The following is a 165,853-nucleotide window of genomic DNA, read 5'->3' on the forward strand; positions in this document are numbered from 1 at the left end:
AAGCCACCACGACTGGGGCGATAGGGTATGTTCACGGTCAGCGTTTTCTGGCGGCGGCAGACCGTGCTGTAGTCAGGCACGGGCCAATCCAGGCCCGCCAGATGCATCAGGCTCTGCACGAAACCGATGACTTGGCGCAACGGCAGGCCGAACAGCCCCTTGATGGTCAGGCAGAACTGGATGGCGGCATCGCTGAACGTCGGTGATCGACCACGACGACCGGTGGGCTGGCCGTGCCATTGCATGTCACGATCCAGCCAGACCGAGAGCGAGCCTCTGGCCTTGAGGGCTGCGTTGTAATCTTTCCAGTTGGTGGTGCGGTATTGGGCGGCAGCGGGCTTGGTCATGGGTGCGCTAGCCTACAGACTCGGGACGTTTGTGCAACAACGCCCCTTGTTCCCCTAAATTGCAAGGCATCGTCATGACGCCACATGATTCAATAAATGCCGTAACTCATTGAATTTCAAGTGATAAATGGCGGTTTATGAGTCATCATGATTTTTATCAATGGCCAGGAGGAGTTTGAACAAATCTATCAAACCCAATGCTGGCAAGGGTTTGCGCTGTTCGGTTTAAATTCGTTCCCCTGGTCGTTCCCCTGCCTAAAAAGTAGGCAATTGGCGGGGTAAACTTTCTCACACTCCATCGATCAATCCAGACTCACACTAAAGCACGGCACATCAGCACCAGCTCGGCCCCCTTGCTCTTGGGGTTGATGACGGCCTGAATATCGTACTCGCTGCCGTTGTGGTTGATCTTCATCTGCGGCGTGATGTCGGGCCGATAGCGCATGCGGATGCGCGTTGTCACTTCCGATTGCTGGGCCGATGCGGCAAAGAACTCGCGGCCATTTAGGGGTTCCACCGCTGCCCAGACTGTCGCCACGTCTGACCACGTTTCGATGATGCCGCCTGTATTCGGGTTGCGGCCTGTCGTGAGTTTACGGATCGTCACCCGTTGATCCAGGCGTCCTGCTTCAAGCATGGCGGCGGTACGGATACAGCAGCCGGTCATAGGTGCTGTTGCGCGTCAGTGGGCCGGATGCTTGCCCTTCGCGGTTCAGGTATAGGTCGCCAGCGCCCAACAGCACGGCGGCGTCCACCGGCGCAGCGTCGGGTAGCTCTGGCACGTCCAGATAGTCCAGCACGGCGGCCTTGCTGGCGTCCAGGTACTTTTGCAGCAGCGTGTCTTCGGCATCGTGGTCGATGCGCAGGTGTGATTTCAGGGCTTCAAGATCAATCATGGCTTCCTCTTGGGTGTAAGTGCCAGCCGCGCAGGAAAGGCGCCTGCCGCTGGCTGTCGGGGTTTTTCAATGCGTGGCACTCACCGACCAATCCACGTCCGGGCTGCGCCTTGCGGCTCCCTCCCGGCAAGGGCGTCAAACAAAGAACACACCAGCGTCTTGCGCGGCATGCTCCAGGCCTGAAACTGCAAAGGCATTGGCAAGTGCTGCCATGCCGTCAATCCGTCCTGTAGGGCGGCTCTTGTCGAACTTGCGATTTCCCGCAGGGTCTTGCGTGGTCGTGGCGTTCGCTGCGCACCAGGTCAGCACCGGATGGTTGCCATGTACCAATTCCTGGTTCAACAATGCCGCCTCCAGCGCATCAATGGCGGGCGCTTGATCGCGGAATCCTTGGCCGATGGGCAGCAGCGGTAGATCCAGGCCCAGCCGCTCCAGCTCAGCCTTGAACACGTCGATGCGCCAGCGGTCAAAGCCAATGGCCTGAATGTCGAAGTCCGCGCAGATTTCGGCCACTTCCTGGGCCACCTGGTCATAGCGGATGGATGAACCAGGGCAGGTGCGCAGCAGCCCTTGCTGCACCCACACGTCATAGGGCGCTCGATCGCGTCTGGCGCGCTCGGCAAGCGTGTCCTTGGGCGTCCAAAAGTACGGATGCACCTGCCACACACCGTCCACCTGGACGATCACCACAAAGGCCGTCAGGTCGGTGCGGGCGGATAAGTCCAGGCCAGCAAAGGCAGGCGAATCCCCGCAATCACGGGTATTTGAAAGCCCACAACCGCAAGCCTTCCACACCTCAGCACTGACGAACGGGCTTTCTGTGGAAACACGCTGGTTCAGCAGCAGATTGCGCACGCTGTTGGCCATGCTGGGCATACGCTGGGCCTGCTTCATTTGCTCGGCCAGGTCATCCTTGGAGCGGAACAGTCCAAGCGCAGGATTGGCCGCTTGCCAAGCTGCTTCATCCAACAGGTCACAGTCCTTGGGGGCTTCGTACACGCGGCAAACAATGCGCGGATCGTTGCTGGTCTTGGCGTCATCAATCCACACACTCAGTAGGTCCGCGTCGCTGGCGGCTTGGGTGGATATGGCGATCAGCAGCGGCTCCGCATGCGCGCCTTGGCTGGTGGTAATGGCGTCCACGAAGTCGCTTTGTGGGCCTTGCACTTGGCCGATTTCGTCCAGGATCGCCAGCACCGGGCTAAGGCCGTGCGCAGTCTTTCCTTCGGCAGCCAAGGCACGATATTCCACGTTCAGAGGCAGGCCAATCAGCCGCTTACCCGACGGGATGATGCGCACCAGCGGGGCTAGCTTAGCGGACTGTTGCACCATCTTGCAGGCCAGATTGAACACAAGGGCGGCTTGGTCGCGGCTCATGGCGCCGCTGACAATCTGCGCGTTTTGCTTGGCTTCAGGCCCCACCAGGTGCGCCAGCAGCAGGCCAGCGATCAAACCGCTTTTGCCATTCTTGCGGGCAATGCTCAGAATCGCGCGGCGGGTGCCGTGCGGGTTGTCGTACACGTCGCGGATGAAGTCCTTTTGAAAGCCAGCCAGCACCAAGGGCTTGCCCACGTCCGCACCTTCAGGCGTGACGCAGTAGCGCTCAATGAATTGGATGATGCGGTCGGCTCGGGTCATGGCTAATCAGTGCGCACGCGGGATCAGGTCATCGTCGGGGGCATTGCGCGCGTTGCGCTCCAAGGTGTTGGCGTCCACCTGGTCAGCAGCGCGGCCAGTGGTGGCGGTTGGGTGAACGGCCACCGAGCGCGCCAATGCCATTGCCAAGCGGGTCAGCTTCGCATGCGCATCGCTGCCAACCTGGGTTAGCTCTATGCCGTACTGGGTGCGCGCCAGGTTTGCGGCCATCAACAGATCCGCTTGCGTCCATAAGTCACGGCTGCGGCTGGTCACAATCGCGTCCCAGAACGGGCGACACTCAGCCGGAAGGTTGACGCATTTGGGCGGCTCAATGGGCGCTTGCGCGGCGTTCTGGTGGGCGGCAACGGCTGCTTTGGCGCTGTCAGATCGTTGTCTCTTTGGCTTCATTCTGATTGCCTATTATTTAAGCAGGTAGCGTTAAAAAAAGGGTGGGGGCGCGGTCTTCTGGCTCAGCTTTCCAGTGATTTCTGGTTGCGGGCCATCAATGGCTGCACCGTGCCTCGGTTCCACGGGTGGTTGCTGTCCAGCGGCAGGCCGTCGGCATCGCATCCTTGGCTGACTGCCTTGCCGTGGTCACTGGCTGTCTTGAGCGAGTGACAGATATGGCACAGCGGTTGCAGGTTGTCCGGGCTGTTGTCCGATGGGTCGCCGCTCACATGGTCAACGTCGGTGGCAGGCGTTACCAGTCCACGCGCTTGGCAGTGGCGGCACAGTGGCTCACTGGCCAACACTGATTCACGCAGGCGGCGCCAGGCACTGCTATTCAGAGGGATGGTGCGCCGTGGGTCGGCGTTGCGTCCTGTTCTGCTGCTCATGCGGGCACCTGCTTGCTTGGGTAGGGCTGTGGGGTGGCCACCTGCGTTTCAAGCGCAGGTGATTCGTCTATCCCCTCGATGGTCGGCAGGTTCTCCAGTGCGCGGGCTTCGCTCTTGAGCATCCAGCCACTGGCAATGCCGCTGGAGTAGAACGCTGCCCGGGTGGTGCTATCGCCCCTTAGCAGGCCTTCCACGCTGTGCTCCACGAAGTAGGTGCGGCGTGCGGCTTCGCTCAGGCACTTGGCGTTGATGGCCTGTTCCCACATCAATAGCCAGCGGCGCAATGTCAGGGTCACGAACTGGCGGGCCATCTCGGTGCTGTTGGAGTAGTTGGCAGACTCTTGCGCGCCCACCAGCACCGGCGGCACCCGGAAGATGCGGCATACCTCGATCACACTGAACTTGCGTGCCTCGATCCATTCGGCATCCTCCATCGTCTGGGTGATGGGGTTGTACTTCATGCCACCGTCCAGCACCGGCGTGGCGCCACTGCGATGGGCTGCCCATGCCTCCTTGATGGTCTGGCGTTGTTCGGCCTTCAAGGCACCAGGTGCTTCCAGCACACCGGCCAGCTTGGCACCGTTGCGGAAAGTCTCCACGCCCATTTGTTGTTCAGCCTGGGCCAGCTCGATCACGCCACGGGCAACAGCGATAGGGCTAAGGCCAAGCACGCCGTCAGGGCCGATTCGGTGGCGCAAGTGCAATACCTCATGGGCCAGTAGGCGCACCAGTTGGCCAGTTGTTGAATCCGTGTACTCATAGGCCAGGCTCCCATTCTTCAGGCGCAGCACCTGAACGTCCTTCAAAGGCCAAAGGGCCGTCACTTGGCCGTCGTGGCCGCGCTCGATGCGGGCAAATGCATTGCCGGTCAGCAGCACCTGTGCGGTCATCCATTCCCGGAACTCCAAGGCGGTCTGTTCTGGGTTTGCCTGGTCGTGCAAGACGCGATAGAGCGGGTGCTGGCGGGCCTTGTCTTCGCCCTTGAACACATGCAAGGGCAGACTGGCCACGGTTTCAGAGATAGCGGCCACGCAGGCAAAAACAGCGCTCACGCCTTGCGCGGTTGCCGGGTTCACCGGGCCGCTGCGCAGGGCTTGGAAGTCCTGCCAGTAGGAATCACCGCCAGGCGCATGGTTGGTGCTGCGGCGCTCGAATAGTTTGTTCAGCCAGTTCATGCGCAGGTCTCCAACCAAAGCGCGTTCAGGTCACTTCGGCGCTTGGCCTGTGCGGCAGAACGCAGGGCCACTTCGGTGGCCTGATAGGCCGGGTTGCTGGTCAGTGTCACTTCCAGCAGGTTGACGCTGCGCAGCTCGCGGATAGGCTTGTCGCCGTTGCGCCAGGCATCGCCACCAGCGGGCACGATGAAGCCAAAAGAACAACCGGACACATCGCCACGCTTGACCAGCTCCAGCACGTCATTGCCGACGGTGGTGTTGGGAATGTCCATCGCAAAGGCCAAGCCCTTGGCGTCACTCCAAAGGCGCAGGGTCTGGCTTTTGGTGGTGCCGAGAATGGCAGGGCCTTGGTGGTCGTAGAGGGCGCGCACGTTGACCTTGCTGCGCAGGCTGGCATCGAAGGCACCGGGCTTGACCAGCTCCACGAAGTCGCCAAGGTCTGCCGGGCTGTCGTATACGGCGGCATAGCCAGTGACCGTGCGGCCTGTGGATTGCAGCCCATGGGCTGTGCGAATCTCGATCATGGCGCGCGCCTCCACTCAGATGGCGATGTCGTCGACCAGCACGAAGGCTTCAGGGCGGCGCACCGCAGCATCCAGCGTGGTCATGATGCGAATCTGTACCGCACCACGGCTGTAGGGGCCGTCCGCATAGGGATTGGCGAGAATGTCGATGCCACCCCACTGGCCAATCACCAATTCCGAGAAGTCGCCCAGGATGGCGCGGCCTGTCACATCTTCGCCTGCGGTCTTGTTGTCCAGTTGCTGGGTCACTGCCACGGGCAGTCCGGCAAGCTGGCCGTTTTCCATCAGGTAGGCGCTGCCAGCAGTCGACGCCTTCAGGGTGCTGCGCAGCTTGGTGGCCACCTGTGGCGTGGTCAGCCAGTAGTTGCCCGCGATGTTGGCCAGCGTCAGCTTCTCTTGCACTTGCAGCACATTGGCCCAGCCCAGCGTTGCCAGGCTGGCAGTCTGGATGCCGGTCGCGTTGACGATGCCAATCGGTTGCTTGGCGGCAGCCGTGCCGTGGAGCAATGCCTTGTCCACCGCCAAGCCAATGACTGCGGCCAGGTCATCGCGCACCAGCTTTTCAGCGTCAGGGCTGGACTGTTGCAGCAGTTGGCGGCTCAGCTCGGCCAGCGCACCCACATGCTTGGGCGACAAGGTGACGGTGTTAAAGCCCAGCGGCGCGCCCACGCTCAGCGCATCGCCTTCTGCCAGCCAGGTCGCGGCACTGGTGCTGGTCTGCTTGGGGATCACCACGTCACCACGCAGGCCCGTCAGGGTACGCACACCCAGGCTGCGCACGATGGTGGAATTGCGCAGCAGGCCAATGAATTGGTCGGCACGGAAGTCTTTGGGCACGATGCCGTCCGCCGTGGTCGTGGTGTTGCTGCGGGTCTCGAATGCGGAAGCTGGCACCAGCACCCCCTTGGCGGTCTGGCCGTTGCGCTTGGCCTCTTGCTGGTATTCCGCAAGGGCACCCGTGACGGCGCGTTGCTCCACCTGGGCATTGATGGCGTCCAGCAGGCTGATGCGGCTTTCCAGCTCGGTGCGCTGCTTGTCCACCGGCGCACCAGCGGAACGGCGCTCGGCTTCTTCCAGGAACACGGCGCGCTGTTCGGCAGCTTCCAGGCCTTGAATCTCAGCCTTCAGGCCGTCGAACTTGGTTTGCGCTTCGGCGCTCAGGTTCTGGCCATTGGCAGCTTCGATCAGGTTGCGCGCTTCGGCCACCTTGGCGGCGCGGGCTTCACGGATTTCATGCAATTTCACGGGGCTCCCCTCTCTCTATCTTCGAAGATGAATCAATAGAAAATAACTATCGTGATTGATTGTACTATTGATATTGACTATTGCAAAGGGTTTGTGATAGGTGAAGCCTATGTCTGCAAAGGGGTCGCGTTTCAAACGCCACGCGTGATGCCGCGCGTGCGTGGGGGCGCTGGATTCGTCCTCAATTTGAGGACGGGCGATAACCGTGATGCCGCGCGCGCAGGGTATTCCTTCATCCCGCAATGGGGAGTGGACGCATGACATCCGTGACGCCTCGCACGTAAAGGCACGCTCCGGTGGTGATAATCGCCACCCCATGTCTCCGGACACTCCGGTGGCCAAGGTGTTCTCACTGTGAGAATGGCGGGCAGCACTGCCGCAACGCATGCGCGGGGACACTCCCGAATTGCGTTTTCGTCGTTCGGGAAATGCACCAGACAAGTACGGTGCGTTCACGGTTCGTGTACGGTGAATTCACGGTGTTTGTGCGGGGTGCTGGTGCTTCCATCATGGAAATCCTCGCTGTGCGGTCGTTGAGCGTCCGTTCAGCGTTCGCTGTGCGTTCGTTCAGCAGCGCACGCCATCAGTGAGAAACCGACTGGGTTTTTTCTGGAAACCGACTGGGTTTCTGCGGGGTTTCTATTGGGTTTCTGCGACAGGCCTGCAACGTTTCAGCCGCGTTTCAGGTGTCCGGCTGCAACGTTTCAGGTGCCGTTGCAGGTGTGTTTCAGGTCGCAGGCCGACCGCGAGCGCTTTCACCCCTTTCTTGCCTGTTTCTGGTCTCTGGATGGCGGGTGGCGAGTGAGGGGGACAATGGACGATGCCAGGCAGATTATCTTGATATGGCTTCCGGACACCTCTGCAGTTTATTGCCTTGTCAGCCAGTCATGGACGGTTGACCGGCTAACACTAAGTACCTCTGCAATCTCTCGCACACTGTTGCCCATCGTGTGAAGCCAGATTGCGCGCTCCAGCAGTTCCTTGCGCTTGGCAGCACCCTTGCGAGCACCACGGCTGGCCTGCGCTTGGCGAAAGCCTTCAGGGGTGAATCTCTGCCACGTCCAGCGTGCTACAGATCGGGCAATGGCGCGCACTTCGGCTTCGGTCAAGGGGATGGCCAGCGTTGCATTCATGGCGGCTGCAATGGCCTGAACGTCTGCCAGAAAGGCTTCATTGCCACCGGGGCGCCAGTGTTTGCGCACGGCCTGATAGCTGGCCTTGCGCAGGTGTTCGAACAGGTAGCAATTGCGCCCCAGCCCAGCATAGTCTTCGCGTACGGCGCAGCGCATCATTTCCTTGGCCGTCGGCAGCTTGACCCATTCGGCCAGTTCGCCCAGGTCATAGGGTTGCGTACGGGGGCATTCGGTCAGCCAGTGCGGATGCAGCGGGTTTTGCGTCACCACGCCGCGATAGCCAAAGTCGCCACCCCATGCGGTATTGAGGCCGTGCTGAACGGCGGCCAGGTACTGGATGGGGTGGGCGTGTGCAATGTCGGTGGTTGGCACCGGCGCTGCAAGCTGATAGGCCACATGCGCATGGCCTGTGCGTGGATTGGTGGTGGTGAAACTCGGTGCCGGGCAATTGGCAGCTTGCCAATAGCGAGCGGCTCCGGGTGTGTCCACGTCCAGTACAATCCACCGCACCAGATTGGATGCGTTCGGCTGGATGTGCGGGTGCTTCAATGCCTCATCGCGCAGGCTGCGGGATATTCCTTGGCGGGGGTCGTCCGTACAGAATGCGCGATGGGGAACACTGCCAGCAAACGCCTCAAGGGGCGCTGGCAATGCTGACATTTAGCGTTGCGTTCCAGCGATCAGCCAATAGCGCTTGACTTTGGTGGTCCGGCCAAACCGGGTCGGCACGGTCTCCCAATCGTCGTGAATGCGGTGGCCATCCTTGCGCAGTTCGGAGATGGTGGAGTGCAAGCAATGGTCGCCGTAGAACTCCGCATCAAAGCGGTTCAGAGAGCGCGTGTGTAGCGCCTCCAAGATTACGGTTTTCTTGTGGGGGTGTTGCATCTTCGCCCCCTCATTGCGCTTGCTTGCGCAGCCATTCGCGCACTTCACCGGCTACCCAACGGGTGCAGCGAATGCCGAATTTGCGCGGGGCGGGGAAATCACCAGCGGCCACGCGGCGGCGGATGGTGGCTTCACTGAAGCCCGTCATTTGACGGACGGTTTCTATCTTGAGTAGCGCTTCCTGAATCTGCGCGGCATAAATGCTCTGCGGTTGGCTGCGTTGCTTGTACTTACTGAGACTTACTTGTTGCGTCATTTTGCACCTCGTTGTTTCGATGGGTGCAATGCTTCAGTCTCAGGGTTGCATCAGGGCAAGAAAAAATTGCCTGACAGCAGGCTCAGGCCAATCTGAAGGTTATTTTCTTAGATGATCCGGCCTTGTGATTAAGTCAATCGCTTCAGCCTCTCTGTTTGATAGTTTGAACTCCTCTTTGAGCCAGTGTGTGACTTGTTTTTGAAGCGGCCAAGTGTCTTCTGATGCATACTTTTGGTTTACTTTTTCTGCAATACTCGCCAGCCTGGTGTTCCCTCTCTCTAGATATGGTGATATTTCTGATGAGGGCTTGTTATCAAATCTCTCCCTCAGGGTGGTTGCGATTATTTGAAGTTGATCCTCTCGAAGTTCATCGGCAGAAAAGAATAGCTCATATTCCTCCAATTCATTTCTATTGATGTATATTTTTTTGCCCCACTCGGGAAACTCATTTCCCTTGGTGGCGTATCGGTATTTCCCGAAAATCTCAATAAATGACAACATTGGGCTATTAATGACTCTCGCATACCTGCCAAGCTCGCGTGCTTCATATATTGGTAGTGCGCGGTAAACCTTGTGACATAAATATCCTGCGTAACTATGCAGAGCATCCATGATCGGATCTAGAGCGTAGCTTAACACTTGATGCATTGGTTGGTCTGCTTTTATTTGATTTATATGCCATCCACCATCAAAAAGAGAGTCTTCCGAATAAATCACTTCCTTTAAGCACCATTGTTCAAATGTAATCCATAGATCGTCATTTATTATTTTTCCTCCAGAATGAGCGTTTAAAATATGGTGTGAAACGTAGCCAAAAATCCTTCGCTCAGGCATATCTTTGGGAATTCTTGAAACATATTTGGCGTACTCGACAATTAAATTTAAATCATCTCTTCTCTCTAATAAATCTTTATTAAAAATTTCCCATTCTCTAAGTAGTTGTTGGCGCTCTATACTATCCATTTCATCCCTCCAGTTTCTCTGATAAAAAACAGCCCCACCCGTCAGGGAAACGGGCTTTCGGGGATCAGCCTAAGGCTGGTGGAAAGTGCTCAAGCGTCATGCTTGGGCTTCTTTGCCTCGATGTGGGGCAAGTCGTTAATCAGACTGCTTGCTTCCTCTGCGGCATGGATGTCACTCTTCAGCCGCCTGCGTATGTACTTGGCTTCTTGTGGGGCCGCGTAGCGCGTTGCACGCAGCAGCTCAGCAACATGCAGCAGCCCATACGCAAGATCGTCTGGCTTTTGACTGCTGGCTTTCAGTCGCTCCAACTCTGCGATGGCCACGCGAATAACGTAGTCTCCGCACACTGATCGAGTGCAACATTCCGGCCATACGTGGTCAGCGGGCATCGGCTCGCCTGAACCGCCTTCGATCATGGCGGCTTCAGTGGCGCGCACTGAGAACAGCAGGCGGTCGATCAGGTGGCCAGCGATGACGGCAGCGTGCGCCTTTGTGGTCGGGGTGGTGGGCTTGAGATTCATGTCGCCCCCCCTAGCAAGTCGCGCATCTTGGTGCGCACGGCTTGTCTCTGTTAAAGTTTGCGTGTCCATTTTTCATCCTTTGATGATGGTCAGGCGGGCGGGTTGTTCTCAGGCTTCCCGTTCGCCATCTTCGCCCCTGAAAAACCGCGCAGGGGCACCGCGGGTTAAGCCTTGCGAAACTCGATTACTTGCGCACCCTGGCGCAGTTCGTCCAGATAGTCCGCCCACTGCTGCATCAGCTTGCGGCGTTGCGTCAGGAATTGGGCGCGGTCATAAGCAGCACCCAGCGGGCCTGACTTGTTGTGGGCAAGCTGGGCCTCGATCACGTCGGGGTTGGCGTCCAGTTGCTCCACTAGCATCGTGCGTGCCATGGCGCGGAAACCGTGTGCGGTCATTTCCTCGTTGCTGAAGCTCATGCGGCGCAGCGCCAGCCTCACCGTGTTTTCGCTCATCGGTCGCGCCTTGGTGGTGAGGGCTGGGAAGACGTACTTTCCACCGCCGGTTAGCGGGTAAATCTCCTGCAGCAGCTTGACGGCCTGCTTGGCCAGTGGCACCAGGTGGGGCCTGCCGTTGAGCTTTTCCTGCTTGGTGCGCTTCATCTTGACGCTGGGGATCGTCCACATGGCGTCCTGAAGGTCTACTTCCTCCCACTCCATCATGCGCACGTTGCCGGGCCGCTGGAAGGTGAGGGCGCTCAGCAGCATGGCCACGCGGGTGACGGGTTGGCCGGTGTAGCCATCCATCGCTCGCAGCAATTCACCGGCGCGGGCAGGTTCAAGCACTGCGGCCATGTTCTTGGTCGTCACGGGCTTGAGGGCACCGTGTAGGTCCGGCGAAGGGTTGCGTTCGCAGCGTCCGGTGGCGATGGCGTAGCGGAACACCTGGCCTGTGGTCTGGCGCAGCGTGTGGGCGGTTTCAATTGCGCCGCGTCGTTCAATACGTCGCAGAACCTGTAGCAGTATCGGTGCGGTTATCTTGTCGACCGGCATTGCACCGATCCAAGGGAATACGTCCTTTTCCAGACGCTCCAGCCAGCGGGTGGCGTATTTCTCACTCCAGCCGTCGCGCTTGATTTCATGTAGCTCACGCGCTACGGCTTCGAAGGTGTTACTGGACTGGTGGCGGTTGAACAGCTTTTCTTCCTGCCGTTTCATCGCCGGGTCGATGCCCTTGGCGTGGAGTAGGCGGGCTTCATCGCGCGCCAGCCGGGCCTGTTTGAGCGAGATGGTCGGATAGCGTCCCAGCGCCAGACGCTTTTCCTTGCCGCCGAAGTAGTACTTCCAGAACCAGCGCAGCGATCCGGAAGGGCCAGCTTCCAGATACAGCCCCCCGCTGTCGCTCAGCCTGACACGCTTTTTGTCAGGCGGGCAGCGCAGGTTTTTGCATTCGATTTCTGTGAGCATAGGGGAACAAATCCGGAGGAGAACGCGAAAAGTCGCTTCGTTCCCCTAATTGTTCCCCTCGCTCCCCTAAATTGCAAGGCATCGTCATGACGCCACATGATTCAATAAATGCCGTAACTCATTGAATTTCAAGTGAGAAATGGCTGTTTATGAGTCATCATGATTTTAATCAATGGCCTGCCAGGAGGGACTCGAACCCCCGACCTGCTGCTTAGAAGGCAGCTGCTCTATCCAGTTGAGCTACTGGCAGTTGGTCCGCATGGCCTTGCGCCGTGGCCGCTGCTGGGACGGGGCGCATCATACCAGCAGCGTCGTCGGCGAAAAGCAGCAAGGACTGCGGCAAGTGCCTATCCGCGTCTGAACGGGCTGTGCTGGGCCAGCAAGCTTGTGTAGTCTGCCTGTGCCTGGCTTTCCTGCGCCAGATGTTCCTTGAGCGCGGCGGCAAAGTGCGCGTCGGCAATCCAGTGTGCGGAATGTGTGGGCGCAGGCAGCAGCGCGCGGGCCAGCTTGTGCTCGCCCTGCGCGCCGCCTTCGAAGCGCTGCACGCGATGCGCGATGCACCACGCGATTGTCTGGTAGTAGCACAGGTCAAAGTGCAGCAAGTCCACGCGCTGCAGTGCGCCCCAGTAGCGACCATAGACTGTCTGTATGCCATCGTCACGCTCGTGCATGCCCAGCAGGCTGCAGGCGATTGGCTGTCCGGCACGCATGGCGACGATGAGCAGCCAGGCATCGGGCATGGTGGTGCGCATGGCCTCCCAGAATGCAGCAGTCAGGTAGGGGGCGTTGCCATGTTCGAGATAGGTGGTTTCGTAGCACGCGCGAAAGAACGCCCAGTCTGCCGCCGTGATGGCTGCGCCGCGCAGGACGCGGTAGGTTACGCCCGCCTCGGCAACGCGGCGCATCTCCTGGCGGATCTTGCGGCGCTTGTCGCGCTGCAGGCTGGAGAGAAAATCGTCGAAATCGGTAAAGGGCTGCAACGTGGCAGGGTGGCGGTTGTGCCAGTGGAACTGCACGCCCTGGCGCTGCAGCCAGCCTGCGTCGCGCAAGGCCTGCGTCTGTTGCTCGTCAAGAAACAGGACGTGGGCGGTCTCGACCTCCAGCTTGCGCCAGATGGCCGGCAGTGCCGTTATGAGCTGCGCGCGATCGGCTGCATTGCGGGCCAGCAGGCGCGGACCGGGCACAGGGGTGAAGGGCACGGCAATCAAGGCCTTGGGGTAATAGGCCCGTCCATGGGCCGCATATGCGCGCGCCCAGGCGAAGTCAAACACGTACTCGCCCCATGAGTGACTCTTGAGGTACATGGGCGCTGCCGCAATGACTGCGTCTTCGCCTTCCCGATGGAGGGTGACGTGGCAGGGCGTCCACCCCGTCTCCGGGCAGGCGCTGGCACTGCTTTCCAGCGCCTGCAGGTAGGCATGGCGAAGAAACGGATTGGCCTGTGGCTGGTCGGCTAACAGCGCATCCCATTGCGCGGCGTCGATGTCGGCCATGCGGGGGTGCAGGCGCGCGATAATGCCAGCGCTTTGTGCCCTTGTTGGCCTGCCGCGCGCGGGCGATGGTGTTTCCTCATGCATAGCTCTCTTTCGATTTGCGTCGCCCAGCTTAACCCCGTCGTCGGGGATGTGCAGGGCAACCTTGCCATGGCCTTACAGGCTGCCGAACAGGCGCAGCGCCAGGGTGCGGACCTGCTGGTGTTTCCGGAGCTGTTTCTGTGCGGCTATGCGGCCGAGGACCTGTTTTACCGCCCGGCCTTCCTGCAGGCCTGCGAGCAGGCGCTGCAGCAGTTGCGGGAGGCCAGCGCGCGCTGGCCGGCGCTGTGCATCGTCATGGGGCATCCCGAGCCGGTCGACGCCAGCCATCCTTGGCCGCAGGACAGTGATTTCCTCGCGCCAGCCTGGAATGCGGTCAGCGTCGTGCAGGCCGGGCAGGTGCGGGCGCGCTATCGCAAGCAGGCCTTGCCTAATTACGGCGTGTTCGATGAAAAGCGTTACTTTGCCAGCAGCGCGGTGATCGGTCACGGCCTGCCGGATGCGCAGGTGCAGCAGCAGCTGTCGACGGTGGTGGAGGTGCGTGGTGTGCGCATCGGGCTGCTGGTTTGCGAGGATGCGTGGATTGCCGAGCCCGCAGCCCGCGCACGGGAGGCGGGCGCGCAGGCGCTGGTAGTGGTCAATGCCTCGCCATTTGCGTTGGGCAAGCCGCAGCGGCGCCTTGCCGTGTTGCAGGCGCGTTGCCGGGAGGTGGCGTTGCCGATGGTGTATGCGCACATGGTCGGTGGACAGGACGAGTTGGTGTTCGACGGCCATTCGTTCGCTGTCGATGCCGATGGCAGGCTTGCTGCGCAGGCGCCAGGCTTTCAGTCGTGCCTGTGGCCGCTGAAACTGGTGAATGACGCCGGTGGCGCACTGCGCTGGCAGGCAGTAAAGCAGACTTGCGCTGCGCCACCGCAGGCTGATGACGCGATGGCACAGATCTGGCCCGCGCTGGTGCTGGCTACGCGCGACTATGTGCGCAAGAACGGTTTCTCGCACGTGCTGCTGGGCCTCTCGGGCGGGCTGGACTCGGCACTGGTGCTGGCCATTGCGGTGGACGCGCTGGGCGCAGACAAAGTGCGTGCGGTGATGATGCCTTCGCCCTATACGGCCTCCATCAGTGTGGAAGACGCGCGCGAAATGGTGCGCCGACTGCAGGTGCGCTATGACGAAATCGGCATTCGCGACACATTCGAGGCGTTTCAGCGCAGTCTGGCGTCGCAGTTTGCCGGTACGCAGCCGGACACGACCGAGGAGAACCTGCAGGCGCGCATCCGTGGCGTGATGCTGATGGCGCTGTCCAACAAGTTTGGCGCCTTGCTGCTGACGACGAGCAATAAGAGCGAGGCGGCGATGGGCTACGCCACGCTGTACGGCGACATGTGCGGAGGATTCGCGCCGCTCAAGGATGTCTACAAGTCCGATGCGTTCGAGCTCGCGCGCTGGCGCAATGCCCATGCGTTCGAAGGCGGAATTGCCAATCCGATTCCCCAGCGTATCATCAGCCGCCCCCCAAGCGCCGAGCTGCGCGAGAACCAGACTGACCAGGACAGTCTGCCGCCGTATGACATGCTCGATGCCATCCTGCGCCTGCGCATGGAGCAGGATCTGGCTGCCGAGGACATCATGGCGCAGGGCTATCCGCCAGAGCGGGTGGCGCAGGTGCTGCGCCTGCTGCGCATCAACGAGTACAAGCGCCGCCAGAGTGCGCCGGGCCCCAAGATCAGTCCGCGTGCATTCGGCAAAGACTGGCGCTACCCCATCACCAACCGTTTCGCAGGGTGATCCGTGGCGCACCGCGCCCGTGTGCCAGCGGGTGCTTTGCCGACATGCCCGCGCAAGGCAAATCGCTTAACATCCCCGCATAGTGCCATGTCGGGCTGTGTTGCGTGGGGCGTGCCCGCATGCCGGCCCGGATACAGCGTGACTGGCAGAACGAATCATTGAGGAGCATCATCATGACCATGAAACTGATCACCGCCATCATCAAGCCATTCAAGCTCGACGATGTGCGAGAGGCATTGGCCGAGGCCGGCATTACCGGTCTGACCGTCACCGAGGTCAAGGGCTTTGGCCGCCAGAAGGGCCACACCGAGCTGTACCGTGGCGCTGAATATGTGGTGGATTTCCTGCCCAAGGTCAAGGTGGAGATCGCCGTGGCCGAAGCGGTGGTGGAGACCTGTATCGAAGCCATCACCAAGGCTGCGCGCACAGGCAAGATCGGCGATGGCAAGATCTTCGTGACACCGCTGGAGCAGGTAGTGCGCATTCGCACCGGCGATGTGAACGAGGCGGCTGTCTGACGGGATATCAAGCTGGCGCAGTTCATGCCGTTGATCGGCAGCACGTGGCCATGCGGACACGGTAGCCTTGCGCGTTGGTTTCAACCATTCCTACAAGTAGTTTCCCCATGGCATTGCCCAGCAAGGTTCGCATCATCGACGTCGGTCCGCGCGATGGTCTGCAGAATGAAAAACAGATTGTTCCCCCGGAGGTCAAGATTGGCCTGATCGAGCGCCTGGAGCGCGCGGGCCTGCGGGAGATCGAGGTCACCAGCTTTGTCTCGCCCAAGTGGGTGCCGCAGATGGCGGACAACGCGCAGGTCATGGCCGGGCTGGTGCGCAAACCAGGCGTGCGATATTCCGTACTGGTGCCCAACATGAAGGGCTTCGAGGCCGCGCTGGCGGCGCAACCCGACGAGATCGTGGTCTTTGCCTCGGCCAGCGAGGCATTCAGCCAGAAGAACATCAACTGCTCGATCGCCGAGAGCATTGAGCGGTTTGCGCCGGTCGTCGAAGCTGCGCGCGCAGAGGGTATCGCCGTGCGGGGGGCAATGTCCTGCACGGTGGGCTGCCCCTATGAGGGGGAGGTGGCACCTGCGCAGGTGGCCCATCTGGCCGGGCTGCTCAAGCAGGTGGGGGTGCAGCGCGTTGATGTGGCCGACACGATTGGGGTCGGTACGCCGCTGCGGGTGCAAAGGGCGATCGAAGCGGCGCTGAAGCATTTCGATGTGGACGATGTGTCGGGGCACTTTCACGACACCTATGGCCAAGGCGTCTCGAATACCTACGCGGCCCTGCAGCTGGGGGTGTGGAACTTCCAGTCCTCCGTGGCGGGGCTGGGCGGCTGCCCCTATGCGAAGGGCGCAACGGGCAATGTGGCCACCGAGGATGTGGTGTACCTGCTGCATGGGCTGGGCATCGAAACCGGCATCGACCTCGAGCGGCTGGTGGATGCCGCCGAATACATCAGTGGTTTTTTGCAGCGCCCGTCCAATTCGCGCACTGGCACCGCAATCGCCAGGCAACGTGGCTGACGTCCACGGCGTTGGCGCAGCGCGTCATCTGCGCTTCTTGGCGCAATGCATGGCGCGGCATGCATTGCGCCCACTGCGTGCACCCTAGATATGCAGCGCCTGTCCCAACGCGCGCTGCGCCGCTTCCTGAACGGCCTCGCCAAGCGTTGGATGCGCATGGATGGTGTGGGCGACGTCTTCCAGATAGGCACCCATTTCCAGTGACTGCGAGAAGGCCGTGGCCAACTCCGCGACCTGCCGGCCGACGGCCTGCCAGCCGAGGATGCGGTGGTCGTTGCGGCGTGCAACCACGCGCACAAAACCTTGCGAGTCCTGCAGCGTCATGGCGCGGCCATTGGCAGCAAATGGGAACTGCGCCGTCAGTGTCGCGTGTCCGGCGGCACTGGCCGCCGCAGGAGACAAGCCGACGCTGACGATTTCTGGATCGGTAAAACACACCGCAGGAATCTGCGCCGGCGCAAAGCGTCGGTTTTTTCCGCTGATGATCTCGGCCACCATCTCCCCCTGGGCCATGGCGCGGTGCGCGAGCATGGGGTCGCCGGTGATGTCGCCAATGGCCCAGACATTTCGCATGCTGGTGCGGCATTGCGTATCGACCTGCACGGCCTGGCCTTGCATAGTCAGGTGCAGGCTTTCCAGGCGCATGCCGTCAGTACGGGGCCGCCTGCCAGCGGCAACGAGTACCTGATCGGCCTCAAGCGTCATCGTTTCGGCTTGCGCATGGCCTGCTTGGCGCAAATGCACACGCAGGTGGGCCTGGTCGTCACCGGCGTTCTCCGCAGCGATGGCCTGGTAGCCCAAGTGCAAGACCACGCCAAGGCGCGCGAGCTGCGTCTGTACGGGGCCGGTTAGCTCCCCATCGTAGCCGGGCAGAATGCGGTCGGCGGCTTCGACGATGTGCACCTGTGCCCCCAGTTTGCGATAGACGGTGCCCAGTTCCAGTCCGATGTAGCCGCCGCCAAGCACCACCAGCCGCTTGGGCACTTCACGGGGAGACAGCGCTTCGGTTGATGACACGATGCGCTTGCCATCGAAAGGCAGTGCCGGGATTTCCACAGGCACGGAGCCGGTAGCCAGCAGCAGGTGATCGCAGTGGATGCGGTGGGTGACTTGGCCGTGGCCGTCCTGCACGTCGACGGTTTTGCCATCGACGATCTGGCCCCAACCCTGGATGACCTCAACCTGCTGCCGCTTCAGCAGTGCGGCCACGCCGCCTGTCAGCTGCTGGACGATGCCGTCTTTCCACGCGATGGTCTGCGCCAGATCCAGTGATGCCTGGGCAATGCGCAAGCCCAGATGTGAACCGCCTGCTGAAGCCAGCGCCTTCGCGTGCGCATATTCGTTGGCGGCATGAATCAGCGCCTTGGACGGAATACAGCCGATATTGAGACAGGTGCCACCCAGCGCCTGGGCTTCGATCAGCGTAGTGCGGATGCCGAGCTGGCCTGCGCGGATGGCTGCCACGTAGCCGCCAGGGCCGCCACCGAGCACCAGCAATTGTGTGTGCGTGGTTTGCATGGTTTTAATCGATCCAAAGTGTTGCAGGCGTCTCGAGCAGGGTACGCATGGCCTGAATGAAGCGCGCCGCGTCCATTCCGTCGACCACACGATGATCGAACGAGGATGACAGGTTCATGGTCTTGCGCACGACGATCTGACCGCCCAGTACCACTGGTTTTTCAACCACGCGGTTGACTCCGACGATGGCCACTTCCGGATGGTTGATGACCGGCGTACTGACAATACCGCCCAGTGCACCGAGGCTGGTGAGTGTGATGGTCGAGCCGCTGAGCTCTTCCCGGCGCGCCTTGCCGGCACGGGCAGCCTCGGCAAGGCGAAGGATCTCCGCAGCGTTGCCCCACAGGTCACGCGACTCGGCGTGGCGCAGCACCGGCACCACAAGGCCGCTGTCCGTCTGCGTGGCCACTCCCAGGTGCACGCCTTCATAACGTGTGACGACGCCTGCATCGTCGTCAAAGCGCGCATTGATCTGGGGAAATTCGCGCAACGCCATGACCATGGCGCGGATGATGAAGGGCAGCATTGTCAGCTTGCCGCGCGTTGCCGCGTGGCGGACGTTGAGCGTGTGCCGCGTGGCTTCCAGCTCCGTGACGTCGACCTCCTCCACATAGGTGAAGTGGGGAATGCGGCGCTTGGCCTGCTGCATTTTTTCGGCGATCTTGCGCCGCAGTCCGATTACCGGCACCTCCGTCTGGCCCATGCGGGGGGCGTACTGTGTCAGGCAGGCGTTCAAGGCCGAGCCCTGCTGCTGCGCCTGCAGATAGGCGTCCAGGTCCTCATGCAGGATGCGGCCGTGCGGGCCACTGCCTGGCACAAACTGCAAGGCAATGCCCAGATCCCAGGCTCGGCGGCGCACCGCAGGAGAGGCAAGTGGCGTTTCACCTGGTGTCCGCTGCGTTGTGGAGGGGGCGGCAGCAGGTGCTGCTCGCGGGGGAGATACCGCTGTCGCCGCCGATGCGGCAGGCACTGGGGTGGCCGCTGGTGTCACTACCGCAGGCGTTGACCGCGGTTCTTGCGCGCCAGCCTTCTCAGGCGGCGCATCGCCTGTTGCTGCGGTATTGGCATCGACATTGCCGGGGCCGTCTACTTCCAGGCGTATCAGTTCCGCGCCGACAGCAATCATTTCCCCCAACTGGCCGCCCAGTGCCAGGACTCTTCCAGCGACAGGGGAGGGAATCTCGACCGCCGCCTTGTCTGTCATGACCTCGGCCAGGTTCTGGTCTTCCTGGACGACATCCCCGACCTGAACATGCCATGCTACAAGCTCGACTTCTGCAATGCCTTCACCAATGTCCGGCATCTTGATGCTGTGAATGCCCATCATGCCTCCATCACTTCTCTGAGTGCCTCGCCAACCCGAGTGGGGCCGGGAAAGTACGACCATTCCTGTGCATGCGGGTAGGGGATATCCCAGCCCGTTACCCGCACAATGGGCGCTTCAAGGTGGTAGAAGCAGTGCTCCTGCACGAGCGCCAGCAGTTCGGCACCGAAGCCGCTGGTACGCGTTGCCTCATGAACGATGACGCAGCGGCGGGTTTTCTGCACCGATTGCACCACCGTGGGCAAATCCATCGGCCAGAGGCTGCGCAGGTCGATGATCTCAGCATCCACGCCGGTTTCGGCCGCGGCCGTTTCTGCCACGAACACCATCGTGCCGTAGGCAATGACCGTGACGTCCTGACCCGGACGCGCGATTCGGGCCGACTCCAGCGGCACGGTGTAATGCCCCTCCGGCACCTCGCCCAGGGCGTGCTTGGACCAGGGCACGACGGGCTTTTCGTGGTGACCGTCGAACGGTCCGTTGTAGAGCCGCTTGGGTTCGAGAAAGACTACCGGATCGTTGTTCTCGATGGCGGCGATCAGCAGACCCTTGGCGTCATAGGGATTGCTGGGCATGACCGTGCGGATGCCACAGGTGTGGGTAAACAGCGCCTCGGGGCTTTGGCTGTGCGTTTGCCCGCCGTAAATGCCGCCGCCGCAGGGCATGCGGATCACCATCGGTGCCGTGAAGTCGCCCGCCGAGCGGTAGCGCAGCCGGGCCGCCTCGGACATGATCTGGTCCAGTGCCGGGTACACGTAGTCGGCAAACTGCACTTCCACGACCGGCCGCAGGCCGTAGGCAGCCATGCCAACGCCGGCACCGACGATGCCGCTTTCCGTGATGGGCGCATCGAAGACGCGGCTTGCGCCGTACTTGGCCTGCAGTCCGTCGGTGCAGCGAAATACCCCGCCGAAATAGCCCACATCCTCTCCGAAGACCACGACGTCGGGATCGCGCTCAAGCATCACATCCATGGCCGAGCGCAAGGCCTGAATCATTGTCATCTTGGTCATGCTCACACTCCCAGTTGCTGGCGCTGGGCCACCAGATGTGCCGGCATCTGCTCGAAGACGTCGTCGAACATGTCGGCAGCGGTGCGTTGCGGACCGCTGATGAGCGTGCCGTTTTTCTCCGCCTCCTTCTGCGCGGCAATGATCTGCGCCTCCAGATCCGCCTGTGTGTTGGCGTGTTCGGCGTCGCTCCACGCGCCGCGCAGCGTCAGGTGTCTGCGCAGGCGCTCGATCGGATCGCCAAGGGGAAACCGTTGCCAGTCATCGGCCGGGCGGTACTTGCTGGGATCGTCCGAGGTCGAATGCGGCCCGGCGCGGTAGCTGACCCACTCAATCAGCGTGGGGCCGTGGTTGTTGCGGGCACGCTCTGCGGCCCAGCGCGAGGCTGCCAGAACCGCCAGATAGTCATTGCCATCGACGCGCAGCGACGCGATGCCCATGCCCACGCCCCGGGCGGCAAAGGTGGCCGTGGTGCCGCCTGCGATGGCCTGGAAGGTCGAGATGGCCCACTGGTTGTTGATGACGTTGAGTATCACCGGTGCGCGATAGACCTGCGCGAAGACCAGCGCGGTGTAGAAGTCCGCCTCTGCCGTGGCACCGTCGCCAATCCAGGCGGAAGCGATGCGCGAATCCTGCTTGATGGCCGAAGCCATGGCCCAGCCCACGGCCTGCACGTACTGCGTGCCAAGATTGCCGGAAATGGTGAAGAAGCCGTACTCCTTGCTCGAATACAGCACCGGCAACTGGCGGCCCTTGAGCGGATCGGCGGTATTGGAGTAGATCTGGTTCATCATCTGAGCCAGGGAATAGCCGCGCGCTAGCAGGATATTCTGCTGGCGGTAGGAGGGAAAGCACATGTCATCGTGCTCGAGCGAGAGCGCCTGGCCGACGCCGATTGCCTCTTCGCCCAGCGACTGCATGTAAAAGGATGTTTTCTTCTGCCGCTGGGCAATGACCATGCGCGCATCGAACGCGCGCGTCAGCATCATCAGCCGCAGCCCATTGCGCAGCGCCTCATCGCCAGCCTTGGGATCCCACGGCCCCTGCGCCTGGTGGGCATCGTCCAGCACGCGAATCAGCCCATTCTTGAGGGCGATGGTGTCCTCGTAGACGCAGTCGACGGGAGGGCGGGGAATCTCTCCGGCCCGTGAGAGTTTGAGGTATGAGAAGTCCGTTTGCTGGCCCGGCCTTGCCGACGGTTCCGGAACGTGCAGGCGCAGCTTGCCTGTGCCTGGCCCACTGCGGGGGCGCTTGGGAGTAACCATGGTTTTGTCTCCTGCCGCGGATTGTGTCCGCCATCGTTGTTGTTGCAGGACGCGTGGCGGGTCACACCAGGCCCTGCTGCGCCCAGGCCCCGCATCCGGGACCTGGACTGCCGGGGCAGCCGCTACGCGCAGAATTGAAAGCGCGATGCCTGTTCACTACCGGTCACGCACAATGTACCAACACTACACCTGTGCGGGGTGTGGTGGAAACCCGCACGGCGCCAGCAGATAGATCCTGGAGTCCGATGCCGATCGCCGCCAGACAGTCTCTGGCAATTGCGGTGCCTGCGCCGTTGCAATGCCTTGCCGGCGTGAGCCCGGCGCGCGCCGTGGTCCGTGTTCTCGGCAGGAGCAGCGCGGCGCCTGGAAAGATCGTAAACAGCTTCTCAGGCGCCTCGAAGCCCTTGCCGTGCCGTGAATAGACCGAGGCTGGTGCGTGCCTGCTCGCTGATCTCGCCGGGCAACGTCGACCATGGCAGGCTGCCGAGAATCCGCAGCTTGCCCCTGGATGTCAGGTGCAGGACAGGGATGGGATAGGGCTTGCCATCAGCATCCAGCACCGCAGCTACCAGCGGATGGTTGATATCGGCCGTGCGTCGCAGCACCAGCGCCACCTCCTGCGTTTCAAGCTTGACCAGCGTGCCAGGCGGGTACAGGCCGACGGTGCTGGCAAGCACCTTGCCGATTTCATCCTGCGGATCGAACCGCTGGCCCATGATGGCGCGCAGCGAGTCGGCCACTGTGCGTCCCGGGCGGGACTTGCGTGGGCTGATCATGGCCGCATAGCGGTCGATGGAGGCGAGCACCCGGGTCAATTGTCCGGATAGGGGCAGCGCCGCCAATGCCTCTTCGTCGGGCGGCGGCGTATGGTGGTTGCGCACGACATCGAGCCACAGTGCGTCGTTGACGCCCAGTTCGGCCAGCAAGGTGGCCCCGCGCGCAGCATGGGTGCGAATCTGTTCGTCCTGCGAAGCGCTGGGGCGTTCTGTTTGCAGTGCGAGCGTGTCCTGCAGCTCAGTCATCGCGATGTTCATCGTCAACGCTGCATGGGTCAGTGTCTTGCGCGCTGCCAGCGATAGCGGCAGGTTGGCCGAGGCAATCAGGCACAACACACCACACACCAGTGCGTGCGAGCCGCTATAACCGACCGTGGAAGTGGCGGCAAGCTGAAACATCATGAAAAGGGCGGTGTCGCTGTCGTGCGAGACCACTCGCTCCAGATTGGTGCGAAAGGCGTCGATAGTGTGTGGGAAATCGGCCACTGTGTGCGGCGTGCGCAGTAGCCGGTGCAGCGCCTGTTCCGCCTGGCTCCACTGCCGCACCAGCATGATGTAGTCGTCCTTTGAGAGCAGCCCGGGAGTGCCCGGAGGTGGCGCATTGGTCATGGCAGAGGGAGCAGTGTTCAGGGCGATGTCAGCACCATGGTGTTGGCATCGCGCGTGAGGCGGTAGTGATTGAGAAATGAATTGCCCAGCAGCACGAAGGGCATGGCCTGCTGGATGACGGCAGCGCGCACATTGGACTGGCGCAACGCGCCCACGCGCACTTCGGCCAACGTGACCAACCAGCCGGTGGTTTGCCCGTTGGCAGTGCGGATTCTGGTCGGCTCTCCGTCCGTATAGGCAATCTTCAGCCGCGAAGCCGTCTGCTGGTCCAGCGCAATCGTGGAGGCGCCGGTGTCGACGAGAAAGTGCACGGGTTGGCCGTTGATCTGGCCATCGGCGAAATAATGGCCGCCATCGGCGGCCTGCAGGCGCACGCTGTGGGCGGGTGCGTCCAGCCGCGTTGGCGTTGCACCCACGCGCATCTGTACGGGCTGACCGTGGATGCGCACCGTGGCCAGATCACCCTGCACCTGCAGCAGTTGCACGCCCGCCAGGCTCTCGCCCTTGCGCAGCGTGCGTGGCGCGCTGCCGTCGACCATGATGATGGCGCGGTCGTTGCCGATGGTGCCCACCACACGCACGTCCTGTGCGCCGGCACTGCCAGTGCACAGCGCCAGGGCCAGGCAGCACAGGCGCATGCGATTGCAGGACATCGGTCGCACGCCTGCCTCCTTCAATCGCGGAAATTGTTGAACGACAGTGGCACGTCGGCCACTTCCTTGCGGATCAACGCCATGGCCGCTTGCAGATCATCGCGTTTGGCACCGGAGATGCGCACGGCATCGCCCTGAATGGCCGCCTGCACCTTCATCTTGCTGTCCTTGATCAGTTTCTGGATCTTCTTGGCCAGCGTGCTGTCGATGCCGTTCTTGACCTTGACCTGCTGCTTGAGCCTGTCGCCGCCGATCTTCTGGGGCTTTTCGATGTCGAGAAAGCGCACGTCCACATTGCGTTTGGTGAGCTTGTTGCGCAGGATGTCCTCGACCTGCTGCAACTGGAACGCGGAGTCGCCAAAGAGCGTGATCTCCTTGTCCTTGAGTTCGATGCCGGCAGAGGTGCCCTTGAAATCAAAGCGGGTGGCAATTTCCTTGGCGGCATTGTCGACGGCGTTGCGCACCTCGACGAAATCGGCTTCCAGTACGGTGTCAAAAGAAGGCATGGCAAATGGCGTCTCTGGCGCATGCAGTCAACGATTGCCGCGCGCTGTAAAAAAGCGTAATGCAATTTGGATGATACCTACTGCCGCGCAGCGGCACCACCACGGTGGGACAATTGCAGCCATGTTAGTGGAAAAAAACGTACCGCTGCGGCCGTACAACACGTTTGGCATTGCTGCCAAGGCATTGGCGCTTGTGCGGGTGCGCAGTTTGGAGGATTTGCAGTCCTTCTCGCGACTGTGGCGCCAGCAGCGTGCTGCTGCCACGGCGCCTGCCCGGCGTATCGCACCGCAATGGGAGCCGCTGGTGCTCGGCGGCGGCAGCAACATTGTGCTGACTGGCGACGTGCGCCGTCCAGTACTGAAAATGGAGATGTCGGGTCGGCGCGTGTTGCGCGAGGATGCCCAGGGCTGGCTGATCGAAGCCGGCGCGGGCGAACGTTGGCACGAACTGGTGCGCTGGACGGTCGAACAGGGCATGCCGGGGCTGGAGAACATGGCCCTCATTCCCGGCACCGTGGGGGCAGCGCCGGTGCAGAACATCGGCGCCTATGGCGTCGAACTCAAGGATCGCCTGCACAGTCTTGACGCATTCGACCTCTGGACTGGCAGGACGTTCACGCTGACAGCCGCGCAATGCGGATTCAGCTATAGGGATTCCGTATTCAAGCACCCGGCGCGCCCGGCGGCAGGCCGCACCACACCAGTGGCCGATGCCGGACTGGTCCGTGCCACCGAGCAGGACGTCGCGCCGCCGCCGGAGGAGGAACTGGTGCCTTCCATGGGCCTGGGGGGGCGCGCGGTAATTACGCACGTGCGGCTTTGGTTGCCCAAGGCCTGGCAGCCGGTGCTCGGCTACCACGATCTGGAGCGCTACCGCGCCATGACCGGTGTGGCGGCGCCGACGTCGCGCCAGATCTTCGAGTGGGTGGTGGCAATCCGTCGCGACAAGTTGCCCGATCCTGCGGTCATCGGCAATGTCGGCAGTTTTTTCAAGAATCCGACGGTGACGCAGGACCAGTGCCGCGACATCATCGCCCGTGAACCCAAGATCGTGCACTATCCGCTGCCCGACGGCAGTGTGAAGCTGGCGGCGGGCTGGCTCATCGATGCCTGCGGCTGGAAGGGTAAGTCCGTGGGCAATGCCGGCGTCTATGCGCGTCAGGCACTGGTGCTCGTCAATCTCGGGCACGGCGAGTCCAGCGCCACGGGCGGTGAGGTCATGACGCTGGCCAAGGCCATTCAGACCAGCGTTTACGAGCGCTACGGCATCCGGCTGGAGCCGGAACCCATCGTGGTGTGAGCTTTTCGATATCTGCGATTTCAGCCATGCAATCTTCCCATTCCATCGCCGTGACGCTGTACGGCATTCCCAACTGTGACACTGTCAAGAAGAGCCGTGCCTGGTTTGCCGATCGCGGCGTCGAGGTGGCGTTTCACGACTTCAAGAAAGCCGGCCTTGATGACGCCGTGCTGCGGGAGTGGCTGCGCACGCTGGGTGCGCAGCAGCTGCTGAACCGGCGCGGCACCACGTGGCGCAAGCTGACGCCGCAGCAGCAGGCCAGTGCCGCGCATGACGCGGGTGTGGCCGCGTTGCTGCTGGCGCAGACCAGCTTGATCAAGCGCCCGGTCGTGCGTCTGGAGGTGGACGGCAAGACGCATTACACCGTCGGGCACGTGCCCGAGGTGTGGCAGACGTTGCTGCAGGACTGAACACTTGCGTTTGCACCTATGGGAGCGAACCTGTTCACGATCATCTTCCTCGCCGCATTCCCGCGCCAGGGAATGCGATGCAGGCAGCACGCCGACCGCAAGCCACGCTATCCTACGGCCTGATTGCCATTGCGAGCGTAAACAGGTGCTTAGCGAGCCTGGTCCGATGCGGCGCGGTCAGGCCCGTTCTGTTGCTCCATGGCCAGCAGATCGCTGACGGGTGGCATGGGCGCCACCACGCGCGCGTGGCGGCGGTAGGTCCAGTAGGCGCTGGCCCAGTCCATCAGCACCACCAGGCGGTTGCGAAAGCCGATCAGGAAGTACACATGTGCAAACAGCCAGAACTGCCAGGCCAGCAGGCCGGAAAAGCGCAGGTGCTTGCCAAACGGCATGGGCAGATCGACCACGGCAGCATTGCGACCGATCGTCGCCAGGTTGCCGTAGTTGCGGTAGCGAAATGAGGCCATTGGGGTGCCTTCGATCTGATGCCGGATGTTCGCTGCGGCCAGTTGCCCCATCTGCTTGGCAGCGGGCGAGACGCCCGGCACCGGAGTGGGCTCCTTGCCGGGCTCATGGCTGAGTGCTGCAGCCAGATCACCGATGACGAAGATGCGTTGCGCCGCGTCGACCGTCAGCTGCGGCGTGACCTTGACGCGCCCGGCGCGATCCAGTGCAGCACCGGTGGCGGCCGCTACGGTCTTGCCAAGGGGCGAGGCCGCGACGCCGGCGGCCCAGATGATGCAGCGACTCGCCAGCGTTCCGGCGTGGGGGGCGCTGGAGCGCTCTGGCCCATTACCAGCGTGCATCTGCTCGTAGCGCAGGCCTGTTCCGTCAATGTGCGTGACACGAGTGTCTAGCATCACCGTCACGCCCAGGCGCTCAAGCTGCTGCTTGGCCCGCTCGCTCAGGCGCGGCGGCATGCTCTGCAGGACACGTGGACCGCCTTCGATGAGGAAGACGCGCGCCTGCGCCGGATCGATGTTGCGGAACTCGTCCTTGAGGGTGTGGCGGGCGATTTCGGCCAGCGTACCGGCCATTTCAACGCCGGTCGGGCCTGCGCCAATGACGGCAAAAGTTAGCAGCGCCTGGCGCGTCTGTGGGTCTGGCTCCAGCTCTGCACGCTCGAAGGCCTCGACCACGCGGCTGCGAATAGTGAAGGCATCGCGCAGCGTCTTGAGACCAGGGGCATGATGGCGCCACTGGTCGTTGCCGAAGTAGCTGTGCGTGGCACCGGCTGCGACGATGAGCCAGTCATAGTCCAGTTGCATGCCATTGGCGAGCGTGACGGTATTTGCCGACGCGTCAATGGCGGTGACCTCGGCCTGCAGCGTGCAGACCTGCTTGAAGCGATGCATGACTGTGCGCACCGGAGCAGCGATGGAAGGGGCGGCCAGCCCGGCTGTGGCGACCTGGTAGAGCAGCGGCTGGAACAGGTGGTGATTGGTCTTGTCGATCAGTGTGACACGCATACCGGGAATCTTGACCAGTGCGCGCGTGGCCTCCAGCCCGCCGAAACCGGCGCCGATGACGATGACGTGATGCTTGTAGGCGGTAGACATGAATGGAAAGTAATGGCGATGGTGCCGCAGGGATTCTGCCGCTGCAGACACCCTGACAGGCGCGTTCGCAGACAAGGCAAGCCTAGGGGTTTACCCTAGATACGGGCGGCGGCAGAGCATAGCGCGCTCTCGCATTGCGCGTGCGCGCGCAGGCAATTTCCACATTGGCCACGCCGCCATCGCCGCCGGCCTGTGAACTTGTGTCAAAGCCGTGATCGGTCGCATGGAACTGCCGGGCGGGCCGTGTAGCATTTGTGCCTCGTTATCAGTGAGATGGAGCAAACCATGAACTTCCCAACCAAGTTGTGCGCGATGGCAGCTGCCATCGTATTGGCCGCATGTGGCGGCGGTGGTGATGGGGACGCGGGCGCGGGCGACAACGCAGCTGGTCCTGGCAACCACCTCTACCATTCGCTGGACTACGCGCCGGCAGGAGACTTCTTGCGTGCGCAGCGAGTGGTTTTCCCGCATGAGGAAGATGCGGCGCAGGTACGTCTGGGCAACGCCACCATCGCCTTCGAAAAGGATGCGCAAGGCGTATGGGCCGCCGAGGGTTATCACCAGCTTGTTGTGGGAGATGCTTTCAGTGCTGAGCAGGGTGCATTGTTGCTTTGCAAGGGGAACGGGAGTGGTGCGGGGTCAATGCCTGGAGATGGCTCCCCCATCTGGCATGCCGTGCTGCCTGCCGGCGCACAGCCTGTTGCGGCTAACGCGGCAGTTGGCAGACTTGTAGAGGGCAAGCGCTACACCATTTACGCGGAATGTCAGAAGACCAACGAGGTTTTCGTCGCGACGCCAGACGGTGGTCTGGACCTCGAAATCAATGGTGTGCCGGATCCTGATAGTGGCGAAACGCCTGCAGCGATCCGCGCGATGCTGTCCGACCGCGGGCTGCAGTATTCCGAGGGTGGCTGGGATGAGCGCGCCTGGTTGCGGGTGTATGAGGTCAACCGGCGGCTGCTGGCGGTTGCCATCACACAGTCCACGCCTCCTGGCGAAAGCCCTGCGTTTGAGATCATTGTGCTGGCGCAGCAGGATTGAGCGACCACAGCGCGGCATGAGCACCTGTGCCGCGCGCATTGGCAGCGTGTGGTGACAGGAAACTAAGCGGGTTGCCATCGCAAGCGCTGCCAGCCGTTGCATGGTGCGCCCGCCGATCGGCTGCTTGCTGGGCCAAGGCCTGACCCTGCCGTCATTCCTGCGCATGAAAAGCCGCCGAATGGGCCTTCAGGCATGGCAGGTTGGCTTCGGCTATGGTATAAGGCGCAGCCCTGCTGTTGAAGGCAGGGCTGCATCGTGCCGACGCCAGCAGCCAGTGCGAATGGGCAAGCCGTCTGAATTTCTGAGATCGTGCGCAGCTTCTGATGGATGCGGAAGTCGGCACAATGCATAGCGATGCCGGCTTGCAGGCAGGCCACGCTGCGTGGCTGCTCGCCTGCACGGAATTTCGTCGGATTCTCAGAAAAACCAATCGACAGTAACGCGCTGCGCGTGTCCCCATGACCACCACCTGTGACAAACCCGCCACACCCGTCCGCGCCCCGAAGGTGGGCTTCGTCTCGCTCGGCTGCCCGAAGGCACTGACCGACAGCGAGCTGATTCTTACCCAGCTGAGTGCCGAGGGTTACCAGACCGCCAAGAGTTTCGATGGCGCCGATCTGGTGATCGTCAACACCTGTGGCTTCATCGACGATGCCGTCAAGGAGAGCCTGGACACCATCGGCGAGGCGCTGGCCGAAAACGGCAAGGTCATCGTGACTGGCTGCCTGGGCGCGCGCAGTGGCGAGCAAGGAGGCAATCTGGTCGAGCAGGTGCATCCCAGTGTGCTGGCGGTCACCGGGCCGCATGCCACGCAGGAGGTCATGGATGCGGTCCATCGGCACTTGCCCAAGCCGCATGACCCTTTCCTGGATCTGGTGCCAGGCGGGTTTGGCGAGGCGGGCCTGAAGCTCACGCCCAAACACTACGCCTACCTGAAGATCAGCGAGGGCTGCAACCACCGCTGCACCTTCTGCATCATCCCGTCGATGCGCGGTGATCTGGTATCGCGCCCGGTGGGCGATGTGCTCAAGGAGGCGTGCGCATTGTTCGAGGGGGGCGTCAAGGAGCTGCTCGTTATCAGCCAGGACACGTCCGCCTACGGTGTGGACATCAAGTACCGCACTGGTTTCTGGGACGGGCGACCGATCAAGTCGCGTCTGTATGAGCTGGTGCAGGCGCTGGGTGAGCTGGCAGCGGCCCACGGTGCGTGGGTGCGTCTGCACTACGTGTATCCGTATCCAAGTGTGGATCAGGTGGTCGAGCTGATGGCGCAAGGACTGGCACTGCCGTATTTGGATGTGCCGTTTCAGCACAGCCACCCGGATGTGCTGCGGCGCATGAAGCGCCCGGCCAGCGGCGAGAAGAATCTTGAGCGCATCCAGCGCTGGCGCGAGGTCTGCCCGGAGCTGGTCATCCGCAGCACCTTCATTGCCGGATTTCCGGGCGAGACGGAGGAGGAATTCCAGCACCTGCTGGATTTCATCGAGGAGGCGCAGATCGATCGTGCCGGCTGTTTTGCCTACAGCGACGTGGACGGCGCCGCCGCCAACGCCTTACCAGGCATGCTGCCTTTGCAGGAACGTCAGCAACGTCAGGCGCGCTTCATGGAGGTGGCCGAGCGTGTCTCCGTGCAAAAACTCCAGCGCCGTATTGGCGCCACGATGCAGGTGTTGGTCGACCACGCGCCAGCGCTGGGCCGTCGCGGTGGGCGCGGGCGCAGCTATGCCGATGCGCCAGAGATCGATGGCGTGGTGCACCTGCTGCCGCCGCAGAAGGCCAGCAAGACCCTGAAGGTGGGAGAGTTCACCCGCGCGCAGATCGTGCAGGCACAAGGCCATGATTTGATTGCCCAGCCTATCTGAGGGCTGTTTCGTACGCAGTACCGCCGCGATGTGGCCATGCCACAATCTTGCCATGCCACAGCCCACTTCCTCCTCCCATGCGGGATGCGCGCACGCGCATCCGGTACATGCCCGTGCCACACCCGCACAGGCGGGTGAGCGCAATACCCGCCAGCGCACGGCCATCCGCGCGGCCATGGCCGCCGAAGGGCGGCCGCTTTCCCCCCCCGAGGTGTTGCAGGCCGCGCAGAAGCTGGTTCCACGCATCGGCATTGCTACCGTCTATCGCAATATCAAGGCCATGGTGGAAGCCGGTGAACTCGTGGCGGTGCCGCTGCCGGGCGACCGGGTCTACTATGAGCTGGCGGACAAGGCCGTGCACCACCATCACCACTTTCGCTGCAACCAGTGCGAGAAGGTCTTTGACATCCACGGCTGCGACGATACCTTCGCGACCCTGCTGCCACCGGGATTCGTGCTGACAACGCACGATGTAACCCTTTACGGATTGTGCGCCGCGTGCAGTGCCGCAGCGCGTGTGCGGCCAGGCAAAAAGCGCTAGGCGAGGGCGGTCTCGCCCAGCGCGTGACAATGTGCCCGGGCTGGCCTGCCCATGCAGGAAAGCGCTAGTACTTTCCTTGGCTGCCCGACCTGTGCGATTCGCTTCGGGCGCGCTGCTCCAGCCATTGGCACATGTGCAGCAACTGCCGCATCTCGGTGCGTTCCTTGTCATCACGCGCTTCCTCTGCCTGCGCAGGCTCGGACAGCGCATCCTGCGCCAGTCGCTGTGCCTGCAGACAGGCATCAATGGCCTGCGACCATTGGCCATTGGAGAAGTGTTCCAATGCATCCACCAGCGCGCGGTGCGCCGCGATTTCCTGGCGCTGATGGCGCCACGCCCTGGCTTCGGCAGGCATACGCCATACGGACGTCAGCGCCCAAACCAGCAACGCCAGTGTGCCGTTGACTGTCAGCAGCAACAGCAGCAGCAGGTTCAGCGACATGTCGACCCGGTAGGGGTGCCAAAACAGCGTGACCGTGGCTTGGTTGCTGCTCAGAAACAGGGCGGCAGCAACCGCGGTGGCGCACAGCAGCAGGATCCAGAGCACGCCCCGCATGTCAGTCGACCTCCTGTGCTGCAGCGCTCGTGCCCTGGCCGTCGGCCTGGTCGGCCTGCGTTGGCGAGCCTGTCACAGGATCGAGCGGCATGACCGCGGCCTGCGCTTCGCGGGCGCGTTGTGCGGCAGCAATGGCCGCCAGCGTTTCCGTGATGGCGGGTGCCTGCACGGAGAGAATGTGGTCCTGCAGCTGCTGCAGGGTGCGCAGCGCGTGCCGCGTGCGTGGCGAATCCAGGTCATAGTAGCGCAGCACCAAGGCCTGTACGGCGGCAAGATCCGCGCGCGCCGATGCAGTCTGGCGCGCCAGCAGGCCGATACGGGCATTCATCAGCTGGAGACGGATGTTTTCGCGCAGAAAGAATGCCTGCTCCTGCGACAGCAACGCCGCTTCCGGGTGGTCGATGCGCTGAACGCGAATCAGCCCCTCGAACGTTGCTCGCACGCCTGCCCATAGCCGCTGAAAGGTATCGCCCTTGCCTGATTGCGAGGATGCCGTGGCACTGCCCGCATCCGTCGGCATGCCGCCTGCCGTTGAGTGTGCGTCGCCTTGTGCGGCAGGCGCTGCTGCCAGGCTCGTGTCCTGTGCGTCCATGTGTCCGGCATTTTGTGCGGCGCTGTTCGGCGCCAGCGGGGCCTGTGCCAGCGTATCGGCAGAGGCTGAAGTGGATGGCGCTGCGCCCAGTACAGGCGGCTCGGCAGACGACTGGTGGGCCAAGCCCACACCGTTGGCCAGTGGCAGGTATTCGAGCTGCAGCAGCAAGGTGTCGATACGACCGAGCAGCCCCGCTGTATCGGTTACAGCGCTGCTGGTCAGCTGTGCCAGATCTCGGTCAATGGCGGACAGGATTGTGCTGTAGCGCGCTGGATCGGTGCGTTCCACGCGCTGGCGCGCATTGCGCAATGCTGCGATCAGCGGATCGGCCAGGCCAGTCAGCTGTGCCTGCTGCTGGGCCAGTCGCAGCGATGCCTCCATGTCGATGAGCATGGTGTCTTCCCGCGTGCGCGACAGTTCGAATGCCAGCTGCTCAAGGTGCGAACGCTGCAGCGTGTACTCGTTGATACGCGCTTCGCTCAGGCTGGCGCGTGTGGCGGCCTGCTGGGCGAGCGCCTGCGCCTGCTGCGACAGCGTCCGCGCCTCAATTGCCTGAGCCTTTGCTGCCGCAAGTTGCACTGCCACATGCTCCTGTACCTTCTGCAGGCGCTGCCACTGACCGTAGGCCATCACCAGCGCAATGGCTGCCGTGCCGTTGAGCAACCAAGCTCCCCAGCGCGGCCATTGCACCGGCTGGCGCAGTAGTACCAGCAGCTGCAGCCAGGGGGGGCTTGGCGGTGGGGAAGAAGAAGGGGGCGGCGTTACCACGGGACAAGGAATGGATGTTGAGAACCTGCTTGAAGTCTTTTAGAACCTGCGGGTTCTGACGTGCCGCACTGTCGATCAGCACAGTGAGGCATTAAGACCCTATGCAGGCGCTTGGCCCAGCCATTGTAGGGTCTTGGCGATGGCGCGGGCGTGTGGCGCGCTGTCGGCCACGGTGCCAAATCCCAGCGTGCGTGCCGCGGCGCCAATGCGCGGGTGGGTGGCGATGGCACGCTGCGCAGACCATGATGTGTCTGGCATGAGCGCTGCCAGGTTGCGGACAGCCTCCGAACTGCTGAAGAGCATCACATCCCGCTGTGCCAGCCACGTAAGCAGTTCCTGCCGCTGCGCCGCGGTCCATCGCGGTAGCAGGCGGTCGTACACGGCAAGAAACACCGCGCGCGCGCCTGCGTCCTGGATGTGCGTGGCAAGCCAGTCACGCCCTGCACCCTGGCGTGCGGGGGAACTGGTCGTTGCGCCATGCTGGCTGCCACCACGGAGAACGAGAACTTGCGCGCCGGTTGCGACCTGCCGGGCAACGACCTGCCACAGCGATTCCGAGTCCGCCGCACCATCGGCTGGGGGCTGGTCGATCGCTTCCGGCGTAAAGCCTGCAGCCTGCAAGGCCTCGGCCGTGCCTGCGCCCGGGGCCCACAGACGCGGTGCGTATGGGCCGAGCGCGCGCCAGGCGTCGACGGCCTCGGGATGCCAGAACCCACGCACGGCATTCGGGCTGACATGCATGATGGCCGAGAAGTGTTGCAGCTGGCTGACTGCCGCCTGCTTGTGCCGCAGGGTATCGGCATCCTGGCGGATACGGATATCAATCAACGGCAGCTGCCGGGTGCGTATGCCGTACGCTGCCAGGTCCCGCGCCCAGTCGGCGCATTGGTCGGAAGGCCGGGTAAGAATCAGCCAGGGTAAGGAGGAGGGTGTGTGCGCCGCCATGTCTAAGCGGACGGACAGCGCAGGCAGGCGCCATACCCGTCCTGGCAAAAGGAGGTGACGAGCCTGACCCCGGCACTGGCTACGCGGTTAGGGCTGCTTGGTTCCCCACCTGACCCGGTTGGCCACTTCACCATGCGGGAAGGCCCGTCGCCTGCCATTGTAATGCAAGCTGGCTTGCGGGACGGCAACTATCCCAGCAGCAGCGCGTCGTCAGCAAGTTTTTCGCCGCGCGTGCGCTCGAACATTGCCAGCAGGTCGGGCACGTCCATGGCGGCGCGCTCGGGACCGCTGACGTCAAGCACGACCTTGCCCTGGTGCAGCATGACCGTGCGCGAGCCAAAGTCGAGCGCTTGGCGCATGCTGTGCGTCACCATCATGGTGGTCAGTTTGTTTTCCTCAACGATGCGGGCCGTGAGATCCAGCACGAATGCAGCGGTCTTGGGGTCGAGTGCTGCGGTATGTTCATCGAGCAGCAGGATACGCGAGGGCTGTAGTGATGCCATCAACAGGCTGACGGCCTGGCGTTGGCCGCCCGAGAGCAGGCCAATGCGATCGGTCAGGCGGTTTTCCAGCCCCAGATTGAGAATGGCCAGCTTCTCGCGAAACAGCTCCCGATTTTGCCGGTTCAGCGCGAAGGAATAGCGCCGCTTGCGCCCCCGCGCCATGGCCAAGGCCATGTTCTCCTCAATGGTCAGGGCCTCGCAGGTGCCGGACATCGGATCCTGAAAGACGCGCGCAACCAGGTTGGCGCGTTGCCACGCCTGCTTGTGGGTGACGTCGATGCTGTCGATCTCGATGCTGCCGGAATCGACCATCAAGTCACCCGCAATGGCATTGAGAAAGGTGGACTTGCCGGCACCGTTGGAGCCGATGACGGAGACGAACTGTCCGGCAGGAATTTCCAGCGAGGCACCACGCAGGGCCGGATTCTCGATGGGGGTGCCAGGGTTGAAGGTGATGTGAAGGTTGTGGGCTTTGAGCATGGCGCGCCTGTCTTTCTCGAAATCCACTTACTGTTTGACCAGCGCCTTGAGGCGGCGCTTGACCATGGGCAGCACCAGGACGATGACGACCAGCACCGAAGCAATCAGGTTCAGATCCTGCGATTGCAAGCCGATCCAGTTGCTGTTGAGCGCCAGCGCAATGAAGAAGCGGTACAGCAGCGCGCCAATGATGACCGCCAGCGTCGCCCACAGGATGCGGCGCGACGGCAGCACACTCTCGCCGATGATGACGGCGGCCAGGCCAATCACGATGGTGCCAATTCCCATGGAGATATCGGCTCCGCCCTGGCTTTGCGCAAAAAGTGCCCCGCCGAGCGCGACCAGTGCATTGGAGATGGCCAGTCCGACCAGCTTGGCCCAGCCCGTGGCGACGCCTTGCGCATTGGCCATGCGAGGATTGGCGCCGGTGGCCCGCATCGCCAGTCCGCGCTCGGAGGAGAAATACAGATCCAGCACTACCTTGGCGATCAGCACGAAACACAACAGCACCAGCGGTTTCTCGATGTATTCCGGCCATGCACCCGGCATCAGGGCCGAGAACACCGTTGGCTCGAAGATCAACGGCACGTTGGGCCGGCCCATGATGCGCAGGTTGATGGAGTAGAGCGCCGTCATCATCAAGATGCCAGCGAGCAGGTCCATGATCTTCAGCCGCACATTGAGCCAGCCGGTGGCAAAGCCAGCCAGGGCGCCAGCGGCGGTTGCCGCTATGGTAGCCACGAAAGGATTGCTGCCTGAGGCGATCATTGTTGCCGCCACGGCTCCGCCAAGCGGAAAGGAGCCATCGACGGTGAGGTCGGGAAAGTTCAGGATTCGAAAGGAGATCAGCACGCCCAAGGCGACCAGGCCGAAAATCAGGCCGATCTCCATGGCGCCCATGAAGGCGTAGAAAGTCATCGCGGTGGTCGGTGGAAGAACAGGCCCGGTTTACCAAACCTCCATGGCAGGCCCGGGCAGCCAAGGAAGCGAAAAAGGAGAGGCGCCCGCGTGGGCATCACTCTCCAGTCCAGAGGGCAGGCAAGAAAAGGTGCCGCTTATTCGATCACTTCCTTGGCGGAGGCAATGAGCTCCTGGCTCAGCGTGACGCCCTGGGCCTGTGCAGCCTTGGGGTTGACATACAGTGCCGTCTTGGTCGAGCGTTCGATGGCCATGCTGCCTGGTGCCTCGCCGTTGAGGATGCGCGCGACCATCTGGCCGGTCTGGCGACCCAGGTCACGGTAATCGATGCCGAGCGCGGCGATGGCGCCGCGCTTGACGCTGTCCGTGTCGGAGGCGACCAGGGGCAGCTTGGCTTCGACGGCGACCTTGACCAGCGACTCATAGGCCGACACGACGTTGTTGTCGGTATTGGTGTAGATCACATCCACCTTGCCAACCAGATTGCGGGCGGCAGCAGTGATGTCGACGGTGCGCGGCGCGGTGGACTCGACCAGTTCGATGCCCTGCGCCGGCAGGATCCGCTTGAGCTCCTCGACGACCACGACGGAGTTGGCCTCGCCGGGGTTGTAGACCATGCCGATGCGTTTGACGCCTGGGATGATTTGTTTGATCAGGTCCACCTGATCCTGCAGCGAAAGCGCGTCGGAGACGCCAGTGACGTTGGTGCCGCTGGGTTCCCAGCTCTTGACCAGTTGCGCGGCGATTGGATCCGTGACGGCGGAGAAGACGACGGGAATATCCTTGGTGGCCGAGACCACGGCCTGTGCCGACGGCGTGGCGATCGCCACGATGACATCGGGACGCTGGCCAATGTAATTGCGCGCGATCTGCGCCGCCGTGCCCGGATTGCCCTGGGCGCTCTGATATTGCCACTTGAGCTTGTCGCCGGTAAAGCCCGCTTCTTCCAGTGCCTCGCGCACGCCGTCGCGCACCGAATCAAGGGCAGGGTGTTCCACGATGGCCGTCACGGCGACCGACTTGCTTTGCGCCTGCGCATGGCTGGCACCAAAAATGACGGAGCTTGCCAGCACTGCGGCTGCAGCAATCTGCAGCAGGTGGCGACGTTGCGTGCGACAGGAAGAGGACGACATGGATACTCCCGGAAAAATCAATGCGATGGTTATGCGCGCCTGCCGGGCGAAGCCCTGGCAGGCACGGCATTTTGTAGCGCTGCCGGGCATCGTGCGACGCAGAGGCCCGCCCGCAATCGTAACGGATTCGTGACACGCTGGAAGGCAATGTTGACTGCTTACTTTGCATCCCAAGCATCAGACCGTTGCGATATGCAGCGGCAGTTCTAGAACATCCTTACGATCTTTTCATGCGTCGCACCGATCCGCCTGGTGAGGCGATGCAAGGCGCCATCCGCAAGTTGGGCTGGGTGCCCAGCGAGGATTTGCCATGCTGCAGTGCGCCGCGGGCGGTACACCCTCCAGGGCAGCCAGGCAAGAACGCACCGTGCGGCGTTGCCCGCTGCACTTTGGCCCGACAGCGCACAGCATGAGAAGATCGCAAACAGGCGCTGAGCAAAATACGTGCCAGTTGCCACTGCGGGACTGTTTGCCACGTGGCACGCGCTGAATCAGACGCGCTCGAAAATGGCGGCGATGCCTTGGCCGCCGCCAATGCACATGGTCACTAGCGCATAGCGGCCCTGGATGCGATGCAGCTCATGGATGGCTTTGACGGTAATGACAGCGCCCGTGGCGCCGATGGGGTGGCCCAGCGAGATGCCCGAGCCATTGGGATTGACCTTTGCCGGATCCAGTCCGAGATCGCGCGCGACGGCGCAGGCTTGCGCGGCAAAGGCCTCATTGGCTTCGATGACATCCAGATCGTCGACGGTCAGCCCCGCCTTCTGCAGCGCCAAGCGGCTTGCCGGTACGGGACCGATACCCATGTAAATCGGTTCGACTCCGGCATGGGCATACGCCACCAGCCGCGCCAGCGGCTTGAGTCCTTTCTGTGCGGCTATGTGGGCGTCGGCAAGCACGACGGCCGCTGCGGCATCGTTGAGACCGGACGCGTTGCCCGCTGTGACCGTACCGCCATCCTTGATGAAGACTGGCCTGAGTTTCGCAAAATCCTCCAGCCTGGCGTTGGTGCGAAAGTGCTCGTCGGTGTCAAAGACGACTTCTCCTTTGCGCGAAGTGCTCACGACCGGGACGATCTGCTCCTTGAAATAGCCGCCAAGCACCGCACGCTCGGCCCGCTGATGGCTCTCATGTGCGAGTTGGTCCTGGGTTTCGCGGCTGATGCCCCATCGCTTAGCGATGTTCTCGGCCGTCACGCCCATGTGGATGTTCTTGAACGGATCGTGCAGGGCGCCGACCATCATGTCCACCAGCGTAGTGTCGCCCATACGGGCCCCCCAGCGGGTGTTGAGGCTGGCATAGGGGGCCCGGCTCATGCTCTCGGCGCCGCCGCCAACCGCAATGTCGGCATCGCCCAGCAAGATGGCCTGGCTGGCAGAGACGATGGCCTGCAGGCCCGAGCCGCACAGGCGGTTGACGTTGAAGGCGGGCGTCTCGACCGGGCAGCCTCCCTCAATGGCGGCCACGCGCGAGAGGTACATGTCGCGTGGCTCGGTATTGACCACGTGCCCGAACACCACATGACCGACGCTGGCGCCGTCCAGCTGGGCCCGCACCAGCGATTCCTTCACGACCAGGGCCCCGAGTGTGGTGGGCGCCACATCTTTCAGACTGCCGCCAAAGGTTCCAATGGCCGTACGCACGGCACTGACGACAACGACTTCGCGTTTCATGGTGTCTCCTTGAAGATGGGAATAGACGGGGCTGTCGCCTTTGTCACCAGATGCGCAAGCCCTGAACGCCAGCCGCGCTGTCATCAAGCAGGCGGCTGCCGCATTCGATCGAGGACAAGGCAAAAGGCCTACCATCATGGCATTGTTTCTGCCCGCCGCAACTGCGGCGGCGACAGAAGTGCAAAACTGGTGACAGCGCCTGCATGGCTCAGGCCATCTACTCCAAGGTTGGGTGGAACGACGTCAAGCCAAAAAAAGAGGCCCGGAGAGATCCGGGCCTAAAGGATCCATGAAGTGACTTCGAAAGGATCCAAGGAGACAACTTTTACGCATGCATGTGCATGAGTTCACCGCATCGCAGCGCAACACGGCGCGTGCGCGGCATCATGGTGTGCGGCGTCGTGTGGTGCTGGACTTGGCGACATTGGCGGCACTTTCGGTGACCGCGTTGAAATTTGCTTGCGCCACGTCCGAGGCCTGCTTGACGGACTTCTGCACGGATTCGAAGGCATTGTTGGCGGCAGAAAGTGCGCTGCGCACGACGGCCACCGATGCCTCCGTGCCCGCAGGCGCATTTTTGGCAGCGCTTTCCACCAGATTGTTGATGGCCTGCTGCGTCTCTGCGGTGCGCTCCTCAATGACCTTGCTCAATTCCTGACCGTTCTCGGCAGCAATCTCGTAGAGCTGGCGGCTGTAATTGGCGACCTTCTCGACCAACGGCTGCAGCGCGCTGGACTGCAGCGCTGCCAGTTCCTGCGCGTCCTTGACGGACAGGATCGCCTGGCTGTGCTTTTGCACGTCGGACAGCGCCTCGCGCGCGACCTTCACGTTCAGCGCGATCAGCTTTTCGACGCTCTCGAACGTCTTGTTGGTCAGGCCGAACAGCTGTTCGACATTGGCCTTGTGCGCAGCCAGGATTTGCTCAGGGGTCAGTGCCATGGTCTCTCTCCGGTTCAAAAGGTGGAAGGCTGCTGGCATTCCGAACGGTATGGTGCGGTGCAGCATGGAGCTGATTATGCGCACCTTCCGAACATGGTGCAAGCATCTTTGTGCACTGCAACAAATTGAACTGAAACAAATCGTAAATGCGCGTGAAGGCGGATTACTCCGCTGTCAACATGGCACGCATGCCTTGCAGTGCATGGAGGACCGTCGCCTGGCGCACCTGCTGGCGGTCGCCAGGAAACACGTGGGAGGCGCATCGGTAGCCGTCAGGCCCCGCCCAGCAGAACCAGACCAGGCCTACCGGTTTCGATGGGGTGCCGCCGCCGGGTCCGGCGATGCCGGTAACAGCGACGGCGTAGCTGGCGGCACTGCGTGCCAGTGCGCCGCAGGCCATGGCCTGCGCGACTTCCTCGCTGACCGCGCCGTGCGTAGCAATGCTGGCGGCGTCGACACCGAGCATCTGCTGCTTGGCCCTATTGGAGTAGGTCACCATGCCTCGGTCAAACCAGCCGCTGGAGCCAGGCACGTCCGTACACGCTGCGGCGATGAGTCCGCCCGTGCAGCTTTCGGCGGTGCACAGCATGGCTTGGCGCTGCAGCAGCAGCTCGGCGATATCTGCAACGAGTGCAATGGCAGAGGTGGTGGCGTTGGCGGTATTCATGGCGCAGAAGCCTGTTCAGGCAAGGAGATGGACGCCGGCGGCGATGACCAGCAAAGTACAGAACGCGGCGACCAGATCGTCCCACAGAATGCCCCAGGCGCCACGCCAGCCCGGGCCCTTGAACTTCCGATCGGCCCAGCGCACGGGCTGCGGCTTGACCGCATCAAAAAAGCGAAACAGGCCAAAAGCCAGCACCTGCAACCACCATGCCGCCGGGTCAATCAGCCAAAGTATCAGCCAGAACGCGACGATTTCATCCCACACGACGGCGCCCGGGTCATCCACGTCCAGTGTGCGTGCGGTGACTTGACACGCCCACCAACCGACCAGCAATGCGCCGATGAGAAGCAGCGCCAGCCAGGCATCGCTTAGACGCGCCAACAGCAGGTTGTAGCTTACCCATGCGAACAGCGTACCGACCGTGCCGGGGGCAATGGGGCTTTTGCCACTGCCAAACCCCAGCGCGATGGCATAGGCCGGGCGCGTCAGTGGCAGTGTGTGTGGCGAGAAGGATGGGGGCGGGGAAACCTGCATATAGAAAATAGCACGGTCGTGCGAAACTTGGTCATCAGAGCGGCGCTGGCGCGCCGAGCGGGCATGTCCGAGGGAGACGAACGCGCGTCGGGCCGGTGGCGTGTGCCGTTGCCGCAGCGTGGGTGGACTACCAGCGTCCCGGCCAAGTATATGCACTGACAACAACGAAGGAGACAACCTTATGACTGACCGTCCCTGGCTTGCAGCCTATCCGCGGGGCGTTCCCGCCGATGTCGATCCCGACCAGTACGCTTCGCTCGTGCAGCTTTTGGAGGAAGCTTTTCGTGCGCACGCACAGAAAATCGCTTACAGCTACATGGGGCAGGATTTCACCTTCGCGCAGGTCGACGCGCAAAGCAGAGCTTTCGCAGCGTACCTGCAGGGGCTCGGCCTGCAGCCAGGTGATCGCGTCGCGGTGATGATGCCCAACGTCGTGCAGTATCCTGTCACAGTCGCGGCAATTCTCAGGGCGGGACTGGTGCTGGTGAATGTCAACCCGCTCTACACGGCACGCGAGCTGGAGCATCAACTCAATGATTCCGGCGCACGCGCCATCGTCATCGTCGAGAACTTCGCCCAGACACTGCAGCAGTGCCGCGCCAGAACGGCAGTGCGCCACGTTGTGCTGGCCAGCATGGGCGATCAGCTCGGCCTGTTCAAGGGGGCGTTGGTCAACTATGTGGTGCGCAACGTCAAGAAGATGGTGCCTGCATTTGACATCGCGGATGCGGTGCGTTTCAACGACGCCTTGCGCCAGGGCGCGGGGCAGTCGTTAAAGCCGGTGCAGATCAGCGGCGCAGATATGGCGCTGCTGCAGTACACCGGCGGCACCACGGGGGTGAGCAAGGGGGCGGTGCTGAGCCACCGCAACCTTGTGGCCAATGTATTGCAGACCGATGTCTGGAACAAGCCGGCCATGGATGCCATTCCCGCCGGCGAGCAGCCTACGCTGGTGTGCGCCTTGCCGCTCTACCATATCTTTGCCTTCACGGTGAACATGATGCTAGGCATGCGCATGGGCGCCCGCAATATTTTGATTCCTAACGCGCGCGATCTCTCGGCCGTGCTCAAGGAGCTGTCGCGACACACTTTTCACCTGTTCCCGGCGGTCAACACACTGTTCAACGGGCTGCTGCACCATCCGGATTTCGAGACCGTGAACTGGCGCAATCTGAAGATCTCGATCGGCGGAGGGATGGCGGTGCAGAGCGCAGTGGCCAAACTGTGGCTGGAAAAAACCGGCTGTCCGATCTGCGAGGGCTATGGCCTGTCCGAGACCAGTCCCTGTGTCACCTGCAACCCGGTCATGGCACGGGAGTTTTCCGGAACTATCGGTGTTCCGCTACCCAGCACGGACGTGCGGTGTATTGATGACGAGGGCAGGCCGGTACCACATGGCGAGCCTGGCGAAGTGGCCATCAAGGGGCCGCAGGTGATGCAGGGATACTGGCAACGGCCCGACGAGACCGCCAAGGTCATGACCGACGACGGCTATTTTCGCTCCGGCGACATCGGCATCATGGACGATGCGGGATTTGTACGTATCGTTGACCGCAAGAAGGACATGGTGCTCGTCAGCGGTTTCAACGTTTTCCCCAATGAGATCGAGGATGTGATCGTTGCCATGCCTGGCGTGCTTGAGTGCGCGGCAGTGGGCGTGCCCGACGAAAAGACCGGCGAGGCCATCAAGCTGGTCATCGTCAAGGCTGATCCCGATCTGACCGAGGAGGCGGTGCGCCAGTATGCGGCAACCAACCTGACCAACTACAAGCGTCCGAAGTACATCGAGTTTCGCGATGCGCTGCCCAAGACGCCGGTTGGCAAGATCCTGCGGCGCGAATTGCGGGGCGCTTGAGCTGCAGCCGCGCCGACACCGTGGGGCGGGCCGCGGCCAGCGGCCCTTGCGCACGCGAAGGCCGCGCGCAAAGGGCTCAGGCCGTGGCGCGGCGTTGCAGCACCTCGAAGGCCGGCAGTTGTTTGCCCTCGAGCACTTCGAGAAACGCGCCCCCGCCCGTGGAGATGTAGCCGATTTGCTGCTCCAGACCGTATTTAGCGATCGCCGCCAGCGTGTCGCCGCCGCCTGCAATGCTGAATGCCGGCGATTCGGCGATCGCCTTGGCAATAGTCTGCGTGCCGTGTGAAAAGGGCTCCATTTCGAACACGCCCACCGGACCGTTCCAGACGATGGTGCCGGCGTCGGTCAGCCTGTGGGCCAGCTGCGTGGCCGTCTGCGGGCCGATGTCGAGGATCATCTCGTCGGGCAGCACTTCCGTGGCAGCCTTGACGGTGGCCTTGGCGCTGGCAGAAAACTCGTGGGCCACCACCACATCCTGGGGAATCGGCACCTCCGATCCGCGCGCCTTCATCATGGCAATGATGGCCTTGGCCTCATCGACAAGGTCCGGTTCGGCCAGGCTCTTGCCGATTGGCAGGCCGGCCGCGAGCATGAAGGTGTTGGCAATGCCGCCACCGACGATCAATGTGTCGACCTTGCCCGCCAGGCTGCGCAGGATCGTCAGCTTGGTCGAGACCTTGGAGCCGCCAACGATGGCGACGACCGGCGGCTTGGGTTCGCGCAAGGCCTTGGTCAGTGCATCGATTTCCGCTGCCAGCAACGGGCCGGCACTGGCCACCGGTGCGTATTCCGCAACGCCATAGGTGGATGCCTCCGCGCGGTGTGCGGTGCCAAAGGCGTCGTGCACGAAAATATCGCACAGGGCCGCCATCTTCTTTGCCAAGGCGGGGTCGTTCTTTTTCTCGCCGGAATTGCCGCGGCAGTTTTCGAGCAATACGACTTGCCCTGGCGTGACCTGCACGCCATCGACCCAATCCTTGACCAGTGGCACCTCGCGCCCCAACAGCTGCCCCAGCCGCTTCGCAACCGGTGCCAGCGAATCCGCGGGCGTCAGCGCGCCCTCGGCAGGGCGGCCCAGGTGGCTGGTCACCATGACGGCTGCGCCTGCATCAAGCGCCGCCTGGATTGCCGGTACGGAGGCGCGAATGCGCGTGTCGTCGCCGATGCTGCCATCATCGGCGATAGGGACATTCAAGTCGGCGCGGATCAGCACCCGCTTATTGGCCACGCGGCCCTGGGTGCACAAGTCGGTGAATCGGATGAATTGCATGCAGTCTCCTGATGAAGGGCGTTATGAACAGGTTCTGCCCGGGGTCCGTATTGTCGGCCAACTGGCAGCGAAGGGGCGCTTCGTGGCGCGTGTGGGCGCAGGGCACTACCACCCGAGCAGCAGCCGCAGGGGCAGATACACCAGCATACCGGCCACGATCGTGCCCATGATGCCGCGCCGCCAGTAATAGTAGCCACAGGCTGCAGGCGCAGCCCAGAGGCGGGCGTCCTGCCATGACAACGCCAGCGTGCCAGTCTCGGTGGCCATCAGCTCCGGCACGATGACGGCGGCCAGTGCCGCGAGGGGCGCATAGCGAAGCCCCCGACGCAGCCACTGCGGCATGGGAAGTTCGCGGCGCGGAATCATGAAAAATGCCCGCGTGAGAATGGTCACGACAGTTAGCCCGGCAATGGCCAGCCACAACCGGGCCTGCTCGCTGTCCAGGATATGGGGCAGGATGTTCATGGCTGGCGCTGGCGCTGGCGCTGGCGGTGGTCCCGCACGACCTGCTCGGCGGACTCGAACAGTAACCCGATGGCGATGGCTGCGCCAATTGCCACGAGAATGTTCAGTTTGAGGGGCAGGCCATAGGCCATTACGGCCACACTGCCAGCGACGATGACTGCCAACCAGGAGTAACGGTCCTGCAGCAACGACAGTGTTACCGCCAGCAGAGCCAGAATGCCGGCGAAACCCAGTCCCCAGTGCATGGGGATGAAGTGGGCCAGGAAGATGCCCAGCAGCGAGGTCGCCTGCCACACCAGCCAAGTTGTTGCTGCACCGCCCCAGAAGTAGGGCTCCTGTTCCGGTGCAGGGGAAGGATCCTTGAAGCGCCGGAAAAACAGCACAAACAACATGTCCGAACAGGCATACATCATGGCCAGGCGCTTGGCCAGAGGCAGGTGCCCAAAAGGCTGGCGCCACAGGCTGCTGAAGATCACAAACCGCAGGTTCACGCAGGCAGCCGTCAGCCAGATCACCCACAGCGGCGAGTGCGCCGCCAGCAACGGCAGTATCGCCAGCTGTGCGCTGCCTGCATAGACCAGCAGGGACATGGCGACGGCCATCGAGACGGACAGGCCGCTCTTGACCATGGCCACGCCAGTGACCAGGCCCCAGGCCCCTACGCCCAGCGCGACTTGCAGTTGTCCCTGCACACCTTCGCGGAAAGCCGGTTGGCGGGCCATCGCGGCGCGTCGCTGCCATGGGACCATCGGGCACCGTGTGGACATGGTGGCCTGGCGTCTCAGGGATGGTCCGGTGGCGTTGCAGCGTCCGCCATTGGCAACGCAAAGCGATCACCTGGCGCGATGGCAAAACCGTTCAGCAGCTGCCCTGCATCCAAACGCTTGCCTCCCGGTCGCTGCAGCTGCAGCAGGCGCAGCGCACTGCCATCGGCGCACGCCACCACGATGCCGGCCTGGCGATCTGCGGCAATCACGGTGCCCGGCGCGGCAGCGCCAGGCGCAGCACTGGCAATGGCCTGCGCGTGCCAGACTTTCAGCGTCTCAGCCTGCTGCGCCGCATCCTCGCGCAGCAGCGTCAGCTGCGCTCCCGGATATGGATTGAAGGCACGAATGCGCAGGGCAAGCCGATGGGCGGGTTGGCGCAAGTCAAGCCGGCTCTCGGCACGCGAAATCTTTTCCGCATAGGTGACACCGTCCTCTGGCTGCGCAGTACTGGGCAGGGGGCCGTGCTGCAACGCCTTCAGTGCGTCGACGATGGCGTTTGCGCCCAGGTGTGCAAGGCGGTCATGCAATGTTGCAGTCGTGTCGTCGTCGGCGATGTCAAGCGGGTGGCGCGCAACGATGGCGCCCGTATCCAGCCCTTCATCCATCTGCATGATGGTGATGCCGGTTTGCCGGTCCCCGGCCTCTATGGCGCGGTGAATCGGCGCTGCGCCGCGCCAGCGTGGCAACAGGCTGGCGTGGATGTTCAGGCAGCCGTAGCGTGGCAGCTCCAACAGCCAGGCCGGCAAAATGAGCCCATAAGCCGCAACGACGAGTACGTCGGGCGCCAGGCGCTTCAGTGCATCTCGCGTGGCTTGCGCCTGCAGCGCGTGGCGTCCGTCCAGACGCAGCCCTTCGGGCTGCAATACGGCGATGCCGTGGCTGATTGCGCGCTGCTTGACGGGCGAAGGCTGTGGCTTCAAGCCGCGCCCGGCAGGACGGTCCGGCTGCGTGAGCACCAGTTGCGGCGCAAAGCCCTGCGCGATCATCTCGGCCAGCGCTGCCTCGGCAAACGCCGGCGTGCCAGCGAAGGCAATGCGCGGCGTGTTATCAGCGAATGTTGGCATCTTCATCTTCGCGGATGTCGACGGCCGAGACCAGCCCTTGCTGCTCGATCGTGATGGCCACGACGTAGTAACGGTTGAACTCTCGAAAGCCATAGATCCATTCCACGGCCTTGCTGTCCTCAGTAGCCTGTTGCGTGCTGCGCGCATCCTGTGCGGTCAATGTGCCAAGAATGGATGCGCGTGGTGTGCGCTGGCGCACCGGTGGGCCGAAGTGCTGCAGCACCTCGGTAGCGTGCCAGACACCCGGTTCGACCGCAGAAAATGCTTCACGCGTCCAGGCAGGCCCTTGCGCGATGACCTGGCCCTGCGCATCGAAATGCACCCGCTCGCGCTGCAGAATGCGCTCGCCAGTGTCGTAGAACCACACCGTCGCGCCATCGTCAAGCGCGTATTCGGCAAATGGCATGCCCAGCGCAGCCTGCACGGCAGCTTGCGAATGCCCAAGCAGTTCGCTGTGACGTGCTGATGGGCTCTGGCAAGCGGCCAGCGCGATCCCGAGCGCGACAACGGCAAGGTGCAGGCGGGCGCGGCGTGGTAGAGAGTGAGTCAGATGCATGCGTGTGCTCGTTCGAAGGCGCGGGTGGCGAGGCGGTCGTGCAGCCTGCCCGCAGATCGGAAGAATCGCCATCAACGCCCTGATCCGTCAGGGGACGGCGCGTAAGGCTGGCAGGCGTTCAGGCTGCGCGTGCGCGCTTGCTCATCTTGGCCTTGATGCGATTGCGCTTGAGGGCCGAGAGGTAGTCGATGAACAGTTTGCCATCAAGATGGTCGATCTCGTGCTGCAGACACACGGCCTGCAGGCCGTGTGCGTCAATGGTAAGGGCTTGCCCCTTCGCATCCACGGCTTCGACCTTGACGGCTGCGTGGCGCTCCACGCTGTCATAGATTCCGGGAATGGACAGGCAGCCTTCCTCCCCAACGGCCTTCTCCTCGCTGCGCCAGACAATCTGCGGATTGACAACGATGATGGGCTGATCGCGGCCCTCCGATGTGTCCATGACGAGGATGCGCTGGTGCACATCCACCTGGGTGGCTGCCAGACCGACACCGTTGGAGTCGTACATCGTCTCCAACATGTCGGCGGCAAGCTGTTCAAGTGCCGCATCGAACTGCGTCACAGGCTGGGCAACGGTCCTGAGCTTAGGGTCGGGATATTGAAGAATAGGCAGGAGAGACATGGTGCAATTGTTGGTTTCTGGCGCTATTTTCGCCAGTTTTGCGAATGGTCACAGTTGGTGCGCAAATAAACATTGCGTTTAAAGCCCCGTAGAATCAGAATCTGAAATGTTTGTCACAATTTGGGACGATTGTTAGTTTTTTGAAACCTAACGGCTCGGCTCGCCTCTGGTCGCGGTGCGCAGCGCCCCATTCATTGTTGGGGGAGCTGAGGGTTTCAGTGATTGCGCGCGAGGCACTACTGCTTATGACCCATTATCTCGATCTGCCGGTTCGTTCACTTTCCGGGCGCGTTCTTGCAGGCTGCCGGCTGACCGCCTTGACGCTGGCGGCGTCGTGCAGCCTGTCGGTGCCGGCCCTGGCTCAGTCGCATGTCGTGACGGCGCAGCAGCGCGCACAGGCCCAGCAGGTTGCCGCGCGTGGCGTGCCGGTAGCGCAGCTCAGTGCCAATGCGCCGGCCCGTTACACCGTCCAGCGTGGCGATACGCTGTGGGCCATCTCGGGCATGTACCTGCGCCAGCCTTGGCGTTGGCCGCAGCTGTGGGGCATGAACATGGATACCGTGCGCAATCCCCATCTGATCTATCCAGGCCAGGTGCTGCAGCTCTATGTTGCGGACGGCTACGCCACGCTGGGTGTGGCGCAGGGCCAGGTCGGCACCATCCGGCTGTCGCCATCGGTGCGTAGCGAGCCGTTGGCGGCTGCCGCGTTGCCTACCGTGCGGCGGGATCTGATTGCGCCGTTTCTGGTGCGTCCGGTGATCAAGGATATGGATGCGTTGGACAATCTGCCCGATGTCGTCGCATCCGTCGATGATCGCCTCATTCTGGGCAATGGTGATCTGGTGTATGGCCGGGGTACCGATGTGGTGCCGCTGGCGGCGCGCGACGGTGCGCCGCGCGATCTGGCGATTTTCCGCAAGCCCAAACCCCTCAAGGATCCTGCCACTGATGAGGTGCTGGGTTATGAGGGTGAATACGTGGGCAAGGCGCGCATCGTGCGCGACGAATTCTTCGAGGAAGTGCCAGGACACGGCGGTGCGGTTACCGAGGAGTACCGTCCTGCCACGCTGGAAATTCTTGACGTGGCTTCCGAGGTGCGGTTGGGCGACCGGCTTGATCTGCTCACCGAAGATACCGACTACACGAACTTCGTGCCGCGCCTGCCGCCGCCTGACACCAGGGGGACGGTCATTTCCATTTATGCGGATCAGTCCGTCAACAATGCCGCTTCCGGACAGGTGGTGGCGATCAACCTCGGCAAGGTGGACGGTCTGGAGTCGGGCCATGTGCTGCAAATCCTGCGTGCCGGCCGTCTCGTGCGCGACCGCGAGGGCGGCCCGAACGCACGCATCCGGCTGCCCGATGAACCCAATGGCGTGTTGCTGGTCTTTCGGGTATTCGACCGCGTATCCTATGGCCTGATCATGGACAGCCATGACCCGGTTTCCGTGGGCGACAAGCTGGCAACACCACTGTAGGCCATGGCTGGGACGCTTCGACAGGGCCATCAGGGCGCCTGGCTGCGTCGTTGCATGCGTTGCGCAGCCAGGGCAAGGTGCGGGGCGCCGTCTGGTTGGCTAACGCTGGTGTAGTTGCGCCAGCGGCGCCTGGGCGTTTATTCTTGCGTGCCTCCACTTGCGGATGCGCCTCGCATTGCTGTCGCGGGACGAGGCCGTGCGACGCGTGAAGGGATCGTGAACGGGTCCAGAGCCATTCTGCCGGCCCTCGCGCCTTGCCGCGGCGGGGCACTTTGCCGTCGACCACATGGGAGTGCACACGGATACCCAATCAGGAGAAAGCGCATTGACGTTGCCGGATTGCATGCTTGCTTTGCGGCCTTGGCTGCGCCTGGCCATGACACCGGGGATTGGCAGCATCAGGGCCATGCAGTTGCTGCACGCGCTGGGTTCGCCGGAGCAAATTTTTTCGGCGCCTGCGTCCACATTGGCACAGGTGCTCGGTTCGTCCACGCTGGCTGCGGCCGTACAGGCCATACCCGCCGGGTGGGATGTGTATTGCGCCCAGGTGCAACGGTGGCTGACGGCCACACCCGCCGATGCAGGCGCGCCCATGCGGGCCGTGTTCAGCCTGGTCGATCCGCGCTATCCGGCCCCGTTGCGGGAACTGCCTGATCCACCGCTGTTGCTTTACGCGGTGGGGGCGCCGCGCTGGCTGCAGCCTGTCCATGAGCAACCGTGGTGGCAAATGCCGCGCGCCATGCTGGCGGTGGTAGGCAGCCGCCAGCCTACCGCCCAAGGCGCGGTCACTGCGCGGGCATTCAGCGCGGCCATCGCAGCCCAAGGTGTTTGCGTGGTGTCTGGACTAGCGCGTGGCATCGATGCCGCGGCACATCTCGGCGCCCTGGAGGCAGACAACGCGTCGCTGCATTGGCCAGCGACGGTGGCCGTGATGGGCACAGGTGCCGACCGCGTGTATCCCTCCTGCCACCGCGACTTGGCGCACCGGATAGCGCGCCACGGCCTGCTGCTGACGGAACAGCCGCTGGGCGCAGCGCCACTTGCGACGCATTTCCCCAAGCGCAACCGCATCATCACCGGGCTTTGCCGTGCGACGCTGGTGGTGGAGGCGACGGAAAAATCCGGCTCGCTGGTCTCTGCCCGACTTGCAGCAGAGCAGGGCCGAGATGTGCTGGCGGTGCCAGGCTCGATTCTTTCGCCGCAGTCCAGAGGCTGCCACTGGCTGATCAAACAGGGCGCGCGCCTGGCCGACACGCCGGAGGACGTACTCGACGAACTGGGGCTGGCTCCCGCGATGCCGCAGCCAGCGGGCACCGCGGCTGCTCCGGTGCGGGAGGACGCATCGCCGAAGGATTCGGCGATGCGCAGGCAGTCGTACGTGGCCAATCCCTTAGCAGTGCCTCCTCACGCTTCGGCGCAGGCTGCCGAACGGCAGGGGGCGGACAGACATCAGGCGCTGTTGCAGGCCATGGGGTTTGATCCGGTGCCCATCGAGGTCTTGAGTGCCCGCACGGGGCTGGCAACAGCGGTGCTGCAGGCACAGTTGCTGGAGCTGGAACTGCTTGGCGCGGTCGCGCGCCTGCCGGGAGGGAGCTTCCAGCGTATTGCTGCGGCTTGACGGGTGGCTGAATGCAAGCGCGAAGGGCATTTGAATAGCGGAATGCCCGATAGCCCATATGGGAGAAGGCACAGACGGGACGCATCGGCCAGTCGCGTGTTGCGCATCAAGAAGCCCCGCCGCCCCCGCATGTGGTATTCGGTACAGCGTCGGGGTGCGGCATGGCGGCTGCCTGCCTTCCCACTCAGCGCCTTTGTCACTATAATGCTTGCCTTTGCTGGCACTTGCCCCGTTGGCCATACTAGTTAACCGAAATGAACGGGGCGAAACCGCTGAGGTTGCGGCAAGGTTTGATCTCCCTTGTCAGAACAAGCTTGGCACCATCTAGATGAACTGAATGACTACCATCCGCGTCAAAGAGAACGAACCGTACGAAATTGCACTGCGCCGCTTCAAGCGCACGATCGAAAAGCTGGGCCTGCTCAATGAGCTGCGTGCCCGCGAGTTCTACGAAAAGCCAACGACCGAGCGCAAGCGCAAGAAGGCTGCTGCCGTCAAGCGTCATCACAAGCGCGTACGCAGCCAGCAGTTGCCCAAGAAGATGTACTGATTCGTTGCGGCAGGCGCCATTGTTGGCTGTCTGCCTGAGACGTACACGGAGCGAGAAAGCCGCGTGGGGACGCCCGACGCGGCTTTCCTGTTTCTGTGCGGCTCTTGGGTGTGCGCACGCCCACGGGATGGCGGGTTGATCTGGTTACAGGAGTGAAATCATGGCATTGAAAGAACGTATCACCGAAGACATGAAGAGCGCCATGCGCAGCAAGGATGTCCAGCGCCTGGGCACGATTCGCATGCTGCTGGCAGCGATCAAACAACGCGAGGTGGACGAGCGCATCACCCTTGATGACGCTGCGGTGGTGGCGATCGTGGACAAGCTGGTCAAGCAGCGCAAGGACTCCATCGCCGCGTTCGCGCAGGCGCAGCGCGATGATCTGGTGGCGCAGGAGCAGGCAGAAATCGACGTGCTCGCTACCTATCTGCCGGAGCGGCTGTCCGAGGAGGAGGTGGCCGCTGCCGTCCAGCGCATCGTTGCTGCAGTGGGCGCCAGTGGGCCGGCGGATATGGGCAAGGTGATGGGCAAGGCCAAGCAGGAACTGGCTGGCAAGGCCGACATGGCGCTGGTGTCTGCGCAGGTCAAGAAAGCCCTGGCAGGCTGAACGTCCGCAGCGCCCGGAACTCCGTCCCGCAAGGCTGGTGTGCTGCGGTGAAGGCGGGTGGCGCCCTTCATTGCGTTCAGCAACATGCGGGTGTGGATGTCACGGCACGCTGGCTGAACAGATGTCTTGGGCATCCGCAAGGGTTTGTCCTGCAGTGCGCAGCAGCGGCGCTGGGTCAGAATGCGAAAGGGCCAACTGGCGTGATGCTTGCTTGGCACATCGGGGGTGTTGCAGCCGTCTCACAGTTTTTTGTGTGCGGTGACAGCCTGATCATTGACCAACCGCTGGACTGCCCATGAGCCGCATTGCTGCCTTCAATTTCCACCTGTCGCAACGCATGCAGCTATGTGTATCGACGGTTGTGGCTGCCGCAACATTGGCTGCCTGTGGCAGCAGCGACCTTCTTTTGCCCGGTACGCCGGCGCGTGCGTGCGCGATCACGACGTCGGACGGGGCGGTGATCATCGGCTCTGGCCTGCCGGGCGACCCGGCAGCGCCGGAGCCAGCATCTGGGTATCGGGTCGGCATGGAGGCGATGCACGCGCGCGATTTCATGGTGGTGACCGCCAATCCGCTGGCCAGCCGCGCAGGCTGTGAAGTCCTGCGAGATGGTGGCAACGCGATGGATGCGGCAGTGGCCGTGCAGATGGTACTTGGGCTGGTGGAGCCGCAGTCCAGTGGCATTGGCGGCGGCGCCTTCATGCTGTACTACGACGCGGCCAGCGGCAAGGTCCAGGCATTTGATGGCCGCGAGACCGCGCCTGCGGCCGCTACGGACAACTATCTGCGTTGGGTCAATCCGCACGATGACGCGGCGGGCACGCCGCAGCCCAGCACGCGCGCCAGTGGGCGATCGATCGGCACACCCGGCGTAGTGCGGATGCTGGAGTTGGCCCATGAGGAGTACGGCAGCACCCCCTGGGAGCGCCTGTTCGCGCCTGCAATCGAGCTGGCGCAGGAGGGGTTTGCCGTGTCGGGGCGAATGGCCGATGCACTGGCGGCCGCCCGAGAGCACCTGCGGCGCGATCCGGACGCAGCAGCGCTGTATCTGGAAGAAAATGGTCAGGCGCTGGCACTGGGCGCACGATTCACCAATCCGGAATACGCGCGCACGCTCGTGCTGCTGGCGCAGCAGGGCGCCGATGCGTTCTACACTGGGCCCGTGGCGCAGGCCATCGTCGACAAGATTCGCATGGCCACCAGTGCGGCAGATGGTGCACCGATCACGCCGGGCCTGACGACGCTGGAGGATTTGCGCAACTACGAGGCGAAGAAGCGCGAGGCGGTGTGCACCAGTTACCGGCAGCGCTATCTCATCTGCGGCATGCCGCCTCCGTCTTCTGGCGGAATCGCCGTGGCATCCATCATGGGGATTCTGGAGCACTTCAACCTTGCAGAGATGGCACCGTTTGCGCCGGATGGCGAAGGTGGGTGGCCCGATGCGGATGCCGTGCATCTGGTGGCGGAGGCTGGTCGGCTGGCCTACGCAGACCGGGATGCCTATGTCGCTGATACCGACTTCGTGCCGCTGCCAGGGGGCAGCTGGCACGCGATGCTGGATAAAACTTATCTGCGTGCCCGAGCCAGGCTGATCGACCCCCGAGCCAGCATGGGCCGCGCAGGGCCCGGTGATTTCATGACGACGCCGGGCGCGGTGGTGCCGGTGCCTGAGGCCGGCACCAGCCATGTCAGCATCGTGGATGCAGCGGGCAACGCGGTGTCGATGACCACGACGGTGGAGTCGAGCATGGGCTCTTACCATGTCACGCGCGGGTTCGTGCTCAACAACCAGTTGACGGACTTTGCCGCGGTGCCGGCCGGCGCCGATGGCACACCGGTGGCCAACCGGGTGCAGGCCAACAAGCGTCCGCGCAGTTCAATGGCCCCCACGCTGGTGTTCGATCTGCGGGCAGATGGTTCGCCAGGTGCCTTGCGCATGGCAACGGGCTCCCCCGGCGGCTCAACCATTATCCAGTACGTAACAAAGGTGTTGGTAGGGGTGCTGGACTGGCAGCTTGATGCACAGCAGGCCACCAACCTGGTCAACTTTGGTGCCGCCAATGCACCTACCACCAACTATGGTGGCGAGCATCCCAACGTTGCAAGTGCCAATCAGGGTGCCGACGATCCCGTGGTCCGGGCTCTGCAGAGCCGAGGCCATCGCGTCAACCTCAACGCCCAGACCAGCGGAATCGCGACCATCCTGCGCGTCCAGCGTGGTGCTGCGACCGGCTGGCAAGGCGGTGCCGATCCGCGCCGTGAAGGCATTGCGCTGGGCGACAACGCGTGGTGACAGGCTGTTCACGATCGTGCCCTGCGTTTCGCGCAGCCAGAAACGGGCGGCAAGGCGCGGCGATTGCTTGACGCTGCCAGCGCCTGGCCCGCCAGCGGCGTGCTGCTTCGTTGCCCATCTGTGCCGGGCATGTGCGTCGACGTCTGCGGCCTTGCATGCCGTTGTGCGCCATGGCGACCCGCCTGTGTCAGCCGTTGGTGCGGCAGCCGGCAAGTTGCTGTGCGCGCCATTCGGCCTCAATACAGGGTGCGTGCGGGTTTCGCGGCGGCCATCAATTGTGGTACATTGCCAGGCATGCAGAAATTCCTCCTAGCGCTACTAGCCACGTCCAACGGGCGGGAGTTGTAGTGCGCGTGTAGTTTTCGCATTTGCTCAAACGGCCCGTAAGCTTGTCAGCGACGGGCCGTTTTGCTTTTTCGCCTTTCACGCGCTGGCAGTACCTCTCAAACGTTCTCTAGGAAGTCTGACCATGATGTTGAGCAATCCCGCCCAGAAGTACCGTGCCTTCGCCCCCGTCAAGCTCACGGATCGCACGTGGCCCGATGCGCAGATCACGCGCCCGCCGGTGTGGTGCAGTGTGGATCTGCGCGATGGCAACCAGGCGCTGATCGAGCCGATGAATGTCGAGCGCAAGCTGCGCATGTTCAAGACGCTGGTCGACATCGGCTTCAAGGAGATCGAGATCGGCTTCCCGTCTGCTTCGCAGATCGAGTTCGACTTTGCCCGCAAGCTGATCGAGGACAACCTGATCCCTGACGATGTCACGGTGCAGGTGTTGACGCAGGCGCGCGAACATCTGGTGCGGCGCACCTTCGAGGCGCTCAAGGGTGCTCGTCGGGCCATCGTGCATTTGTACAACGCGACCGCGCCGGTCATGCGCAAGGTGGTGCTGGGCATGAGTGAGGACGAGATCGTCGAGCTGGCCGCGTCGAACGCACGCCTGTTCCAGCAGATTGCTGCCGAGCATCCGGAAACCGAGTGGGTATTCGAGTATTCGCCCGAGATGTACTCCGACACCGAGCTGGCATTCAGCAAGCGTGTGGTTGATGCCGTCACGGACGTGTGGCAGCCAACCCCCGAGAAGAAGTGCATCATCAACCTGCCGACCACGGTGGAGCATTGCACCCCCAATATCTTTGCCGACATGATCGAGTGGTCGCACCGCCATCTCAAGCGACGCGATTCCATCATCCTGTCGGTGCATCCGCACAATGACCGCGGCACCGGCACTGCGACGGCCGAGCTGGCGCTGATGGCCGGCGCTGACCGTCTGGAGGGCTGCCTGTTCGGCAATGGCGAGCGCACGGGCAATCTGGACATCGTCAACGTCGCGCTGAACATGTACAGCCAGGGCGTGCATCCGCAGCTGGACTTTTCCAACATCGACGAGATCAAGCGCACGGTGGAGTACTGCAACCAGCTGCCGGTGCATCCGCGCCATCCCTATGTGGGGGAGCTGGTCTACACCTCGTTTTCCGGCTCGCACCAGGATGCCATCAAGAAGGCCTTTGCTGCCTACAGGGAAGGCGATATCTGGGACATGCCCTATCTGCCCATCGATCCCAAGGACGTGGGGCGCAGCTACGAGGCCGTCATTCGCGTCAACAGCCAGTCGGGCAAGGGCGGCATCTCCTACCTGCTCGAAAGTGAGTACAAGGTGACGCTGCCGCGCAAGCTGCAGATCGAGTTCAGCCAGGTTGTGCAAAGGCACATGGACAGCGAGGGGGCCGAATTTACCGCCAAGGACATCTGGGAGATCTTCCACAACGAGTACCGGCTGGGCGAGTCCGCTCCGGTCTACCAGCTGGGTGGGGATGGTGCGGCAACCACCATCGAAGCGAAGATTGCGCGCCACGGTCAGGTAGCGGTTGTTGCAGGCAAAGGTTCGGGGCCCATCGATGCCTTCATCAGCGCCCTGAGTGTTGCCACCGGCAAGGACGTGCGGGTGCTGGACTACGCCGAGCATGCCATCGGAGCCGGTGCGGACGCCTCGGCGATGGCCTATGTGGAGGTGGAGGTCGATGGCCAGCGCGCCTGGGGGGCGGGCGAGAACCCGAACATCGTCAGTGCGTCGATTGCGGCGATACTCAGCGGCCTTGAGCGTGCTGGCGTAGACTTTGGTGCGCTGGCCGGCCGCCGCGATGCGGCCGCCACCGCTGCCGTTTGAAGCACATTGCCCGGTGCATTGTGGCAAGCCGCCTGTCGCGCGACGAGACTGGCGGCTTTTACATACCTGCACTATGCGCCGGCTGCCAGCGCCTGAAGTGAGCGCCTATGGCCCCCTGCCAGCTGCGGCAGTGGAATTTCGCGCGTTTCGCAGTGGCTCCGGCGCGCCCCGTGCATGGTAGTGCCTGCATGTATTGATCAACCATTTTTTGCGACTCCGTTTCACCAGAACGTATGAACGACTACACCAAAAATCTGTCGGAAGCCGAGCAGTCCCTGCGCACTGCCGCACTGGAATACCACGCCAGCCCAGTAAAGGGAAAAATCTCGGTCAAGCCGACCAAGCCGCTGTCTAACCAGCGCGATCTGTCGCTGGCTTACTCGCCGGGGGTGGCCTATCCCTGCCTGGATATCCAGGCCAATCCTGCGCTCGCGGCCGACTACACCTCGCGTGGCAATCTGGTGGGCGTTATTACCAATGGCACGGCCGTGCTGGGGCTGGGGGACATCGGGCCGCTGGCGGGCAAACCGGTGATGGAGGGCAAAGCCTGCCTGTTCAAGAAGTTCGCAGGCGTTGACGTGTTCGACATCGAACTGGCCGAGCGCGACCCGGACAAGCTCATCGAGATCATCGCGGCACTGGAGCCGACGCTGGGTGGTATCAATCTTGAGGACATCAAGGCGCCGGAGTGCTTCTATATCGAGCGCGAGCTGTCCAAGCGCATGAACATTCCAGTGTTCCACGACGATCAGCACGGTACAGCCATCATTTCCTCGGCGGCGCTGATCAATGCGCTGGAACTGGTGGGCAAGAGGATCGAAGATGTGAAGGTGGCGGTCTCGGGGGCCGGCGCGGCGGCGCTGGCCTGCATCAACGTGATGGAAGGCCTGGGCGTGCGGCACGAGAACGTGTTCGTCGCTGACTCCAAGGGAGTGATCCATTCCGGGCGCGAGAACCTGGATGCGACCAAGGCGCGCTTTGCGCGCGATACCGACGCGCGCACGTTGGCCGACATTGTCAAGGGCGCGGATGTGTTCCTGGGCTGCTCCGCGCCAGGCGTGTTGACGGCAGAAATGCTCAAGACCATGGCTGACAAGCCCATCGTGCTGGCGCTGGCCAACCCCGAGCCGGAAATCCGTCCGGAGCTTGCCAAGGCGGTACGTCCCGACGTCATTATTGCCACCGGCCGCTCGGACTATCCGAATCAGGTCAACAACGTGCTGTGTTTTCCGTACATCTTCCGGGGCGCGTTGGACTGTGGTGCCACGAAGATCACGGATGAAATGAAGCTGGCCTGTGTGCGCGAGATCGCCGCACTGGCCAAGGCCGAGACCAGCGACGAGGTGGCTGCAGCCTATGCCGGTAAGGAGCTGAGCTTTGGTCCGGAATACCTGATTCCCACGCCGTTTGATGTGCGACTGATCCTGCGCATTGCGCCGGCGGTGGCCGAGGCTGCTGCCCGCTCCGGGGTGGCCACACGCCCGATCGAGGACCTCCAGGCGTATCGCGACAGTCTGCAGCGTTTCGTCTACCAGACCGGCATGTTCATGCGCCCTGTTTTCAAGGCGGCCAAGGCCACACCGCGTCGGCTCGCCTATGCGGAGGGCGAGGACGAACGCGTGCTGCGCGCTGTCCAGGTCGTCCTCGACGATGGTCTGGCCAAGCCGATCCTGATTGGGCGTCCGGCCGTGATTGCTGAGCGCATCAAGCGAGCCGGTCTGCGCATCGATCTGGACAGGGATGTGGAACTGGTCAACCCGGAGGATGACCCGCGCTTTCGCCAGTACTGGGAGGCCTACCATAAGCTGATGGGGCGCAATGGCGTCACGCCCGAGGCAGCCAAGACCGCCGTGCGCCGCTCCAACACCATCATTGCGGCACTGATGATCCATCTGGGCGATGCCGACGCGATGCTGTGCGGCATGATCGGGCGCTTTGACAACCATCTGCGCCGCATCCGCGACATTCTGGGCGTGCGCGATGACTCCGAGGGGCTGGCAACCATCAATGCGCTGCTGCTGGATGACCGCAACATCTTCGTGGCCGACACCTACATCCACGAGGACCCGGACCCCGAGGGGCTGGTCTCCATTGCGCAGATGGCGGTGCGGGAAGTGCAGCGTTTTGGCCTGCCACCCAAGGTGGCGTTTCTCTCGCACTCCAATTTCGGCTCCTCCACACGCCCCAGCGCGCTGAAGATGCGCCGCGCCGCAGAGCTGTTCAAGCAGCGTTTCCCCGACATCGAGTGCGACGGCGAGATGCATGGCGACGCGGCGCTCAATGCCCAGGTGCGCAGCCGCAATCTGTTGGACTGCTCGCTCAGCTCCGACGCGAACATCCTGATCTGCCCGAACCTGGATTCGGCCAATATTCTGTTCAACGTGCTCAAGGAAGTTAGCGGCCATGGCACGACGATTGGCCCCATCCTGATGGGTGCAGCGGCTCCTGCGCACATCCTGACGCCGTCGGCCACAGTGCGGCGCATCGTCAATATGTCAGCCCTGGCCGTGGCGAATGTGACGGCGCAGGACTGAGCTGCGGCAGCGCTGTCTCCTGGAACCTGGCAACAGGTTCTGCCCACCTGGAGGGATCCAATGTACGCCTACGTCTGGAAGCTCAAACGCGCCATACGCGGTTTGTGGTTTCGCACCATCATGTTCTCGCTGCTGGGCGTTGGCACCGCGCTGCTGGCCGCAGGCTTCAAGCAGTACATTCCGCTGGAATGGACCAACCGGCTGGGTGAAGACTCCGTGGGCACATTGCTCAACATCATGGCCAGCAGCATGCTGGCGGTGACGACGTTCTCGCTGAACATTCTGGTGGGCGCCTATGCGTCTGCAGCCAGTGGCGTCACGCCGCGAGCGTTTGAGCTGCTGCGCAATGACGCTACGGCGAACAACGCGTTGTCCACCTTTCTTGGTGCCTTCCTGTTCAGCATCGTCGGCATCATTGCGCTGCAGACCGGTGTCTACGAGGCGCAGGGGCGGACGCTGCTTTTCTGCGTCACCATCGTCGTCATTGCGGTCATCGTGTTCACGCTGATACGCTGGATCAACCATCTTTCGGGCCTTGGGCGACTAGGCGTGACGATTGCGCTGGTGGAGAAGTGCGCCGTCAAGGAAATCCAGGCGTATCTGGCCAACCCTTATCAAGGTGCGCAGCCGTGGGACCGACAGGCCCATCCTTTGCCACAGGATGCCGTCTGCATCTTTGCAAAGCGCTCAGGTTATGTGCATCTGGTGGATGTCCCCAAGCTCGCCGCAGCGCTGGATGAGTGTGGATTGCCGGAGGCACGACTGTACGTGATGGCGTTGCCTGGGCAGTTCGTCTCACCGGGCTCCGCGCCTTTGCTAGCGTTGCGGGGCGTGTCCGCAGCGCAACTGGATGCACTCGCGCCAACGTTGCGAGCCGCCTTCACCATTGACGTGAATCGCACGTTCGACAACGACCCCAGGTTCGGCATCGTCGTAATGGCTGAGATTGCCTCGCGGGCGCTATCGCCGGCCACCAATGATTCCGGTACGGCCATCGACATCATCAACCGCTCCATCCGCTTGCTGCGTCACTGGATTCCAGACCAGGCATCGGGGATGAACGGGAACGCGAATACAGGCGAACAGATACAGTATCCACGTATCTGGATGCCGCGCATTGCGCTGGCCGACGTTTTCGACGACCTCTTTCCGCTCATCGCGCGCGATGGCGCACACCTGCGGGAGGTGGCAATCCGCCTGCAGAAGGCCTTGGTTGCGCTGAGCACTAACACCAGCCACGAGATTGCTGAGCTGGCCAGGCAGCATGCTGCGCAGGCACTTGCGCGAAACCGGCATGGCATGGAATTCGCCCCCGATTTCGAGGCCGTCGCGGCGGTGCATGCTGACCGTTGGCCGCAGGAAGATGCGAGGGCAGCCCCTGCGGCCTGAGCCGCCTATTCGCGTCGCTGGCCCCGGTGCGCGCGGCATATCCGGCGTCAAGCGCAGCCTTGTTAGCAAGGTTCTGCAGCCAGTGGCTACGCTAGCCAGTGGGTCAGCGCACCGTAGACGAGTGCGCCCACCAAGGTCGGAATGGCTATTGTCCTGAGCCAGCGGTGCAACAGCGCGACCACCGCCAGTGCCAGCACGCAGGCGATGATCCGCTCGGCGTGCCAGGCTGGCAGTGCCGTGACACCCCAGAGCGACACAACCAGCAGTGCACCGATCGCTGCCGCTCCGACGCCCGCCAGCAAGGCCTGCAGCAGCCGAGCGGGGGCGCTTTGGCGGCCGGAGGGCGCTGCCCGGGAGGCACGCAGCGCCTGGCGAAGTGGCAGCCAGCGCAGCAAAAACGTGCCGGCGCCGCTGAGCAGGACGATCCACCACGCGTGGTTCATGGTGCATCTCCGGCGCGCCGGGGCAGATGCCATGCGGCATGCGCTGTTGCGCCTGCGACAATGCCCGCGAGTAACGCATGGTGTGCCGCCAGCCAGGGCAGGGTCGCTACGGTACCGACTGCGGCGCCTGCCAGCGCAGCGCTCCAGCGGCGCAGGCCTGCTTCCAGCAGCAGGGCAAAGAACAGAGCCGGCAGTACGAACTGCATCGCTTCGCGCAGCCAGGAGGGCCAGCTGTCAGCCTCGCCGACCAGCAGCACGCCGCACGCCGTGCCGGCCAGCCACGCAGCATAGGCGCCGCAGGACAGGCCAAACAGCCATCCGGCCCGGCATTCCTGTGGCGTGCGGTCGATGCGGGCCATGGCCGTGGCGAAGACCTCGTCGGTGAGCCCGAACGCCAGCAGTGGGCTGGCCACAGGGGAGGGCGGTGGCGCGAGATGCCGCGCAACGGCCGGACCGTAGAAGATGTGGCGGGCATTCATCAGCAGCACCGTAGGCACACTGGCGGCAAAGCCCGCGCCACTGGCCAGCAGGCTGGCCATCAGGAACTGGCTGGCGCCAGCGTAGACGGCCACGGAAATGAGCATGACCAGCGCTGGTGACAGCCCCGCCTCAATGGCTGTCACGCCAAACGACAGCGCAACCGGAAAGTAGCCTGCAGCGATCGACAGGCTCGCTGCCAGTCCCCGAGCAAAACCTCGCATGGTTTCAGTAGTGAGTATGCAAGCGCGCCATTATGGCGGAAGCCACTTCGACGGGAAACGGCGGCCGATGCCAGCCTCCGTATCGTCTCATGGACGCGCTGCAGCGTTGCAGCTGTGGGGACTAGCGAAGCAGTGCGCAATCCTCACAATGGAAGCAATCGCTTCCAAGGAGGTAATCCCGATGATCACTATTCGCCCCTCGATGAAACGTGGCTTTGCCGACCACGGCTGGCTCAAGTCCTTCCACAGTTTTTCATTCGCTGAGTATCACGATCCCGCCCACATGGGCTGGGGCAATCTGCGCGTCATCAACGAGGACTGCGTCGCGCCCGGCGTTGGCTTCGGCATGCACGGTCATCGTGACATGGAGATCATCAGCTACGTGCTCTCCGGTGCGCTGGCGCACAAGGACAGCATGGGCAACACCAAGACCGTCTCGGCCGGCGAGGTGCAATGCATGAGCGCAGGCACGGGCGTCATGCACAGCGAGTTCAATCCGGATGCACGTGAACCGGTACATTTCCTGCAGATCTGGATTCTTCCCGATCGCCTGGGCATTGCGCCAGGCTATGCGCAAAAGCGTTTCGAGGATGTGGAAAAACGCGGGCGCCTGCGCCGGATTGCAGCGCCAGACGATGCGGATGGCGCACTGGTTATTCACGCCGACGCCCATGTCTATGCAGGGCTGTTCGATGGTGGCGAGCAGGCGCGTCTGCCACTGCAGCCCGGGCGCAAGGGATATGTGTTCGTTGTGCGCGGCAGCGTGGCCGTGAACGGCCAGCCGTTGTCGGCTGGCGATGCGGCGCTGCTGGCAGAGGAGCCGCAGGTGCTGCTGACCGATGGTATGGATGCAGAGGTGCTGGTCTTCGACCTGCAGGCCTGAAGAACTGCGCAAAAAAACACGCACCCGAGAGGGCGCGTGTTTTCAGAGGCAGCTTACCTAAGCGCTCGGCCTCTTCCGGCGGGCAATCCACTGCTGCCCGCCGTGTCCAGGTTTCGCTTATGGCTTCTCAATGCGCGTGATGCGCGAGCCCTCCAGCGACACGCCCGCTTCCAGGCCCACGTTGGTCAGCACGAAGCTGGAAACCGGAGCGGTGGCGGTCGTGGTATCAATACTGCCGCTGGCACCAACGCGGCCTGCAGCAACGCTGGCATCCGCGCCGACCGCGAAGCCATCGCTTGCCAGGAATTTGTCGAGTGCTTCCTGCGTGTTGAAGACATAGATGATGGCCTTGGACTGGCCGCCTGCCTGCCAGCCGATGGAAGCGGCAGTGGTCGAGTAGTACCCGCGATTCTGGCCCTTGACCAGCAATACGCCGCGGCCGTGTTCTGCGCCGATCACGAAGCTTCCGCCCACCACGGTCGGGAAGACCAGCACACCGGCTGAGCGCTGCACCAGCTCGCGCGAGCCGGGCACCGCCTGGTACAGGCGCTGCAGGGTGGCCTCGGCACGATGTTCGATAGTGGTGTTGTCGGCCGCCGGAGCATGCGAGATGCCATCAGGTGTGACATTGCAGGCGACCAGCGCGAGGCTGCCTGCGGAGATGGCTGCGGCGAGGGCGAGACGTTTCAAAGCGAACATGGTGAACTCCTTTTGTTGTACCTCGCCAGCGTAATCGTGCCACGACGCGATGCGCGTCAGCCAAAGGCTGACATTGCCGCCATCCAAATGCGTTCAGCAGCGGTCAGGATCCGCAGGGCACCGGAGCTTTCTGTTTTCTCGTTTATGCACGAGCGTGCCACTGGGTTAACGCACAGTTTGCAAACATTTGTCCTATGCTGGCACTGCAAGGTCTGCCGTGTGCGGCAGCGCCGCGTAACCATCCATGCATGCCGCAGGCATGCAATCTGAGGGGAGGCAAACATGGGACGAGTAGAGAGCAAGGTGGCGCTGGTCACTGGTGGCGCGCTGGGCATTGGCAAGGCCACGGCCATGCTGCTGGCGCGCGAGGGCGCCAAGGTCGTCGTGACCGACCTCAAGCAGTCAGAAGGTGAGGCTGTCGTGCACGCCATTCGGGAGGCAGGTGGCCAAGCCATCTTCGTGCAGCACGATGTTGCCAAGGAGCAGGACTGGCAACAGGCCATGGCCGCCACTCTGGAAGCCTTTGGCCGACTCGACATCGCGGTCAACAATGCGGGCATTGGCTTCAGTGCCAATGTTGAACAGACCACCTTGGCCGATTGGCACCGCGTGCTGCAGATCAATCTGGATGGCGTGTTCCTGGGCACGCGCTTTGCCATCGAAGCGATGCGGCAAAGCGGAGGTGGCTCGATCATCAACCTCTCATCCATTGAGGGCCTGGTCGGCGATGCCGATCTGGCGGCCTACAACGCCAGCAAGGGTGGTGTGCGCATTTTCACGAAGTCTGCGGCCTTGCACTGCGCCAGGGCGGGCTACGGCATTCGTGTGAATTCCGTGCATCCGGGCTACATCTGGACGCCCATGGTGCAGCAGGCGGCCACGGATACCAACAGTGCGGCCTACCAGCGGCTGGTCAGCCTCCATCCGATCGGGCATCTGGGCGAGGCCGATGACATTGCCTACGGAATCTTGTATCTCGCATCCAATGAGTCGAAGTTCGTCACCGGCAGTGAGCTTGTGATCGATGGCGGCTATACCGCGCAGTAGCCGCGTGTAGTGGCGCGCGTCGGCCGGAGCGGGCAGGGCAGCGCCGACGGCACTGGTCTGGCCATGTGCGCCAAGGACCGGCATACGCGTCTTGCGCAGTGGCGCTGAGCAGATAACGAGGCAGGAGGAGATGGATGCGTGGAGTTTGGGCGCGCAGGAAGAAGGCGCAACGTGCACACGGGGATGGCCTGCAGGGGCGGGCCCCGGTGCCAGACTGGCATGCGTTGCCAGCGCAGGAGGTCGCTGCGGCGCTGCACGTCGATGACGCAGTGCTGCAGCAGGGGTTGACGCAGCAGGCTGCCAGCCAGCGTCTGCAGCACTATGGTCCCAATCGCCTGCCAGAGGGCAGGCGGCGCAGCGCCTGGATGCGCTTTGTGCTGCAGTTTCACAATATCCTGCTCTACATCATGCTGGCCGCTGCGCTGGTGACGGCACTGCTTGGCCACTGGGTGGACACCGGCGTGTTGCTCGCCGCCGTGCTGGTCAATGCCGTGATTGGCTACATCCAGGAAGGCAAGGCCGAGGCCGCGCTGGACGCGATTCGCGGCATGCTCTCGTTGCAGGCCACCGTCGTGCGCGATGGCCAGCGTCAATTGGTAGATGCGCAGGCGCTGGTACCGGGCGATCTGGTGTTGTTGACTTCAGGAGACCGCGTGCCGGCAGACGTGCGGCTGGTGGCGGTGACCGAGCTGCGGGTGGACGAGGCGGCCTTGACCGGAGAGTCATTGCCGGTGGACAAGCAGGTCGCTGCGGTGGCAGCAGACGCGCCACTGGGCGATCGCCGCAGCATGGCGTTTTCTGGCACGGTGGTGGTCTACGGCCAGGCGCGCGGACTGGTGGTGGCAACCGGCAGCCATACCGAAATTGGTCACATCAACGCGATGCTGGCCAGTGTCGACGTGGCGACGACGCCGCTGATTCGCCAGATCAACGGGTTCGGGCACAAGCTGGCACTGGTGATTCTGGCGGTTGCCGCACTGACCTTCGTGCTCGGTACGCTGGCGCGTGGCATCCCTGCCTCGGAGATGTTTCTGATGGTGGTGGCGCTGGTGGCATCGGCCATTCCTGAAGGGCTGCCGGCCATCATGACGGTGACGCTGGCACTGGGGGTGCAGCGCATGGCGCGGCGTCACGCCATCGTGCGGCGCTTGCCAGCGGTGGAGACACTGGGGTCCGTCACGGTCATCTGTTCGGACAAAACCGGCACGCTCACGCGCAACGAGATGACGGTGCAGCGTGTGGTGTGTGCGGATGGGCAATACACGGTGGAAGGCGCGGGCTATGTGCCACAGGGGCGCATTCTGCGCGGCGATGCTGTCGTTGATGCAGCGTGCGAGCCGGTACTGGCACAGGCCATCTGCGCTGGCGTACTGTGCAACGATGCACGGCTGCGCCAGCACGGTGATGCCTGGCAAGTCGATGGGGATCCCACCGAGGGCGCCTTGTTGGTGCTTGGTCACAAGGCGGATGGGCCTGCACCCTTTGCGCAGGATGCGCTGGAGGATGCGTGGCCGCGCGTGCACGCAATTCCGTTCGAATCCGAGCACCGTTTCATGGCGACGCTGCATCGGTCCCAGCAGGGCAGGCAGCACCGCATCTTCCTCAAGGGGGCGCCTGAGGTTCTGCTCGGCTTTTGCAACACGCAGGCCACGGCCGATGGCTGTGCACCGCTGGATGTTGATTACTGGCGGCGCATGGGCAACGACCTCGCGGCGCGGGGATTGCGCGTGCTGGCACTGGCTACCAAGGATTCGCCCGTGGCCCCCGCGGAGCTGACCCATGCCGATGTGCAGCAAGGGTGCACGTTGCTCGCATTGGTGGGCATTGTCGATCCGCCGAGGCAGGAGGCGCAGGCGGCCGTGGCCGAGTGTCATCAGGCAGGCATCACGGTCAAGATGATCACCGGCGACCACGCGGAGACGGCCCGTGCCATCGGCGCGCAGCTGGGCATCGGAGTGGGCAAGCCGGCCCTGACCGGTGCGGAATTCGCGCTGCTTGACGACATGGCCTTGCGCCAGATTGCCAACGATGTCGACGTGTTCGCACGGGCCAGCCCGGAGCAGAAGCTGCGTCTGGTGCAGGCCTTGCAGGCCAGCGGCCAGGTCGTTGCAATGACCGGCGACGGTGTCAACGACGCGCCCGCACTCAAGCGTGCGGATGTGGGCGTGGCCATGGGCCGCAAGGGCACCGAGGCGGCCAAGGAGGCGGGCGACATTGTGCTCGGCGATGACAACTTTGCCACCATCGCCCACGCAGTGGAGGAGGGCAGGGCCGTTTACGACAATCTGCGCAAGTTCATCCTGTTCATGCTGCCGACCAATGGTGGCGAGGCGCTGATCGTCATCGCCGCCATCCTGTTTCATCTCACGCTGCCGCTGACGGCGGCGCAGGTGCTGTGGATCAATATGGTGACCTCCTCTGCGCTGGGGCTGGCGCTGGCATTCGAGAAGGCTGAACCGGGCATCATGGCGCGACCACCGCGCGCGCCAGGCACGCCGTTGCTGGATGGCATGGCGGTATGGCGGATCGTGCTGATTTCCGCGGTGATGATGGTGACGGCGCTGGGCTTGTTCCTGTGGGAGCTGCAGCTGGGCGCGTCGGTTGAGGTCGCGCGGACCATGGCCGTCAACACCGTTGTGCTATCTGAGATGTTCTACCTGCTGTGCAGCCGCCACATCACCGGCAGCGTGCTCAACCGCGAGGGACTCATTGGCAATCCCTACGTGCTGCTGTCGATTGCCGCCTGTGTGCCGCTGCAGCTGCTCTTTACCTACTGGCCCGCCATGCACACGATCATGGGTTCGGCATCCCTCGATGGCGCGCAGTGGACCAAGGTGCTGGCAGCCGGATCTGCCGTGCTGGTGGTGGCGGAGTTGGACAAGGCGTTTTGGCGCCGCCGTGAAAGGGAGTAGGGGGCGCAGGGCCTGCGCATGCACGCCTAAAATGGTCGTCTTTGCGACTTTGCTTCGGAATCCTACATGCGCGTTGCCCTGAGCCGCCCCCGTTCCATCGAGGCTCTGCCCGATACCTTGATCAGCCAGATCGCAGCCGGCGAGGTAGTGGAACGCCCTGCATCGGTGGTACGTGAGTTGCTCGACAACGCGCTGGATGCCGGCGCCAGCGAGATCCAGCTGCGGCTGATGGCCGGTGGCGTGCGCCAGATCCTCATCGAGGACGACGGCTGCGGCATTGCCGCGCAGGATCTGCCGCGTGCCATTCAGCGCCACGCCACCAGCAAGATCCGTTCGCTGCATGACCTGGAGTCCGTGCTGACCATGGGGTTTCGCGGCGAGGCCCTGGCGGCCATCGCCTCGGTGGCTGCGCTACGCATCATCACGCGCACGCAGGGAGCGTCGACAGCCTTCATGCTGGATGCCGCAAGCGGCGAGATCGAGCCGGCGGCGCGTGCCGTGGGCACCAGCGTGGAGGTCAAGGAGCTGTTTTTCTCCACACCCGCGCGGCGCAAGTTCCTCAAGTCCGAGGCTACGGAGCTGGCGCATTGCGTGGAAGCCCTGCGTCGCCACGCACTGGCCCGGCCGGACGTGGGGTTTGCGCTCTGGCACGAAGGCAAGCTGCAGCACCAGTGGCGCAGCGCCGAGGGACGTTCGCAGCACGGCGATCTGGACACGGAGGACGAGCAGCGCATGGTCGAAGTCAGTGCCACCGCGCTGGAGCGGCGACTGGCGGATGTCATGGGGCCGGAATTCATGGCGCAGTCGGTGCCGGTTGACTATTCGGAAGGTGGAGTGCGCGTATTCGGTCGCGCCGGCATGCCCACCCACTCGCGCGCACGCGCCGACCAGCAGTATTGCTTCGTCAATGGTCGTTTCGTGCGCGAGAAAACCATCGCACATGCCGCGCGCTCGGCGTACGAGGACGTACTGCACGGCCAGCGCCAGCCGGTCTATGTGCTGTATGTCGAGATCGACCCTGCGCTGGTCGATGTGAATGTCCATCCGACCAAGATCGAAGTGCGCTTTCGTGAGGGTCGTCTGGTGCATGCCGCCGTGCGGCATGCGGTGCAGCAGGCGCTGGCGCCTTCCAGTGCACAGGTGGCTGCGGCAGCGTCTGCGCAGGGGCAGGACGCGCATGGAGTCGGTGAAAGCGCCGCCGCTGCCGGGCACCCAGCAGCCACCTGGCAGCAGGCTGCCAGCCAGCAGCGCCTGGGTTTCGCAGCGGACATCGCCCGCACGCGCGCGACGCTGGAGGCATTGTGGGCGCCGCAGGGCGCTATGGAGGATGCGGCGTCCCAGCGCTTCGGGGGCGGCGTCAGCGAGTCGGTAGTGCAGTGGCCCGCTGCACCAGCGCAGGCCCCGTCAGCACCACCGGGCAGCGCTGCGACGCTGCAGCAGACAGGACTGGCCTGCGAGGCGTCGGAGGCGGACGGCTGGCCGCTGGGACGCGCGTTGGCGCAGCTGCACGGCGTCTATATCCTGGCGCAAAGCCAGCGCGGGCTGATCATCGTCGACATGCACGCCGCGCACGAGCGCATCGTGTACGAGCGGCTCAAGGCCCTGCTGGCGCATGCCGCCATTCCCAGTCAGCCGCTGCTGATTCCCGTCGCGTTCTCGGCCAGCGCGCTCGAGACCGCGACGGCGGAAAAGCATGCCGAGGTGCTGCAGCAGCTCGGTTTTGAAATCACCCCACTGTCAGCTGGCAAGCTCGCCGTGCGCACCATGCCTGCGGACCTGCGCCACGCTGACCCGACCGAGCTGGCGCGCAGCGTATTGGCCGAACTGGCGCAGCACGAGCACACCACCGTACTGCAACGCGCGCGTGATCAGGTGCTGAGCACCATGGCCTGCCACGGATCCGTGCGCGCCAACCGCCAGTTGACCGTCGAGGAGATGAATGCCCTGCTGCGCGAGATGGAGACTACCCCGCGCTCGGACCAGTGCAACCATGGTCGACCGACGTGGCGGCAGCTCACGATGCAGGAGCTGGATGCCTTGTTTATGCGGGGCAGGTAGTTTTCTATCAAGCGCCCAGATAGGCCTTGCGAATGTCCGGATTGCCCAGCAGGTTGGCGCCGGTGTCTTCCATGACGACCCTACCAGTCTCAAGCACGTAGCCGCGGTCGGCAATTTGCAGCGCCTTGTTGGCATTCTGTTCGACCAGGAATACCGTGACGCCTTCGGCGCGGATGGTCTGGATGATCTCGAAGATCTGCGCGATGATCAGCGGGGCCAGGCCCAGCGTCGGCTCGTCGAGCAACAGCAGGCGCGGCTTGCTCATCAGCGCGCGACCGATGGCGAGCATCTGCTGTTCCCCTCCGGACATGGTGCCGGCACGCTGGTGGGCACGTTCCTTCAGTCGGGGAAACAGCGTGAACGCATGCTCGATGCCGGATTCGATGGCTTCCCTGTCCTGAAAGAAGCCACCCATCTTCAGGTTCTCCACGACAGTCAAGTCCGGAAATACGCGCCGTCCTTCCGGGGAGATGGCGATGCCGCCCTGCATGATCTTGTGGGTCTGGGCGTGGGTGATGTCCTCGCCCTGGAACAGCACGCGCCCAGTCGTCGCGCGCGGGCTGCCGCACACGGTCATCAGCAAGGTGGTCTTGCCTGCGCCATTGCTGCCGATGAGCGTGACGATCTCGCCCTGGTTGACGTGGATCGATACACCATCGAGCGCCTGGATGGCGCCGTAGTGGGTGTGGATGTTCTCCAGCTGCAGCATCGGCGTGGCCACTTGCGCGGTGGTCGCCGGCGTGACGACGGTTTCCGTGTAGACGGTAGTGACGCTTTCGGTGATGATGAGGCTCATTATTCTTCTCCCAGGTAGGCCTTGATGACGCGCGGATCGGTCTTGACCACCTCGGGCGTGCCGATGACGACCGGCTTGCCGTGCTCCATCACCAGGATACGTTCGGATACGCCCATCACCAGGCTCATGTCGTGCTCGATCAGCAGCACCGCAACCTGGAAATCATCGCGTAACTTGCGGATGAGCTGCTGCAGTTCGACTTTTTCCTGCGGGTTCAGGCCAGCGGCCGGTTCGTCCAGCATCAGCAGGCGCGGCTTGGTGATCATGCAGCGGGCGATTTCCAGGCGCCGCTGGTGCCCGTAGGCGAGATTTCCCGCTTCGCGGTTGGCGTACTGGCGGATGCCCATGAAGTCCAGCCACCATACGGCACGCTCCAGTGCCTGCTGTTCGGCACGGCGGTAGGAGGGCAGTTTGAACAGGCCCTTGAGCATGTTGCTCTCGACCTGCGTGTGCTGGGCCACCAGCAGGTTCTCCAGCACTGTCAGCTGCTTGAACAGGCGCACGTTCTGGAAGGTGCGCACCAGGCCATGGCGCGCCACCTTGTGGCTGGGCAGGCCTGCGATGTCGTGGCCTGCCATGCGCACCTGGCCGGCAGTGGGCTTGTAGAAGCCGCCGATGCAATTGAAGACGGTCGTCTTGCCTGCGCCATTGGGGCCAATAATGGCGAAGATTTCGGTGGGGCCGACATCGAACGACACGCTGTCGACGGCCAGCAGGCCGCCAAAGCGCATGGTCAGGTCGCGCACTTCCAGCAGGGTGGACCGTGGCGCGCTGTCGGCACTGGATTGAGCAGAATGCAGAAGGGTCTGCGTCATGGCTTGATCTCCACGTGAGGGCGCTGGGTCGGCAGCAGCCCTTGCGGGCGCCACATCATCATCAGCACCATGACCAGGCCGAACAGCAACATGCGGTACTCGGCGAACTCACGCGCCACTTCCGGCAGCACTGTCAGCACGATGGCGGCCAGAATCACGCCGATCTGCGAGCCCATGCCGCCAAGCACCACGACGGCGAGAATGAGTGCCGACTCGATGAACGTGAACGACTCCGGATTGACCAGCCCCTGGCGCGCAGCAAAGAAGGCGCCGCCAAAACCGGCGAAAGTCGCTCCCAGCGTGAAAGCCGAGAGCTTGATGTTCGTCGGGTTGAGCCCCAGCGAGCGGCAGGCGATTTCATCCTCGCGCAGCGCCTCCCAGGCACGCCCGATGGGCATGCGGATCAGTCGGTTGGAGACATACAGTGTGATGAGCGCAAGCGCCAATGCCATCAGATACAGGTAGATCACCATGTGCTGGCTGTTGAACGTCCAGCCCATCAGCTGGTGGAAGGTCTGTGCGCCTTCCTCGCTGGCGCGTCGGGTCAGTTCATACCCGAACAGGGTCGGCTTGGGGATGCCGGAAATGCCGTCGGGCCCGCCGGTCCAGTCGGTCAGGTTGATCAGCAGCAGTCGGATGATTTCCCCAAAGCCCAGCGTCACGATGGCCAAGTAATCGCCGCGCAGCCGCAGCACGGGAAAGCCAAGTAGATAACCGAATAGCCCGGCCATGATGCCCGACAGCGGCAGTGCCTCCCAGAACGACCAGCCGGCCCAGTGGTAGAGCAGGGCATAGGTGTAGGCACCCACGGCATAAAAGCCGACGAAGCCCAGATCAAGCAGCCCGGCAAAACCCACGACGATATTCAGGCCCAGGCCGAGCATGACGTAGATCAGCACCAGTGTGGCGATGTCCACCTGGCTGCGCGAGCCGAAGAACGGCCAGACCAGCGCCAGCACAATCAGCAGCACGCCGAAAATCTTCTGCCCCTTGGGGGCCACGGTCGGCAGCTTGGGCAGGCGCATGCCGCCGAAAACTTTCGCCAGAGACGGTTTGATGAGCTGCAGCACGAAGACGATGGCGCAGCCCCACAAGACCAGGTCCCAGCGGGCGTCGATTTCGGTCTGTGCACCCTGGCGCACCAGTTGCAGGCCGAATACGGGGATGATGATGACGGCCGTCATGACCGCCGCTATCAAGGCGTTTTGAATGGTTTGCCGCATCAGACCTTCTCCACTTCAGGTTTGCCCAGAATGCCGGTAGGCCTGAACAGCAGAATCAGTACCAGCAGGCCGAAGGCCACGATGTCCTTATATTGCGAGGAGATGTAGGCGGCCGCGAAGGTCTCGGCCAGGCCCAGGATCACGCCACCCAGCATGGCGCCAGGGATGGAGCCGATGCCGCCGAGCACAGCCGCCGTGAACGCCTTGATGCCCGCGATAAAGCCGATGAACGGGTTGAGCTTGCCGATGGTGATGGCAATCAGCACGCCGCCGACTGCGGCCAGCATCGCGCCCAGGATGAAGGTAAAGGAGATGACGCGATTGGTGTCGATGCCCAGCAACGCGGCCATCTTCATGTCCTGCGAGCAGGCACGAGAGGCCCGCCCCATGCGGGAGTTCTTGATGTACAGCGTCAGCGCCACCATCAGCACCACGGTTACAAGAATCACCAGGATGCGCGAATAGGGCAGAGTGACGGTGAAGCCACCCATGTCCAGCGTCGCTGCGCCGGAAATCAGCGCCGGCACGGCCTGATCGCGGGCACCCTGGCCGAGCGCCACCCAATTCTGCAGAAAAATCGACATGCCGATGGCCGAGATCAGCGCCACCAGCCGTGGTCCACCGCGCACGGGTCGGTAGGCAATGCGCTCGACCGCATAGCCGTAGGTGCCGGTGACGGCCATCGCCACCACCAGCATGGCTGCGATGATCAGCGGCAGTGGCAGACCACTTTGCGTGCCGATGGCCGTGAGCGTGACAAGGCCCACGTATGCGCCAATCATGTAGATTTCGCCGTGGGCAAAGTTGATCATGCCGATGATGCCGTAGACCATGGTGTAGCCAATGGCAATCAGCGCGTAGATGGCTCCCAGCGAGAGACCATTGAAGATCTGCTGAATGATTTGAGGTAGTTCTGACATGGGAAAGGCTCCTTGCGAAAAGCGGCAGCGAGGGGTGGTCGCTGCCGCTTTCGAGTCATCTGCTGCAGCCTGCGGCGGGTATGCCGCTGCAGTGCACGGATGGGGCGTTAATGTATTACAGCCGGATGGGCTGCAAACCCGAGCAGCGCAAGGCAGGCGTCACAGCTGGGTTTTGCCGCCTGCCTTGTCCCACTTGTAGACTGCAAATTCGAAGTCCTTCAGATCGCCTTTTTCATCGAACTCGACCTTGCCGATCGAAGTGTCAAAAGTGTTGGCATGAAGATAGTCGGCCACCTTGACCGGATCATCGCCAACGGCCTTGATGCCGGCAACAATCAGCTCCACTGCTGCGTAGGCCGGCATCTGGAACGCGCCGTCCGGATCGCGGTTGGCATCGCGGAAGGCCTTGACGATGGCGGCATTTTCCGGGCGCTTGGTGAAGTCTGCGGGCAGCGTCACCAGCAGGCCGTCGATGGCTTCTCCGGCGATGGCCACCAGATCCTGATTGGCGGTGCCTTCAGGCCCCATAAACTGCACTTCAAGCCCTTGCTCGCGCGCCTGGCGCAGCAGCAGCCCCAGCTCTGGGTGGTAGCCACCGAAGTAGACCAGATCCGGCGAGAGCGTCTTGAGCTTGGTGATAATGGCTGAGTAGTCCGAGTCACCGACATTGATGCTCTCGAACAGCGAGATCTTCACCCCCAGCTTTTCCAGTGCATCGCGTACCTGGGTCGCAACGCCGGCACCGTAGGTCTGCTTGTCGTGGATGACGGCCACGCTCTGTGGCTTGAGCGTCTGGGCGATGTAGTTGGCCGCAAACGGCCCCTGCTGGTCGTCACGGCCAATCGTGCGGAAGAAAAAGTGCGGCTTGATGGTGTCGGTCACCGCGGGGTTGGTGGCACCCGGGGTAATGGCGACGATCTGTTCGTCCTCGTAGATCGGTACGGCCGGAATGGTGGTGCCCGAGCAGGCATGCGCAACGGCGAACTTGGCGCCGGAATTCACTACCTGATTGGCCGCTGGCACCGATTGCTTGGGCTCGCAGCCGTCATCGATCAGGATGGGCTCCAACAAGCGTCCATTGATGCCGCCTGCCGCATTGACGGTATCGATGGCGGTGAGCGCGCCAGCCTGAATCTGGTCGCCATACTGCTTATTCGGTCCCGTCATCGGTTGGGGAATGCCGATTTTGATGGGCTCGGCAGCCGCCGCGAGGCTGCCCACGCACAGTGCGGCAACCGCCACAAAAACGGGAATGAACCGGTGAAATGTCATGACAAAGGGCTCCTGTTGAACAAATTTGGTGCATATGCGCAAACAACTGCACGAGAAAAGGACCACGCGCCTTGAATGCACAACGATGGGGCGTATTGTGCGGATTGGCGGTGCCGCTGTCTTTGTAGGAATACCCTGATCGGCGGCACAGTTTTTCTCGCGACCGTTTGCGCGATGCGTTCACGGGCATTCGAGCAAATTCCGCGCCAGAAGCCCTCACCAAGGCCAAAAAAAAGCAGGGCGGTGGCCCTGCCAGCAGTGCGCAGGGGCATTGCCCCTGCTGAATGCGTTACTCGGCGACGGTCTTGCTGCCGTCCTTGTGCCAGTTGAAGATATCGAAGGCGAACTCGTTGAGGTCACCAGCAGCGTTCCAGGACAGCTCGCCGATGGGGCTGGGAATCTTTGCCGTGTGCAGGAAGGCTGCCACCTTGGCAGGGTCGTCCTCTCCCGCGCCCTTGATGCCTTCGGCAATGGCCAGGGTGGCGGAGTAGGCAGTCAGCTGGAAGGCTCCACTCGGATTGCGGTTCTTGGACTCGAATGCCTTCACGATCTCGGCGTTGGCGGGATCCTGCGTGAAATCTGCCGGCAACGTGACCAGCATGCCCTCCACGGCGTCGCCTGCAATGGCGTTGATGTCCGGATTGCCGACCCCCTCCGGTCCCATGAAGCGGGCATTGACGCCTTGTTCGCTGGCTTGGCGCAGCAGCAGGCCCATTTCCGGATGGTAGCCGCCGAAGTAGACGAAGTCGACTTCCTCCGAACGCAGCTTGGTGATGACGGCCGAGTAGTCGGTATCACCGGCATTGATGCCTTCGAAGAAGGCGATCGGAATGCCCGCCTTCTCAAGATCGGCACGCACGGCTGCGGCGATACCCTGGCCATAGGACGCCTTGTCGTGCAGGATGGCGACCTTCTTGGGCTTGACCTTCTCGATGATGTACTTGGCAGCGGCCGGGCCCTGCTGGTCGTCACGACCGATGGTGCGGAAGATGAATTCGTAGTCGTTGCCATCGGTCAGCGCGGGCGAGGTGGCGGAAGGAGTCACCATGACCACGCCTTCCTCGTCGTATATCGGCGCCGCGGCGATGGTCGCGCCGGAGCAGACGCCACCAATCACATAACCGATACCTTCGTTGACCACGCGGTTGGCAGCGACCGGCCCTTGCTTGGGTTCACAGGCATCGTCGATGACCACGATTTCCAGTTGCTTGCCCAGCACGCCACCGGCGCCATTGATTTGTTCGACGGCGGTGTCTACGCCTTCCTTGACCATGTCGCCATACTGCGTCAGCGCGCCAGTGGTAGGCCCAACCACGGCGATTTTGATCGTGTCTGCCTGTGCTCCTGCCGAAAATGCCATGAAGCCAGCGGCCGCAAGGGCTGCGGCGGTAAAGCGAAGGGATTGCATGTTGGATCTCCTTGTTGATTGCCTGAGAAGCTGCCGTCGGCGCGGTGCCAGCAACGGGCGCAATGCGCACCCATCCTCCCTCGCGAGGAGGCGCCATGCCGAAAACGGCAGCACAGACCTGCAGCGTACCGCAAAATGCACATCCAAACCAAGCGGGAAGTACCGTCCAACGGCTTGCGGGACAGGTATTGGTTGCAAAGGCGTGGCAAAAGCACCCTGCGGCGAGCCTGTGGTTGCCCACCGGCGCGCCGGGGGGCTACTGGTCGTGCGCCTGCGAACGCCTGGGGGCACCCGGCGTCTTGCGGGTAGCCATGTAGATGCCGGCAGCGACGATCAGCAGCGCGCCTGCATAGAAGGTGGGGGCTGGAACTTCGTGCCAGAACCACCAGCCCAGCAGCGTTGCCCAGATCAGCGCGCAGTAATCAAACGGGGCGATGATGGATGCCGGGGCCACACGGAAGGCCTGTGTCAGGCAGCCCAGGCCCACTGTGCTGGTTAGCGCCAGACCCAGCAATGTCGGTACGTCCTGCACGGCCACGGGGCGCCATATCCACCATTGCGGCAGGGCAGACCACAGTGCCTGCGCAGCAACGATGTAGAACATCATCGTGAACATGTGCTCGCCGGCCTTGATGTGGCGGGCGCTAAGCATTAACAGTGCGTAGCAAATCGCGGTGCCAAGCGGCAGCAGCATGGCCCAATTCAACCCTTGTGAGCCAGGCTTGACGATCACCAGTACACCCGCAAAGCCAGCCAGTGTAGCTAGCCAGGCACCGGCGGTGACCCGCTCGCGGTAAAGCACTGCGGCAACGGCCGTGACGATCAGCGGCGCACAGAAAGCGATGGCCGTGGCTTCCGCTAGCGCAATGCGTGTGACGGCAGCGTAGAAGCACACGGCCGAGCCGACGTTGACCGCACCGCGGCCCAGATGCAATCGTATATTTACTGAACGCAGACCTTGAGGTCCTAATGTCGCCAACACCAATGTGGCGGCTACTGGCAGGCCCAGCATGGCGCGCATGAACAGCAATTGCAGCGGCGGATAGCTGCTGCCCAGGAATTTAGCTAGCGCATCGGAAATAGCCAGGCTCGTGGCACCTGCCAGCATCAGCGCAATGCCAAGGCGTGTGTCGGCCAAGAGGATGCTTGAGCGCATAGGGAATGAGGCAGCAGCTGCAGCAGCGCCAGTTCAGCGCCGCTGTAGCACAAAGTGATGCACGCCAGCCTCATCGGTCCACTGCTGCACGAGGGGATTGCCGGTCTGTCGTGCAAATGCTGCAAAGTCCTGCAGTGAACCGGAATCGGTGGCGTGCACGAGCAGCTGCTGGCCGCTGGTCAGCGCCATCAGAGCCTTCTTTGCGCGCAAAATGGGTTGCGGGCATCGCAGCCCCGTGGCGTCTACCTCGCGCGCTATGTCTTGCAGTTCACGCATGTCGCTGTGTCAGGATTTAGTGCTGGCCGCCAATTGCGCGTTGCGGTCGATGATTTCCGGTTCGTACCCTTGCATGCGTAGCCATTTCTCAAGGGCCCGGCCGGTGCCGGTGTTCCATGCCTTGACGTGTGCCGGCGCGATCAGCTGGTACTCCGACAACTCGGGGGAAAGCCGCACCTGGCCCGTACACACTGTATGGTAGGCAATCAGCACCTGATTGCGGCGCTGGAAGGCTGACACGTCGATGAGCGTGCACTGCTGCACATCGAGGTTGGTTTCTTCCTTGACTTCGCGCGCGATGCCCTCCTCGGGCGATTCGCCGGCTTCCATGAAACCTGTGATCAGCCCGAAAAAACGGTCCTTCCACAGTGCGTTGCGGGCCAGCAGGATATGACCCTCATACTCGACGATGGCCGCCAGTACCGGCGTCGGGTTGTTCCAGTGCGTCCAGCCGCAGGTTGGGCAGCGCAGGCGCTGCACCAGGCCGCTGTCCTCCTGGGAGTCGATCCACTGCAAGGCCGTGCCGCAGTGCAGGCAAAAACGTGCCTCGTATTCCATGACAAGCTTTCTGCAATCGAGTGGCGTGTTGTCTCAGGCGGGAAACACGCCGGTGGAAAGGTACCGGTCACCGCGATCGCAGACGACGAACACTATGGTGGCATTTTCCACCCTGGCGCTGACCTGCAGGGCTACCCAGAGCGCACCGGCAGCCGAAATTCCGCCGAAGATACCTTCCTCGCGCGCCAGGCGCCGCGCCATGTTCTCCGCATCGTCCTGCGTGACCGACACCAGCTCGTCGACGGCCTTGGGATCGTAGATCTTGGGCAGATAGGCCTGCGGCCATTTGCGGATGCCGGGAATGCGTGCGCCGTCGGCAGGCTGCGCGCCGATGATGCGGATGTCCGGGTTCTTCTTCTTGAGAAAGCGCGACACGCCGGTGATGGTCCCGGTCGTGCCCATGGCGCTGACGAAGTGCGTGATCGTGCCCTTGGTCTGCTCCCACAGTTCGGGGCCGGTCGTCTCGTAATGGATGCGCGGGTTGTCCTCGTTGGCAAACTGGTTGAGGATCACGCCTTCACCCTTGGCCACCATGGCGTCCGCCAGGTCACGCGCGGCCTCCATGCCGCCGCTCTTGGGGGTGAGGATCAGTTCCGCACCGAACGCTTTCATGGTCTGCGCGCGCTCAATGGACAGGTCCTCCGGCATGATCAGAATCATGCGATAGCCCTTGATCGCGGCGGCCATGGCCAGCGCAATGCCGGTGTTGCCGGATGTCGGCTCAATCAACGTGTCGCCGGGCTTGATCTCCCCACGCTCCTGTGCGCGTTGGATCATCGACAGGGCGGGTCGGTCCTTGACGGAGCCGGCCGGGTTGTTGCCCTCAAGCTTTGCGAGAATGACGTTGCCACGCGCGCGCACGGCATCAATGTCGATGCGCTGCAGGGCCACGAGCGGGGTGTTGCCAATGGCGTCTTCAATGGTGGGAAATTGCATGGGCGTAAATGTGCCATATAATGCGCGGCTTCGCACTTCACGCCGGAGTGGTGAAATTGGTAGACGCAGCGGACTCAAAATCCGCCGGGGTAAAACCCGTGCCGGTTCGATTCCGGCCTCCGGCACCAGATTCTATTTTTGAAACAGGCGCCTGGACGCGATGTCCAAGTGTCTGAGGAACAAGAGGGCGTTCATCTCTGTGGGATGGACGCCCTTTTTTCGTGGGAATGCGTTTGGCGGGACAATGCTTGTTGGCTTTGAATCCGCTTCATATTCCCCACGCATGCCCCCCAAGACCAGTTCCTCACAGTCCGCAGCCCAGGCCGATGTGCAGCCCGGGCAACCCGTTATTCGCATTCGCGGCGCGCGTCAGCACAACCTCAAGAATCTTGACCTCGACATTCGGACTGGCGAGCTGACGGTGGTGACCGGGCCCAGCGGCAGCGGCAAGTCGTCGCTGGTGTTTGACACCCTCTATGCCGAGGGCCAGCGCCGCTATGTCGAGACGTTCTCGGCCTACGCGCGCCAGTTTCTCGACCGCATGGACAAGCCCGCCGTTGACAGGGTCGATGGCGTGCCGCCGGCCATTGCCATCGATCAGACCAATCCGGTGCGCAACAGCCGCTCCACCGTTGGCACGATGACGGAGCTCAACGACCATCTCAAGCTGCTGTTTGCCCGCACCGCACGGCTGTTCGACAGGGTCACCGGTGCGCCCGTGCACCACGATACGCCGCAGACCGTGCTGGCCGCCTTGCAGGCGCGCTTTGGCCAGGGCGAGGGCAAGACCGATCCGCGCCTGGTCGTGACGTTTGCGGTGGAGCTGCCGGCCGACACCAGCGACGAGCAGATGCAGCAATGGCTCTCGGCCAGTGGCTTTACCAAGGTGCAGGCGGCGCACTGGGTGGAAGTGCCCGCGCAGAGCGGCGGAGGCGGGGCCAAAAACGGCTCCTCGAAGAAGAAGGCCGCAGCTGGCAAGGCCGCGCCCACGCTGCGCAAGGTGCTGGACGTGGTGGCGGATCGGTTTCGGCTCAGCCGCGTCGAGCCGGCGCGGGTGGTCGAGGCGCTGGAGGTGGCCTTCAAGCGCGGCAATGGCCGGCTGGCCATTTACGTGCTGCCGGATGCGCAGGACGACGCTGATACGTCCGAGGCATCGGAAGTTCTGCATTTCTCGCAGGGTCTGCACAGTCCGGCCAGCAACCTGCGCTACCAGGAGCCTACGCCATCGATGTTTTCGTTCAACTCGCCAGCGGGTGCGTGCGAGACCTGCCGCGGCTTTGGGCGCGTGATCGGCGTGGACTGGGGGCTGGTCATCCCCAATGATCGGCTGACCCTGCGTCAGGGCGCTATCAAGGCCATCCAGACGCCGGCGTGGAAGGAGATTCAGGATGACTTGATGCGCTACGCCGGCAAGGAAGGCATTCCGCGCGATACGCCGTGGAACCGCCTCACGCCCGAGCAGCGCGACTGGGTCCTGCATGGCAGCCCGAACTGGAACGGCAACTGGAACCAGACCTGGTATGGCATTGCGCGCTTCTTCGAGTATCTGGAGAGCAAAGCCTACAAGATGCACATCCGGGTGCTGCTGTCCAAGTACCGCAGCTACACCACCTGCCCGGCCTGTGCGGGAGCGCGGCTGAAGACCGAAAGTCTGCTCTGGCGCATCGGCAGCAAGGCCGCCGCCGACGCCCACCTGCCGCCGCAGCGGCGTTTCCAGCCGGTCGGCACGCAATGGTCGCAACAGACACTGCAGGCACTGCCCGGCCTGTGCCTGCACGACCTGATGCAGATGCCGCTGAGCAAGCTGCACGCCTTCATGCGGACGCTCGTGCCTGCGACCGCCGACCACGATGCCCAGGCGCAGGCCACGCGCATGCTGCTCGAGGAGATCAACACCCGGCTGCGCTTTCTGGTGGAAGTCGGCATCGGCTACCTCACACTGGATCGCCAGAGCCGTACGCTGTCGGGCGGCGAGGTGCAGCGCATCAACCTGACGACGGCACTGGGCACCTCGCTGGTGAATACGCTGTTCGTGCTGGACGAGCCCAGCATCGGGCTGCACCCGCGTGACATGCAGCGCATCAACCTTGCCATGCTGCGCCTGCGCGATGCCGGCAACACGCTGGTGGTGGTCGAGCACGATCCGGCAGTGATGCTGGCGGCCGACCGCGTCATCGACATGGGGCCCCGGCCTGGCAGTGGCGGCGGCCAGATCGTCTTCGATGGCACGCCTGCGGCATTGCGCAATGCCGCCACGCTCACCGGGGAGTACCTGAGCGGGCGCAAGCGCATCGACAACCCGGCGCGCCGTGCGGTGAAACCCGGCACGCCCCGCCTGCTGCTGCAGGGCGCACGTGCCAACAACCTGCAGAATGTGGACGTCGCATTCCCGCTGGAGCGCTTGGTGTGTGTCACCGGCGTTTCGGGTTCGGGCAAGTCCACGCTGATCCAGGATGTGCTGGCGCCGGCGCTGATGCGCGCGTTTGGCAAAGCCACCGAGACGCCCGGTGCGCATGATGCGCTGCTGGGGACGGATCACTTGGCCGATGCGGTGTTCGTCGACCAGTCGCCCATCGGCAAGACGGCGCGCTCCAACCCGGCCAGCTACGTCGGCGCGTGGGATGCCATCCGTACTCTCTTTGCCATCGTCCCGCTGGCACAGCAGCGTGGCTACACCGCCGCCAAGTTCAGCTTCAACAGTGGCGACGGCCGCTGCCCGGTATGCGGCGGCAGCGGCTTTGAGCACGTGGAGATGCAGTTCCTCTCGGATGTGTATCTGCGCTGCCCGGAATGCGACGGCAGCCGCTATCGGCCGGAAATTCTCGAGGTGCAGCTCGAACGCGGCGAGCGCCTGCTGAATGTTGCCGACGTGCTGGAACTGACGGTGCAGCAGGCGCTGCAGGTTTTCGCGCAGGACCGCGACGTGGTACGCGCCCTGCAGCCGCTGGCCGATGTGGGGTTGGAGTACCTGCGGCTGGGGCAGCCTGTGCCGACCCTCTCGGGCGGGGAGGCGCAGCGCCTGAAGCTGGCGGGTTTCCTGGCCGAGGCCGCGCAGTCGGCCAGCAAGAGCAGGCAGCAGCTCGCCCGCAAGGGCACGCTGTTCCTGTTCGACGAGCCGACGACCGGCCTGCACTTCGATGACATTGCCAAGCTCATGCGGGCGTTCAGAAAGTTGCTGGACGCGGGCCATTCGCTCATCGTCATCGAACACAACCTGGACGTGATGTGTGCCAGCGACTGGGTCATCGACCTGGGGCCGGAAGCGGGCGATGCCGGCGGTCGCATCGTCGTGGAAGGTCCGCCGGATGCGGTGGCCCGGCACCCGACGTCCTTCACCGCCGCCGCGCTGCGGGAGTACGACGCGGCGCTGGCAGGCGGTGCTGCCAATGATGCGCCCTATCTGCTGGCGGCAGAACCACAGGCCGCATACGCTGCGGCTGCACCGGCGAGCTCCCGTCGCAATGCCATCGAGATCGTCAATGCCCGGGAACACAATCTCAAGAACCTGTCCGTGGCCATTCCGCGCGGCAAGTTCAACGTGATCACCGGCGTCTCGGGCTCGGGCAAGTCCACGCTGGCGTTCGATATCCTGTTTTCCGAAGGCCAGCGGCGCTACCTGGAGTCGCTCAATGCCTACGCGCGCTCCATCGTGCAGCCGGCCAGCCGGCCGGACGTGGATGCAGTGCATGGCATACCGCCCACCGTGGCGATCGAGCAGCGCCTCTCGCGTGGCGGGCGCAAGAGCACCGTCGGCACTGCGACGGAAGTCTGGCACTACCTGCGGCTGCTGTACGTCAAGCTGGGCGTGCAGCACTGCATCCACGACGGCGCGGCGGTGCAGCCGCAGTCGCCCGACAGCATCGTGGCCCACATCCTGCGCAACTACCGCGGCCAGCACATTGGCCTGCTGGCACCGCTGGTGGTGGGCCGCAAGGGCATTTACACCGAACTGGCGGAATGGGCGCGCCTGCGCGGACATACGCATCTGCGCGTCGATGGTGCGTTTGTGCCTACAACCGCTTTTCCCAAGCTGGATCGCTACAAGGAGCACAGCATCGAACTGCCGGTGTTCAGCCTCGACGTCACGCCAGAGAACGAGGCCCTGCTGCGCGAGCAGGTGGCCACGGCGCTGGAGCATGGCAAGGGGCAGCTGCAGGTCATTAGTCGGCTGGAGGGCCTGTCCGAAGCGCTGGCCGCTGGCACGGGTGGTCAGGGCATCGGCGTGGTGGCCGGCTATTCGACGCTGCGCGCCTGCCCGATCTGCAGCACCTCGTACCCCGAGCTGGATCCGCGCCTGTTCTCCTACAACAGCAAGCATGGCTGGTGCCCGGACTGCGTCGGCACCGGCGTGGCGCTCACGCGCGAGCAGCGCAAGGCGCTGGACGACTCCGCTCCGCTGGACGATAACCGAGGCCGCGAGCGCAGCTTCGAGGAGCCCGACGCCGAGGACGTGGGGGACACCGTCTGTCCCAGCTGCCATGGCACGCGGCTGAACGCGACGGCGCGCGCCGTGCGTTTTCACGGCAAGGCCATCACCGAAATTGCACAGCTTTCGGTCAGCGATATTCGCAGCTGGGCGGAGCAGCTTGCGCTGCAAGGCCGCGAGGCTGACATTGCCCGCGATTTGCTGCCGGAAATTCGTGCGCGGCTGGCATTTCTGGAACAGGTCGGCCTAGGCTACCTGACGCTGGATCGTGGCGCGCCCACGCTCTCGGGCGGCGAAGCTCAGCGCATCCGGCTGGCGGCGCAACTGGGCAGCAATCTGCAGGGCGTGTGTTACGTGCTGGACGAACCCACGATTGGCCTGCATGCGCGTGACAACCGCATTTTGCTCGATGCCCTGCATACCCTGGCGCACAAGGGCAACACGCTGGTGGTGGTGGAGCACGATGAGGAGACCATTCGCCATGCTGACCACCTGATCGACGTGGGCCCCGGTGCGGGCGTGCGCGGTGGCACCATCGTGGCCGAAGGCCGGCCCGAGGACGTGGCGCGCAGCGCCGAATCGGTGACGGGCAGATACCTGCGCGAGGCGATGCGCCATCCGTTCAGCGCGCGCCGGAAGGTGACGGCTAGCATGGAGGCGCTGACGCTCAAAGGCGCCAGTCTGCATAACCTGCAGAACGTCAACAGCTGGGTGCCGCTGCATCGGCTGGTGGCGATTACGGGCGTCTCCGGCTCCGGCAAATCCACGCTGGCGCGCGATGTGCTGCTGGAGAACGTGGCACGCGTGGTCAGCCAGCAATCCACCCGCGCCGGGCGCGAAAGCCTGGCGAAGACCGGCCCCTCGCCGTACCTGCAACACCTTAAAGGCCTGGAGGGCTATGAGGCGATTGATCGCGTGCTGGAGGTGGACCAGACGCCCATTGGAAAAACCCCGCGCAGTTGCCCAGCCACCTACATCGGCTTCTGGGATACGGTACGCAAGCTCTTTGCCGATACGCTCGAAGCCAAGGCGCGAGGCTACAGCGCCAGCCGTTTCAGTTTCAACACCGGCGAAGGCCGCTGCCCGGCCTGCGAAGGGCAGGGCATGCGCACCATCGAAATGAGCTTTCTGCCGGACGTGAAAGTGCCCTGCGAGGTCTGCCACGGCGCGCGCTTCAACCCGGAAACCCTGTCCGTCACCTGGCGCGGCAAGAACATCGGTGACGTGCTGAAGATGGAGGTGGATGAAGCCGTCGATTTCTTTGCCTCCATGCCCACCATCGCCCACCCGCTGCAACTGCTCAGAGACGTGGGCCTGGGTTACTTGACGCTAGGGCAGCCCAGTCCTACCCTCTCCGGCGGCGAAGCCCAGCGCATCAAGCTGGTGACGGAGCTCACCAAGGTTCGTGATGACGTCACCCGGCGTGGCAACAAGGTGCCGCACACCCTGTACGTGCTGGACGAACCGACGGTCGGCCTGCACATGGCCGACGTGGAAAAACTCATCCATGTGCTGCACCGTCTGGTTGATGGAGGCCACAGCGTCATCGTCATCGAGCACGACCTGGACGTGATCGCCGAGGCCGACTGGATCATCGACCTTGGACCGGAGGGCGGCAAAAACGGCGGGCAGATCGTGGCGGCGGGAACGCCGGAGGAGGTCGTGGCGAAGAAGACATTCACCGGGGTAGCCGTTGCCAACCTCCTGAAAGGCAGCTAGCGCGGTTCATTGTCGCCGCTGCTTCTGGCGACAGGGCCGGCGGTAGAACCTAGCCGTGAATTCTTTGCGTGCTGGGTTGCCGCTGCACGCAACACCGGCGGCCCGTCGCGCAAGTGCGAGGCGGGCACTGCTCGCGTGGATTAACGCCAGCGGCGGCCAGACGATACCGATCCGGGCGAAGAAATCCCCATCGTGTCAAGTCACTGCCATCCTTGCGGTGCAAGGCATAAAAAGAATTTGCGCAGGTTCGCAGCGACCGAGACCGCGTGGAGCGGGCACTCCATCACACATGGTTCTTCAACCGGCTGCGCAGCAAACGGCTGCGGGCATTGAGGCCACTGAAATGCACGCTGCAGCCGTGTTTGCGGAAGTTGCGTGCCACGGTGTTGAGGGCGGCGACGGTGGTGGCGTCCCAGATCTGTGCGGCGGACAGGTCCACACGCACGGGCCGGCCTTGGTCTGCCTCGTAGTCGAACTCCTCTGCCAGTGCATGGCTGCTGGCGAAGAACAAGGGGCCGGAGACAGTGTATTGCACCGGGGCGTTGGGCGACTGCGGCGCCTGGCGCTGCACCAGCGTAGCGTTGGCGACCCGTCTGGCAAACAGCATCAGCGCGATCACCGCGCCGATGCCTACACCGAGCGCCAAGTTCTCGGACCATACCGTGATGACAACGGTGACGACCATGGCCAGCGATTCCGGCAAGGGCATGCGCTGCCAAGTGCGCGGGGAAACGCTCTGCCAGTCCACCGTCTTGATGGCGACCACGACCATCACGGCAGCCAGACTGGCCATGGGAATAATGGCCAGCAGGCCGCTCAGTACTGAGACCAGCAGCAGCATGGTCAGTGCCGCGGCCGCGGTAGACAAGCGCGTGCGGGCGCGACCGATGTCGATGTTGACCACGGTCTGGCCGATCATGGCGCAGCCCGCCACCCCGCCATACGCGCCTGCTGCCATGTTGGAAACACCCAGGGCCCAGGACTCGCGGTTCTTGTCCGAACGCGTGCCGGTTTTTTCATCGACCAGCTGGGCCGTCAGCAACGATTCCAGCAGGCCGACAAAGGCAATGCTCAGCGCTGTAGGCAAGATGATGGTGAAGGTTTGCCAGCTGAATGGCACGTTCCACTGCGTGAAGTGCCACAGGCCAGGCGCCATCTGGCCGCTGTCAGCGACGGTGGGCACTTGCCAGCCCATTACGCCTACCAGCGCAACGGCAACAGTAATCGCGATCAGGGGGGAAGGTACGGCGGTCGTGAATTTCGGCACCAGCCAGGTCAGCAACAGGGCAACGGCAAAGACCACCAGGACGATGCTGCCTTGGTCGAGCACATGCGGCACCTGCGCCATGAAGATCAGGATACCCAGGGCGTTGACGAAGCCCAGCATCACGGAGCGCGGTACATAACGCACCAGACTGGCCAGGCGCGATAGCCCGAACAGTACCTGGATGACGCCCGCCAGCAGGACGGCAGGGAAGATGTAGTCCACGCCGTGCGCACGCGTCATCGGCCCGATCACCAGCGCCACCGAGCCCGCTGCGGCAGTAACCATTGCGGGGCGCCCGCCCAGTATTGACATCAGCAGCCCCATGGTGATGGAGGCATACAGGGCGGCCTGCGGATCGACGCCAGAGACGACGGAAAAGGAGATGACCTCCGGCACCAACGCCAGCGCGGTGACTACGCCGGCCAGCGTTTCCCGCCAGTAGAGGCGCCATGCCGACTGCGGAGGGTGGCGTTTGGCGGGAGCCGCATGCATCGTGTTCATGTACAAACTCTTTTTTCAAATCTTGGGACGGCGGCAGGCTGCGTGCGAATGCGGTGTTGTCATCCGGTGATCGCAGACTCTGGACACAGGGCGTCGGCACGCAACCACCACCGTGCTCAGACCCCTGCATGGCAACCCGCTGATAATGGCGGCATGAAATCAATCACAGAAGACATTGCGTCAAGCGCGGATGCGGCCGCTTTCTCGCAACTACAGCTTGGCGCAGCCATGCTGGCCAACCTGCAGCAGCTGGGCTACACGCAGATGACAGCCATCCAGGCGGCCAGCCTGCCACTGGCATTGCAAGGCAGGGATGTTATTGCCCAGGCGAGCACCGGGAGCGGAAAAACCGCCGCCTTTGGCATGGCCTTGCTGGCAAGGCTCAATCCGCGCTGGTTTGCGGTGCAGTCGTGCTGTGCCCGACGCGGGAACTGGCAGACCAGGTCGCCAACGAAATCCGCCGTCTGGCGCGGGCGCAGGAGAACATCAAGATCGTAACGGTGTTTGGCGGCGTGCCCGCACGCAACCAGATGGCCAGCCTGGAGCATGGCGCGCACGTCATCGTCGGCACGCCGGGCCGAGTCATGGATTTGCTGGCGCGCGGGGCGATCGATCTGGCGGCCCTCAACACGCTGGTGCTCGACGAGGCGGACAGGATGCTGGACATGGGGTTCTACGGGGACATCGTGCAGGTTGCCAGCCAGTGTCCCAGCGATCGCCAGACCCTGCTGTTTTCCGCGACCTGTCCGGACGGTATCGCAGCGCTGGCCGCGCGGTTCATGCGCGAGCCGCACACCATCAAGGTGGCTGCACAGCACAGTGCGCATAAGATCGCTTAGCGCTGGTACCAGGTCAGGGAGGAGGCGCGCCTGCACGCGGTGACGCAGCTGCTGCTGCACTTCCGCCCGGAATCGTCGATCGCCTTTTGCAACACCAAGCAGCAGTGCCGGGATCTGGCCGCGGTGCTGCAGGCGCACGGCATCAGCGCGCTGGCACTGTATGGCGAGCTGGAGCAGCGCGAGCGCGATGAGGTGCTGGTGCAGTTTGCCAACGGCAGCTGCAGCGTGCTGGTTGCCACTGATGTGGCCGCGCGCGGGCTGGATATTGCTAATCTGGAGGCCGTGATCAACGTCGACACTACGCCCGATGCGCAGGTACACATCCACCGCATTGGACGCACTGGCCATGGTGACGCCCAGGGCTTGGCACTGTGTCTGGCCAGCATGGATGAAATGGGGGCCGTTGGCCGCATCGAGGTGCAGCAGGGGCGCGAAGTGAACTGGCATTCACTGGCAGCGCTGCCGCCGGCGTCTGCCGCGCCGCTGCTGCCGGCCATGCGCACCATTCAGATCACGGGCGGGCGCAAGGAAAAGATCCGCGCCGGTGACGTGCTGGGTGCGATGACGCGCGACTTCGGCTATACCAAGGAGCAGATCGGCAAGATCAACGTGAATGACTTTTCCACCTACGTGGCAGTGGCCCGTGGCATCGCCAGCCAGGCGGCCAGCAGGCTTAACGGCGGCCGCGTGAAAGGAAAAAGCGTGCAGGCACGCCTGCTCGGATAAGCGTTGGGAGCACTGGCGCCTGCGCCAGGAAAAACGCGCTGGATGCCGCAGCGGGGCAGCCAGCGCGTGGTGGGTATCTCCATCAGCGGCGGCACGCAGTCCGCGCAGCAGTCACTTATAGCGCGATGTCCGAGACCTTGGGCACGTCCCCAGGGTTCTCATCAGGAACGGTGCCTGCAGCGCGGTTTTCCAGGCTTGGCGAGGCGATGGCCAGTTGCAGGCTGGCTTCTGTCGAGGCCCAGACCTTGGCCAGCAGCTGCGGGTGCTCATGAAGCTTGAAGCCATAGCTGGGAATCATCGCCCGGATCTTCTGGCTCCAGGCGGGGGTCTGCATCTTGTCGGGGAAGGCGCGCTCCAGCAGCGACAGCATGATCGCCGGCGAGGTCGAGCCGCCGGGCGATGCGCCCAGCAGCGCCGAGACCGTGCGGTCGGCAGACATGACCACCTCGGTGCCGAGCTTGAGCACGCCGCCTTTTTCTGGATCGTTGTAGATGATCTGAACGCGCTGGCCCGCTTCCCAGAGATACCAGTCCTCGTCTTTGGCTTCGGGCATGTACTGGCGCAGCATGTCCATTTTCTGCGCCTTGTCCAGCCGCAGCTGCTGTGCCAGATAGGTCACGAGCGAGAACTCGTTGATGCCGACCTGCAGCTGGGGGATGATGTTGGAGGGCGTGGTGGTCTTGATCAGGTCGAAGTACGAGCCGTTCTTGAGGAACTTGCTGGACCATGTTGCAAAGGGTCCGAACAGCAGCACCCTTTTTCCGTCCAGCACGCGGGTGTCCAAATGCGGTACTGACATCGGAGGGGAGCCAGTCTCGGCAAGACCATACACCTTGGCGAGGTGGCGAGAGGCGATTTCCGGTTTTTCGGTTACGAGAAATTCGCCGCCGACGGGAAAGCCTGCGTACTGTTTGGCTTCCGGAATGCCGGACAGCTGCAGCAGTGGCAGTGCGGCGCCGCCTGCGCCGATGAACAGAAAGCGTGTGTCGACCGTCTTGATGTCCGAGGCATCTTCCATGTTGAACGCGGAGATGCGCCAGGTGCCGTCGTCATTGCGCGTAATGGAGCGCACCTCATAGCCGGTGGTGAGATGAAAGTGCGGGCGCTCGCCCAGATGCTGGAAGAACTGGCGCGTGATCTCGCCCAGGTTCACATCCGTGCCCAGCGGCGAGCGCGTGGATGTGACGACCTGATTCGGATCGCGCCCTTCCATCATGATCGGCACCCACTCGGCGATCTTAGCGTGGTCGGTGGCGTACTCCATGCCGGCAAACAGCGGCGAGGCCTGCAGCGCCGCCACGCGCTTTTCCATGAAGGCGCGGTTTTCCTCGCCAAACACCATGTTCATGTGCGGCGTGGAGTTGATGAAGCCGCGTGGGTGACCAAGGACGCCCTGTTCCACGTGATAGGCCCAGAACTGGCGCGAAATCTGGAAGTTCTCGTTGATGGCGATCGCACGGGCAATCTGAACGTTGCCATTCCTGTCCATCGGTGTGTAGTTCAGCTCGCACAGGGCCGAATGTCCGGTGCCGGCGTTGTTCCAGCCGTTGGAGCTTTCCTCGGCCACCGCATCAAGCCGCTCGAACACCTCAATGCTCCAGTCTGGCTCAAGCTCGCTCAGGTAAGCGCCCAGCGTGGCGCTCATGATGCCGCCGCCAATCATCACCACGTCGACCATTTTCTCCGCGCTGGCAGCACGGTACTGGCTGCCAAAGAAGTACTGATAGCCCAGGAGCGCAGCGCCCGCGCCTGCCGCACCAATCAGCACCTGTCGGCGTGTGACGCCACTTTGGGTTGCGATGCTTTCGAGACTTTGTGTGTTGCCGACCATGAATGACTATTATTTCTTAAGTAATTCTGAAGGGCGGGATTATTGCTTCACACGTAAAGTTGGTTTTTTCAATTAGAGGATTCCCTTATTAGTAGGCTGTTTTTGACATTCCTGAAACGCTTGAATGGGGTATGACACTCGGTTCCGGCGCGGTAACGGACGGCATTTGGTGGAATGGCAGGTCGCGGCTGTACTCACCTATACACGGGCTGCCGGGGCCTGTAGATCCGTTCGTAAGGTATCAGAATTGATCCTAGATAGAGCGTCCACCGCAGCCACGGGCCGGAGGACGGCCGCGGATGGCGCGCTAGCGCTGATCGCCGGCCACTGCGGTTGCGGCGGCGTCGCCCGAGCGGGGTTCGAGCAGGGCATTGATGCGACGCACATCCTCCATGTCCAGCGTGCCACTGGCCTGGGCCAGTTGCAGGTGGGTAAGCAGCACGTCATAGCGCGCCTGGGCCAGCTGGCGGCGGGTGTCGAACAGCTGGCTCTGGGCGTCGAGCACGTCCAGGTTGATGCGCACACCTACTTCGTAGCCCAGCTGGTTGGCCTCAAGGGCGCTCAGCGATGAGGCCTGTGCGGCTTCCAATGCCTGTACCTGGCTGAGCCTCGATTGCAGACCCAAAAACGCAGTGCGCGTAGCCTGCAGCACCTGGCGGCGGACGTCATCGAGCTGCGCCCGCGCTTGCTCTTCTAGTGCGACGGTTTCGCGTACACGGTTTTCCACCGCGAAACCGGTAAAGAGCGGCAGGTTGAGCTGCACGCCGATGCTGGCCTGGCGATTGCGTGCGCCCAATGCGTTGCTCGGTGTGCCGTCCGGATTGCTGGTTTGCCCGAGTCGCGCGGTCAGATCCACCGTGGGCAAGTGGCCAGTGCGTGCCTTTTCGGTTTCCATGCGGGCGATATCAAGCGCGACGAGCGCGCGCTGGATCTGGGGTTGGTCACGCTCGGCCGCGGCGGTCCAGTCCAGTACGCTGGAAGGCGTAAGAGGAGGAAGCTCCGCATTCTCGCGCAGTCGCCACGGGCGTGCCTGCACTATGCCCACGGTCTGGTCCAACGCCAGCTTCTTGATTTCCAGGTCATTGGCGGCGGCGATCTCCTGGGCGTGAATGAGATCAAAGCGCGCCTGGGCTTCGCGCGTGTCGGTAATGGTGGCGTTGCCGACCTCGAAATTGCGCTGTGCAGCTGCTAGCTGCTCTTGCACTGCAGCTTTTTGGGCCTTGACGAACGTCAGTGTGTCCTCGGCCGCAAGTACCTCGAAATAAGCCTGCGCGACCCGCACGATCAACGCTTGTGCTGCGGCGTCGAGTTGGTGCTGGGCCAGCGCGATTGCGCGCTGGCTCTGCGCGTACTGCAGGCGGTCGGTGGGTCGGTACAGTGCCTGCGACGCCTCGATGGCAATACTGCGAGTCGTTCCGGTGTGTCGCGCGTCGGCAAGGTCCGTGTGGCTGCGCGTCTGCGCACGGGAGAGCTCTGCACCGACGCCGAGCTGCGGCAATAACGGGGCGCGGGCCTGATCGCTGCGCCTGGCAGCCGCTTCGCGCTCGGCCAGCGCAGCGCGCCATTGGGCGTCGTAGCCGCTGGCGGCTTCAACGAGCGCGGTCAGGCTTTGCGCCTGGACGCAGGGCAGGGCAAGGACGCTGCTTGCCACAAGGGCGGTGAGCACGGCAGAACGAAAGGGCAGGTGAAAAGCCATGGCTGTGTCGGACAAGCAGGAGCAATGGGAGGCGTGCGCGACGCTGGCAATGTGCCAGGGTAGATGATGCGCACCTATCATAGCCGCCTCTCAATGCGTCACCCCACGAATGGAGCTGTATGCCAAGTGGCTGCCACGGCTGCTTTCGTTTTCATTGCTCCGGCAGCCAGTAGCTGCGCACCAGCTCCAGCATTTGCCGAGACGATCGGCCGCGATGGCTGTACTGGTTCTTGGTTTCCTCGGTCAGTTCGGCGAAGGTTTTTCCCAGTTCTGGAACGCACAATACGGGGTCGAAACCGAAGCCGTTGCTGCCGCGCGGTGCGGTCGCGATGTCAACACTGACCTTGCCAACGGCGATCAGGGGTTCAGGGTCCTCCGCGTGGCGCACGCCAACGAGGGTGCTGACCATGTAGGCGCGGCGGTCCCGCACATGCTGCATCTGCTCAAGCAGTGCGCGGACGTTGTAGGCGTCGCCCTTGGGATAGCCAAATTGCAGGCTGTAGTAGGCGGTCTGTACGCCGGGCAGGCCATTGAAGGCACGCACACACAGGCCGGCGTCGTCGGCGATGGCAGGCAGGCCGGTGTGGCTGGCGGCAAAGCGCGCCTTGGCCAGCGCGTTTTCAACGAATGTATGGTAGGGCTCTTCAGCCTCGCCGGTAAAAAGCTCCCCCTGTGCCACAAGGGTGACGCCCAGCGGCGCGAAAAGGGCTTGCAGCTCGTGCAGCTTGCCACGGTTGTTGGATGCGAGGACGATGCGCATGAGAGGGTCTGGGAACGGGTTCAAAGGCCAAGCGCGCTGCGCTGCAGCGCAATCAGCTCACGGATGCCGGCATCGGCCAGATCGAGCAGGGCATTCATCTGCGCGCGTGAAAACGCCGCGCCCTCGGCCGTGCCCTGGACTTCGACGAAGTTGCCGGACTCGGTCATCACGACGTTCATGTCGGTGTCGCAGGCCGAATCCTCCACGTACTCCAGGTCCAGTAGCGCCTGGCCCTGGACAATGCCCACCGACGTGGCGGCCACGGCCTCGCGGATCGGCGATTGCTGGATGAGCCCCTGGGCCAACAGCCACTGGACGGCGTCGTACGCCGCGACCCATGCGCCGGTAATGGCGGCCGTGCGGGTGCCGCCATCGGCCTGCAGCACGTCACAGTCAAGGTGCAGGGTTCGTTCGCCCAGTGCCTGCAGATCGAATACCGCGCGCAGCGAGCGGCCGATCAGCCGCTGGATTTCCTGTGTGCGGCCGGACTGCTTGCCCTTGGCGGCCTCACGCGCGCCACGCGTGTGGGTGGCACGCGGCAGCATGCCGTATTCGGCCGTGACCCAGCCTTCGCCGGTGCCCTTCTTGTGAGGCGGCACACGTTCTTCGACGGACGCGGTGCACAGCACTTTGGTGTGGCCGGCGCTGATGAGTACCGAGCCCTCGGCATAACGGGTGTACTGACGTTCGATCGTGGTAGGGCGAAGGGCCGTGGCAGTGCGCGCTGCGGTGCGCTGGAAAGGGGTGTTGTCAAAAGGGATCATGAATGTAGCTAAAAAGGTGGCAACAGCCGCGCAGTGGTCGGGGCAGCAGTCAATGTGAACACCGCTGCCGCGCAGCGGCATGAACATTCCCGAGCTAGCGCCGGTTCAAGGCCTTGTTGATGTCGGCCAGGCTGCGTTCGATGTCGAGATCATCAAGCAGGTTACCGGAAATTGTGGTGGTGAACTCCTCAACATCGGAAAAGTCATCATCCAGCTCAGGCGGCGGGGTGGGGCGCTTGCTGGCTTCTTCAAGCCATTCCAGCGCAATGACGGTGATGTTATCGCTGTGTCTGCCGGCCATCTGATAGGCATGCTCGACCAGCGCGACGGCACTTTCACGCACCTCGCCCTGGTAGATGCCGGCGACGATGGCCTCGTCGTCCAGCGGCCCCCAGAGGCCATCAGAGCACAGCAGGATGCGGTCGTGACGCGCGAGCGGCCGCGCCTCACCCAGGTCATAGATGGGGCGCGCGGGCGAGCCCAGGCATGTAAAGAGCACGTTGCGGTTGATCTCGCCAACCTTGGTCAACACGGATTCGCGCAGTTCGGAGTACGAGTGGTCACGGGTGCGCGTGACCAGCGCGCCGTTGCGCATGACGTACAGGCGTGAGTCGCCGCAATGGATCCACTGCAGCATGCCCTGCTGAATGACGGCGGCGACCAGCGTGGTGCGTGGCGAGTCCGGCATGCCTTTGTCGATGGCGTAGCGCAGGATCTGGCGGTGCGCCATCAGCAATCCGGACTCGAGAAAATGCGCTACGTCTTCCAGCATCGGCTGCGCCTGCCGCCTGAACAGCGCCGCAATGGTCTGCAGGGCAATCTGCGCGGCCATTTCTCCTTCCGGATGGCCGCCCATGCCGTCGGCAAGGATGAACAGCGCAGAGTCGGCCGTGTGGCAGTAGCCCATGCGGTCCTCGTTGCGGGCGCGACCGCCCTGGTGGCTGGTCTGGAATACGGAGAATTTCATGGGGATGTTCAGGATGCGCGTCAGCCAGGCTCACGCTTGCCGCCGGTCACCAGCGCGCTGATCTGCATGCGCATCTTCTCTGCCATGCTCATTTTGGAATAGCGCAGCTCGGATTCGCGGGCAAGCTCCTTCTGGAGCGTGAACACCGACTGCGGACGCGCCAGCGGATCCATGGCCATGCACCATTCGACGACCTGGATCAGATTGTCCGAATAGATGTTGCGCACGCGGCTGAGCGCCAGCGCCAGCCGGTCCTTCTCATTGCGCTGCGGCACGTCGTTGGGCGGCACGCCCAGCATGCAGGCGTAGATGCAGGCGCCGATGGCGTAAATGTCCGTCCACGGGCCTAGCGCGCCATCGCGCTTGTACATCTCTGGCGCGGCAAAGCCTGGGGTATACATGGGACGCACGAAGTTGCCTTCCTTGGAAAGCACCTCGCGTGCGGCGCCGAAGTCGATCATCACGGCGCGGTCATCATCGGTGATGAAAATATTGGCCGGTTTGATGTCCAGATGCAGCATCTTGTGCTGGTGCACGATACGCAGGCCGCGCAGGATCTCGTCGAACAGCGAGCGGATGGTCGCTTCGCGAAACACCTTGCGGCTGTCCGGATTGCGCGCGGTGACGATGTACTCCTGCAAGGTGGCGCCCTCCAGGTGATTCATCACCATGTAGACCGTTTCGTTCTCGCGAAAGAAGTTGAGCACGCTCACCACCGAGGCATGCGAGATCTGCGCCAGCGAGCGGCCTTCCTCGAAGAAGCTTTTCAGCCCCAGCCGGTACAGAGACATCTTCTCCGGCGGTACCTGTGGCACCAGTTGCCCGGCCTCGCGCGTGACCAGCGAGCTGGGCAGATATTCCTTGATGGCCACGGGATGTCCGTTAGGGTCGACCGCGTAATACACAACGCCGAATCCGCCTGAGGAAATCCGGTGCAACAGGCGGTATCCACCGACCATGGTGTTGGGCGGCAGCGCCGCCGGCTTGGACTTGGCGGCCGGGCCAGATGGAGAAGGCGAGGAAGTGGCCATCGCGGCGCGTGTAGTCTCGGTTGAGCGGAAATGTGCGGTGATAATAGCCGCTTTGGATGGCCCGTCGAGTGGTTACAGCTCGAATCTCTTGTATATGACAGTTTACAGTATGACCGGGTATGCCTCCGTGCAGGCTGCGCTGGGCGCAGGTGACGGTGCCAGTGTGCTGATGCTGGAGTTGCGTTCGGTCAACAGTCGGTTCCTGGACCTGGTACTGAAAGTGCCGGATGCCTTCAAGCCACTGGAAGGCAAGCTGCGCCAGAGCCTTGCCGAGCAGCTCCAGCGCGGCAAGGTGGAATTGCGCGTGGCCTTGCGCGAGACGGGGGCGGGGGCCGGCGCACTCGATGTCCGGGCACTGCAACAGTTGCACTGGATACAGACGCAGGTGCAGAACTGGCTGCCCGACGCCCGGGCACTGTCGGTGGCAGAGGCGTTGCAGTGGCTGCAGAGCCGAGCGCCGCAGGAGCACGGGCTGGAGTGGACGCCGGAGTTGGAGCGTGCTGTGATGCAGGCCATCGCCGCCCTCAAGCACGCACGCGCCAGTGAAGGCGCGCGCCTCAAGGCCATTTTGCTCGAGAAGGTGGATGCGTTGCGCGAATGGGTCGCCAAGGCGGCGCCGCTCGTGCCTCGTCTGGTTGAGCAACAGCGCGAGCGGTTCCTCGAGCGCTGGAAAGAGGCGCTGGCCAGTGCCAGTGATGCGAATGGCACTCCTCCGGTCGAGGAGCGCGAAGCGCAGCAGCGGGCATTGACGGAAGCGACGGCCTTTGCCATTCGCATCGACGTGGCCGAGGAACTGGCCCGTCTGACGGCGCATCTTGATGAGGTTGAGCATCTGCTTGGTCAGGGTGGAGCAGTGGGCAAGCGACTGGACTTCCTGATGCAGGAGTTGCATCGCGAAGCCAACACGCTGGGCAGCAAATCCGCATTGTTGGAGCTCAGTCGCATCAGCATGGAAATGAAGGTGTTGATCGAGCAAATGCGCGAGCAGGTCCAGAACATCGAATGACTCGGCGTGCGCAAGGCGTTCGCCGGCGCACACCTGCCTTTCCTTATTCGCCAACCGAAATCTACGTGCAGGCCGCAGGCCTACTTTTCTTTATGCGTGATTCTCTTGTGTCCGCCGGTGAAGCCGACTATCCGGGCAATCTCTTCGTCGTGGCCGCTCCAAGTGGGGCAGGCAAGTCCAGCCTGGTCAAGGCGTTGCTGGAGCTGGATACGCGTGTGGCACCCACGGTCTCGCACACCACGCGCGCACCACGCGGCCAGGAAAAACATGGCCGTGAGTACTTTTTCATCTCCGATGCGGAGTTTGACGACATGGTGGCCAATGATGCCTTTCTGGAGTGGGCCAACGTGCATGGCAACCGCTATGGAACGGCCAAGCGAGCGGTGGCCGATCGCATCGCGCAAGGGGGCGATGTCGTGCTGGAAATCGATTTCCAGGGGGCCATGCAGGTGCGGCGGGTGTTTTCCAATGCGGTGCTGATCTTTATTCTGCCGCCCAGTCTGGAGGAGTTGCGCGCGCGGCTGGAGCGCCGCGGGGAGGACCGCCCCGACGTTATCGACCTGCGCATGCGCAATGCCAGCGTCGAGATGGCGCAGGCCGAGAAGTTCGACTTCGTTATAATTAACGAGGTTTTCGAGCGTGCGCTCTTTGACCTCAAGAGCATTGTGCAGGCGCAGCGGCTGCGCTATGCGGCCCAGCGTCGGGCAAGGCGCGACGTGTTCGCGGCGCTTGGTATCGCCTGAAGCGTGAAGGGGCGGCGGGGCGTGCGCTTGGCGCTGGTTATGCGCGTAAGCGCTTTTTCGTTTTATTTCATCGGGCCTGCAGGGCCCGAGCAGGATTTCTCATGGCACGCATCACCGTAGAAGATTGTCTCAAGCAGATTCCTAACCGTTTCCAGCTGGTGCTGGCCGCGACCTACCGGGCCCGCATGATCAACCAGGGACATGCGCCCAAGGTCGAAACCAATAACAAGGCCGCCGTGACGGCGCTGCGCGAGATCGCGGCAGGCAAGGTCGGTCTCGAAATGCTCCGACGCGTGCCGCTGTGACGCGGTGTGCCCCGGTGGACATGGCCCGCGGCCTTCTGGCGGAATTTCCTCGCCGCACTGAACACCCTTCGGGGTGTTTTGTTTTTTACCAACAGTCGCTGCTGAAGTAGCGGGCTTTTGCTACATTTGCAAGATGACGATGTCCGGACATGCAAATGCAGTCATTCACCGCGCACCGGCGCCCGCCTCGCCCGCCAATGCGGCCGTTTCTGCGCTGAGCGCCGAGCATGCCGCGCTGGTGGCCAATGCCTATGCTGGTTTTGCGCGCACCATTGCCTACCTTTCCGAGGACGATCAGGCACGCGTTGAGCGTGCCTTTGCATTTGCGCAGCAGGCGCACGCCGGACAGTATCGCAACAGCGGCGAACCCTACATCACGCACCCCATCGCGGTGGCGCAGTTGTGCGCGCAATGGCATCTGGACAGCCCTGCACTGGCCGCCGCGTTGCTGCACGATGCGATGGAGGATTGCGGCGTCTCGAAGCAGGATATTGCCGCGCAGTTCGGGCAAGACGTGGCCGATCTGGTGGATGGGCTGACCAAGCTGGACAAGCTCGAGTTCCACTCGCGGGAGGAGAATCAGGCGCAGTCCTTTCGCAAGATGCTGCTGGCGATGGCCAAGGATGTGCGCGTCATCCTCATCAAGCTGGCCGATCGCACCCACAACATGCGTACGCTCTCGGTGGCGCCGCGCAGCAAGTGGCGCCGCATCTCGCGCGAGACGATGGACATCTACGTCCCCATTGCCAATCGCCTTGGGCTCAATGCGACGGTGCGCGAGCTGCGCGAGCTGTCCTTCAAGCACCTGTACCCCTGGCGGTACCAGACGCTGGTCAAGGCGGTCGAACGTGTCAAGGCCAGGCGGCGCGGGATGGCCGAGCGCGTGCGCTCCGAGTTGGAGAAGGCCTTTGCGCAGCGGCAGATCAAGGTGCGCCTGCTGGAGCGCGAGCAGGAGCTCTACAAGGTCTATGAGCAGATGACCCGCAAGGGCCTGAGCTTCGCCAAGGTGAGCGACATCTTTGGCGTTCAGGCACTGTTTGAGAACGTCTCGGACTGCTATACAGGCCTAGGCGTTTTGCATCAGACCTATCGCCCCTTGCCTGGCCATTTCAAGGACTTTATCGCCAATCCCAAGCCCAACGGTTACCAGTCACTGCATACGGCGTTGCTCGGACCGTCCGAGGTGGAGGTGGAGGTGGAGCTACGCACGGAGATGATGCATGTCGTGGCCGAAACCGGGATTGCTGCGCACTGGCTCTACCAGTCCAACGGGATGGACCGCATGCTGGCCGACAGCCTCAATGGCCGCTGGCTTGAATCGATGCTGGAGATCGAGAATGTCTCCGACGACGCCAGCGAGTTCCTCAGCGACGTCAAGGTGGACCTGCACCCGGAGTCTGTCTACGTCTTCACGCCCAAGAACCAGATCCTCACGCTGCCCATCGGCGCGACGGTGGTGGATTTTGCCTACGCGATCCATTCCAACGTCGGCGATCACATCGCTGCAGCCATGGTCAACGGCCAGCCCGCGTCGCTGCGCACAGTGCTCAAGAACGGCGACACGATCGAGATCATCACCGCCGATGACGCCACGCCCCATCCCGGCTGGCTGGAGTTCGTCAAGACCGGGCGGGCTCGCTCGAAGATTCGCAGCCAGCTCAAGCATGCCAATCAGCAGGAAACCAGCGCGCTCGGCCTGCGTTTGCTGACACAGGCCCTGCGGGTGGCTGGCTACAACGATCTGCCGGCAGACTCTCCGCTGGCAGACGCAATCTGGCAGAACCTGGCGATTCTGCACCAGGGCAAGTCGCGTGAGCAGATCCTGCAGGACCTGGGCCATGGCCGTCTGATTGCGAATGAACTCGTCAAGCAGATCGGGCAGGTGCTGCAGGGGCTGGGTCTGCGCCCGGATGCGCTGGTGCTGTCCAAGGAGCGGCTAATGGCCCCGGCGCCGGCTGCGGTGCTGGCCATCGGCGGCGCCGACAGTGCGCCAGTGCGCTACGCAGCCTGCTGCGGCCCCTTGCCTGGTGATGCCATCACGGGCATTCTGGTCAGCGGTCGTGGCCTGGAGGTGCACCGGCAAAACTGTCCGGTCGCCGAACGTCGGCGCGCCAAGGAGCCGGCATCGTTCGTGCCGGTAGAGTGGGCTGAGGAGCCCGTCGGCGAATTCGACGCAACGCTCATCCTGCACCTGCGCAACACCAAGGGTGCGCTGGCCGAGGCCACTGTGGTGATGGCCCAGTCGGAGGTGGACATCCGCCGCATCGACATGGTCGAGGAAGGTCGGCTGGAGGCCATCGAGATCCGCATGGGCATTACGGTGCGCGATCTGGCACACATGGAACTCTTGCTGAAGAACCTGCGCCGCGCCCGCAACGTACTGCGCGCCCAGCGCTTCATGGCGGAGTAGAAACCCGCTGCTGCAAATGCCTGGTCTGCCGCATTGCGGTTGCCAACCGTTAGAATCTGGCGCTTGACCGGGCCTGGGCGTGCCAGCATGGCGCGCCCTTTTTGTTGCGCCGTGCACAAGGTCAGGGGCAGCAGGCAGAATCTGCGCCCGCGCAGTGCGTAACTCCTTCAGTTGGAATCCATGGACCATATTCGTAATTTCTCGATCATCGCTCACATCGACCATGGCAAGTCCACGCTGGCCGACCGCCTGATCGAACTGAGCGGGGGGCTGAGCAAGCGTGAGATGTCCGCTCAGGTGCTGGACTCTATGGACATCGAGAAGGAGCGCGGCATCACCATCAAGGCGCAGACGGCGGCGCTGCAGTACAAGGCGCGCGACGGCAAGGTCTACAACCTCAATCTGATCGACACGCCCGGCCATGTCGACTTTTCCTACGAGGTCTCGCGCTCGCTGTCGGCGTGCGAGGGCGCCTTGCTGGTGGTGGATGCTTCCCAGGGGGTGGAGGCGCAGACTGTTGCAAACTGCTACACGGCCCTGGATCTAGGGGTTGAGGTGCTGCCAGTTCTGAACAAGATGGATTTGCCGCAGGCCGATCCCGAGCAGGCCAAGGCCGAGATCGAGGACGTCATTGGACTGGACGCGTCCGATGCCATTGCCGTGTCAGCCAAGACCGGCATGGGCATTGAGGAGGTGCTGGAGCTGATCGTGCGCAAGGTGCCGCCGCCCAAAGGTGATCCTGAAGGGCCACTGCGCGCCATGATCATTGACAGCTGGTTCGATGCCTATGTGGGCGTGGTGATGCTCGTGCGCGTGGTCGATGGCAGTTTGCGCAAGGGTGAGCGCATCCGCATGATGGCCACCGGCGCCACGTATGAAGCGGGATCGCTGGGCGTGTTCACGCCTGCATCCTCGCCGCGCGAGGCGCTGCATGCTGGCGAGGTGGGCTTCATCATCGCGGGCATCAAGGAGCTGCAGGCGGCCAAGGTCGGCGACACCATCACGCTGGAGAAGAAGCTCCCCAACAATGCCGGGCCGGCGCAGACGCCGCTGCCAGGGTTCAAGGAGGTGCAGCCGCAGGTCTTTGCCGGGCTTTATCCGACCGAGGCCAGCCAGTACGACGCGCTGCGTGACGCGATGGAGAAGCTGCGGCTCAACGACGCGGCGCTGCAGTACGAACCGGAAGTGTCGCAGGCCTTGGGATTTGGCTTTCGCTGCGGATTTCTGGGCCTGCTGCACATGGAAATTGTGCAGGAGCGGCTGGAGCGCGAGTTCGACCAGGATCTCATTACCACCGCGCCCAGCGTTGTCTACGAGGTGGTGCAGGGCGACGGGCAGGTGGTGCTGGTCGACAACCCCTCCAAGATGCCCGATGCGGGCAAGATCCAGGAAGTGCGCGAGCCGATCGTGGCGGTCAACATCTTCTTGCCGCAGGACTACGTGGGCGCGGTCATGACGCTGTGCAACCAGAAGCGCGGCATCCAGATGAACATGGCCTACCATGGCCGGCAGGTGATGCTGACCTACGAAATGCCGCTGGCCGAGATCGTGCTGGACTTTTTCGACAAGCTCAAGTCCGTCAGCCGTGGCTATGCCTCGATGGATTACGAGTTCAGGGAGTACCGGCCATCGGACGTGGTGAAGGTGGACATCCTGCTCAATGGCGAGCGGGTCGATGCGTTGTCCATCATCGTTCACCGCAGCCAGGCGCAATACCGGGGCCGGGCGGTGGTCAACAAGATGCGTGAGGTGATTGACCGGCAGATGTTCGATGTGGCCATCCAGGCGGCCATCGGCGGGCATATCATCGCCCGTGAGACCGTCAAGGCGCTGCGCAAGAACGTGCTGGCCAAGTGCTACGGCGGTGACATCACCCGCAAGCGCAAGCTGCTTGAAAAGCAAAAGGCGGGCAAGAAGCGCATGAAGCAGATCGGTTCGGTGGAAGTGCCGCAGGAGGCATTCCTGGCCATCCTGCAAGTTGAGGATTGATTGTTGTGAAACCCATTGCTGTATTTACCGGGCTGCTGCTGGCGGCCACTGCCGCCTACCTCGCCCTGTGGCTGAGTGGCCAGATCAAGGGCAATTTCCCGTTGTTGCTGCTGCTGGCGACCGTCGTGACCGGCCTGTACTGGCTGGCCGAGAAGCTGTACTTTTTGCCCCGGCGTCGCAAGCAGGCACAGGAACTCGTCGAGCAGTGGCAGGCGCGTCGTCATGCGCTGGAGGCGCAGGGCATCACGCCGGAAGAGGGCGATATCAACCAGGTGGCCACACGCGCCATGCGCCAGCCGTGGTGGCTGGATTGGACGGCAGGGCTGTTTCCCGTCATCGCGGTGGTGTTCGTGCTGCGCTCTTTTGCCTACGAGCCATTTCGCATTCCCAGTGGCTCGATGATTCCGACGCTGCTGGTCGGCGATCTGATCCTGGTGGACAAGTTCACTTACGGTCTGCGCATGCCGGTGTGGAACACCAAGCTGACGGAAGGGCGCGCGCCCGAGCGTGGTGAGGTGATGGTGTTCCGCTATCCTCCCAATCCCCGCATGGATTACATCAAGCGCGTCATCGGCTTACCCGGCGACGTCGTCAGCTATCAGAACAAGCGCCTGAGCATCAACGGCCAGGCCATCAGTACCGTCCCTCAGCCTGACTATTTCGACCAGGACTCGATGCGCCACGCCAAGCGCTGGGAGGAGACGCTGGGCGGACGCTCCTACGACGTTCTCACGATTCCTCAGATGCCGGCAATGGTGATGGCGGCCGACAATTTTCCGTATCGCGACCATTGCGAATACAGCATCGAAGGGGTGACCTGCCGCGTACCCGAAGGCCATTATTTCGTCATGGGTGACAACCGCGACAATTCGCTGGATTCGCGGGTCTGGGGCTTCGTACCCGAAGCCAACGTCGTTGGCCGGGCCGTTGTGGTCTGGATGAATTTCTCGGATCTGAGTCGCATCGGTAAAATTCGGTAACCGCGTGGCCGCTTGGCAGCTCGGTACCATCAGACCAATATGATTCGATTGAGGGCGGACATGACTGCAGCGACCTTTCCCATTGCATTCCGGCGCAACCTGCGCTTTGCTGCTACGCAGCGCGGTATTTCCTTCGTCAGCCTGTGCCTGCTGGTGGTGGTGCTGGTGTTTGCCGGCTATGTGGTATTTCGGACGGTGCCGGTCGTCACCGAGTATCTGGCGATCCAGCGCGCCCTCAAGCAAGCGGCCACTGGCGCAACGGTACTCGAGGTGCGGCAGCTATTCGAGCGTCAGGCCAGCATCGATTACCTGGACCAGTATGCCGATCCCGTGCGTTCGCAGGACTTGTCTGTGACCAAGCAGAACGGGGTGGTCGTCGTCGAACTGGAGTACACCCGTGAGGTTCCATTGTTTGGACCGGCGTATCTCACGTACAAGTTGCATGCCACCTCCAATTGATGTCCACTTCCGCACGTCTGCCGGTCGCGTGCTCGTGGCAAACGTTTCCTACCATTGAGCCAAGATTACACTGAGTTGCTTGCCCGTCTGGGGTGCACATTGCCACAGCCGCAGGTGTTGCGCCGTGCGCTGACGCACCGCAGCCATTCGGCCGATCATAACGAGCGCCTGGAATTTCTGGGTGATGCCGTGCTCAACCTGTGCGTGTCGCGCTGGCTGATGCAGAAGCTGCCCGAGGCAACCGAAGGCGAGCTTTCTCGCACCCGCGCCAATCTCGTCAACGAGACCGCGCTGCACCGCATCGCATTGGATTTGCAGCTGCCGCAATACCTGCTCCTCGGAGAAGGCGAACGCAAGACTGGCGGACAGCTACGTCCATCGATTCTGGCAGATGCGGTCGAAGCGTTGATTGGCGCCATCTTCGAGAGCGCGGGGTATGACCAGGCGCAGGCGGTGGTCGAGCGGTTGATGGGGGCCGTGGATCTATCCAGTACGGCGAGGGCCACGTCCAAGGACCCCAAGACCAGCCTGCAGGAGTGGCTGCAGGCCAAGCGCCTGCCGCTGCCGACATACAGCCTGTTGGGTGTCCATGGGCTGGAGCACCTGCAGACATTCGAGGTGCGTTGCGAGATCCCCAGCCAGAAGGTGTCGGCCACGGGAAAAGGGGCGTCGCGCAAGGCTGCTGAACAACAGGCTGCAGCGGCGACACTCGCACTGCTGGCCGCCAAGGAGAAACGTCGTGGATGATTCCCAATCTTCCGAGTCCGGAACGCTTGCATCCGCTGTCGGGCAGCGCTGTGGCATGATCGCGATCGTCGGTCGCCCCAATGTAGGCAAGTCGACCTTGCTGAACGCGCTGGTGGGCCAGAAAATCAGTATCACATCTCGCAAGGCGCAGACCACGCGGCACCGCATTACTGGCATCCGCACCGAGGGCGATACCCAGTACGTGTTCGTGGATACGCCCGGCTTTCAGACCAAGCACCAGTCGGCGCTGAACAAGTCACTGAACAAGGCCGTCACCGGTACCGTTGGCGATGTGGACCTGATCCTGTTCGTGGTCGAGGCGGGTTTCTTCTCGCTCAAGGATGCGCAGGTACTGGCGTTGATCCAGGGGCGCGCGCCGGTGATCCTGGTGGCCAACAAGCTCGATACCATGCACCGCCGCTCGGAACTGGCGCCGTGGCTGCAGGGCATGCAGCAGCGCCACGATTTTGCCGAATTCGTGCCGATGTCGGCCAAGGCACCCAAGGATGTCGCGCGCCTGCTGGAGATCTGTCGCAACTATCTGCCCCAGCAGGGCTGGTGGTACCAACCCGACGAATTGACGGACAAGAGCGAGCGCTTTCTGGCCGCAGAGATCGTCCGCGAGAAGCTGTTTCGTCTGACTGGCGACGAGTTGCCGTATACATCGACGGTGATGATCGACAAGTTCGACGAGGAACCTGGCAAGACTGCCAGCCGCATGCTGCGCATTGCCGCCAGCATCATTGTCGAGCGCGACGGCCACAAGGCCATGGTGATCGGCGAGAGGGGAGAGCGGCTCAAGCGTATCGGCACCGAGGCGCGCCAGGAGCTGGAAAAGCTCATGGACGCGAAGGTGTTTCTGGAGCTGTGGGTGAAGGTGCGCTCGGGCTGGTCCGACGATGCCGCGCGCTTGCGCTCCTACGGCTACGAGTGAGGGCATGGCGTCCGCCGCTCCGGTGCCCGCCCGCAGGTTCCGGCGGGCCAGCCGTCATCATGCCTGGGTGCTGCACCAGTATCCGTACAGCGAATCCAGCCTGGTCGTGGAACTGTTCACCCGCGAACGTGGGCGCGTGGCCGTGGTTGCCCGCGGCGCGAAGAAGCCGACGTCGAACTTCCGCGCCTTGCTGCTGCCCTTTCAGCTGCTGCGCGTGGACTACAGCTACGACGACAGCGAGCACGGCGAGATCGGCGCCGTCCGCGCGGTCGAGCGGCTGCAGGGGCCGGCATCTCCGCGTGGTGAGGCCCTGCTGGCGGGGCTTTATCTCAACGAGTTGCTGATGCGCATGTTGGTGCGCGGCGATGTGCAGGCGGATGTTTTCGATGCCTTCAAGGCAACCTTGTTCGTGTTGTCGAACGACCCCGGCGAGGCACTGGAAACCTTGCTGCGGGCGTTCGAGCTCGTGATGCTGCGCCAGCTCGGGCTACTGCCGGATTTGTCGGTGCAGACCGTGGACCAGACACCACTGCAGCCCGAGCGTCGTTATGCGCTGATGCCAGAGGTAGGTCTGCACGCTGCCATGCCGGGGCAGCGAGGTTTGTCCGGTGCGCAGTGGCAGCTACTGCAGCAGGCGCTGCTTGCGCCCCAGCCGCTGGCCGCATGCATGCGTGCGTTGGGCGAGGATGCGGCAGCGCTCAAGCCGCAGCTGCGCAGTGCCTTTGCCCACTATCTGGGTGGTGAACTGGCTACGCAGCGCATGATGCGTGGCCTGCGTGGACTATGAGCGCTGCCGATGCATTGGTTTGAATTGTTGATGCATGGCATTGCACTGCTGATGCCGGCGTGGGCGCTTTCGCTGCTGTTCACAGGGGCGGCGCGCTGGCTCTGGCGCAAGCCTGGCTGGCGCGTTGACTGGTGGACCAATGCGCTGCTGCTGGGGGTGGCCGGATCTGTCTGGAGCCTGCTTGCACTCGTTTGGACGGGAGCGGACGGCAGTGTCGTCCAGTATGCGCTAATGGTCGTAGGCTATGCAGCCCTTCAGGCGTTGCTGATGCGCCAGTCGACGTAGAACCGATTCTCACATGTGCGCAGATGCTCCGTCCGTGCGCCAGCCAGCGAGGTTGGTCAGCACGATGTTGCGCAGCGCGTCGATCCAGACAGGGTCGTCATTCAGGCACGGGATATAGCGGAATTCACGGCCGCCATTGGCCAGGAAGGCGTGCCGTACTTCCATATTGATTTCTTCGAGCGTTTCCAGGCAGTCGCTGGCAAAGCCCGGGCATAGGACGTCAATGGTCTTGATGCCATTGCGCGCAAGCGCCTCGACGGTCGGCTGCGTATAGGGCTGCAGCCATTTGGCTGGACCAAAACGCGACTGGAAAGTGACGGAATACTGCGTGGGCGCAAGGTTCAGGCGCTGCGCCAGCAGCCCTGCCGTCTGCAGACATTGTTGCGCATAGGGATCTCCCAGCGCCACATTGCGCTGGGGAATGCCGTGAAAACTCAGCACCAGATGATCTGGGCGCCCGTGTTTCTGCCAGTGCCGGGTCACGGAGTGCTCCAGAGCCCGCAGGTAGCCGGCATCGGTGGCGTAGTCGCGCACGATGCGCAGTGCGGGAATGTTGCGCTGGCGCCCACACCAGGCGTTGACGGCATCCACCACGCTGGCCGTCGTGGTGCCCGAATACTGCGGGTAGAGCGGCACGACCAGCATGTGTGCAATTCCCTGGCGCTGCCACTGCTCCAGGGCGGTGGTGATGCCGGGCTGGCCATAGCGCATGCCGACTTGCACGTCGACGTCGCTGACGCCAGCTTCACCCAGCCAGCCTCGCAGCATGGTGGCCTGCCGTTGCGTGTAGACGAGAAGCGGTGAGCCTTCTCCCTCGATCCAGACCTTGCGGTACTTTTGCGCCGACTCCTTGGGTCTACGGACCAGCACGATGCCGTGAAGAATGGGCTTCCAGAGCAGCCGCGGCAGCTCGACCACACGCCGGTCTCCGAGGAATTCGGCCAGGTAACGCCGCACGGCTGCGGGCTCGGGCGAATCGGGCGTGCCGAGGTTGCACAGCAGCACCCCAATGCGGCGTGGCGGTGCGGAAGTTTGCGAAAGGTCGGTTGCCATGAGCGAAGCGCTGTGCAAAGAGAGGGAAGGCAGTCAGTCTACGTCTGTTTTGGCGGTCTGCCCGCGGAAGGCGGGTCGGGCTTGGGCATTGCCAGTTACCATTATTGATTATTCGTCAACAGTGCAGGGCAGCACGGTGCGCGTGGCGAGCCCGGGCCGCTGTCCGGCAGTCGGATCGTGCGCCGTGCCATGTGGGACGCATGGCATGTGCCCTTGAGGCGATCTCCAACTTTCAGAGGTATTTCCCCCATGACGGCGCGCAGCGATTTCCGTTTTTTTTCACACCACCAAGTGCGCTGGGCAGAGGTGGACATGCAACAGGTGGTGTTCAACGGGCATTACCTGCAATGGATCGACGACGCGATGACTGACTACTGGCGGGCGCTGGCAGTGCCTTATGCGCAGTCCATGGCGTTGCTGCGGGGCGAGTGGTATGTGCGCAAGGCAGAGCTGCTCTACCATGCTCCGGCAACGCTTGATGACTGGCTGGCCATCGGACTGGCGATGCGTCGCATCGGTAACAGCTCGCTGCATATCGATGTGGGTATTTTCCGCGGTGAGAAGCTGTTGACGCAGGCACAGATGGTGTATGTCTTCGCCGATCCGAGCACGCATACGGCCAGGCCGGTCCCCGAAGCGTTGCGGCAGGCACTGGCTGATTTTGAGGCCGGCGAGTCGGTGGTGCAGGTGCGCACGGGCAGCTGGCAGAGCCTGGGTGATGCGGCCGCTGCCGTGCGTAAGGCGGTATTCGTTGATGAACAGGGGTTTGCGCTGGAGGAGGAGTGGGACGGCCTGGATGCGCAGGCGCTGCATTGCGTACTGTTCAACTGCCTGCAGATGCCCGTGGCCGTCGGACGCATGCTGGTACATGCGCCGGGAATTGCCCGCGTCGGGCGGATGTGTGTCGTCAAGGCGTTGCGTGGCATGGCCTACGGTGCACAGGTGCTCGCTGCGCTGGAGCAGGCGGCCAGAACGCGCGGCGACCGGCAGATCGTGCTGCATGCGCAACTGGCAGCGCAGAGCTTTTACCGCCGTCAGGGCTACCAGCCCCATGGCGAAGTGTTCGATGAGGCAGGCGCGCCACACATCGAAATGGTCAAGTCGCTGCAGGATTAAGGCTGGCGCGCTATTCTACCGGCGAGTCGTCACTCGGAGCGCCGGGACGCTCTGCTGACACGGGGGCCCTTAGCATGGCTTCGAACTGTTCGACGGGCTGCGGTTTGCCGATGAAGAAGCCCTGCCAGTACAGGCAGCCGCAGGACTTGAGATAGTCGATCTGTTCGGGCGTTTCTATGCCTTCGGCGACGACACGCAGCCCCAGGCTGTGGCCGAGGCTGACGATGGTGCGCACGATGTTGGCATCGCCGGGCTTGGTGTTCAGATCCCGCACGAAGCTGCGGTCGATCTTGACCTCCGAGAGCGGCAGCCGTTGCAGGTAGCTCAGCGATGAATAGCCGGTGCCGAAATCGTCGAGGGAGAATCCCACGCCCATTGCGCTCAGGCGCGCCATGCGCTCGATGGCCTGGTCGATGTCCTCCAGCAGCACACCTTCGGTCAGTTCCAGGATCAGCCGGTGCGGGGACGCACCGGTGGCTGCCAACGCGTGCAGCACGTTGGCGACGAAGCTCTCTTGCTTGAACTGCTTGGGGCTGACGTTGACGGACAGGGTCAGATGCTGGGTGTGCGGATGCCGCGCCCAGGCTGCCAGCTGGCGGCAGGCCTGCATCAGCACCCAATTGCCCAGCGGCAGGATCAGGTTGCTCTGTTCGGCGGTGGAGATGAAGCGATCCGGCGAGACGAAGGTGTCATCACCATGGCGCCAGCGCAGCAGCACCTCGGCACCGACGACGGTGTGGTCGTGCACCTGCGGCTGCAGATACAGTACGAACTGCCCCTGTGCAATGGCAGTGCGGATGTTTTCCTCAAGCTGCGATTCGGCGCTGGCGCTGGCCTGCATCTCGGCGTCGAAGAAGTGGGGCTTTTGCTGCTGCGTCTGGCGTGCCTGCTGCAGTGCCGTCTCGGCGCGGCGCAGCAGCTCGCTGGCGTCAATCTCGCGACCCGTAAAGGTGGTCACGCCGGTGTGTACGTCCAGGTACAGCGTGTGGGTGTCGATCTGGAAGGGTGCGCGCAGCGCGGCAATGACGGCGCTGCCGATGTCCTGGCTGACGCGTGCCGCCTCGTCCTCGTCGCCGTCAATGCCCGAGAGCAGGATGGCGAACTCCTCGGTGTCGGTACGCGCAATGGTCTGGTCGGCAGGCACGACGGCGCGCAGCCGCTCAACGGTCTGCAGCAGCACGGTGGACGCCGTTGCGGCGCCCCGCTCGTCACGCAGGTTGCGCAGCTTGGCCAACCCAACCGTCAACAGCGCGTTCTGCCAATGACGTTGCTGGCTGGTCACCTGCGCCTGCTGCACGCGGTCCAGCAACAGGCGGCGGTTGGGCAGCTGGGTGGTGGCGTCATAGAAGGCCAGGCGGCGGATTTCCTCTTCTGCGTGTTTATGCGGCGTCAGATCAACCAGCGTCAGCACCATCTGATCTTCCATGACGGTGCCCGCGAGTTCGACGAAACGCTGATTCGCCGGGGACTTGCCATGCAGTGCGAGCTCAAGCGGACGCAAAATGCCGTCCCGCGCGATGGCGCCGGAAACTGTCTGGTGCCACCGTTCGGCCATTTTCTGCCGGTAGCTGTTGGAGGCGATCACGTGGTGCCACCAGTCATCGAGCGTCTGCAGGGCTGCGTCACCAAGGTTGGAGTACTGGCGGAAGCAGTCGTTCATGAAGGTGAACCGCATCTGGTTGTCGAGGATGCAGAGCCCGACGGGCAGCTGCTCGAACACTTGCTGGCTTTTCTGGATGCGCTGCTGCAGCTGTGCCTGCAGCTTGCGGGCGCGGTCCTGGTCGAGCAGGATGACCATTTCACGGCTGATCAGTGTCGGCCTGTCTGCTTCGGCATGGGGCGTGATCGCATAGCGGATCTTGAGCACGTCCACCCAGACGTAGTGGCCCAGGTTGTGGGCCAGGCGGACATCGGCGACGCGCTCGTAGTCGTATTCCCGCGCCTGCGAGGCCAGCGTTTCCGGCTCGCGCAGCCGCGGCAGGTCTGAAGGATGCACCAGCGCATCCAGTGTCAGTCGAGTCATCGTCTCGCGGCTGTAGCCCAGCAGTTGGGTCAGCCTGGGAGACGGGTTGATGATGCGGCCGGTGTGGGCATCCAGTTCCGCAGCCGACAGCAAAGGGTGATGAATGAAGGCGAAGTAACGCAGCCAACCCTTGTAGGCATAGTCGTGGCTGCGTTGCACATGGTGGACGAGCAGTCGCTCCTTCTGGCGCCGCAGCGCTGCCAAGCCAATCAGCAAGGCCAGTCCCGCGCTGCCAAGCAGCAGGCCTGCGGCTGTGTCGCTCGTCCAGAATTGTGCAGGGATCGTGGCGAAGGAGAACGCCAGCCGCACTGGCGCATCCGCGATCTGCACGGAACTGGCCAGCGTGTGCGAATCCAGCCATTGCAGCGACAGGTGCGCAGCTGCCGCGGGCAGGGCATCGCCGTCGGTGATGACGTTCACATCGTCAATCAGTGCGGAAGACCAGGTGCCCCGCAGCAGGTCCGACCATGGCACCAGCATCCGTACGCCCACAGCTGCGCCATTCGCAGCGCCAAGCTGTGCCAGGTATTCCAGTCCCTCTGGCCTGCTTTGGGCAAGAATGCGATCCCCTGGGGACGCGGGCCACTCCACCAGTTCCAGCGTCGGTTGCGGCGCGGATGCCGACAGCGGAGAGGCGCGCCAAAGTGCGTCTGCCAAGGGCCGTAGGTCCTGTGGGGGAGCCTGCAAGGCGTAGCTGGTGCGCAGGTTCGCGAGAAACAACGCGTACGCATTGCCCCGCTGGTTCACATCGGCCAGCGCGGCGCTGGCATGGCGTTCGAGTTCTGCGTGCCACGCCTGTTGGCGCGCTGTCCACTGCGCATGCAGGAAAAAGCCGGCAGCCAGCACCAGCAGTGCCACCACGCCGCCAATCGCCAGCCAGAAGCCGCGCTGCGGCAGCGTCGCAGATGCTGGTGGTGAAAGCGGGGGGAGGATGGAATCAGGCACCGAGTGCACCGGGTAAGTGGGCGAATAGGGAGGCACCAGCGCAACAGCGTGACGTCTGCTGCCGGCGCGTGGCTGGCAGGCGATTATAGAAACATGCAGAAACAGTCAGCGACATTGGTCGTCCAGTGCCGGCCAATTCGGCGCTGCACGCGCGGTTGCCCACCTTGCGCAGCGCGGAAGGGCGATCATGCACGAGGCCGGCAGGCGCCGGTGCAGCGCACATGGCCTGCCAGGTCGCGGCGAAAGTCAATCTGCGCGTAACCCGCATCCGCAAGCATGGTGCGCACCGCATCGTGCTGCTGCCAGCCATGCTCAAGCAGCAGCCAGCCATTCGGCTGCAGCCAGAATGCAGCCTGCTTGATGATGGTGCGCAGATCCTGTAAACCGTCATCGCCAGCCACCAGCGCTGTCCGGGGTTCATGCTGCAACGCAGCCAGGTGGACATCGTTGTCTGCAATGTAGGGCGGGTTGGCCACGATCACGGCAAATTGGCCCGGTTCGCCGGCATCTTCCAGGGCCTGCAGCCAGCTGCCCTGCAGGAACCGCACCGGCAGCGCATGTCTGGCCGCGTTGGTCCGAGCCACCTGCAGTGCCGCAGGCGAGCGCTCTACCGCCACGACCTGCGCGTGCGGGCAGGCGTGCTGGATGGCCAGTGCCATGGCGCCGCTGCCGGTGCCCAGGTCGAGCACGCGCGGTGCAGGCTTTCCAGCCAGCAGCTCCAGTGCCCAATCCACCAGTATTTCGGTATCCGGACGGGGATCCAGCACGTCCGGGGTGATGTGCAGCTCAAGGCCGTAAAACTCCCTGCCCCCTGTCAGGTAGGCGATGGGTGAGCCCTGCAAGCGCGCATGCACCAGTGCCTGATATTGCAGCAGGGTGGGCGTCGCGACGGGCTCTTGGTCATGGCTGACCAGCCAGGCGCGCTCATGGGGCGAGCGCTGCAGCGCGTGCAGCAACAACATCTGGGCTTCCAGCCGCGGCAGGCCTTGTTGGCAGGCCTGTCGCAGGGCATCCGCCACGGATGGCTCGTCAGCAGGGGAGGAGTCGACCGTCATTGTGGCTGCAACTGTGCGATCAGCTCCGCCTCACGCGCCGCCTGCAGTGCATCCAGCACCTCTCCCAAGTCACCTTCCATGATACTGGGCAGCTTGTACAGCGTCAGGTTGATGCGATGGTCGGTCAGACGTCCCTGCGGGAAATTGTAGGTGCGGATGCGGTCGGAGCGGTCGCCGCTGCCGACCAGCCCTTTGCGCAGTGCTGCATCCTTGCTGGCCTGGGCGCTGCGCTCCATGTCCTGCAGCCGCGCGGTCAGCACCTGCAGCGCCTTGGCCTTGTTGCGGTGCTGGCTGCGGTCATCCTGGCACTCGGCGACGATTCCGGTAGGCAGGTGGGTGATGCGCACGGCCGAATCGGTCTTGTTGATGTGCTGGCCACCGGCACCACTGGCGCGGAAAGTGTCGATGCGCAAATCGGCTGGATTGATCTGCACAGCCTCGGCCTCGTCCGGCTCTGGCAGGACGGCGACGGTGCAGGCACTGGTGTGGATGCGCCCCTGCGTTTCCGTCACCGGGATACGTTGCACGCGGTGCCCGCCGGACTCGAAGCGCAGCCGGCCGTAAACGCCATCGCCCTCGATGCGGGCAATCACTTCCTTGAAACCGCCGAGTTCGCTTTCGCTGGCGTTGAGAATCTCCACGCGCCAGCCGACGCTGTCTGCATAACGTGTGTACATGCGCAGCAGCTCGGCAGCGAACAACGCTGACTCGTCGCCGCCGGCGCCGGCGCGGATCTCCAGGAAGGCATTGCGCTGGTCGTCCGGGTCGCGCGGCAGCAGCAAGCGCTGCAATTCGGCTTCAAGCGCTTCGAGCTGGGCACCGGCCTGCGCAGCCTCGTCGCGCGCCATGGCGCGCAGTGCATCGTCACTGTCTGTGTCGGCCAATATCTCGTTGGCGGCGGCCAGATCGGCAGCAATGGCCTGGTAACGCTTGTAGCGTCCGGCGATCTGCGTCACTTGCGCGTGCTCGCTGGCAAGTCGCCGATACTGCGCCATGTCCGCGAGAATGTCCTCGCGCGAGAGCAGAAAATCGAGTTCCTCAAGGCGCTGAACGTAACGTTCCAGCTCGTGCTGCAGATAGGCTTGCATGGGATTTCAGGTGCTGCCGCGTGTGGGCAGGCAAAGAGATTCGGAAGCGAAGCGTGTCACCAAGCGCGGGTGATCACGACACACCAGGCAGCAGCGACGCTAATGGTGGGTGGAAGGCGCGCCGCGCAGGAACATGCGCGAGACGAGCGCGGCTGTCTCCGGGCGCTGCTGTGCGTCGGCGTTGCGCAACTCCGTCACTGCGCCATGCAGCATCTTCTTGGCAACGCCATTGGCCAGCGCCTGCAGGACGGCATCAATATCCTCGCCACGGGCGAGCAGGCGCCGTGCCCGTGCGATCTCCTGTGCGTTCCAGTTCTGCGCCTGCTCGTGGATTTGCTGGATCAGCGGCACCACGGCCGACGCGCTCTGGCGCTGCTCCAGCCAGCGCGCAAAGCTCTGCACGCCGTTGTCGATGATGGCTTCCGCTTGCGCCACTGCCGCTTGCCGGTGGGCCATGCCGACCTGGACAACCTGCGCCAGGTCGTCGACGGTATAGAGAAACACGTTGTCCTGCGCCTTCACCTCTGGTTCGATGTCGCGCGGTACGGCCAGGTCGACCATGAACATGGGGCGGTTGCGGCGACGCTTGAGGGCGCGTTCGACTGCGCCAAGGCCGATGATGGGCACGCTGCTGGCCGTACAAGAGATGACAATGTCAAATTCATGCAGCCGATCCGGCAGATCGCCGATGCGCAGCGTCTGCGCGCCAAGCTTGGCCGCGAGTCTCTCGCCGCGATCGAGGGTGCGGTTGGCCACGGCCATGGCCTGTGGGTGCTGGGCGGCAAAATGGGTCCCAACCAGATCGATCATCTCGCCGGCACCAACGAACAGCACCTTCAGCTGCGTGAAATCCTCAAACAGGTTGCTGGCCAGCCGCACGGCCGCTGCCGCCATGCTGATGGATTGCGAGCCGATGGCGGTGCTGGTGCGCACCTCCTTGGCAACGGCAAAGCTGCGCTGAAACAGCTGCTGCAGTGTCGTCCCCAGCGCGCCAGCCTGCGAGGCAGCACGCACCGCATGCTTCATCTGCCCGAGGATCTGTGCCTCGCCCAGCACCATGGAGTCCAGGCCGCTGGCGACGCGAAATGCGTGCCGCGCAGCCAGGTGATCGGTGTGGGTGTAGGCAAAACCTTCCAGGTCATGCGGGGCCATACCACCCGAGCGCGCCAGCCATTCCAGCGAGGCTTCTTGCAGCGGCGCGGGAGCGGCGCAGTAGATTTCGGTGCGGTTACACGTCGAGAGAATGGCCGTTTCCACACTGGCGTCGTCGCCGGAGGTGCCCACGCCGCGGCTCAGGGTCTGGCGTAACTCGTGCAGCGCCGGGCCGATCTGATCGAGCGCATAGGCAAACCGGCCCCGCATATCTAGCGGGGTCGAGTGGTGGTTGATGCCCAGCGTCCAGACGGCCATAACCGCGCATTATAAATTTTGTAACGTTTTTCCGCTTTTCCTGAGCGCGTGCCTCGGAAAAGACCATCATCATGGGGATACGGCGCAGCCACGCCAACAGGGGCAATCATAATCGCACCCCATGATCTATGGAATCGGTACGGATATTTGCGACATTCGGCGCATTGCGCAGTCGCTGCAGCGTTATGGTGAGCGGTTCGCGCAGCGGGTGCTCGCGCCGGGCGAGCTTGCGACCTGGCAGCGGCGCAGGGCGCGTTGGCCCGGGCGTGGTGACAGCTTTGTGGCCACGCGCTTTGCCGTCAAGGAAGCGTTCAGCAAGGCCATTGGTCTGGGCATGCGCATGCCTATGACCTGGCAGCACTGCGAAGTCGGGCACTGGCCCAGCGGGCAGCCGCGCATCATCACCCATGGGCCGTTGCATGCGTGGTGCGAGGAACGCGGCCTGCGCTTTCAGGTGTCGCTCTCGGACGAAAAGGAATTTGCCGTGGCGTTCTGTATTGCCGAAATCCATCGGCTTGCCGATGATGGTGTGAGAGGGTGACGTCAATGACAGCGCATGCCCCCTTGTTTCTGGATGTGGCCGGCACGACGTTGACCGCGCAGGATCGAGCGCGCCTTGCGCATCCGCTGGTTGCCGGGGTGATTCTGTTCTCCCGCAACTGGGAGAGCCGGGCGCAATTGCGTGCACTGTGCGCAGCGATCAAGCGCGTGCGCCCGAATATCCTGATTGGCGTTGACCAGGAAGGCGGAAGAGTGCAGCGTTTTCGCACCGATGGCTTTACCGTGCTGCCCCCGATGCGTGCGCTGGGGCGGATGTGGGACGACGATGCGATGGCGGGGGCTCATCGCAGTCAGGCCGGAGTGGGAGCCATGCGTGCGGTGGATACCGCCGTGGCCATCGGCTACGTACTGGGTGCCGAACTGCGTGCCTGCGGAGTCGACCTGAGTTTTGCGCCGGTGCTGGATCTGGACTGGGGCGGCAGCTGCGTCATCGGTGATCGCGCCTTGCATCGCGACGCGCGGGTGGTCACCGTGCTGGGGCAGGCGCTGATGCACGGGCTGCTCAAGGCGGGCATGCAGCATTGCGCCAAGCATTTCCCTGGTCATGGCTATGTCAAGGCCGATTCGCACACGGCCATTCCAGTCGATCGGCGCAGCCTCGCGACCATCCTGCGAGACGATGCCGCGCCCTACGCATGGCTGAGCAGCACGCTGACGGCGACGATGGTGGCACATGTCGTCTATGCCAGGGTAGATCCTGTTCCGGCAGGCTATTCCCGTCGCTGGCTGCAGGACATTCTGCGCGACCGGCTCCACTTCCAGGGAGCCGTGTTTTCGGATGACCTGAGCATGGCAGCGGCGCGCGTGATCGATGGCCAGGCGGTGGATGTCGTCGAAGCCAGCTGCCGTGCGCTTCAGGCGGGCTGCGACGCGTTGCTGCTGTGCAACCAGAGTCTGGGCGACGGCGTGGCGCTGGACCAGTGGCTGGAGGGTATGGCGCAGGCGCGGCAACAGGGGCGCTGGCAGCCTGATCCGGCCAGTCCGCAGCGCCTCGCGGCATTGCGGCCGCAATCTGCGGCACTGGAGTGGCAGGCGCTGCAGCAACAGCCTGCTTACAGGCTCGCATTGGAGAAGGTGCGAAGCGCCGTGTAGGAACCAGGAGCTGTTACAGGTTCCCGCACCATGCGCCCGCGCCCGCGGTTCAAGGGGTTTGCTGCGTTTTTGCGCCAGGTGGCGGGGGGCGGTCCGGGCGCCTTGGCCGATGCTGCCATGGGCCTTTGTGTGGCCAATGGGGCGTTTCCAATACCGGGATGCCCGGTCGCGGCACGTGTATCCAGCGAGGCGGGCGCAGCGGTTGTCGCACCACGATGGGTGGGGGCGGTTGCACCGCGCGCTCGCGCTGAATCTCGGCCCATGCTTCGGGCCCTAGGCAGGCGCGATGCGCGGCGTCCTGCGCTACACGCAGGCGCTCCAGGTCATCGCTGCTGTAGCGCCCACTGGCAACGGTCAGTCGCTCGACATTACGACGGGCTTGCCGGCATTCGACGGAGTTTTCGTAATCGACGGCAGATGGGCGCGCTGTTTTTGCCGCCTGCGCTTCGAGTTCCGCGCGCAGGCGGCGCTCCTCCTGCCAGGCGCGAACCTGCGCCTGCGTGCGTTCCAGAGCGGCGCGGTCGCGCAACAGGTCCGCCTCGATCTGCTCGGCCGAGCGCGCCGGCATGATTTCGACCTGCTCGATGGCCCCGATACAGGCGCCATCGGTGTAGAGCACGCTGCCGTCTGGCTGAACGCAACGATGCACCTGAGCCGCAGCAGGGGTGCTGATGAACGGCAGCACCAGGAGCGCACAAGCGACCAGCCGGCCTGCGCGCAGCAGAGGCAGGGCTGGCCACATCGGCGGGATCAAACGCACTGCATGCATGGTGCAACACCTCCGCGTTCTGGACGATTGCGTCACAGGTTCTCACGCCGCGTATCGTCAGCCGGCGCAAGAAAAGCGACTTTCAACTGCTTTCAAGAATAACCGGTATGAATGGGATACAGTGTGATGCGGGCATTCGCGACAGCGAAAAAGCGCGTCGCCAGCCCTGCATGCAAGGGCGAGCACCAGTTCTGCGCAATATGCACCAATAATGTGCATTCAATGACTTTTTTGGTGCATTCGCGGGAGGTGTCAGCCCCATGTTTGACCAGCGCACAATTGGTGCGTGGCAAGATGGCGAGGCGCCCGGCTGCGTGGCTGAGGCGGTTGAGTGGCACACGTCTTGCATGATTTGCCCACGAGAACCCAACACTTATCCCCAAACCCAACTTAATCAGGAGTGCCAAATGGCAAAAACCGTCGATGACGTGATGGCGATGATCAAGGAGAACGAAGTCAAGTTCGTCGACTTCCGTTTCACCGATACGAAGGGCAAGGAGCAGCACGTCACCGTCCCGATTTCCGCGTTTGACGAAGACAAGTTCCAAAGCGGCCAGGCGTTCGATGGCTCGTCGATTGCTGGTTGGAAAGGCATCGAAGCCTCGGACATGCTGCTCATGCCCGATCCTGATACGGCCAACATCGATCCCTTCTTCCAGGAACCGACGCTGTACCTGACCTGCGACGTGGTTGATCCCGCCGACGGCACTCCCTACGAGCGTGATCCACGCTCGACCGCCAAACGTGCAGAAGCCTACCTGAAGGCTTCGGGCCTTGGTGATACGGCCTACTTCGGCCCTGAGCCTGAGTTCTTCCTCTTCGATGGTGTGCGCTGGGAAAACTCCATGGGCCGCACCTTCTTCGAGGTCGACGAATACGAAGCCTCCTGGAACAGCGGCACCAAGCTGGAGGAGGGCAACCGAGGCCACCGTCCGACGGTCAAGGGAGGGTACTTCCCGGTACCTCCGGTAGACAGTGCGCAGGATCTGCGTGCCGAAATGTCGCTGGTATTGGAGTCACTGGGCATTCCGGTCGAAGTGTTCCACCACGAAGTAGCGGGCGCTGGTCAGAACGAGATCGGCACGAAGTTCAGCACCCTGGTCAAGCGCGCCGACTGGACGCAGACGCTTAAGTACGTGGTGCATAACGTCGCCAACATGTATGGCAAGACGGCCACCTTCATGCCCAAGCCTTTGGTGGGGGACAACGGCTCGGGCATGCACGTGCACCAGTCGGTATGGAAGGATGGCAAGAACCTGTTCGCTGGCGATGGCTATGCCGGCCTGTCCGAGTTCGCGCTGTACTACATCGGCGGCATCATCAAGCATGCCCGCGCGCTCAACGCCATCACCAACCCTTCGACCAACAGCTACAAGCGTCTGGTGCCCGGCTTTGAAGCACCGGTGAAGCTGGCTTACTCGGCCAAGAACCGTTCGGCCTCGATTCGCGTGCCGTTCGTGGCGAATCCAAAGGGTCGGCGCATCGAGGCACGCTTCCCGGATCCGATGGCCAACCCTTACCTGTGCTTTGCAGCGCTGCTGATGGCTGGCCTGGATGGCGTGGAAAACAAGATCCATCCTGGCGAAGCCGCCACCAAGGATCTGTACCACCTGCCTCCGGAAGAAGACGCCAAGATCCCGACCGTCTGCCACAGTCTGGATCAAGCGCTGGAAGCGCTGGACGCAGACCGCGCCTTCCTGACCAAGGGCGGCGTATTCACCGATGCGATGCTCGATGCCTACATCGAGCTGAAGATGGCCGAGGTCACGCGCTTCCGCCAGGCTGTGCATCCCGTCGAGTACGAGATGTACTATTCGCTGTAATTGGCTGTGCACTGGCGTTCCGTTCTCGGGCGCCGGTCTCGAACAAACCGCTCCTTTGTGGGCGGTTTTTTTTATGGCTGCAAGGTTGGCGGGAGCTGGACAGTGCCTTGGAATAGGCCTGTGCTCTCTAGGATGGCTGAAATTTGGTTACGTCAGCCGCCTGACTGCTTGGAAAATCGGCCTCACATAGAATTCCAGCCTGAGAATCTGTTAGAAACTGTTCACGCTCCTTCATACGTCGTGGCCCACCGGCGATCGACGCATGCGAGGAGTCTGACCAGCTTCCTGCATCGTGTTGACGCTTGGGCGGCGCGGTAGCTGGGCCCGAGCGTCACTGACCGGAAATGATCACCATGAAAAACTCCATTGTTGGCCTGCTGTTTGTGGCAACTTGCTGTACGACTGCGCTTGCGCAGGAGCGGGTATACCGCTGTGGCAATGAGTACACCAACGCCAGCGGCGCTGCGCAGCGCGCCGACTGCAAGCTCGTAGAAGGCGGCAACGTGACGGTGATCCAGGGCAATGCACCGGCCGCGCGACGTACACCGGCGCCTCAGCAGGCGGCCGCTGCCCCTGTCAACGCGCCGCGTGTGACAGAGGATGCACAGCGCGCGCGCGACCAGGACGCGCGCGCCATCCTCGAAGCGGAATTGCGCAAGTCGCAGGAGCGGTTGGCTGCCTTGCAGACCGAATACAACGACGGTAACCCGGTGCGCACGGCGTTGGAATTGCGCAATCCGCAGGGTTACATCGAACGCGTTGAGAACCTGCGCGCGAACATTGCACGGACCCAGGCAGACATCGAGAGTATTCAGCGCGAGATTGCCCGGCTGCGCTAAGAAGCTGTCTAGATCTTTGCATGCATCGTGCAGCCAGCCCAGCTTGCGGTATGCGCGTTGCATCGCTGCGACCTTGCGGACCAGTGCGGAGCATGAAGAGATCGTGAATAAGGTTCTCGCAGGTCGTGCATGCCGCGAGCACGGTCGGTTGCTTACGGTGTGGCGCGCTGCCGGGGTACCACGCAAGACCTGCGAGCACTCCCGGTTCAGTTGCCCCTGCATGAACTTCTGGCGCGTCGCGCGCCGTTGCGTGCAGCGGCTTTGCCATCAGCCGCACGACCGTGGGCGAGGCCGTGCGTGCACGCCGTGCTGTGCACGAAGCTTGCATGCGGAAAGTGGGCCGTTTGCAGAAGGCCTTGTCCTTTTGCGGTAATCCGGAGGTTTTTCCTTGCGTTCTCGACACAGCCATGCACAACGACTTTGATTCTCTTGCCGCATTGATTGCCCGCCTGGACGGGCAGGGCAGGGTAGTGGATGCCAACAGTGCCATGGAATCGGCGCTGGGACTGTCACGCCGCAAGCTGCAGGGGCTGACATTTGCACAGTTTCTGCAAGACTCCGAGACACTGGATCTGGCGCTGACCAAGGGGCAGGCTGGGGCGGAGTTCTCAATGTTTCGATTTGATTCCACCGTCCACGGGGTGGCCGGCAGTGATGCCGAGTTGCGTGTGCATGTCCACCTCACACGCATCGACCCGGATGGGGAATGGCTGCTGGAGCTTTGGCCGCAAAGCGATCAGGCGCGTACGCTGCAAGACAGCCGTGTGCAGGAACTGGCCGAGACCCACCGCATGCTGTTGCGCAATCTGGCACACGAGATCAAGAACCCTCTTGGCGGCATACGCGGCGCGGCGCAGTTGCTGAGCATGGACATGCAGGATCCAGAATTGCTCGAATACACGCAGGTCATCATGCATGAGGCGGACCGCCTCCAATCGCTGCTGGACCGCTTGCTGGAGCCGCATCGCCATCCCCAGATCGTCGAGACTGTCAATATCCATGAAGTATGCGAGCATGTGCGTTCGCTGGTCTTGCTCGAGTTTCCCACCGGCTTGCAGATCGAGCAGGACTATGACATCTCGCTGCCGGATGTGCGTGGTGACCGCAACCAATTGGTGCAGGCGCTGCTCAACATTGTCCAGAATGCTGCGCTGGTGCTTCGCCCTAAAATGGTGCATAACGAGGCGCGCATTGAGTTGCGCACCAGAGTTGCGCGTCAAGTGTTGATAGGCACCAAGTTGCACAAACTGGCATTGGAATTGCATGTGACGGATAACGGTCCGGGTATCGACCCGGCCATCCGGGAACGGATTTTTCATCCGCTGGTGACCGGTCGTGACGATGGCACGGGACTCGGCCTGAGCCTGGCGCAGACCTTTATTCAGCGGCATGACGGCATGATCGAATGCGACAGCGTCCCGGGCAGAACCACGTTTGTCATCACCATACCGCTGCCTTGAGTTGATCGATTGCGGCGGCAACGCAAAGGAACACCATGGATCCGGTCTGGATCGTAGACGATGACCCCTCCATTCGCTTCGTCCTTGAGAAGGCGCTAGGGCGCGAGGGCGTTGGCACTCGCAGTTTCCAGGCCGCTGCCGACGTCATGGAGGCGTTGGAACAGGCTGAACAGGCCGGAGCCGGTCTGCCACAGGTGCTTGTCAGCGACATCCGCATGCCGGGTGGCTCAGGTCTGCAGCTGCTGGAACAGGCGCAAGAGCGGTATCCGCAGCTGGCCATCATCATCATGACCGCCTATTCCGATCTGGACAGTGCCGTCTCGGCATTCCAGCGCGGCGCATTTGAGTACTTGCCCAAACCGTTTGACGTGACCAAGGCGGTCGAGCTGATTCAGCGCGCCCTGTATGAAGGGGAAGGCGAGCGCAACCAATTCACCAGTGAAGCCGATACGCAGGTGCCGGAAATACTAGGAAGCGCGCCGGCGATGCAGGATGTGTTTCGCATGATCGGTCGGCTCAGTCAGAGCCTGGTGACGGTGCTGGTCACTGGTGAGTCGGGCACCGGCAAGGAACTGGTTGCGCGGGCACTGCACAAGCACTCGCCTGTGGCACAGGGGCCATTCGTGGCCATCAACACCGCGGCCATACCGCAGGACCTGTTGGAGTCGGAGCTTTTCGGTCACGAGCGTGGCGCCTTCACCGGTGCGCAGACGCAGCGCCGTGGACGGTTCGAGCAGGCTGATGGCGGCACGCTGTTTCTCGACGAGATCGGTGACATGCCGTTTGACCTGCAGACCCGTCTGCTGCGTGTGCTGTCAGAAGGCCAGTTCTATCGGGTGGGGGGGCACAGTTCGATCAAAGTCAAGGTGCGTGTGGTGGCGGCCACCCATCAGAACCTGGAAGAGCGCGTTGCCAAGGGGCTGTTCCGGGAGGACTTGTTTCACCGCCTTAACGTGATCCGGGTGCGCCTTCCCGCGTTGCGGGAGCGCTCGGAGGACATTCCCGTACTGACACGCTACTTCCTTACCAAAAGCGCCAAACAGCTAGGGGTCGAGCCCAAGCGCATCTCGCAGGAGGCACTGAATGTGCTCAGCCGCTTTCCGTTCCCGGGCAATGTGCGTCAGTTGGAGAACACCTGCCACTGGTTGACGGTGATGGCACCGGCGCAGATCATTTCTAGTCACGATCTGCCACCGGAAATCCTGCAGTATGGACAGCCAGCCTCTGTGGCAGACGTGGCGACGCCCGCGCGCATTGACTTTGGTCAGGGCGCGCCTGCGGTCTCTTCCGGAGTGCCCGCGGGCGTTGCGCATGTGTCGACGCCTGCAGCAACTGTGCAGGATGGCGCGGCAGGCCACGCTTCCCCGGACTGGACGCGCGCACTGGCACAGGACGCTGCGGCCATGCTGGCCAGTGGCAGAACGGATGTGTGGGATACGCTGTCGCACCGTTTTGAGGCGACCCTGATCCGTGCCGCGCTGGCGGCCACTGGAGGTCGGCGCATCGAGGCGGCGCAGCGCCTGGGTATCGGGCGCAACACCATTACGCGCAAGATCCAGGATTTGCATCTGGATGATGCGCCAGCGCCACTGCCGCCTGCCGAAGAGCAGCCGGGCGATGAGGATGCCGCCGCCGCGTTCGTGCGCCGGGCCTGACGCGCGGGCGGTGGCGGCGCGCAAACGCCACCCATCCAGATTCCAGCAGCGTGACACGCTCCTTTCCTGCGCTGCGTACCTAGCCCGACTGGTTGTCTACGTCTTGCCTCGCTCTCCAGGCAGGAGAACGCAGGCAATAGGGCGTTCCTGAACCGCTTCTGAGCGGCGAGAGCGGATGCGTCAGTTCCCCAGGCAAATGCCTAGATCGCGCGCTGCCAGTAGCGCGGGGTCGTTCAACCCGACAGTGCGAATGCCCTGCGCCACATCGACCAGGGGCACACTGGCGCAGGCCTGCCCACGCAGGACGACCATGCGACCGAACTGGCCCTGCAGGACCAGTTGCGCCGCGTGCCAGCCAAACAGGGTTGCGAGCACGGCGTCAAAGGGGGTTGGCGGCCCCCCGCGCTGGATGTGCCCCAGCTGGGTGGAACGGACCTCGCTTGTCAGCGTCCCTTCCAGCTGCTGACACAACCATTCGCCCACCCCGCCCAAACGGAGCGGATCCGGGCTGTGCGGCAGATGCGCACGCACGATCTGCTTGCCGGTTGCCGCATGCGCACCTTCGGCGATGCAGATCAATGCATAGCCCTGCCGTGCAACGCAGTGGGTGCAGGCTTCGGCGACGATGTGCGGCGAGAAAGGCACTTCGGGAATGAGCAGGATGTCCGCGCCCGCAGCCAGACCACCATGCAGCGCAATCCATCCTGCATAGCGTCCCATCGTCTCCAGGATCATCACGCGCTGATGGCTACGCGCCGTGGTCTGCAGCCGCTGCAAGGCCTCGGAGACCACAGCCACGGCACTGTCGAAGCCAAAGGTGCGGTCAGTGTGGAGCAGGTCATTGTCGATCGTCTTGGGCACGCCAACGACGGGCAGGCCCAGCTGGTCAAAGCGGTGGGCGATCCTCATCGTGCCGTCTCCGCCCACCACAACCAGTGCGTCCAGTCCGAGTGCCCGTGCATTGGCGAGCGCCTGCGCGGAGACGTCCTCTCCATGCCAATCAAAGGGATTGGCCGCATTGTGTGCGCCGAGAACGGTGCCGCCATCACCCAGGATATGGGTGACGTCGGCCAGCTCCAGGGGCCGGAACCTGCCTTCGATCAATCCCAGAAATCCCTGCTCGATGCCGGTGACGCGAACGCCTGCCTGCAGGATCAATGATTGGGTGACAGCTCGGATGACGGCATTGAGACCGGGGCAGTCACCGCCGCCGGTCAGGATGCCAACGTGGCGTGGGGGCTGTGTGGAAGTGGGGCGCATTGCGGCGTTACCGGCGGGTTCGGTTGAGGCGCCTGGCGTTGGCGACAGCCCTGCGGTGCACCGGTGTCAAGCCTGACTCCAGCACGCGTTGAAAGGCTGTCGGCCACTGCCACCAACTCATGCCAATCCATGCAGGCTGACCTGTCAGCACGCCTTGCAACGACGCTTGCGTCAGCTCGCTCTGGATGCGACAGAGCTCTGTGCCCATGGCCCACCAGGACATCCAGAACGCGGCCTGTTTTTCCGTCAGCATGTGTGTGAATTCCCGCTGGTCACGGACTGAAAGTACCGGGCCTGCTGTTGCCATGCGGCCCAGCCGATGGGCGATGACCTGCGGCGCGGCCACCTGCAGTTCCAACCACTTGGCGGGAAGGCTGGCTCTGCCACTGGGCTTGCGAGGACGGGGGCGGGCGGTCATGGGGTACCTTTCAGAGGCGGCTGTACGGTGCGCAGAGGAAGAGGGGAGCATGCTGTTCGTTGTCGCAACGATTCACTGCGTTGTCTGCACCGGCAAGTCTTCAGCGCGCGGGGATGCGTCGCCTGCTGCTGGCTTGTCATGATCACTGTCGCCGCTTTGAAGCGGGACGGCGTCGGCATCCGACATGGCCTTGGCCAGGCTGGCCGAGAGCAGCAGGATGGCGCTGGAGAAGTACAGCCACATCAACAGCGCGACCAGCGAACCCGCTGCCCCGTAGGCCGACACGATGGCGGCGCCGGAGAGGTACATGGTCATCGCGTGCTTGCCCAACGTGAACAGGGCCGCGCCAATGGCACCGGCGCGCACCAGGTAGCGCAGGGACGGCTTGCGCCCGTCGCTGATGCGCATCATGCCGACGAACAAGAGCGTTACGATGACGAAGGAAACCACTTCGTTAAGCGCCATCCATATCCAGGGATGGCTCACTACGCCTGAGAGCACTTTGGCGACGACGCGCATGACGGCCGACAACACCAGCGACACGAGCATCAGTCCGCCCAGCGCCAGCATGTAGCCCACGCCACGCAGGCGCAGGACCAGCAGCCACCACCAGGGCTGATTTTCTGACTTGGCAACACCCCAGATGGCCTTGAGCGAGTCCTGCAGGGCGACAAAGACACCCGTGGCTGCAGACAGCAGCACGACGAAGGCAATGACGGTGGCAATTAGCCCCTGCGTGGGCTCCATCGCGCTGTGCAGGGCTTGCTGCACGACGGCGGCGGTGCGCTCGCCGGTGATCGCCTCGACCTGGTCGATCATGGTTTCCTCGACGACTGTGCGATCCAGCCACCATCCTAGGCCGGCCACGACCAGAACCAGCAGCGGGGCCAGACTCAGCATGGCGTAGAACGCCATGGCCGCGCTCAGGCGCAGGCCGTCGGCGGCCAGCCAAGCCTGCACGCCCTGCACCAGCCAGGACTGCATGATGCGTTGCAGGAGCGAGGCACGCGGCGGATCGATACGGGGGTGTTCACTGCGCATGCCCGTTAATGTAACGTTTGCTGCACGCGGTCGCATGTCAGAGCGTGACCACAACCTTTTTTATGCGTTGCGGTGACCTGCCATCGGAGGCCGTGCAAGGCGTAAACCGCCAGCAGAGTTGGCGGTCCCGGGCGTCTTGCCCACCGCGTCATTACCTGGTTGCGCAACGCATGAACAGTTCGTGGAACAGTTCACAGACGGCAGCATGAAAAAAGCGCCCTCGCGGGCGCCGTAGTTACGCAGTGTCAAGAGCGCGCGTCAGCTCGACAGCGCCTCGAACACCCGCGCCGTAATGGTTTCGACGCTGCCAACGCCGCTGATCTTGCGGTATTTGGGGGCCACGTCCGGCTCCTGCTCGGCCCAGCGGGCGTAGTAGTCCACCAGGGGCCGCGTCTGCGCGTCGTAGACTTCCAAGCGTTTTTTGACCGTCTCTTCCTTGTCGTCGTCGCGCTGGATCAAGGGTTCGCCGGTCACATCGTCCTTGCCTTCGACCTTCGGTGGATTGAACTTGACGTGGTAGGTGCGGCCGCTGCCAGGGTGCTGGCGACGACCGGTGGCGCGCTCGATGATGTCGGAGAACGGCACGTCGATTTCCACCACATAGTCGAGCTTGACGCCTGCTTCCTTGAGGGCGTCAGCCTGCGGAATGGTGCGGGGAAACCCATCGAACAGGAAGCCGCCTGCGCAGTCGGGCTGGGCAATGCGTTCCTTGACCAGGCCGATGATGATGTCGTCGCTGACCAGCTGGCCGGCATCCATGACCGCCTTGGCCTTCTGGCCCAGCGGCGTACCCGCCTTGACGGCTGCGCGCAGCATGTCGCCGGTGGAGATCTGCGGAATGCCGTATTTCTTGCAGATGAATGCGGCCTGGGTGCCTTTTCCTGCGCCTGGAGCGCCAAGCAAAATGAGTCTCATTGGGTGATGTCCTCGGTTTGGATTCCTGGGAAATGGGAATGGCCGCTGCTGTTGGACGGTCAGCAGCGCGCGTGGGATAGGAGGCTGGGCGCGGCGGCAGGCAGCGCACCATCGGCCGGGCGGCAAAGCATAGCATGCAGGGCCCCGCCAGACATTGGGGAGTCCCGCTACGTCCAAAGTCGTAAGTATGCGCGCCGCAGCGCATGGACGAAGGCGGGACGCTCAGATTTTCATGACCTGGGCGCGGTAGAACACCAGCTCGTCGATGGATTCGTGTACGTCGGCCAATGCCGTGTGCTTCTGCGCTTTTCGGAATCCGGCGGCAATCTCCGGCTTCCAGCGGCGCGTGAGCTCCTTGAGCGTGCTGACGTCAATGTTTCGGTAGTGGAAGTAGGCCTCCAGCTTTGGCATGTACTTGACGAGAAAGCGCCGGTCCTGCCCGATGGTGTTGCCACACATGGGCGACTTGCCCTTGCCCACGTACTGGCGCAGGAACTTGAGCAGCAGCTCGGTGGCGGCTTCCTCATCAATCGTCGAGGCTCTTACCCGCTCAATCAGGCCACTGCGCCCGTGGGTGCCCTTGTTCCAGGCATCCATGCGGTCCAGCACCTCGTCGCTCTGGTGAATGGCGATGACCGGCCCTTCGATGCGTGGCTGCAACTGCGGGCCGGTGACGACGACGGCAATTTCCAACAGGCGCTCTTTCTCGGGATCCAGGCCGCTCATCTCACAATCGAGCCAGATCAGGTTGTCGTCCGATTTCGCCAAGGTAGGCGCGTGCGCCGGTTCTTCGGTTAGGGGCGCGCCAGTCGCATCGGTGGCTGGCGACAAGGGAAGGTCGTTCGTCATTCCCGAATTGTCGCGCATCCCGCGAGCCTGCGCGCTGAAAATGGGGATAGCGCGCTGCGCAGGTGAGTGGATCGTGAACGAATTCGGACAGGGCGCATCCGATACACTGGCGCCTTGCTTCTCTTGACTTATGAATGAACTATCTGGAATGGAAGCAGTGGCTGTGTCCGGGCATACGCCCATGGTCTGGTTGACAGTTTTTTTTGCAGCGGCACTGGCGCTGCAGTGGGTGTTGCAGCTGTGGCTGGCGGCACGCCAGATTCGCCACGTCAGGGCGCATCGTCACGAGGTCCCGGCCCCATTTGTCAGCCGGGTTTCGCTGGCGGCGCACCAGCGTGCAGCCGATTACACGATGGATACCGTGCGCCTTGGCATGGTGGAAAACACCGTTTCGGCGGTGGTGTTGCTGGGATGGACCCTGCTGGGCGGGCTGAATGCGCTCAATCAATGGCTGTTGGGGTTGATGGGGCCAGGTTTTTTGCAGCAGCTGGTGCTGCTTCTGGTGTTTGGCACCGTCGCCGCTCTGCTGGGCGTTCCCTGGACCTTGTACAAGACCTTCGTGATCGAGCAGCGCTATGGTTTCAACAAGATGACATGGCGGCTGTGGCTGGGCGACTTCCTGCGCAGCAGCGCCGTTGGCGCAATGCTGGCTGTTCCCTTGCTGGCCGCGGTGCTGGCGCTGATGCAGGCAGCCGGCAGCCTGTGGTGGCTGTGGGTCTGGGCGCTGTGGATGGGGTTCAACGTGTTGATGATGTGGCTCTATCCGACGGTGATCGCGCCGCTGTTCAATCAGTTCAAGCCGCTGGAGAATGCGGCGCTGCGAGCGCGCATCGAGACGCTGATGGCGCGCAGCGGCTTTACTGCCCAGGGCCTGTTCGTCATGGATGGCAGCCGGCGCAGCGCCCATGCGAATGCGTATTTCACCGGCCTGGGCAACGCCAAGCGCGTGGTGTTTTTCGACACGCTTCTGGGCAAACTCTCCGATGCCGAGGTCGAGGCTGTGCTGGCCCATGAGCTCGGGCATTTCAAGCATCGCCACATTACCAAGCGGCTGATCACGTTCTGCGTGCTGAGCCTGGCAGGCTTGGCGCTGCTGGGCTGGCTGCTGCAACAGTCGTGGTTCTTCACGGGCCTGGGCGTTGAGCCGATGCTGGTCGAGGGCACTACGCAGGTTGCTGCTGCCAACAGTGCATTGGCGCTGATCCTGTTTAGCATGCTGGTCAGCGTAGTTGGCGCGCTGGTGCAACCAGTTTGGGCGCAGCTGTCGCGCAAGCATGAATTCGAGGCGGATGCCTATGCCGCGCAACAGGCTGATGCCAAGGCGCTTGCCGCGGCATTGCTCAAGCTCTACGAGGACAATGCGTCGACGCTGACGCCGGATCCGCTGTATGCGCGCTTTCATTACTCCCATCCGCCGGCGACGGAGCGACTCGCGCGCCTGGGCGCGATGACGCCGGGCTAACGCGGTCGAGCTGCCATGAACGCGCCATTGGAGACCGGTCTGGTTGTCACGGGACACGGGCGGCACTATGTCGTCGAGTCTGCCGACGGCACGCGGCGTATCTGCCACCCGCGCGGCAAGAAGAGCCAAGCGGTGGTGGGCGATCGCTTGCAGTGGCGCCGTGCGCAGGCCGGGCAGGGCGACGATGGCATGATCGAAGCCATTCTGGAGCGCCGCAATCTTTTTTACCGGCAGGATGCGGTGCGCACGAAGGCGTTTGCGGCCAACATCGATCAGGTGCTGGTGCTGCTGGCTGCTGACCCGGTGTTCTCCGAGTGGCAGCTGGCCAAGGCGCTGGTGGCGGCCGAGGCAGCCGGCATTGAAGCGGTAATCGGCCTGAACAAGCAGGATCTCGCGCCGGCCTACGCCGCAGCTTGGCAGCGCCTTGCCGCGTACCGGCAGCCGGTGCCGACAGCGCCTTGCGGCGAGGTTGCCGCAGAGGCTGCGTCCGGCCCTCAGGCGTGCAGGCCGCTGTACCCGGTCCTGCGGCTGAGTCTGGCAGATCCCGATGGCGGCACGGATTACGCAGCGCTGTGCGAGCGGCTGCGGGGCAGGGCAACACTGGTGCTGGGGCCGTCAGGGGTCGGCAAGAGTACGTTGATTAACCGCCTGGTGCCGAATGCGCAGGCGCAGACGGCCGAAATCTCGCGCGCACTCAACAGCGGCCGCCATACGACGACGACCACGACCTGGTACTGGGTAGACCGGGCCAGCGGCACGGCGGTGCTCGATTCACCGGGATTCCAGGAGTTCGGGCTGCACCATATCCGCCGGCGCGATCTGGCGCGCTGGATGCCGGACATTGCATGCCATGCGAAAGGTTGTCGGTTTCACAACTGCACCCACATTCACGAGCCAGGCTGCGTGGTGCGAGCGGCGGTGCTTGCCGAGGATGCGCCGCCGTCGCAGCCTGGCATCGCGGCCTCGCGCTACGCGCTGTACCAGTCGTTGCTGCTGCAGCTGCCTGACTGATCGCGATCGGGCGGCGCGCTGCTCAATGGTGGCCGCCCTGCCGGGGCAGGATGCGTTGCCATGCGCTCCGTGCCTCGGCGATCATGCGGCTGCGCAGATCGGTCTGCCGTGGTGCCAGGGTGGCCGGCTGCAGCACCTGCCATTCGGGTGCAGCATCTTCTGCCGCGGTGTTCTTGGCGACGCGAAAGCCAAATACATAGCCGCTGCGCTCGGAGCCCATGCGCAGGTCTTCCAGCACCAGGTAGCGGCCCTGCACGGAGGCCGCGGTGAAGCCGCTGGTGAACCACTGCAGCCGCCGGATATCCGCGCTGTGGGGCGCCAGTTCTGCCAGCAGCGCGGTCTCGCTGGGGTAATGCTCCAGCGTCAGCGGCACATCGCCATCGAACAGGCTGCGGTATCCGACGGCATAGCCATCGGGCTGCAGGACGATGATGCGCCACAGCAAAGTATTGGCGGGGGTATTGATGACCAGTCTTGGCGCATCTTCAAGCCCCAGCGCCTGAAGATCGTCGCGAGTGGCACGTGCGATGAGCGATTGCGCCGTCAGCGACCAAGCAATGTACAGCGTGCTCAGTGCCAGGCCCCACCACAGCGCGTGTCCTGCCCACCGCTGGGCTCCTCCGATCAGTGCCAGCACCACCGCCACCAGCAGCGGCAGAGTGTAGAGCGGATCGATGATGAACAGGCTGGCCCACATCACCGGACTGCTGGCAGATGGCCACCACAGCTGCGTGCCATAGACCGTGAAGGCATCAAGCAGCGGGTGACTCAGCAGCGCCAGGGCAATGCCGAGCAACCAGCCGCGTGGTGCCGCACGCACGGTGTTGGAATAGCGCCAGGCCACCGCCCACACCGCGAGTGCCAGCAGGCACAGGATCCACAAGGCGTGGCTGGGCCCGCGGTGCCAGGTGAAAAGGTCGACCGGTGACTGCGTGAACAACGGCACGATGAATGTGTCCAGATCCGGTAACGTGCCCAATGCCGCGCCGACCGCCAGGCCCTTGCGACGCTGGCGTGCCGGAAGGGGTGCGGCCATCACCGCAGCGCCGAGTAAAGCCTGTGAGAGGGAGTCCACGTGTGTTCCAAAAAAAACTTACCTAGCCCGGCCCCGCACAGCCGGCGTGATCCCGTGCAAGGCAGTCTGTGTATCAAGCGTGCGCAGGTGCGATGCACCGCATCACACTAGGTGTCTGTCAACGCGCCTGCGATTAACGCGTTACCTAGCCCCCAGTAGATTGCCCTATGCAGGCATTCCCTAGGGGCTGACCGGAATGGGCAACGATGTCCAGACGCCCGGAACGAACGCCAGTATTGCCGATCCTGCGCGCTTTGAATGCCTGCCTTGACTGCGTCATGAGAGGCGAGTCGGTGAAGCCCTGACCACGACGATGGTCACGGCGCGCTGGATGGATGTCTTCACGCGTGCCGAACTAATCCATGCGACCACGCTGGCGTGCAACCATCAATGCCCTGATTGGCCCGGGCACCGCAACTGCCGCATTGGGTGACGTTGCGCGAACGCATTGATGGCATGGTGCCAGACGATGAAGACGAAAGAATGCATTGCAACCCGCGGGCTGTGCGCGGAGGCGCAAGTGTGCATCGAAATCAGTGCGGCTTATATTGAATGTCAATGTTGGCCTTGCCGCCCAGACGCAATTGGCGCAGGAACTGCTTGTGCAGCGTGTAGGGAGTGGAGGCTTCGGCATGCCACCCCTGAACTTCCGGGCTTTGCGCGTGGAACAGCAGCTTGTCCGCGTCAAAGGACAGTATCAGGCGAACCGAATTCGAGGCCGAAGAGGGGGAGGTATCGGTCATGGGGAACGTTTCTATTGTCAATGCTTTGATTCTAGAACTTCTCGCTGGCAGCGCGCTTGGATGCATGAGAGCCGTGCTCGCCTATTGCGCAGCGGCAGCCAGTGGTACCTATTCATATATCTTTGTGAAATATATGAAGTACAAATATGTATTTTGAGATAATAAGTAAGCCGCGCAGAATCCGGCTCCTTCAATGTTCGACCGACAACACCGCATGTCTATCACCAAGAGCGCCGTTCTCAAGACTACATTTGCAGCTTTTGCACTTGCCCTGGCCAGCAGCGCGGCTTTCGCGCAGCAGACGTTGCTCAATGCCTCGTACGACGTGGCGCGCGAGTTCTACCGGGAGATCAACCCGGCCTTCTCGAAGCACTACAAGGAAGCCGCCGGCCAGGACATTCGCGTTGACCAGGCTCACGGGGGCTCCAGCGCACAGGCGCGCGCCGTGCGCGAAGGGCTGGAAGCCGACGTGGTGACCATGAACACGACGACGGATATCGAGTTTCTCGCCGAGCATGGCTTTGTGGCCAAGGACTGGGCCAGCCGCTTCCCCTATGATGCGGCGCCGACGACTTCGACCATGCTGTTTCTCGTGCGTGATGGCAATCCGAAGAACATCCGCGACTGGGACGATTTGATCAGGGAAGATGTGCAGGTTGTCGTCGTTAATCCCAAGACGGGAGGCAATGGGCGTTATGCCTACCTGGCCGCATGGGGTTCGGTGCTGGAGAAAGGCGGCAGTGAGGACGACGCACGCGCCTTTGTCAGCAAGCTCTACAAGAACGTGCCGGCGCTGGGCAAGGGCGGGCGCGATGCCACGTCGATCTTCCTGCAGCGCAACATCGGTGATGTGCTGATCACTTTCGAATCCGAGGTGCTGTCGGTGGAGCGCGAGTTCGGCAAAGGCAAGGTCGAGGCCGTTTACCCGAGCAGCAGCGTACTGGCTGAGAACCCGGTAGCCATTGTCGAGCCAGTGGTTGAGAAAAAGGGCACGGCCGAAGCCGCCAAGGCCTACCTGAACTTCCTCTACACTGAAGAAGCGCAGGAGATCGCCGCACGGCATGGCCTGCGTCCGCGCTCCGAAGCGGTGCTGACCAAGTACCAGGAGCAGTTCAAGCCGGTCAAGCTTTTCCGTGTCAATAAGTACTTCGGCTCGCTGTCGCAGGCGCAGAAAGTCCACTTTGACGACGGCGGCGAATTCGACAAGCTCTACCAACTGGCACGTTGATGATCGCTTGAACGTTGCATCATTCCTGTGCGGGGCGGCTGTCCGCCCCGCTACGCCTGTTGCGAGCGCGGATGCTTGCAGCAGGCGCTTTCGTTTCTGACCGTGTCGCCTATGCCTTCCTTTTTGCATTTCTTTGGCAACTCGCCGCTGTCCACAGGGGAGCGGTTCCGCCGCGCCGGGCGCCCCAAGCGTGTGCTGCCCGGCTTTGGCCTGACGATGGGCTATACGCTGTTCTATCTCAGCCTGATCGTCCTGCTGCCTCTTTTTGTGCTGTTTGCCAACACCTTCTCGATGACCTGGGAGGAATTCTGGCAGGCCGTTTCCGCGCCGCGTGTTGTGGCCTCGTACAAGCTCACCTTCGGTGCGTCGTTGCTGGCGGCCTGCGTCAACCTGGTGGCCGGCATGCTGGTGGCCTGGGTGCTGGTGCGCTATCAGTTTCCCTTCAAGCGCGTGGTTGATGCCTTGGTGGACCTGCCGTTTGCGCTGCCAACGGCCGTGGCCGGCATTGCGCTGGCGGCGTTGCTGGCGCCCAATGGCTGGGTGGGCCGCTGGTTCGACATGATCGGGGTGCAGGTCGCCTTCAATCCCATAGGGGTGGTTGTGGCGCTGATTTTCATCGGATTGCCGTTTGTGGTGCGCACCGTGCAGCCCGTGCTGGAAGACTTCGAGAAGGAACTGGAGGAGGCGGCCGGCTGCCTGGGCGCAACGCGTTGGCAAACCTTTTGCAAGGTCATCCTGCCTGCTATCCTGCCTGCGCTGATGACCGGATTTGCGATGGCATTTGCGCGCGCCATCGGGGAATACGGCTCGGTCATTTTCATTGCCGGCAACATCCCGATGGTCTCGGAGATCACACCCTTCATCATCATCGGCAAGCTCGACCAGTACGACTACAACGGCGCCACCGCGGTGGCGCTGGTGATGCTGGTGGCGTCGTTCTCAATGCTGCTCGTCATCAATGGCCTGCAGGCGTGGCAACGCCGCCGGGCTGGAGGGACGCACCAATGACTGCCACTGCACAAGACCAACCAGCGGCGCAGCCGCGTGTCGTGGTCACGACTACGGAATCCCCACTGGTGCGGCGCCTGCTCATCGGCGCGGCGCTGGCCTTCCTGCTGCTGTTTCTGGTACTGCCGCTGGTTGCGGTCTTTGTCGAGGCGTTCCGTCAGGGCATAGGCGCATTCCTGCGCGCCTTCGACTCGGCCGAGACATGGTCGGCCGTGCGGCTGACGCTGATTACGGCTGCCATCGTCGTGCCACTGAATCTGGTGTTTGGCGTCATGGCTGCCTGGGCCATCGCCAAGTACGAGTTCAGGGGCAAGGCACTGTTGATTACGCTGATCGATCTGCCATTCTCGATCTCGCCGGTGGTGGCCGGGCTGGCCTACGTGCTGGTCTATGGGGTCTATGGCTGGCTCGGTCCGCTGCTGCAGGCGCATGACATCAAGATCATCTATGCCGTGCCCGGTATCGTGCTGGTGACCATTTTCGTGACCTTCCCGTTCATCGCGCGCGAGCTGATCCCGCTGATGGAGGCGCAGGGCACGGACGAGGAGCAGGCCGCCATCGTACTGGGTGCATCTGGCTTTCGTACGTTCTGGAGCGTGACGCTGCCCAACATCAAGTGGGGGCTGATCTACGGGGTCATCCTCACCAACGCACGGGCGATGGGTGAATTCGGCGCGGTGTCGGTCGTCTCCGGGCACATCCGTGGCCAGACCAACACCATTCCGCTGCAGGTGGAAATCCTCTATGCCGACTACCAGTCGGTGGCGGCGTTTTCGCTGGCGACCTTGCTGGCGCTGCTGGCACTGGTGACGCTGGCGATCAAGACCTGGGTGGAGTGGCAGCATGCGGCGCAGCGTCGGCATGCAGGCGATCTGCCGCCCGAAAATCCTGATGCAACCGGCGAGGCGGCCATCGCCGAGGGCGCACTGCGCAGCGCCGGATGGGCCTATCCGGCCAACGTCGCGGGCGCGACAAGCAAGGAGCACACAGCATGAGCATCGAAGTACAGAACATCAGCAAGACCTTTGGCGAATTTCAGGCCCTGCGGGACGTCAGCCTCAGCGTGCGCACCGGCGAGCTGATCGCGCTGCTGGGTCCTTCAGGCTGCGGCAAGACGACGCTGCTGCGCATCATTGCCGGGCTGGAATCGGCAGACAGCGGTGTGGTGCTGTTTTCCGGCAAGGATGCGACGCACGTGCATGTGCGCGAGCGCCAGGTGGGCTTCGTCTTCCAGCATTACGCGCTGTTTCGTCACATGACGGTGTTCGACAACGTGGCATTCGGCCTCAACGTCAGGCCACGCGCGCAGCGCCCCGGCAAGGCAGAGATTCGCGAAAAGGTCATGCAGCTGCTCAAGCTGGTACAGCTCGACTGGCTGGCCGACCGCTTTCCCTCGCAGCTCTCGGGTGGGCAACGTCAGCGCATTGCACTGGCGCGTGCCTTGGCGGTGGAGCCACAGGTGCTGCTGCTGGACGAGCCCTTTGGCGCGCTCGATGCCAAGGTGCGCAAGGAACTGCGGCGCTGGCTGCGGCGCCTGCACGAGGAGCTGAATGTGACCAGCGTGTTCGTCACGCACGATCAGGAGGAAGCGCTGGAGGTGGCCGACCGCGTGGTGGTGATGAACCGTGGCCATATCGAACAGGTCGGCTCGCCGCAGGAAGTCTGGGACAATCCTGCCAGTCCATTTGTCTATGGTTTTCTGGGGGATGTCAATCTGTTCCGCGGGCGCGCCAGCAACGGCAACGTCAACCTCTCGGGCTTTGCGCTCAGGACCGATGACGCAACACAGACCGGCAACGCGCTGGCCTATGTGCGACCACATGAATTGGACGTGCGTCGCTACGAACCCGGCAGCGCGGTTCAGCCGCAGGGCATCATCGCCAGACTGGACAGGGCAATAGTCGTCGGGCCGCTGGCTCGCCTGGAACTAATTGCCGAAGGAGCCTCTAATGAGGCGGACAATACGTCCGTGACGGCGGATTCGCTCATCGAGGCGCAACTCTCGGCGCAGCGGTTTGCCGAGTTGGGCCTGCGCGAAGGCGACATTCTGGTGGTGACTCCCAAGCGTGCCCGTGTTTTTGTGGAAGGAACAACCCCTTGAGTGCGCTCTGCAACTTCTTTTTCGGCTCCACCCGTCGTTTGCTGGCCATCATCGCCGTGGCTGCGGCCTGCCTGCTGGCGTTTGCAATTTACCTGCAACATGCCGTGGGACTGGTGCCGTGCCCCATGTGCATCGTGCAGCGCTACGCGCTCACTGCAGTGATCCTGACTGCGGGAATCGGCGCGCTGTGGGGACACCGCCTGTGGCTTGGCCTGTGGGGTGCCCTGGCGCTGGTGTCGGCGGGATTTGGCGCGTTCGTTGCCGCGCGGCAGAGCTGGATGCAGTGGTATCCGCCGGAGATTCTGACCTGCGGGCGGGACTTCTACGGCATCATGGAGCGGCGCATTCCGCTGCGCGACAAGATTCCCGCGCTGTTTCAGGGCACCGGCGACTGCGTGACGGTGGACTGGACGCTGCTGGGTCTGTCGATTGCCAATTGGTCTTTCATCGCCTTTGCGGCGTTCACCGTGGCTTTGCTGGCAGTGGCCGTTCGCCGCGGCTTGCGGCGCGGCGCGTGACAAGCTATTGCTCAGCGGATCGGCCCCGAGTCGGGTGACCCCTGATCGGGTTCGGCATTGTGTGCCAACTGGGGAGCAGGTGCGCGACGCAGCTGGTCCTCGATCTGGCCGATATAGGCGGCAGTGGTGTTGTCGGAATCGTCCACGCGGGCGTAGAGATGGTCCTCCAGCTCCTCGATCTGGCGGCGCAATGTGTCCTGGCTTTCCCTGTGCTGCTGCGTTAGCAGCTCGCGCAGTTCGTTAAAGCGCGAGGCCTCCGCTTTTTCCGCCAGCTCGCGCTGCCGTTTCAGCTCCTTGGTGTGGCGGTGATAGTCGACGATGATCGTGGCCTTGAGCCACAGGATATAGGCCACAAACAGAATAGCCAGCGCAGCCAGCAGTACCAGCAGCACGAGGCCCGGCGGCGCGTCAATGGAGGCGATGCCCAGAGACGTGGTCGCTGGCGTGTTCAGCGCATCCCAGTTGAAGTAGTACAGGCCGCCGATGGCGATCGCGAGGAGGGTGATCAATATGAGCCGTGCGTTCATGCGTTGTCGCTTCCATCCAGTGTGGCGCTGCCAGCAGGCAACAGGTTCTCAGGCATTATCCGGCATTGCCGTGCCGACGCTGCCAGACAACGGCGCCTCGTTGCCCGCAGAATTTGGTGTGATTGGTGTGCGCGTGAATCTTCTTATAACGGAAAGAAATGTTGTTTCGTGGAAAATGGCGGATTGACTTTGATTGATCCTATGCCAACTGTGCCTTTGCCAGACCATGCTGCAGCCGTATCCGCCGCGACGCCATCGGCCGTAGGTGAATGCCTGCTGGTGGGCGCCGGCCCGGGTGATCCCGAATTGCTCACGCTCAAGGCCATCAAGGCCATCGGGCGGGCAACGGTGCTGCTGGTCGATGACCTGGTCAGTGACGCGGTGCTGGCCTATGCGTCGCCGCAGGCACGCATCATTCACGTCGGCAAGCGCGGCGGTTGCAAGAGCACGCCGCAGGCCTTCATTGAAAAGCTGATGGTGCAGCAGGCCCGTGCCGGCGAGGTCGTGGTTCGCCTCAAGGGCGGTGACCCGGCAGTCTTTGGCCGCAGCGGCGAGGAGCTGCAGGCGCTGCGCGAAGCGGGTGTGCGTGCCGAGGTGATTAACGGCCTGTCCTCGGGAATCATGGCGGCCACGGCCTTGCAGGCACCGCTGACACATCGCCAGCATGCGCATGGCGTGATGCTGCTTACAGGTCATGCGGCCCCGGGCGAGGCGGAGCTGGATTGGGCAGCGATTGCCAGGACGGCCCATGCTGCGCGCCTGACATTGGTGATATACATGGGCGTGCGCGCGGCAGGTGCCATCCGGGCCGGATTGCTGCAGGGACTGCCGGCGCAGACACCGGTTGCCGTGGTGCAGTCGGTCTCCACACCACATGAGCGGCAGCTGCTTACGACGCTGGGTGCGCTGGAGGCGGACATGGCCAAGGCCAACATGGCCAGTCCCGCCATCATTTTGGTGGGTGACGTGCTCAAGGCCAGTGCGGTCCTGCAACAATGCGGTAATGACAGCGACGATAACAAGCGCATTGAGCAGCCCCGGCGTGTCGCCGGATAGGGACAATCAGACCGCCGAGTTTGACGCCATTGTGTTGGGGGCGGGCGCCGCTGGCCTGTTCTGCGCGGGGGAGGCGGCGCAGCGTGGCCTGCGCGTGCTGCTGGTGGACCATGGCCGCAAGGTGGCCGAAAAGATCCGCATCTCCGGCGGCGGGCGCTGCAACTTCACCAATCGCGACCTCGATCCGCGGGCGCCGCAGCGGCATTTTCTCAGTGCCAATCCAAACTTCTGCCGTTCGGCGCTGGCGCGTTTCACGCCCCAGCACTTCATCACCTTGATGCAGCAGGCTGGCATCGCGTTCCACGAAAAGCACAAAGGCCAACTGTTCTGCGACGAGCGGGCACAGGCGCTGATCGACTGGCTGGTGGAGCGCTGCACCCGGTTTGCCGTGCAGCGCTGGCAACCCGCGCAGGTGCTTGCGGTTGCGCGCGAGCAGTTGCCAGGTCAGGACATCTGCGTGCCTGGGCGGTTTTGTGTGCAGACCAGCATGGGTGAGGCACGCGCGCCGCAACTGGTCGTGGCCACCGGTGGGTTGTCCATTCCCAAGATCGGTGCAAGCGACCTGGGATATCGGATTGCGCGCAAGTTTGGCGTTCCAGTCGTGGCGCAACGGCCCGGACTGGTTCCTTTGGTGTTTTCTCCGGCGCAGCAGGGCGTGGACTTTGCCGCGCTGGCAGGCGTGGCATTACCTGTCAGAGTCCGCGTGCAACCGGCCGCAGCCAGGCCGGATATGCGCACGGCCGTGGTGTTCGATGAGGACCTGCTGTTTACCCATCGCGGTCTGTCGGGGCCTGCGATCTTGCAGATTTCCAGCTACTGGCAGCCAGGCGATGCGCTGTGCATCGACTTGCTACCCGGGCAGGATGCGCTGGCGCTGCTGCGTGCCGCCAAGGCCGGCAGCCGCAAGCAGTTGGTCAATATAGTGGCCCAGTGGCTGCCGCAGCGGCTGACGGAGGCGATTGTCGCGGAGCAGCCACAGTGGCAGCGCCCCATCGATCAGGTCAGTGATCGGGCGTTGACCGCATTGGCTGAGCGGCTGCAGCGCTGGCAGCTCATGCCCAATGGCAGCGAAGGCTATGCGAAGGCGGAGGTCACGGTCGGTGGTGTGGACACGCAGGCGCTGTCGTCCAAAACCATGGAGTGCCGGCAGGTGCCGGGGCTGTATTTCATCGGCGAAGTGGTCGATGTAACGGGCTGGCTGGGGGGCTACAACTTTCAGTGGGCATGGGCCAGTGCCTACGCCTGTGCACAGGCTTTGCGCGAGGACGGATAATCGCGCCCCTATGGCTTCCAACGGTTCCCCTGATTCCCGTGACCTGTCCCCGGCGATGCAGCCGACTCCTGACGCTGATTCGCCTGCAACGGTTGCGCCGCTGCCGATCAGCTTTCCTGAAAACCTGCCTGTTTCAGCGCGACGCCATGAAATCGCGCGTGCGTTGCGAGACCATCAGGTCATCATCGTCAGCGGCGAAACGGGCTCAGGCAAGACGACGCAGCTGCCCAAGATAGCGCTGGCCCTGGGGCGGGGCCTGGGGCGCGGCTACAAGGACGCCAAGACCGGCCGCCGCGGCCAGTGGATCGGGCACACCCAGCCGCGTCGCATGGCCGCCTCCAGCGTTGCCAAGCGCATTGCGGAGGAACTCGACACGCCGCTGGGTGAGGTGGTGGGCTACAAGGTGCGCTTCAACGACCGGCTCGGACCAGCTGCGCGTGTGAAGCTGATGACCGATGGCATCCTGCTGGCCGAGACGCAGACCGATCCGCTGCTCAAGGCCTACGACACGCTGATCATTGACGAGGCACACGAGCGCAGCCTCAACATCGATTTCCTGCTGGGCTATCTCAAGCAGATTCTGCCGAGGCGGCCAGATCTGAAGGTCGTCATCACTTCTGCGACCATCGATGCCGACCGATTTGCGCAGCACTTTGCCAGCCGCAAGGGGCCCGCTCCCGTCATCGCAGTATCGGGGCGCACCTACCCGGTGGAGATTCGCTACCGGCCGTTCGAGGAAAGCCGTGACACCGACCTGAATACCGCGATTGCGGATGCGGTCGATGAGCTCTGGCAAGGTCGCGCTGCGGGCGATATCCTGGTATTTCTGCCTGGCGAGCGGGAAATCCGGGAAGCGGCCGACCACCTGCAAAAGCATCTGGCACGCGATGATGGCAAGCGCCACAGCGTGGTGCTGCCACTGTTTGCGCGGCTGTCGCAGGCCGAGCAGGACCGCGTGTTCGAAACCGGTGGGCCACCGCGCGTGGTGCTGGCCACCAACGTGGCCGAGACCTCGCTGACGGTGCCGGGCGTGCGCTACGTCATCGATGCGGGCACTGCACGCGTCAAGCGCTACAGCTACCGCAACAAGGTCGAGCAGCTTCTGGTCGAGCCGATCAGCCAGGCGGCCGCCAACCAGCGCAGCGGCCGCTCGGGTCGTGTGGCTGATGGCATTGCCATCCGTCTCTATGACGAGGAGAGCTTTGCCAGCCGACCGCCTTACACCGATCCGGAAATCCTGCGCTCCTCGCTGGCCGGCGTGATCCTGCGCATGAAATCGCTGGGCCTGGGTGCGGTGGAGGACTTTCCGTTTCTCGAAGCGCCATCGCCGCGGGCCATTACCGATGGCTACCAGCTGCTGCAGGAGCTGGGTGCGATGGACGAGCGCAACAGCCTCACGGAGATTGGCCAGCAGATGGCGCGCCTGCCGCTCGATCCCCGTGTGGCGCGCATGCTGCTGGAAGCGCGCAGGCGCGGGGCGCTGGCCGAAGTGCTGGTTGTGGCCGCCGCACTGTCGGTGCAGGATGTGCGCGACCGCCCGCTTGATAAGCAGGCCCAGGCCGATCAGCAGCACGCCCGCTTTGACGATGAGAAAAGCGAGTTCGTCAGCTACCTGAAACTGTGGCAGTGGCTGCATGATGCGCGCGAAGGCCGCGCTGCGGCGCTGCCCTCTGCGCGTCAGCAGGCGCAGGCCGGCAAGGCACGGCGCAGCCATGCGGCCCTGCCAGTGGCGCAGCGCAGCGCAGCGGGGCCGTTGGAGGCAGACGGCTCTGCCGCCACGTCCGGCGCCCAGCAGGGCCCGAGGCTGTCCAACCGCCAGTATGAACAGCTGCTGCGCAGCAGCTTCATCAACGTGCGGCGCGTGCGCGAATGGCGCGATATTCATCAGCAGCTCACGGCTGCGGTGGCCGAGCAGGGCTGGAAGGTGCAGGAGCAGCAGGCCCCTGCGTCCTACGAGGCCCTGCACCTGTCGTTGCTGGCCGGGCTGCTTGGCAACGTGGGTGTCCGGCAGGACGACAACGACTGGTATCTGGGTGCGCGAGGCATCAAGTTCTACCGGCATCCCGGCGCGCGGCTGCGCAAGAAGCCGGGGCGCTGGGTCGTCGCTGCGGAACTGGTGGAGACAACGCGGCTGTTTGGTCGCCAGCTCGCCAACATCGAGCCACAGTGGCTGGAGGAAGTGGGCGCGCACCTGCTCAAGAAACAGCTGCTGGAGCCCCACTGGGAGCAAAAAGCCGGCGAAGCTGTGGCGCTGGAGCGGGCGACGCTGTATGGCCTGGTGGTCTACAGCGGCCGCAAGGTGCCTTATGAGCGCGTGGATCCCGCCGCTGCGCGCGAGATCATGATTCGCCAGGCGCTGGTGCAGGGCGACTATGCGCCGGAATGGGAGCGCAAGTTTCCCTTCCTAGCCACCAACCGCAAGCGCATTGCGCAGGTGCAGGCCATCGAGCACAAGTCGCGCCGGCAGGACGTGCTGGTCGACGATGAACTGATTTACGCCTTCTACGATCGCCACATCCCCGAAGCCGTGGCCAATGGCCGGCAGCTGGAGGCTTGGTACCGACAGGAGCGCAGGCAGACGCCCACCCTGCTTGAACTGCAGAAAGACGAACTGATGCGCCACGAGGCCGCGGGCGTCACGACCCAGGCCTTTCCACCCACCATCAAGCTCGCCGGCATGGATCTGAGCGTGAGCTATCTGCATGAGCCCGGCAATCCGCGCGATGGCGTGACCGTCACCATTCCGCTGTATGCCCTCAACCAGGTGCAGGAGGCACGTTGCGACTGGCTGGTGCCTGGCATGCTGGCGGCCAAGGTGCAGGCGCTGCTCAAGAGCCTGCCGCAGCGGCCGCGCTCGCGCCTGCTACCACTGGCCGAGACTGCCGCAACCATTGCCCGGACGTGGCTGGAGGATGGCAGCTTCGGTGACGGCGAGCTGACCGAGCGCCTGCGCCACTGGGTGCGTGGCAAAACCGGGCTGGAGATCAAGGCTACCGATTTCAAGACCGATATGCTCAGCCCTCACCTGTTCATGAACTTTCGCGTCGTGGACGAGCATGGCCGCCAGCTGGGGCAGGGCCGCAATCTCGCAGCACTCAAGGCCGAACTGGGGCAGCAGGCGCGCGGCGCATTCCAGGCGCTGGCGGGACTGAAGCTCGCGCGTCAGCCCGAGCCGGCCCAGGCAGCACCGCCTGCCGAGGAGGCGCCTGCAAGCACCACCGCAGCGCCGGGGCGCGGCGTCCGCCGTGCCGCTGGCAGCGCCACCGCGGACGCCGCGCCGCCGAATCCGCACGGTGAGCCCGAGCAGCGCCACGTCGAATGGGACTTTGGCGAACTGCCGGAAATCATGGAATGGGGCAGAGGCAGCCGCAGGCTGGTGGGCTTTCCCGCGCTGGTCGACCAGGGCGATGCCGTCACCATCGAAGTGTTCGACGAGCCGGAGGCGGCCGCCAGGGTGCATCGCAAGGGGCTGGTGCGGCTGTTTGCCCTGCAGGTCAAGGATGCGCTGAAGTACCTGGAAAAAAATATTCCTGACCTGCAGAAGATGGCCATGGCCTACATGCCGCTGGGCACGGCGGAGGAGTTGCGCGCGCAGATTCTGACCGTCGCGCTGGAGTTGGCTTTTCTACAGGAGCCCCTGCCGATCGATGCCGCCCAGTTCGCGCAACGCCTGCAGGATGGCCGTCCGCGCCTGAGCCTGCTGGCGCAGGAGGTGGCGCGCCTGGTGGGCCAGGTCCTGACCGAGTACGCGCAGGTGGTGCGCAAGCTTAAGGACACCAAGGGCGCCGACGGCGCCGTGGCGGACATCCGCCAGCAGCTGGCGCGCCTCATGACCAAGCAATTCGTGCAGGAAACGCCGCAGGCTGCGCTCAAGCACTTTCCGCGCTACCTCAAGGCCATGCAGATGCGGCTGGACAAGTACCGCGAGGATCCGGTGCGTGATCAGAGCCGCCAGCGGGAAATTGCGCCATTGGAGGCGCGCTACTGGAAGAAGCTGGCGGAACGTCGTGGCCAGAGCGATGCTGCGCTGCAGGACTACCGCTGGCTGCTTGAGGAGCTGCGCGTAAGCCTGTTCGCGCAGCAACTGCGCACGCCGCAGCCGGTCTCGGTCAAGCGGCTGGAGAAAGTGTGGGCACAGGTGGTGGGCTGATCGGAACGAAGCCGCGCGTCTGCGCGTTGCTCCACGGCAGAAGTTGTAACGCATCCCCAACAAGCCCTCTGCCCTGGAGCGCCGCGCTCGTAGGGGCTGCTGGCCGCACGCGCGATGCCTGAGATCGTACCCCCTGGCTGGTCAACGCGTCCTATGCAAAGATCGTAAACAGGTTCCAAACAACCGCTATAATGCGCGGTTTGCAGCGAATTTGCCCCGCGGCAAATGGCCTTGGCTTGTCATCGGTTTGATGGCAAGTCAGGCACGTCCCACCTAAGAGGCTCCATCATCACAGAAGAGCACCGACCGTGGCAGTAGGGCAGCTTTACCATTCTTGACAGGAAACCACATGTCTACATTCAGCGCAAAACCCGCTGAGGTGCAACATGAGTGGTTTGTGATTGACGCCACCGACAAGGTGCTCGGCCGGGTAGCCAGCGAAGTTGCCCTCCGTCTGCGCGGCAAACACAAAGCCATTTATACGCCTCACGTCGATACCGGCGACTACATCGTCGTCATCAACGCCTCCAAGCTCCGCGTCACTGGTAACAAGGCCACGGACAAGGTGTACTACCGCCATACGGGCTATCCTGGCGGCATCCGCTCCACCAACTTCCGCGACATGCAGGCCAAGCACCCCGGCCGCGCGCTCGAGAAGGCCGTCAAGGGCATGCTGCCCAAGGGGCCGCTGGGCTACGCCATGATCAAGAAACTCAAGGTCTATGGTGGCGCCGAGCATCCCCATACCGCCCAACAGCCCAAAGTGCTGGAAATCTAAGGAGCGCAGAGATGGCAATTGGTGATTGGAACAATGGCACGGGCCGCCGCAAGTCCAGCGTGGCACGTGTTTTCCTGAAGAAGGGCTCTGGCAAGATCATGGTCAACGGCAAGCCGATCGAAGAATACTTCGGTCGCGAGACCTCCATCATGATCGCCAAGCAGCCGCTGGCGTTGACGAACCACCTCGAATCCTTCGATGTGCAGATCAATGTCCATGGTGGTGGTGAATCGGGCCAGGCCGGTGCTGTGCGTCACGGCATCACGCGTGCGCTGATCGACTATGACGAGACGCTCAAGCCCGCACTGAGCGCCGCTGGCTACGTCACGCGCGATGCGCGCGAAGTGGAACGCAAGAAGGTCGGCCTGCATTCCGCACGCCGCCGCAAGCAGTTCTCCAAGCGTTGAGGCATCGCAGCGGCCTTGCCGCTGCATGTGTGCCGGCCGCCCGAACGGGGCAGCCGAGAGAAGCCACCGCATCGCGCGGTGGCTTTTTGCATGGTGTCTACGCTGTGCAACCATCTCGCTGGCAGAAACCAGATGCCCAGCGCAGTTTCCATTTTTGGCCTACCATCGGTCCATTGGTGATGCGACTCGGCTGTGCCGGGGCGTCACGCGATTGTTTATGCTCCCCCTTTCACTGCTTGCTGTGCAGGAGAAATCATCATGAATGCTGTTGTCGAGTCTGCCCCTACGGAAATGCCCGCTCCCATCGTCTTTACCGATGCAGCTGCGGCCAAGGTGGCAGATCTGATCGCCGAGGAAGGAAATCCCGATCTGAAGCTGCGTGTGTTCGTCCAGGGCGGTGGCTGTTCGGGTTTTCAGTATGGTTTCACGTTCGATGAAATCGCAAATGAAGACGACACGACCATGACCAAGAATGGCGTATCGCTGCTGATCGACGCAATGAGCTACCAATATCTGGTCGGCGCCGAGATCGACTACAAGGAAGACTTGCAGGGAGCGCAGTTCGTCATCAAGAACCCGAACGCATCCACGACTTGCGGCTGCGGATCGAGCTTTTCCGTCTGATGCCGCGCAAGCGGTAGCGCGGCAGCTGAGTGTATGCAGTCTGCGCCGCGCAGAAGTGCATACAAAAACCGCCTGTTGGGGCGGTTTTTGTTGGGTGCAGGCTGCCTATCCGATCTGTGGACGTCAACCTCGTCGGAGCAACACTTTGAGCGCTGCCTGCAGGCGCTTGGCAGAGGCATCGTCAGCGGCACCGGCCAGGACAGTGGCAACATCCTCGCTCCATGTCTCGGCCGGCCCAGGCGCATGGCGCTGGGTGAGCAATTCCAGCTGCAAAGCCCGACGGGCCGATAGATGTTCGGCAGGTGTTGGCACTTCCGCAGCAATTTCCAGCCGCAGGAGCGCCTTGGCTGCCTGCTGCGTGTTGGGAGCCGGGTCCGCGGCAACGGCACTCTTCCAGGCATTGGCCTGGCTCGCAGTCAGCTTGCGGCCCAACTGAGCGGCAGCGGGTACGGCCTGTGCATCGCGTGTCTGCCAGGCGTGCAGCAATTGCGTAATGCTTTCGCCGTGGGCCTGTGCGGCGAGCTTGCGCAATGTGGCCAGGGCATTTTCCATGGCCGTGCGCTGGGCGCGAAAAGCCTTGTCCCCCAGTCGCGGCGCAAGAGGGGCGCGTTCGGCACGGGGTGCGCGAGCACCGCGCTCGGCGCCCGCACTCCGCGGCGCTTGCCGGCCTTCGCCATGGCGGCCCGTACTGCTCACAGAAGCGGCTGCGCCGACCTGGGCACTGGGGCGATCGTCGCCGCGCACTGCGACGACCGGTTTTGGCGCAGGAGATGCAGTTCCGGCGTTGTCAGGCGCCGCTTCGGCGGTAGTGGACGCCGCGTCTGCAGTAGCAGCAGATGGGGCTGCATCAGCGCTGGAAGCAGAGCTTTCGCTCCCCCCTTCAACGGGCGTTCGGATGACGTGTTGCAAAGCATCCATGGCGCTGTGAATGGCTTGCGCGTTGCCGCTAGCGCAGGCTTGCTCCAGCGCCTTGGCGGCGTCCAGCACTCGCTGGTCGTGGGCCGAGATGGCCTGTTGGTGCTGCTGGCGCTGTTCGCTCTTGCGGTTGAAGGCCTCATCGAGCGGCTGGCGGAAGGCATCCCACAATTTCTGCTCAAGTTTGCGTTCAAGGGGAACGGCCTGGGCTTCGGCTTGCCAGCGCTGCTGCAGGGCTTTGACGGCGCGCACGTCCAGTGGCTCAGTGGCAGCGAGTGCCTTGGCTTCCTCAATCATTTCGCGGCGCTTTAGCGTGCTGGCCTTGCGGGCGGCGTCCAGCGGCGCGGAGGCTGCATCCCAGGCCTGCTTCCAACTGGCTTGCAAGGCGGTGAACACCTTGTCGCTGACATGCCCCGCATTGCGCCAGCGGTTGGCGAACTGCTGCAGCTGACGCTGCAGCGCCTTGAGGTCCACCGGTTCGCTCAGCGTGGCGGCAAAAGCGCGCAATTCGTCAATGATGGCTTGGCGCTCGGCCTTGTGGGCTTGGCTTTCGGCCTTGACCTTGCCCAGCCATTCGTCCACGACGGCGCGGACCTTGGAAATTGCCTCATCGAAGCGTTTCCAGAGGTGGCCATTGGGTGGGCTGGTGCGGTCGATCTGGCGCCATTGTTCATGCAGCTCGCGCACGGCCAGCTGCAGCGACTTGCTGCCGGCAACGGGTTTGCCGTCGGGCGACTGCAGCAGCCGTTCTGCGCGCGCAATCAGCTCCTCACGCACCTGGTTGGCGCCCCAGCGTGCCCAGCCTTGCAGGTCGCCGGCATCGATGAGCGCCTGGTTGATGCGTTTTTCCAATTCGGCGTCCACACTGCCTTGCACTTCCTTGAGCTGCTCGCGCAGCTTGGCAGCTGCCTGGGCACTCTGCTTGGCCTGGCCCTGCTTGATGGTGCGCTCCAGCGTCGCGACTGCGGCAATCACCGCTTCGCGCTGTGCTTGCGTCAGTTCGACGCTGGGCGCTGGCTCGGCCACCATGCCGTGCAGTGCGCGCAATTCATCGGCCCAGACCTGCACCTGCGGCAAGAGTGCCTGCGGATCCTCGGCGGCAGCCCTGGCCTGGGCAATGGCCGCGGAGAACGCCTCGAACACCAGCGCAAGCTGCGCACGCGAGCTTTCCAGCGCGTTGGCATGGCGCGGTTCGACGCTGCGCCACAGTGGTGAGTCGGTCAGCTCCTGCGCGTGCGTGTTCCACTTCTGGACGTCCTGCGCGAGCGCCTCCTGCGCCTGCGCCGCGTGCTGCCAGGGCTTGGTGGAGAGCACGTCGATGCGCTGCGCCAGCAGCACGGCGGCTTCCTTTTGCACCATAGCCTTGTGCTGCAGCTCTTCGAGTTGCTTGACCTGCTCGGCAATGCGGCTGCGCAAGCTGGCCAGTGGCTCCTTCGACAGTGGCGCGCCAGCCTTGGCGGCATCGCGCAGCCAGGCCATGCCGTCGGCAATGTGGAAGTTCTCGGCGGCGAGAATCTTCTCGGCCTTGGCGGCCCAGTCCTGGGCGGCTTCTTCCTGTTGTTGGGATTGGCGAATGTCGTTCATACGTTGTCGGATGGGTTTGGCTGCGCCCTGGTCGCGCGCGCTCAAGGCTTTGTAGACGGTTTGCAAAAGCGCCGGCTCGGGGTTGCTGGCCAGCCAGCTGGCCACGCGCTGTTGCCGTTGGGCGGAATTGTCGGCCGAAAAGATGCCGCCTGTCACCTCATCAAGTGGATGGGACGCTGCCACTGGCGCGGTACGGGTTGGTGACGACTGTACGGGAGGCGGGGCATCGACCGTTTTGCTGCGCGAGAAAATCGAGAACAGGGGCATGGCGAAGCGACGCGGAAACAGTCAGGCACCAGGCGGAAACTGGTGCCCATGCAATGGAGGAAATGCTCACTCACCAGCCGGTGCGGCCTGCGCGGGGGGAGCGATGCCCAGAATCTGGCGCAATGCGTTGCTGCGCGTGGCGACCTCGTTCTTGGCCGCGGCGCTGGCAAACTTGCTGTACTTGGAGAGAATGGGCACCATCTGGCCATAGATACGCGGTGCTGCGGCCATGCATTCGCCCTGGAACAGGTAGTCGGCCTCGCCGCTGAAGTTGCCCATCAGACCACCGGCTTCGGTGACCAGCAGGCTGCCGGCAGCGACATCCCAGGGGCTCAGGCCCGACTCGAAAAAGCCATCGGAAAAGCCTGCCGCCACGTAGGCCAGATCCAGCGCGGCAGCGCCCGGGCGGCGCAACCCGGCGGTGCGTTGCGAGAACTCGGTGAAGATCTGCAGGTACTGTGCGTAGTCGTCGCCCGTGCGGAAGGGAAAGCCCGTGGAGATCAGGCAGTCCTTGAGCTGGGTGCGCTTGCTCACGCGGATGCGGCGGTCGTTGAGAAATGCACCGCGTCCTGCCGTGGCGGTAAACAGATCGTTGCGCGCCGGATCGTAGACGACTGCCTGCTCGATGCGGCCCTTGTAGGACAGCGCAATGCTGACGGCATAAACCGGAAAGCCATGGATGAAGTTGGTCGTGCCGTCGAGCGGGTCAATGATCCAGAGGTGGTCCGCATCGGCCTTGCCGTGCTTGCGGCCACTCTCCTCGGCAAGAATGCCATGCTCCGGGTAGGCGCCCAGCAAGGTCTGCACGATGGCTTCTTCCGAGGCGGTGTCCACTTCAGTGACGAAGTCGTTGATCTGCTTTTGCGACACGCGCACGGCTTCCACATCCAGCGCGGCGCGATTAATGATGCTGCCTGCGGCGCGCGCAGCCTTGATGGCCACGTTCAGCATGGGATGGAGTGTGGAGGTGATGGTGGTACTCATGAGAGAAGGGGCGATAAACAAGAAGGCGCGGCGCCGCGCTGCAGGCACCGCTGACCGGTGCGATGCTCCAAGGCGGCACTTGCTGGTGCGAGAATGGCCGTCCTGTGCCTGCGCAAAGGGGGCATTTTACCCGTGCCATACTGTCCGTGCGGCCGATATCGCCGCTTGATTGCCGATGTTTCACACTCGATTCGTTCTTGTCCAAACCAGCCACGCCGGAAATGTCGGGGCCATAGCCCGAGCCATGCGAACCATGGGGTTCGTCGATTTGGTACTGGTGGCGCCGCGCTGGCCGGATGTGCTGCAGCATCAGGAGGCCATTGACCGCGCCAGCGGCGCGCACGATGTGCTGGAGCGGGCGCGTGTGGTGCAGACATTGGATGCAGCGCTTGATGGCATTCACCACGTCTGTGCCACCGCCATGGTGCCGCGTGACTTCGGGCCGCCCACGCGGTCGCCGCGTGAGCACCTGCAGGCCCTGCCTGCGACACTGGCGGCACGCGCTGCGCCCGGGCAGGTGCCCGGCGTGGCCTTCGTGTTCGGCAGCGAGCGCTTTGGCATGCGCAACGAGGACGTCTACCGCTGCGATGTGGCGCTGCGGATTCCTACCGATGCCCAATTTGGCTCACTGAACATCGCGGCGGCCGTGCAAGTCATTGCCTACGAGTGGCGCCTGAGCCTGCAGGCCGCAGCCATGCTTGCTGATGCTGCGCCGGCGCCAGCCGATACCGGGGGCGCGCAGCGTGCCGGTGCCGAGGCGCTGGCCGACGCGGCGACACTGGCCGGGATGCTGGCGCACTGGCAGGAGGGCTTGCAGGCATTGGGGTATCTGGATCCGAAGGCACCCAGGAAGCTCATGCCGCGACTGCGCCAGCTGTTCCTGCGCGCACAGCCGACCGAGCAGGAGATTCACATTCTGCGTGGAATCGCAAAGGCCATGCTGGAAGTTGCAGGCAAGTCCGCCGCACGCTGAGGCAGCTGTCTCGGCAATGTTTCCCATCCGTGCCTGCCATCGATGGCTTTTGCGCGCGGTTATGAACAATCTGGCACAGCTTGCGATAATCACGGGCTTTAGCTTTCTTTCGCCCCGCCATGTTTGCCAGATTGCGAGCCGACGTCCAAGCCATCCTGCAGCGCGATCCTGCCGCGCGCAACGCGTGGGAGGTACTGACGTGCTATCCCGGCCTGCACGCCATCTGGATGCACCGCATCTCGCACTGGTTCTGGAACCATCGGTTGCGCTGGCTGGCGCGCATGAATTCGCATATTGCGCGCTTTCTCACGGGCATTGAGATCCATCCGGGCGCGAAGATCGCTTCCGGCGTGTTCATCGACCACGGCATGGGTGTGGTCATTGGCGAGACGGCCGAGGTGCAGGAGAACGTGACGATCTACCAGGGCGTAACGCTGGGCGGCACGTCGCTGCACAAGGGCAGCAAACGCCATCCGACCATTGGCCGCGGCAGCATCATCGGCGCAGGCGCCCAGGTACTGGGCGGCTTTCAAGTGGGCGAGGGCGCGAAGATCGGCAGCAACGCGGTGGTCACCAAGCCGGTGCCGGCTGGTGCCACGGCGGTGGGCAATCCGGCGCGCATCATCCAGGCCGAGGTTGACGTGCGACGCGAGGCGGCGTCGGCGCGCATGGGTTTTAGCGCCTATGGCGTGACACAGACGGACGATCCCATGGCGCAGGCGATCAAGGGCCTGATCGATGCGGTGGCGGCGCAGGAGGAGCAACTCGCGGCGCTGCGCGCTGAGCTGGCGCAGTTGCGTGCGGCAGCCAGTGCCGCCGAGAAGGCCGCTGGCGCGACTGCCTGCGATCAGGCGGCGCTCGAGCGGCTGCGCCAGTTGGTGGATGAGTAGTTCCCGCTCAGGCCGCGCCCGGCGGTGGCGTGGCGCGCAACGTGCAGGCAGATGGCACGACAGTCCTTTAGGTGACAAATCGCGGCGACGGCTTGGGAGTTACCCGGTGGGGCGCGGTGGTGGCGACCGATACCCTTGCGCTTGCTTGATCAGGTTTGTGGAACTACTGCAAGGAGACACCGCGTGACCATCTTTTCGGCCTCATCGTTTCGTGCAAGCCGCCGCCAGCTTTGTCTGGGCCTTGCTGCACTGGCCTGCACGGCAAGTTTGCATGCGCAACAGGGCGAGACCGTGCGCATCGCCTGGATCGATCCGCTCTCCGGGTTGATGGCCGCCATCGGCACCAATCAGCTGCGCAGTTTCCAGTACACGGCCGACTACTTCAATACGCGCAGCAACAACAATCCGGCAGGCGTGCAGTTCGAGATTCAGGGCTTTGACAACAAGCTCAGTCCGCAGGAGACGGCCAGCCTGGTGCGTGCGGCCATCGATCAAGGGTTTCAGTACATCGTGCAGGGCAATGGTTCGGGCAACTCGCTGGCCATCATGGAAGCGCTGGAGCGGCACAACGCACGCAATCCCGGCAAGGAAGTGGTGTTTCTCAACCATGCAGGCGTGGATCCGGAGATGACCAACGAGCGCTGCAGCTACTGGCACTTTCGCCTGGATGCGGACACGACGATGAAGATGCGTGCGCTCGCGCGGTTCATCGGCGAGCAGGAGGATGTGGGCAAGGTCTTTCTCATCAATCAGAACTATGGCCACGGACACCAGGTGGCCCGCTATGCGCGCCAGTACCTGGGCGAATATGCACCGCAGGTGCAGGTGGTTGGCGAGGACTACCACCCGCTGGCCCAGGTGCGCGATTTCGCGCCCTACATTGCCAAGATTCGCCAGTCCGGCGCCGATGCGGTGATAACGGGCAACTGGGGCTCGGATCTGTCGCTGCTGGTTCGCGCCGCCAACGATGCGGGCCTCAATGATGTCAAGTTCTTCGTCTATTACGGCAGCGCCAGCGGCTCGCCGACGGCCTTCGGCACGCAAGCCGAAGGCAAGGTGTATGAGGTGTTCTACAGCCACATGAATCTGGGTGGCGAGATCGGCGAGGTTGTGCAAGGCTTTAAGCAGCGCTTTGGCGAGGATATGTACACGACTTCTGTGTACAACGGGCTTGCACTGCTCTCGCATGCCATGGCCAAGGCGGGCACCACCCGTGCGGCGGAGGTCGCCAAGGCCATGGAAGGGTTGGAGTTCCCAGGTGCGACAGGCCAGTTGCAAATGCGCGCCGAGGATCATCAGCTGCAGCAAGGTCTGTTCATCACGCGCTGGTCAACGGTGTCACAGGAATTTCCGTACTCGCAGGAGGACACCGGCATGGATTTTCAGCCGGTCAGGTTCTACGATCGGCAGCAGGCCAGCACGCCCACTACCTGTCAGATGAAGCGCCCGAGCTGAAGGCAGCGCGGCCCGCATTGCGGTCCAGATACCGGTCCAGGTCGTGGCGAGCGGCAGGCCACTGACACCCTCACACATACGGAGCTATGCATCCATGAGCTTTGAGTTTTTTGTCATATCCCTGCTCAATGGCTTGAGCTACGGGCTGCTGCTGTTCATGCTCAGCTCCGGGCTGACCTTGATCTTCAGCATGATGGGTGTGCTGAACTTCGCGCATGCGAGTTTTTACATGCTGGGGGCCTATCTGGCCTATGCGATCTCGCAGGCACTGGGGTTCTGGGTCGCGCTGGTGGCGGCGCCCCTGCTGGTCGGGGCGCTGGGTGCGGCTTTCGAACGCTACAGCCTGCGGCGCGTGCATAAGTTTGGCCATGTGCCGGAACTGCTTGTGACCTTCGGGCTGTCCTACCTGATTCTTGAGGTAGTGCAGTTAATCTGGGGAAGGGCGGCCGTGCCGTACGGGCTGCCGCCGTTTCTACAGGGGCCACTGTTCACGCTGTTCGATACGCAGTTTCCCAAGTCGCGCGCCTTCATCATGCTGGTGGCGGTGCTGATGCTGGTGGCCGTCTGGCTGCTGCTGACACGCACGCGCATTGGTTTGGTGATTCAGGCTGCGTTGACCCACCCCGAGATGGTCGAGGCGCTGGGCCACAACGTGCCGCGCGTGTTCATGCTGGTCTTTGGCGGCGGTGCGGCCCTGGCCGGGCTGGCCGGCGTGATCGGTGGCAACACCTACATCACCGAGCCGGCCATGGCTCTGGCGGTGGGGCCGATCATTTTCGTGGTCGTGGTCGTCGGCGGCATGGGCTCGCTGGGCGGCGCGTTCGTGGCGTCCCTGCTGATCGGCATGGTGCAGACCTTTGCCGTGGCCATGGACCATTCATTGCTGGGCCTGCTGCGCGGTCTGGGCGTGGCGGCAGGGCCTGAGACCTTCGGCTATCCGGTGCTGCGACTGACGATGGCGCAGGTGGCGCCCATTCTGCCGTACCTGCTGCTGGTGCTGATGCTGATCTTCCGCCCGCGTGGCCTGATGGGAAAGCGTGAGGGTTGATGCCATGACTGAGACCACCACAATCCGAAACCGTTCGTCCTCCGCGCAGCTGCGCGCGCCGATGCTGGACAAATGGCGCATCATCATCTGGGCTGCCTTTGCACTGGCGCTGATTGTCGCACCGCAGGTTTTTCGCAGTGGGTTGGCGCTGACCATGCTCTCGCAGATGGGGTATCTGATCATCATTTGCCTGAGCTACAACATCCTGCTGGGGCAGGGCGGCATGCTCAGCTTCGGCCATGCGGTGTATGTGGGGCTGGGCGCGTTCATTGCCATACACGTGCTCAACCGAGTCGGCGACGGCGCCTTCTTCGTGCCGGTCACCCTGATACCGCTCATAGGTGGCGTTGCCGGTGCGTTCTTTGCCGCACTGTTCGGGTATGTGACGACGAAGAAGGCCGGCACCACGTTCGCGATGATCACGCTCGGCATTGGCGAGCTGGTGGCGTCCATGGCGCTGATGTTTCCGGAGTTCTTCGGCGGGGAAGGCGGCATTTCCACCAACCGCGTGGTGGGCGAACCGTTCCTGGGCATCACGTTCGGCCCGTCGATCGAGGTGTACTACCTGATTGCCGCCTACTGCTTTACCTGCACTGCGCTGATGTATGCCTTTACGCGCACGCCGCTTGGCCGCATGCTCAACGCCGTGCGGGACAACCCCGAGCGGGTCGAGTTCATCGGCTACAACACGCAGCGTGTGCGCTACTTCTCGTTCATCATTTCCGGCTTCTTCGCCGGAATTGGTGGCGGGCTGATGATTCTGCACTTCGAGATCATCACGGCGATGGACAGCCTCAACGCCGTGCGCTCGGGCACGTATCTGCTGTTTACCTTCCTGGGCGGCGCGACGCTGTTCTTCGGGCCCATCATCGGTGCCGTGCTGATGGTGCTGGCGATGATCCTGCTCTCGGAGCTCACGCAGGCATGGATGCTTTATCTGGGCCTGGTATTTCTGTTCATGGTGATGTATGCGCCAGGCGGCGTGGCCAGCATCATCATGCTGAATGTGCGGGTGTTGCGCCTGGGCCGGTTCGCTCCGCTTGTGCAGCCCTATCTTCTGGCCATCGTCACCGGAGTGGCCGCATTTGCCGGCTTCGCCACGCTGGTGGAGATGGTCTACCACCTGCAAATGAATGCCATCATGAGTACGCAGCTTGACTTCATGGGACTGACGCTGGATGTGGCCAACGCCCGCCACTGGATGATGGTGCTCGGGTGGCTGCTGGTGACCGGCACGGCGTTCGAATGGATGCGGCGGCGCTTCGTGCGTGTCTGGCACCGCCAGCAGGAACTCATTGAGCACGATCTGCAGCACATGCGTGAGGGAGCGTCGGCATGAGCGCCTCCAATACCCGCACATCCCACCCGTACGCGCTGGAACTGCGTGGACTGACCAAGTCCTTTGGCAAGACGCCGATCATTCGCGGCGTAGACCTGGCCGTCAAAAATGGTGAGCGCGTCGCCATCATCGGCCCCAACGGCGCTGGCAAATCCACGCTGTTCAACCTCATCAGTGGGCGGTTGCAGCCGACCAGTGGCGAGGTGTTGCTGCGCGGCGCGCGCATCGATGGCCTCAAACCCTATGCGATCAACCGTCTGGGTCTGGCGCGCAGCTTTCAGGTCAGTAACCTGTTTCCGAAGCTCAGTGTGTTCGAGAATCTGCGCTGCGGCCTGCTGTGGCATACCGGCGCGCGTTACAGCTTCCTGCGCTTTCTGTCCGGGCTGGATGATGCCAATGCGCGTACCGAGCAGCTGCTGCACATGCTCAGGCTGCAGCAGCGCCGTGACGAGCTGGCGATGAACCTGACCTATGCGGAGCAGCGCGCGCTGGAGATTGGCGTCACCATTGCCGGCGGAGCCGATGTGATCTTGCTCGATGAGCCCACGGCGGGCATGAGCCGCACGGAGACGGACCATTTCATCGCGCTGATCAAGGAAGTCACCATCGGCAAGACGCTGCTGACGGTCGAGCACGACATGGGCGTGGTGTTCGGCTTGGCCGACAAGATTGCCGTGGTCGTCTACGGACAGGTGATTGCCTTCGATACGCCCGAGAATGTGCGCGCCAATCCGGCTGTGCAGGAAGCCTATCTCGGTTCGGTGCTGGCCGAAACGCAGGCCAATGCCGTACTGGCCTCGCACGCCACCGCGGCGCAAGGAGCTGAACATGCTGCGCGTTGAGAACCTGCACGCCTTTTATGGCAAGAGCCACATCCTGCATGGTGTGCAATTTGAGGTGCGGGAGGGGGAAATCCTGGCCTTGCTGGGGCGCAACGGTTCCGGGCGCTCCACCACGGCCAAGGCCATCATGGGGCTGGTTGACTGTCAGGGCGACATCCGTTGGCGGGCCCAGGGCGCCGCCAGCGCGGTCAATCTGGTGGGCAGAAAGCCTTATGAGATCGCCCATCTCGGCATTGGTTACGTGGCGGAAAACCGCGAGATCTTTCCGCGGCTTACCGTGCACCAGAACCTGATGCTGGGCGAGAAGAGCGGGCGCAGGAACACGCGCTGGGGCTTTGAGGATTCCTACCGCCTGTTCCCGCGCCTGCGCGAGCGCCAGCACACCGAAGCGGGCGTGCTCTCAGGCGGTGAGCAACAGATGCTGGCGCTGTGCCGCACGCTGATGGGCGACCCCGATCTGGTGCTGGTTGACGAGCCAACGGAGGGCCTTGCGCCCAAGATTGTCGAACAGGTCGGCGAGTTTCTCGTCACGCTGCGCGAGCGCGGCGTTTCGGTTGTGCTGATCGAGCAAAAGCTCACCATCGCCCTGGAGATCGCCGATCGCTGCCTGGTCATGGGGCATGGCAGCATCGTGTTTGACGGAACGCCCAAACAGCTGCGCGCCGATGCTGGTGTGCGCAAGGAGTGGCTGGAGGTGTAGCGCGGCGGGAGTCCGCGCCTGTCCGCGCGGCTATTTCAGCCGTGCCAGATGGCGGTTGAGCTGCAGGAGCTTGGCGGCGGCCTGACTGTCAGTGTCATAGTTGCGCGTGACCTCCTCGATTTCCAGGTTCAGGCGCCGGATCATGATCAGCCGTAGCGCGCTTTGCAGCTCCTCACGGTAGTGCGCCACCGGTTGCTGGGCGATTTCCTCGATGCGGGGCACCAGCCGATGCCATGCAGGTGGCCCGGCCTGTTCCAGAATGGGGCGGATGCTGGCCCAGTCCTGTACCCCGTGGTTCTGGTAGTGGTCGTCGATCCAGGTAAACAGCCGCCCATCGGGCTCGGGCAGGCGGCACAGCAGCATCAGATCCTGCTCGGTCAGCGTCTCCAGCAGGCTCATATGTGCCAGCAGAATGCAGGCGGCATGCTCCTCGCGGCGTTGCACATGCTGACGTACGGGCGCGCGCGGTGCAGGCCGCGCGCCGGAATACGGCGAGAAGCCGCGCTCGCCGCCAGAGTGGCGGGACGCGGCGTACCGTGGCCTTTCCTCATAAGAAGGTGTCGGCACGCGGTAATCCGCCACGGTGTCGGGAGGGGGTGCCCAGGGCGCGCCGTCGGCTGCATGAAAATCGTCCATGGGCATGGCCGGCAGATCGGCGGGTTCGTTCCAGTTGCCAGCGGCCATGGCCTCGATGGTCCAGTCCCCGGCCGGGGCGTCAGCCGGTTCGGCCGGCATCGCAGCAGGCGCTGGGCGCGGGCGCCTTGGGGCGTTGCGCGGATCTTGCGCCATGGCCTGCCAAAGACCCTGCAATTCATCGCGCGGCATCTGCGCCACGCGCGCGATTTCGCTGAGCATCTGCAGCTTAAGCGCACTCTCGGGCAGCCGCTCCCACAGGGGCCGGGCCTGATGGGCCATGCGCGCGCGCCCTTCGGCGGTGGCCAGCTGGCAGTCCTGGGCAGCCACCTGCAGCAGGTACTGGCTCAGTGGCACCGCCAGTTCGACCTGCTCGGCAAATGCGGTTTCGCCGCGCTCGCGGATGAAGCTGTCCGGGTCGTGCTCCTTGGGCAGAAACAGAAAGCGCACGCTGCGCGTGTCGCCTGCAAAGGGCAGCGCGCATTCCAGGGCCTTGGCGGCAGCCTTGCGTCCGGCATTGTCGCCGTCGAAGGCAAAGACGATCTGGTCGGTGTGGCGAAACAGCAGCTGCACGTGCTGCTCGGTACAGGCCGTGCCCAGTGTTGCCACGGCGTTGGCAAAGCCCCATTGCGCCAGCGCCACCACGTCCATGTAGCCCTCGCATACCAGCGCGTAGCCCTTGCTGCGGATGGCTTGCCGGGCCTCGAACAGGCCGTAGAGTTCGCGCCCCTTGTGAAAGACGGGGGTCTCCGGCGAGTTGAGGTACTTGGGCTGACCCTGGCCGAGGATTCGTCCGCCAAAACCGATGGTTTCGCCGCGCACGTTGCGGATCGGAAACATCAGCCGTTCGCGAAAGCGATCGTAGCGCCGCCCGGTTTCTTCCTTGTAGATGACCAGACCTGCGTCTTCCAGCATGGGATCGGCATAGTCCGGAAACACGGAGGCAAGCGTGTGCTCGCCCCGTGGTGCCCAGCCGAGCTGAAAGCGCGCGGCAATCTGGCCAGTGACGCCGCGTCCCTTGAGGTAGAGGATGGCGTCGGCATCCTTTTTCAGCAGTTCCTTGTAGGCGGCAGCGGCCTGGGCATTGATGTCGGTCAGCGATTTCTGCTGCGCCTTGCGCTGCTGGCGCTCGGCCGCCTGTGCGGGCGTGATGTCATCCTGCGGAACGGGCAGCCCGGCCTGCTGGGCCAGCTCCTTGACGGCATCGATGAAGCCCATGCCCGCGTACTCCATCAGAAAGCCGATGGCATTGCCGTGCTTGCCACAGCCAAAGCAGTGGAAGAACTGCTTGCTGGGACTGACGGTGAAGGACGGCGACTTTTCCTCATGGAACGGGCACAGTCCCAGCAGGTTGGCCCCGCCTTTCTTGAGCGTGACGTAACGCCCGATCACGTCGACGATGTCGGTGCGCTCGTTCAGTTCATCAAGAAAGCTCTGGGGGATGGCCACGACGCAATTGGAAATTGCAGCTAAAGGAATAGGACGATGACAAGCGTGAATTATCGCGCGCTGGCGTGCTGTGCCGCACCCGTAGGTTCGGCCATGCCTTCGATGAGAAATCGCAGCCGCTTTCGGCCCAGCCAACTGTCAGTCTCCAGCCGATAGGCCAGCGTGGCCCTGGTTGGCAGTCGCTCGGTGCGACCGAACCAGATCGCGTCGACGACCTGGCCATGATGCAGGAGCTTGAGCGCCGTGTGCTTGCCGGCCACGATGCGTTGCTCCAGGACATCCAGCGTGTCCATGAACAGCGGTGGCGCAAAGCCCTGGCCCCAGACCTGCATCTGCAGCAGCTCGGCCGCTTCGATAGTGCGGTACTCGGCTGGCAGCGGGCCGTCAACCCAGGCCTGACCGCGCAGTGCGGCCTCGTCCAGCCATTCCTGCGCGATGGCCTGCAGTGCCTGCGTGAAGGTCTCAAGGTGTTCACTGGCGATGGTGCAGCCTGCGGCCATCGCATGGCCGCCGAACTTCTGCAGGACATGGGGATGGCGCTTGGCCAGCAGATCCAGTGCATCACGCAAATGGAAGCCGGCGATGGAGCGCCCTGAGCCCTTGAGAAGGCCGCTGCCGGATTCGGCCGCAGCGGGCGCGAACACGAAGGTCGGGCGGTGAAACTGTTCCTTGATGCGCGCAGCCACGATGCCGACGACACCTTCGTGAAAGCCTGCATCGCTGACGGTGATGGCCGCCGGAATGCGCGCATTGCGCGCCACGCGCTGCAGCACGTTGCCGATGGCGACCTGCTTCATATCCGCCTCCAGCTCGCGGCGTTTGACGTTGATGGCATCCAGTAAGGTGGCCAGCTCCTCGGCGCGCTGCGGGTCGTCGGTCAGCAGGCACTCGATGCCACAGCCCATGTCGGTCAGTCGGCCTGCGGCATTCAGGCGCGGTGCCAGCGCAAAGCCCATGTCGCTGGCGTGGGCGTGGGCCGGATCGCGGCGGCTGACGCCAAACAACGCCGCCATGCCGGCAGGCATCTGGCCGGCGCGGATGCGGGCCAGCCCCTGCGTGGCAAGCAGGCGATTATTGGCGTCGAGCGGAACCACATCGGCAACCGTGCCCAGTGCCACCAGCGGCAGTAGCGTGTCCAATCGAGGCTGCTGGCCTGCGTGGAATGCGCCGCGGTTGCGCAAAAGGCTGCGCAGCGCCATCAGCACATAGAACATCACGCCAACGCCAGCGAGGTGCTTGCTGGGGAAATCGCAGCCTGGCTGATTGGGATTGACCAGTGCATCGGCGTCGGGCAGTTGCTCGCCGGGCAAGTGGTGATCGGTGACGATCACGCGCAGCCCCAGTGCGCGGGCGCGCGCCACGCCGTCGACGCTGGCAATGCCATTGTCGACGGTCAGCAGCACATCGGCACCCATGGCCTTGACGCGTTCGGCAAGTCTGGCGGTCAGGCCATAGCCGTCCTCGATGCGGTTGGGCACCAGATAGTCCAGGTGTTGGGCGCCCAGCATGCGCAGCCCGCGGATGGCGACGGCGCAGGCAGTGGCGCCGTCACAGTCGTAGTCGGCCACGACACAGATGCGTTGCTGTGCCGCAATGGCGTCGGCCAGCAATGTCGCTGCGGCGTCGGCGCCTTTGAGCGAGGCGGGAGGCAGCAGCGCTGGCAGGCGACAGTCAAGCTGTGCTGCAGTGCTGATGCCACGCGCAGCGAACAACTGGGCAAGCAGCGGATGAACGCCCGCCTCGCGCAAGATGCGGGCGCGCTCGGCGTCGAAGGAGCGTTGGCAATACTGCAAGGGAAATTGATGCAACGGGTGTCGAAGGGGCTACACGCGTCAGAGCGCGCTCAGCAGTGTGGTAACGGGATCAATGCCGCGCCACCGTTGCCAGTGTGCGCGCCATAGGCGCAGCGGCGAGGCCTTGCGCGGCTGCAGCAGCACGGCATTGCGTTCGCCTGCCAACAGCAGAGCAATGGGTTCTCCGGCGCGCACAGCCTGCAGCAGCCGCGCACCGGATGAGGCATCCCACTGACGCCAGGCGCTGGCCCAGCTCTGAAAGTCGCCGGCCAGCGCCGCGCCGCGCAGGCCAGGCTCTAGATCAACATGGCGCAGCGTCGCAAGTGCCGTTTCGGGCGCATTGGGCACCACGCCCGTGCCTGAGAACCACAGTACGTTGACGGGCGGCAGGCGTTGCGCAGCGCGTTCGTCGTTAACCGGGTGTTCATGGAGCAGCATCTGCGCTTCGGTCTGCAGACGCTGCAAGTGGCGCGTGGCGCCGAGCTCGGGCATTAAGGTGCGCACGTCCTGGCTGACGGCGCGGTCGGCAGAAGGTGTGCACAGGCCAGCGAGCCAGTCGGCACTGGCAAGCCAGCGCCCGTCGGGCAGCGGATGCAGTGTCAATCCCTCTTCAGCCCACAGCGCTGCGAGTGCTTCGCGCAGTGCTGCATTGTGGACGGGGGCAAGCTGCAGCGCGGCCGGGTCATGCAGGGCGATGCTGTCGGTGGTGATGTGCAGATGGCTGGGCGCCACCAGCGCCCAGCCATCGCCTTCGGCCACGGTCATGCCATGGCGCAGGGCCGTCAGTGCCGCAAACGAGGCTGGCGCGGCGGCGTGGGCGTGGTCTGGCCAGGCGAGTTCAAGCAGCGCCTGCTCGTGCGGCGCCAGAGGCGCCTCCTGTGGCAGAAGAAACCACCGCGCAGGCTTCAATAGATTCAGCAGTTGCTGCAGGTTGGGCACCTGCAGTGCAGCGCCGGTGGCGGAAAAAAATTCCGCCATGCCGGCAACGGCAGCAAAGGGCACAACGGTCAAGGGTGTTGGCATGGAGATGGACGGGATGTGCCGGTGTGGCCGCGCCGATTGTAGTTTTTTGTTCGGCAGCCAGCGCAATCGTGCGCGTCAGCCGGGTAATCCATACTAGGCAGTGGTACTTTCCCCCGTCCTACAATGGCTGCAACCTGCTGTGAAGTTTTTTCCTTTGCGCCTTTTCGTGCATCGATTCGGCAGGTTCTGAGGACTGGAAGTTGAGAGATGGTGAGTTGGCAGAGTGTTCTGGATTGGGCGGCAGGTGGCATAACCGGCTGGAGTTGGTGCCAGATTGTGATTTTTACGCTGGTGGTCACGCACATCACCAGCGTTTCAGTCACCTTGTATCTGCATCGCGCGCAGGCGCATCGTGCGTTGGAGGTGCATCCGGCACTGGCGCATTTCTTCCGTTTCTGGCTGTGGCTGACCACTGGGATGAGCACGCGTGAGTGGGTCGCCATCCACCGCAAGCATCACGCGAAATGTGAAACCGAGCAGGACCCCCACAGTCCGCAGGTGTTCGGTATCAAAAAGGTGATGTGGGAGGGCGCCGAGCTTTACCGCGCCGAAGCGCGCAATGCGGAGACGCTGCGCAAATTCAGTCATGGCACGCCCGATGACTGGCTGGAGCGCAATGTTTACGCGCGCTGGAGCATGGCGGGCGTGTCTGCCATGCTGATTGTGGATGTGGCGCTGTTCGGCCTGCCTGGTCTGGCCGTTTGGGCGGTGCAGATGGCCTGGATTCCCTTCTGGGCCGCAGGCGTGGTCAACGGACTGGGGCACTACTGGGGTTACCGCAACTTCGAGGCGCAGGATGCCAGCCGCAACCTTACGCCCTGGGGCGTGGTCATTGGCGGCGAAGAGTTGCACAACAACCACCACACCTACCCGACCTCCGCGAAGTTTTCGGTCAAACCCTACGAGTTCGACCTGGGATGGCTGTACATCCGTCTTCTCCAGGCAGTCGGACTGGCCAAGGTCAAGAAGGTGCCGCCGCGCCTGGTGACCGGCGCACCCAAGCCGGAGGCCGATGTCGATACGCTGGAGTCGCTGATTGCCAACCGCTACGCGATGATGGCCGCCTACGCGCGAAGCGTAAAGCGCACCAGTCGTGCCGAGCTTGCGCGCATCCGGGCCCTGGGGGCGCAGGTGGACGCGCGTCTCTACCGGGCGGCGCGCCGTTGGCTGCACCGTGATGTGGAGCAGGTGCCGCCAGCGGAGCAGGCGCAACTGGCACAGCTGCGCCAGCTTTCGCCAGTGCTTGACCAGATGGTGCAGATGCGCGAGGAACTGCGCCAGCTCTGGCTTAGTACCAGCCTCAGCAGGGACCAGCTGCTCGAGCGCCTGCAGCAATGGTGTCGCAAGGCCGAAGCCAGCGGCATTGGTGCCTTGCAGGAGTTTGCACGGCAGCTGCGCCGGATTCGCGCGGCATAATCGCGTGGCGGTGGGGTGTCGGGCCTGCTCCGGCACACTTTGCGCCCTCGCGCAACGGCCGTCGCCCGTTGCCGCCTCCGTCACCGCGACGGCCGCAATCATCGTATTTGTCTTGGCAGGGGACTTTCCCCTGCTTTTTCATTGACCTGCGCCTGCCTGTTGAGGGTGGCGCTCCCCATTGCCTCGCATGAATACCGAACTTACCCCTGTCACGATCTATACCGACGGTGCCTGCAAGGGCAACCCCGGTGTCGGCGGCTGGGGAGCGCTGCTGCAGTCGGGCGATGCCGTCAAGGAGATCTGGGGGGGGGAGCGCAACACGACCAATAACCGCATGGAACTGCGCGCGGTGATCGAGTCGCTGGCCCTGCTCAAGCGTCCGTGTCACGTCACCCTGTATCTGGACAGCGAATACGTGCGCAAGGGCATCACCGAATGGATCCATGGCTGGAAGGCCAAGGGCTGGAAGACTGCCAGCAAGCAGCCGGTCAAGAACGCAGAGCTTTGGCGCGAGCTGGATGTGCTGGTCCATGAACGTGGTCACCAGATCGAGTGGCGCTGGGTCAAGGGCCATGCGGGCATTCCCGGCAACGAGCGGGCCGATGAACTGGCCAACCGCGGTGTTGCGGAGCTGGGCTGATCTGCTTGGCAACCTATTCACGATCGTGTTGTGCGCTGCGCAGTCAGACAAAAGTGCGGTCGGCAAGGCTGTTCGGTACGCTTTTGCATGGCTGTCCTTTGGAGTGCCTTGCCAGACGCGCGCTGCGGCGTGACAAATCCTCGTCGGGCTACCCGCCCGATTGTGGTTTGCGTCTTGCGTCGCATGGTATGGAGAGAGGCAACGCCGTGCGTAAAAAGCTAGTTGACAAAGTCTGCAGATCATGCAGCGGTTTACGGGATTGGACACGCAGACCCTGTAGCTTGCTGTCACGATTTGCGGTTTGAATTTACAATCGAATGTTTTTGCCGGGGGCAAGACCACTGCCATTTTTATTTCCTTTTTTTCCGGCTGCGCGTTTGGGAGATCCTCTTCCAACGGTTCGTGGTCGGCATTAGCTCTATTCAATGCATCAAGGACAGAAACTCCTCAAAGTCGCCGTTATCTATGACGGCAGTTTTTTCTGGCGTATCAGCAACTACTACCGCTTTACCCACGAGCGCCAAAGTCACCTGAACATCAGCGCATTGCACAATTACCTGCGCCACCACATCAGTGCGATCGAGAACGATGGCGAGGCCTCGCTGTGCCAGATTCAGGAAGCGCATTTTTTTCGTGGGCGGTTCTCGCTCAAGGCCGTGCAGGCCACGCGCGACCCGCTCAAACAGCTGGAGACTGACCGTTTTCAGGACCAGGTTCTGATGTGGGCGGGCGTAGTGTCGCACTACCAGCCGATGAACGAATCGGCCAATCCCCCTGAGGAAAAGGGCGTCGACATCACGCTGGCGCTGGAGACCTACGATCTGGCCGTGCACCGTCATTTCGATGTGGTGGTGCTGTTTACCGGTGCTGCGGACTTCTCGCCGCTGGTGCGCAAGCTCCAGGGTATTGGCTGTCGGGTCATGATTCCCTCCTTCGACCTGCCCAACTATGCCAAGACGTCGCAGCGTCTGATCGAAGAAGCCGCCTACGTATTGCCTCTGTCGGAGCTGATCGACGGCTCGGCCGACGACGAGTATGAGCACCTGCTGGGCGACCTGTTTCGCTGAGTAGTCAGCCCTGAACAATTCGGTTGTCAGCTACAGGTAGGTTTGACGTCGCCGCGAGCGGCGAACAGTGCGGCCAGCAGTGCGGCGATGAGCGCCTGCATCGCCAGCCCGAATCGGGCGCAATAAAGCCGCAGCGCGGCCAGGATCAGGCGCAGGTTGTGCCCAGATCAAGCGGCGCAGCGCCATCGAACCGGCCATTGGGCACATGAAGATGGACGGGCGGCTGGGCCGCAATCCGCTCAAGGGTGCGCTGGGCGATGCGCTGCACGCGGTGATGTGCGGTGCTGGGCCCTGAGCGTTCGAGTGATGCCCCGCTTTTGGCCCGACATCAGCGTCGTAGGGGTTTCCCGGCATGGAGCGCATGCCCACCACCAGGCCCTTTTTCAACGTGGTAGCGATGCTGACCTTCACGCCGAACTCGTACGGTGTCCGGGCTTTGCCTTTGCTGATGCATTCGACCTCGGGCGCATGCAGGGCGTACAGCTTGTTCTTGTCCTTCGTGCGCTGGGTCAGGATGCGGCCCGTGCGCTGCAGAAGATCCTGCACCTTGGCCTTGGCTGCTTCGGGCAACACGTGCATCTGGCGCTGCACCTCGCGATGCAAACGGCCCACACGGGTGCGCAGTGTGCGCACGGCCTTCTTCATGCGCTTGAACTGCTTGGCGTGGGCGTAGCGCCCGATCTGCGCGGCCAGCCGTGGGGCGATGCGGTTGTAGTTCTGGTGCAGTTTCAGCCCATTGCCCTCGGACGCCTTGACCAGATGCTGGCGGTTTCGCTCCAGCAGGCGGCTGTCGGTGGGGTGAGCGATGGCCTTGGGCATCACCGTGGTGTCCACGATCACTTGCTGCACGCTGGCGTTCTTGATGACGCCACCACGCCGGGCGGCGTCGATGCTGGCCGCCAGCAGCGTCTCCACGCCTTCTTCCCCAACGCGCTTTCTCCAGCGCGTGAGGCTGGACGGGTCAATGGGCAGCTCGGTCTGCAGGTAGGTCTTGACCTGCCCCCTCCAGCCATACCAATCAGTTGGAGAGAGGTCCAAGGGTATGTAGGTTAACTGATCCTGCCTCGGTGGTTGATGGGTTGGGATTGCGGTGTTTGGCGGCGAACTCAGCCGGAGAAATCCGGCCAATCGTTCCGTGCGGTCGGACCTCGTTGTAGTCCTGGCGCCAGATGGCGATGACCTCGCGGGCTTGGGCCAGGGATTCGAACCAGTTCTCATTGAGGCATTCATCCCTGAACTTGCCGTTGAAGCTCTCGATGTAGGCGTTTTGAGTTGGCTTGCCTGGCTGAATCAGGATGTGCTGTATGCCTCGTGTCTGCATCCAGGCTATGAATGCTCGGCATGTGAACTCTGGGCCGTTGTCGGTCCTGATGGCCTCTGGGTAGCCCCTGAATCTTGCAGCCCGCTCGAGGATGCGAGCGACGTATGCCCCAGGCATGGAAAGGTCCACAGCGATGTCGACGCACTCATGGGTGAAGTCATCGGCGATAGTCAGGCATTTGATGCGGCGCCCGTTGGACAGCGAGTCGCTGACAAAGTCCAGGCTCCAGGTTTGATTGACCCGGGCAGCGGCCACCAAAGGCGTGCGCTCACCACGGTACTTCTTGCCCTTGTTGCGCTTACGAACGGCCAAGCCTTGCTCGCGATACAGGCGAAACACCTTCTTGTGATTGGTGCCTGGAAACTCTTTGCGCAGCATGTCGTGCACACGACGATACCCAAAGCGCCGGCGCTCCATGGCCACTGCATGAATGCGTTCGTTCAGACGCATCGTGTGCTCATCGAGCTGCGGTGGATGGCGCCAGGCGTCGCGCGACAGCCCCACAAGACGGCAAGCCCTGCGCTCGGAGATCTGGGTCTGCTCCAGCATCCTGGCGATGACCTTGCGCTTGTCTTGCGGGGCTAGCGCTTTACCCCGAAGCCGACCTTGAGCGCCTCAAGGTCGAGATGAGCTTCTGCCAGCAACTTCTTGAGCCTGGAGTTCTCGACCTCCAGGTCCTTCAGGCGCCGGGCCTCATCGGCTTCCATGCCGCCGTACTTGCTTCGCCACTTGTAGAACGTGGGCTCGCTGAACCCACCTTGACGGCAGACCTCCTTGACCGGCAGGCCTGACTCGGCCTGCTTCAAGAACCCAATGATCTGCTGCTCGGTAAATCGACTCTTCCTCATGTCCGTCATTCTCCAAGTTGACGGACCTCACTTCCATTCGATTGGTACGGCTGTGAGGGGGCAGGTCA

At 63.2% G+C, this 165,853-nt stretch carries 144 protein-coding genes, 2 tRNA genes, 1 other RNA gene and 3 pseudogenes; 67 read left to right on the forward strand and 83 right to left on the reverse strand.

What is annotated here, in order from left to right:
• The 17 genes from AAV94_RS12680 to AAV94_RS12760 form a co-directional block, all read right to left on the reverse strand.
• Window positions 1-347: IS5/IS1182 family transposase (locus tag AAV94_RS12680; protein ID WP_046742588.1), on the reverse strand; the 347-nt coding region annotated here is incomplete at its 3' end.
• 313 nt (window positions 348-660) lie between these two features.
• Window positions 661-984, reverse strand: a complete 324-nt coding sequence (locus tag AAV94_RS12685) for a phage head closure protein (protein WP_046742589.1) — start codon at window positions 982-984, stop codon at window positions 661-663.
• Entirely contained in the window at window positions 977-1,243 is a 267-nt protein-coding gene (locus AAV94_RS12690; protein ID WP_046742590.1) for a head-tail connector protein, read from the reverse strand. Before AAV94_RS12690 ends, AAV94_RS12685 begins: the two co-directional genes overlap by 8 nt.
• A 135-nt stretch (window positions 1,244-1,378) precedes the next feature.
• Complete coding sequence (locus tag AAV94_RS12695; protein ID WP_046742591.1) at window positions 1,379-2,881, reverse strand: terminase large subunit; 1,503 nt, start codon at window positions 2,879-2,881, stop codon at window positions 1,379-1,381.
• 6 nt (window positions 2,882-2,887) lie between these two features.
• Entirely contained in the window at window positions 2,888-3,109 is a 222-nt protein-coding gene (locus AAV94_RS15255) for a hypothetical protein (RefSeq protein WP_231731428.1), read from the reverse strand.
• Between the two features lie 242 nt (window positions 3,110-3,351).
• Entirely contained in the window at window positions 3,352-3,717 is a 366-nt protein-coding gene (locus AAV94_RS12705) for an HNH endonuclease (RefSeq protein WP_052755054.1), read from the reverse strand.
• Window positions 3,714-4,892, reverse strand: a complete 1,179-nt coding sequence (locus AAV94_RS12710; RefSeq protein ID WP_046742593.1) for a phage portal protein — start codon at window positions 4,890-4,892, stop codon at window positions 3,714-3,716. Before AAV94_RS12710 ends, AAV94_RS12705 begins: the two co-directional genes overlap by 4 nt.
• Complete coding sequence (locus AAV94_RS12715) at window positions 4,889-5,416, reverse strand: HK97 family phage prohead protease (protein WP_046742699.1); 528 nt, start codon at window positions 5,414-5,416, stop codon at window positions 4,889-4,891. Before AAV94_RS12715 ends, AAV94_RS12710 begins: the two co-directional genes overlap by 4 nt.
• Before the next feature lie 15 nt (window positions 5,417-5,431).
• Window positions 5,432-6,661, reverse strand: coding sequence for a phage major capsid protein (locus AAV94_RS12720; RefSeq protein WP_046742594.1), 1,230 nt, complete (start codon window positions 6,659-6,661; stop codon window positions 5,432-5,434).
• Between the two features lie 866 nt (window positions 6,662-7,527).
• Entirely contained in the window at window positions 7,528-8,454 is a 927-nt protein-coding gene (locus tag AAV94_RS12725; protein ID WP_046742595.1) for a replication initiation protein, read from the reverse strand.
• The gene (locus AAV94_RS12730) at window positions 8,455-8,679 is read right to left on the reverse strand and encodes a helix-turn-helix domain-containing protein (RefSeq protein ID WP_046742596.1); all 225 of its coding nucleotides are present in this window, start codon (window positions 8,677-8,679) and stop codon (window positions 8,455-8,457) included.
• Window positions 8,680-8,689: 10 nt separating this feature from the next.
• Window positions 8,690-8,935, reverse strand: a complete 246-nt coding sequence (locus AAV94_RS12735; RefSeq protein WP_046742597.1) for a helix-turn-helix transcriptional regulator — start codon at window positions 8,933-8,935, stop codon at window positions 8,690-8,692.
• Window positions 8,936-9,034: 99 nt separating this feature from the next.
• Window positions 9,035-9,898: a hypothetical protein gene (locus AAV94_RS14965; protein WP_156454442.1), complete on the reverse strand. Its 864-nt coding sequence runs from the start codon at window positions 9,896-9,898 to the stop codon at window positions 9,035-9,037.
• A gap of 89 nt (window positions 9,899-9,987) precedes the next feature.
• Window positions 9,988-10,488 carry a hypothetical protein gene (locus AAV94_RS12745; RefSeq protein ID WP_197408072.1) on the reverse strand — a complete coding sequence of 167 codons (501 nt, stop codon included), beginning with the start codon at window positions 10,486-10,488 and terminating at the stop codon, window positions 9,988-9,990.
• A gap of 95 nt (window positions 10,489-10,583) precedes the next feature.
• Window positions 10,584-11,822, reverse strand: a complete 1,239-nt coding sequence (locus AAV94_RS12750; RefSeq protein ID WP_046742600.1) for a tyrosine-type recombinase/integrase — start codon at window positions 11,820-11,822, stop codon at window positions 10,584-10,586.
• 173 nt (window positions 11,823-11,995) lie between these two features.
• Window positions 11,996-12,072 (reverse strand) — tRNA-Arg (locus tag AAV94_RS12755).
• 97 nt (window positions 12,073-12,169) lie between these two features.
• Window positions 12,170-13,315, reverse strand: coding sequence for a GNAT family N-acetyltransferase (locus AAV94_RS12760; RefSeq protein WP_052755056.1), 1,146 nt, complete (start codon window positions 13,313-13,315; stop codon window positions 12,170-12,172).
• Window positions 13,316-13,393: 78 nt separating this feature from the next.
• On the opposite strand from AAV94_RS12760, the gene AAV94_RS12765 reads away from it, so the two are divergent.
• The 3 genes from AAV94_RS12765 (at window position 13,394) to AAV94_RS12775 (ending at window position 16,670) form a co-directional block, all read left to right on the forward strand.
• The gene (locus AAV94_RS12765) at window positions 13,394-15,139 is read left to right on the forward strand and encodes an NAD+ synthase (protein ID WP_046742601.1); all 1,746 of its coding nucleotides are present in this window, start codon (window positions 13,394-13,396) and stop codon (window positions 15,137-15,139) included.
• A 179-nt stretch (window positions 15,140-15,318) separates the two neighbouring features.
• On the forward strand, window positions 15,319-15,657 hold the full coding sequence (locus tag AAV94_RS12770) for a P-II family nitrogen regulator (RefSeq protein ID WP_046742701.1): 339 nt from the start codon (window positions 15,319-15,321) through the stop codon (window positions 15,655-15,657).
• Window positions 15,658-15,764: 107 nt separating this feature from the next.
• Window positions 15,765-16,670, forward strand: coding sequence for a hydroxymethylglutaryl-CoA lyase (locus tag AAV94_RS12775; protein WP_046742602.1), 906 nt, complete (start codon window positions 15,765-15,767; stop codon window positions 16,668-16,670).
• A gap of 84 nt (window positions 16,671-16,754) precedes the next feature.
• On the opposite strand, the gene lpdA is transcribed toward AAV94_RS12775, so the two are convergent.
• From lpdA to AAV94_RS12810, 7 genes are all read right to left on the reverse strand, one after another.
• On the reverse strand, window positions 16,755-18,188 hold the full coding sequence (lpdA, locus tag AAV94_RS12780) for a dihydrolipoyl dehydrogenase (RefSeq protein ID WP_046742603.1): 1,434 nt from the start codon (window positions 18,186-18,188) through the stop codon (window positions 16,755-16,757).
• Window positions 18,189-18,192: 4 nt separating this feature from the next.
• The gene (locus AAV94_RS12785) at window positions 18,193-19,512 is read right to left on the reverse strand and encodes a dihydrolipoamide acetyltransferase family protein (RefSeq protein WP_046742604.1); all 1,320 of its coding nucleotides are present in this window, start codon (window positions 19,510-19,512) and stop codon (window positions 18,193-18,195) included.
• On the reverse strand, window positions 19,512-20,525 hold the full coding sequence (locus AAV94_RS12790) for an alpha-ketoacid dehydrogenase subunit beta (protein ID WP_046742605.1): 1,014 nt from the start codon (window positions 20,523-20,525) through the stop codon (window positions 19,512-19,514). The genes AAV94_RS12785 and AAV94_RS12790 overlap by 1 nt, the downstream gene beginning before the upstream one ends.
• A gap of 2 nt (window positions 20,526-20,527) precedes the next feature.
• Complete coding sequence (locus AAV94_RS12795; protein WP_046742606.1) at window positions 20,528-21,787, reverse strand: 3-methyl-2-oxobutanoate dehydrogenase (2-methylpropanoyl-transferring) subunit alpha; 1,260 nt, start codon at window positions 21,785-21,787, stop codon at window positions 20,528-20,530.
• Window positions 21,788-22,173: 386 nt separating this feature from the next.
• Window positions 22,174-23,172, reverse strand: coding sequence for an HD-GYP domain-containing protein (locus tag AAV94_RS12800; protein ID WP_046742607.1), 999 nt, complete (start codon window positions 23,170-23,172; stop codon window positions 22,174-22,176).
• A 17-nt stretch (window positions 23,173-23,189) separates the two neighbouring features.
• Window positions 23,190-23,825 (reverse strand): retropepsin-like aspartic protease family protein, encoded by a 636-nt coding sequence (locus AAV94_RS12805; RefSeq protein WP_046742608.1) that lies wholly within the window; start codon window positions 23,823-23,825, stop codon window positions 23,190-23,192.
• A gap of 20 nt (window positions 23,826-23,845) precedes the next feature.
• A complete protein-coding gene (locus tag AAV94_RS12810; RefSeq protein WP_046742609.1) occupies window positions 23,846-24,331 on the reverse strand; it encodes a YajQ family cyclic di-GMP-binding protein in 486 nt (161 codons plus the stop codon).
• A 121-nt stretch (window positions 24,332-24,452) separates the two neighbouring features.
• Here AAV94_RS12810 and murB point away from each other — a divergent pair, with 121 nt between their 5' ends.
• Together murB and AAV94_RS12820 are read left to right on the forward strand one after the other, a co-directional pair.
• On the forward strand, window positions 24,453-25,631 hold the full coding sequence (murB, locus tag AAV94_RS12815) for a UDP-N-acetylmuramate dehydrogenase (protein ID WP_046742610.1): 1,179 nt from the start codon (window positions 24,453-24,455) through the stop codon (window positions 25,629-25,631).
• A 26-nt stretch (window positions 25,632-25,657) separates the two neighbouring features.
• The gene (locus AAV94_RS12820; RefSeq protein ID WP_046742611.1) at window positions 25,658-26,041 is read left to right on the forward strand and encodes a Spx/MgsR family RNA polymerase-binding regulatory protein; all 384 of its coding nucleotides are present in this window, start codon (window positions 25,658-25,660) and stop codon (window positions 26,039-26,041) included.
• Window positions 26,042-26,190: 149 nt separating this feature from the next.
• Here the strand turns inward: AAV94_RS12820 and AAV94_RS12825 are convergent, their stop codons facing one another.
• Window positions 26,191-27,600, reverse strand: coding sequence for an NAD(P)/FAD-dependent oxidoreductase (locus AAV94_RS12825; protein ID WP_046742612.1), 1,410 nt, complete (start codon window positions 27,598-27,600; stop codon window positions 26,191-26,193).
• A 285-nt stretch (window positions 27,601-27,885) separates the two neighbouring features.
• Between AAV94_RS12825 and AAV94_RS12830 the strand changes: the two genes are divergently transcribed.
• The 3 genes from AAV94_RS12830 to AAV94_RS12840 all read left to right on the forward strand — a co-directional run bounded on the left by AAV94_RS12830 (window position 27,886) and on the right by AAV94_RS12840 (window position 31,044).
• Entirely contained in the window at window positions 27,886-28,641 is a 756-nt protein-coding gene (locus AAV94_RS12830) for a hypothetical protein (protein WP_156454443.1), read from the forward strand.
• 458 nt (window positions 28,642-29,099) lie between these two features.
• Window positions 29,100-30,503: a 30S ribosomal protein S12 methylthiotransferase RimO gene (gene rimO, locus AAV94_RS12835; RefSeq protein WP_046742614.1), complete on the forward strand. Its 1,404-nt coding sequence runs from the start codon at window positions 29,100-29,102 to the stop codon at window positions 30,501-30,503.
• Between the two features lie 52 nt (window positions 30,504-30,555).
• Window positions 30,556-31,044: a Fur family transcriptional regulator gene (locus tag AAV94_RS12840; RefSeq protein WP_084824934.1), complete on the forward strand. Its 489-nt coding sequence runs from the start codon at window positions 30,556-30,558 to the stop codon at window positions 31,042-31,044.
• Window positions 31,045-31,108: 64 nt separating this feature from the next.
• Here the strand turns inward: AAV94_RS12840 and AAV94_RS12845 are convergent, their stop codons facing one another.
• The 11 genes from AAV94_RS12845 to AAV94_RS12890 all read right to left on the reverse strand — a co-directional run bounded on the left by AAV94_RS12845 (window position 31,109) and on the right by AAV94_RS12890 (window position 40,755).
• Window positions 31,109-31,600: a heme biosynthesis HemY N-terminal domain-containing protein gene (locus AAV94_RS12845; RefSeq protein ID WP_052755057.1), complete on the reverse strand. Its 492-nt coding sequence runs from the start codon at window positions 31,598-31,600 to the stop codon at window positions 31,109-31,111.
• A gap of 1 nt (window position 31,601) precedes the next feature.
• Window positions 31,602-32,960 (reverse strand): uroporphyrinogen-III C-methyltransferase, encoded by a 1,359-nt coding sequence (locus AAV94_RS12850; RefSeq protein ID WP_156454444.1) that lies wholly within the window; start codon window positions 32,958-32,960, stop codon window positions 31,602-31,604.
• Window positions 32,961-33,059: 99 nt separating this feature from the next.
• Window positions 33,060-33,905, reverse strand: a complete 846-nt coding sequence (locus AAV94_RS12855) for a uroporphyrinogen-III synthase (protein ID WP_046742615.1) — start codon at window positions 33,903-33,905, stop codon at window positions 33,060-33,062.
• 53 nt (window positions 33,906-33,958) lie between these two features.
• An RNA gene (ffs, locus tag AAV94_RS14735) (signal recognition particle sRNA small type) lies at window positions 33,959-34,054 on the reverse strand.
• A 39-nt stretch (window positions 34,055-34,093) separates the two neighbouring features.
• Window positions 34,094-34,888, reverse strand: a complete 795-nt coding sequence (locus AAV94_RS12860; RefSeq protein WP_046742616.1) for an ABC transporter ATP-binding protein — start codon at window positions 34,886-34,888, stop codon at window positions 34,094-34,096.
• A 27-nt stretch (window positions 34,889-34,915) separates the two neighbouring features.
• Window positions 34,916-35,806 carry an ABC transporter permease gene (locus AAV94_RS12865; RefSeq protein WP_046742617.1) on the reverse strand — a complete coding sequence of 297 codons (891 nt, stop codon included), beginning with the start codon at window positions 35,804-35,806 and terminating at the stop codon, window positions 34,916-34,918.
• Window positions 35,807-35,943: 137 nt separating this feature from the next.
• On the reverse strand, window positions 35,944-36,939 hold the full coding sequence (locus tag AAV94_RS12870; protein ID WP_046742618.1) for an ABC transporter substrate-binding protein: 996 nt from the start codon (window positions 36,937-36,939) through the stop codon (window positions 35,944-35,946).
• A gap of 491 nt (window positions 36,940-37,430) precedes the next feature.
• Window positions 37,431-38,615: a beta-ketothiolase BktB gene (gene bktB / locus AAV94_RS12875; protein WP_046742619.1), complete on the reverse strand. Its 1,185-nt coding sequence runs from the start codon at window positions 38,613-38,615 to the stop codon at window positions 37,431-37,433.
• 384 nt (window positions 38,616-38,999) lie between these two features.
• Window positions 39,000-39,554: a phasin family protein gene (locus AAV94_RS12880; protein WP_046742620.1), complete on the reverse strand. Its 555-nt coding sequence runs from the start codon at window positions 39,552-39,554 to the stop codon at window positions 39,000-39,002.
• Between the two features lie 163 nt (window positions 39,555-39,717).
• Window positions 39,718-40,221: a CinA family protein gene (locus tag AAV94_RS12885; RefSeq protein WP_046742621.1), complete on the reverse strand. Its 504-nt coding sequence runs from the start codon at window positions 40,219-40,221 to the stop codon at window positions 39,718-39,720.
• Window positions 40,222-40,236: 15 nt separating this feature from the next.
• Complete coding sequence (locus AAV94_RS12890) at window positions 40,237-40,755, reverse strand: phosphatidylglycerophosphatase A family protein (RefSeq protein ID WP_046742622.1); 519 nt, start codon at window positions 40,753-40,755, stop codon at window positions 40,237-40,239.
• Window positions 40,756-40,936: 181 nt separating this feature from the next.
• On the opposite strand from AAV94_RS12890, the gene AAV94_RS12895 reads away from it, so the two are divergent.
• Complete coding sequence (locus AAV94_RS12895) at window positions 40,937-42,610, forward strand: long-chain-fatty-acid--CoA ligase (RefSeq protein WP_046742623.1); 1,674 nt, start codon at window positions 40,937-40,939, stop codon at window positions 42,608-42,610.
• 76 nt (window positions 42,611-42,686) lie between these two features.
• Here the strand turns inward: AAV94_RS12895 and AAV94_RS12900 are convergent, their stop codons facing one another.
• The 6 genes from AAV94_RS12900 to def all read right to left on the reverse strand — a co-directional run bounded on the left by AAV94_RS12900 (window position 42,687) and on the right by def (window position 47,354).
• A complete protein-coding gene (locus tag AAV94_RS12900; protein WP_046742624.1) occupies window positions 42,687-43,880 on the reverse strand; it encodes a phosphoglycerate kinase in 1,194 nt (397 codons plus the stop codon).
• A gap of 105 nt (window positions 43,881-43,985) precedes the next feature.
• A complete protein-coding gene (locus tag AAV94_RS12905; protein ID WP_046742625.1) occupies window positions 43,986-44,345 on the reverse strand; it encodes an AzlD domain-containing protein in 360 nt (119 codons plus the stop codon).
• Window positions 44,342-45,112, reverse strand: a complete 771-nt coding sequence (locus tag AAV94_RS12910) for an AzlC family ABC transporter permease (protein ID WP_046742626.1) — start codon at window positions 45,110-45,112, stop codon at window positions 44,342-44,344. Before AAV94_RS12910 ends, AAV94_RS12905 begins: the two co-directional genes overlap by 4 nt.
• 14 nt (window positions 45,113-45,126) lie before the next feature.
• Entirely contained in the window at window positions 45,127-46,176 is a 1,050-nt protein-coding gene (gene fmt, locus AAV94_RS12915) for a methionyl-tRNA formyltransferase (protein WP_046742627.1), read from the reverse strand.
• A complete protein-coding gene (locus AAV94_RS12920) occupies window positions 46,160-46,732 on the reverse strand; it encodes a hypothetical protein (RefSeq protein ID WP_046742628.1) in 573 nt (190 codons plus the stop codon). Before AAV94_RS12920 ends, fmt begins: the two co-directional genes overlap by 17 nt.
• A 118-nt stretch (window positions 46,733-46,850) precedes the next feature.
• Window positions 46,851-47,354, reverse strand: coding sequence for a peptide deformylase (gene def / locus AAV94_RS12925; protein WP_046742629.1), 504 nt, complete (start codon window positions 47,352-47,354; stop codon window positions 46,851-46,853).
• Window positions 47,355-47,599: 245 nt separating this feature from the next.
• On the opposite strand from def, the gene AAV94_RS12930 reads away from it, so the two are divergent.
• The 8 genes from AAV94_RS12930 (at window position 47,600) to AAV94_RS12970 (ending at window position 59,990) form a co-directional block, all read left to right on the forward strand.
• Complete coding sequence (locus tag AAV94_RS12930) at window positions 47,600-48,832, forward strand: LysM peptidoglycan-binding domain-containing protein (RefSeq protein ID WP_052755060.1); 1,233 nt, start codon at window positions 47,600-47,602, stop codon at window positions 48,830-48,832.
• Between the two features lie 406 nt (window positions 48,833-49,238).
• Complete coding sequence (dprA, locus tag AAV94_RS12935) at window positions 49,239-50,450, forward strand: DNA-processing protein DprA (protein WP_231731429.1); 1,212 nt, start codon at window positions 49,239-49,241, stop codon at window positions 50,448-50,450.
• A 337-nt stretch (window positions 50,451-50,787) separates the two neighbouring features.
• Window positions 50,788-51,000, forward strand: a complete 213-nt coding sequence (gene rpsU, locus AAV94_RS12940; protein WP_046742631.1) for a 30S ribosomal protein S21 — start codon at window positions 50,788-50,790, stop codon at window positions 50,998-51,000.
• Between the two features lie 160 nt (window positions 51,001-51,160).
• Window positions 51,161-51,607: a GatB/YqeY domain-containing protein gene (locus AAV94_RS12945; RefSeq protein ID WP_046742632.1), complete on the forward strand. Its 447-nt coding sequence runs from the start codon at window positions 51,161-51,163 to the stop codon at window positions 51,605-51,607.
• 337 nt (window positions 51,608-51,944) lie between these two features.
• Window positions 51,945-53,900, forward strand: a complete 1,956-nt coding sequence (gene ggt, locus AAV94_RS12955) for a gamma-glutamyltransferase (protein ID WP_046742706.1) — start codon at window positions 51,945-51,947, stop codon at window positions 53,898-53,900.
• 472 nt (window positions 53,901-54,372) lie between these two features.
• Window positions 54,373-56,067: a 2-isopropylmalate synthase gene (gene leuA, locus AAV94_RS12960; protein ID WP_046742707.1), complete on the forward strand. Its 1,695-nt coding sequence runs from the start codon at window positions 54,373-54,375 to the stop codon at window positions 56,065-56,067.
• A gap of 233 nt (window positions 56,068-56,300) precedes the next feature.
• Window positions 56,301-58,601, forward strand: coding sequence for an NADP-dependent malic enzyme (locus AAV94_RS12965; protein ID WP_046742634.1), 2,301 nt, complete (start codon window positions 56,301-56,303; stop codon window positions 58,599-58,601).
• 60 nt (window positions 58,602-58,661) lie between these two features.
• Entirely contained in the window at window positions 58,662-59,990 is a 1,329-nt protein-coding gene (locus AAV94_RS12970; RefSeq protein ID WP_046742635.1) for a DUF2254 domain-containing protein, read from the forward strand.
• 86 nt (window positions 59,991-60,076) lie between these two features.
• Here AAV94_RS12970 and AAV94_RS12975 read toward each other — a convergent pair whose 3' ends face one another.
• The gene (locus tag AAV94_RS12975; RefSeq protein WP_046742636.1) at window positions 60,077-60,433 is read right to left on the reverse strand and encodes an AzlD domain-containing protein; all 357 of its coding nucleotides are present in this window, start codon (window positions 60,431-60,433) and stop codon (window positions 60,077-60,079) included.
• Window positions 60,430-61,134 (reverse strand): AzlC family ABC transporter permease, encoded by a 705-nt coding sequence (locus tag AAV94_RS12980; protein WP_046742637.1) that lies wholly within the window; start codon window positions 61,132-61,134, stop codon window positions 60,430-60,432. Before AAV94_RS12980 ends, AAV94_RS12975 begins: the two co-directional genes overlap by 4 nt.
• Window positions 61,135-61,315: 181 nt before the next feature.
• Here AAV94_RS12980 and AAV94_RS12985 point away from each other — a divergent pair, with 181 nt between their 5' ends.
• On the forward strand, window positions 61,316-62,017 hold the full coding sequence (locus AAV94_RS12985; protein ID WP_046742638.1) for a pirin family protein: 702 nt from the start codon (window positions 61,316-61,318) through the stop codon (window positions 62,015-62,017).
• Between the two features lie 117 nt (window positions 62,018-62,134).
• On the opposite strand, the gene AAV94_RS12990 is transcribed toward AAV94_RS12985, so the two are convergent.
• On the reverse strand, window positions 62,135-62,716 hold the full coding sequence (locus AAV94_RS12990; protein ID WP_046742708.1) for a BPSL1445 family SYLF domain-containing lipoprotein: 582 nt from the start codon (window positions 62,714-62,716) through the stop codon (window positions 62,135-62,137).
• Window positions 62,717-62,998: 282 nt separating this feature from the next.
• Between AAV94_RS12990 and AAV94_RS12995 the strand changes: the two genes are divergently transcribed.
• From AAV94_RS12995 to mutL, 3 genes are all read left to right on the forward strand, one after another.
• Window positions 62,999-63,763, forward strand: a complete 765-nt coding sequence (locus AAV94_RS12995; protein WP_046742639.1) for a glucose 1-dehydrogenase — start codon at window positions 62,999-63,001, stop codon at window positions 63,761-63,763.
• Between the two features lie 134 nt (window positions 63,764-63,897).
• Window positions 63,898-66,675, forward strand: a complete 2,778-nt coding sequence (locus AAV94_RS13000; protein ID WP_084824923.1) for a cation-transporting P-type ATPase — start codon at window positions 63,898-63,900, stop codon at window positions 66,673-66,675.
• Window positions 66,676-66,741: 66 nt separating this feature from the next.
• Entirely contained in the window at window positions 66,742-68,733 is a 1,992-nt protein-coding gene (gene mutL / locus AAV94_RS13005) for a DNA mismatch repair endonuclease MutL (RefSeq protein WP_046742640.1), read from the forward strand.
• A gap of 7 nt (window positions 68,734-68,740) precedes the next feature.
• Here the strand turns inward: mutL and AAV94_RS13010 are convergent, their stop codons facing one another.
• From AAV94_RS13010 to cysM, 10 genes are all read right to left on the reverse strand, one after another.
• Entirely contained in the window at window positions 68,741-69,442 is a 702-nt protein-coding gene (locus AAV94_RS13010) for an ABC transporter ATP-binding protein (RefSeq protein WP_046742710.1), read from the reverse strand.
• 86 nt (window positions 69,443-69,528) lie between these two features.
• On the reverse strand, window positions 69,529-70,344 hold the full coding sequence (livG, locus tag AAV94_RS13015) for a high-affinity branched-chain amino acid ABC transporter ATP-binding protein LivG (RefSeq protein ID WP_046742641.1): 816 nt from the start codon (window positions 70,342-70,344) through the stop codon (window positions 69,529-69,531).
• Window positions 70,341-71,567 (reverse strand): high-affinity branched-chain amino acid ABC transporter permease LivM, encoded by a 1,227-nt coding sequence (locus AAV94_RS13020; protein ID WP_046742642.1) that lies wholly within the window; start codon window positions 71,565-71,567, stop codon window positions 70,341-70,343. The genes livG and AAV94_RS13020 overlap by 4 nt, the downstream gene beginning before the upstream one ends.
• Window positions 71,567-72,487, reverse strand: coding sequence for a high-affinity branched-chain amino acid ABC transporter permease LivH (gene livH, locus AAV94_RS13025; RefSeq protein WP_046742643.1), 921 nt, complete (start codon window positions 72,485-72,487; stop codon window positions 71,567-71,569). The genes AAV94_RS13020 and livH overlap by 1 nt, the downstream gene beginning before the upstream one ends.
• Window positions 72,488-72,646: 159 nt before the next feature.
• Complete coding sequence (locus tag AAV94_RS13030; RefSeq protein ID WP_046742711.1) at window positions 72,647-73,759, reverse strand: high-affinity branched-chain amino acid ABC transporter substrate-binding protein; 1,113 nt, start codon at window positions 73,757-73,759, stop codon at window positions 72,647-72,649.
• A 289-nt stretch (window positions 73,760-74,048) separates the two neighbouring features.
• Window positions 74,049-75,167 carry a high-affinity branched-chain amino acid ABC transporter substrate-binding protein gene (locus AAV94_RS13035; protein WP_046742644.1) on the reverse strand — a complete coding sequence of 373 codons (1,119 nt, stop codon included), beginning with the start codon at window positions 75,165-75,167 and terminating at the stop codon, window positions 74,049-74,051.
• Window positions 75,168-75,423: 256 nt separating this feature from the next.
• Window positions 75,424-76,305, reverse strand: coding sequence for a DMT family transporter (locus AAV94_RS13040; protein WP_231731430.1), 882 nt, complete (start codon window positions 76,303-76,305; stop codon window positions 75,424-75,426).
• Window positions 76,306-76,356: 51 nt separating this feature from the next.
• Window positions 76,357-76,599, reverse strand: coding sequence for a sulfurtransferase TusA family protein (locus AAV94_RS13045; RefSeq protein WP_046742646.1), 243 nt, complete (start codon window positions 76,597-76,599; stop codon window positions 76,357-76,359).
• A 9-nt stretch (window positions 76,600-76,608) separates the two neighbouring features.
• Window positions 76,609-77,157, reverse strand: coding sequence for an NUDIX hydrolase (locus tag AAV94_RS13050; RefSeq protein WP_046742647.1), 549 nt, complete (start codon window positions 77,155-77,157; stop codon window positions 76,609-76,611).
• A gap of 33 nt (window positions 77,158-77,190) precedes the next feature.
• Window positions 77,191-78,093, reverse strand: coding sequence for a cysteine synthase CysM (gene cysM, locus AAV94_RS13055; RefSeq protein WP_046742648.1), 903 nt, complete (start codon window positions 78,091-78,093; stop codon window positions 77,191-77,193).
• Between the two features lie 41 nt (window positions 78,094-78,134).
• Between cysM and AAV94_RS13060 the strand changes: the two genes are divergently transcribed.
• Both AAV94_RS13060 and uvrA read left to right on the forward strand, forming a co-directional pair.
• Window positions 78,135-78,221, forward strand: a tRNA-Leu gene (locus AAV94_RS13060).
• A 155-nt stretch (window positions 78,222-78,376) separates the two neighbouring features.
• Window positions 78,377-84,238 (forward strand): excinuclease ABC subunit UvrA, encoded by a 5,862-nt coding sequence (gene uvrA / locus AAV94_RS13065; protein ID WP_046742649.1) that lies wholly within the window; start codon window positions 78,377-78,379, stop codon window positions 84,236-84,238.
• Window positions 84,239-84,521: 283 nt separating this feature from the next.
• On the opposite strand, the gene AAV94_RS13070 is transcribed toward uvrA, so the two are convergent.
• Entirely contained in the window at window positions 84,522-86,006 is a 1,485-nt protein-coding gene (locus AAV94_RS13070) for a SulP family inorganic anion transporter (RefSeq protein WP_197408073.1), read from the reverse strand.
• Window positions 86,007-86,234: 228 nt separating this feature from the next.
• Between AAV94_RS13070 and dbpA the strand changes: the two are divergent.
• Window positions 86,235-87,571: pseudogene (dbpA, locus tag AAV94_RS15315) on the forward strand (ATP-dependent RNA helicase DbpA).
• A gap of 115 nt (window positions 87,572-87,686) precedes the next feature.
• Here the strand turns inward: dbpA and mqo are convergent.
• The 6 genes from mqo to AAV94_RS13105 all read right to left on the reverse strand — a co-directional run bounded on the left by mqo (window position 87,687) and on the right by AAV94_RS13105 (window position 94,620).
• Window positions 87,687-89,402: a malate dehydrogenase (quinone) gene (gene mqo, locus AAV94_RS13080; RefSeq protein WP_046742650.1), complete on the reverse strand. Its 1,716-nt coding sequence runs from the start codon at window positions 89,400-89,402 to the stop codon at window positions 87,687-87,689.
• A 307-nt stretch (window positions 89,403-89,709) separates the two neighbouring features.
• Entirely contained in the window at window positions 89,710-91,098 is a 1,389-nt protein-coding gene (locus AAV94_RS13085) for a TolC family outer membrane protein (protein WP_046742651.1), read from the reverse strand.
• Window positions 91,099-91,249: 151 nt separating this feature from the next.
• Window positions 91,250-91,858 carry an RdgB/HAM1 family non-canonical purine NTP pyrophosphatase gene (gene rdgB, locus AAV94_RS13090; RefSeq protein WP_046742652.1) on the reverse strand — a complete coding sequence of 203 codons (609 nt, stop codon included), beginning with the start codon at window positions 91,856-91,858 and terminating at the stop codon, window positions 91,250-91,252.
• A gap of 20 nt (window positions 91,859-91,878) precedes the next feature.
• Window positions 91,879-92,622: a ribonuclease PH gene (gene rph / locus AAV94_RS13095; RefSeq protein ID WP_046742653.1), complete on the reverse strand. Its 744-nt coding sequence runs from the start codon at window positions 92,620-92,622 to the stop codon at window positions 91,879-91,881.
• 94 nt (window positions 92,623-92,716) lie between these two features.
• Entirely contained in the window at window positions 92,717-93,589 is an 873-nt protein-coding gene (locus AAV94_RS13100) for a PP2C family protein-serine/threonine phosphatase (protein WP_046742654.1), read from the reverse strand.
• 20 nt (window positions 93,590-93,609) lie between these two features.
• On the reverse strand, window positions 93,610-94,620 hold the full coding sequence (locus tag AAV94_RS13105) for a serine/threonine protein kinase (RefSeq protein ID WP_046742655.1): 1,011 nt from the start codon (window positions 94,618-94,620) through the stop codon (window positions 93,610-93,612).
• A 94-nt stretch (window positions 94,621-94,714) separates the two neighbouring features.
• On the opposite strand from AAV94_RS13105, the gene AAV94_RS13110 reads away from it, so the two are divergent.
• The 11 genes from AAV94_RS13110 to AAV94_RS13160 all read left to right on the forward strand — a co-directional run bounded on the left by AAV94_RS13110 (window position 94,715) and on the right by AAV94_RS13160 (window position 105,265).
• Window positions 94,715-95,626 carry a YicC/YloC family endoribonuclease gene (locus tag AAV94_RS13110; protein WP_156454446.1) on the forward strand — a complete coding sequence of 304 codons (912 nt, stop codon included), beginning with the start codon at window positions 94,715-94,717 and terminating at the stop codon, window positions 95,624-95,626.
• A gap of 92 nt (window positions 95,627-95,718) precedes the next feature.
• On the forward strand, window positions 95,719-96,369 hold the full coding sequence (gmk, locus tag AAV94_RS13115) for a guanylate kinase (RefSeq protein ID WP_046742713.1): 651 nt from the start codon (window positions 95,719-95,721) through the stop codon (window positions 96,367-96,369).
• A gap of 101 nt (window positions 96,370-96,470) precedes the next feature.
• A complete protein-coding gene (rpoZ, locus tag AAV94_RS13120; RefSeq protein WP_046742657.1) occupies window positions 96,471-96,674 on the forward strand; it encodes a DNA-directed RNA polymerase subunit omega in 204 nt (67 codons plus the stop codon).
• A 133-nt stretch (window positions 96,675-96,807) separates the two neighbouring features.
• On the forward strand, window positions 96,808-99,084 hold the full coding sequence (locus tag AAV94_RS13125; protein ID WP_231731432.1) for a RelA/SpoT family protein: 2,277 nt from the start codon (window positions 96,808-96,810) through the stop codon (window positions 99,082-99,084).
• A gap of 180 nt (window positions 99,085-99,264) precedes the next feature.
• A complete protein-coding gene (lepA, locus tag AAV94_RS13130) occupies window positions 99,265-101,073 on the forward strand; it encodes a translation elongation factor 4 (RefSeq protein ID WP_046742658.1) in 1,809 nt (602 codons plus the stop codon).
• Between the two features lie 5 nt (window positions 101,074-101,078).
• Window positions 101,079-102,053 carry a signal peptidase I gene (lepB, locus tag AAV94_RS13135; RefSeq protein ID WP_046742715.1) on the forward strand — a complete coding sequence of 325 codons (975 nt, stop codon included), beginning with the start codon at window positions 101,079-101,081 and terminating at the stop codon, window positions 102,051-102,053.
• Window positions 102,054-102,113: 60 nt separating this feature from the next.
• A complete protein-coding gene (locus AAV94_RS13140) occupies window positions 102,114-102,512 on the forward strand; it encodes a DUF4845 domain-containing protein (protein WP_046742659.1) in 399 nt (132 codons plus the stop codon).
• Between the two features lie 54 nt (window positions 102,513-102,566).
• Window positions 102,567-103,259 (forward strand): ribonuclease III, encoded by a 693-nt coding sequence (gene rnc / locus AAV94_RS13145; RefSeq protein ID WP_046742660.1) that lies wholly within the window; start codon window positions 102,567-102,569, stop codon window positions 103,257-103,259.
• A 55-nt stretch (window positions 103,260-103,314) separates the two neighbouring features.
• On the forward strand, window positions 103,315-104,193 hold the full coding sequence (era, locus tag AAV94_RS13150; RefSeq protein ID WP_084824925.1) for a GTPase Era: 879 nt from the start codon (window positions 103,315-103,317) through the stop codon (window positions 104,191-104,193).
• 4 nt (window positions 104,194-104,197) lie between these two features.
• On the forward strand, window positions 104,198-104,980 hold the full coding sequence (gene recO, locus AAV94_RS13155) for a DNA repair protein RecO (RefSeq protein WP_046742662.1): 783 nt from the start codon (window positions 104,198-104,200) through the stop codon (window positions 104,978-104,980).
• Between the two features lie 9 nt (window positions 104,981-104,989).
• Window positions 104,990-105,265, forward strand: a complete 276-nt coding sequence (locus AAV94_RS13160) for a hypothetical protein (RefSeq protein ID WP_046742663.1) — start codon at window positions 104,990-104,992, stop codon at window positions 105,263-105,265.
• Between the two features lie 9 nt (window positions 105,266-105,274).
• Here AAV94_RS13160 and hemH read toward each other — a convergent pair whose 3' ends face one another.
• On the reverse strand, window positions 105,275-106,318 hold the full coding sequence (gene hemH, locus AAV94_RS13165; RefSeq protein WP_046742664.1) for a ferrochelatase: 1,044 nt from the start codon (window positions 106,316-106,318) through the stop codon (window positions 105,275-105,277).
• A gap of 249 nt (window positions 106,319-106,567) precedes the next feature.
• Here hemH and AAV94_RS13170 point away from each other — a divergent pair, with 249 nt between their 5' ends.
• The gene (locus AAV94_RS13170) at window positions 106,568-107,434 is read left to right on the forward strand and encodes a YbgC/FadM family acyl-CoA thioesterase (protein WP_046742665.1); all 867 of its coding nucleotides are present in this window, start codon (window positions 106,568-106,570) and stop codon (window positions 107,432-107,434) included.
• Between the two features lie 10 nt (window positions 107,435-107,444).
• Here the strand turns inward: AAV94_RS13170 and AAV94_RS13175 are convergent, their stop codons facing one another.
• The 4 genes from AAV94_RS13175 to hemA form a co-directional block, all read right to left on the reverse strand.
• The gene (locus AAV94_RS13175) at window positions 107,445-110,402 is read right to left on the reverse strand and encodes a putative bifunctional diguanylate cyclase/phosphodiesterase (RefSeq protein WP_156454447.1); all 2,958 of its coding nucleotides are present in this window, start codon (window positions 110,400-110,402) and stop codon (window positions 107,445-107,447) included.
• Between the two features lie 185 nt (window positions 110,403-110,587).
• Entirely contained in the window at window positions 110,588-111,457 is an 870-nt protein-coding gene (prmC, locus tag AAV94_RS13180) for a peptide chain release factor N(5)-glutamine methyltransferase (protein WP_046742666.1), read from the reverse strand.
• Window positions 111,454-112,545, reverse strand: coding sequence for a peptide chain release factor 1 (gene prfA / locus AAV94_RS13185; RefSeq protein WP_046742667.1), 1,092 nt, complete (start codon window positions 112,543-112,545; stop codon window positions 111,454-111,456). Before prfA ends, prmC begins: the two co-directional genes overlap by 4 nt.
• Before the next feature lie 99 nt (window positions 112,546-112,644).
• Complete coding sequence (gene hemA / locus AAV94_RS13190) at window positions 112,645-113,955, reverse strand: glutamyl-tRNA reductase (protein WP_046742668.1); 1,311 nt, start codon at window positions 113,953-113,955, stop codon at window positions 112,645-112,647.
• Between the two features lie 121 nt (window positions 113,956-114,076).
• Between hemA and acpS the strand changes: the two genes are divergently transcribed.
• Both acpS and nagZ read left to right on the forward strand, forming a co-directional pair.
• On the forward strand, window positions 114,077-114,496 hold the full coding sequence (acpS, locus tag AAV94_RS13195; protein WP_046742669.1) for a holo-ACP synthase: 420 nt from the start codon (window positions 114,077-114,079) through the stop codon (window positions 114,494-114,496).
• A 5-nt stretch (window positions 114,497-114,501) separates the two neighbouring features.
• A complete protein-coding gene (gene nagZ / locus AAV94_RS13200; protein WP_046742670.1) occupies window positions 114,502-115,608 on the forward strand; it encodes a beta-N-acetylhexosaminidase in 1,107 nt (368 codons plus the stop codon).
• Between the two features lie 49 nt (window positions 115,609-115,657).
• Here nagZ and AAV94_RS13205 read toward each other — a convergent pair whose 3' ends face one another.
• Window positions 115,658-116,377, reverse strand: a complete 720-nt coding sequence (locus tag AAV94_RS13205; protein ID WP_046742671.1) for a DUF4124 domain-containing protein — start codon at window positions 116,375-116,377, stop codon at window positions 115,658-115,660.
• A gap of 407 nt (window positions 116,378-116,784) precedes the next feature.
• Here AAV94_RS13205 and glnA point away from each other — a divergent pair, with 407 nt between their 5' ends.
• The 4 genes from glnA to ntrC all read left to right on the forward strand — a co-directional run bounded on the left by glnA (window position 116,785) and on the right by ntrC (window position 122,154).
• Window positions 116,785-118,200 (forward strand): type I glutamate--ammonia ligase, encoded by a 1,416-nt coding sequence (gene glnA, locus AAV94_RS13215; protein ID WP_046742673.1) that lies wholly within the window; start codon window positions 116,785-116,787, stop codon window positions 118,198-118,200.
• Between the two features lie 353 nt (window positions 118,201-118,553).
• A complete protein-coding gene (locus AAV94_RS13220; RefSeq protein ID WP_046742717.1) occupies window positions 118,554-119,039 on the forward strand; it encodes a hypothetical protein in 486 nt (161 codons plus the stop codon).
• Window positions 119,040-119,446: 407 nt separating this feature from the next.
• Window positions 119,447-120,499, forward strand: coding sequence for a nitrogen regulation protein NR(II) (glnL, locus tag AAV94_RS13225; protein WP_046742674.1), 1,053 nt, complete (start codon window positions 119,447-119,449; stop codon window positions 120,497-120,499).
• 35 nt (window positions 120,500-120,534) lie between these two features.
• Window positions 120,535-122,154, forward strand: a complete 1,620-nt coding sequence (gene ntrC, locus AAV94_RS13230; protein WP_084824926.1) for a nitrogen regulation protein NR(I) — start codon at window positions 120,535-120,537, stop codon at window positions 122,152-122,154.
• 180 nt (window positions 122,155-122,334) lie between these two features.
• Here the strand turns inward: ntrC and AAV94_RS13235 are convergent, their stop codons facing one another.
• From AAV94_RS13235 to orn, 5 genes are all read right to left on the reverse strand, one after another.
• Window positions 122,335-123,414 (reverse strand): 6-phosphofructokinase, encoded by a 1,080-nt coding sequence (locus AAV94_RS13235; RefSeq protein ID WP_084824927.1) that lies wholly within the window; start codon window positions 123,412-123,414, stop codon window positions 122,335-122,337.
• A 7-nt stretch (window positions 123,415-123,421) separates the two neighbouring features.
• Window positions 123,422-123,832, reverse strand: a complete 411-nt coding sequence (locus tag AAV94_RS13240) for a polyhydroxyalkanoate granule-associated phasin (RefSeq protein WP_046742675.1) — start codon at window positions 123,830-123,832, stop codon at window positions 123,422-123,424.
• Window positions 123,833-123,904: 72 nt separating this feature from the next.
• Window positions 123,905-124,873, reverse strand: coding sequence for a YihY/virulence factor BrkB family protein (locus tag AAV94_RS13245; protein WP_084824928.1), 969 nt, complete (start codon window positions 124,871-124,873; stop codon window positions 123,905-123,907).
• A 258-nt stretch (window positions 124,874-125,131) separates the two neighbouring features.
• The gene (gene adk, locus AAV94_RS13250) at window positions 125,132-125,788 is read right to left on the reverse strand and encodes an adenylate kinase (RefSeq protein WP_046742676.1); all 657 of its coding nucleotides are present in this window, start codon (window positions 125,786-125,788) and stop codon (window positions 125,132-125,134) included.
• Window positions 125,789-126,010: 222 nt separating this feature from the next.
• Window positions 126,011-126,637 carry an oligoribonuclease gene (gene orn / locus AAV94_RS13255; protein ID WP_084824936.1) on the reverse strand — a complete coding sequence of 209 codons (627 nt, stop codon included), beginning with the start codon at window positions 126,635-126,637 and terminating at the stop codon, window positions 126,011-126,013.
• Between the two features lie 148 nt (window positions 126,638-126,785).
• Between orn and AAV94_RS13260 the strand changes: the two genes are divergently transcribed.
• Window positions 126,786-128,099 carry a M48 family metallopeptidase gene (locus AAV94_RS13260; RefSeq protein ID WP_156454448.1) on the forward strand — a complete coding sequence of 438 codons (1,314 nt, stop codon included), beginning with the start codon at window positions 126,786-126,788 and terminating at the stop codon, window positions 128,097-128,099.
• A 15-nt stretch (window positions 128,100-128,114) separates the two neighbouring features.
• Window positions 128,115-129,110: a ribosome small subunit-dependent GTPase A gene (gene rsgA / locus AAV94_RS13265; protein WP_046742677.1), complete on the forward strand. Its 996-nt coding sequence runs from the start codon at window positions 128,115-128,117 to the stop codon at window positions 129,108-129,110.
• Between the two features lie 22 nt (window positions 129,111-129,132).
• Here rsgA and AAV94_RS13270 read toward each other — a convergent pair whose 3' ends face one another.
• Both AAV94_RS13270 and AAV94_RS13275 read right to left on the reverse strand, forming a co-directional pair.
• Entirely contained in the window at window positions 129,133-130,185 is a 1,053-nt protein-coding gene (locus AAV94_RS13270) for a metal-dependent hydrolase (protein WP_046742678.1), read from the reverse strand.
• Between the two features lie 533 nt (window positions 130,186-130,718).
• On the reverse strand, window positions 130,719-130,928 hold the full coding sequence (locus AAV94_RS13275; RefSeq protein WP_046742679.1) for a hypothetical protein: 210 nt from the start codon (window positions 130,926-130,928) through the stop codon (window positions 130,719-130,721).
• Between the two features lie 214 nt (window positions 130,929-131,142).
• Here AAV94_RS13275 and AAV94_RS13280 point away from each other — a divergent pair, with 214 nt between their 5' ends.
• The 5 genes from AAV94_RS13280 to AAV94_RS13300 all read left to right on the forward strand — a co-directional run bounded on the left by AAV94_RS13280 (window position 131,143) and on the right by AAV94_RS13300 (window position 135,783).
• Entirely contained in the window at window positions 131,143-132,156 is a 1,014-nt protein-coding gene (locus AAV94_RS13280) for a sulfate ABC transporter substrate-binding protein (RefSeq protein WP_046742680.1), read from the forward strand.
• Window positions 132,157-132,267: 111 nt separating this feature from the next.
• Window positions 132,268-133,164: a sulfate ABC transporter permease subunit CysT gene (cysT, locus tag AAV94_RS13285; protein WP_046742723.1), complete on the forward strand. Its 897-nt coding sequence runs from the start codon at window positions 132,268-132,270 to the stop codon at window positions 133,162-133,164.
• Window positions 133,161-134,159, forward strand: a complete 999-nt coding sequence (gene cysW / locus AAV94_RS13290; protein WP_084824930.1) for a sulfate ABC transporter permease subunit CysW — start codon at window positions 133,161-133,163, stop codon at window positions 134,157-134,159. The genes cysT and cysW overlap by 4 nt, the downstream gene beginning before the upstream one ends.
• Complete coding sequence (locus AAV94_RS13295) at window positions 134,156-135,265, forward strand: sulfate/molybdate ABC transporter ATP-binding protein (protein WP_046742725.1); 1,110 nt, start codon at window positions 134,156-134,158, stop codon at window positions 135,263-135,265. Before cysW ends, AAV94_RS13295 begins: the two co-directional genes overlap by 4 nt.
• Window positions 135,262-135,783, forward strand: coding sequence for a disulfide bond formation protein B (locus AAV94_RS13300; protein WP_046742681.1), 522 nt, complete (start codon window positions 135,262-135,264; stop codon window positions 135,781-135,783). The genes AAV94_RS13295 and AAV94_RS13300 overlap by 4 nt, the downstream gene beginning before the upstream one ends.
• An 11-nt stretch (window positions 135,784-135,794) precedes the next feature.
• Here AAV94_RS13300 and AAV94_RS13305 read toward each other — a convergent pair whose 3' ends face one another.
• A complete protein-coding gene (locus tag AAV94_RS13305) occupies window positions 135,795-136,310 on the reverse strand; it encodes a hypothetical protein (RefSeq protein WP_046742682.1) in 516 nt (171 codons plus the stop codon).
• Here AAV94_RS13305 and AAV94_RS14970 point away from each other — a divergent pair.
• The 7 genes from AAV94_RS14970 (at window position 136,294) to erpA (ending at window position 144,598) form a co-directional block, all read left to right on the forward strand.
• Window positions 136,294-136,497 carry a hypothetical protein gene (locus AAV94_RS14970; RefSeq protein ID WP_156454449.1) on the forward strand — a complete coding sequence of 68 codons (204 nt, stop codon included), beginning with the start codon at window positions 136,294-136,296 and terminating at the stop codon, window positions 136,495-136,497. The two genes, AAV94_RS13305 and AAV94_RS14970, sit on opposite strands and share 17 nt — an antisense overlap.
• A gap of 14 nt (window positions 136,498-136,511) precedes the next feature.
• Window positions 136,512-137,366 (forward strand): uroporphyrinogen-III C-methyltransferase, encoded by an 855-nt coding sequence (cobA, locus tag AAV94_RS13310; RefSeq protein ID WP_046742683.1) that lies wholly within the window; start codon window positions 136,512-136,514, stop codon window positions 137,364-137,366.
• Complete coding sequence (locus tag AAV94_RS13315) at window positions 137,353-138,639, forward strand: BaiN/RdsA family NAD(P)/FAD-dependent oxidoreductase (protein WP_046742726.1); 1,287 nt, start codon at window positions 137,353-137,355, stop codon at window positions 138,637-138,639. The genes cobA and AAV94_RS13315 overlap by 14 nt, the downstream gene beginning before the upstream one ends.
• A gap of 55 nt (window positions 138,640-138,694) precedes the next feature.
• Window positions 138,695-142,789 (forward strand): ATP-dependent RNA helicase HrpA, encoded by a 4,095-nt coding sequence (gene hrpA, locus AAV94_RS13320; RefSeq protein WP_046742684.1) that lies wholly within the window; start codon window positions 138,695-138,697, stop codon window positions 142,787-142,789.
• Between the two features lie 349 nt (window positions 142,790-143,138).
• Window positions 143,139-143,567, forward strand: coding sequence for a 50S ribosomal protein L13 (gene rplM, locus AAV94_RS13325; protein WP_046742685.1), 429 nt, complete (start codon window positions 143,139-143,141; stop codon window positions 143,565-143,567).
• A gap of 11 nt (window positions 143,568-143,578) precedes the next feature.
• Window positions 143,579-143,974, forward strand: coding sequence for a 30S ribosomal protein S9 (gene rpsI / locus AAV94_RS13330; RefSeq protein WP_046742686.1), 396 nt, complete (start codon window positions 143,579-143,581; stop codon window positions 143,972-143,974).
• Window positions 143,975-144,232: 258 nt separating this feature from the next.
• Window positions 144,233-144,598: an iron-sulfur cluster insertion protein ErpA gene (gene erpA / locus AAV94_RS13335; protein WP_046742687.1), complete on the forward strand. Its 366-nt coding sequence runs from the start codon at window positions 144,233-144,235 to the stop codon at window positions 144,596-144,598.
• 123 nt (window positions 144,599-144,721) lie between these two features.
• Here erpA and AAV94_RS13340 read toward each other — a convergent pair whose 3' ends face one another.
• Both AAV94_RS13340 and AAV94_RS13345 read right to left on the reverse strand, forming a co-directional pair.
• On the reverse strand, window positions 144,722-147,364 hold the full coding sequence (locus AAV94_RS13340) for a DUF349 domain-containing protein (protein ID WP_084824933.1): 2,643 nt from the start codon (window positions 147,362-147,364) through the stop codon (window positions 144,722-144,724).
• Window positions 147,365-147,430: 66 nt separating this feature from the next.
• A complete protein-coding gene (locus tag AAV94_RS13345) occupies window positions 147,431-148,336 on the reverse strand; it encodes an inositol monophosphatase family protein (protein WP_046742728.1) in 906 nt (301 codons plus the stop codon).
• Window positions 148,337-148,523: 187 nt separating this feature from the next.
• On the opposite strand from AAV94_RS13345, the gene AAV94_RS13350 reads away from it, so the two are divergent.
• From AAV94_RS13350 to AAV94_RS13380, 7 genes are all read left to right on the forward strand, one after another.
• Complete coding sequence (locus AAV94_RS13350) at window positions 148,524-149,321, forward strand: RNA methyltransferase (protein WP_046742688.1); 798 nt, start codon at window positions 148,524-148,526, stop codon at window positions 149,319-149,321.
• A 119-nt stretch (window positions 149,322-149,440) separates the two neighbouring features.
• Complete coding sequence (gene cysE, locus AAV94_RS13355) at window positions 149,441-150,211, forward strand: serine O-acetyltransferase (protein ID WP_046742689.1); 771 nt, start codon at window positions 149,441-149,443, stop codon at window positions 150,209-150,211.
• Window positions 150,212-150,400: 189 nt separating this feature from the next.
• Window positions 150,401-151,666 carry a branched-chain amino acid ABC transporter substrate-binding protein gene (locus AAV94_RS13360; RefSeq protein ID WP_084824937.1) on the forward strand — a complete coding sequence of 422 codons (1,266 nt, stop codon included), beginning with the start codon at window positions 150,401-150,403 and terminating at the stop codon, window positions 151,664-151,666.
• 94 nt (window positions 151,667-151,760) lie between these two features.
• Window positions 151,761-152,714: a branched-chain amino acid ABC transporter permease gene (locus tag AAV94_RS13365; RefSeq protein ID WP_046742690.1), complete on the forward strand. Its 954-nt coding sequence runs from the start codon at window positions 151,761-151,763 to the stop codon at window positions 152,712-152,714.
• A 61-nt stretch (window positions 152,715-152,775) separates the two neighbouring features.
• The gene (locus AAV94_RS13370; RefSeq protein ID WP_052755065.1) at window positions 152,776-154,053 is read left to right on the forward strand and encodes a branched-chain amino acid ABC transporter permease; all 1,278 of its coding nucleotides are present in this window, start codon (window positions 152,776-152,778) and stop codon (window positions 154,051-154,053) included.
• Window positions 154,050-154,895, forward strand: coding sequence for an ABC transporter ATP-binding protein (locus tag AAV94_RS13375; RefSeq protein WP_046742692.1), 846 nt, complete (start codon window positions 154,050-154,052; stop codon window positions 154,893-154,895). Before AAV94_RS13370 ends, AAV94_RS13375 begins: the two co-directional genes overlap by 4 nt.
• Window positions 154,882-155,595 (forward strand): ABC transporter ATP-binding protein, encoded by a 714-nt coding sequence (locus AAV94_RS13380; protein WP_046742693.1) that lies wholly within the window; start codon window positions 154,882-154,884, stop codon window positions 155,593-155,595. The genes AAV94_RS13375 and AAV94_RS13380 overlap by 14 nt, the downstream gene beginning before the upstream one ends.
• A gap of 30 nt (window positions 155,596-155,625) precedes the next feature.
• On the opposite strand, the gene dnaG is transcribed toward AAV94_RS13380, so the two are convergent.
• From dnaG to AAV94_RS14480, 3 genes are read right to left on the reverse strand one after another with little or no spacing between them, the layout of a single operon-like run.
• On the reverse strand, window positions 155,626-157,677 hold the full coding sequence (dnaG, locus tag AAV94_RS13385; protein WP_046742694.1) for a DNA primase: 2,052 nt from the start codon (window positions 157,675-157,677) through the stop codon (window positions 155,626-155,628).
• A gap of 50 nt (window positions 157,678-157,727) precedes the next feature.
• Window positions 157,728-159,470: a single-stranded-DNA-specific exonuclease RecJ gene (gene recJ, locus AAV94_RS13390; RefSeq protein ID WP_046742695.1), complete on the reverse strand. Its 1,743-nt coding sequence runs from the start codon at window positions 159,468-159,470 to the stop codon at window positions 157,728-157,730.
• A gap of 39 nt (window positions 159,471-159,509) precedes the next feature.
• Window positions 159,510-160,493 carry a hypothetical protein gene (locus AAV94_RS14480; RefSeq protein WP_156454450.1) on the reverse strand — a complete coding sequence of 328 codons (984 nt, stop codon included), beginning with the start codon at window positions 160,491-160,493 and terminating at the stop codon, window positions 159,510-159,512.
• A 207-nt stretch (window positions 160,494-160,700) separates the two neighbouring features.
• On the opposite strand from AAV94_RS14480, the gene AAV94_RS13400 reads away from it, so the two are divergent.
• From AAV94_RS13400 to AAV94_RS14975, 4 genes and pseudogenes are all read left to right on the forward strand, one after another.
• The gene (locus tag AAV94_RS13400) at window positions 160,701-161,909 is read left to right on the forward strand and encodes a DesA family fatty acid desaturase (RefSeq protein ID WP_046742696.1); all 1,209 of its coding nucleotides are present in this window, start codon (window positions 160,701-160,703) and stop codon (window positions 161,907-161,909) included.
• A 187-nt stretch (window positions 161,910-162,096) separates the two neighbouring features.
• Window positions 162,097-162,549, forward strand: a complete 453-nt coding sequence (gene rnhA, locus AAV94_RS13405; protein ID WP_046742697.1) for a ribonuclease HI — start codon at window positions 162,097-162,099, stop codon at window positions 162,547-162,549.
• Between the two features lie 425 nt (window positions 162,550-162,974).
• Window positions 162,975-163,616, forward strand: a complete 642-nt coding sequence (locus AAV94_RS13410; protein ID WP_046742731.1) for an NYN domain-containing protein — start codon at window positions 162,975-162,977, stop codon at window positions 163,614-163,616.
• A gap of 160 nt (window positions 163,617-163,776) precedes the next feature.
• A pseudogene (locus AAV94_RS14975) lies at window positions 163,777-163,911 on the forward strand (IS5/IS1182 family transposase); the annotation flags it as partial.
• 38 nt (window positions 163,912-163,949) lie between these two features.
• Here the strand turns inward: AAV94_RS14975 and AAV94_RS13415 are convergent.
• Both AAV94_RS13415 and AAV94_RS13420 read right to left on the reverse strand, forming a co-directional pair.
• Window positions 163,950-164,606 (reverse strand): annotated as a pseudogene (locus AAV94_RS13415) (IS5 family transposase); the annotation flags it as partial.
• A 28-nt stretch (window positions 164,607-164,634) separates the two neighbouring features.
• Window positions 164,635-165,785, reverse strand: a protein-coding gene (locus AAV94_RS13420; RefSeq protein ID WP_407927304.1) for an IS3 family transposase whose coding sequence is annotated in 2 segments (ribosomal slippage) — window positions 164,635-165,539 and window positions 165,539-165,785 — 1,152 coding nt in all. Because the reading frame shifts where the segments join, the coding sequence is not laid out codon by codon here.
• Window positions 165,786-165,853: the final 68 nt, after the last annotated feature.

It is taken from the genome of Lampropedia cohaerens (genome assembly GCF_001005215.1).
In the GTDB taxonomy this organism is placed as follows: domain Bacteria; phylum Pseudomonadota; class Gammaproteobacteria; order Burkholderiales; family Burkholderiaceae_C; genus Lampropedia; species Lampropedia cohaerens.

Bases quoted from the DNA above. Each gene is read 5' to 3' on its own strand.
- AAV94_RS13170 (WP_046742665.1), top strand. From the start codon at position 106,568: ATGACGGCGCGCAGCGATTTCCGTTTTTTTTCACACCACCAAGTGCGC.
- glnL (WP_046742674.1), top strand. From the start codon at position 119,447: ATGCACAACGACTTTGATTCTCTTGCCGCATTGATTGCCCGCCTGGAC.
- AAV94_RS12845 (WP_052755057.1), bottom strand. From the start codon at position 31,600: ATGCGGGGCGTGCTCTGGATCCTGCTGCTGTGCGCCACCGCGGTTGCT.
- AAV94_RS13365 (WP_046742690.1), top strand. From the start codon at position 151,761: ATGAGCTTTGAGTTTTTTGTCATATCCCTGCTCAATGGCTTGAGCTAC.
- mqo (WP_046742650.1), bottom strand. From the start codon at position 89,402: ATGGTCGGCAACACACAAAGTCTCGAAAGCATCGCAACCCAAAGTGGC.
- AAV94_RS13085 (WP_046742651.1), bottom strand. From the start codon at position 91,098: ATGGCTTTTCACCTGCCCTTTCGTTCTGCCGTGCTCACCGCCCTTGTG.
- AAV94_RS12910 (WP_046742626.1), bottom strand. From the start codon at position 45,112: ATGTCCACACGGTGCCCGATGGTCCCATGGCAGCGACGCGCCGCGATG.
- hemA (WP_046742668.1), bottom strand. From the start codon at position 113,955: ATGGCCGTCTGGACGCTGGGCATCAACCACCACTCGACCCCGCTAGAT.
- AAV94_RS12860 (WP_046742616.1), bottom strand. From the start codon at position 34,888: ATGCTCAAAGCCCACAACCTTCACATCACCTTCAACCCTGGCACCCCC.
- AAV94_RS12795 (WP_046742606.1), bottom strand. From the start codon at position 21,787: ATGGTTACTCCCAAGCGCCCCCGCAGTGGGCCAGGCACAGGCAAGCTG.
- AAV94_RS13295 (WP_046742725.1), top strand. From the start codon at position 134,156: ATGAGCATCGAAGTACAGAACATCAGCAAGACCTTTGGCGAATTTCAG.
- AAV94_RS12790 (WP_046742605.1), bottom strand. From the start codon at position 20,525: ATGACCAAGATGACAATGATTCAGGCCTTGCGCTCGGCCATGGATGTG.
- AAV94_RS13110 (WP_156454446.1), top strand. From the start codon at position 94,715: ATGACAGTTTACAGTATGACCGGGTATGCCTCCGTGCAGGCTGCGCTG.
- rpsU (WP_046742631.1), top strand. From the start codon at position 50,788: ATGACTACCATCCGCGTCAAAGAGAACGAACCGTACGAAATTGCACTG.
- rph (WP_046742653.1), bottom strand. From the start codon at position 92,622: ATGATCCCTTTTGACAACACCCCTTTCCAGCGCACCGCAGCGCGCACT.
- erpA (WP_046742687.1), top strand. From the start codon at position 144,233: ATGAATGCTGTTGTCGAGTCTGCCCCTACGGAAATGCCCGCTCCCATC.
- AAV94_RS12990 (WP_046742708.1), bottom strand. From the start codon at position 62,716: ATGTTCGCTTTGAAACGTCTCGCCCTCGCCGCAGCCATCTCCGCAGGC.
- murB (WP_046742610.1), top strand. From the start codon at position 24,453: ATGTTAGTGGAAAAAAACGTACCGCTGCGGCCGTACAACACGTTTGGC.
- AAV94_RS14970 (WP_156454449.1), top strand. From the start codon at position 136,294: ATGAGCCGTGCGTTCATGCGTTGTCGCTTCCATCCAGTGTGGCGCTGC.
- AAV94_RS13050 (WP_046742647.1), bottom strand. From the start codon at position 77,157: ATGGAATACGAGGCACGTTTTTGCCTGCACTGCGGCACGGCCTTGCAG.
- AAV94_RS12855 (WP_046742615.1), bottom strand. From the start codon at position 33,905: ATGGCGGCGCACACACCCTCCTCCTTACCCTGGCTGATTCTTACCCGG.
- AAV94_RS12705 (WP_052755054.1), bottom strand. From the start codon at position 3,717: ATGAGCAGCAGAACAGGACGCAACGCCGACCCACGGCGCACCATCCCT.
- gmk (WP_046742713.1), top strand. From the start codon at position 95,719: ATGCGTGATTCTCTTGTGTCCGCCGGTGAAGCCGACTATCCGGGCAAT.
- prfA (WP_046742667.1), bottom strand. From the start codon at position 112,545: ATGCAAGCCTATCTGCAGCACGAGCTGGAACGTTACGTTCAGCGCCTT.
- AAV94_RS12805 (WP_046742608.1), bottom strand. From the start codon at position 23,825: ATGTCCTGCAATCGCATGCGCCTGTGCTGCCTGGCCCTGGCGCTGTGC.
- AAV94_RS13305 (WP_046742682.1), bottom strand. From the start codon at position 136,310: ATGAACGCACGGCTCATATTGATCACCCTCCTCGCGATCGCCATCGGC.
- AAV94_RS12965 (WP_046742634.1), top strand. From the start codon at position 56,301: ATGAACGACTACACCAAAAATCTGTCGGAAGCCGAGCAGTCCCTGCGC.
- AAV94_RS12725 (WP_046742595.1), bottom strand. From the start codon at position 8,454: ATGTCAGCATTGCCAGCGCCCCTTGAGGCGTTTGCTGGCAGTGTTCCC.
- AAV94_RS13160 (WP_046742663.1), top strand. From the start codon at position 104,990: ATGCATTGGTTTGAATTGTTGATGCATGGCATTGCACTGCTGATGCCG.
- adk (WP_046742676.1), bottom strand. From the start codon at position 125,788: ATGAGACTCATTTTGCTTGGCGCTCCAGGCGCAGGAAAAGGCACCCAG.
- rdgB (WP_046742652.1), bottom strand. From the start codon at position 91,858: ATGCGCATCGTCCTCGCATCCAACAACCGTGGCAAGCTGCACGAGCTG.
- ntrC (WP_084824926.1), top strand. From the start codon at position 120,535: ATGGATCCGGTCTGGATCGTAGACGATGACCCCTCCATTCGCTTCGTC.
- AAV94_RS12975 (WP_046742636.1), bottom strand. From the start codon at position 60,433: ATGAACCACGCGTGGTGGATCGTCCTGCTCAGCGGCGCCGGCACGTTT.
- AAV94_RS13205 (WP_046742671.1), bottom strand. From the start codon at position 116,377: ATGCATGCAGTGCGTTTGATCCCGCCGATGTGGCCAGCCCTGCCTCTG.
- AAV94_RS12820 (WP_046742611.1), top strand. From the start codon at position 25,658: ATGCAATCTTCCCATTCCATCGCCGTGACGCTGTACGGCATTCCCAAC.
- AAV94_RS12710 (WP_046742593.1), bottom strand. From the start codon at position 4,892: ATGAACTGGCTGAACAAACTATTCGAGCGCCGCAGCACCAACCATGCG.
- rsgA (WP_046742677.1), top strand. From the start codon at position 128,115: ATGAACGCGCCATTGGAGACCGGTCTGGTTGTCACGGGACACGGGCGG.
- AAV94_RS12685 (WP_046742589.1), bottom strand. From the start codon at position 984: ATGCTTGAAGCAGGACGCCTGGATCAACGGGTGACGATCCGTAAACTC.
- AAV94_RS12865 (WP_046742617.1), bottom strand. From the start codon at position 35,806: ATGACTTTCTACGCCTTCATGGGCGCCATGGAGATCGGCCTGATTTTC.
- AAV94_RS12885 (WP_046742621.1), bottom strand. From the start codon at position 40,221: ATGAATACCGCCAACGCCACCACCTCTGCCATTGCACTCGTTGCAGAT.
- AAV94_RS13260 (WP_156454448.1), top strand. From the start codon at position 126,786: ATGGAAGCAGTGGCTGTGTCCGGGCATACGCCCATGGTCTGGTTGACA.
- AAV94_RS13370 (WP_052755065.1), top strand. From the start codon at position 152,776: ATGCTGGACAAATGGCGCATCATCATCTGGGCTGCCTTTGCACTGGCG.
- glnA (WP_046742673.1), top strand. From the start codon at position 116,785: ATGGCAAAAACCGTCGATGACGTGATGGCGATGATCAAGGAGAACGAA.
- prmC (WP_046742666.1), bottom strand. From the start codon at position 111,457: ATGACGGTCGACTCCTCCCCTGCTGACGAGCCATCCGTGGCGGATGCC.
- AAV94_RS13245 (WP_084824928.1), bottom strand. From the start codon at position 124,873: ATGCGCAGTGAACACCCCCGTATCGATCCGCCGCGTGCCTCGCTCCTG.
- AAV94_RS13220 (WP_046742717.1), top strand. From the start codon at position 118,554: ATGAAAAACTCCATTGTTGGCCTGCTGTTTGTGGCAACTTGCTGTACG.
- acpS (WP_046742669.1), top strand. From the start codon at position 114,077: ATGATCTATGGAATCGGTACGGATATTTGCGACATTCGGCGCATTGCG.
- cobA (WP_046742683.1), top strand. From the start codon at position 136,512: ATGCCAACTGTGCCTTTGCCAGACCATGCTGCAGCCGTATCCGCCGCG.
- cysT (WP_046742723.1), top strand. From the start codon at position 132,268: ATGCCTTCCTTTTTGCATTTCTTTGGCAACTCGCCGCTGTCCACAGGG.
- AAV94_RS12970 (WP_046742635.1), top strand. From the start codon at position 58,662: ATGTACGCCTACGTCTGGAAGCTCAAACGCGCCATACGCGGTTTGTGG.
- AAV94_RS12750 (WP_046742600.1), bottom strand. From the start codon at position 11,822: ATGCTCACAGAAATCGAATGCAAAAACCTGCGCTGCCCGCCTGACAAA.
- era (WP_084824925.1), top strand. From the start codon at position 103,315: ATGATCGCGATCGTCGGTCGCCCCAATGTAGGCAAGTCGACCTTGCTG.
- recO (WP_046742662.1), top strand. From the start codon at position 104,198: ATGGCGTCCGCCGCTCCGGTGCCCGCCCGCAGGTTCCGGCGGGCCAGC.
- AAV94_RS13380 (WP_046742693.1), top strand. From the start codon at position 154,882: ATGCTGCGCGTTGAGAACCTGCACGCCTTTTATGGCAAGAGCCACATC.
- AAV94_RS12715 (WP_046742699.1), bottom strand. From the start codon at position 5,416: ATGATCGAGATTCGCACAGCCCATGGGCTGCAATCCACAGGCCGCACG.
- rimO (WP_046742614.1), top strand. From the start codon at position 29,100: ATGACCACCACCTGTGACAAACCCGCCACACCCGTCCGCGCCCCGAAG.
- rplM (WP_046742685.1), top strand. From the start codon at position 143,139: ATGTCTACATTCAGCGCAAAACCCGCTGAGGTGCAACATGAGTGGTTT.
- AAV94_RS12905 (WP_046742625.1), bottom strand. From the start codon at position 44,345: ATGAACATCCTGCCCCATATCCTGGACAGCGAGCAGGCCCGGTTGTGG.
- AAV94_RS12760 (WP_052755056.1), bottom strand. From the start codon at position 13,315: ATGGCCGACATCGACGCCGCGCAATGGGATGCGCTGTTAGCCGACCAG.
- AAV94_RS13045 (WP_046742646.1), bottom strand. From the start codon at position 76,599: ATGCGTGAACTGCAAGACATAGCGCGCGAGGTAGACGCCACGGGGCTG.
- lpdA (WP_046742603.1), bottom strand. From the start codon at position 18,188: ATGCAAACCACGCACACACAATTGCTGGTGCTCGGTGGCGGCCCTGGC.
- AAV94_RS12825 (WP_046742612.1), bottom strand. From the start codon at position 27,600: ATGTCTACCGCCTACAAGCATCACGTCATCGTCATCGGCGCCGGTTTC.
- rpoZ (WP_046742657.1), top strand. From the start codon at position 96,471: ATGGCACGCATCACCGTAGAAGATTGTCTCAAGCAGATTCCTAACCGT.
- cysM (WP_046742648.1), bottom strand. From the start codon at position 78,093: ATGCAATTTCCCACCATTGAAGACGCCATTGGCAACACCCCGCTCGTG.
- AAV94_RS12995 (WP_046742639.1), top strand. From the start codon at position 62,999: ATGGGACGAGTAGAGAGCAAGGTGGCGCTGGTCACTGGTGGCGCGCTG.
- leuA (WP_046742707.1), top strand. From the start codon at position 54,373: ATGTTGAGCAATCCCGCCCAGAAGTACCGTGCCTTCGCCCCCGTCAAG.
- AAV94_RS13275 (WP_046742679.1), bottom strand. From the start codon at position 130,928: ATGACCGATACCTCCCCCTCTTCGGCCTCGAATTCGGTTCGCCTGATA.
- AAV94_RS13020 (WP_046742642.1), bottom strand. From the start codon at position 71,567: ATGCGGCAAACCATTCAAAACGCCTTGATAGCGGCGGTCATGACGGCC.
- AAV94_RS12880 (WP_046742620.1), bottom strand. From the start codon at position 39,554: ATGGCACTGACCCCTGAGCAAATCCTGGCTGCGCACAAGGCCAATGTC.
- AAV94_RS13240 (WP_046742675.1), bottom strand. From the start codon at position 123,832: ATGACCGCCCGCCCCCGTCCTCGCAAGCCCAGTGGCAGAGCCAGCCTT.
- lepA (WP_046742658.1), top strand. From the start codon at position 99,265: ATGGACCATATTCGTAATTTCTCGATCATCGCTCACATCGACCATGGC.
- AAV94_RS12870 (WP_046742618.1), bottom strand. From the start codon at position 36,939: ATGTCGTCCTCTTCCTGTCGCACGCAACGTCGCCACCTGCTGCAGATT.
- AAV94_RS13235 (WP_084824927.1), bottom strand. From the start codon at position 123,414: ATGCGCCCCACTTCCACACAGCCCCCACGCCACGTTGGCATCCTGACC.
- AAV94_RS13125 (WP_231731432.1), top strand. From the start codon at position 96,808: ATGACGATGTCCGGACATGCAAATGCAGTCATTCACCGCGCACCGGCG.
- AAV94_RS13350 (WP_046742688.1), top strand. From the start codon at position 148,524: ATGTTTCACACTCGATTCGTTCTTGTCCAAACCAGCCACGCCGGAAAT.
- AAV94_RS12735 (WP_046742597.1), bottom strand. From the start codon at position 8,935: ATGACGCAACAAGTAAGTCTCAGTAAGTACAAGCAACGCAGCCAACCG.
- nagZ (WP_046742670.1), top strand. From the start codon at position 114,502: ATGACAGCGCATGCCCCCTTGTTTCTGGATGTGGCCGGCACGACGTTG.
- bktB (WP_046742619.1), bottom strand. From the start codon at position 38,615: ATGAAACGCGAAGTCGTTGTCGTCAGTGCCGTGCGTACGGCCATTGGA.
- AAV94_RS12785 (WP_046742604.1), bottom strand. From the start codon at position 19,512: ATGGGCATTCACAGCATCAAGATGCCGGACATTGGTGAAGGCATTGCA.
- AAV94_RS12745 (WP_197408072.1), bottom strand. From the start codon at position 10,488: ATGGACACGCAAACTTTAACAGAGACAAGCCGTGCGCACCAAGATGCG.
- rpsI (WP_046742686.1), top strand. From the start codon at position 143,579: ATGGCAATTGGTGATTGGAACAATGGCACGGGCCGCCGCAAGTCCAGC.
- AAV94_RS13410 (WP_046742731.1), top strand. From the start codon at position 162,975: ATGCATCAAGGACAGAAACTCCTCAAAGTCGCCGTTATCTATGACGGC.
- AAV94_RS12900 (WP_046742624.1), bottom strand. From the start codon at position 43,880: ATGCAATTCATCCGATTCACCGACTTGTGCACCCAGGGCCGCGTGGCC.
- AAV94_RS12980 (WP_046742637.1), bottom strand. From the start codon at position 61,134: ATGCGAGGTTTTGCTCGGGGACTGGCAGCGAGCCTGTCGATCGCTGCA.
- AAV94_RS12985 (WP_046742638.1), top strand. From the start codon at position 61,316: ATGATCACTATTCGCCCCTCGATGAAACGTGGCTTTGCCGACCACGGC.
- AAV94_RS13105 (WP_046742655.1), bottom strand. From the start codon at position 94,620: ATGGCCACTTCCTCGCCTTCTCCATCTGGCCCGGCCGCCAAGTCCAAG.
- AAV94_RS13140 (WP_046742659.1), top strand. From the start codon at position 102,114: ATGACTGCAGCGACCTTTCCCATTGCATTCCGGCGCAACCTGCGCTTT.
- cysW (WP_084824930.1), top strand. From the start codon at position 133,161: ATGACTGCCACTGCACAAGACCAACCAGCGGCGCAGCCGCGTGTCGTG.
- AAV94_RS13280 (WP_046742680.1), top strand. From the start codon at position 131,143: ATGTCTATCACCAAGAGCGCCGTTCTCAAGACTACATTTGCAGCTTTT.
- AAV94_RS13070 (WP_197408073.1), bottom strand. From the start codon at position 86,006: ATGAACACGATGCATGCGGCTCCCGCCAAACGCCACCCTCCGCAGTCG.
- AAV94_RS12945 (WP_046742632.1), top strand. From the start codon at position 51,161: ATGGCATTGAAAGAACGTATCACCGAAGACATGAAGAGCGCCATGCGC.
- AAV94_RS13000 (WP_084824923.1), top strand. From the start codon at position 63,898: ATGCGTGGAGTTTGGGCGCGCAGGAAGAAGGCGCAACGTGCACACGGG.
- AAV94_RS12775 (WP_046742602.1), top strand. From the start codon at position 15,765: ATGGCATTGCCCAGCAAGGTTCGCATCATCGACGTCGGTCCGCGCGAT.
- AAV94_RS12765 (WP_046742601.1), top strand. From the start codon at position 13,394: ATGCATAGCTCTCTTTCGATTTGCGTCGCCCAGCTTAACCCCGTCGTC.
- AAV94_RS12800 (WP_046742607.1), bottom strand. From the start codon at position 23,172: ATGACCAATGCGCCACCTCCGGGCACTCCCGGGCTGCTCTCAAAGGAC.
- AAV94_RS12830 (WP_156454443.1), top strand. From the start codon at position 27,886: ATGAACTTCCCAACCAAGTTGTGCGCGATGGCAGCTGCCATCGTATTG.
- AAV94_RS12770 (WP_046742701.1), top strand. From the start codon at position 15,319: ATGAAACTGATCACCGCCATCATCAAGCCATTCAAGCTCGACGATGTG.
- dprA (WP_231731429.1), top strand. From the start codon at position 49,239: ATGCAGTTGCTGCACGCGCTGGGTTCGCCGGAGCAAATTTTTTCGGCG.
- hemH (WP_046742664.1), bottom strand. From the start codon at position 106,318: ATGGCAACCGACCTTTCGCAAACTTCCGCACCGCCACGCCGCATTGGG.
- AAV94_RS13340 (WP_084824933.1), bottom strand. From the start codon at position 147,364: ATGCCCCTGTTCTCGATTTTCTCGCGCAGCAAAACGGTCGATGCCCCG.
- AAV94_RS13030 (WP_046742711.1), bottom strand. From the start codon at position 73,759: ATGACATTTCACCGGTTCATTCCCGTTTTTGTGGCGGTTGCCGCACTG.
- AAV94_RS14480 (WP_156454450.1), bottom strand. From the start codon at position 160,493: ATGCCAACACCCTTGACCGTTGTGCCCTTTGCTGCCGTTGCCGGCATG.
- AAV94_RS12810 (WP_046742609.1), bottom strand. From the start codon at position 24,331: ATGCCTTCTTTTGACACCGTACTGGAAGCCGATTTCGTCGAGGTGCGC.
- livH (WP_046742643.1), bottom strand. From the start codon at position 72,487: ATGTCAGAACTACCTCAAATCATTCAGCAGATCTTCAATGGTCTCTCG.
- AAV94_RS12695 (WP_046742591.1), bottom strand. From the start codon at position 2,881: ATGACCCGAGCCGACCGCATCATCCAATTCATTGAGCGCTACTGCGTC.
- AAV94_RS14965 (WP_156454442.1), bottom strand. From the start codon at position 9,898: ATGGATAGTATAGAGCGCCAACAACTACTTAGAGAATGGGAAATTTTT.
- AAV94_RS13400 (WP_046742696.1), top strand. From the start codon at position 160,701: ATGGTGAGTTGGCAGAGTGTTCTGGATTGGGCGGCAGGTGGCATAACC.
- AAV94_RS15255 (WP_231731428.1), bottom strand. From the start codon at position 3,109: ATGGCCGCAAACCTGGCGCGCACCCAGTACGGCATAGAGCTAACCCAG.
- AAV94_RS13035 (WP_046742644.1), bottom strand. From the start codon at position 75,167: ATGCAATCCCTTCGCTTTACCGCCGCAGCCCTTGCGGCCGCTGGCTTC.
- fmt (WP_046742627.1), bottom strand. From the start codon at position 46,176: ATGCCAACATTCGCTGATAACACGCCGCGCATTGCCTTCGCTGGCACG.
- livG (WP_046742641.1), bottom strand. From the start codon at position 70,344: ATGACGCAGACCCTTCTGCATTCTGCTCAATCCAGTGCCGACAGCGCG.
- AAV94_RS12895 (WP_046742623.1), top strand. From the start codon at position 40,937: ATGACTGACCGTCCCTGGCTTGCAGCCTATCCGCGGGGCGTTCCCGCC.
- AAV94_RS12840 (WP_084824934.1), top strand. From the start codon at position 30,556: ATGCCACAGCCCACTTCCTCCTCCCATGCGGGATGCGCGCACGCGCAT.
- rnhA (WP_046742697.1), top strand. From the start codon at position 162,097: ATGAATACCGAACTTACCCCTGTCACGATCTATACCGACGGTGCCTGC.
- ggt (WP_046742706.1), top strand. From the start codon at position 51,945: ATGCAGCTATGTGTATCGACGGTTGTGGCTGCCGCAACATTGGCTGCC.
- uvrA (WP_046742649.1), top strand. From the start codon at position 78,377: ATGCCCCCCAAGACCAGTTCCTCACAGTCCGCAGCCCAGGCCGATGTG.
- AAV94_RS13010 (WP_046742710.1), bottom strand. From the start codon at position 69,442: ATGCTGCAGCTGGAGAACATCCACACCCACTACGGCGCCATCCAGGCG.
- AAV94_RS13100 (WP_046742654.1), bottom strand. From the start codon at position 93,589: ATGAAATTCTCCGTATTCCAGACCAGCCACCAGGGCGGTCGCGCCCGC.
- cysE (WP_046742689.1), top strand. From the start codon at position 149,441: ATGTTTGCCAGATTGCGAGCCGACGTCCAAGCCATCCTGCAGCGCGAT.
- mutL (WP_046742640.1), top strand. From the start codon at position 66,742: ATGCGCGTTGCCCTGAGCCGCCCCCGTTCCATCGAGGCTCTGCCCGAT.
- AAV94_RS13375 (WP_046742692.1), top strand. From the start codon at position 154,050: ATGAGCGCCTCCAATACCCGCACATCCCACCCGTACGCGCTGGAACTG.
- hrpA (WP_046742684.1), top strand. From the start codon at position 138,695: ATGCAGCCGACTCCTGACGCTGATTCGCCTGCAACGGTTGCGCCGCTG.
- def (WP_046742629.1), bottom strand. From the start codon at position 47,354: ATGTCTCTCCTGCCTATTCTTCAATATCCCGACCCTAAGCTCAGGACC.
- AAV94_RS12690 (WP_046742590.1), bottom strand. From the start codon at position 1,243: ATGATTGATCTTGAAGCCCTGAAATCACACCTGCGCATCGACCACGAT.
- AAV94_RS12890 (WP_046742622.1), bottom strand. From the start codon at position 40,755: ATGCAGGTTTCCCCGCCCCCATCCTTCTCGCCACACACACTGCCACTG.
- AAV94_RS12730 (WP_046742596.1), bottom strand. From the start codon at position 8,679: ATGCAACACCCCCACAAGAAAACCGTAATCTTGGAGGCGCTACACACG.
- AAV94_RS12930 (WP_052755060.1), top strand. From the start codon at position 47,600: ATGACCCATTATCTCGATCTGCCGGTTCGTTCACTTTCCGGGCGCGTT.
- orn (WP_084824936.1), bottom strand. From the start codon at position 126,637: ATGACGAACGACCTTCCCTTGTCGCCAGCCACCGATGCGACTGGCGCG.
- AAV94_RS12920 (WP_046742628.1), bottom strand. From the start codon at position 46,732: ATGCATCTGACTCACTCTCTACCACGCCGCGCCCGCCTGCACCTTGCC.